Source organism: Pediococcus pentosaceus, assembly GCF_001437285.1.
Classification (GTDB): domain Bacteria; phylum Bacillota; class Bacilli; order Lactobacillales; family Lactobacillaceae; genus Pediococcus; species Pediococcus pentosaceus.
Genome location: NZ_JQBF01000001.1, coordinates 1 through 230,686 on the forward strand (window position 1 = coordinate 1; position 230,686 = coordinate 230,686).

Annotated in this window: 223 protein-coding genes, 1 tRNA gene, 6 pseudogenes and 2 riboswitches (1 of these 232 cut by a window edge); of the genes and pseudogenes, 150 read left to right on the top strand and 80 right to left on the bottom strand. The window is 37.3% G+C overall.

The genetic code is table 11. The features are described 5' to 3' along the window. Nucleotides 1-73: 73 nt before the first annotated feature. The gene (trhA, locus tag IV86_RS00005; RefSeq protein WP_002833896.1) at nucleotides 74-712 is read right to left on the bottom strand and encodes a PAQR family membrane homeostasis protein TrhA; all 639 of its coding nucleotides are present in this window, start codon (nucleotides 710-712) and stop codon (nucleotides 74-76) included. A gap of 127 nt (nucleotides 713-839) precedes the next feature. On the opposite strand from trhA, the gene IV86_RS00010 reads away from it, so the two are divergent. Further along, nucleotides 840-1,298, top strand: a complete 459-nt coding sequence (locus IV86_RS00010) for a DUF1836 domain-containing protein (RefSeq protein WP_002833895.1) — start codon at nucleotides 840-842, stop codon at nucleotides 1,296-1,298. A 35-nt stretch (nucleotides 1,299-1,333) separates the two neighbouring features. On the opposite strand, the gene IV86_RS00015 is transcribed toward IV86_RS00010, so the two are convergent. Continuing rightward, nucleotides 1,334-2,014, bottom strand: coding sequence for an EAL domain-containing protein (locus IV86_RS00015; RefSeq protein WP_002833894.1), 681 nt, complete (start codon nucleotides 2,012-2,014; stop codon nucleotides 1,334-1,336). Nucleotides 2,015-2,138: 124 nt separating this feature from the next. Here IV86_RS00015 and IV86_RS00020 point away from each other — a divergent pair, with 124 nt between their 5' ends. Next, nucleotides 2,139-3,500, top strand: coding sequence for an FAD-dependent oxidoreductase (locus tag IV86_RS00020; protein ID WP_002833893.1), 1,362 nt, complete (start codon nucleotides 2,139-2,141; stop codon nucleotides 3,498-3,500). Between the two features lie 84 nt (nucleotides 3,501-3,584). Here IV86_RS00020 and IV86_RS00025 read toward each other — a convergent pair whose 3' ends face one another. The 5 genes from IV86_RS00025 to IV86_RS00045 form a co-directional block, all read right to left on the bottom strand. Beyond that, nucleotides 3,585-4,223 carry a pentapeptide repeat-containing protein gene (locus tag IV86_RS00025; protein WP_002833892.1) on the bottom strand — a complete coding sequence of 213 codons (639 nt, stop codon included), beginning with the start codon at nucleotides 4,221-4,223 and terminating at the stop codon, nucleotides 3,585-3,587. Between the two features lie 19 nt (nucleotides 4,224-4,242). Then, the gene (locus IV86_RS00030) at nucleotides 4,243-4,563 is read right to left on the bottom strand and encodes a DMT family transporter (RefSeq protein ID WP_002833891.1); all 321 of its coding nucleotides are present in this window, start codon (nucleotides 4,561-4,563) and stop codon (nucleotides 4,243-4,245) included. 261 nt (nucleotides 4,564-4,824) lie between these two features. Beyond that, nucleotides 4,825-5,292, bottom strand: coding sequence for a hypothetical protein (locus IV86_RS00035; protein ID WP_002833890.1), 468 nt, complete (start codon nucleotides 5,290-5,292; stop codon nucleotides 4,825-4,827). 23 nt (nucleotides 5,293-5,315) lie between these two features. Then, nucleotides 5,316-6,653: a LysM peptidoglycan-binding domain-containing protein gene (locus IV86_RS00040; RefSeq protein ID WP_056979273.1), complete on the bottom strand. Its 1,338-nt coding sequence runs from the start codon at nucleotides 6,651-6,653 to the stop codon at nucleotides 5,316-5,318. Nucleotides 6,654-6,780: 127 nt separating this feature from the next. Continuing rightward, entirely contained in the window at nucleotides 6,781-7,386 is a 606-nt protein-coding gene (locus IV86_RS00045) for a cadmium resistance transporter (protein ID WP_002833888.1), read from the bottom strand. Between the two features lie 65 nt (nucleotides 7,387-7,451). Here IV86_RS00045 and IV86_RS00050 point away from each other — a divergent pair, with 65 nt between their 5' ends. Continuing rightward, nucleotides 7,452-7,787, top strand: a complete 336-nt coding sequence (locus tag IV86_RS00050) for an ArsR/SmtB family transcription factor (RefSeq protein WP_002833887.1) — start codon at nucleotides 7,452-7,454, stop codon at nucleotides 7,785-7,787. A 59-nt stretch (nucleotides 7,788-7,846) separates the two neighbouring features. Here the strand turns inward: IV86_RS00050 and IV86_RS00055 are convergent, their stop codons facing one another. The 3 genes from IV86_RS00055 to IV86_RS00065 form a co-directional block, all read right to left on the bottom strand. After that, nucleotides 7,847-8,395 carry an NADPH-dependent FMN reductase gene (locus IV86_RS00055; protein ID WP_002833886.1) on the bottom strand — a complete coding sequence of 183 codons (549 nt, stop codon included), beginning with the start codon at nucleotides 8,393-8,395 and terminating at the stop codon, nucleotides 7,847-7,849. Between the two features lie 94 nt (nucleotides 8,396-8,489). Then, entirely contained in the window at nucleotides 8,490-9,284 is a 795-nt protein-coding gene (locus IV86_RS00060; RefSeq protein ID WP_002833885.1) for an SDR family NAD(P)-dependent oxidoreductase, read from the bottom strand. A gap of 20 nt (nucleotides 9,285-9,304) precedes the next feature. After that, nucleotides 9,305-10,144: an aldo/keto reductase gene (locus tag IV86_RS00065; RefSeq protein WP_002833884.1), complete on the bottom strand. Its 840-nt coding sequence runs from the start codon at nucleotides 10,142-10,144 to the stop codon at nucleotides 9,305-9,307. A 136-nt stretch (nucleotides 10,145-10,280) separates the two neighbouring features. On the opposite strand from IV86_RS00065, the gene IV86_RS00070 reads away from it, so the two are divergent. From IV86_RS00070 to IV86_RS00085, 4 genes are all read left to right on the top strand, one after another. Beyond that, nucleotides 10,281-10,637 carry a winged helix-turn-helix transcriptional regulator gene (locus tag IV86_RS00070; RefSeq protein WP_002833883.1) on the top strand — a complete coding sequence of 119 codons (357 nt, stop codon included), beginning with the start codon at nucleotides 10,281-10,283 and terminating at the stop codon, nucleotides 10,635-10,637. 257 nt (nucleotides 10,638-10,894) lie between these two features. Further along, entirely contained in the window at nucleotides 10,895-12,130 is a 1,236-nt protein-coding gene (locus IV86_RS00075; protein ID WP_056979274.1) for a PTS sugar transporter subunit IIC, read from the top strand. 6 nt (nucleotides 12,131-12,136) lie between these two features. Beyond that, nucleotides 12,137-12,322, top strand: a complete 186-nt coding sequence (locus tag IV86_RS00080) for a hypothetical protein (RefSeq protein ID WP_002833881.1) — start codon at nucleotides 12,137-12,139, stop codon at nucleotides 12,320-12,322. Nucleotides 12,323-12,336: 14 nt separating this feature from the next. Next, nucleotides 12,337-13,521 carry a GNAT family N-acetyltransferase gene (locus IV86_RS00085; protein ID WP_002833880.1) on the top strand — a complete coding sequence of 395 codons (1,185 nt, stop codon included), beginning with the start codon at nucleotides 12,337-12,339 and terminating at the stop codon, nucleotides 13,519-13,521. A gap of 47 nt (nucleotides 13,522-13,568) precedes the next feature. Here IV86_RS00085 and IV86_RS00090 read toward each other — a convergent pair whose 3' ends face one another. The 6 genes from IV86_RS00090 to IV86_RS00115 all read right to left on the bottom strand — a co-directional run bounded on the left by IV86_RS00090 (nucleotide 13,569) and on the right by IV86_RS00115 (nucleotide 19,187). Then, a complete protein-coding gene (locus IV86_RS00090) occupies nucleotides 13,569-14,141 on the bottom strand; it encodes a helix-turn-helix domain-containing protein (protein WP_029257611.1) in 573 nt (190 codons plus the stop codon). Nucleotides 14,142-14,310: 169 nt separating this feature from the next. Beyond that, the gene (locus IV86_RS00095) at nucleotides 14,311-14,988 is read right to left on the bottom strand and encodes an ABC transporter ATP-binding protein (protein WP_002833878.1); all 678 of its coding nucleotides are present in this window, start codon (nucleotides 14,986-14,988) and stop codon (nucleotides 14,311-14,313) included. Between the two features lie 3 nt (nucleotides 14,989-14,991). After that, nucleotides 14,992-16,056 carry an ABC transporter permease gene (locus tag IV86_RS00100; RefSeq protein WP_002833877.1) on the bottom strand — a complete coding sequence of 355 codons (1,065 nt, stop codon included), beginning with the start codon at nucleotides 16,054-16,056 and terminating at the stop codon, nucleotides 14,992-14,994. Nucleotides 16,057-16,058: 2 nt separating this feature from the next. Beyond that, nucleotides 16,059-16,562, bottom strand: a complete 504-nt coding sequence (locus tag IV86_RS00105) for a TetR/AcrR family transcriptional regulator (RefSeq protein WP_002833875.1) — start codon at nucleotides 16,560-16,562, stop codon at nucleotides 16,059-16,061. 83 nt (nucleotides 16,563-16,645) lie between these two features. Beyond that, complete coding sequence (abc-f, locus tag IV86_RS00110) at nucleotides 16,646-18,130, bottom strand: ribosomal protection-like ABC-F family protein (protein ID WP_056979275.1); 1,485 nt, start codon at nucleotides 18,128-18,130, stop codon at nucleotides 16,646-16,648. 325 nt (nucleotides 18,131-18,455) lie between these two features. After that, nucleotides 18,456-19,187, bottom strand: coding sequence for a sulfite exporter TauE/SafE family protein (locus IV86_RS00115; RefSeq protein WP_029257609.1), 732 nt, complete (start codon nucleotides 19,185-19,187; stop codon nucleotides 18,456-18,458). A 243-nt stretch (nucleotides 19,188-19,430) separates the two neighbouring features. Between IV86_RS00115 and IV86_RS00120 the strand changes: the two genes are divergently transcribed. After that, complete coding sequence (locus IV86_RS00120) at nucleotides 19,431-19,799, top strand: DUF1304 domain-containing protein (protein ID WP_056979276.1); 369 nt, start codon at nucleotides 19,431-19,433, stop codon at nucleotides 19,797-19,799. A 23-nt stretch (nucleotides 19,800-19,822) separates the two neighbouring features. On the opposite strand, the gene IV86_RS00125 is transcribed toward IV86_RS00120, so the two are convergent. The 13 genes from IV86_RS00125 to dnaA form a co-directional block, all read right to left on the bottom strand. Further along, nucleotides 19,823-21,022 (bottom strand): MDR family MFS transporter, encoded by a 1,200-nt coding sequence (locus IV86_RS00125; protein ID WP_002833871.1) that lies wholly within the window; start codon nucleotides 21,020-21,022, stop codon nucleotides 19,823-19,825. 92 nt (nucleotides 21,023-21,114) lie between these two features. Continuing rightward, on the bottom strand, nucleotides 21,115-22,512 hold the full coding sequence (dnaB, locus tag IV86_RS00130) for a replicative DNA helicase (protein WP_002833870.1): 1,398 nt from the start codon (nucleotides 22,510-22,512) through the stop codon (nucleotides 21,115-21,117). A 48-nt stretch (nucleotides 22,513-22,560) separates the two neighbouring features. Further along, entirely contained in the window at nucleotides 22,561-23,013 is a 453-nt protein-coding gene (gene rplI / locus IV86_RS00135; protein ID WP_002833869.1) for a 50S ribosomal protein L9, read from the bottom strand. A 5-nt stretch (nucleotides 23,014-23,018) separates the two neighbouring features. Next, entirely contained in the window at nucleotides 23,019-25,019 is a 2,001-nt protein-coding gene (locus tag IV86_RS00140; protein WP_002833868.1) for a DHH family phosphoesterase, read from the bottom strand. Nucleotides 25,020-25,221: 202 nt separating this feature from the next. After that, on the bottom strand, nucleotides 25,222-25,458 hold the full coding sequence (gene rpsR, locus IV86_RS00145; protein WP_002833867.1) for a 30S ribosomal protein S18: 237 nt from the start codon (nucleotides 25,456-25,458) through the stop codon (nucleotides 25,222-25,224). A gap of 23 nt (nucleotides 25,459-25,481) precedes the next feature. Next, on the bottom strand, nucleotides 25,482-26,009 hold the full coding sequence (ssb, locus tag IV86_RS00150) for a single-stranded DNA-binding protein (RefSeq protein WP_002833866.1): 528 nt from the start codon (nucleotides 26,007-26,009) through the stop codon (nucleotides 25,482-25,484). 35 nt (nucleotides 26,010-26,044) lie between these two features. Then, the gene (gene rpsF, locus IV86_RS00155; protein ID WP_002833865.1) at nucleotides 26,045-26,329 is read right to left on the bottom strand and encodes a 30S ribosomal protein S6; all 285 of its coding nucleotides are present in this window, start codon (nucleotides 26,327-26,329) and stop codon (nucleotides 26,045-26,047) included. A 246-nt stretch (nucleotides 26,330-26,575) separates the two neighbouring features. Beyond that, entirely contained in the window at nucleotides 26,576-29,056 is a 2,481-nt protein-coding gene (gene gyrA, locus IV86_RS00160) for a DNA gyrase subunit A (RefSeq protein WP_269668170.1), read from the bottom strand. Between the two features lie 99 nt (nucleotides 29,057-29,155). Further along, nucleotides 29,156-31,102 carry a DNA topoisomerase (ATP-hydrolyzing) subunit B gene (gyrB, locus tag IV86_RS00165; RefSeq protein WP_002833863.1) on the bottom strand — a complete coding sequence of 649 codons (1,947 nt, stop codon included), beginning with the start codon at nucleotides 31,100-31,102 and terminating at the stop codon, nucleotides 29,156-29,158. Nucleotides 31,103-31,106: 4 nt separating this feature from the next. After that, complete coding sequence (recF, locus tag IV86_RS00170; RefSeq protein WP_056979277.1) at nucleotides 31,107-32,231, bottom strand: DNA replication/repair protein RecF; 1,125 nt, start codon at nucleotides 32,229-32,231, stop codon at nucleotides 31,107-31,109. Continuing rightward, a complete protein-coding gene (gene yaaA, locus IV86_RS00175) occupies nucleotides 32,231-32,458 on the bottom strand; it encodes a S4 domain-containing protein YaaA (protein WP_002833861.1) in 228 nt (75 codons plus the stop codon). Before yaaA (IV86_RS00175) ends, recF begins: the two co-directional genes overlap by 1 nt. Before the next feature lie 220 nt (nucleotides 32,459-32,678). Next, on the bottom strand, nucleotides 32,679-33,818 hold the full coding sequence (dnaN, locus tag IV86_RS00180; protein ID WP_002833860.1) for a DNA polymerase III subunit beta: 1,140 nt from the start codon (nucleotides 33,816-33,818) through the stop codon (nucleotides 32,679-32,681). A 177-nt stretch (nucleotides 33,819-33,995) separates the two neighbouring features. Continuing rightward, nucleotides 33,996-35,336 (bottom strand): chromosomal replication initiator protein DnaA, encoded by a 1,341-nt coding sequence (dnaA, locus tag IV86_RS00185; protein ID WP_002833859.1) that lies wholly within the window; start codon nucleotides 35,334-35,336, stop codon nucleotides 33,996-33,998. Nucleotides 35,337-35,866: 530 nt separating this feature from the next. Between dnaA and rpmH the strand changes: the two genes are divergently transcribed. The 10 genes from rpmH (at nucleotide 35,867) to nhaC (ending at nucleotide 46,620) form a co-directional block, all read left to right on the top strand. Further along, a complete protein-coding gene (gene rpmH / locus IV86_RS00190) occupies nucleotides 35,867-36,001 on the top strand; it encodes a 50S ribosomal protein L34 (RefSeq protein ID WP_002829327.1) in 135 nt (44 codons plus the stop codon). Between the two features lie 113 nt (nucleotides 36,002-36,114). Continuing rightward, complete coding sequence (rnpA, locus tag IV86_RS00195) at nucleotides 36,115-36,474, top strand: ribonuclease P protein component (RefSeq protein ID WP_002833858.1); 360 nt, start codon at nucleotides 36,115-36,117, stop codon at nucleotides 36,472-36,474. Further along, nucleotides 36,474-37,313, top strand: a complete 840-nt coding sequence (gene yidC, locus IV86_RS00200; protein WP_002833857.1) for a membrane protein insertase YidC — start codon at nucleotides 36,474-36,476, stop codon at nucleotides 37,311-37,313. Before rnpA ends, yidC begins: the two co-directional genes overlap by 1 nt. 287 nt (nucleotides 37,314-37,600) lie before the next feature. Next, nucleotides 37,601-38,995 carry a tRNA uridine-5-carboxymethylaminomethyl(34) synthesis GTPase MnmE gene (mnmE, locus tag IV86_RS00205; protein ID WP_056979278.1) on the top strand — a complete coding sequence of 465 codons (1,395 nt, stop codon included), beginning with the start codon at nucleotides 37,601-37,603 and terminating at the stop codon, nucleotides 38,993-38,995. A gap of 17 nt (nucleotides 38,996-39,012) precedes the next feature. Then, a complete protein-coding gene (gene mnmG / locus IV86_RS00210) occupies nucleotides 39,013-40,926 on the top strand; it encodes a tRNA uridine-5-carboxymethylaminomethyl(34) synthesis enzyme MnmG (RefSeq protein WP_002833855.1) in 1,914 nt (637 codons plus the stop codon). A 124-nt stretch (nucleotides 40,927-41,050) separates the two neighbouring features. Further along, nucleotides 41,051-41,806, top strand: coding sequence for a peroxide stress protein YaaA (gene yaaA, locus IV86_RS00215; RefSeq protein WP_002833854.1), 756 nt, complete (start codon nucleotides 41,051-41,053; stop codon nucleotides 41,804-41,806). Between the two features lie 191 nt (nucleotides 41,807-41,997). After that, nucleotides 41,998-42,576 (top strand): signal peptidase I, encoded by a 579-nt coding sequence (gene lepB, locus IV86_RS00220; protein ID WP_002833853.1) that lies wholly within the window; start codon nucleotides 41,998-42,000, stop codon nucleotides 42,574-42,576. 130 nt (nucleotides 42,577-42,706) lie between these two features. Continuing rightward, a complete protein-coding gene (locus IV86_RS00225; RefSeq protein WP_002833852.1) occupies nucleotides 42,707-43,105 on the top strand; it encodes an HIT family protein in 399 nt (132 codons plus the stop codon). A 363-nt stretch (nucleotides 43,106-43,468) separates the two neighbouring features. Next, a complete protein-coding gene (gene cls / locus IV86_RS00230; RefSeq protein ID WP_002833851.1) occupies nucleotides 43,469-44,932 on the top strand; it encodes a cardiolipin synthase in 1,464 nt (487 codons plus the stop codon). A 320-nt stretch (nucleotides 44,933-45,252) separates the two neighbouring features. Next, nucleotides 45,253-46,620 (top strand): Na+/H+ antiporter NhaC, encoded by a 1,368-nt coding sequence (nhaC, locus tag IV86_RS00235; protein WP_002833850.1) that lies wholly within the window; start codon nucleotides 45,253-45,255, stop codon nucleotides 46,618-46,620. Nucleotides 46,621-46,645: 25 nt separating this feature from the next. Here the strand turns inward: nhaC and IV86_RS00240 are convergent, their stop codons facing one another. The 3 genes from IV86_RS00240 to IV86_RS00250 form a co-directional block, all read right to left on the bottom strand. After that, on the bottom strand, nucleotides 46,646-47,620 hold the full coding sequence (locus IV86_RS00240) for an SGNH/GDSL hydrolase family protein (RefSeq protein ID WP_002833849.1): 975 nt from the start codon (nucleotides 47,618-47,620) through the stop codon (nucleotides 46,646-46,648). Between the two features lie 19 nt (nucleotides 47,621-47,639). Continuing rightward, nucleotides 47,640-48,206: a DNA-3-methyladenine glycosylase I gene (locus IV86_RS00245; protein WP_002833848.1), complete on the bottom strand. Its 567-nt coding sequence runs from the start codon at nucleotides 48,204-48,206 to the stop codon at nucleotides 47,640-47,642. Nucleotides 48,207-48,299: 93 nt separating this feature from the next. Then, complete coding sequence (locus tag IV86_RS00250; protein WP_002833847.1) at nucleotides 48,300-49,625, bottom strand: nucleobase:cation symporter-2 family protein; 1,326 nt, start codon at nucleotides 49,623-49,625, stop codon at nucleotides 48,300-48,302. Between the two features lie 98 nt (nucleotides 49,626-49,723). After that, nucleotides 49,724-49,821: riboswitch (purine riboswitch) on the bottom strand. 129 nt (nucleotides 49,822-49,950) lie between these two features. Between IV86_RS00250 and IV86_RS00255 the strand changes: the two genes are divergently transcribed. The 6 genes from IV86_RS00255 to IV86_RS00280 all read left to right on the top strand — a co-directional run bounded on the left by IV86_RS00255 (nucleotide 49,951) and on the right by IV86_RS00280 (nucleotide 62,185). Next, on the top strand, nucleotides 49,951-50,493 hold the full coding sequence (locus IV86_RS00255) for an NAD(P)H-binding protein (RefSeq protein WP_002833846.1): 543 nt from the start codon (nucleotides 49,951-49,953) through the stop codon (nucleotides 50,491-50,493). An 8-nt stretch (nucleotides 50,494-50,501) separates the two neighbouring features. Continuing rightward, nucleotides 50,502-54,080, top strand: coding sequence for a PD-(D/E)XK nuclease family protein (locus tag IV86_RS00260; protein ID WP_056979279.1), 3,579 nt, complete (start codon nucleotides 50,502-50,504; stop codon nucleotides 54,078-54,080). After that, entirely contained in the window at nucleotides 54,070-57,777 is a 3,708-nt protein-coding gene (addA, locus tag IV86_RS00265; RefSeq protein ID WP_056979280.1) for a helicase-exonuclease AddAB subunit AddA, read from the top strand. The genes IV86_RS00260 and addA overlap by 11 nt, the downstream gene beginning before the upstream one ends. Nucleotides 57,778-58,275: 498 nt before the next feature. Then, entirely contained in the window at nucleotides 58,276-58,755 is a 480-nt protein-coding gene (rlmH, locus tag IV86_RS00270; protein ID WP_002833843.1) for a 23S rRNA (pseudouridine(1915)-N(3))-methyltransferase RlmH, read from the top strand. 155 nt (nucleotides 58,756-58,910) lie between these two features. Beyond that, nucleotides 58,911-59,327 carry a (deoxy)nucleoside triphosphate pyrophosphohydrolase gene (locus IV86_RS00275; protein ID WP_002833842.1) on the top strand — a complete coding sequence of 139 codons (417 nt, stop codon included), beginning with the start codon at nucleotides 58,911-58,913 and terminating at the stop codon, nucleotides 59,325-59,327. Further along, the gene (locus IV86_RS00280) at nucleotides 59,324-62,185 is read left to right on the top strand and encodes a DEAD/DEAH box helicase (protein ID WP_002833841.1); all 2,862 of its coding nucleotides are present in this window, start codon (nucleotides 59,324-59,326) and stop codon (nucleotides 62,183-62,185) included. Before IV86_RS00275 ends, IV86_RS00280 begins: the two co-directional genes overlap by 4 nt. Nucleotides 62,186-62,306: 121 nt before the next feature. Here IV86_RS00280 and IV86_RS00285 read toward each other — a convergent pair whose 3' ends face one another. Then, complete coding sequence (locus IV86_RS00285) at nucleotides 62,307-62,534, bottom strand: DUF454 family protein (RefSeq protein ID WP_002833840.1); 228 nt, start codon at nucleotides 62,532-62,534, stop codon at nucleotides 62,307-62,309. A 205-nt stretch (nucleotides 62,535-62,739) separates the two neighbouring features. Here IV86_RS00285 and IV86_RS00290 point away from each other — a divergent pair, with 205 nt between their 5' ends. Beyond that, nucleotides 62,740-63,813 carry a S66 family peptidase gene (locus IV86_RS00290; RefSeq protein ID WP_002833839.1) on the top strand — a complete coding sequence of 358 codons (1,074 nt, stop codon included), beginning with the start codon at nucleotides 62,740-62,742 and terminating at the stop codon, nucleotides 63,811-63,813. 31 nt (nucleotides 63,814-63,844) lie between these two features. Here IV86_RS00290 and IV86_RS00295 read toward each other — a convergent pair whose 3' ends face one another. The 6 genes and pseudogenes from IV86_RS00295 to IV86_RS00315 all read right to left on the bottom strand — a co-directional run bounded on the left by IV86_RS00295 (nucleotide 63,845) and on the right by IV86_RS00315 (nucleotide 68,447). Continuing rightward, nucleotides 63,845-64,765: a DUF4097 domain-containing protein gene (locus tag IV86_RS00295; RefSeq protein WP_002833838.1), complete on the bottom strand. Its 921-nt coding sequence runs from the start codon at nucleotides 64,763-64,765 to the stop codon at nucleotides 63,845-63,847. Continuing rightward, a complete protein-coding gene (locus IV86_RS08820) occupies nucleotides 64,765-65,067 on the bottom strand; it encodes a hypothetical protein (RefSeq protein ID WP_232625453.1) in 303 nt (100 codons plus the stop codon). Before IV86_RS08820 ends, IV86_RS00295 begins: the two co-directional genes overlap by 1 nt. Nucleotides 65,068-65,235: 168 nt before the next feature. Next, nucleotides 65,236-65,343: pseudogene (locus IV86_RS08930) on the bottom strand (DUF1700 domain-containing protein); the annotation flags it as partial. A gap of 34 nt (nucleotides 65,344-65,377) precedes the next feature. Further along, nucleotides 65,378-65,698, bottom strand: coding sequence for a PadR family transcriptional regulator (locus tag IV86_RS00305; protein WP_002833836.1), 321 nt, complete (start codon nucleotides 65,696-65,698; stop codon nucleotides 65,378-65,380). Nucleotides 65,699-65,801: 103 nt separating this feature from the next. Next, nucleotides 65,802-66,989 carry an acetate/propionate family kinase gene (locus IV86_RS00310; RefSeq protein WP_056979281.1) on the bottom strand — a complete coding sequence of 396 codons (1,188 nt, stop codon included), beginning with the start codon at nucleotides 66,987-66,989 and terminating at the stop codon, nucleotides 65,802-65,804. 87 nt (nucleotides 66,990-67,076) lie between these two features. Continuing rightward, nucleotides 67,077-68,447 carry an NAD-dependent succinate-semialdehyde dehydrogenase gene (locus IV86_RS00315; RefSeq protein ID WP_002833834.1) on the bottom strand — a complete coding sequence of 457 codons (1,371 nt, stop codon included), beginning with the start codon at nucleotides 68,445-68,447 and terminating at the stop codon, nucleotides 67,077-67,079. Nucleotides 68,448-68,640: 193 nt separating this feature from the next. Further along, a riboswitch (FMN riboswitch) is annotated at nucleotides 68,641-68,773 on the top strand. A gap of 115 nt (nucleotides 68,774-68,888) precedes the next feature. Here IV86_RS00315 and ribD point away from each other — a divergent pair. The 6 genes from ribD (at nucleotide 68,889) to IV86_RS00345 (ending at nucleotide 74,925) form a co-directional block, all read left to right on the top strand. Beyond that, nucleotides 68,889-69,950 carry a bifunctional diaminohydroxyphosphoribosylaminopyrimidine deaminase/5-amino-6-(5-phosphoribosylamino)uracil reductase RibD gene (ribD, locus tag IV86_RS00320; protein WP_172643141.1) on the top strand — a complete coding sequence of 354 codons (1,062 nt, stop codon included), beginning with the start codon at nucleotides 68,889-68,891 and terminating at the stop codon, nucleotides 69,948-69,950. Continuing rightward, nucleotides 69,951-70,556: a riboflavin synthase gene (locus IV86_RS00325; protein ID WP_002833832.1), complete on the top strand. Its 606-nt coding sequence runs from the start codon at nucleotides 69,951-69,953 to the stop codon at nucleotides 70,554-70,556. It abuts the gene before it with no gap. Next, on the top strand, nucleotides 70,546-71,760 hold the full coding sequence (locus IV86_RS00330) for a bifunctional 3,4-dihydroxy-2-butanone-4-phosphate synthase/GTP cyclohydrolase II (RefSeq protein WP_002833831.1): 1,215 nt from the start codon (nucleotides 70,546-70,548) through the stop codon (nucleotides 71,758-71,760). The genes IV86_RS00325 and IV86_RS00330 overlap by 11 nt, the downstream gene beginning before the upstream one ends. Beyond that, nucleotides 71,761-72,231 (top strand): 6,7-dimethyl-8-ribityllumazine synthase, encoded by a 471-nt coding sequence (gene ribH / locus IV86_RS00335; protein WP_002833830.1) that lies wholly within the window; start codon nucleotides 71,761-71,763, stop codon nucleotides 72,229-72,231. Nucleotides 72,232-72,515: 284 nt separating this feature from the next. Next, nucleotides 72,516-74,495: an N-acetylglucosamine-specific PTS transporter subunit IIBC gene (nagE, locus tag IV86_RS00340; RefSeq protein ID WP_002833829.1), complete on the top strand. Its 1,980-nt coding sequence runs from the start codon at nucleotides 72,516-72,518 to the stop codon at nucleotides 74,493-74,495. Nucleotides 74,496-74,577: 82 nt separating this feature from the next. Next, nucleotides 74,578-74,925, top strand: a complete 348-nt coding sequence (locus IV86_RS00345) for a hypothetical protein (protein ID WP_002833828.1) — start codon at nucleotides 74,578-74,580, stop codon at nucleotides 74,923-74,925. Between the two features lie 62 nt (nucleotides 74,926-74,987). Here IV86_RS00345 and IV86_RS00350 read toward each other — a convergent pair whose 3' ends face one another. Next, nucleotides 74,988-75,461 carry a MarR family winged helix-turn-helix transcriptional regulator gene (locus IV86_RS00350; protein WP_002833827.1) on the bottom strand — a complete coding sequence of 158 codons (474 nt, stop codon included), beginning with the start codon at nucleotides 75,459-75,461 and terminating at the stop codon, nucleotides 74,988-74,990. A 131-nt stretch (nucleotides 75,462-75,592) separates the two neighbouring features. Here IV86_RS00350 and IV86_RS00355 point away from each other — a divergent pair, with 131 nt between their 5' ends. Continuing rightward, complete coding sequence (locus tag IV86_RS00355) at nucleotides 75,593-77,923, top strand: ABC transporter ATP-binding protein/permease (RefSeq protein ID WP_002833826.1); 2,331 nt, start codon at nucleotides 75,593-75,595, stop codon at nucleotides 77,921-77,923. 51 nt (nucleotides 77,924-77,974) lie between these two features. Here IV86_RS00355 and mscL read toward each other — a convergent pair whose 3' ends face one another. The 4 genes from mscL to IV86_RS00375 form a co-directional block, all read right to left on the bottom strand. Next, nucleotides 77,975-78,397, bottom strand: coding sequence for a large-conductance mechanosensitive channel protein MscL (mscL, locus tag IV86_RS00360; RefSeq protein ID WP_002834294.1), 423 nt, complete (start codon nucleotides 78,395-78,397; stop codon nucleotides 77,975-77,977). 204 nt (nucleotides 78,398-78,601) lie between these two features. Continuing rightward, nucleotides 78,602-78,865 (bottom strand): zinc ribbon domain-containing protein, encoded by a 264-nt coding sequence (locus tag IV86_RS00365; protein WP_011673902.1) that lies wholly within the window; start codon nucleotides 78,863-78,865, stop codon nucleotides 78,602-78,604. 431 nt (nucleotides 78,866-79,296) lie between these two features. Beyond that, nucleotides 79,297-81,396 carry a cation:proton antiporter gene (locus tag IV86_RS00370; RefSeq protein WP_056979282.1) on the bottom strand — a complete coding sequence of 700 codons (2,100 nt, stop codon included), beginning with the start codon at nucleotides 81,394-81,396 and terminating at the stop codon, nucleotides 79,297-79,299. Between the two features lie 110 nt (nucleotides 81,397-81,506). Beyond that, on the bottom strand, nucleotides 81,507-82,439 hold the full coding sequence (locus IV86_RS00375; RefSeq protein ID WP_029257598.1) for a LacI family DNA-binding transcriptional regulator: 933 nt from the start codon (nucleotides 82,437-82,439) through the stop codon (nucleotides 81,507-81,509). A gap of 155 nt (nucleotides 82,440-82,594) precedes the next feature. On the opposite strand from IV86_RS00375, the gene IV86_RS00380 reads away from it, so the two are divergent. After that, nucleotides 82,595-82,879, top strand: a complete 285-nt coding sequence (locus tag IV86_RS00380) for a hypothetical protein (protein ID WP_023440880.1) — start codon at nucleotides 82,595-82,597, stop codon at nucleotides 82,877-82,879. Between the two features lie 78 nt (nucleotides 82,880-82,957). On the opposite strand, the gene treC is transcribed toward IV86_RS00380, so the two are convergent. Both treC and treR read right to left on the bottom strand, forming a co-directional pair. After that, a complete protein-coding gene (gene treC / locus IV86_RS00385) occupies nucleotides 82,958-84,604 on the bottom strand; it encodes an alpha,alpha-phosphotrehalase (RefSeq protein ID WP_002834290.1) in 1,647 nt (548 codons plus the stop codon). A gap of 2 nt (nucleotides 84,605-84,606) precedes the next feature. Continuing rightward, nucleotides 84,607-85,329 (bottom strand): trehalose operon repressor, encoded by a 723-nt coding sequence (gene treR, locus IV86_RS00390; RefSeq protein WP_056979283.1) that lies wholly within the window; start codon nucleotides 85,327-85,329, stop codon nucleotides 84,607-84,609. A 217-nt stretch (nucleotides 85,330-85,546) separates the two neighbouring features. Here treR and IV86_RS00395 point away from each other — a divergent pair, with 217 nt between their 5' ends. From IV86_RS00395 to IV86_RS00420, 6 genes are all read left to right on the top strand, one after another. Continuing rightward, nucleotides 85,547-87,520, top strand: a complete 1,974-nt coding sequence (locus tag IV86_RS00395) for a PTS sugar transporter subunit IIABC (RefSeq protein WP_029257597.1) — start codon at nucleotides 85,547-85,549, stop codon at nucleotides 87,518-87,520. Between the two features lie 31 nt (nucleotides 87,521-87,551). Continuing rightward, entirely contained in the window at nucleotides 87,552-88,373 is an 822-nt protein-coding gene (locus tag IV86_RS00400) for a Cof-type HAD-IIB family hydrolase (RefSeq protein ID WP_056979284.1), read from the top strand. Nucleotides 88,374-88,592: 219 nt separating this feature from the next. Further along, a complete protein-coding gene (locus tag IV86_RS00405) occupies nucleotides 88,593-89,915 on the top strand; it encodes an MFS transporter (RefSeq protein ID WP_056979316.1) in 1,323 nt (440 codons plus the stop codon). 23 nt (nucleotides 89,916-89,938) lie between these two features. After that, nucleotides 89,939-90,538 (top strand): NAD(P)H-binding protein, encoded by a 600-nt coding sequence (locus IV86_RS00410; protein ID WP_171030518.1) that lies wholly within the window; start codon nucleotides 89,939-89,941, stop codon nucleotides 90,536-90,538. 80 nt (nucleotides 90,539-90,618) lie between these two features. Beyond that, a complete protein-coding gene (locus IV86_RS00415) occupies nucleotides 90,619-91,500 on the top strand; it encodes a LysR family transcriptional regulator (RefSeq protein ID WP_056979285.1) in 882 nt (293 codons plus the stop codon). 93 nt (nucleotides 91,501-91,593) lie between these two features. Next, complete coding sequence (locus tag IV86_RS00420; protein ID WP_002834283.1) at nucleotides 91,594-91,968, top strand: nuclear transport factor 2 family protein; 375 nt, start codon at nucleotides 91,594-91,596, stop codon at nucleotides 91,966-91,968. 121 nt (nucleotides 91,969-92,089) lie between these two features. Here IV86_RS00420 and IV86_RS00425 read toward each other — a convergent pair. Beyond that, nucleotides 92,090-92,162 (bottom strand) — tRNA-Lys (locus IV86_RS00425). A 244-nt stretch (nucleotides 92,163-92,406) separates the two neighbouring features. On the opposite strand from IV86_RS00425, the gene yycF reads away from it, so the two are divergent. The 6 genes from yycF (at nucleotide 92,407) to IV86_RS00455 (ending at nucleotide 99,513) form a co-directional block, all read left to right on the top strand. Then, complete coding sequence (gene yycF, locus IV86_RS00430) at nucleotides 92,407-93,108, top strand: response regulator YycF (RefSeq protein ID WP_002834282.1); 702 nt, start codon at nucleotides 92,407-92,409, stop codon at nucleotides 93,106-93,108. Nucleotides 93,109-93,133: 25 nt separating this feature from the next. Continuing rightward, nucleotides 93,134-94,981 (top strand): cell wall metabolism sensor histidine kinase WalK, encoded by a 1,848-nt coding sequence (walK, locus tag IV86_RS00435; protein ID WP_036673237.1) that lies wholly within the window; start codon nucleotides 93,134-93,136, stop codon nucleotides 94,979-94,981. Beyond that, on the top strand, nucleotides 94,981-96,276 hold the full coding sequence (locus IV86_RS00440; RefSeq protein WP_029257592.1) for a YycH family regulatory protein: 1,296 nt from the start codon (nucleotides 94,981-94,983) through the stop codon (nucleotides 96,274-96,276). The genes walK and IV86_RS00440 overlap by 1 nt, the downstream gene beginning before the upstream one ends. An 11-nt stretch (nucleotides 96,277-96,287) precedes the next feature. Then, nucleotides 96,288-97,274: a two-component system regulatory protein YycI gene (locus tag IV86_RS00445; RefSeq protein WP_029257591.1), complete on the top strand. Its 987-nt coding sequence runs from the start codon at nucleotides 96,288-96,290 to the stop codon at nucleotides 97,272-97,274. Between the two features lie 72 nt (nucleotides 97,275-97,346). Further along, on the top strand, nucleotides 97,347-98,150 hold the full coding sequence (locus tag IV86_RS00450) for an MBL fold metallo-hydrolase (RefSeq protein WP_002834275.1): 804 nt from the start codon (nucleotides 97,347-97,349) through the stop codon (nucleotides 98,148-98,150). 112 nt (nucleotides 98,151-98,262) lie between these two features. Then, entirely contained in the window at nucleotides 98,263-99,513 is a 1,251-nt protein-coding gene (locus IV86_RS00455; protein WP_002834273.1) for a S1C family serine protease, read from the top strand. Nucleotides 99,514-99,565: 52 nt separating this feature from the next. Here the strand turns inward: IV86_RS00455 and IV86_RS00460 are convergent. After that, nucleotides 99,566-100,997: pseudogene (locus IV86_RS00460) on the bottom strand (MFS transporter). A gap of 680 nt (nucleotides 100,998-101,677) precedes the next feature. Here IV86_RS00460 and IV86_RS00465 point away from each other — a divergent pair. Continuing rightward, entirely contained in the window at nucleotides 101,678-102,880 is a 1,203-nt protein-coding gene (locus tag IV86_RS00465) for a GGDEF domain-containing protein (RefSeq protein WP_002834269.1), read from the top strand. After that, nucleotides 102,877-103,602 (top strand): EAL domain-containing protein, encoded by a 726-nt coding sequence (locus IV86_RS00470; RefSeq protein WP_002834268.1) that lies wholly within the window; start codon nucleotides 102,877-102,879, stop codon nucleotides 103,600-103,602. Before IV86_RS00465 ends, IV86_RS00470 begins: the two co-directional genes overlap by 4 nt. A gap of 52 nt (nucleotides 103,603-103,654) precedes the next feature. On the opposite strand, the pseudogene IV86_RS00475 reads toward IV86_RS00470, so the two are convergent. Further along, nucleotides 103,655-104,491: pseudogene (locus IV86_RS00475) on the bottom strand (manganese catalase). Nucleotides 104,492-104,644: 153 nt separating this feature from the next. Between IV86_RS00475 and IV86_RS00480 the strand changes: the two are divergent. Next, nucleotides 104,645-105,757, top strand: coding sequence for a low temperature requirement protein A (locus tag IV86_RS00480; protein ID WP_002834264.1), 1,113 nt, complete (start codon nucleotides 104,645-104,647; stop codon nucleotides 105,755-105,757). Nucleotides 105,758-105,899: 142 nt separating this feature from the next. Further along, nucleotides 105,900-107,705: a DUF2207 domain-containing protein gene (locus IV86_RS00485; RefSeq protein ID WP_002834262.1), complete on the top strand. Its 1,806-nt coding sequence runs from the start codon at nucleotides 105,900-105,902 to the stop codon at nucleotides 107,703-107,705. A 418-nt stretch (nucleotides 107,706-108,123) separates the two neighbouring features. On the opposite strand, the gene IV86_RS00490 is transcribed toward IV86_RS00485, so the two are convergent. Continuing rightward, nucleotides 108,124-108,963 carry a methyltransferase domain-containing protein gene (locus tag IV86_RS00490; protein WP_002834261.1) on the bottom strand — a complete coding sequence of 280 codons (840 nt, stop codon included), beginning with the start codon at nucleotides 108,961-108,963 and terminating at the stop codon, nucleotides 108,124-108,126. Nucleotides 108,964-109,165: 202 nt separating this feature from the next. Between IV86_RS00490 and IV86_RS00495 the strand changes: the two genes are divergently transcribed. From IV86_RS00495 to IV86_RS00520, 6 genes are all read left to right on the top strand, one after another. Continuing rightward, complete coding sequence (locus tag IV86_RS00495; RefSeq protein ID WP_002834259.1) at nucleotides 109,166-110,029, top strand: DegV family protein; 864 nt, start codon at nucleotides 109,166-109,168, stop codon at nucleotides 110,027-110,029. A 19-nt stretch (nucleotides 110,030-110,048) separates the two neighbouring features. Next, on the top strand, nucleotides 110,049-110,540 hold the full coding sequence (locus tag IV86_RS00500; protein WP_232625422.1) for a DUF1836 domain-containing protein: 492 nt from the start codon (nucleotides 110,049-110,051) through the stop codon (nucleotides 110,538-110,540). Between the two features lie 102 nt (nucleotides 110,541-110,642). Then, the gene (locus IV86_RS00505) at nucleotides 110,643-110,963 is read left to right on the top strand and encodes an ArsR/SmtB family transcription factor (protein ID WP_002834256.1); all 321 of its coding nucleotides are present in this window, start codon (nucleotides 110,643-110,645) and stop codon (nucleotides 110,961-110,963) included. A gap of 69 nt (nucleotides 110,964-111,032) precedes the next feature. Beyond that, nucleotides 111,033-114,425 (top strand): YhgE/Pip domain-containing protein, encoded by a 3,393-nt coding sequence (locus IV86_RS00510; protein ID WP_002834255.1) that lies wholly within the window; start codon nucleotides 111,033-111,035, stop codon nucleotides 114,423-114,425. Nucleotides 114,426-114,565: 140 nt separating this feature from the next. Continuing rightward, nucleotides 114,566-115,201, top strand: a complete 636-nt coding sequence (locus IV86_RS00515) for a DUF4767 domain-containing protein (protein ID WP_029257584.1) — start codon at nucleotides 114,566-114,568, stop codon at nucleotides 115,199-115,201. Between the two features lie 259 nt (nucleotides 115,202-115,460). Further along, nucleotides 115,461-116,114 (top strand): nitroreductase, encoded by a 654-nt coding sequence (locus IV86_RS00520; protein ID WP_056979286.1) that lies wholly within the window; start codon nucleotides 115,461-115,463, stop codon nucleotides 116,112-116,114. Between the two features lie 35 nt (nucleotides 116,115-116,149). On the opposite strand, the gene IV86_RS00525 is transcribed toward IV86_RS00520, so the two are convergent. Continuing rightward, nucleotides 116,150-116,863 (bottom strand): GntR family transcriptional regulator, encoded by a 714-nt coding sequence (locus IV86_RS00525; protein WP_002834191.1) that lies wholly within the window; start codon nucleotides 116,861-116,863, stop codon nucleotides 116,150-116,152. A gap of 159 nt (nucleotides 116,864-117,022) precedes the next feature. On the opposite strand from IV86_RS00525, the gene IV86_RS00530 reads away from it, so the two are divergent. The 10 genes and pseudogenes from IV86_RS00530 to IV86_RS00575 all read left to right on the top strand — a co-directional run bounded on the left by IV86_RS00530 (nucleotide 117,023) and on the right by IV86_RS00575 (nucleotide 128,611). Further along, on the top strand, nucleotides 117,023-118,405 hold the full coding sequence (locus IV86_RS00530) for a glycoside hydrolase family 1 protein (RefSeq protein WP_029257582.1): 1,383 nt from the start codon (nucleotides 117,023-117,025) through the stop codon (nucleotides 118,403-118,405). A gap of 14 nt (nucleotides 118,406-118,419) precedes the next feature. Continuing rightward, nucleotides 118,420-119,763 (top strand): PTS sugar transporter subunit IIC, encoded by a 1,344-nt coding sequence (locus tag IV86_RS00535; RefSeq protein WP_011673871.1) that lies wholly within the window; start codon nucleotides 118,420-118,422, stop codon nucleotides 119,761-119,763. A gap of 280 nt (nucleotides 119,764-120,043) precedes the next feature. Next, on the top strand, nucleotides 120,044-121,030 hold the full coding sequence (locus tag IV86_RS00540) for a lipoate--protein ligase (RefSeq protein ID WP_036673200.1): 987 nt from the start codon (nucleotides 120,044-120,046) through the stop codon (nucleotides 121,028-121,030). Nucleotides 121,031-121,041: 11 nt separating this feature from the next. Then, entirely contained in the window at nucleotides 121,042-122,160 is a 1,119-nt protein-coding gene (locus IV86_RS00545) for a thiamine pyrophosphate-dependent dehydrogenase E1 component subunit alpha (protein WP_002834186.1), read from the top strand. A gap of 2 nt (nucleotides 122,161-122,162) precedes the next feature. Next, on the top strand, nucleotides 122,163-123,143 hold the full coding sequence (locus IV86_RS00550) for an alpha-ketoacid dehydrogenase subunit beta (protein ID WP_002834184.1): 981 nt from the start codon (nucleotides 122,163-122,165) through the stop codon (nucleotides 123,141-123,143). Beyond that, nucleotides 123,136-124,449 (top strand): dihydrolipoamide acetyltransferase family protein, encoded by a 1,314-nt coding sequence (locus IV86_RS00555; RefSeq protein ID WP_056979287.1) that lies wholly within the window; start codon nucleotides 123,136-123,138, stop codon nucleotides 124,447-124,449. The genes IV86_RS00550 and IV86_RS00555 overlap by 8 nt, the downstream gene beginning before the upstream one ends. Nucleotides 124,450-124,451: 2 nt before the next feature. Then, on the top strand, nucleotides 124,452-125,858 hold the full coding sequence (gene lpdA, locus IV86_RS00560; protein ID WP_002834182.1) for a dihydrolipoyl dehydrogenase: 1,407 nt from the start codon (nucleotides 124,452-124,454) through the stop codon (nucleotides 125,856-125,858). Nucleotides 125,859-126,149: 291 nt separating this feature from the next. Further along, nucleotides 126,150-127,000 (top strand): annotated as a pseudogene (locus tag IV86_RS00565) (SDR family oxidoreductase). A gap of 9 nt (nucleotides 127,001-127,009) precedes the next feature. Beyond that, nucleotides 127,010-127,438: an Rrf2 family transcriptional regulator gene (locus tag IV86_RS00570; RefSeq protein WP_002834180.1), complete on the top strand. Its 429-nt coding sequence runs from the start codon at nucleotides 127,010-127,012 to the stop codon at nucleotides 127,436-127,438. A gap of 135 nt (nucleotides 127,439-127,573) precedes the next feature. Then, nucleotides 127,574-128,611: a zinc-binding alcohol dehydrogenase family protein gene (locus tag IV86_RS00575; protein ID WP_133281356.1), complete on the top strand. Its 1,038-nt coding sequence runs from the start codon at nucleotides 127,574-127,576 to the stop codon at nucleotides 128,609-128,611. Between the two features lie 72 nt (nucleotides 128,612-128,683). Here the strand turns inward: IV86_RS00575 and IV86_RS00580 are convergent, their stop codons facing one another. Next, entirely contained in the window at nucleotides 128,684-129,160 is a 477-nt protein-coding gene (locus IV86_RS00580) for a hypothetical protein (protein WP_002834178.1), read from the bottom strand. A gap of 114 nt (nucleotides 129,161-129,274) precedes the next feature. After that, nucleotides 129,275-129,781 carry a QueT transporter family protein gene (locus tag IV86_RS00585; RefSeq protein ID WP_002834176.1) on the bottom strand — a complete coding sequence of 169 codons (507 nt, stop codon included), beginning with the start codon at nucleotides 129,779-129,781 and terminating at the stop codon, nucleotides 129,275-129,277. A 256-nt stretch (nucleotides 129,782-130,037) separates the two neighbouring features. Here IV86_RS00585 and IV86_RS00590 point away from each other — a divergent pair, with 256 nt between their 5' ends. From IV86_RS00590 to nagA, 10 genes are all read left to right on the top strand, one after another. Next, nucleotides 130,038-130,916, top strand: a complete 879-nt coding sequence (locus tag IV86_RS00590) for an aldose 1-epimerase family protein (RefSeq protein ID WP_029257578.1) — start codon at nucleotides 130,038-130,040, stop codon at nucleotides 130,914-130,916. An 83-nt stretch (nucleotides 130,917-130,999) separates the two neighbouring features. Further along, entirely contained in the window at nucleotides 131,000-132,508 is a 1,509-nt protein-coding gene (locus IV86_RS00595; RefSeq protein ID WP_002834174.1) for a sialate O-acetylesterase, read from the top strand. Between the two features lie 330 nt (nucleotides 132,509-132,838). Then, a complete protein-coding gene (locus tag IV86_RS00600) occupies nucleotides 132,839-133,234 on the top strand; it encodes a PTS sugar transporter subunit IIA (protein ID WP_011673859.1) in 396 nt (131 codons plus the stop codon). A gap of 5 nt (nucleotides 133,235-133,239) precedes the next feature. Next, nucleotides 133,240-135,264, top strand: a complete 2,025-nt coding sequence (locus tag IV86_RS00605) for a hypothetical protein (protein WP_029257576.1) — start codon at nucleotides 133,240-133,242, stop codon at nucleotides 135,262-135,264. 27 nt (nucleotides 135,265-135,291) lie between these two features. After that, entirely contained in the window at nucleotides 135,292-135,786 is a 495-nt protein-coding gene (locus IV86_RS00610; RefSeq protein WP_002834170.1) for a PTS sugar transporter subunit IIB, read from the top strand. A gap of 15 nt (nucleotides 135,787-135,801) precedes the next feature. Continuing rightward, on the top strand, nucleotides 135,802-136,719 hold the full coding sequence (locus IV86_RS00615; RefSeq protein ID WP_002834169.1) for a PTS mannose/fructose/sorbose/N-acetylgalactosamine transporter subunit IIC: 918 nt from the start codon (nucleotides 135,802-135,804) through the stop codon (nucleotides 136,717-136,719). Further along, on the top strand, nucleotides 136,703-137,527 hold the full coding sequence (locus IV86_RS00620) for a PTS system mannose/fructose/sorbose family transporter subunit IID (protein ID WP_011673857.1): 825 nt from the start codon (nucleotides 136,703-136,705) through the stop codon (nucleotides 137,525-137,527). Before IV86_RS00615 ends, IV86_RS00620 begins: the two co-directional genes overlap by 17 nt. A gap of 79 nt (nucleotides 137,528-137,606) precedes the next feature. Further along, complete coding sequence (locus IV86_RS00625) at nucleotides 137,607-138,341, top strand: GntR family transcriptional regulator (protein ID WP_002834164.1); 735 nt, start codon at nucleotides 137,607-137,609, stop codon at nucleotides 138,339-138,341. Nucleotides 138,342-138,364: 23 nt separating this feature from the next. Next, a complete protein-coding gene (locus IV86_RS00630; protein WP_002834162.1) occupies nucleotides 138,365-139,540 on the top strand; it encodes an SIS domain-containing protein in 1,176 nt (391 codons plus the stop codon). 11 nt (nucleotides 139,541-139,551) lie between these two features. Beyond that, nucleotides 139,552-140,697 (top strand): N-acetylglucosamine-6-phosphate deacetylase, encoded by a 1,146-nt coding sequence (gene nagA / locus IV86_RS00635; protein ID WP_056979288.1) that lies wholly within the window; start codon nucleotides 139,552-139,554, stop codon nucleotides 140,695-140,697. Between the two features lie 749 nt (nucleotides 140,698-141,446). On the opposite strand, the gene IV86_RS00640 is transcribed toward nagA, so the two are convergent. Further along, nucleotides 141,447-141,899 (bottom strand): MarR family winged helix-turn-helix transcriptional regulator, encoded by a 453-nt coding sequence (locus IV86_RS00640; protein ID WP_002834159.1) that lies wholly within the window; start codon nucleotides 141,897-141,899, stop codon nucleotides 141,447-141,449. A 224-nt stretch (nucleotides 141,900-142,123) separates the two neighbouring features. Then, complete coding sequence (locus IV86_RS00645; protein ID WP_011673853.1) at nucleotides 142,124-142,393, bottom strand: hypothetical protein; 270 nt, start codon at nucleotides 142,391-142,393, stop codon at nucleotides 142,124-142,126. A 248-nt stretch (nucleotides 142,394-142,641) separates the two neighbouring features. On the opposite strand from IV86_RS00645, the gene IV86_RS00650 reads away from it, so the two are divergent. From IV86_RS00650 to IV86_RS00670, 5 genes are all read left to right on the top strand, one after another. After that, entirely contained in the window at nucleotides 142,642-142,851 is a 210-nt protein-coding gene (locus IV86_RS00650; RefSeq protein WP_002834156.1) for a DUF1659 domain-containing protein, read from the top strand. A gap of 62 nt (nucleotides 142,852-142,913) precedes the next feature. Then, nucleotides 142,914-143,138, top strand: coding sequence for a DUF2922 domain-containing protein (locus tag IV86_RS00655; RefSeq protein WP_002834155.1), 225 nt, complete (start codon nucleotides 142,914-142,916; stop codon nucleotides 143,136-143,138). A 190-nt stretch (nucleotides 143,139-143,328) separates the two neighbouring features. Further along, nucleotides 143,329-143,541 carry a P8 family protein gene (locus tag IV86_RS00660; protein WP_002834154.1) on the top strand — a complete coding sequence of 71 codons (213 nt, stop codon included), beginning with the start codon at nucleotides 143,329-143,331 and terminating at the stop codon, nucleotides 143,539-143,541. 211 nt (nucleotides 143,542-143,752) lie between these two features. Next, nucleotides 143,753-144,094: a hypothetical protein gene (locus IV86_RS00665; RefSeq protein ID WP_029257570.1), complete on the top strand. Its 342-nt coding sequence runs from the start codon at nucleotides 143,753-143,755 to the stop codon at nucleotides 144,092-144,094. Then, nucleotides 144,058-144,642 (top strand): hydrolase, encoded by a 585-nt coding sequence (locus IV86_RS00670; RefSeq protein WP_002834152.1) that lies wholly within the window; start codon nucleotides 144,058-144,060, stop codon nucleotides 144,640-144,642. Before IV86_RS00665 ends, IV86_RS00670 begins: the two co-directional genes overlap by 37 nt. Nucleotides 144,643-144,696: 54 nt before the next feature. Here the strand turns inward: IV86_RS00670 and IV86_RS00675 are convergent, their stop codons facing one another. Beyond that, nucleotides 144,697-146,115 carry a C69 family dipeptidase gene (locus IV86_RS00675; protein WP_023440835.1) on the bottom strand — a complete coding sequence of 473 codons (1,419 nt, stop codon included), beginning with the start codon at nucleotides 146,113-146,115 and terminating at the stop codon, nucleotides 144,697-144,699. A 116-nt stretch (nucleotides 146,116-146,231) separates the two neighbouring features. Here IV86_RS00675 and IV86_RS00680 point away from each other — a divergent pair, with 116 nt between their 5' ends. Both IV86_RS00680 and IV86_RS00685 read left to right on the top strand, forming a co-directional pair. Next, nucleotides 146,232-146,855 carry an endonuclease III domain-containing protein gene (locus IV86_RS00680; protein WP_002834150.1) on the top strand — a complete coding sequence of 208 codons (624 nt, stop codon included), beginning with the start codon at nucleotides 146,232-146,234 and terminating at the stop codon, nucleotides 146,853-146,855. Nucleotides 146,856-146,926: 71 nt separating this feature from the next. After that, the gene (locus IV86_RS00685) at nucleotides 146,927-148,225 is read left to right on the top strand and encodes a D-serine ammonia-lyase (protein WP_002834149.1); all 1,299 of its coding nucleotides are present in this window, start codon (nucleotides 146,927-146,929) and stop codon (nucleotides 148,223-148,225) included. Between the two features lie 53 nt (nucleotides 148,226-148,278). On the opposite strand, the gene IV86_RS00690 is transcribed toward IV86_RS00685, so the two are convergent. Together IV86_RS00690 and IV86_RS00695 are read right to left on the bottom strand one after the other, a co-directional pair. Next, nucleotides 148,279-150,090 carry an FtsX-like permease family protein gene (locus tag IV86_RS00690; RefSeq protein ID WP_056979289.1) on the bottom strand — a complete coding sequence of 604 codons (1,812 nt, stop codon included), beginning with the start codon at nucleotides 150,088-150,090 and terminating at the stop codon, nucleotides 148,279-148,281. A gap of 11 nt (nucleotides 150,091-150,101) precedes the next feature. Further along, on the bottom strand, nucleotides 150,102-150,860 hold the full coding sequence (locus IV86_RS00695; RefSeq protein WP_002834147.1) for an ABC transporter ATP-binding protein: 759 nt from the start codon (nucleotides 150,858-150,860) through the stop codon (nucleotides 150,102-150,104). Between the two features lie 159 nt (nucleotides 150,861-151,019). Between IV86_RS00695 and IV86_RS00700 the strand changes: the two genes are divergently transcribed. Beyond that, entirely contained in the window at nucleotides 151,020-151,310 is a 291-nt protein-coding gene (locus IV86_RS00700; protein ID WP_011673848.1) for a hypothetical protein, read from the top strand. Nucleotides 151,311-151,351: 41 nt separating this feature from the next. Here the strand turns inward: IV86_RS00700 and IV86_RS00705 are convergent, their stop codons facing one another. Continuing rightward, the gene (locus IV86_RS00705) at nucleotides 151,352-151,915 is read right to left on the bottom strand and encodes an LOG family protein (protein WP_002834144.1); all 564 of its coding nucleotides are present in this window, start codon (nucleotides 151,913-151,915) and stop codon (nucleotides 151,352-151,354) included. Nucleotides 151,916-152,233: 318 nt separating this feature from the next. Here IV86_RS00705 and IV86_RS00710 point away from each other — a divergent pair, with 318 nt between their 5' ends. After that, nucleotides 152,234-154,168, top strand: a complete 1,935-nt coding sequence (locus tag IV86_RS00710) for an acyltransferase family protein (protein ID WP_029257566.1) — start codon at nucleotides 152,234-152,236, stop codon at nucleotides 154,166-154,168. A 51-nt stretch (nucleotides 154,169-154,219) separates the two neighbouring features. Here IV86_RS00710 and IV86_RS00715 read toward each other — a convergent pair whose 3' ends face one another. Genes IV86_RS00715 through IV86_RS00725 form a run of 3 tightly spaced genes read right to left on the bottom strand, consistent with a single transcriptional unit; the run spans nucleotide 154,220 to nucleotide 155,861 of the window. Continuing rightward, complete coding sequence (locus IV86_RS00715) at nucleotides 154,220-154,948, bottom strand: DUF6198 family protein (protein WP_002834142.1); 729 nt, start codon at nucleotides 154,946-154,948, stop codon at nucleotides 154,220-154,222. Between the two features lie 27 nt (nucleotides 154,949-154,975). Then, a complete protein-coding gene (locus IV86_RS00720) occupies nucleotides 154,976-155,185 on the bottom strand; it encodes a hypothetical protein (protein ID WP_002834141.1) in 210 nt (69 codons plus the stop codon). A 58-nt stretch (nucleotides 155,186-155,243) separates the two neighbouring features. Beyond that, nucleotides 155,244-155,861, bottom strand: coding sequence for a DedA family protein (locus IV86_RS00725; protein WP_002834140.1), 618 nt, complete (start codon nucleotides 155,859-155,861; stop codon nucleotides 155,244-155,246). Between the two features lie 200 nt (nucleotides 155,862-156,061). On the opposite strand from IV86_RS00725, the gene IV86_RS00730 reads away from it, so the two are divergent. Genes IV86_RS00730 through IV86_RS00745 form a run of 4 tightly spaced genes read left to right on the top strand, consistent with a single transcriptional unit; the run spans nucleotide 156,062 to nucleotide 159,404 of the window. Then, entirely contained in the window at nucleotides 156,062-156,952 is an 891-nt protein-coding gene (locus tag IV86_RS00730) for an ABC transporter ATP-binding protein (protein WP_029257565.1), read from the top strand. After that, nucleotides 156,936-157,685, top strand: coding sequence for an ABC transporter permease (locus IV86_RS00735; protein ID WP_029257564.1), 750 nt, complete (start codon nucleotides 156,936-156,938; stop codon nucleotides 157,683-157,685). The genes IV86_RS00730 and IV86_RS00735 overlap by 17 nt, the downstream gene beginning before the upstream one ends. A 55-nt stretch (nucleotides 157,686-157,740) precedes the next feature. After that, nucleotides 157,741-158,793 carry a sensor histidine kinase gene (locus IV86_RS00740; protein ID WP_232625424.1) on the top strand — a complete coding sequence of 351 codons (1,053 nt, stop codon included), beginning with the start codon at nucleotides 157,741-157,743 and terminating at the stop codon, nucleotides 158,791-158,793. A 2-nt stretch (nucleotides 158,794-158,795) separates the two neighbouring features. Further along, nucleotides 158,796-159,404, top strand: a complete 609-nt coding sequence (locus IV86_RS00745) for a response regulator transcription factor (RefSeq protein ID WP_029257562.1) — start codon at nucleotides 158,796-158,798, stop codon at nucleotides 159,402-159,404. A gap of 71 nt (nucleotides 159,405-159,475) precedes the next feature. On the opposite strand, the gene rlmD is transcribed toward IV86_RS00745, so the two are convergent. Continuing rightward, nucleotides 159,476-160,951 (bottom strand): 23S rRNA (uracil(1939)-C(5))-methyltransferase RlmD, encoded by a 1,476-nt coding sequence (rlmD, locus tag IV86_RS00750; protein ID WP_002834132.1) that lies wholly within the window; start codon nucleotides 160,949-160,951, stop codon nucleotides 159,476-159,478. Nucleotides 160,952-161,078: 127 nt separating this feature from the next. Here rlmD and IV86_RS00755 point away from each other — a divergent pair, with 127 nt between their 5' ends. Both IV86_RS00755 and IV86_RS00760 read left to right on the top strand, forming a co-directional pair. Continuing rightward, nucleotides 161,079-162,296, top strand: a complete 1,218-nt coding sequence (locus IV86_RS00755; protein ID WP_055126491.1) for a multidrug effflux MFS transporter — start codon at nucleotides 161,079-161,081, stop codon at nucleotides 162,294-162,296. Nucleotides 162,297-162,371: 75 nt separating this feature from the next. Beyond that, the gene (locus IV86_RS00760) at nucleotides 162,372-162,899 is read left to right on the top strand and encodes a MerR family transcriptional regulator (RefSeq protein WP_002834130.1); all 528 of its coding nucleotides are present in this window, start codon (nucleotides 162,372-162,374) and stop codon (nucleotides 162,897-162,899) included. Between the two features lie 34 nt (nucleotides 162,900-162,933). On the opposite strand, the gene IV86_RS00765 is transcribed toward IV86_RS00760, so the two are convergent. Continuing rightward, the gene (locus IV86_RS00765) at nucleotides 162,934-163,473 is read right to left on the bottom strand and encodes a C40 family peptidase (protein WP_029257559.1); all 540 of its coding nucleotides are present in this window, start codon (nucleotides 163,471-163,473) and stop codon (nucleotides 162,934-162,936) included. A gap of 109 nt (nucleotides 163,474-163,582) precedes the next feature. Between IV86_RS00765 and IV86_RS00770 the strand changes: the two genes are divergently transcribed. The 3 genes from IV86_RS00770 (at nucleotide 163,583) to rihC (ending at nucleotide 168,399) form a co-directional block, all read left to right on the top strand. After that, nucleotides 163,583-165,934 (top strand): ATP-dependent DNA helicase, encoded by a 2,352-nt coding sequence (locus IV86_RS00770; RefSeq protein WP_002834128.1) that lies wholly within the window; start codon nucleotides 163,583-163,585, stop codon nucleotides 165,932-165,934. A gap of 163 nt (nucleotides 165,935-166,097) precedes the next feature. Continuing rightward, nucleotides 166,098-167,366, top strand: a complete 1,269-nt coding sequence (locus IV86_RS00775; RefSeq protein WP_002834127.1) for a NupC/NupG family nucleoside CNT transporter — start codon at nucleotides 166,098-166,100, stop codon at nucleotides 167,364-167,366. A 118-nt stretch (nucleotides 167,367-167,484) separates the two neighbouring features. Next, complete coding sequence (gene rihC, locus IV86_RS00780; RefSeq protein WP_002834126.1) at nucleotides 167,485-168,399, top strand: ribonucleoside hydrolase RihC; 915 nt, start codon at nucleotides 167,485-167,487, stop codon at nucleotides 168,397-168,399. Between the two features lie 69 nt (nucleotides 168,400-168,468). Here the strand turns inward: rihC and IV86_RS00785 are convergent, their stop codons facing one another. Beyond that, on the bottom strand, nucleotides 168,469-168,942 hold the full coding sequence (locus tag IV86_RS00785) for a GNAT family N-acetyltransferase (RefSeq protein ID WP_029257558.1): 474 nt from the start codon (nucleotides 168,940-168,942) through the stop codon (nucleotides 168,469-168,471). A gap of 133 nt (nucleotides 168,943-169,075) precedes the next feature. On the opposite strand from IV86_RS00785, the gene rsmG reads away from it, so the two are divergent. The 12 genes from rsmG (at nucleotide 169,076) to IV86_RS00845 (ending at nucleotide 179,348) form a co-directional block, all read left to right on the top strand. Next, the gene (rsmG, locus tag IV86_RS00790; protein ID WP_002834124.1) at nucleotides 169,076-169,807 is read left to right on the top strand and encodes a 16S rRNA (guanine(527)-N(7))-methyltransferase RsmG; all 732 of its coding nucleotides are present in this window, start codon (nucleotides 169,076-169,078) and stop codon (nucleotides 169,805-169,807) included. 12 nt (nucleotides 169,808-169,819) lie between these two features. Next, the gene (locus IV86_RS00795; RefSeq protein WP_002834123.1) at nucleotides 169,820-170,671 is read left to right on the top strand and encodes a ParB/RepB/Spo0J family partition protein; all 852 of its coding nucleotides are present in this window, start codon (nucleotides 169,820-169,822) and stop codon (nucleotides 170,669-170,671) included. A 13-nt stretch (nucleotides 170,672-170,684) separates the two neighbouring features. Beyond that, nucleotides 170,685-170,870: a DUF951 domain-containing protein gene (locus IV86_RS00800; protein ID WP_002834122.1), complete on the top strand. Its 186-nt coding sequence runs from the start codon at nucleotides 170,685-170,687 to the stop codon at nucleotides 170,868-170,870. 216 nt (nucleotides 170,871-171,086) lie between these two features. Further along, nucleotides 171,087-172,193: a redox-regulated ATPase YchF gene (gene ychF, locus IV86_RS00805; protein WP_002834120.1), complete on the top strand. Its 1,107-nt coding sequence runs from the start codon at nucleotides 171,087-171,089 to the stop codon at nucleotides 172,191-172,193. Between the two features lie 28 nt (nucleotides 172,194-172,221). Then, nucleotides 172,222-172,926, top strand: coding sequence for a DUF1129 domain-containing protein (locus IV86_RS00810; protein ID WP_002834119.1), 705 nt, complete (start codon nucleotides 172,222-172,224; stop codon nucleotides 172,924-172,926). 21 nt (nucleotides 172,927-172,947) lie between these two features. Next, entirely contained in the window at nucleotides 172,948-174,090 is a 1,143-nt protein-coding gene (gene guaB / locus IV86_RS00815) for an IMP dehydrogenase (protein ID WP_002834118.1), read from the top strand. A 130-nt stretch (nucleotides 174,091-174,220) separates the two neighbouring features. After that, complete coding sequence (locus IV86_RS00820) at nucleotides 174,221-174,718, top strand: methylated-DNA--[protein]-cysteine S-methyltransferase (RefSeq protein ID WP_002834116.1); 498 nt, start codon at nucleotides 174,221-174,223, stop codon at nucleotides 174,716-174,718. Between the two features lie 82 nt (nucleotides 174,719-174,800). Beyond that, a complete protein-coding gene (gene croR / locus IV86_RS00825) occupies nucleotides 174,801-175,490 on the top strand; it encodes a response regulator transcription factor CroR (RefSeq protein ID WP_002834114.1) in 690 nt (229 codons plus the stop codon). A gap of 11 nt (nucleotides 175,491-175,501) precedes the next feature. Continuing rightward, a complete protein-coding gene (locus IV86_RS00830; RefSeq protein WP_002834113.1) occupies nucleotides 175,502-176,638 on the top strand; it encodes a sensor histidine kinase in 1,137 nt (378 codons plus the stop codon). A gap of 180 nt (nucleotides 176,639-176,818) precedes the next feature. After that, a complete protein-coding gene (locus IV86_RS00835; RefSeq protein WP_002834112.1) occupies nucleotides 176,819-178,075 on the top strand; it encodes a serine hydrolase in 1,257 nt (418 codons plus the stop codon). A 131-nt stretch (nucleotides 178,076-178,206) separates the two neighbouring features. Continuing rightward, nucleotides 178,207-178,995 (top strand): AzlC family ABC transporter permease, encoded by a 789-nt coding sequence (locus IV86_RS00840; RefSeq protein WP_002834111.1) that lies wholly within the window; start codon nucleotides 178,207-178,209, stop codon nucleotides 178,993-178,995. A gap of 20 nt (nucleotides 178,996-179,015) precedes the next feature. After that, the gene (locus IV86_RS00845; RefSeq protein WP_002834110.1) at nucleotides 179,016-179,348 is read left to right on the top strand and encodes an AzlD domain-containing protein; all 333 of its coding nucleotides are present in this window, start codon (nucleotides 179,016-179,018) and stop codon (nucleotides 179,346-179,348) included. 141 nt (nucleotides 179,349-179,489) lie between these two features. Here the strand turns inward: IV86_RS00845 and IV86_RS00850 are convergent, their stop codons facing one another. Next, a complete protein-coding gene (locus tag IV86_RS00850; protein ID WP_002834109.1) occupies nucleotides 179,490-180,665 on the bottom strand; it encodes an SAM-dependent methyltransferase in 1,176 nt (391 codons plus the stop codon). 155 nt (nucleotides 180,666-180,820) lie between these two features. Between IV86_RS00850 and IV86_RS00855 the strand changes: the two genes are divergently transcribed. The 4 genes from IV86_RS00855 (at nucleotide 180,821) to IV86_RS00870 (ending at nucleotide 184,112) form a co-directional block, all read left to right on the top strand. Then, the gene (locus IV86_RS00855) at nucleotides 180,821-181,705 is read left to right on the top strand and encodes a hypothetical protein (protein WP_186823852.1); all 885 of its coding nucleotides are present in this window, start codon (nucleotides 180,821-180,823) and stop codon (nucleotides 181,703-181,705) included. 141 nt (nucleotides 181,706-181,846) lie between these two features. After that, nucleotides 181,847-182,536, top strand: coding sequence for a 2,3-diphosphoglycerate-dependent phosphoglycerate mutase (locus tag IV86_RS00860; protein ID WP_002834107.1), 690 nt, complete (start codon nucleotides 181,847-181,849; stop codon nucleotides 182,534-182,536). A 129-nt stretch (nucleotides 182,537-182,665) separates the two neighbouring features. Then, nucleotides 182,666-183,352 carry a B3/B4 domain-containing protein gene (locus tag IV86_RS00865; RefSeq protein ID WP_056979291.1) on the top strand — a complete coding sequence of 229 codons (687 nt, stop codon included), beginning with the start codon at nucleotides 182,666-182,668 and terminating at the stop codon, nucleotides 183,350-183,352. 127 nt (nucleotides 183,353-183,479) lie between these two features. Continuing rightward, a complete protein-coding gene (locus IV86_RS00870; RefSeq protein ID WP_002834104.1) occupies nucleotides 183,480-184,112 on the top strand; it encodes an SDR family oxidoreductase in 633 nt (210 codons plus the stop codon). A gap of 371 nt (nucleotides 184,113-184,483) precedes the next feature. Here the strand turns inward: IV86_RS00870 and IV86_RS00875 are convergent, their stop codons facing one another. Further along, entirely contained in the window at nucleotides 184,484-185,077 is a 594-nt protein-coding gene (locus IV86_RS00875) for a recombinase family protein (RefSeq protein WP_002834651.1), read from the bottom strand. Between the two features lie 120 nt (nucleotides 185,078-185,197). On the opposite strand from IV86_RS00875, the gene IV86_RS00880 reads away from it, so the two are divergent. Further along, a complete protein-coding gene (locus tag IV86_RS00880; RefSeq protein WP_056979292.1) occupies nucleotides 185,198-185,851 on the top strand; it encodes an AP2 domain-containing protein in 654 nt (217 codons plus the stop codon). Nucleotides 185,852-185,901: 50 nt separating this feature from the next. On the opposite strand, the gene IV86_RS00885 is transcribed toward IV86_RS00880, so the two are convergent. Further along, nucleotides 185,902-186,510, bottom strand: a complete 609-nt coding sequence (locus IV86_RS00885; RefSeq protein ID WP_002832863.1) for a histidine phosphatase family protein — start codon at nucleotides 186,508-186,510, stop codon at nucleotides 185,902-185,904. A gap of 376 nt (nucleotides 186,511-186,886) precedes the next feature. Here IV86_RS00885 and IV86_RS00890 point away from each other — a divergent pair, with 376 nt between their 5' ends. The 8 genes from IV86_RS00890 to rbsU all read left to right on the top strand — a co-directional run bounded on the left by IV86_RS00890 (nucleotide 186,887) and on the right by rbsU (nucleotide 197,311). Beyond that, nucleotides 186,887-187,984: a bifunctional glycosyltransferase family 2/GtrA family protein gene (locus IV86_RS00890; RefSeq protein WP_056979293.1), complete on the top strand. Its 1,098-nt coding sequence runs from the start codon at nucleotides 186,887-186,889 to the stop codon at nucleotides 187,982-187,984. Continuing rightward, complete coding sequence (locus tag IV86_RS00895) at nucleotides 187,962-189,923, top strand: glycosyltransferase family 2 protein (RefSeq protein ID WP_056979294.1); 1,962 nt, start codon at nucleotides 187,962-187,964, stop codon at nucleotides 189,921-189,923. The genes IV86_RS00890 and IV86_RS00895 overlap by 23 nt, the downstream gene beginning before the upstream one ends. A gap of 28 nt (nucleotides 189,924-189,951) precedes the next feature. Next, a complete protein-coding gene (locus IV86_RS00900; protein ID WP_002832866.1) occupies nucleotides 189,952-191,805 on the top strand; it encodes a hypothetical protein in 1,854 nt (617 codons plus the stop codon). 680 nt (nucleotides 191,806-192,485) lie between these two features. Then, nucleotides 192,486-193,829, top strand: coding sequence for an Nramp family divalent metal transporter (locus IV86_RS00905; RefSeq protein ID WP_056979295.1), 1,344 nt, complete (start codon nucleotides 192,486-192,488; stop codon nucleotides 193,827-193,829). A gap of 148 nt (nucleotides 193,830-193,977) precedes the next feature. Further along, the gene (gene rbsR / locus IV86_RS00910) at nucleotides 193,978-194,976 is read left to right on the top strand and encodes a ribose utilization transcriptional repressor RbsR (RefSeq protein WP_029258161.1); all 999 of its coding nucleotides are present in this window, start codon (nucleotides 193,978-193,980) and stop codon (nucleotides 194,974-194,976) included. A gap of 96 nt (nucleotides 194,977-195,072) precedes the next feature. Continuing rightward, entirely contained in the window at nucleotides 195,073-195,981 is a 909-nt protein-coding gene (gene rbsK / locus IV86_RS00915; RefSeq protein ID WP_002832871.1) for a ribokinase, read from the top strand. A 12-nt stretch (nucleotides 195,982-195,993) separates the two neighbouring features. Next, nucleotides 195,994-196,389 (top strand): D-ribose pyranase, encoded by a 396-nt coding sequence (gene rbsD, locus IV86_RS00920; protein WP_002832872.1) that lies wholly within the window; start codon nucleotides 195,994-195,996, stop codon nucleotides 196,387-196,389. A gap of 37 nt (nucleotides 196,390-196,426) precedes the next feature. Next, the gene (gene rbsU, locus IV86_RS00925; protein ID WP_002832873.1) at nucleotides 196,427-197,311 is read left to right on the top strand and encodes a ribose/proton symporter RbsU; all 885 of its coding nucleotides are present in this window, start codon (nucleotides 196,427-196,429) and stop codon (nucleotides 197,309-197,311) included. A 120-nt stretch (nucleotides 197,312-197,431) separates the two neighbouring features. Here the strand turns inward: rbsU and IV86_RS00930 are convergent, their stop codons facing one another. Both IV86_RS00930 and IV86_RS00935 read right to left on the bottom strand, forming a co-directional pair. Beyond that, complete coding sequence (locus tag IV86_RS00930; protein WP_002832874.1) at nucleotides 197,432-198,439, bottom strand: HoxN/HupN/NixA family nickel/cobalt transporter; 1,008 nt, start codon at nucleotides 198,437-198,439, stop codon at nucleotides 197,432-197,434. 20 nt (nucleotides 198,440-198,459) lie between these two features. Beyond that, complete coding sequence (locus IV86_RS00935; protein WP_002832876.1) at nucleotides 198,460-199,113, bottom strand: Crp/Fnr family transcriptional regulator; 654 nt, start codon at nucleotides 199,111-199,113, stop codon at nucleotides 198,460-198,462. 170 nt (nucleotides 199,114-199,283) lie between these two features. Here IV86_RS00935 and larA point away from each other — a divergent pair, with 170 nt between their 5' ends. From larA to IV86_RS00965, 6 genes are read left to right on the top strand one after another with little or no spacing between them, the layout of a single operon-like run. Beyond that, a complete protein-coding gene (larA, locus tag IV86_RS00940) occupies nucleotides 199,284-200,558 on the top strand; it encodes a nickel-dependent lactate racemase (protein ID WP_002832877.1) in 1,275 nt (424 codons plus the stop codon). Nucleotides 200,559-200,580: 22 nt separating this feature from the next. Next, nucleotides 200,581-201,321, top strand: coding sequence for a nickel pincer cofactor biosynthesis protein LarB (gene larB, locus IV86_RS00945; RefSeq protein ID WP_002832878.1), 741 nt, complete (start codon nucleotides 200,581-200,583; stop codon nucleotides 201,319-201,321). 5 nt (nucleotides 201,322-201,326) lie between these two features. Beyond that, the gene (larC, locus tag IV86_RS00950) at nucleotides 201,327-202,583 is read left to right on the top strand and encodes a nickel pincer cofactor biosynthesis protein LarC (protein ID WP_002832879.1); all 1,257 of its coding nucleotides are present in this window, start codon (nucleotides 201,327-201,329) and stop codon (nucleotides 202,581-202,583) included. Between the two features lie 25 nt (nucleotides 202,584-202,608). Then, entirely contained in the window at nucleotides 202,609-203,322 is a 714-nt protein-coding gene (gene larD, locus IV86_RS00955; RefSeq protein WP_002832881.1) for a D/L-lactic acid transporter LarD, read from the top strand. A 31-nt stretch (nucleotides 203,323-203,353) separates the two neighbouring features. Beyond that, the gene (gene larE / locus IV86_RS00960) at nucleotides 203,354-204,184 is read left to right on the top strand and encodes an ATP-dependent sacrificial sulfur transferase LarE (protein ID WP_056979296.1); all 831 of its coding nucleotides are present in this window, start codon (nucleotides 203,354-203,356) and stop codon (nucleotides 204,182-204,184) included. Between the two features lie 20 nt (nucleotides 204,185-204,204). Then, entirely contained in the window at nucleotides 204,205-204,471 is a 267-nt protein-coding gene (locus tag IV86_RS00965; protein ID WP_002832884.1) for a hypothetical protein, read from the top strand. Between the two features lie 58 nt (nucleotides 204,472-204,529). Here IV86_RS00965 and IV86_RS00970 read toward each other — a convergent pair whose 3' ends face one another. Next, entirely contained in the window at nucleotides 204,530-205,705 is a 1,176-nt protein-coding gene (locus tag IV86_RS00970) for a multidrug effflux MFS transporter (RefSeq protein WP_056979297.1), read from the bottom strand. A 134-nt stretch (nucleotides 205,706-205,839) separates the two neighbouring features. Beyond that, complete coding sequence (locus tag IV86_RS00975; RefSeq protein ID WP_029258160.1) at nucleotides 205,840-206,367, bottom strand: GNAT family N-acetyltransferase; 528 nt, start codon at nucleotides 206,365-206,367, stop codon at nucleotides 205,840-205,842. 66 nt (nucleotides 206,368-206,433) lie between these two features. On the opposite strand from IV86_RS00975, the gene IV86_RS00980 reads away from it, so the two are divergent. The 9 genes from IV86_RS00980 to IV86_RS01020 all read left to right on the top strand — a co-directional run bounded on the left by IV86_RS00980 (nucleotide 206,434) and on the right by IV86_RS01020 (nucleotide 212,588). Further along, nucleotides 206,434-207,318, top strand: a complete 885-nt coding sequence (locus tag IV86_RS00980) for a LysR family transcriptional regulator (RefSeq protein ID WP_029258159.1) — start codon at nucleotides 206,434-206,436, stop codon at nucleotides 207,316-207,318. Nucleotides 207,319-207,413: 95 nt separating this feature from the next. Beyond that, nucleotides 207,414-207,884, top strand: a complete 471-nt coding sequence (locus tag IV86_RS00985; RefSeq protein ID WP_002832888.1) for a flavodoxin family protein — start codon at nucleotides 207,414-207,416, stop codon at nucleotides 207,882-207,884. A gap of 16 nt (nucleotides 207,885-207,900) precedes the next feature. After that, the gene (locus IV86_RS00990) at nucleotides 207,901-208,317 is read left to right on the top strand and encodes a cupin domain-containing protein (RefSeq protein ID WP_002832889.1); all 417 of its coding nucleotides are present in this window, start codon (nucleotides 207,901-207,903) and stop codon (nucleotides 208,315-208,317) included. Further along, entirely contained in the window at nucleotides 208,317-208,634 is a 318-nt protein-coding gene (locus IV86_RS00995; RefSeq protein WP_002832890.1) for a carboxymuconolactone decarboxylase family protein, read from the top strand. The genes IV86_RS00990 and IV86_RS00995 overlap by 1 nt, the downstream gene beginning before the upstream one ends. A 417-nt stretch (nucleotides 208,635-209,051) precedes the next feature. After that, complete coding sequence (locus IV86_RS01000) at nucleotides 209,052-209,774, top strand: ABC transporter ATP-binding protein (protein WP_056979298.1); 723 nt, start codon at nucleotides 209,052-209,054, stop codon at nucleotides 209,772-209,774. Then, nucleotides 209,774-210,916 (top strand): ABC transporter permease, encoded by a 1,143-nt coding sequence (locus tag IV86_RS01005; protein WP_002832892.1) that lies wholly within the window; start codon nucleotides 209,774-209,776, stop codon nucleotides 210,914-210,916. The genes IV86_RS01000 and IV86_RS01005 overlap by 1 nt, the downstream gene beginning before the upstream one ends. Before the next feature lie 3 nt (nucleotides 210,917-210,919). Then, on the top strand, nucleotides 210,920-211,555 hold the full coding sequence (locus tag IV86_RS01010) for a TetR/AcrR family transcriptional regulator (RefSeq protein ID WP_002832893.1): 636 nt from the start codon (nucleotides 210,920-210,922) through the stop codon (nucleotides 211,553-211,555). 54 nt (nucleotides 211,556-211,609) lie between these two features. Continuing rightward, nucleotides 211,610-212,062 carry a MarR family winged helix-turn-helix transcriptional regulator gene (locus IV86_RS01015; protein WP_002832894.1) on the top strand — a complete coding sequence of 151 codons (453 nt, stop codon included), beginning with the start codon at nucleotides 211,610-211,612 and terminating at the stop codon, nucleotides 212,060-212,062. A 10-nt stretch (nucleotides 212,063-212,072) separates the two neighbouring features. Next, a complete protein-coding gene (locus IV86_RS01020) occupies nucleotides 212,073-212,588 on the top strand; it encodes a GNAT family N-acetyltransferase (RefSeq protein WP_002832896.1) in 516 nt (171 codons plus the stop codon). Between the two features lie 93 nt (nucleotides 212,589-212,681). On the opposite strand, the gene IV86_RS01025 is transcribed toward IV86_RS01020, so the two are convergent. Next, the gene (locus tag IV86_RS01025; protein ID WP_002832897.1) at nucleotides 212,682-213,092 is read right to left on the bottom strand and encodes a peptide deformylase; all 411 of its coding nucleotides are present in this window, start codon (nucleotides 213,090-213,092) and stop codon (nucleotides 212,682-212,684) included. Between the two features lie 219 nt (nucleotides 213,093-213,311). Between IV86_RS01025 and pyrF the strand changes: the two genes are divergently transcribed. Further along, a complete protein-coding gene (pyrF, locus tag IV86_RS01030) occupies nucleotides 213,312-214,022 on the top strand; it encodes an orotidine-5'-phosphate decarboxylase (protein ID WP_002832898.1) in 711 nt (236 codons plus the stop codon). Between the two features lie 61 nt (nucleotides 214,023-214,083). Here pyrF and IV86_RS01035 read toward each other — a convergent pair whose 3' ends face one another. After that, a complete protein-coding gene (locus tag IV86_RS01035; protein WP_002832899.1) occupies nucleotides 214,084-214,893 on the bottom strand; it encodes an HAD-IIB family hydrolase in 810 nt (269 codons plus the stop codon). A 504-nt stretch (nucleotides 214,894-215,397) separates the two neighbouring features. On the opposite strand from IV86_RS01035, the gene IV86_RS01040 reads away from it, so the two are divergent. The 6 genes from IV86_RS01040 to IV86_RS01060 are packed head-to-tail and all read left to right on the top strand — an operon-like array spanning nucleotide 215,398 to nucleotide 217,409. Then, nucleotides 215,398-215,652: a GlsB/YeaQ/YmgE family stress response membrane protein gene (locus tag IV86_RS01040; RefSeq protein ID WP_002832900.1), complete on the top strand. Its 255-nt coding sequence runs from the start codon at nucleotides 215,398-215,400 to the stop codon at nucleotides 215,650-215,652. 10 nt (nucleotides 215,653-215,662) lie between these two features. Beyond that, the gene (amaP, locus tag IV86_RS01045; RefSeq protein ID WP_023440787.1) at nucleotides 215,663-216,208 is read left to right on the top strand and encodes an alkaline shock response membrane anchor protein AmaP; all 546 of its coding nucleotides are present in this window, start codon (nucleotides 215,663-215,665) and stop codon (nucleotides 216,206-216,208) included. 16 nt (nucleotides 216,209-216,224) lie between these two features. Continuing rightward, nucleotides 216,225-216,422: a hypothetical protein gene (locus IV86_RS01050; protein WP_002832903.1), complete on the top strand. Its 198-nt coding sequence runs from the start codon at nucleotides 216,225-216,227 to the stop codon at nucleotides 216,420-216,422. A gap of 12 nt (nucleotides 216,423-216,434) precedes the next feature. Continuing rightward, the gene (locus IV86_RS08885) at nucleotides 216,435-216,563 is read left to right on the top strand and encodes a hypothetical protein (protein ID WP_011673798.1); all 129 of its coding nucleotides are present in this window, start codon (nucleotides 216,435-216,437) and stop codon (nucleotides 216,561-216,563) included. Beyond that, the gene (locus tag IV86_RS01055; protein WP_002832904.1) at nucleotides 216,550-216,966 is read left to right on the top strand and encodes an Asp23/Gls24 family envelope stress response protein; all 417 of its coding nucleotides are present in this window, start codon (nucleotides 216,550-216,552) and stop codon (nucleotides 216,964-216,966) included. Before IV86_RS08885 ends, IV86_RS01055 begins: the two co-directional genes overlap by 14 nt. Before the next feature lie 32 nt (nucleotides 216,967-216,998). Then, nucleotides 216,999-217,409, top strand: a complete 411-nt coding sequence (locus tag IV86_RS01060; RefSeq protein ID WP_002832905.1) for an Asp23/Gls24 family envelope stress response protein — start codon at nucleotides 216,999-217,001, stop codon at nucleotides 217,407-217,409. A 90-nt stretch (nucleotides 217,410-217,499) separates the two neighbouring features. On the opposite strand, the gene IV86_RS08780 is transcribed toward IV86_RS01060, so the two are convergent. From IV86_RS08780 to IV86_RS01075, 4 genes are read right to left on the bottom strand one after another with little or no spacing between them, the layout of a single operon-like run. Further along, nucleotides 217,500-217,664 carry a hypothetical protein gene (locus IV86_RS08780; RefSeq protein WP_002832906.1) on the bottom strand — a complete coding sequence of 55 codons (165 nt, stop codon included), beginning with the start codon at nucleotides 217,662-217,664 and terminating at the stop codon, nucleotides 217,500-217,502. Continuing rightward, nucleotides 217,664-218,347, bottom strand: coding sequence for an NAD(P)H-dependent oxidoreductase (locus IV86_RS01065; protein ID WP_002832907.1), 684 nt, complete (start codon nucleotides 218,345-218,347; stop codon nucleotides 217,664-217,666). Before IV86_RS01065 ends, IV86_RS08780 begins: the two co-directional genes overlap by 1 nt. Before the next feature lie 3 nt (nucleotides 218,348-218,350). Beyond that, on the bottom strand, nucleotides 218,351-218,662 hold the full coding sequence (locus IV86_RS01070; RefSeq protein ID WP_002832909.1) for a DUF7671 family protein: 312 nt from the start codon (nucleotides 218,660-218,662) through the stop codon (nucleotides 218,351-218,353). Further along, nucleotides 218,652-219,362 carry a GTP pyrophosphokinase gene (locus tag IV86_RS01075; RefSeq protein WP_002832910.1) on the bottom strand — a complete coding sequence of 237 codons (711 nt, stop codon included), beginning with the start codon at nucleotides 219,360-219,362 and terminating at the stop codon, nucleotides 218,652-218,654. Before IV86_RS01075 ends, IV86_RS01070 begins: the two co-directional genes overlap by 11 nt. A 147-nt stretch (nucleotides 219,363-219,509) precedes the next feature. On the opposite strand from IV86_RS01075, the gene dhaK reads away from it, so the two are divergent. The 5 genes and pseudogenes from dhaK to IV86_RS01100 all read left to right on the top strand — a co-directional run bounded on the left by dhaK (nucleotide 219,510) and on the right by IV86_RS01100 (nucleotide 224,063). Then, the gene (dhaK, locus tag IV86_RS01080) at nucleotides 219,510-220,502 is read left to right on the top strand and encodes a dihydroxyacetone kinase subunit DhaK (RefSeq protein WP_002832911.1); all 993 of its coding nucleotides are present in this window, start codon (nucleotides 219,510-219,512) and stop codon (nucleotides 220,500-220,502) included. A gap of 26 nt (nucleotides 220,503-220,528) precedes the next feature. Further along, nucleotides 220,529-221,092, top strand: coding sequence for a dihydroxyacetone kinase subunit DhaL (dhaL, locus tag IV86_RS01085; protein WP_002832912.1), 564 nt, complete (start codon nucleotides 220,529-220,531; stop codon nucleotides 221,090-221,092). Nucleotides 221,093-221,094: 2 nt separating this feature from the next. Beyond that, entirely contained in the window at nucleotides 221,095-221,463 is a 369-nt protein-coding gene (dhaM, locus tag IV86_RS01090; protein ID WP_002832913.1) for a dihydroxyacetone kinase phosphoryl donor subunit DhaM, read from the top strand. Between the two features lie 219 nt (nucleotides 221,464-221,682). Beyond that, the gene (locus tag IV86_RS01095) at nucleotides 221,683-222,282 is read left to right on the top strand and encodes a MarR family winged helix-turn-helix transcriptional regulator (protein ID WP_002832914.1); all 600 of its coding nucleotides are present in this window, start codon (nucleotides 221,683-221,685) and stop codon (nucleotides 222,280-222,282) included. Nucleotides 222,283-222,284: 2 nt separating this feature from the next. After that, nucleotides 222,285-224,063 (top strand): annotated as a pseudogene (locus IV86_RS01100) (ABC transporter ATP-binding protein). 82 nt (nucleotides 224,064-224,145) lie between these two features. On the opposite strand, the pseudogene IV86_RS01105 reads toward IV86_RS01100, so the two are convergent. Continuing rightward, nucleotides 224,146-225,187, bottom strand: a pseudogene (locus IV86_RS01105) (oxidoreductase). A 61-nt stretch (nucleotides 225,188-225,248) separates the two neighbouring features. Further along, the gene (gene pepT / locus IV86_RS01110) at nucleotides 225,249-226,490 is read right to left on the bottom strand and encodes a peptidase T (RefSeq protein ID WP_002832917.1); all 1,242 of its coding nucleotides are present in this window, start codon (nucleotides 226,488-226,490) and stop codon (nucleotides 225,249-225,251) included. A gap of 226 nt (nucleotides 226,491-226,716) precedes the next feature. On the opposite strand from pepT, the gene IV86_RS01115 reads away from it, so the two are divergent. From IV86_RS01115 to IV86_RS01135, 5 genes are all read left to right on the top strand, one after another. Beyond that, nucleotides 226,717-227,910, top strand: a complete 1,194-nt coding sequence (locus IV86_RS01115; RefSeq protein WP_002832918.1) for a betaine/proline/choline family ABC transporter ATP-binding protein — start codon at nucleotides 226,717-226,719, stop codon at nucleotides 227,908-227,910. Further along, on the top strand, nucleotides 227,910-228,542 hold the full coding sequence (locus IV86_RS01120; RefSeq protein ID WP_011673789.1) for an ABC transporter permease: 633 nt from the start codon (nucleotides 227,910-227,912) through the stop codon (nucleotides 228,540-228,542). The genes IV86_RS01115 and IV86_RS01120 overlap by 1 nt, the downstream gene beginning before the upstream one ends. Then, a complete protein-coding gene (locus IV86_RS01125; RefSeq protein ID WP_002832920.1) occupies nucleotides 228,543-229,469 on the top strand; it encodes an osmoprotectant ABC transporter substrate-binding protein in 927 nt (308 codons plus the stop codon). Then, nucleotides 229,469-230,122: an ABC transporter permease gene (locus IV86_RS01130; RefSeq protein WP_056979299.1), complete on the top strand. Its 654-nt coding sequence runs from the start codon at nucleotides 229,469-229,471 to the stop codon at nucleotides 230,120-230,122. Before IV86_RS01125 ends, IV86_RS01130 begins: the two co-directional genes overlap by 1 nt. 195 nt (nucleotides 230,123-230,317) lie before the next feature. After that, nucleotides 230,318-230,686, top strand: the 5' portion of a protein-coding gene (locus tag IV86_RS01135) for an HAD-IC family P-type ATPase (RefSeq protein ID WP_056979300.1). The gene runs 2,337 nt beyond the window's last position; the window shows 369 of its 2,706 coding nt (coding positions 1-369); the start codon lies at nucleotides 230,318-230,320; its stop codon lies off the right edge, out of view.

A 230,686-nucleotide genomic window follows, 5' to 3' on the forward strand; every position in this document is an offset into this window, starting at 1 on the left:
ATTTTTGGTCTAACTTTTGGGGGTCACTATAATACTGAAATCTCTTTTTGTTGTGTTTTGATCTGATTACTTCCTATATATTCAAATAAATTGATCCAAACATGAGCATCGTTCCTGCCATCACGAAAAAGTGCCAAATCAAATGTAGTCCCGGGATGCGTGGAAAACTATAAATCACCGCTCCCACGGTAAACACCACACCTCCTGCGACTAGCAACCAAAATCCAGTTGGTGACAAGTTAGCGTATAGGGCTTTTCCTGCTAACAAACACATCCATCCCATAATCACATAAATCGTTGTTTCCACCTTTTGAAAACGACCTTTACTCCAAATATGGGTGATGATTCCTGCCAACGCCATTGCCCAAATCATACTTAACATCAATATTCCACTGGTTCCGCCAACAAAAATAATACAATATGGCGTGTAAGTCCCTGCAATTAGCAAAAAAATATTACTATGGTCAAAAATTTGAAAAACTCGTCTGGCTTTCGTAAAGGCTAAACAGTGAAACAACGTCGAAGCCAAATATAACATTAGTAAGGTTGCTCCATAAATAACTAAGCTGGTAATGGCAGTAGATGATAAATTTTGCGTGACGGCTTTAACGATCAATAAAATAACTAAGCCTAAGCTACCAAAAAAGGCCACCCCATGGGTCACAGCATTCCAAACTTCGTATATAATCTGACTTCTTCGTGTTTGCATCATTTTTATCCCTCATTTCGTATTATGTAGTTGTTGGTGTTATTATACATAGAATCGTATTCTACGTAAAGCGAAATGCATATCAATTTGAATAAAATTTATGCTATGATACTAGCTGGAGGATTTATTGATGACAGAAGAAAATTATCAAAAGTGGCTACAGAATTTTAAACAACTTCGTTTGCCCGAATTTAAAGACTTTCCAGACCTTGATTTATACATGGACCAAGTCATTCAAGAAGTTAATCGCTACTTAACACCAATCTTAGATACCCAAATCACCAAAACCATGGTCAATAGTTACGTCAAGATGGAACTTGTAACGCGTCCTACTAAAAAGAAGTACAACGCTAGCCACATTGCTTCTATTATGATGATTAGCATTTTTAAAACTGCTTTTGCGCTAGATACTATCAAACAATTGCTAGCTACAGATGATATTGAAACCTACTTCAACCAATTTATTAGGCGTTTTAATCATGAAATCAGCCATTTAGAAGAACCCGTCGCGTCATTTTCTCAATTAGAAATAGCTATTCGAACCGTTTTATATAAGCTTATCTTAGAGCAAAAAATTGTAAAAAAATAACTACTAACTTTTGAGGTTAGTAGTTTTTTTGACTTTTATTTATCGCCTGGAAGGCTTAGTAATTGTGGTTTACTGAAGAAATAACCTTGGCGGCGGCTAATACCAAAACTTTGGCTTAGCTGATTGTCTGCTTGGTCTTCGATGCCTTCCAGTACCAAATGAATATTGTATTCAGAACTAATCGCGTTCCAGAAACGGACCTTTTGTTTGATTTTAGGATCTTGAATTGTAGACTTAAAGTTTTGAACGGCAAATTTAATTTCTGAAGCTAAGGGAAGGAAGTCTTCAATATCTTCAAACTGATTGTGTCCTGTACCCACGTCATCAAGTGAAATTTGGATTCCTTTGCTGACAAAGCGTTCAAGTTGCTCTTTTATTTCTGTAGGTGTGTATTCGCGTTCACTAACATCTTCGGTTAATTCAACGATTAACTTGGTTGGATAAAGTTGACGTTGACTTTCGATGATTGCTTCTGCAATATCAGTATTCATTAATTGGTCACGGTTAACGTTAACTGAACAATAGCGAACCTTTTGGCCTAATATTTTAGTTGTTTCTATCAATAAGTTAGCAAAAACTTTTGTATCAATATCAATAAATGAACTCGGTAGGCGCCAGCCATCTGGAGTTAGCTCCTTAATTAATAGTTCGTATCCTAAAACGGCATTCGTGGCTGTATTAATTTGTTGTTGTGCAAAAAAACGATACTTAGGCATTTAGAATACCTCCTTCGATAATTTAAAAAAAATAAATCATATACTATACTATGTATAACATTTAAGTTATAGTATACTATATAAATACTATAATTCATACCATACAAAAGAGGTGTCATTACAGATGACAGAAAAAATAATCGTCGTTGGTTGTACCCATGCTGGTATTGCAGCGGTCAATGAAATCTTGAAATACCACCCACAAGCGGATGTTACTGTTTTCGAACGACACGATACAATTTCATATTTATCATGCGCCACTTACTTAACATTAGGAAAAACAATATCTAATCTTGATGAAGCGATGTATGCTGATCCCGACTACTACCGGGCTCAAGGGATAGACATGCGTCTATGCCACGATGTAATTGATATTAATGTCGAAGAACATACCGTTTTTGCTCAAGACTTAGAGACTAAAGAATTCACTACCGAATCTTTCGATAAGTTAATCATGGCTACTGGTTCACTCACGTCTATTCCTACTATTCAAGGCGTTGAAAATCCCAAAGTAAAGCTATGCAAAACTTATGAAGAAGCTCGTGACTTATGTAACGAAGCCCAAAATGATGAACGAATCGCTATTATTGGCGGTAGCTATATTGGTGTTGAATTAGCTGAAGGTTACAATAAATCTAACCACGAGGTTATTCTTTTCCATAAAAAAGAGACTCTACTAGACCGTCATATCGAACCTGAAATTGCTGACAAAATTACCAATCTTTTAGAAGATAAAGGCATTCAGGTCAAAACTGGTACGATTGTTAAATCCTTCGAAGATGGCGCTAACGATACCTTAATCGTAAAAACCGCCGACGAAGCGTTTGAAGTAGATATGGCTGTAATTTGTACTGGCTTACTTCCTCAAGCTGATTTATTACAAGGTAAAGTAGATCAACTAACTAATGGAGCAATCGTCGTTAATGATTATATGGAAACATCTAACCCTGATATCTTTGCTGCTGGAGATGCTGCTTCAGTTAAACATAATGGTTTGCAAACCGATGTTTACATGCCATTAGCATCACAAGCCGTTCGCCAAGGGGCCTTGGCTGGTATTAATGTGTTAGATAAACGCCTCCGTTCAATTGGTACCCAATCAACAACTGGAATGCTAATCTTCGGACGCACTTTAGCTTGTAGTGGTGTGACCTTAGCCATGGCTTTGGATGCTGGAATTAACGCTACTAAAGTGGCATATAAAGGTAGCTACCGTCCAGACTTTATGCCTAATGCTCACAAAGTTGAAATCGAATTAGTTTACGATCGTAACTCCCGTAAGGTTTTGGGAGTACAACTCTGGAGCAAACATGATGTTTCTCAAGCTGCGGATACAATCTCAGCCTTAATGCATTATCACGGCACGATTGACGAATTATCTTTTATAGATATGCTATTTTCTCCGAACTTTGATCAACCTTTCAATTACTTAAATCTAGTTGGTCAATTAGCTGTTAAACAAGAAAATGGTTACTTACGAACATAATAATAACAAATAAACTACGACAAAAGGTAATGAATCCTTCGAAGTACGAAATTCACTTCGAAAATTACCTAAAGTCGTAGTTTTTTAATATTCTACACGTAAACCTAATAGATATTGCGCAATTTGGGCCGCTTGAGTAGCATTGACTTGCATTCCTCTAATTAAACGCTCTTCTACATCAATTTTTTCAAAAAAACATGTACTGAGATTAACATGCTTCAGCGATGTATCATAAAAGGACATTTGATCAATTTCACAATGCTCAAATTGAACTGCTCCTTGTAGTTTATTTTCAGCAAAACTACTATCTTTTAGATTGCAGGCATTGAACATTGTATCTTTAACTTTCATTTGATTTAGAGCTGCTAACTGCATATTCGTCCCATCTAACAGAACGTTGTTAAAAATTGCGCCATTCAAGTTGATCCCTAACATCTTGCAATTTCTAAATTCACATCGATAAAAAACTGCTTCTTCCATTTTACAGTTTGAAAAATCACAGCCAACAAAAATCGAGTCGGTTAACTCTAGCCGATAAAAATCGCTTTGATTAAACTTAACGTGTTCAAAGTAAGATTGTTCGATGATGCCCCGTTCAAGGAATTGCTTTTCAGCATTTTGATTTCTAATTTGATGATTTATCAGCATCCGGTCTTCATCCTTGTAAATCTCAAAAAATGACTCCTCTGGTAAATTATCAATAACTATTTTAGGTTTTTGCACTCCTACATCCTCCGCCGTTTTAATGTCCTGCAGTCATCTTAATTCCTATAATCCCAACAATCAACATTATAATAAAAACCCACGTAATATTAGGAATTTGATCATGAAATAAGATTACGCCGACAATGATTGAACCCACTGCACCAATTCCCGTCCAAATCGGATAAGCTAAACTAAGAGGCATCTGTTTAATCGCCAATGATAAAAATACAAAGCTCATAATCATCCCCACTGCGGTCGCGATTCCATATGTTAGAACACTAAATCCTTCGCTGAGCTTCATAGTAGTTGCCCATACGACTTCAAAAATACCTGCCAAAACTAAATAAAACCATGTCATCTTCAATTCCTCCTAAAAAATAAAAAAGGCATCCGTAAAGCTCTTCATTGACCTAATGAGCTTTACAAATGCCTGACCACCCGGTGGTGATTTCCGTTTTAATTTAACCTAATCATAGCAACTTTTTAATTTTCCAGCAAGCTATGTCCTAATTAATCTACTACTTTAGGCTTAGAGTAACCAAAAACTGCACCATCAGGTGAAATCCTCTTTGGAGACTTTTATCACCTTTTAGCACAGTTTCATTTAACTTAAATTAAGTTAATTAATCTTTTCAAATACCGTCTTACTCTTCACTTGACCTTGGCCAGCTTTAGCAATTTGATAAGTAAAACTGTGGGCAGTAAATTTCTTACTTGTCGCTAAAATTCCGTTATATTGCCATTGTGAAATTTTACCATCTTTAGTTTCTTGAGCCAGAGTTAAAGTTCCACCTTCAGCTTTATAATTCCAAGAAGTTAACTTAGATTGAGCCTTATATTCTTTGTCAAAATCTTGTTGACTCTTACCTGCCTTGAGGGCAGTAGCCTTATCGGAATTAACTACGGCCCGATCACCACTCTTAGCAAAGGTAACATATAAAGTCTTATCTTTTGAAACACTCTGGTAAAGATAAGTGTTACCCGGTATTTTTTTAGCTACGGAGTGTCCCATATTCCAGTACACACCGCCACATACGATTACGATCACAGCAACGATGATCCCAATAACTGTCCATTTCTTCTTCATCAGCCAAAGTTCCTCTCGGTTAATTATTCTTCAGTATCTGTATTTTCGTCATCAGTAGTTGTGACTTGGTTATTACTATCTTCGTCATCAGAACTTGAGTTTTGATCTTCATCTTCAGTATCTGTATCAGCGTCTTCTGATTCGTCATCAAAGTCAGTATCTTCATCGGAGCCTTCATCAGAACTTGAGTCTACGTCTTCTGAATCTGTATCTTCATCATCTGTATCAGCATCGCTATCATCACTATTACTGTCTTCATCTGAATCAGAATCATCATCAGTAGTTGTCAAAGTTACGTTGAAACTAAAGTCATCATCGTTAGCTTCAATTGTTAATTCAACATCGTCAGCGTCATCAATATCTTTAGTCTTACCATCAGCCTTAAGTTGTGCAACAATCTTGTCAGCTAATTTTTCAGCGTTTTCATCTGTAAGCTTGTCACTACCAGTTGAAACATCTTGATCACTGTCGTAAACGTCCTCTGTATCAGAATCAGAGTCATCACTTGTATCATCACTATCAGCATCTGAATCGGAGTCGTCATCATCTTTACCAGTGAAGTCTACAGTTAGCTTGTCATCATCCAAACCTAACTTGCTTGATACTTCATCGCTAACTGCATCTGAGAAGGCACTTTCATCCATTTCACTATCTGAATCGCTGTCTGATTTAGAATCTGATGAGTCTGAATGATGATTCTTAGAACCTGATTTAGAATCTGATGAGCTATCAGTGTCAGCATCACGATCTGCATCTGAACTTGACTTAGAAGCATCCTTATCGCTATCTGCTTCACCTTTCTTACCATCTGGATCTAAATCAGATGCATATTCATTGCCATCATCTTTTGATTTGCTAGACGAACTTGCTTCTTCATGACTTACTGGTGAAACATTAATGTTTACCGTGTTATGACTATTATCAACGAAATTATTGATAGTTACCTTAGTCTTAGCAACATAAACACCATCACCATAGTAATGCCAATCTGATGGTACTTCACCATCGCGGTTTAGAACTAAGGTATCGCCAGCATAGATTAAGTCAATATTTTGAATATTGTTATCATAAGCTAATTTAGCCATGGGGATACCTGTAGCATCTGAAATACCAGAAAGTGTATCTCCCCATTGAATTATGTATTCGTTTCCGTGTAAATTACTAGTATCAATATGTTGAGCACTAATATTATTACTAATGTCTTCAGTTGTGTTAGCTACCCAGTTAGTGATATCGGCACGTTCAGCATTGGTTTGTTGTGTATAAAAACTATCGGCCATTGCTGTAGAAGTTTGGATAGCTAAGGGCGCAAATAAAAGCGCACTTGCTAAAGCTGCACCAGTGATTCTTTTTTTATTCATAAAAACTCCTCCAAAAGACTTTTTAATTACTATTTATACCTTTTATAGTAAGCTTTTACTTCCTAATACTCAATGATTTTTACGTTAAAGTGTTAAAAAAAGCATAGTTCATAGACTGTGCTTAACTTTATATCAGATTAATAAAATGTTGAATTGTTCCACTCTCAAAGAGGATATAGATTCCCAATCCAATGTAAACAATAATAGTTACTAAAGTTCCCCATCGATCAAAAATCTTTGCCACTGTTGGGAGGCAAACTAATAGATATCCTAATAGCGCAAACAAGGTCATCATAGCTACAAACGTTAGTAAAACAACTATTAAACTAGCCACGCTCAACTGCGTAAATATTGGGACATATATTCCGATATTATCCGCTCCACAAGTCGCAATCGTAATAAAAGCAACATTCAAGATTACGCCGCGCCGATTGTTGATTTGCTTTTGAATCACATCTTCATCATCAGCAGCGCCCGCAACTATCAACTTGATACCCATAGCAATTGGTATTAATCCCAGCAATCCTAGTATCCATTCGTCGGGGACGGACTTTAAAACCAATGCAATCATTAAACTTGCTGAAACTAAAACGGTTGTACCAACAATATCACCAAAGTAAACTAAAATACGCTTATTTTTAGGAACCATCGCAAATACGACCATCAAAACGATTAAATAGTCTATACTAGTTGATATATATGCAGTTACACCTGTTAAAATATCTTTTATCATCGCTTTTCCTCCCCAACCTTATTTTACATACATATGATAACATATTCATATGAAAGGAAGTTAATATGAAGCAAAAAAAACTAAAATTAATTGACGATGTGATGCTCACTGAGACCCAAAAAATTCTTAGCTTGCTTAAAAACCCGGTGCGACTTCAAATTTTATACATTCTGTCGCAGCAGAACCTCAGTGTTTCTGAAATTGTAGAACTTCTCCATCTCGATCAGTCGTTGGTCTCTCATCATCTATCAGATTTGCGTAAATACCAGTTAGTTTCAACTAAACGTGATGGTAAATCGATTTTTTATGAACTCGATGATCCGCATATCTTAGATATTGTTAATGAAACTCTTGAACATGCTGATCACGTGCTAAAGGGGAAAAAGCACAATGAAAAATAGCCTAACCCACGGAATTTCCGTCTGGTTAGGCTATTTTTATTTGCATAATTTAGTTTAAGTTAGTTAGTAAAACGCTCTAAAAAATCTAAATATGAATCAAGAATGGTACTAAAGAATTGCGTAGTCGATTGATCAAAATGGTCACCATCCAGATGTTGCGGAACATTACCAATATAAGCTTCCGGTTGTTGAAGGGTTGGCATATCAACAAATACCAAGGACTGGCGAAGGTGATGGTTTGCCCCAAACCCACCAATTGCTCCAGGGGAAGCCGATACAACCAAAGCTGGCTTGCCACCCCAAACGTTTTCGCCCATGGGTCTAGAACCAACATCAATTGCGTTCTTTAAAGCCGCTGGTACCGAACGATTATATTCAGGAGTAAAGAACATTACCCCTGCTACATTTTGCACAGTATCACGTAGTCTTTGCCATTCTGCTGGGATTTCACCCTGATCTAAATCTTCGTTATACAATGGCAAATCACCAATCTCAATCCACGTTGCCTCATATTCTTTAGGTAAGATACTTTCAAATGTTTTTGCCACAAGTCGATTTAATGAACCTTCACGCAAACTACCAACGATAATGCCGATTTCTTTTGCCATAAAATTCCTCCTTGTCGTATTTAAAGCATTAACAATACCTTAACTACAGTATAGAGAAATTAGTGGTTAATTGATAATGATATGCGTGGGCGTTTTAAAAAATAGTTGGCACTAGTCCGCCATCAACCCGCAATGCTTCACCAGAAAATGACGATGCATCTGGACTAGCAACAAAGGCTGCGAAACGACCAATTTCTTCTGGACGAATCAAACGTTGAATTTGAGAACGGGAACGATGGTTTTTCATAAAGTCCGCTTCCCATTCTGATTTAGGTAAATCACTATCAGCGTACATATCTTCTAGCATTTGCTGTACCCCTTCAGTTAATGTAGAACCCGGCATTATGGTATTAACCGTCACATGTGTAGCAACCGTTAGTTTCGATAAGCTCTTAGCTAACGACAAATTCATGGTCTTAGTCATGCTGTATTGAGGCATTTCTCCCGATGGCATCACGGCTTCTTCGCTAGCAATAAAAATGATTCTTCCAAAATCCTGATCTAACATTTTAGGCAAGTAAAATTTAGCTAAAGCATTCCCAGCTAATACGTTAATCTGGAAGAATTTATTCCATGTATCATCATCAATATCGGCATATTCCATCGGTTGAAAGATTCCCATGTTATTGATTAAGATATCAACCTTGGGATACTGCTCAAACAGGTGTGTTCGACTAGCTTCATTGGCAATATCAGCAGCTGCACCTTGCGGGTTAGTGCTCGGAAATTGGGTTTTAATATCAGCCACGACTTGATCAACCTCAACTTGATTCCGTCCGTTAATAATCACGTCAGCCCCCTCACGGGCTAATTCTGTAGCAATAGCTTTTCCAATCCCTTTGGTTGAGCCGGTAATCAAAGCTAATTTATGTGTTAAATGTAAATCCATAGTGTGCCTCCTTCTAAAATCTAAAAATCAAATTCATCTGGGTTAGGTCCGACGCGCAAGTTTTCATTCAAAGCATTAATTTGGTCCATATCTTCCGGTGCTAATTCGAAATCAAAAATCTGCGCGTTACTTAGCATCCGTTCGGCACGAACTGATTTAACTACTAACAAAATATTTTGTTGAACATCCCACCGTAAAACAATCTGAGCGACAGACTTATTGTACTTTTGGGCAATCTTAGCTAACACAGCGTTGTCTAAGATTTTTCCTTGCATCAAAGGTGACCAAGCTTGGACTTTGATATCATGTTTAGCTGCATATTCTCGCATCTCGAGCTGACTTAATTGCGGATGAGTTTCTATTTGATTAATTACCGGTGTAATTTCAGCAAATTCCGCTAGAGCTTGGAGATGGTGAATTTGGAAATTACTTACACCAATCGCTTTAATCTTTCCTTGTTTATATAAAGTTTCTAGTGCTCGCCATGCATCTTGAAATGCATTATCTCCTGGCCAATGAATTAGATAAAGATCCAAATAATCTAAACCTAACTTCTTTAGACTACTCTCAAAGGCTGCTATCGTTTCATCGTACGATAAGTGGTCATTCCAAACCTTAGAAGTGACAAATAAATCGGCTCGCTTCAAACCAGTTGCCGCCAACCCGGCTTTAATGCCTGCTCCAGTTCCCGCTTCATTTCCGTAAATCTGTGCTGTGTCGATTAAACGGTAACCATTTTTGATTCCATTTGCAACTACTTGAGCCGTATCTGCATCTGGAATTTGAAAAACTCCCAGACCTAGCCCTGGGATTGCAGTTCCATTATTTAACATTATGCGATCGTTTAAAGAATTAATCATTTTTTTCTCCTTTGAAGTTCAATTATAATTTTAACTATAACTAAACTGTTTCTATTCAGCTAGTACCCACTTTATTGTGCTATACATACCAAAAAGTATGCTTTGTGTTATACTGGCAAAAAAGGAGCGAAACTTTATGACAAAACGAATTTATAATATTGGTGTGGAAGCGACAATGGATGTTATCGGCGGTAAATGGAAGCCCATCATCCTATGTAACCTCCGCCATGGACAACAACGTCCTAGTGAATTACGGCGTAATATCCAAGGAATTAGTCAAAAAATGTTAACCCAACAACTTCGGGAGTTGGAACAGGATAACATTGTAGTTCGTAAATCATACAACACCGTTCCACCTAAAGTGGAATATTACCTAAGCGATTATGGAAGATCGCTTGAAAAATTGCTCGACACATTATGTAGTTGGGGCGAAATGCACGTTAGCACTTTACAAGCTAAAGGTGAAGACGTAGCACTCGTGAAAGTCGATTAATAAAGGGCGCTAAATTATCGGTACTGCTCTGATAATTAGCGCTTTTTTTATTTCACTGATAATTTATTAAATAAAAAATTATCTCGTAACATTAATTGGTATATTCCATTATATTTTTTAGTAAAAATAATTAAAATATCATCATATTTAACATTTTTATGTCATTTTTTAGTTATATATCATTTGTAAGGGTTTACATTAATGATTTTTATCACTATACTGTTTTTGTTACCAAAATATAAAGGAGGAGATTTTTCATGAATAAATTTATGGACTGGTTACAAAGTGTCCTAATGCCACCACTTGCTAAAGCGGGGAATAATAAATATCTGGTTTCCATTCGTAACGGACTAGTATTAACCCTACCGGCTGTGATTAGTGGTTCAATTTTCTTAATTATTGCTAATATTCCAATCCCTGCCTGGTCGAATTTTATGAAACCATACATGGACGCCATGGGAGTTGCAGTTAATGGTTCTTTCGGAATCATTTCACTGTTAGCTGCCATCGGAATTGGTTACGAATTAGCTAAAGCTTTGGAGTTAGACGCTATCAATGGCGCTGGGCTTTCCACGATGGCTTTTATCGTAGCTTCATTCAACAGTAAATACACCCTCGATACTGCAAACTTCGCTTCATCTGGCTTGTTTACAGCGATTGTTTGTTCATTTATTTCTGTTTTGATTTTGAACTTATTCGTTAAAAAAAATTGGGTTATTAAACTGCCAAATGGTGTTCCAGCTGCTGTTAGCCAATCATTTGTTTCACTAATTCCTGGTTTTTTAGTTTTGCTATTATTCTGGGGGCTTCGAGTTCCCCTTCATTTTGATATTAATCTATTTGTTCAAAGCATCTTCCATCCCCTATTATTTGCTATGAACAGTCTACCAGGAATTATGTTCTACACGTTATTAGTTAGTGTTTTGTGGGTAGCAGGTATCCATGGGGATATGACACTCGAAGGGATCTCGGATCCAATCTTCCTTCAATTTCTAACAGCTAATGGTATAGCTTACGCACACCATCAAACTATACCATACTTAACATCATCTGGTTTTTCTAGTTTATTTGTTAATGTTGGTGGAACCGGTGCGACCATTATGCTCGTATTTTGGATGCTTTCATCCAAGAGTAAGGCTTATCGAGAACTTGGTAAAGTTGCCTTCCCCGGCGCCTTATTTGAAATTAATGAACCCGTAATTTTTGGTTTCCCAATAGTTATGAATCCAATCACCTTGATTCCTTTTATTGTGATTCCTCAAATTTTAACGGTCCTAACCTACATTTTGATGAGCGTCCATTTAGTTCGCCCAGCCGTAATGATGGTTCCTTGGACCATGCCACCAATTATCGGACCTTTAATGGCAACTGGTTGGGATTGGCGTGCAGGAGTTTGGTCAGCAATTGAACTAGTCATTGCCGGAGCAATCTACTATCCCTTCTTCAAAGTGGCTGAAAAACAAATGGTTGCCCAAGAAGCAAGTGAGGCTTAATCTTTCATGAAAATCAAAATTCTATTAAAATATAGTGTAGTAGGTGCCATCTTGATTGCAGCTCTTGCTATTACGATGACCCAACTTCATTTAACTTCAACCCTAACTAATCGAGTAGTTGAAATCGCTGGTATAATAGTATTTGTAGTACTAGGAGCACTTCTAAAACGAAAAGCAGTTAATAAAAATTAATGAGGCCCAACGACATGGATAAATTAGAACAGTTAACCCAAAAAGATTTGGAAGAATTTTATCAACTATACCTGTACGCCTTTACGAACTTAGATTCAAAAGGACGACGAGCTTTCTTTGATCATCGCTACAACCATGCTTTAAAATATGGAATCAAACATAATGGAAAACTCGGAAGCGGGATGTTAAGTATTCCATTTCACGTTAACTTTCATGGTGTGAAATACAAGATGAATGGGATTGGCGATGTCATGAGTTACCCCGAATACGGCGGTAACGGAGCAATTACCCAACTCATGCAACAGGCTTTTAACGATATGTTAGAAGACAACGTTGCTCTCTCATATCTTGCTCCATTTTCATACGATTTCTATCGTCGTTTTGGGTATGAAGAAGTTTTTGATCGTACCATCTATCGGGTTAAAAACACCGACTTATCGAGAGTAAAGATTGACAAAAAGATTGGTAGTATTGAACGTTTAACCTTAGCCGAAGCTATTCCATTTATTAAGGAAGTTTATGCTAATAATCCCAACAGCCACAATGCTGGTTTAATTCGTGAGGATTGGTGGTGGGATTATCTCGTTCTCAAGCATCCTCATTGGCAAGTGGGCGTCTACTTCTCTGAAGACCACTTATCTGCGGGGTACGTTATCTACGAAGGGCTTGATACTACCTTCTCGATTCAAGAAATCATGTTTACTAATTGGGAAAGTTTCCAATATCTAAGTCGCTTTATCTGCCAACATGAGTCGATGTTTTCAACTTTCGAATACGCCAGTGGTGACCCTTTAGGCCATCCTGACATTCTAAAGAATCCATCCAATGTTGAAGTCCAGATTAAGCCTTACATGATGGCTCGCATTATTAACCTTGAGACCTTCATTAATCACTATCCATTCTTAAAGAAAATCAAAAGCACTCGTGTTGCAGTTACTGATAAAATGCTTCCGGCTAATAACGGAATTTGGCGTCTTTTAATCAATGCCAATGGCACTAGCTTTGAGAAAATTAGTGATAACGAAAATAATATGGCTGACATTCGTATATCTATTCAAGAACTCACTAAAGTTTTATTAGGTTATCGTTCCTTAAATGAACTTAATCGAATTGGAGCGATTCGCGGTAGCTATGAGGCTATCACAAATTTAGATGCTACCTTACGTAAAGAACCACCTATGCTATGGGATTACTTTTAAATCAAACTTTAAAAAGGCAAACCAACGTCAGTTGATTTGCCTTTTTATCATTTTTCAGTATAAATAGAACGGAGATTATATCTAATATATCTTTCAAAAAAGTTTACTAAATACATCGTCAGCTGCTTTAGCAATGGAAAAGCGCCTAATCCGATTGCACAAAGCATCAATGTCAGCGGGATTTGATACAAGTTTAAACTAACAGGAGTTACCCATCCCATCATATGGACAACCAGCCATTCACCTACTAATAAGGCTGGAGACACTATAAAGCCGATGATGGAGATCCAAAGACCACATAAAATTCCAGCAACTGCCAAGACAACTCCCATGGTGACAATAACGTTGAACCAGAAAAAACCAAATAATGCTAACCAATTAATTTTTTTCATTTTATGACCTGCTTCCTCTTTCGAATTAGAGGGATGCATTGCAACCAATTGGTCGAGCGAAACATTATACAACTGCGCAAGATCTTTTAAAGCATATATATTTGGCATCGTTTTTCCTTGTTCCCAACGTGAAATCGTTTGTCTGGTAACATACATTTGTGTCGCCACTTCTTGTTGAGTAAGATCTCGTGCTTGCCGTATTTTTTGTAACGTTGTTCCGATTGACATCCAACCACCCCTTCTAGTTCTACTCTGCCACAGTCATTTTAAAAACCAAGCAACAAACCTGTTACATGGCTTAAAAATCAAGTTTTATTAACTTCATTTCATTCCTTTTGAAGTTAAATTTGGGTAAAAAAATAATGATAGAAAAAATTTCTATCATCATTTTTATTACTTATAACGTTGATTCTTTTAAAACACCATCGTTAATTTCGAACATTTGATCAGCATACGATTTCAAGCGCATATCATGGGTAACAATTACTACCGCTTTATGACGATCGTGTGCTAGATCCGCAAATAAACGACCAACTTCTTTAACCCGTTCACTATCCAAAGCCGCCGTTGGCTCATCAGCTAAGATAATGGCAGGATCGGGATACAAGGCCCGAGCAATCGCCACTCGTTGCTGCTGACCACCTGATAACTCTGTTGGAAATTTATCAACTAAATCTTCGATTCCTAGTTGTTGCAATAATTTATCTAAACTTTCTTTGGATAAATTACCTTCTTTTTTTACTTTATCGACCAATTTGAATTGATCTTTAACCGTTAGAAATGGTAATAAATGGTAATTTTGTAGAACGAAACCAATGTTATTAAGTCTTAATTTTTCAAGGTCTTTACGGGAACTAGTTTGATAATCTTGTCCATTCACTTTAACTTGTCCAGTAGTTGGAGTCCGCAACCCGCCCCCAATGGTTAAGAATGTACTTTTCCCAGAACCACTGGGACCAATAATCAAGCTCAATGTCCCAGCTTCAGCCTTAAAATTAACGTCATGTAATACGTGAACTTTAGCAATCCCTTTTCCATAAATTTGGTTGATATTATTCATTTCAATTGCAGTCATCATTTATCCTCCAATTACACTTACTGGGTCTAGTTTTAGTACACTTCGTATTGGTAACAAGCCCCCTAACAGCCCTGTGATTACCAATCCTACGGCTACTGATGCAAGGATTGGAATATCAAATGCCATTGGAACTGCAGCAGGTAAAATAGCAGCTGTAGCAGCTGTTAGAGCCGTTCCAATAATGGTTCCACTAATCACCAAAATTAGTGATTGAGCTAACGTGCTCCAAACTAACACGCTACTTGGGATTCCTTGAGCTCGTAAAACGGCATAATTTGGAAGTTTTTGGATAGTAAGGATGTATAGGAAGATGGCAATGACGATTAAAGAAATGACCATTAAAAATCCTATCATCAGTGAGAAGGTCATATTCTGAGCTGAGTAACCTGGAAGCTTCTCAATAAAGGATTTAACTTTGTAAGATTTTAGCGGTTCCTTAACCTTTAAATTCTTAGTTTTAGAAACAATTGCACTAGCCTTAGTCTGTGGTGTAGCATGCTTGAGCGCTTGCCAATCGGATAATTTCCCATAAATTACTGGTGCAATATTTAACTTCGCATTCTTAGTAAAACCGACAATTTTAAATGCTTTATCTGCATCATTCAATTCGATTTTATCGCCAAGTCGGTAACCACTTTGTTCGAATTTTTCATCTACCACTACTTCGTGGTCTTGCTTCACTTTATGCCCACTAGTAAGTTTCAAGTCTTTAGCAATGAATTGATCATTATCAATTCCAACAAAACTAGAAGAAATCTTAGCCTGCTTCCCCTTTTGGTCTTTAGCTACTACCGCAACTTGTCCAATCAAGGCATCTTTTTTAGTTAATTTTTGGTCTTTTACTTGTTGATCAGTCACCAACGACTGACTTAAATTAACGTTGGCATCTTGGTTTAAAACTACTGTTTCTACTTTCCAGGAGTTAATGGCATCCGTATTTTGATGAGCTAAACCTAGTGCTAAACTAGTTAAAATAAAAATTAAATAACTAATCAAAACAATCATTCCGATAATTAGACTGTATCGTAATTTTTCTTTTTTGATTTCTTTTAAAGCTAGAAACATAATTATTCCTCCAGAATTTTTAGGACTTTTTCTAATTGGTGTAATCGGGCATCGGTAGTCCCTGGTTCAATCAGTGCGCAACGAATTGTATCGTGGATTAGTGTCATTTCCGCCCACTGTATCTCAGCATGCGGTTCAAGTGGTGCAACTAATCTGGTCACATAAACTTCGTTGTAGTGATAGTGCATTTGAAATAGCTCGTAATACTTACTATTCTGAGTATTCTTAATAAATTGGCGAGCTTCATCGACCAAATTTTCGCCACGCCTTTCATTTTGCCGAATTGCCTGGTGGATATCCTGAATTGCGATTTGATATAAATAACGGTAAGCATCTGGTACATCTTTAAAATAATTATAAAATGCACCACGTGAAATTCCGGCACCTTTCACGATGCGAGCAACTTGTGCTTCTGTAACCGGATGATGCGTGAATTCCAATAATAGCGATTCTTCGATGGCCGTTCTTTTATCCGGTTTCAACTTCTGTAAAACATCTGAAGCCACTCCTCCACCTCCTTAAAATAAAAATGACACCGTGTCAACAATGCTAGAATAGCACAAAGTGACACCGTGTCAAAATTATTTGCTTATTTTTTTAAGTTAACAGTCTGCGTGGCAATTTTCTGGACAAACTCTCGATCATGTTCCACCACTAATAAGGTGGGCTTGAACTTCAAAACTAAATTTTGAATTTGCTCCCGTGTGATTACATCTAGGTAATTTAGGGGTTCATCCCAAATATATAGATTGGCTTCTTCACACAGCGACCGAGCTAAGGCAACTTTTCTCTTCTGTCCCATACTCATCTGCTCAATTCGATAATCAAACATCGTACGTTCAAAACCCAGTTTTCTCAGCATTGCCAGCAAGTCCTGAACTTCAACTTCCTTTTCGGCAGCAAACTGTTCTAGTGTGCCTTGGAGCTGGTCAAAATCCTGTGGTAAATATGATATTCGTAAATTTTCGCGTATTTTTAGATTACCTTTAGCAATTAGTTCGTTTTGCCCTAACATTGCCTTAATTAAGGTTGATTTTCCAGAACCATTTTCGCCTTGAATAACCATCCGCTCATTCTTCTTTAGTTCAAGATTAAGCGGCTGATTTAATAGTTTTCCAGCTCTTTGTAAAACTAAACTATCCGCTTCTAGTAAAGCATTGTTTTGGGGTCCGAGATACGGTTGATAATTCAATTGAAGTTCATCCTGAATTTCAATATTCTTTAGTAATTGTTTCTTATCTGTTAATTTTTTCTCAGCCCGATCCCGAATATTCAAGGCTTTGCTCATCACTTTAGCCGCTTTATGACCTACAAACCCCTTATCCGGAGCACCAGCTTTTTTACGTTCCGTTGCTCGGGACCACTCTTGCTTTTGGCGCGTGGCCTGTTCTAATTTTTTTATATCTTTTTTCATCGTGGCATTCAAACTGATTTCACGTTCATCCACATTGGCACGTTCAGCTGCCCAGGTTTCATAATTCCCCTTAAAGCTGCTAATTTGAGCACGATCAATTGAAATAACATGATCAATAACTTGATTTAAAAAGTAACGATCATGACTAACCACAATGTATCCTTGTTTTTGTTTTAAATATTTAGCTAAAAGGTCGCGCCCAGCTGCATCCAAATGATTCGTCGGTTCGTCAATCAATTGAAATGAATTTTGATCTGCAAACATGGCTGCTAAAAGGGCTTTAGTTTGTTGCCCCGGACTTAGTGATGCATAAGTCTGCTCTAAAATTTCTTCAGCAAGACCAATTTGGTCTAGTTCTCGCTCAACCTCCCAGAAATCAGAGTAATCGCGACCAGTAATTTTCATCAGGACCATTCGCACCGAATCCTGTGGTTCAGTAATCTTAGCTGGAAAATAATTGAACTTCAGGTTGGTTTCCACTTTTCCCTCATATTCAACCTGATTCTGCAAAATCTTCATCAGCGTCGTTTTACCACGCCCATTTCTGCCAATCAGACCTAATTTCCAGCTAGCATCGATTTCCAACGCTACTTGGTCAAAAACCGGTTTTATTTGGTTATCGTAGCTAAAGCTTACGTTTTTTAATTGTATTATTCCCATTTATGTCTCCTCTCTTTCGAGGAGTAGTTCGTTTTAAGGCATAAAAAAGCACCAGGTGTGCAGGCCTGATGCAATACAAAGTGCATAATACCAATAAAAATTTATTTTTGGTCGGCACATCGAATGTATCAAAAACTACAAACTACTCCCGAAAATAAAGAAATCGTCATTCCAATATTTCCAAAATTAGTCTGTAATCTTCAATCCCATCGACATCCCTTCCTAATAAACTAGCCTTAGCTTAACAATGAATGCGTTTTTTTCAAGAAATATCCCTCTTTGTAATCTGATATTAAAATAAGACCCAAGTTAGTGTAACGCTTATTTATTTAGTCATTAATAATATTCCAAAAATGATTAGCGCCCCATACACAAGTTTAATGGCTCTTTCGGGAGCAATTCGCGCTACTAACCAATTACCAAAAGGTACCACTACTAGCAATCCTGGAATAACCATAGCTAATACTTCCAACGCATCTATCGACCAAAAACCCGCTGCTAGATGGCTTGCAACGACCAAGATTCCCACACATAAAAAATGAGCTTGGAGAATGGCCCGCAGCTGTTGGGCTGGCCATTTTTTCAAAGTTCCATATACGGCCACTGGCACACCATGGCTGTTGTATGCACTACCTAGTGCGCCTGAAATAATTCCGGTCAAATAATCATAGCCTTGTGCTTGTAAATGGGGGCGCCCGACTCGACCTGAAAGACTATGCCACAAGCTATAAATCCCGTAAGCAATTAAAAAAATTCCTAAGCCATGTAACACAATTGCGGCAGGAACTTTCTTGATGACTAAAATTCCTAGAGGTACTCCAATTAGTGAACCTGTCATTAATCGACGAACCGCTTTAAAATCAATATGATGCCACTCACGAATCGTGGCTGGTAAAGCAACCAGTAAGCCCACCGCTCCGATTAATGCGGTGCTGGTCTGTAGATCAAACCCAATTAATGCCAATAATGGCATCGAAACTAGAGCTTCCCCAAATCCGAAAACTGTACGCGTTAGTGCTCCAACCCATGCTATTAGTAATACCCCTAAAATAATCATTTCAATTCCTCATTTCAGTCATTACAAGACTTAATTGTATATGGAAAAAGCAAAATCGACAACGGTGTAAACTAATTTTTAGACGTCGATAAAATTAAGATTTCCATTACCCAATTGGTGTTCTTTGACCATTCTACCTTAAAATTGAAGTTCATTTTTTGCTTCAAGCTCCATTGCTGAACTTCAATTTAATCAAAAAAGATGCGGATGCGTTATAATGGTGGACACAAGGAGTTGAATATTTTGCATATATTAACAGTTATCTTAGTTGCACTCGTAGCCATTGAGCATATTGGCATCATGGGCATTGAATTATTGGGTTCTAGTGCATTTCTTGCCAAAACCTTTGAAATTCCCTTAGTGGAAGTTCAACGCCCTCATTTACGAACGGCGTTAGCCAATCAAGGTCTTTATAACGGCTTCGTGGCCTTAGCCCTCTTCTTGGCACTCTTTATTCCAACAGGGACTATTATGAAGATGATGCTCATCTTTTTCCTAGCAAGCATTTTTATCTTAGCAGCATACGGTACTCTCACCGTCGCCAAAAAGATTCTTTTAGTCCAAGGTTTACCCGCCTTGATTACTTTGATTTTGGTATTATTTATTTTCTAAATAAAAAAGGATAGCCTTAGAGGCTATCCTTTTTTATTAGATTCGTATAAAATTGCTTTCCGTTTAGTGCCTTCAATAATGAACGCAATAACTACTAAAACAATTAAAATTGTAAATAGTCCTAAACTATAAAGGAAAACAAATGAGGTTGATTCAATTATCATACTACCAACTAAGGGACCGATTGCCCGGCCAGCCGAAGGAAAAGCACTTGCTAGACCTTGATATTTTCCCTTTTGGTCATAAGGTGAAAGACTGTTAACGATTGCTGGAATCGATGGAAAGGCAATTGCTTCTCCAATGGTTAAAACAATCATGGCGATTACAAAGTGGTAATATTCGTGTGCTACGGCTAGAATTCCAAAAGATAGGGTAAAAAATGCAATCCCCAAATAGACTTGATGATATGGATCCTTCAGTAAACGTCCCCCTTTGGAGCTGAGAAGCCCTTGAACGATTAAAATGAATAATCCATTGACCGTCCATAAAAAGCTGTATAAACGAAGCGGAATGTGCAATTTTAGCATATAGATCGAAACCGTACTATTCCATTGTTGATAGAAAACCCACATAATTACCAAACTAATGAAAAATGCCATGATAATTGTCAAGTTAACTTTTGGCATTTTAGTTTTCTCATGATCGTCTTCTTGTACTACTTGAGCAGGGCGATCTTCTTGTGGAATTCGGTAAGTAAAGAACGCTACAATGAAAAATACCGTAAACATAATGGTTGCTATGGTGAAAAGCGGCGTGACACTGTGCTTAAATAAAACTCCCACAATAGCAGTACCTAGCATGACCCCTAAATTTTGGACGAAATATAGCATGTTAAAAACATATCGGCCATCTTTACTCTTAATTGATGTTCCCATTGAGTTATTTAAGGCAACAATCCAACCTGTTCCAAATCCGATTAGTACCAATACAATCGGATATACTGGCCAGCCGTTGAAGAAAATCAACGTAAAGAACGAAATCCAGGTAAATGCAATTCCACCTAAGATTAAATAATAGCTATCATACTTGTCATAAAGGCGCCCGGCAACAAAAGATCCTAAAATACTAGCAACTGAGTTTAAAAATAAAACAATCCCTGCCATTACTAATGAATGGCCTAGTTCTTGGTTCATATAAATTGTTGTTAGTGGCCACACTGAACTCATCGCAATACTATCAATCAAAACTCCTAATAATAACCACTTTAATTTTAATTCGCGCATAATTCCTCCCCTAATTTTTATAATAAAAGACTGATTTAGACTAAAAAGTCTTAAACCAGTCTTGAAAATAATGAATCTCATTTTTCAAATACCTAATGCGCTCCCGCTTCAGGCATATAAGCTAACGAAGAAAATTTATTGTACGACTTAATAAACAACAGATTTACCGTACCACGAGCCCCACTACGGTTTTTTTCAATGATAACTTCAACGGGACCAACATTTTGATCTTCTTCATCCCGTGGATCTTGGTCTCGATCTGCGTCTTCATTGCCATCTTCCCGTTCGTAATAATCATCACGGTATAGGAATGCTACAATATCCGCATCCTGTTCAATTGAACCAGATTCACGGATATCAGACATTACCGGGCGCTTATCTTGGCGTTGTTCCACTCCACGTGAAAGCTGTGAAAGCGCAATGACCGGTACGCCTAGTTCCTTGGCGAGTTTTTTAAGTTGTCGTGAAATAGCTGAAACTTCTTGCTGACGATTTTCTCCAGATCCCTCAATTAGCTGCAAGTAATCTACCACAACTAAGCCAAGGTTTCCTTGCTCTTTAGCTAGACGACGACATTTCGCACGAATCTCCGACATTTTAATTCCCGGAGTATCATCGATATAGATACTTGCCTTAGCTAAAGAACCCATCGCCACCACTAAATTTTGCCATTCTTCTTCATTTAGCTGACCGGTTCTTAAATGATTTGCATCAATACTTCCTTCCGCACATAACATACGATTTACCAGCTGTTCAGCTCCCATTTCTAAACTGAAAATAGCCACTGATTTATCAGTCTTAGTACCCACATTTTGCGCAATATTTAACGCAAACGCAGTCTTACCGACAGCTGGACGCGCTGCAAGAATAATTAATTCATCTGCATGTAATCCAGTAGTAATTTTATCTAACTCTTTAAATCCGGTTGGTAATCCGGTAATCTCATCGTCATTTTGATAAAGACGATCAATTTCTTCCATTGAAGTTGTTAAAACATCTGCAATTGGCTTAAAACCCGTTTGATTACGGTTTTCAGCAACATCCATGATTTCACGTTCAGCTTCGTCCAAGATATTAGCCACATCGTCATCTTGGGTGTAACCTTTTGTAGCAATCGCTGTTGCTGTCTTAATTAATTTTCGTAATAAAGATTTTTCTTGAACAATCTTAGCGTAGTAGCCGACATTGGCTGCGGTTGGAACTGATCCTGCCAATTCAGCAATGTAAGTAATTCCACCGGCATCTTCGATTTGATTATGTTCTTCAAGTGCATTGTTGACTGTCAATGCGTCAATGGCTTCATCCGCATCGTTCAAATCAACCATCACTTTAAAAATAACTTGATGAGCGTGTTTATAAAAATCTTCCGCCGTGACGTATTCCATCGCGTCAATCAATGCATCTGAACTTAAGAAAACAGCTCCCAAAACCGCCTTTTCGGCCTCAATGTTTTGCGGAGGCGTTTGATTTTCTAAAATACCGTTGTCCATGTTACTCTCCCGTACGAATTAGACTCTGAGTTGAGAGCCTTAGTAATCCTATTGCTCAGCTACATGCACCCGAATCGTTGCTGTTACCTTTTGGTGTAACTTAACGGGAACGTTTGTGTAGCCCATGCTACGGATGGGGTTGCTCAACTCAATTTTGCGTTTATCAATTTTAATCTTATATTGTTTTTCAAGGGCCGTAGCGATTTGTTTGTTCGGAATTGAACCAAATAGACGGCCATCTTTTCCAGCCTTGGCTTTGATTTCAACCACGGTCTTATCATCTTCTAAAACCATTTTAAGCTTTTCAGCATCAGCCAAAATTTCAGCTTCATGCTTAGCTTCGGCCTTTTTTTGACCCTTTAATTCGCTTACCGCAGCGCTTGTAGCAGCTTTAGCTTTACCATTTTTAATTAAGAAATTTTGAGCGTAACCATCGGAAACGTTCTTAACTTCGCCACGTTTCCCCTTACCTTTGACATCTTCCAAAAAAATTACTTTCATCAGAATCACTCCTCATCTTTTTGATTTTCTTGTAAAATTTCAACCAATTGTTGCTCGGCTTCCTCAACACTCACATCTTCTATCTGAGTTGCTGCCATTGCTAAATGACCGCCTCCACCAAGTTTTTCCATGATAACCTGGACGTTTTCCGTTCCTGCGCTTCGCGCCGAAATACCCACAGCATGGTCTCCACGACGTGTGATCACAAATGAGGCTTCTACGCCTGAAATATTCAGTAGTGAATCGGCTGCCTGAGCCGCAATCACTGGATCATACATTCGATCATCTTCACCGGTACAAATTGCATATTTATCTTCAATAAACTGCATTGTATCAATTAAATGGTTTCGTTGCATATAGCTATCAACATTCTCTTTTAAGAGGTAACGAATCGTCTTCTCGTTAGCTCCCACTGAACGAAGATAACTGGCTGCATCAAAAGTTCTTGTCCCCGTACGTTCCGTGAACGATTTAGTATCCACTTCAATCCCTGCCAAAATAGCAGTGGCCTCAATCGGTTGAATTGGTTCACCATCATGGGACTGATATTCAAACATTTCCGTAATCAACTCACCCGTCGATGATGCGTATGGTTCAATGTAAACCAATACGGGGTTTTCTGGAAACTCCGTTCCACGGCGATGATGATCAATGATAATTACCCGATTACTAAGCTTATCAAATAGCTCCTCAGATGTCGTTATGGAACGTTTAGAATGATCAACCATCACTAACAAACTTTGGCTATTAGCGAGCTCTACGGCTTGATCTGCACTAATAATGGACTCTTTAAGGTCTTCATGCTCATCCATTTTTTCAATCAAACGCGCTACATCCGAATGCACGCCTTCTTGGTCTAAGACAATCCAACACTCTTTTTTATTCATTTGCGCAATTCGCCGAATCCCGAGCGCTGAACCCACTGAATCTAAGTCCGCATGGGAGTGCCCCATTACAAAGACTTGATCTGCTTGGTTCATTAATTCTTGAACGGCTTGTCCAATCATCCGCGCTCGAACGCGAGTCCGTTTTTCCATCGGATTAGTTTTACCGCCGTAGAAACGAGCTTGTTCATCTTCAGCTTTGACGACAACTTGGTCACCACCACGTCCTAGCGCTAAATCCAGATTACTTTGCGAAACATCGGCAAGCTTATTAAGGTTATCATCCCCGTAAGCAATCCCGATACTTAATGTAACTGGAGAGTTTTGTTTAGAAGTTGCTTCTCGGATAGTATCCAAGAGCTTAAAACTATCCTCTTCTACCTTAGCTAACGTTTCATTGTACATGATGACAAAGAAATGATCATCATCAACGCGCCTTAAATACATCCCAAACGATTGCGCCCAACTAGAAATCTGGTTGGTAACAAAGTTGTTTAAATTAGAAACTTCCGAATCAGCCATCGACTGTGTAATTTCATCATAGTTATCAATAAAAATTTGACCAATTACCACTTGACGGTCATCGAATTGCTCTTCCATTTTCGCGTATTTAGTCGAATCTAGGAAGTAAACTACGCGATCATCCTTTTGAATTGAAATATCAAAAACGTGATCGTTCCATTTCACACGGCTAACTTTCTCGTCATCTTGATGTTCTTCAATAATCTTCGCCAAATCTTCATCGATTTCATCCAATGGATGTCCCAAAAGTTTTTGTCCTTCAAAATAACTTTGGAAATTAGGGTTAACCCATTCCACTCGATGCTGTTCACTATAAATTAAAATTCCAATTGGCATAGACAACGTAGCGTCTTCTTCAGCCTGATCAATTCGAAACGACAATTCAGAAATATATTTATCAGTCTCATCACTCAGTAAACGCAACGTGCGAACACTAAAAATGCCAGTAACAATAACCAATACTAGCATGATGATGCCGATTAATAAGTTAATATAAAAAGCTAATCCCAGCCCAATCAACGACAGCAAAATAATAACTGCTGTTAAAATCCCGACCCGCGGGTTACGGATAAATGCAGGTAGATGATCTACTAATTTCATAGCACTTCTCCTAAAAAATTGTGTCTAACTATCTCTGATTTTACCATACTTATAACCAATAATTAAAATCGTTTGTTGGAAGGTTATTCTAATAAAAATAGAGCCATAATTGACCAATTATGATCCATCACCGCCCTAATTTTATTTAAACAAAAAGTACCATTCAAGCCTCGGCCTGAATGGTACTTTATATAGCTAAAGATTAGTCTTCAGCAACGAATGGAAGCAAGCCCATGATCCGTGCACGCTTGATTGCAATAGTCAAACGACGTTGGTTCTTAGCACTTGTACCACTGACACGACGAGGTAAAATCTTACCACGTTCTGAAATGAATCGTTTTAACAATTCTGTGTCTTTGTAATCGATGTATTCAATATGGTTTGCAGCAATGTAGTCGACTTTACGACGACGACGGCCACCACGTTTTTGAAATGCCATAATGATTGCCCTCCTCTATTATTTTAGAATGGTAAATCATCGTCAGAAATATCAATTGACTGACCGCCATTAGCAAATGGGTCATTAGGGTTCGAATTGTTAGGTTGTTGTGCACCACTATTATTCGATTGTCCTCCGTCAAATGGATTTCCGGATGATGTTGGTTGTTGTGAAGGGGCAGATTGATTATTGCCAAAATTATTTTCTCCACCTTGACGACGTTCAGAAGATGAACGTGATTCAAGAAGAGAGAAGTTTTCGGCTACAACCTCGGTAACATAAACTCGTTGGCCTTGTTGGTTTTCATAAGAACGGGTTTGAATCCGTCCGTCGATACCAACTAATGAACCCTTCCGAGTGAAGTTAGCAAAGTTTTCTGCAGCTTTACGCCACATAACACAATTAATAAAGTCAGCTTCGCGTTCACCTTGTGAATTAGTAAACTGACGATTAACAGCAACTGTAAAAGTTACTACTGCAGCTCCACTACCTGTATATCGTAGTTCAGGGTCCCTTGTTAGGCGTCCGACAAGCACTGTTCGGTTAATCATAATATCCGCTCCTTCCTAGTTTTTAGTTGTTATTATTAACGTACAACGATCATGTGACGAAGAATTCCGTCAGCAATCTTAGATAGACGATCAAATTCGTTCAAAGCTTCGTCGTCGCTAGCCTTAACGTTAACGATATGATAAATACCGTCGTTAAAACCACCGATTTCGTATGCTAGACGGCGTTTTGACCAGTCTTTTGAATCAACAATTTCAGCACCATTGTCTGTCAAAATCTTGTCAAAACGGTCAACTAAAGCTGTCTTAGCTGCATCGTCAAGATTTGGAGCGATGATGTATGTGATTTCGTAGTTTTTCATTGATTTACACCTCCTCATGGACTTATGGCCTTCTATCACAACGTAGAAAGCAAGGAGAGTTTGCCAAAAAAGCTGGCAACTCACAAATAAGTATTATACCATCCATTTTTAGTGGACGCAATAACAAAAAATCCTAATTAACGATATACAAATGATAAATACACCAAAATTTTCTAATTCATTTTATTAATTAAAAAAGCTGATTAAAAAGTGAAAAATCACTTCAATCAGCTTTTTTAATTAAATTTATTCTTCAGAACTTTCTTCAACAGTTACACTTTCAGTTTCTGCTGCTTCAGTTGCTGGAGTTTGAGTCTGGTTTTCATCATCAACTGGTGCTTCATCAACAATTGCCATTGTAGCAACTTTAGAATTTTCATCCGTCTTGATTACGTGAACCCCTAAGGTCGCCCGACCTGTAGTTGAAACATTATTAACGTCGAAACGAATCATAACCCCACGATCCGTAATCAACATAACATCTTCCGTTCCTTCTACCGTTACTAATCCAGCTAATGGACCATTCTTTTCGGTGATATTCGCAGTCTTAATCCCTTTACCGCCGCGGCCTTTAATTGGGTATTCACTAGCCGGAGTTTGTTTTCCATAACCCTTTTCAGTAATAACCAAGACCTTGCTTTCAGGTTTCAAGATTGCTGAACCGACGACATAATCTTCATCTCGTAAACGAATTCCGCGAACCCCAGTAGCAGAACGTCCCATTGAACGCACATCTGCTTCTTTAAAGCTTACCGCGTATCCGTTATGCGTTCCGATAATAATGTTTTGCTCGCCATCGGTAATAACCACGTTAATTACTTCATCATTTTCCTTCAAGCTAATGGCCTTAAGCCCATTGCTGCGGATATTTAGGAATTCAGCAACCGGTGTTCGTTTTGTCACACCGTTTAACGTTGTAAAGAAGAGGTAACGATTTTCATTATCTTCATCACCGTTATCACGTCCAATATTGATTACAGCCTGAATATTTTCTCCGCTACTAATTCCAAGCAAGTTAATTACTGGAATTCCCTTAGCGGTTCGGCTATATTCAGGGATTTCGTAACCTTTCATCCGGTAAACCTTACCGGCATTGGTGAAGAATAAGAGTACATCATGGGTTGAAGTTGAAACCAGATGTTCGATAAAGTCGTCATCATGAACACCCATCCCTTGGATTCCTCGACCACCGCGATTTTGCGTCTTAAATTCAGACGTAGCCATTCGCTTAATGTAACCATTATGGGTTAAAGTAACCATGACATCTTCTTCTTCGATTAAGTCTTCATCTTCAAGGCTAAGAACTTCACCGACCATCAATTCTGTCCGACGTTCATCCCCAAAGCGCTCTTGAATTTCAAGTAACTCTTTGTAAATGATTTCGTTAATTCGTTCACGGTGAGCTAAAATATCACGGTAATCCGTAATTGCTGCCATGACCTTGTTGTACTCGTCTTCAACCTTTTCACGTTCTAGTCCTGTCAAACGCACCAAACGCATATCCAAGATTGCTTGAGCTTGCTTACTTGATAATGAATAGTTATTCATCAATTTATCTTTAGCAACCTCAGCCGTTTGTGAATTACGAATAATCGCAATAATTTCATCGATGTGGTCCAAAGCAATCCGCAAACCTTCTAAGATGTGCGCCCTTGCTTCAGCCTTCTTCAAATCAAATTCAGTCCGTCGACGAATAACTTCTTCTTGATGAACAAGATAGTGTTGCAAAATTTCCTTTAGGCCTAATACTTTAGGAGCACCATTAACGATGGCCAACATATTAAATCCAAAGGTCGTTTGCATTAATGTCATCTTGTAAAGATTATTCAAAACTACAGATGCACTGACATCACGACGAACATCAATGACAACTCGAAGTCCATCACGATCGGATTCATCATTTACATCAGTAATTCCTTCAATTCGTTTATCACGAGCTAATTCAGCAATGCGTTCGATCAATTTAGCCTTATTGACCATGTATGGTAATTCTGTAGCCACAATGCGTTCGCGACCATTTTTTTCAGTCTCAATATCAACTTTCGCCCGTAAAATAATCGTACCGTGTCCAGTCTCATATGCCTTACGGATTCCCGATTTACCCATCACAATTCCACCGGTTGGGAAGTCTGGCCCAGGGACAGCTTCCATCAAGTCGGCGGTTGTTGCATCTTCGTTATTCATCAAAATATGGATAGCGCTGATGACTTCTGACAAATTATGTGGTGGAATATTCGTCGTCATCCCCACGGCAATCCCAGTTGCTCCGTTAACTAATAAGTTTGGGAAACGTGCTGGTAAAATTGATGGTTCGCGTTCCGTTCCATCATAGTTTTCCTGGAAATCCACGGTATTTTTATTGATATCACGTAGCATTTCCAATGTAATTTTACTCATTCGAGCTTCGGTATAACGCATAGCAGCAGCGCCATCCCCATCGACAGATCCAAAGTTACCATGTCCATCAACAAGCATGTAACGGTAACTAAAGTCTTGGGCCATCCGGACCATTGATTCATAAATTGCAGAGTCACCATGAGGATGATACTTACCCATAACATCCCCAACGATTCTAGCTGACTTCTTATATGGCTTTTCAGGTGTAACTCCTAACTCATTCATCCCGTATAAAATACGACGATGGACGGGTTTTAGTCCATCCCGAACGTCAGGTAAAGCACGCGCAACAATAACACTCATGGCATAATCCAAGAATGATGTACGCATTTGACTACTTAAATTGACATCTGTAATTCGTCCTGACAATTCTTCTGACAATTCGTTTTCCCCCTTATTTTTTGGGCTGTCTAACTTTTAATAATCTTTTTAGATATCCAAGTTTTTAACAAACACAGCGTTCTCTTCAATGAATTTACGACGTGGTTCAACCTTGTCACCCATCAACATTTCAAAATCACCACTTGCAGCATCAGCATCTTCGGCTGAAACTCGTAACAAGCGTCGATTTTCTGGATTCATGGTTGTTTCCCAAAGTTGCTCAGCATCCATTTCACCAAGACCTTTATAACGTTGAATTACAGGTTTTGGTGATGGTGATAATTGTCCAAGTACTGTTTCTAATTCTTCATCAGAATCGATATATTGGATCATCTTACCTTGACGTACTTGGTAGAGCGGTGGTTGAGCAATGTAAACAAATCCTGCATCAATCATTGGACGCATGTAACGATAGAACAGCGTCAATAATAGTGTCCGAATATGAGCACCATCGACATCGGCATCGGTCATGATAATCAATTTATGATAGTTGGCTTTACTTACATCAAAGTCCTCACCAAATCCAGTTCCGAGCGCTGTAAAGAGTGAACGAATTTCTTCATTGGCCAAAACCCGATCCAAAGTGGCTTTTTCAACGTTCAAAATCTTCCCACGAATTGGCAAAATAGCTTGTGTGAGACGCGAACGTCCGGACTTAGCACTACCACCGGCAGAATCACCCTCGACAATGAATAATTCACTAATTGAAGGATCCTTAGAAGTATTATCAGCTAATTTACCAGGAAGATTATTGAGTTCTAGGCCACTCTTCTTACGCGTAACTTCACGAGCTCGTTTAGCGGCAACTCGTGCTTTTGCTGCCAAGATTCCCTTATCAACAATTTGACGTGCAACCTTAGGATTTTCCAATAAGAATTTATTGAAAGTTTCAGCAAACACTTCGTTAACAGCTGTCCGAGCATCTGAGTTACCCAATTTTGTTTTCGTTTGTCCTTCGAATTGAGGATCAGGATGCTTAACGCTGACTACTGCCGTCAAACCTTCTCGAACATCATCACCAGACAATTTATCATCATTTTCTTTTAAAATATTGTTGTTTTTAGCGTAATCGTTAATAACTCGTGTTAAAGCACGTTTGAAACCTTCTTCGTGGGTACCGCCTTCGTAAGTATGAATATTGTTAGTAAAAGTTAACAATTTACTTTGATAACCTTCGATATATTGCATAGCTACTTCAACAGTGATACCTTTTGTAACCCCTTCAACATAGATAGGTTCAGGGAAAATTACTTCTTTGCCTTCGTTTAAGTATTCAACGTAGTGGCGAATCCCACCTTCGTACAAGAAGTCGTCTTCAGTTGGCTTTTCAGGACGCATATCCTTCAAAGTAATCCGTAGACCCTTGTTCAAAAAGGCTAATTCACGAATTCGTGTTTTTAAGATATTAATGTCATATGTGGTAGTTTCTTGGAAAATATCTGGATCTGGAACGAAATGAACAATAGTTCCATGATCGTCAGGATGTTCAGTATCACCAATCGTTTTCATCGGTGTTTTTACTTTTCCTAGCGCAAAATCAATGTAGTAGATTTTACCGTCCTTCATGACGCGCGCATCTAATTCCGTTGATAACGCATTTACAACGGATGCACCCACACCATGCAATCCTCCAGAAACTTTATAACCGCCACCGCCGAATTTACCTCCGGCATGTAGGACCGTAAAGACTGTTTCTAAAGCTGGTTTTCCAGTTTTCTTTTGGATATCAACCGGAATCCCACGTCCATTATCAGTGACGGTAATGCTATTGTCTTTTTCAACGATCACATCAATTTTGTCTGCAAATCCTGCAAGAGCTTCATCAATACCATTATCAATAATTTCCCAAACCAAATGGTGTAGTCCTTGAGAACTAGTCGACCCAATATACATCCCTGGGCGTTTACGAACTGCTTCGAGCCCCTCTAAAACCTGAATTTGACTCGCATCATATTCTCTGGCTAATTCTGCTTTCGTTTCTTTTTCGTCTGCCAAAAGCTTATTCCTCCTTGCTCTGCATTAAAACTCCGTGATCAATATTAAAGACATGGGGTTCATTAATTAATTGTTGCGCAACACCACTAAGGCTGGTGGTCGTGATGAAAGTTTGTACTTTGTTTTGAATGGCAGTTAACAGGTGTGTTTGACGACTATCGTCAAGTTCAGATAACACATCATCAAGTAAAAGAACCGGATATTCTCCGGTTTCTTCTTTCATCAAATCAATTTCTGCTAATTTAACACTCAGGGCCGTGGTTCGTTGTTGCCCCTGTGAACCAAACGTCGATACGTTTTTGTCATTAACCATAAATCGTACATCGTCAAGATGTGGCCCCACTAAAGTTTTACCTTGTTGAAGCTCCTTTTCACGTTGCTTTTGGAAAAGGGCTTGTAGTGCTGCATAGATTTTTTCAGTAGTATCGGCTTGATTACTACTGATCGGCGAAACATATTGAAAAGATAATTTTTCTTTTCCCTGCGAGATTTCCTTATGCACCTCTTGGGACCATTTTTCCAACTTCTTCAAGAATTGAATGCGTTGGAAAATGATTTCAGCTCCATGGGCTGCTAGCTGATCACTTAAAACATCTAAATAAACTTGGTCACCCTTAGGATTGAACTGTAGCTGTTTAATGTACTGGTTTCGCTGTTTCAGAACGGATCGATATTGCGCCGAGTTATATAGATATTTCGAACTCATCTGTCCAAATTCCATATCAATGAACTTACGGCGAACTGCTGGAGATCCTTTTACAATTGATAAATCCTCAGGCGCAAACAAAATCACATTAAGCTGGCCGACATATTGCGATAAACGGCTTTGCTCAAGGTGATTTACTTTGGCATTTTTCCCTTTGGAAGATAAATTGATTTCAAGCGGTGTAACGGTGTGTTCTTTTTGGACACTCCCTGATACTCGCGCTGCTTTGGTTTTCCAACTAATCAAATCTCGATCACTATTGGTTCGGTGACTTCTAGTCAAAGCTAAGAAATAAATAGATTCTAATAGATTAGTCTTGCCTTGTGCATTTTCACCCAATAGAACATTGATACCCGAACCGAACTCGACAACAAGATCAGCATAATTACGAAAATTATGTAACTCCAGTGTCTTCAGATACATTAGTTACCAGATTTCATTGTAATCTTGAAAGAACCTTCATCTGGAACTTCAACTACATCATCTTCGTAAAGTTTTTTTCCACGGCGATCATCGTGTTCTCCGTTAACCAGGACGGTATTTTCACGTAAAAACCACTTAGCTTGTCCACCAGTGCCAATAATACCCTCTTCTTTCAAGAGTTGTCCTAAAGTAATAAACTCTGTGTTTATTTCAACATCTTTTTGCATACTATCACCCCACGTATCTCATAATATTATACCTTTATTTTAACTAAAAAACAATTTTATCTGTCTTAAAACGGCTTCTCAGCGAATTTAACCCTTCTGAATGTTTTTTGCCTTAAACGGGTTATTTTTTCTCAAATTTACGTATACGCGTTTTTAACCAGATTTATCCAAAAAAAGAGTTTGAGAAATTAATTTTCTCAAACTCCATAGCGTTACTTTATTAAAATGTTCGAACAGGTGTGATTAATTGAATAAAGTTTTCTTGATCTTCAGTTGGTACCAAAGTAAATGGACGTAATGCTGAAGTAAAGGCCATCTTAATTGATGTATGTCCAAATGAACGTAGCGCATCTTTCAAATAGTCTGGGTTAAAGGAAATTTCAAGGTCTTCACCCACAATATCTTTAGTAACCACTTCTTCTTCTACATTACCGACTTCAGGAGAATCACCAGAGATGATTGCTTGCTTGTTAGCCGCGTTAATCGTTAATTTAACCACGTTATTGCGTCCAGCATGTGAAAGCAATGAAGCCCGTTCAATCGAAGCTAACAATTCTGGAGCTTCAAATTCCATTTCAGTTGAACTTTCCTTTGGAATTAAACGGGATGTATCTGGATACAAGCCCTCCAATAGACGTGAATAGAATAAAGTTTCATCAAATGTAAATAATGCTTGGTTTTCTGAAATTTGAAGTGTAATTGTATCAATTTCATCATCTAACATTCTGGAAAGTTCTAAAAGACTCTTCCCAGGGATGATAATATCTTCAGGCATTTTAATTGGTTCTGGGAGATTAATTACCCGTTGGCTCAAACGATGACTATCTGTTGCTACGGCTGATAATTTATTTCCTTCAATCGTAAAATGAATCCCAGTTAAGATTGGACGACTTTCTTGATTAGAAACTGCGATAACTGTTTCATTAATCATTTCGCTAAATACATCAGCTTTTAAAGTAATGGTTGTTTGACTATCAACTTCTGGTAAATGAGGGAAGTTATTAGCATCTAAACCATTAATCTTAAATTCAGAAGCACCTGACGTAATGGTCGTTTGAAAACCGTCTTTTACCTCAAGTAACATAGTGTTGTCTGGTAATTTTTTAACAATATCTCCGAAGAAACGGGCTGTTAAAACTACCGCTCCGGTACTTTCGATATTAAGATGAGCTTCTTCATCGTTAGTTGAAATGGTGGTTTCGATAGAAATGTCAGTATTGCTTCCAGTTAGAATTAAACGATCTTCTTCTGCTTCAATTTTTAATCCAGTCAAAATTGGAATCGTGGTTTTAGAAGAAATGGCTCTTTGAACCGCATTTAATTTTTTGATAAATGTATTTCGAGCGATGGTAAATTTCATTTTACAAAACTCCTTTATGTTGCTCTCTGTTTTATATATTAATTAATAATAAAAAGATAGTAGTAGTAATAAGGGCTGTTGGAACTGTTAATAACTCAAATTAGCCGTCATAATTTAACTTTTAGCCTGTGGACTACCTGTGGATAACTTTCGAAGTTATTAACACTTATCCACAATTTAAGGTTTTAGCTCACTTTTTAAATCTCCAACTTGGCGAGCAAGTTCCTCATCTTTTTCTAGTTCAGCTTTGATCTTATCAAAGGAATGAATAACGGTAGTATGATCTTTACCACCAAATTCTGTTCCAATTTTAGGCAATGAACTTTCAGTTAATTCACGGGATAGATACATCGCAATCTGGCGTGGAATAACGATGGATTTCATCCGTTTCTTTCCTTTAAGGTCAGCTACTGTAACATGGAAATATTTTGCGACCTTGTCTTGAATCATTGGAATCGTAATATGGCTAAGGTTGCTACCGAAATTCAAACTGCGAAGAGCGTCTGAAGCTAAATCGGTGGTAATCGCTGCGTTTTGCAATTTAGCGTAAGCCTGGATTCGAGCCATCGCCCCCTCTAACTCACGAATATTTGAATCAATACGATTAGCGATGTATTCCAAGGTTTCGTCAGGAATTTCAACGTTATCTGCTTGAGCCTTCTCCCGCAAGATTGCAATTCGAGTTTCTAAATTAGGGGGCGTGATATCAATTGAAAGTCCCCACTTAAATCTTGATACCAAACGTTCTTGCAACTTCGGAATTTCATTTGGTAAGCGATCGGATGTCAACACGATTTGTTTTTGGGCATTATACAAGGCCTCAAATGTATGGAAAAATTCCTCTTGAGTTGCTTCTTTATCCGCAAAAAACTGCACATCATCTACTAATAAAAGATCAACGTTACGATACTTCTCATGAAACTCTTCCGTCTTATTCTTTTGAATCGAATTAATGAAGTCGTTAGTGAAGGCTTCACTTGTTACATATTTAACGCGAGTTTTGGGATCATTTTCTAATAACTGATGCCCAATCGCATGCATTAAATGGGTTTTTCCAAGTCCCACTCCTCCATAGAAAAAGAGCGGATTATATAGAACGCCAGGTTCATCTGATACAGCCATCGCAGCTGCATGCGCCATTTGGTTACCACTACCAATAACAAAAGTATCAAAAGTATATCTACTATTAAGTTGGGTATCTTCAGTAGAAGCTTTGGTTTCTTTTTTAGAGGTAGCGGACCTTTCCGCCAGCTGTGTCTTGAATTCATCTTCCGTTACGAATTCAGGCGTAATGTCTTGATCAGTGAACTGGTAGGCATATTCGACAAACTTCTCGATCAAATGCTTTGTCCAGTAATCTCGATGTAGACTCGAAAGAACCTTAATCTTCATTATGTGGTTTTCTAATGAAATGGGTTCTGCCGTTTCTACCCAAGCACCGAAACTGGCCTTTGACATGGAGTCGTCTTTTTCGAAACTATTTTTAATGTTGTTCCAAAGGTCAATATAGTTAGGCACTTTTTCAATTCCTCCAAAATTTTTAGCTCACTAAGTTTAACATAAAAAAATAAAGTTATCCACATGGATGTGGATAACTAAATGGGGTTAAATAACAGTCTGTGATCTGAGTTATCCACAGGGTGTTATCAAGCAATTCTCTTTTCGTAGAAATTTAAGTTATAAACAGAAACCTGTGGATAACTATTATTGTTATATCAACGTTTATTTAACATATCCACAGATTTCCACAAGGTTGTGGATAACTATATAAACACCCTGTGAGCGAAAAAAATCGCTGCGAAAAAGCCTGTTGATAAGTCGAAATCACTTAAAAAGTTATCCACAAAGTATAGACAAGCTAACGCTCTGTTTGTGGATAAAATTTTGGATTTTATTTTAAATTATTTCCTAATAGGTGGTTTGATTTATTCTGTAGGTATGATATTATGTTAAGGTAATTGTTTAAACGACATAAACTGATTTATCGAAAATTAAAAAATAGATATAAAAATTCAGTATGTGTATTTTCGTTCAGGAGGTGGACCATAATGAAACGAACATATCAACCTAAGAAACGCCATCGTCAACGCGTTCACGGTTTCCGCAAGCGCATGAGCACAAGCAACGGCCGTAAAGTTTTAGCACGTAGACGTCAAAAAGGTAGAAAAGTATTATCTGCATAATAAGGCCACTGATCCCAGTGGTCTTTTATTTTTTAAATTTTTAGAGACAATAGAAGCTTTTTTACATATAATGTTTGTTAGTGATATATATATATAGGTTGTGGAGAGAAATAATGCGAAAGTCGTATCGAATCAAAAAAGAACTTGAGTTTCAAAAGGTCTTTGAAACTCGTAATTCATTTGCAAATAAAAAATTTGTCGTTTACGTGATGGACAAACCAGAACAACCTCACTTTAGGGTTGGAATTTCCGTTGGGAAAAAAATCGGTAATGCGGTAATGCGTAATTATACAAAACGTCGAATTCGTCAAAGCATTTTGGAATTCAAGCCTCTTTTACGTCAAGACGTCGATTTTTTAGTTATAGCACGTCCACAAGCTTCTGGACTACCAATGAATGAAGTTAAACAACAATTGGAACATGTTTTTAAGCTAGCAGGGTTGTTTGCTTCAAAACAAAGTGAGGAAGAATAGTGAAACATTTAAAACGAAATATGGCGTTGCTCAGTGTGGCAGCCCTATCCTTCATATTAACTGCGTGTAGCACAGCGCCCATCACCAGTCACAGTACTGGGATTTGGGACGGAGTGATTGTTTACAATTTCTCGAGATTCATCATCTACTTATCCAAGTTGTTTGGTGGCAATTATGGTTGGGGTATTATTGTTTTCACCATAATAATTCGAATTATCATCTTACCATTGATGATTTATCAAACTAGAACAACGATGAAAACAGCTGAACTTCAACCCAAGTTAAAACAGTTACAGCAAAAATATTCATCACGAGATGCTGAAAGTCAGCAAAAACTTCGTGAAGAACAGCAAAAGCTTTATGCTGAAGCTGGGGTAAATCCGATGGCTGGATGTTTGCCATTGATCATCCAATTACCAGTTATGTATGCTTTGTATGCGGCGGTTAGCCGGACCCAAGTGTTAAAAGAGGGTACTTTCTTATGGCTACAATTGAGTGATAAAGATCCTTACTTTATTTTGCCCATCTTAGCCGCCTTGTTCACATTTATGAGTACTTGGTTGTCGATGAAGTCACAACCCGCTGGATCACAAAATGGAATGACATCGGCCATGACGTTTGGTATGCCACTAGTAATTTTGATTACTGCTTTAAACTTCCCAGCAGCGATCACATTGTACTGGGTAGTAACTAACCTATTCCAAGTTGGTCAAACACTTATAATTCAGAATCCGTTCAAGATCCAAAAAGAACGTGAAGAAAAAATTCAAACTGAAAAGGCAAAGCGTAAAGCAATTGAAAAAGCTAAACGCCGAGCAATGAAGAGTAAACGAAAATAATTTATGAAAGCAATCGCAACTGTTTCGCAGGGGGGATTGCTTTTTTAATGGACTAAATGCAGGTTGATTTAAGTAACGTGATGATGGAGTGATATGATGCCCATAGAGCTGGATTAGATTAATGAGAATAAAAAATTGACAAATCCGTCTTTAAATTTTATGATGTAGTTCGTATAAAGTGAATATGATGAAGTAGTGAAAGTGCTTTGTCCACCCTATATCCAAGTGGCTAACTGGATTATGGGTGGAACTGCGCTTTTTTTATTGGAAAAAGAAAGGATAACATTATGCAAACTGTTTCAACTGAATTTGACACAATTGCAGCAATTTCAACTCCACCTGGGGAAGGCGGAATTTCAATTATTCGAATTAGCGGAGTGGATGCACTTAAAACTGCCAGCCAGATTTATCGTGGCAAAGATTTGAATAAGGTGAATAGCCATACCATTAATTATGGTCATATTATTGATCCAGAAAATGGAAATGAAGTAGATGAAGTAATGGTGTCTGTAATGCGTGCGCCACATACGTACACCAAGGAAGATATCGTCGAAATTAATTGTCATGGTGGGATTGTCGCAACTAACCGAATTTTACAGATTATTTTAGGGTTAGATGCGAGATTGGCTAAACCGGGTGAATTTACTGAACGAGCTTTTTTGAATGGACGAATCGATTTGTCTCAAGCAGAAGCCGTAATGGATTTAATTCGTGCTAAAACTGATCAATCGATGAAAGTGGCGCTTGATCAGTTAGATGGAAATTTATCCCATTTAATTACTAATTTACGTCAAAATATCTTAGATGTTTTAGCACAAGTTGAAGTTAACATTGATTATCCAGAATATGACGATGTCGAAACAATGACAGCTCGGTTACTTAAAGAAAAAGCAATTGAAGTTAAAGCGAAGATTCAACAATTACTTTCAACTGCTAAACAAGGTAAAGTGCTCCGTGATGGGCTGGCTACCGCCATTATTGGGCATCCCAATGTCGGTAAATCTAGTATTCTAAATCATCTTTTACATGAAGATAAGGCCATCGTCACGGATGTTGCTGGTACAACTCGTGATGTAATTGAAGAATATGTTAACGTTCAAGGAGTCCCACTTAAGTTGGTTGACACAGCTGGTATTCATGAAACAGAAGATAAAGTTGAAAAAATTGGAGTGGATCGAAGCCGCAAAGCTCTTTTACAAGCCGATTTAGTTATCTTGGTTTTAGATAGTAGTGTTCCACTGCGCGATGAGGATCGGGAGCTGCTGAGAGAAACCAATCATATGCAGCGGATCGTCGTGCTTAATAAATCAGATTTAGAAGTAAAAATTAACTTAAATGAACTTCAAGAATATGTAGATGATAAAGAAATTATCAAATCATCAGCCGTTTCACCTTTAGGAACCAAAGACCTCGAGGACCGTATTGCAGCAATGTTTTTTGCTGGAAGTATTGAAAATACCTCTAATAATATTATGGTAACTAACGCTCGTCATATTGGATTGTTGAAGCAAGCTGAAACAGCTTTAGATGCCGTTCTTGAAGGGATTGAAACAGGAATGCCAGTTGATTTAGTTCAAATCGATATGACACGTGCTTGGGATTTATTGGGTGAAATTACTGGTGATAGTTACCAGGACGAATTATTAGATCAGTTATTTAGTCAATTTTGTTTAGGAAAATAAATTTGGAGTTGAAAAATATGTCTGAAGTAAAACAATATGAAGGTCGCGAGTATGACGTAATTGTAGTAGGAGCTGGACATGCTGGCTCGGAAGCGGCGCTCGCTGCCGCTCGAATGGGTAATAAAACCCTCTTAATGACCATTAATCTCGACATGGTGGCATTTATGCCATGTAATCCTTCCATTGGTGGTCCAGCCAAAGGAATTGTTGTCCGAGAAATTGATGCATTAGGCGGCGAAATGGGTCGTAATATTGATAAAACTTATGTTCAAATGCGGATGTTAAATACCGGAAAAGGCCCAGCGGTGCGCGCGCTGCGCGCGCAGGCTGATAAGCATGCTTATCATGCTGAGATGAAAAAGACCATCGAAGCTGAACCTAATTTGACTTTGCGTCAAGGAATTGTAGATGACTTAATTGTTGAAGATGGGGTCTGCAAGGGAGTTATTACTAACACCGGCGCCCGTTATCAAGCTAAAAGTGTTGTTCTAACATTAGGGACAGCTGCTCGCGGTAAAATTATCATTGGTGAACTTCAATATTCATCCGGTCCTAACAATTCTCAAGCTGCGCTAGAGTTAACCAAAAACTTGACCGAAAAATATCACTTTGACTTAGAGCGCTTCAAGACGGGGACACCTCCTCGAGTTGATGGCGGAACTATCAACTACGATGAAACCGAAGAACAACCCGGTGATGAAGTTCCTAATCATTTTAGTTTCCAAACACCAGATAGTAAGTACATTGAACTTAAAAACCAATTATCTTGCTGGTTGACTTACACAAATGAAAAAACTCATGAAATCATTCGCGAGAATTTAGATCGAGCTCCCATGTTTTCAGGAATGATTGAAGGTGTCGGACCTCGTTACTGCCCTTCAATCGAAGATAAGATTGTTCGTTTTGCGGACAAGAGTCGTCATCAGTTGTTCCTTGAACCAGAAGGCCGTAAAACTGACGAATGGTATGTCCAAGGACTTTCAACTTCAATGCCTGAAGAAGTGCAGCAACAAATTTTGCATTCCATTAAGGGGCTAGAAGAAGCTGAAATGATGCGTCCCGGATATGCGATCGAATACGATGTGGTAGCACCTTATCAATTGAAGAACACTTTGGAAACTAAACTAGTAAAGAATTTATATACTGCTGGTCAAACTAACGGAACATCAGGATATGAAGAAGCTGCTGGTCAAGGCCTAATTGCAGGGATTAATGCTGGCCGTCGGGCCCTAGGTAAGGAGCCTTTAACGTTGAAACGTAGTGATGCTTACATCGGTGTAATGATCGATGATTTGGTAACTAAGGGTACTAAAGAGCCTTATCGTTTGTTGACCAGTCGTGCAGAATATCGTTTAATTTTACGTCATGATAATGCTGATTTACGCTTAACAGAAGTGGGACATAACTTAGGTTTGGTTAGTGACGAAGAATATAATGCATTCCTTGAAAAGAAACAAGATATTAAGGATGAACTACAACGTCTGTCAGAAATTCGAATTAAACCTAGTCAAGTTCAAGAATTCCTAGAGTCAAAGGGTTCTAATGGCTTAAAAGATGGGGTTTTAGCATCAGAATTTCTACGGCGTCCGGAAGTTAACTATAGTGACTTATTGAAGTTCATTGATGCTCCAGAAAAAGATTTAGATCGTCGAGTAATTGAACAGGTCGAAATCGAAACTAAATATGCTGGATATATTAAAAAGGCTCAAGATCGGGTGGATCGTTTGAAGCGGATGGAAGAAAAGGCTATCCCAGATCGGATTGATTATGAAGCTATTAATGGATTGGCCACTGAAGGTCGCCAAAAACTCGAAAAAATCCGTCCAACTACCATTGCACAGGCTTCACGGATTAGCGGGGTAACGCCAGCTGACATTGCAATTTTGAGTGTTTATATCCAACAAGGAAAAATCGCAAAAATCGCAGAATAACAAAAATTAGCCCCTTGAAAAATTCAAGGAGCTTTTTTTGTTTCACAAAAAAGAATGTTTCACGTGAAACTGAAAAAAATTAATGTTAGTTCTGCTAAAATAGGCAGTAAAAAAGGAGAATGGCATGAAGATAATTATTGCACCAGCTAAGAAGATGCAAGTAGATACAGATTCCTTTGAGGCGACGACGATGCCAGTATATTTGAAGCAAACCCAGAAGATTCTGACGATGATGAAACAACTTACGTACTCAGATCTTAAAACGTTATGGAAGTGTAGCGATAAACTTGCTCAATTGAATTATGAGCGTCTGCAAGGTTTAGATTTAAAATATCAGCTAACGCCAGCAATTATGGCTTACGTCGGAATTCAATATCAATATATGGCTCCAGACTTAATGACGGAAAAGCAGTTGTCTTATATACAGGAACATTTAAGAATTCTATCTGGGTTTTACGGAGTGCTACGTCCATTTGATGGGATTGTCCCATATCGACTAGAAATGCAAGCGAGGTTAAAAATAGACAACTATAATAACTTATACCAATTTTGGGGAGCTAAGCTTTATCAAAATTTATATAAAGATAATCGAGCCGTCGTTAATTTAGTGTCTAAAGAATATGAAAAAGCCGTGCGTCCGTTTCTTCAAGAAGGCGATAAAATGACTACTTGTATTTTTGGAGAAATTATCGATGGAAAGATAAAGCAAAAAGCAACTCCAGCCAAAGAAGCTCGAGGAGAAATGGTTAATTTTATGGCGCTTAACCAAGTTAAAAATACCAAGGAACTGAAGAGCTTTGATCGTTTAAACTATGCTTACCGAGCCGATTTATCAAGTGCTGATAAAATGGTGTTTATCAAAAATGAACTTCACAAATAATGGTTTAAACAAATTTTGAACTTAAATTGAAGGTAGGTAAATACCCATAGATTGGCAAATATAACAGTTATATTGCAAAAGTATATAAAAATATCAAGTTTTCATTTCAAAAGTAAAATTTCTAAGACAAGTAACTAAGTTTGGGCTACAATAAGATTCATTAAGAGACTAAAGTGTTTGGAGGAAGATCGATGCGTTTTTTGAGAGATTGGATTTTACCAATCGTAATTGGATTATTAGTTGCACTGCTAGTTAAAACATTCCTGTTTCAATTTGTTAAGGTAGATGGCTCTTCAATGCAACCTAACCTACAAGATAGTGAACGAGTATTAGTTTGGAAACCAATGGAAGTTAAGCGGATGAGTGTAATTGTTTTTGATGCTCATGGAGAAGATCCGGCAGCTACTGAACCCGTAGATTATGTTAAGCGGGTCATCGGTGTTCCTGGGGACACAATTAGTTATAAAGATGGAAAGTTGTATGTTAATGATAAGTTAGTTCCTCAAAAATTTATTGATGAAGAACAACGCACAACGGGGACTGGAAACTGGACCTTAGCTTCAATTGCCAACAAATATGGCTGGGCTAAGAGTCCTAAAAAGGTACCCAAGGATTCGTACTTTGTGTTAGGAGATCATCGAAGTGTTTCTAACGATAGTCGATACTGGGGATTTGTTAAGAAGTCTAAAGTAATGGGTGTTGTGAAGGTTCCATTTTGGAGTAAAAATGATCAAGCTAAGAAAAATATCAATAAGTTAGCAACCGATTAAGCTAAGAAAGCTGTGAGATAGTCGCAGCTTTTTTTGTTTGTTTTTATGAAGGTAAGCGCTAAAATTAAATTAACGTACCAGCTAGTAAAAGAGATTGGTAACTTGGAACTTAATCGTGGAGGAATGAAAAATGAAGCGTGATCCGAATTGTGTTTTTTGCCAGAAAACAAAGGAAGATTATATTGTTGAAAATAAATTAGCAGCGTCATTTTTAGATTTTTATCCAGTTAGTAAGGGACATACTTTAATCGTACCTAAACGGCATGTCCGTCAATTGTGGGAATTAAATGAAGAGGAAAGACACGCAATTTTTACATTGGTCGAAAAAAATAAGGCGATCTTAGACCAAGAATACCAACCGGATGGATATAATGTGGTAGTAAATTCAGGTGCGGCAGCGGGCCAGAGTGTTTTTCACTGTCATATCCATCTCATACCACGCTACTGGAATGAAGATCCAAAGCGTAAACCAGTTCCGGGCCAATTCTTAGTACCTCCGGAGCGTCCTCAATTCAAGGGGATGGATTAGAAAATAAATTAAAAAGCATTCGGTACTTTATAAAGTATCGAATGCTTTATTATTTTAAGAAATAAAAAAACGTCTCACCAGGGGGGAGAGACGCATATACAGGTAATAAGTAACTGGTCGTTAGACCTTTCATTCACCTTATGGGGGGAGTAAATGAAAAAGTTATCTATAGTGTCACTATAAAAAGAAATTGTGAAGAAAGTGTGAATTTTTGATTGCTGAGAAATTACAGTTTATCGGGTTTAATGTAATATTTCAAAACGGGTAAAATTTAGTCCTAAAAAAAGGCTAAAATAAAAAAGTTCTTTCATTTTTAAATCTACATAGTATCATGAATCCATACGAGTATAATGGGGGATTTAGATGTTTCAAATTATAAAAGATATTATATATATTATTCTTATTCTAAATATTATTGGTGCCGTTTATACAGTTTTTAGACAACGTCGAGATATAGCTGCTACTTGGGCCTGGTTATTGGTCTTATTTTTCTTGCCTGGTGTAGGCTTTGTGATATACGCCTTTGTGGGACGAAAGCTACCAGAAAACAAATTATTTCCGCTGAAAAGTAAGACTCGCCTTCAATTGGATCAAGTTATGGAGCATCAGCGTCGAGAGCTAAAAAAGAATGAGTTTACTGCTGCCGATCAAGTTGTTAAAGATTCAGAACGAATGGTCCAATTCTTTACTAAAACGGATTATTCTTTTTTAAATCGAAGAAATGAAGTTCAAATCATCACAGATGGAAATGAACTTTTTGATGATATTTTTGCTGAAATTAAAAAAGCGAAAAAGCATATTCACGTTGAATTTTATACAATTTATGATGATCAAATTGGCAATCAGTTACGCGAGCTATTGGAAGAAAAAGCACGTGAAGGTGTTGAAGTTAAGGTGCTATGGGATTCATGGGGATCGCTAGGTACCAAAAGAAGTTTCTTCAAGAAATTGAATGAACTAGGCGGAGAAGCATATCCATTTTTAGGTACACGTTCAGCTTTAACTGACTTTCGATTGAACTTCAGGGATCACCGTAAAATTGTCGTGATTGATGGTAAGATTGGTTATGTTGGTGGTTTTAATGTGGGAGATCAATATTTAGGCCGTAAGAAAAAATTTGGTTATTGGCGAGATACCCATTTGAAAATCATCGGTTCTGGAGTTTACGGACTTCAATCAAGATTTATCCTGGATTGGAATGCTACAGACCGTAAAAAACAAATTGTCGAAGAGTTTAAAGCTGGATCAGTTTATTTCCCAGTCGCTGAAGTTAAAGGCAATACCAGTCTTCAAATCGTTAGTAATGGGCCAGATTCAGATATTGAAAAAATTAAAATGGGTTATTTGAAAATGATTCATAAAGCCAGGGAATCGGTTTGGATTCAATCACCATATTTAATTCCAGATGATAGTGTCTTGGACGCATTGCGCTTAGCAGCAACATCGGGAGTAGATGTCCGAGTAATGATTCCATGTATGCCTGATCACGCGTTTGTCTATCGTGCAACCCAATATTATGCTTGGCAATGTGCTAAGTGGGGAATTAAAGTTTATTACTACAACAATGGTTTCATCCATGCTAAAACGATGGTAGTGGATGGAAAAATATCTACAGTGGGTTCTGCGAATATGGATTTCCGTAGTTTCAAACTTAATTTTGAAGTTAACGCCTTTATGTATGATGAAAATATTGCAAAACAATTGCAGGAAATTTATGAAGAAGATATCAAACATTCTAGTCTCCAAACCGTAGCCATGTTTAATAAACAATCCACGTGGCTGAAGTTCAAACAAACCTTTTCACGTTTGCTTTCACCAATTTTGTAAGTAAAAAGAGTTGACGTTATTTTTAACCCGTGATAATCTTGTAAAAAATCAATTAAAGCATTTTAACTTTCACATTAAGTAGTGCATAATCTGGGTGTCAGAAAGTCGGTGGTTGCTGCGAACCGATCAGGGTTATGTTGTCGAAATACCGTGGAATAGTTTAATTTAACGGAAAATAACTAGAACCGTTATCAATCTAGTGAGTGAAGAGGTCTTTTTGGGTTCTCTTAAGCTGGGTGGTACCACGGTCTCCATATCGTCCCTGTTGCATTTATGATGCAGCAGGGACATTTTTTTGGTCAAAATAAGGGGGACTTGGAATGAAAAAGGTTAGTATTTTAGAAACTAGCACGGTATTGGTTTTAATGTTAGTGATAATGGGGCTAGGAGTAATTAAATTTAAATTATCTCCTCAAACGCCAGTATTGTTAGTTTTAGGTTTAATAACGATGTGGGCTAAGCTACGAGGTTTTGAATGGGAAGATATCAATCAAGGAATTAAAAATGGAATTGAAACGGGGATTATCCCCATCTTTATTTTTATTTTAGTTGGGGCACTAATTAGTGTCTGGATTGCAGCCGGTATTATTCCGACGTTAATGGTAATTGGTTTTAAGTTGATAAATGTAGCGTGGTTTGTTCCTTCGGTATTTATCGTCTGTTCACTAGTCGGTACCGCTGTGGGTTCAGCATTTACGGTAATGTCAACGGTGGGAATAGCATTTTTTGGTATGGGAGTCACCATGGGAGTCAATCCGGCCCTCGTGGCTGGAGCAATTATTTCTGGGGCAATTTTTGGTGATAAGTGTTCGCCCCTTTCTGAATCAACTAATTTGTCGGCCGCAGTAGTAGACGCAGACCTATTTGATCATATTAAAAATCTAATGTGGTCAACAGTTCCAGCATTTGTGGGAGCTTTGATTTTATTTACGATAATGGGGATGGGCGAAGCTAAAAGTGCAGACATGAGTAAGATTAACCAAACCGTGGCTATTTTAGAACAGCACTTCAACGTCAACTTCTGGGTTATTATTCCAATTGCTTTAATGTTTATCTGCGCTTGGATGAGAGTACCTGCCGTTCCAACTCTATTTATTAATATCGGGGTTTCTGTAATATTTGTTTTTATCGGCAATCCTCAGATTACAGTAACAAAAATTGCCTCAATTATTGAAAATGGATTTATTTCAAAGACTGGTAATATAGACGTTGATCAGCTATTAACTCGAGGTGGGATTGCTAGCATGATGGGAACCGTAGCTTTGATTGTTGTCACCTTATCTTTGGGTGGTATTTTAGTACACTTAGGCTTAATTGAACAAATCATGGCACCAATCGCGCAACGTTTAAATAGCGATGGGAAACTAATCTTAGCGGTAATTGCTAGTGCAATTGGGGTGAATTTATTCATCGGTGAACAATTCCTATCTGTCATCTTACCTGGGAAAGCATTTAAACCAACTTTTGAACGCTCAGGGCTAGCAAACGTCACACTAAGTCGTGCGCTTGAAGATGGTGGAACAGTAATTAATTACATTGTGCCATGGGGGGTAGCAGGTACTTTCGCGGCCAATACTTTTCATGTAGCAACTTTAAGTTACCTACCATTCGTATTCTTTAGCTTGTTGTCTCCAGTATTCTCAATTTTAAGTGGTTTTACAGGAATCGGAATCAAACATCGAAATTAAAAAAACAGGTTACAAGAGGAGAATATTACTCCGATTGTAACCTGTTTTGAGGTTCAGTAAACCAAGCGACTAAATGGTCACTAATTGCTTTTGATCCTTCTACGTTAGGATGAACTTCATCATTTGTTTCAATTACCCAATCTAAAGTTGGAATAAGTTCGATTTTTAAGGCTTTAGCGACGTTCTTGATGACGTGAGCATGTGCCTGATTAAAAGGTATAATTATAATAATTCTGGCATGAGGGAATTGCTTTTTAACTTCATTTATAAACCAAACAAAGTACATTTCAAAAACGTCATCCTCATAGCGAGCATCATTAGTCCCAAGATTAATTAAAACCAAATCAGGATTAATCCGAGGAGCTTTAACGCTAAAATTGACATATTTTACAAACTTACCAGCTGGGGGAACTCCTCCCGTTCCGTAACGGATTATACCGGCAGCACTATAGGCAATACGATAATCTTCCCAATCTAAAGCGCGGGATAATTGAGCAGCATAGTTAAGGTCGGCTCCATAACCGATAGAAGGTGCTTTACTACGAACCCAACAGCCAGCGGTGATAGAATCACCAATAAAAGCAACGAGTGGTCCAGCTGGTTTAATAGCCGCTAGGGTGCCTGAAGCAATCGTGATATCTTTAATGGTAAGTCCGTCATTACCTAACCAAATCTCATCTTGGTCAGTATTGCCTGTAAAATAAATCCGAACAATATGAGACTGATTTGAACTTAATTTAAAGTCATTTTTAGACTGGGTGAGTGGGGTTAAATGTAATTCATCATCGATATAAATGCTTAGAGTTTGAGGAGCAGAAAGAGGCTTAATTACCGCTTCTAAAGTGAAATAATCAGCATTTTGAACTTCAAACAAAATTTGAGCGCCTAGATTAGTGGTATACATTGCTGGCTTGCTTTCAACGGTCTGAGTTGTCCAACGCCCCATAAAATAGACGTTAGGAATGCACCCATTAGCCGAGGTAGGGATGATTTGATTCATAGTAAGCCTCCGATTTAAGTTAACCAGGATTATACATACATTCTATTTCATGATCATTAATTAATCCAATGGCTTGCATAAATGAGTACGCTGTTACGGGACCCACAAACTTAAATCCACGTTTTTTTAAGTCAGCCGAAATTATTTCAGAGAGTGGGGTTTTGGCGTGAATTTCCTCAGGAATTCGAATATGGTCGTTAATCTGACGGTTATTTACAAATTTCCAAATATATTCATCAAAACTACCGAATTCAAGCTGAACTTCAATAAAGGCTTTAGCATTAGAAATAGTAGCCGCTAATTTACCTCGATGATGTAAAATTTCGGGAGTTTCCATTAATCGATCAATATCGGCTTCAGTCATGGCTGCTACTACGTGAACTTCAAAGTTATGAAAGCCTTTTTTAAAGGCCGCACGCTTATTAATAATTGTATTCCAGCTTAAACCAGCCTGATAACCCTCTAAACAGAGCATCTCAAACATGTAACGATCGTCATGGGAGATTTGCCCCCATTCTTTAGCATGGTATTCTTGCATGAGTTCAGAAGCATTTTGAGCCCACGTACAGATAAAATTATTGTTCATTTTGCATTCTCCAATTCTAAATAAAAATGCTTTTAACTCCCTTTGAAAGGGTAATTAAAAACATTAGTTTAATTAATTCAATTTTAGCACATCTTACATATCCCGATCGTAGCCATTAAATAACAAATTAAGAACGACAGCAGTGATACTAGCAATCACGATGCCGTTGGTAAGTAGCATTTTAATAGTAGCGGGAAGGGCTTGGTAAAGTTGAGGATAAATGGTTGAGCCAAGTCCCATACCAACTGATAGCGAAACGATTAGAATGTTTTTAGTCTGGTTGAAGTTGACTTGTTGTAAGATACGGACCCCTTGAACCCCGACAATTCCGAACATTACCAACATAGCTCCCCCGAGGACGCTGGTCGGCACAATGGTGGCAGTGGCACCAGCCTTAGGAAGTAACCCTAAAACAATAAGGAAACCAGCTGCATAATATAAAGGTTTACGGCTTTTAACGCCTGAAAGCTGGAGAACACCTACATTTTCCGAAAAAGTTGAGTAGGGAAATGTATTAAAGATCCCTCCAAGGATGGCTGCAATTCCTTCTGAACGGTATCCACGTTTTAAATCGTCTTGAGTAATTTCTTTACCTACCAGATCACCTAATGCGAAAAAGACCCCTGTCGATTCAATCATTGTAGTTAAAGTAACCATAATCATGGTTAGAATAGCGGAAAGATTAAAGGTAGGAACTCCAAAATAGAAAGGTTGAGGAATTCGAAACCAACTAGCTTCAGCAATGGGCGATAACGAAACCATGCCCATAAAACTAGCAAGGATGGTGCCGATTAAAATACCAATTAAGATGGCGATAGAACGGAAAAAACCGCGAGCCCACACATTAATACCTACAATAATTAAAACGGTGATTAAGCCTACTAATAGATTACGGGGATCTCCAAAACTTTTAGCAGCAACATCTCCACCGCCAATATCTTGAAAGGCCACAGGAATTAAAGTAAAGCCAATTACGGTAATAATTGAGCCGGTTACGATTGGTGGGAAAAGTCCTTTAATTTTAGAGAAAAGTCCACCGACTAGAAATACAAAGACACCAGAAGCGATAATTGCTCCGTACATGGCGGTGACCCCTAGAGTCCCTCCAATTTGCTGGAGGGGTTGGACGGCTTGCACGGCGCAACCTAAAACGACTGGGAGACCAATCCCAGTTAGAGGAGTGCGTTTAATTTGTAAGAGCGTAGCGATACCACACATGAAAATATCAACAGAGACTAAATAAGTCATTTGAGCGGCTGTAAAATGTAAAAAACCACCGATTAAAAGAGGAACAATAACATCGCCAGAGTACATGGCTAAAAGGTGTTGAAAGCCTAAAATAGCAGCTTTTCCTTCAGTTAATTGTGGTTTAATTTCAGTTACAGGAACTTCGGTGTAACTTGATTCAGTTGTTTTCATGAATTCTCATCCTCGTTTTCATAATTTTCAAATCAATATGAAATCGAGCCTATAAAACTAAAAAAGCTCAAGACAAAAAGTCTCAAGCCATCATAATACATAAGAGTTAGTTTTCCTATAGTCCAACATTTACGGCGTTGGGTAGAAACTGTCAACCAGATTAAGACATTATATAGGCTAAGTTTTATTTGATTGTGACTGAAATTTTAACATATAAAAATTAATGAAACAACCATTCTCAAACTAGAATAGTTATTGTCGAAAAAATTGGAGAAAGAAACAAACAGATTTATAATGTAAAAAAGACTATTTTTAGGAGAAATCAATGAACATATTAGCAATTGGAACAGAACGAGTTATTTCCAAAAAAGTTTTAGAAGAATTAAAACAAAAATCAGATTTTTCAGTAATTATATGTACGCCAAAGCAAGTTAAAAACATTGCGGCGATTAATTATGATGTAATGTATGTTGATATGCTTCACCTCGGAATGGATGAAGAATTTGAAGGAATTATTGATCAAATTGAGGCTGGTGAAATTAAAGCGAACAAAATTATTTTTCTAGCAACGGCTGGCATGGATAAAGAAATCAATCCAAACTGGATTGAAGTTCAAGATTTGAAAGAACTACTATTAGAAGTCAAATATGTGGCTAAATTAGTGGATGAGACTGAGCTTCCATATACAATTTTACGACCGGTTGAAGTTAGTGATGAAGTTCAGAATGTAGCTTTAAATATAATTCCTGAAGGAGAAAAGATTAGCGTAGATAGAGTTAGTGAAGCTAACTTAAGAACGGTGATTATTGATGCAATTACGACCAATAATTATATTAATCAGTCGATTGGAATTTCTAATAAAGGATAGGAGAAAATATGCCACTTCAATTTATGTATGGACCAGCAAGTATTGACCATCTAGAAGGTATTGCCGACAGGGTAATTGAACTTCAGCAACAGAATGTCGGTCGGCCAGTATATTATTTGGTTCCTAATCACATCAAGTTTCAATCCGAAATACAATTACTTCAAAAGTTGCGACAGAGAAGAGAAGTTAAGGGTCATATTTTTGCCGAAAAGGATGTTCAAATTCTTTCGATTAGCCGATTAGCCTGGTTTTTCTTGCGAAACAGTAGTATTTACCAATATCCTCGCGTAACGAGCTCTAGTTCTAATATGCTGTTATATAGAGTGATTTTAGAACATCAAGATGAATTAATCTTGTTTCATAATATAGATGCTCAGTTGGGGCTGGTACAGAAGATTGCAACGCAGTTAGCTGAATTCAAGCAAGGGAATGTAGGGCCCGACGAATTAGGTCGAGTTGCGGAAAATATTGCCGAAAACAGCGATGCAGGGATGGATATTAAGGCTAAATTACATGACTTAGGCATAATTTATAGTGCTTATGAAGAAGAAATTCAAAGCCGTTTCATTGATGCTAGCGATATTACGCATACTTTAACAGATGAATTATCTAAAATGGATCTGAGTGGTCAGAGTTTTATAATTAGTGGCTTTTCAAATTTTACCGCTGAAGAAATGAGTTTAATTCAAGCCTTAATGAAGGCCAATGGAAATGTCGTTATTGATTTAATAATGGATAAATTTCCGCTTTATGAAAAAGTTTCAGAAAACAGTTTGTTTTTTGAAAACGAAAAAATAATTTTCAAATTTAATGCGTGGGCTCATGAAAACAAGGTGAAATCGCTAGAACCAGTTCGTTTACACCGAGTTAGAGTTAATTCTGATCTTTTAAAATTAGAAAAATATTGGATCGAATCAAGTGAAGGTCAAGTAGGAGGTTCTAAACAAGAAAATAACGCATGTGTTACGCTTTTCCAAGCGAATAGTCGTTATGCAGAAGTAGAACATGTGGCGACTTTAATACGCCAAAAAATGGCTAAAGATCCAAGTTTAAAATTTTCAGATTTTTCAGTTTTAACCCGACATTTGAGTGACTATTCAACGATTATTAAGCCAATATTTGATCAAATGGAGCTTCCGATCTTTTATGATCTTCAAATTGCAATGAAAGATCATCCATTACTAGAATTGATTAACGCTTTGTTTGATATTAGAGCACATCATTTTCGTTATGAAGATGTAATGCGTCTATTAAAAACGGGTTTGTTATTTCCAGAAACTGAGGATGACCCGCACGGGATGGACTTCTTCAAGAGTGTGCATATTACTGAAAATTACGTTTTAAAACAAGGAATCTATGGAGACCGATGGCTTCAGAAAAAAGATTGGAAATATAGTCGTTTTAACGATATTGACGAAGAGAAGCAAACGGATGAAGAAATCGAAATTAATCAGCGAATTAATACGGTAAAAAATTATGTAGCGGAAACAGTTGTGCCATTTTTTAATCAACTTTCTACTGCAACCACTGGTGTGGAAGCAGCCAAGGCCTTGTATGACTTTTTAATTAAAAATGGAATTGATCAATGCTTACTTGCTTGGCGAGACCAATGGATTGAGGAAGGGCGTTTGGCGAAAGCTGCTGAGCCCGAACAAACTTGGGAAACTTTTATCCAGATGCTCGATGAATTTGTCGATATTCTAGGAGATCAGCCATTTGACCCAGATAATTTTATGGGTCTTTTAAATGCGGGATTTGAAGGGGCAACTTATTCGCAAATCCCATCTACACTAGATCAAATTCTAGTTTCAGAAAGTGGAATGGTCCAGATGGTTGACCGTAAAATTGTATTTATCATCGGAGCTACTGATCGAGTAATGCCGGAACAAATTCAAGATAATGATTTTTTGAATCAAGATGGTAAAAATCAAATAGATCCGTTCTTAGATGATGATCAATTTTTGAGAATTAGTAATGATCGACAGATGCGCCAAGAACCATACCTTAATTATCTAACATTTATGATTGGTTCAGATGAGTTAATTTTCTCTTATCCAAAAAGTGGAAATGATGGCGTAGAATTAAAAATCTCGCCTTACGTAGAACGGATTGGTAAACATTTTGGGATTATCGCCCAATCATTACCAAGTCGACCTACAACTGAGCCAGTTCGACTGGATCCACCATTTATCGAGCTATTTATTGGTTCCAATCGAAGTACATTGAGTCATTTAATTCAGTATGCGAGAGCCATGCATGAAGCTAAAAGTGAAGCAGACCCACGCTGGAATCTAATTTATACAATTTTGAGACAGAGTACATTGGGTTCTTTAACAGATCAGTTACTAAGCAGTCTGGAATATAAAAATATCCCCGAAAAATTGAAACCAGAAATTGTGGAAGGTCTTTACGGCGATACAATTTATGCTTCAGTATCGAAGCTAGAAGAGTTTTATCGAAATGAATATTCATACTTTTTAAAATATGGATTGAAGTTACAAGAACGGGAAACATCGGATTTGAGCCCCGCTGATACAGGGCAATATTTCCATGCGGCAATGGATAAACTAATTAAAATGATTACTACTGAGAATCTGAACTTCAATGAAGTTAATCAAGAACAGATTGAACAAATTGCGAAAAGATTAGTTCAACAAATGGAGCAAGATCAACAATTTGACCAGTTTAATGGAACTTATCGGATGGGATTTTTGCGAAAACAGCTAGATCGAACGGTGCAAGCGATGGTCGAAGCAATCTTTAAACAACTGGCTCGCACACGAATGCGTCCGATTGCATCGGAACAATTATTTGGTCAGATTGGTTCGCAATCTGGATTGCCAGCATTGAACTTTAAGGTTGGAGAAGGCAAGGAAATTAACGTACGCGGTAAAATTGACCGTATTGATAAGATTGAAATTGGCGATAAGGACTATTTAGGAATTGTCGATTACAAATCTAGTAACCGTAAATTTGATTTCACAGATGCTTACTATGGGTTAGCGATGCAAATGTTAATGTACTTGGATGTAGTTCAGCGTAATAAAGAAAAGATTGACCCAGCTACAAAAGCAGAAATTTCGAGCGCATTATATATGATTTTCCAGTACCCGCTTCTAAAATCAAAAGAGTGGAAGGGCAGCGATGCTAACCAACTTAACCAAAGCATATTCAAAAAATTCTCACTAAATGGATTTTTATTAAAAGATGAGGAATTAATAAAGGAAATTGATAAGACGATTGAAGACACCAGAAAGTCCGATGTATTTCCAATTGCATTTACTACTAAGGGAGCTTTAACGAAGGTTAGTGAAAATAGTATCTTAAGCGAAGATGAACTTCAAAATTTGATTAAACATGCAGAATTGAAGGTACGTGAAGCTGGAGAAAAGATTTTCAAGGGTGAGCTAGATATGAATCCGGTACAGTGGCCTAATCGAAGAACAGTGATGGAATATTCTCCTTATAAAGATGTCATGCAATTTGATGCGATGTTACCTGAGAATAATTATCGAATAATTGATAAGTTAGATAAAGATCAAGTACTAGAACAGATTCGGGAGGAACAGGAAAAGAATGACAGATAGAGAGTATACCTTAAGTCAGAAGCAAGCAATTAATAGTTCCGGCCACAACATTTTAGTCTCTGCTTCGGCAGGATCGGGTAAAACCTCTGTTTTGGTGGAACGTGTAATCCAAAAAATTATTAATGGTGAAGATGTTGATCGTCTATTAGTAGTAACGTTTACGGAAGCTGCTGCCAGTGAAATGAAGGAACGTATTCGAGCAGCGATTGTGAAAAAAATTAATGAAGTGAGTGATATTGAACTTCAAAATCATTTTTCAATGCAGCTTAATAAGTTGAATAACGCGAATATCAGTACACTTCATGCATTTTGTATGTCGATAGTTAGAAACTATTATTACATCATTGATTTAGATCCCACGTTTAGAATTATGGATCCAACAGAAAGCGAGTTATTGAAAGAAAGTGTCTGGGCGGATCTCCGGGAAGAATTATACGAGAGGGATGAGGATGGTAAATTTGCGCTCCTCACGCGTAATTTTTCAAGCGATCGTTCGGATGAGGGGCTGCAAGATTTAATTTTAGAATTATTTGAGTTTTCGAATGCTAATCCAGACCCTCAAGCTTGGTTACAGCAGATTGCTAAAAATTACGAAGTTCCATCTGATAATGTTATGGATATGGAGTTTATCCAACAGCTTTTAACAGAAGTAAAAACAAAGTTGATGAGAATTTATCGCAAAGACCTAGATCTTACAGAACAAGCAATCAATGGTGGAGAACCTTTAAAAAATGCAGCTGAAAAATTCCAAAATGAAGTTGATGATTTAAAAACTATTATCGACAGCTTAGATGGTAGTTGGGATGATTTACAACAAGCCGTTAGCAAGATGAAGTTTGCGCAACTACCACGAGGTAAAAAAGAAGAAGTCCAAGAATTTAATGCATACGCTAAATCAATTCGAAATGATTTTAAAGATGAGTTTAATACAATTGCGGATAAATACTTTAAATTATCTAGTGAGCAAATGATTGCGGTCTTCAAGGATGCTCACGATTTAATGATGAAGTTAATTGAAGTACAAAACCAATTTGCGGAACACTTTTTACAGGAAAAACTAACCCGCCGTTCTTTAGATTTTAGTGACTTAGAACATTTTGCGTTACAAATTGTTTTAGATGATTCTGAAGAAGGTCAAGCAATCAGACGCGACTTTCAACAAAAATTTAATGAAGTTATTGTTGATGAATACCAGGATATTAACCCGCTTCAGGAAACAATTCTGACGTCAGTTGCCAGTTCAGATCCAGGAAATATGTTCATGGTGGGGGATGTAAAACAGTCTATTTACGCATTCCGAATGGCCGATCCTAGTCTGTTTATTAGTAAAAATAATCAATTTAAAGATGAAGAACAAGCAGATGAACGGATTATTTTAGCAGAAAACTTCCGTTCGATGCGAAATGTCGATGATTTTACTAACTTAATTTTTAACCAAGTAATGGATACTGAAGTAGGAGAAATTGAGTACGATGATGATGCACAATTGCAATTTGGTGCAAAATACTACCCAGATGAAGTTCAGAATAACACCGAGGTAATGATCTATGACGACAGCCAAACAGATATAGATGATAAAGAAGCTACTCCAATTATCTCAAACAAAAATGACGGTCAGTTACAGATGATTGCTCAACGTATTCAAAAACTATTTGCGGATCATACTCAGATTTATGATAAAAAAGAACAAAAAATGCGGGACTTAGAATATAGCGATATTGCTCTGCTACACTCAACGGGTAGTAATAACCTTGAGATTGTTGATACATTTAAGAAATATGGAATTCCCATTCAAGTTAATAATGCCCAGGATTATTTCCAAACCACAGAAGTTTCAATCATGATGGCGTTATTGAAAATAATTGATAATCCCTATCAAGATATCCCATTGGCAGCAGTTTTAAGGTCGCCAATGGTGGGGCTGAAGGAAAATGAACTAGCCTTTTTACGAATTGGAAAGAAAAATGGGCATTACTTTGAGGCACTACTTTATTTCTTGAATGAGGCCAAGCTAGATTCTAATAATGAGTTCCAAATGCAGTTAAAAACAAAAATAACTCACTTTTTAGAGCAGTTAGATCATTTTAGTAAATTAGCCCGTCAATCAACTTTGGTGGACCTCTTATGGGCAATTTATGATGAGACAGGTTATCTAGATTATGTTGGTGGAATGCCCGATGGGCCACAGCGCCAAAATAATCTACATGCTTTGTACGATCGGGCGAAAGGGTATGAGGAGTCTAGTTTTAAGGGACTCTTCCAATTTGTTCGATTTGTTGAAAAAATGCGAGATAAGAATAAGGATTTAGCTGAAAATCCAGTAGTTACTGATGTCAAAGCTGTGAAATTAATGACGATTCACGGAAGTAAAGGGCTAGAATTTCCAATTGTATTCCTAATTGATGCCGAACATGGATTCAATACCATGGATGAGAAAGGACGTTACGTTCTTGATCGAGACGCAGGAATGGGAATCACATTGAAGGACTTTATTCATCGGTTAGAGATTGATACAGTCCAAAAGAATTGGATTATTTCAATTAAGAAGCAAAAGGCGTTGGCCGAAAAATTGAGGGTACTCTACGTGGCCTTGACGCGCGCAGAACAAAAGCTAATTATCACTGGAGCAGTTAATTCTACGGATGACACCTTGAACAAGTGGGCCGAAGCGGTAGACACGGACGAGACGTTGATTCCTGCGGAAGCTAGATCTAAAGTAAGTAACTTTTTAGATTGGATTGGAATGGCAATTATGCGAGTACCTTCTGTGGTTGAAAAATACGCAGATTACAATACCCGAAAATTGCAAGGTACACTAATTCCGGATGTAGAATTGAAGATTATTAATAGCAGTGAGTTAATGGATCAGCAAGGATTAACAGCTTTAAAGTCAGCGCAGATACCTGAGTTACAGCAGTTAAACGCTTTTGATGATATAGCTGATGTTGATAAGTTTAAACAAATTATGAACTTCAAATACCATGATGAAGCCGCAACGATGACAACCGCCTATCAGTCAGTATCTGAAATTAAGCGAGTTTTTGACGATCCTGATAAATTCGAATTGAATTTTAGTGAGGTCGATGCAGATCAACACATTAAACCACAAAATCGGTTTGTAACGGAAAGTTTAATGGCTCCGCGTTTTATGAATGAAGCGACAAAGCCTAAGGCAGCTGAAATAGGGACCGCAACGCATTTAATTTTGCAACAATTAGATTTGAATCAACCGATTAATGAAACAATTATTAAAGATAAAATTGGTGAGTTGGTAATGAACCGAGTGTTGGATGAACAAGTTGCTAACCGGATTCGTATTTCAACAATATTAGACTTTTTTGATAGTGATTTAGGACAGCTAATGATCAACCATCCAGAAAATGTACATCGGGAAGAAGCTTTTTCGCTATTACTACCGGCTAAGGGACTTTTCCCTAAAGTTAAAGGTGATGACGATGTGTTGATTCATGGTATTATCGATGCATATTTCGAAATGGAAGATCGAGTTATCTTATTAGACTACAAGACCGATTTTGTTCTTCCGGGGAGCGTCGAACAAGGTATAGAAAAAGTAATTAATCGATACCAAGGGCAGGTCAATTTATACGCACAAGCCTTAGAGAGCGTTTTGAAACGACCAGTTAATGAAAAATATCTTTATTTGTTATCGATTGGACGACTAGTAGAAATTCAATAAAAAAGCTGCAACTAATCTAATATGGCAAAATTAGTTGCAGTTTTTTTGCGAAAAAGTGTTTTAAGAGACCACTAGATTAAGAGATGGAGAATAATCCTGAAGCGTGTTTTAACTACAGATGAACTTCGGAGCAAAAAAATGTGGATAATTGTGGATAACTTTGTTAATAACTAAAAAAGTACGAAACTATTTATACACAAAAGTTATTAAATAAACCTTAAGGCCTGTCGAAAAGTTATCCACAGGTAGTGTTGATAACTGTGGATAAAAAAGTTTATAATAATTTTATATTGATAAAAACGCTTATTTGTAGGCGATGTAAGCGTGTGGAATGAAACAAAAATTAAGTTGGATAATTGTGGATAACTAAAAAAACTGTTGACAAAATCTTATCCACAAATGTAGTGTCGAACATAAATTCGGCCCAATATGTTGTGAGTGTAAAAATTAGCCTGTGGATAACTTTGTTAATAACTTAAAAAAGGATGTGCAAAAGAAGTGAATATTAAAATTATTGTTGTGGGAAAGTTAAAAGAAAAATATTTGAAACAGGGGATAGCAGAATACTCGAAAAGATTGTCAAAATTTTGTAAGTTCCAAATTATTGAAGTTCCAGATGAAAAAGCACCCGAAAGTTTAAGCGATGCTCAAATGAATGAAGTTAAAGTTAAGGAAGGAGAACGTATTTTAGGTAAAATTAAAGATCGAGACTATGTTTTTACCCTAGAAATCAAAGGAAAAGAACGCTCTTCTGAAGAATTATCAGCAGAGATGGCTAAATTAACTACTTATGGAAACTCTGATATCACATTTGTGATCGGGGGTTCGTTAGGTCTTAGTGATGCAGTAATGAAACGTTCTAATTCCGCCATTTCATTTGGGCGCTTTACTCTACCCCACCAATTGATGCGACTAGTGTTAACTGAGCAAATTTATCGTTCGTTTATGATTCAGGCGGGAAGTCCGTATCATAAATAAAGAATTCAATAATATGCTTGTACGCTTAATAAAATATTAGAAGAAACGACTTTCCATGATGAAAGTTGTTTTTTTGTAAACTTAAAGATATAAAATAATTGGTAGTTTGAAAGTTATAATATAAGTAAAGTCTGAAATGAATGGGGTATAAACTTATGAAAAAAAATATCGATGTTGTTGGAGCTGCTTTTATAGAAGATGATAAAATTTTAGCTACTAAACGTAGCGATGACCGCATTTTAGGAACGCTTTGGGAATTTCCAGGTGGAAAAATTGAAAAAGGTGAAACTCCAGAACAAGCTTTGAAAAGAGAACTATTTGAAGAATTTAATGACGACATACAAGTCGGTGATAAGGTAACAGATACAAGTAGTTTTGAATATGATTTTGGGACTGTAAATCTTACAGTATACTATGCAAAATTTATAACTCATAATTTTAATCTAATTGCTCATAGTAAAATAGAATGGATGTCCCAAGAAGAGCTAAAAACAGTAAAATGGGCAGATGCTGATCAATTAGCAGTGGGTGAGATATGTAAAGCTGATCTTTCGAAGGTAAAATTCGGATGAAATTAACAAAAATAAAAAATGAAATTCAAAATGCTCTGACACAAGGTTTTGTGGATAAAGATATTATTGGGAACGAAGAAATGGTGCCGCGGTTCATTTTAAATGCTAAAGGAGATACAATGCGTGATCATATTGATCATGAGCTTATTCATTGTTCATCATTTATCTTTGTAATAGCGTTTATTACAGAAGGCGCTCTTACACCGTTAAAAGTAAAACTGGCTGATTTAGCTCGAAGAGGTATAAAGGGGCGAATACTGACTTCCGATTATTTGGAGTTTAATTCGCCAAAAATGTTCTATGAGTTAAAAAAATTAAAAAATGTAGAAGTTAGAATTGCAGATATTCATACTTTTCATGCTAAGGGATACATTTTTAATCATAATGATGTTTACCAAACTGCAATTATAGGTAGTTCAAATCTTACAGAAGCGGCAGTAGCTACTAATTATGAATGGAATCTTAGAGTTACATCTTACCAGGATGGAGAAATTACTAGAAAGATAATTGAGGAAATTGAAAATCAGTGGAAAAAGTCACACTCTTTAACAGAAAAGTGGATCGAAGGGTACAAAATTAAATATGAAAAAAGCCAACAACGCTATTTAAAAGCAAAAATTGAAGAAGAAATTCCAGAGTATGAAACTTCAAAAGAGATCAACCCTAACTTAATGCAGCAAGAGGCTTTAACTAATATAGAAAATATCCGATCTAATGGAGCTCAAAGAGCACTAGTTATCTCGGCAACAGGAACGGGTAAAACATATTTGGGGGCATTTGACGTAAAAAAATTTAGCCCTGATAAATTTCTATACATAGTACACAGGGAACAAATTTTAGATAAAACTATATCCAGTTTTAAGAAGATTCTTAGCAATGAACCTGCAGAGGCTTTTGGAAAAGTATCCGGAAATTCAAAAGATTTTGAAGGGAAATACCTATTCGCTACCATACAGACGCTTTCGCGAGACAATTGGCTAGAACGTTTCGATAAGGATGAATTTGATTATATCTTAGTTGATGAGACACATCGGGCTGGAGCTGAATCTTATAAAAAAGTGTTAAATTATTTTACTCCACAATTTATGCTAGGAATGACTGCAACACCAGACAGAATGGACAATTTTAATTTATATGAATTGTTTGACTACAACATTGCATACGAAATTAGACTGCAAAAAGCTTTAGATGAGAACATGTTATGTCCGTTTCATTATATTGGCATTACTGACTATGAAGTAGATGGGCAAATTACTGACGACACTAGTCAACTAAATTGGTTAGTATCTGAAGATCGTGTAGATTACGTTATTAAACAGACTGAATATTACAGTTACTCAGGAGAAGCTCTCCAAGGTCTAATATTTTGTAGTAGAACAGAGGAAGCCAAGAGATTAGCGGAAACACTTAGCTTGAAGAGACATCCTAGTAAGGCATTAACAGGTGAAACTCCTCAGTGGGAACGTGAAAAGATTATTGAGGAACTGGAACAACGGAAAATAGAATATATTATTACAATTGATGTTTTTAATGAGGGTATTGATATACCATGTGTAAATCAGGTAGTAATGTTAAGAAACACACAATCTAGTATTGTTTTTATTCAGCAATTAGGACGAGGATTGAGAAAATCAGAAAATAAAAAATATGTAACAGTCATTGATTTTATCGGAAATTATAAAAATAACTACCTAATCCCTATTGCACTAGTTGGTGATAAGTCGCGGGATAAAAATAGTGCACGAGATGATTTGGAATTAAATGAAATTGCGGGGATATCCACTGTTAATTTTTCGGATATTGCAAAAGAAAAGATTTATCAATCTATAAATAATACATCTTTAGATAGCATGAAGATATTGCATGACGATTATGAAGATTTAAAAGCACGTTTAGGGAGAGTCCCCTTCTTATTAGATTTTCAATCTTTTGGAACAGTAAATAGTTCCGTTTTTATAAAAAAATATAGAAATTATTACCAGTTTTTGCTGAAAATGAAGGAAGAGTTTCATTTGACTCATGCTGAAGAAGAGATCCTAACTTTTATTTCTGCAGAATTAACGAATGGAAAAAGAATTGTTGAACTTCTATTATTAGAAGAAATTCTAGAATGTGATGGACAATTAGTAAAGGGAGATTTTATAAAGTCTGTTAGAGAAAAGGGAATTTTTTATAATGAATCGGTAGAAAAATCTGTAGAACAAGTTATGTCATTGGAATTTTTTAAAAAAGCTAATCGGAAAAAATATGGAATGGAACAAATAGTAAAAGATAACAAGAATATCTACCAAATTAGTGAAAAATTCAAGAATAGTTTCGAGAACAATCCCGATTTCAAACTATTAGTTTTGGATGCGATAAAGGCGGGACTGGAAAATGCAAAAGAATACGATATAACAAAACCTTTTTCATTATATCAGCGGTATTCTAGAAAAGACGTTTGCCGAATCATAGGGTGGACAGAAGGAGACAGTTCAACCGTGTACGGATATAAAGTTAAGGAAAATGTCTGTCCAATCTTCGTAACCTATTCTAAATCTGATGCCATAGAAGATAGTATTAAATACCAAGATAAATTTATTAATAGAGATATATTCCAGTGGTACACTCGTCACAATGTTAAAATTGATTCCAATGAAATGAAAAAAATATTAAATAAAAACACGACTATCCAATTATTTATCAAGAAAAATGATGATGAAGGTAGTGATTTTTACTATTTTGGGGAAGTTAATGTTGTTCAAGCTGAACAAGAAGAATTTCAAGTTAACAGTGATAAAATTGAACCTATAGTTAAAGTTCAATTGAAATTAAAAAATACTGTTAGGCAAGATAAGTATAAGCTTTTTGAAAAGTAATGTGGTTGCTGAAAAATAACATCGATATTAAAAAAATTTGAAGATAGTTTGGTACAAAAGTATGAGAAAATATTTCAAATTATATGAACAAATAAAAAACGCCTTTTTAGGCGTTTTTTATTTATCCTAACCATTTTCCCACAATTGGAAATTTGCCTTGCAACCAGACAAATGGTCGGGTCTTAATGATACGTTGGTGAGTTTCAGGTGAAGCTTTTTTTACAGAGATTAAAGCGAGAATGAAGAATGGAGAAGCTGGCATAACTGGTAGCGCTAAGCCGATTATTCCTAGGACAGTATTGAAGAAGGCAGAGGTTAGCCAAAAAAATCGTGTGATTATGAAAGTCATTTAGTCATCTCCTTAAGGATATAAGTTAGCATGTTTTAGTAAACTAAACGAGCAAAATGGATGAGCTTTTAAAGTTACTTAAGAATATTAAATGAATTTTTAGACAGTTTGGCTTATAATGGGCGCTAAATATTTGAATAATACAGGCAGAAAAATAAGATCGATAATTTCAACTTCAGGTGAAGTTAAAGTGAGGTGAGAGGTAATGAAAAAACCGAAGGCACTAGTACGCGGTGATAAAGTAGCGATCGTGAGTCTATCCAGTGGAGTATTGGGTGAAAGCTTTGCTGAACACGAATTGAAGCAAGGAATACAAAGACTAAAAGAATTTGGTTTACAACCAATCATTATGAAAAATGCTTGTCGAGGGATTGAATACTTAAAATGTCATCCAGAGGCCAGAGCTGCTGATCTCAAACAAGCTTTTATGACAGCCGATATTAAAGGAATTATTTGTGCAATTGGTGGGGATGATACTTATCGTTTAGTGCCATATTTGATGGAAGATGAAGAATTTATTAGGGCAGTTCAGGCGCATCCTAAAATTTTTACGGGCTTTTCAGATACGACGATCAATCATTTAATGCTAAATAAACTGGGGCTAATAACGTATTATGGTCCAAACCTATTGAATGATTTAGGCGAGCTAGATAGGCAGATGTTGCCTTATACACGAGCAACTTTTGCTAGCTATTTGAAAAACGAAATTCCAGTCGAAATTAAATCTAGCCCAATTTGGTATGATGAACGGGTCGATTTCTCGATAAAAGCACTGAACACACCACGTGTTAAACATGATGAAAAACATGGTTACCTTGTACTTCGTGGAAAAGGGAAAGTTACAGGAAGATTATTCGGCGGTTGTTTGAATAGTTTGGGTAAATGTGTCTTAGGCGAAGGTCACTCTGATCAACCAGCTATTATTCAAAAATATGGCCTATTACCTGAACCCGAAAAATGGTTAGGAAAAATTCTGTTTATTGAAACAAGTGAAGAGAAACCTACGCCAAAAGAGTATCGAAAATTATTAGAAACCCTAGATCAATTTGGAATTATATCTAAAGTTTCAGCTATAATTGTTGGAAAGCCACAAGATGAAATCTATTTTAACGAATATCAAAAAATATTACTTGAGGTAACAGCGGTTTATCAAACTCCAATTATGTTTAACTTAAATTTTGGGCATGCTTATCCCCGAACAGTAATACCCTACAATTTAGAAGCTACCGTCGATTTTGATGAAAGAACTTTAACAGTCCAAGAATCCTTGTTCAACTAAAAAAATCCGCCTTTAAAAGGCGGATTTTTAATTATCTGACGATAATATTGCCATCGGAACTAGTGAAAGAATAATGAGTTTTCTGAGATCCTTGATGATAGTAATTTGTATTTTTACCAAAAATTTTAGCGTGCCCGTCGTCGCTATCTGCATTAATTGCTAGATTACGGGAATCCTTCAGAGTAGTATGAATATCGCCATCACTAGTACGACCGGTTAAAGATTCTGAAATACTAAGCCGATTTAAGTTCAGATCGCCGTCATCACTAACTAACTTAAGCTGTTTGAAGTCAGAATCATTAAGTTCAAGATCACCATCTGAAGTTAAAATTTTTGATGAGCCCTTAATGAATTTTGAGTCATTAATAGTAACATCGCCATCACTGCTATCATAAGCAAGACTTGCTGCTGAAACTTGTCGTAATTCTAAATCAGAGTAACCACTAACTTGGAGTTCGTCTTTAACGTTAACTTTGTGCAAATCAACATCTTCATTTGAAGATAGATGGATTTGGTTGAAGTTCAAATCAGTAATAGAAACTGTACCACTAGTGTTACAAATTAACTTGTTAAGCTTACTAGTACTTGGTACGTAAATAGTAATTGTAGACGGTGCAAAGTTTCCAAGTCCTAGATTAAAGGTAAAACCATTTCTTGAATTATCGTTAATAGAAAGTTGATGGTCGGTTGCTTGGTAATCAAGGGTATTGGTTCCTCGATAAGTGACTTTAATTTGGGATCCAGCGTAAGGTTTAATTTGAACTTCATCATCGGCGTTAATTTTTAAATTATGAACTTCTTTGAAGGTAGCATGTTTGATTGAAGCATCTTCGATTTTAAATCCGCCATCATGCCAAATTAAATTATGATCGCCGTGATGTAAGATGCCTAATCCTAAAAGGACGGCTCCTAAAATGGTAAGGATAATCCCCGAAATAAGTGTTTTTTTCATTACCGATCACCTCTTTTTTCTGTTCTTCTTGTGACAATCTTGGTATATAACCATCTGAAGAAAAGGGAAGTCCCGTGAAGAATTAACATTAATATCCATCGGATAAATGGAATTAAAATTAAATATATCCCAATCACTAACAACCCAAAACCGATGTAATAAATACCAGTCCAAAAGGATGTTGCCAAAAGAGTTAGACCAATAATAAAAATAATAATAGCAATAATGCCAAAGATAGTGAAAGCCAATCCAACTCCAAGAATTGCAACAACCATCCCAAAAATAACACCAAATATGGCCATAAATAAGCCTAGCGCTAGAGGAATTGTAATAGGGGTAGAGAAAATGGCCAGGATGATCAACCAAATGGTTTTAACATCCTGCCGTGGACGTTTAAAATCCGACGATTCGGGTTCAGATTGTTCACCAGCTTTAATAGAATAGTCTGCTAAGATTTTCCGTGCTAATTGTTTAGGTGTTCCTAATGAAGAAACTGCTTGTTGATAGCTTACTAAGCTACTATCTTGTAAATATTCGCTATAAAACTCAATTACATCAGACCGCTCTGCGCGCGTGAGTGGAGATAGATGGGGCTCTCATTCTTCAATGTAATCATTCATTTAAATCACCCCTTGAAACTAATTTATCAATCCTATTTTTGAAGGTAATCCATTCTGCTTGAATTTCAGCCAAACGAACTTTACCTGCTTGAGTTATCTTGTAATACCTTCGATTCCGTCCTTGGTAGGGTTCATCATAGGTTGTTAAATAATTATTCTTTTTTAAACGGCGTAAGACAGGATACATGGTTGATTCAGAAATCGGAAAGTCTGCTTGAACTTTCTGTGTCAGAGCATAACCATAGTAATCTCCATGATTTAATATTCCCAAAACGCTACCGTCTAGCAATTCGGTTGGAATTTGGATTGCCATATGTTCACCTCCATAATACTATATCTCATATAGTATTATAAATGATTAAAATAGTAAAGAAAACCCCCAAGCTTATTTACAAGCTTGGGGGTTGAAGTTCAATTTAACGTAAAATTCGTTGAATATCGCGAGCAATCATTAATTCTTCATTAGTTGGTACAACGAGAACTTGAACCGCATCAGTTACTTGATTAATCTGTTGTTCTTTACCACGTACATTATTACGCTCAGCATCAGCATTAATGCCGAAGTAGGCAAGTTGTTCCATAATGCGTTCCCGCATTGCAATTCCATTTTCACCACAGCCAGCAGTGAAAATCAGAGCATCTAATCCACCAAGTTCAGCCACATAGCTACCAATAAAACGGACTACGCGGTTAATGAACATTTCCAATGCTAACTTAGCTTGAGGATTAGAATTTTCGGCGTCTTCCAAATCCCGTTGGTCAGGAGATAATTGGGAAATTCCTAATAACCCTGATTTTTGATTTAGAATATCAATCACTTCGTTAACACTAATCCCTAATTTTTCAGCTAGAAAACCGACCAGTGATGGATCTAAATCTCCCGATCGAGTCGCCATCATTACCCCGCCTAAGGGAGTGAATCCCATAGAGGTATCGATTACACGTCCTTGATTAAAGGCCGTAATTGATGAACCGGAACCGAGATGACACGTAATCATTTTCAAATCGCTTAAATCTTTTTTTAGAAGAGCTGCTGCCCGATTGGCGACATACCGATGACTGGTCCCATGCGCACCATATTTACGAATCCCTAAGTCTGTGTAGTATTCGTAAGGGATGGGGTAGAGGCAGTTAACTTTCGGCATATCAGCGTATAACGAAGTGTCGAAAACCGCCACTTGACGAACATCTGACAGGAGCTGTTTAAAAATTTCAATGTAGCGGGCCTGAACCGGGTTATGAAGTGGGGCATATTCAGCTAAATTTTGGATTTCGGCTAAAACTTCATCATCGATTAAAACCGAGTCTTTAAAGTGTTCGCCCCCTGCGACAACGCGATGCCCAATTCCAGTAATCTCACGTAAATGCTCGACTAGTCCATGATCTTTAAGGAAAGAAAGTAACATGGTAACCGCTAAATCATAGGTGATTGAAGGTTTTACTACTTTATAAGGATCGTGATGGGGGCGTTTAACCATAAAAACGGAGTTGGGAAGATTGATTCGGTCAATCAATCCAGTTGCGATTACTGTTTCGTCAGGAATCGAAAACAACTTCCATTTCAGAGTTGAACTGCCCGCATTAATAACTAAGTCTTTTTTCATGAGATATTCCTCGCTAACATGTGTAGATTTATTGGAAATTAGTTTTTGTATCCGCTTACAATTATACCGGATTTCCAACAAAAATACTTAACTATCGATAATAGTTTTTGCGTTAATGAATTCACGAATACCTAAATCACTAAGTTCACGTCCGTAACCAGAGAATTTAACTCCACCAAATGGGAACTGAGGATATGAAGTTAGTAATTGATTAATGGCAACTTGGCCTGTTTCAATCTTCGAAGCTACTCGTTCAGCTTGTTCTAAGTCTTCGGAAAATACGGTCCCACCTAGTCCGTGTTGAGAAGCATTAGCAACTTCAATCGCTTCTTCTTCATCCTTAACCTTGTAAACTTGAGCAACTGGACCAAATAGTTCCTGATCATACATCGGGTTATCTGATTTCATACCACTAATGATGAGAGGATAAAAGCCGGCACCAGGGCCTTTAATAGGCGTGTTGTTACCCCAAAGTAGTTTAGCACCACCGGCTAAGGCCATGTCCACTTGTTTTCTTAGTTTTTCTTGAGCAGACTTGGATGAAAGTGGCGCCAAAGTTGTTTCGGGGTCTAGTGGGTCTCCCAACCGACGTTTTGCAAATTGCTGGCTAAGACCTTCAAGAAAGGCGTCGTAAACATCTTCTTGGACGATAAAACGTTTAGCAGCCGTGCAGACTTGTCCAGCATTGCTAAGACGAGCTTTAGCAGCAACTTCAATTGCTTTTTTCAAATCAGCGTCTTTTAAGACAACAAAGGCATCGGTTCCGCCTAATTCCATGGTTGATTTTTTCAAATTTGCTCCTGCTTCGGACGCAATCTTTTTACCAACCCCTTCAGAGCCAGTTAAAGCAACACCTTGAACCCGATGATCACTGATGATTTGACTAACTTGGTCGTAATTGATAAATAAATTTTTAAATGCTCCCGTTGGAATACCAACCTTCAAGGTCGCATCCTCAAAGGCTTGAGCACATTCGGGAATGATACTAGGGTCTTTTAGTAAGACAGGGTTTCCCGCAATAAAATTAGGAGCAAAGACCCGCATAATTTGAGCATACGGGAAGTTCCAAGGTTCAATCATAAAGACTGCTCCAATCGATTGGTACTCAACGTGGGCTTTAACCCCTGGAGCATCGTGATACTCAACGTCTGCCAAAGCTGCTGCTCCATTTTTAGCATAGTATTCTGCAAAATCAGAGGTCTTTTGAACTTCAGCTTGAGATTCCTTAAACAACTTTCCCATGTTAGTTGTAATAAGGCGAGCGTAATGGTCAATGTTATTTTTAAACTCATCGGCTAGCTCTTGAAGTTTTTCGGCTCTTTTTTCAATGGGTTGAGTTTTTGCAAATTGATAAAAAATATCAGCATTCTTCAAAGCAACTTCGACTTCTTGGTCGGTTGTATTAGGAAATGTGCGAATTAATTGTCCGTCGTACGGATTTACTGAATGATATGCCATATAAAAGTCTCCTTTTCTAGATATGGTTCTATTGTGCAAAAGAATGCGCTTTCATTCAAGTGATAAAGCTTAAATTGGTAAAATTCAATATTTGAGAAAATACAGCACATTTTATAGAGTGGTTAGATTAAAGTGAAGGTTCAGATTTGCAAAATATATTATCTTAGCGTAGACTACAGAGCGAAAACTGAATAGATTTCTTCGGGGCAGGGTGTAATTCCCGACCGACGGTAACAACCAAGGGTTGAAGTCCGTGACCCGCGAGTAGCGGTGGACCTAGTGAGAGTCTAGGACCGACAGTATAGTCTGGATGGGAGAAGAAACGTTATTTAAATTTCGTACTCTTTTGTACGCTTTTTGGCGTGCATGCTCGTATGGAGTCTTATTTAGCTATCAAAAATCATGCCCCGCACAAATTTTGTGTGGGGCTTTTTTCGTGGGGTGATTTTGATTAGTGAACAAGATTATATGAATTTAGCTTTCGAAATGGCAAAGAAAGGGAAGTATCAAACGTGGACGAACCCTTTAGTGGGAGCGGTAATCGTTAAGAACAACGTGGTTTTAGCTAAAGGGTATCATCACCAGTTTGGAGCTGCTCATGCTGAAATTGATGCTTTGCAGCACTTAGATGATCTAAAACAAGCTAGAGGTGCTAAGATGTACGTCAGCTTAGAGCCGTGCAGTCACTTTGGTAAGACGCCTCCTTGTGCTAAAAAGTTAGCTGAAGTAGGTATTAAAGCAGTTGTAGTTGGTCAAAAAGATCCGAATCCATTAGTCGCGGGTCGAGGACTTCAAATTTTAAGGGATGCTGGAATTGAAATAAAAGTTTTAAACCAAACTGGAGGATTAAATGTTAAATACAATTTTTTCTATCAGCATCAGCGTCCGTATGTAAATGTAAAGTATGCCATGACTTTGGATGGAAAAATTAACCAGCAGGCCAACCAACGCAGCATTATTACTGGTAAAGAAGCCTATCAAGACAGCCAGCAATTACGGGCAGAATATCAAGCAATTTTGGTTGGTGAAAACACATTAAAAGTTGATCATCCCCAATTAACAGTCCGCCAAATCGCTGTTTATCAGCAACCTTGGCGAATGGTTTTGATAAGGGATGTAGATCAACTTAAAGTTGAAGATTATGCGTTTTTTAAAACAGCAGATCCAATCTTATTACTTACTTCATCCGTAACTCGACGACAGTGGCCGAATAACGTAGAAGTGATTTCTGATCGGTGGACCCCCAATAAAATCCTAACGCTACTGGCTAAACGAGGGATTCAAAGTGTTTTAGTTGAAGGTGGGAGTCAAATTCACGCCGAGTTTTTAGCAAGCGGTCTGGTGGATGAAATTAATGTCTATCTTGCACCACGTATTTACGGAGCGACGGGGTTACCAGCGATATTTAACCCTACTCAATTACCATATCAATCGAATGCATATCAGTTAGTTGAAAAAATGGAATTGGGGCCAGATATGAAATTTAGACTGAGGAGAGTATAGATGTTTACTGGAATAATTAAAGCAAAAGGCATTATCAGCCAGATTAAACGCAATCAAGCAACCGCGCAAATTACGATTGCCACACCGATGACCCACCAAATTCATAGCAAAATTGGAGATAGCATTGCCATCAATGGGATTTGTTTAACGATTACTAGCATTTTAAACGAAGGATTTACCGTCGAAGTAATGCCCGAAACAACCCATCGAACGAGCCTTGCGAATATGAAAGATGGAATGGAAGTTAATCTAGAACCGGCTTTGCTAGCCACAGACCGCTTAGATGGTCATTTTGTTTTGGGACATGTAGATACAACGGCCAAATTAGTTAACAGAGTGTTAGATGAAAATTCAATCGTCCTAACCTTTGAAATTAATCCTGACTATATAGATTACGTGGTCGAAAAGGGCTCGATCACCATCGATGGAGTGAGTTTAACGGTTTCAGCGGTGGAGAAGCAGCTGTTTGAAGTTAGTTTGATTCCACATACCTTACAAGTAACCACGCTAGGTAATTTAAAGGCTAATGATGTTGTGAATGTTGAAACTGATATTTTAGGGAAATACATTTTAAACGAAAATCGTGGTGTAAATAATGAAAAATAGAATAATTGAAAAAGTTGAAAATGCTCTACAAACTTTGAAAAATGGTGGTCTTATTATCATAACGGACGATGAAAATCGTGAAAGTGAAGGAGACATGGTGGGATTGGCCGAATATGTTACCCCAAAAGCAGTCAATACGATGGTTACCAATGCTCGAGGACTGTTGTGCGTACCGATGAGTGCGGAGATAGCTCAAAAATTGGGATTATCACCAATGGTTACTAATGCGGAAGATGCTTTTGGAACGGCATTTACCATCAGTACCGATGCTAAAACCACTAAAACAGGGATTTCAGCTTTTGACCGCGCTAAAACCATTCAAAAGTTAGCGGATCCCCAAGCTAAATTTAGTGAATTTTATCATCCAGGGCATGTCTTTCCCCTAATTGCTGAAGAAGGTGGGGTGCTAGCAAGAGGTGGGCATACTGAAGCGGCAGTTGATCTGGCTAAGTTAGCTGGAGTTCGGCCAGTAGCCTACATTACGGAAGTTTTGAAAAAAGACGGCACAATGGCCCGTCGAAACACCCTTAAATCCTTGGCCGAAGGAATGCAAATGCCACTATTAACCATTGAAGAAATTAAAATATATCGTTATATGAAAGATGCTGGAATAGTTAAATCGGTTGCGAAAGTCCATCTACCTACTAAATATGGGGAATTTGAGATGGAAGCTTTTGATACGGGGGCTGGGCAGGAACCAACTTTACTTTTAACTAAAGGAAATCTATCTGAAGTTCAACCCTTGTTACTTCGAATCCACTCCGAATGTTTAACTGGTGATATTTTTGGTTCCAAGCGATGTGATTGTGGTGAGCAATTAGAACGTTCCTTAAAGGAAATCCAAAGCCGTGGAAGAGGAGCTTTGTTGTATTTACGCCAAGAGGGTAGAGGAATTGGTCTTGCTAATAAATTAAAGGCTTATGAACTTCAAGAGCAAGGGATGGATACAGTTGAAGCTAATCTGAAGTTAGGATTTCAAGCTGACGAACGGCATTATGGAGTAGCTGCTGCAATTCTAAGAAAAAAGGGAGTCACGAAAGTTAATCTACTAACCAATAATCCTGACAAGATTAAACAATTAGAAACATTGGGAATCAAGGTAGAGGAGCGAGTGACAATCCAAATCCCAGCACATCCCGAAAATCGAAGCTATTTAAAAGTTAAAAAAGAAAAAATGCATCATTTATTGAAAGGAATGGATTAAATGACAGAATATTTTGGTACTTTTAATGGAAGTAAACTTAAAATCGCGATTATAGTAGCGCGTTTTAATGATTTAGTGACAAAGCGTTTACTGGATGGGGCTTTTCAAACTTTAGCTCAAAATGGAGTTTCCAAGGAAGCTATCGATGTTTATTGGGTACCTGGAGCGTTTGAAATTCCACGCGTAGCTCAAAAAATAAGCCAGAAAGGTAATGTAGACGGAATAATTACTTTAGGAGCAGTCGTTCGAGGCGAAACATCGCATTACGAATCGGTTTGTTCAGGAGTAACAAGTGGAATCGCTCAAATAGCGTTAGAAGGAAAAGTACCGGTAATGTTTGGGGTGCTCATGACAGAAAATATGGAACAGGCTCTTAATCGAGCGGGTGGTAAAGCCGGAAATAAGGGTAGTGAATGTGCAACGGGGCTACTGGAAATGATTGATATTGAGCAAACAATAGATAGGGAATAGTGATACAAGGATTTAATGGTTGTTCAAAAAAGCGGTCTACGGAGGTTGAAACCAATATTTTTTTGAAAAACTTTAGTCCTTTAGACCACGGTAAATTTAAATATGTAGTTTTTTCTTAAAATAGCGCTTTCAAAAACCGATAATAGGTATATACCAATTTTAATTTTTATAAAATAAGCCCTATAAAGCGGATTATACCAATAATTTACGCTTGAAATAGCGTTTCCACTAACATAGAATTGGATTATCGCATTTATTCAATATTCTATTTGGAGGTATTATTCATGAAAGCATATTTGCAACGCATGGGTCGTTCTTTACAACTTCCCGTAGCCGTTTTGCCTGCCGCCGCTTTGCTGGTTGGTATTGGTAACTGGTGGGCTTCTTACAGTAATGACGTAGTTGCTCATTTCTTACAAGCCGGTGGTAACGCTGTTTTAGGTCAACTACCGCTATTATTTGCCGTTGGTTTAGCCCTCGGGATGTCTGTCGATCAATCTGGGGCTGCTGCCCTCGCTGGGTTAGTTGCCTTTGAGCTACCGGTCAATGTATTAAAGCCTGAATCGGTTGCTACATTAATGAACATCAAACCTACAGCCGTTGATGCTTCGTTTGCTCAAATTGGAAATGTATTTATCGGTATTATCGCTGGTTTGATTGCTGCAGCATTATACAATCGATTCCACGAAACAAAATTACCGATGGCTCTTTCCTTCTTTAGTGGTAAGCGTTTAGTACCAATTATGGCTGCCCTTGTTATGCTACTTGTCAGTGTAGTGTTACTATTTGTTTGGCCACCAGTTTACGGCGCTCTCGTTGCGTTTGCTAAGTTTATCTTGAACTTAGGCTGGGTTGGTGCTGGATTGTACGGTTTCTTCAACCGTCTCCTTATCCCAACTGGTTTACATCAAGCTTTGAATTCCGTATTCTGGTTTGACGTGGCTGGGATTAATGATATTGGTAAATTCTTGGCTTCTCAAGGTACAAAGGGTGTTACAGGTATGTACCAAGCTGGATTCTTCCCAATCATGATGTTTGGACTTCCAGCCGGAGCTTACGCTATTTACAAAAATGCTCGTCCTGAAAACAAAGCAACTACAGCATCATTGATGTTAGCTGCTGCATTTGCTTCATTCTTCACCGGTGTTACAGAACCACTTGAATTCTCATTTATGTTTGTTGCATGGCCTCTATACGTATTGCACGCAATCTTTACTGGTCTTTCACTCGCATTTGCGGCATTTATGCATTGGACAGCTGGTTTTGCATTCAGTGCCGGTTTAGTTGATTATGTGCTTAGTTTGAAGAACCCGATCGCTAACCAACCATTATGGTTAATTGTTCAAGGCCTCGTAATGGCTGTAATTTACTATTTTGGTTTCGATTTTGCGATTAAGAAATTCCATTTGATGACTCCAGGTCGCGAAGAATTAGCTGAGGACGATGATGTTGAAGAAGTTGCAACTAATGATTCAGATGATAAGTATACTGTTCAAGCTAAAAAGATCTACGCTGCTTTAGGCGGTTCAGACAACTTACAAGTCGTGGACAACTGTACGACACGTCTTCGTCTTAAATTGAATGATACAGATAATATTAATGAAAATGCAATTAAACGCAGTGGTGCTGCTGGATTAAACAAGATTGATAAGAATAATCTACAAATTATTATTGGTACTGAAGTTCAATTTGTTTCAGATGCACTTGCAAAATTAGAGAATGCTAAGGCCCCAATTTCTTCAGTGAAGACTGCGGATGAAACAGCTCCAACAGAAGAAACGGTTGCTGATGGTATTAAACGGGATGTTACGGAAGAGTTCTATAGTGTTGCTAATGGACAATACATGGATATTGAGGAAGTTCCTGATGACACGTTTGCTCAAAAGATGTTGGGTGACGGATATGCTATTAATCCTACTGATGGAACGATTACTGCTCCAGTTGATGGAACAATTACATCAGTATTCCCTACTAAACATGCAATTGGTTTCAAGACAGATGCTGGTTTAGAAATCCTTCTTCATATGGGAATCGACACTGTTGAATTAAATGGTGCTCCATTCGATGTTAAGGTAGAAGATGGACAAACGGTTAAACATGGTGACGTTGTAGCTAAAGTTGACTTAGACGCAATTAAAAATGCGGGTAAGCAGACACCAATGATCGTCATCGTTACGAACATGGATGCAGTTCGGGTGATGAAGTTCAAAGGTAATGCATTAGTTACACCAGAATCCTTAGTTCTTAAAACAACTACTAAGTAAAATAAGTGAAGCAAAATCCTCTAAATCAACTACAATTGATTTGGGGGATTTTGTTTTCTAATAAAATTGGAGGTAGGATAGCATGGTTGAAAAAGTTGTAGTTATCAATACGGGAATGGTTGGTATTTTACAGACGTCAAATGGGGCAGGACCCGTAGTGGAAGCGATGCTCGATTCGAGGTTGGTGAATAAACTAAAAAAGGCGCTCGTAAAGGTGGGAATTGTAGACGTGGATGTTGTTACTGGCGAAGTTGAAGAACTTTCAAAGTTTGCGTCAGATCCTAAAATATTAATTGCAATTAACAAACAGGTGTTGCAAACTAGCTCGCCTAAAATTGATCAAACGACAATTACGAACTTAGTCACTTATAGTAATGGTGAGGTTAGCGACCTTGTAACAAAAATTGAGCAAAAAATTAAGTTAAATTGAAGTTAAAGAGAGCCTTACAAGTAGTTGCTTGTAAGGCTCTTTTTTCATAAATCGTAAATAAATTATTGTTGAACAATACCAGCCTTGGATAGAATCTCAAGTGATTCCGTCATTAAAGGAACTAGGCGAGCACGGTCTTCTGAAGAAAGGGCACTAAGGGTTTTATCCAATCTATTGGCAACCCGAAGAAATTGCTGCGCCATTAAATCACTACCTTCTTTGTCGGGGTAAACATTAACGTTACGCCGATTTTCCGTGTTGTGGACCCTTTTGATCATGTGTAGATCTTCTAATTTGCTAACGCTCCGACTTAATTGTGGTTTAGAAATACCGACTCTTTTAGCCAATTCAGACATGGAGGTACCAGGATTACCTAAAATATCCATTAAAATCATAAAATTCAAAGGCGATATTTTAATAGTTTCATCGTTAAAATAGCTAAAAATAGTTTGAGCAAGTGTGCCGAATAATTGCGCTGTTACTTTGACGTTTTCTGGTAACTGATCCCATTCTGATTGGTAAGGTTTATTATCCATTGGGTAGTTCACCTCCTATAAATATTTATATAACGTTATTATAGCATATTAATTTAACTTTGATTAATGATTGACAATTGTTAACTATTGTCTATAATTAACATAACCAATTGAAAAAGGAAGTAGCGTATATGTTAGAGTTAAAACATCTAAAGAAATACTATAAGGTCGGTGAAACAACCACCAAAGCCCTTGATGACGTTTCAGTTTCTTTCCGTAATCAAGAATTTGTAGCAATCTTAGGACCTTCTGGTTCTGGTAAGACCACTATGCTGAATATGATAGGTGGTTTAGATCGCTATGATTCTGGTAATTTGGTTATTGAAGGGAAATCAACCGACGACTTTAAAGATTCAGATTGGGATGCCTACCGCAATAACTCTGTAGGATTTATTTTCCAATCGTACAATATTATTGGTCATCTTTCGATTATTGATAACGTCGAGATGGGGATGACTTTATCAGGCGTGAGTGGAGAAGAAAAGAAGCGTCGTGCTAAAGATGCTTTAATTCGAGTTGGTTTAGAGAAGCATATGAACAAGCGACCTAATCAACTATCGGGTGGTCAGATGCAACGAGTAGCTATCGCCCGAGCCATTGCCAATGATCCAGAAATTCTGCTTGCTGATGAACCAACTGGAGCTCTTGATTCAGAGACTTCAGATGAAATCATGCAATTAATTAAAGAACTATCTAAAGAACGTCTGGTAGTAATGGTTACTCATAATCCAGAATTGGCTCGCCAATATGCTGACCGAATTATTGAATTTGCTGATGGTAAAATCCAAACAGATTCCAACCCTTATAATGGGCATGATGAAGTGACTAACTTTAAGCTTAAACATACTAAGATGAGTTATTGGACAGCTTTGAAACTTTCTTTTAAGAATATTATGACTAAAAAAGGTCGGACATTCTTGACGGTTTTTGCTTCCTCGATTGGAATTATCAGTATTGCGATTGTTTTGGCCTTATCAAATGGTTTCCAGAAACAAATTGACCAAACCCAAAGTGATACGATGGCTTCTATGCCGGTTTCAATTGGGGCCGTTGCTTCAGATTCAAGTGCAGCAATGACGGATAGCCAAAACAGTACCTTCTCCAAACATAAGTATGTGGAAGCCGATTTGAGTAAATCGGATAAAGCCCAACACGTAAATAAAATAGATTCGAAGTACCTAGATTACGTCAAGAAAATGCCTAAAAAATACGCTAAAAATATTGCGGTTACTTACAGTACCGGAATGAATTTAATTAGCCAAAAAGATGGTAAATGGCAAACGGTTAAGTTTAGTAATGCTGATCCCGATGCTAAGACAGTAGATACAAGTTCAATGATGGCTTCTGTTACAGGTGTGGGAGGCTCAGTTTATCCCATTGATCGTGATGGAAATCAAAGCTTCTTAAAGAAGAATTACCACGTTTTATCTGGAAGTTATCCAAAGAAGGCTACTGATGTTGTTTTAATTGCGGATCGCGATAATAAGATTAACATCTCAGCTTTAAAGAACTTTGGAATTACAGCTAAAACTAACCAAAAATTTGATTACAATCAATTGATCGGTAAAACGGCCAAATTGGTAACTAATAATACTTACTATAAAAAATTGCCAACTGGTAACTATGTTCCTAGTGATAAGTATGCATCAATGGCGAATGCTAAAGATACTAAAACGCTAAAAGTTGTCGGTATCTTACGGGTGAAATCTAAGAATAGCGATGGCTTATTATCTAACGGAATCGCCTACAGTGATCAATTAACCAAATCCGTTTACGAAGATAATAAAGATTCTAATATTGTAAAAGCTCAAGCAGCTAGCAAAAAGAATATCATGACTGGTGAAACAATGGATGCTTCTACCAAAAACCAGATGCTAACGATGTTGGGTGGTAGTGAAACACCAAGTACTATCCAAATTTATCCAAGTAACTTTAAGAAGAAGGACCGGGTCTTAGACTACCTCGATAAATATAATGATGGCAAGAAAAAAGCGGATCAAATTGTATATACGGATATGGCCGGTAGTATTTCAAAACTGACTGGTGGAATGATGGATGCCATTACGTACGTCTTGGTGGCTTTTGCAGGAATTTCGTTAGTTACATCAATGATTATGATTGCAATTATCACATACACATCCGTAATTGAAAGAACTAAAGAAATCGGTGTATTGAAAGCTCTAGGAGCACGTAAGAAAGATATTACCCGTGTCTTTGATGCAGAGACGGCCATCTTAGGGATTGGATCAGGACTTTTCGGAATTGTGGTAGCTTGGTTATGTACTTTCCCAATTAATGTCGTACTGGAAAAGATGACTGGTTTAAGTGGAGTTTCTCAATTAAATCCAGTTCATGCCATTCTCTTAGTCATAGTTAGTGCTGTGTTAACTATTTTAGGTGGGCATATTCCAGCTAGAATGGCTGCTAAAAAAGATGCAGCAATTGCTTTAAGAACTGAATAACTTTAGTAAAAAAACGTTTCTTGAGAGTTTTCTCAAGAAACGTTTTTTAGGTTATTTAGTTGAATCTTCTTTGTTTTTTAAGTTGGAAAGTAATTCAGGATTATTTACTAATGCATCGCGAATTTCTTTAAGGTAAATTTCACTATTTTCGATTGCTTCAGCTTCATCGTCTTCTTGTTCTTCTTTCTTAGGAAGAAACTTGTTGACTAATTTAACCAAAATAAAGACAACAAATGCAATGATTAAGAAGTTAATGACAGCATTGATAAAACTACCAAACTTGAAAGTAGCTCCGGCTACCTTAAGTACCCAATCTGAAAAATCAATTCCGCCGATAAATAAACCAATTAAAGGATTAATTAAATAATTAACTAATGATTTAACGATGGAAGTAAAAGCTCCACCAATAATAACACCGACAGCTAAATCAAGGACGTTTCCACGTGAAACAAATTCTTTAAATTCTTTAAGCAAATCAACCAACTCCTAGTTTTTTTTAGAGATTAATTCTCTGAATCCCTCCAACAGAATCGAACTGTTATCAAAACTTACCTAAGTGAGGGAACTGTAATTTGAAATAAGACCTTAACTTTACTTATGATATCATTTTTATTCACATTTAAAGTAGGCAAAATGCTCTTACAAATTTTGGTCAACCTTTAAAATGACTGAATTAATTTAGGATTCCCGCCAACGATCTAGTCGTTGAAGTCGAGATGGATAACAAATTAACAAAAATATTTTTTTGAATATATTCATTTTTGATTGTTTAATTTCTTTAATCCCTTTCGCCTTGATGTCATCAATTGTAAGGGTAGGGTCAGTGAAAGCTCCATCTTGATAACATGAAATACAATAGTAATTTGATGAGTCACCGTTGGCTTTAGTGCCAGCATTTGTAGTAGTAAGTGGTCTTCCACAGCTTTGGCAAAATTTATTCATTACTTACACCTCTCTTTTATAACATCCGATAACTTAATTAGTAACATCAACTTCCCACTGAAAAGTAGCTAAACCCGATTTTGTACAACCATAATTATATATTAATTACTTATGGTTAGCATTAAAAATAAATTAAATCTGAATGCAGATAAAAATAAGATTATCCCGTTGAATTTGAAATCAAATTTTTATAAAAATGTACCTAGAAAAAAGTTAATAGGGGATTATTTTATGATAAATTATCATTTCTGAGTTACATTTTATAGCCATATGAAACATACGGGTATTAATCATGGGTTTGAATAGCACCTGCTAACATTCAAACTTAAAATGAAGTTCAAAATTTGTTTAAATTAATTTAATTGGAACTAAAAAACACCTCCTAGGCGCTACTTATCAGTAAGTAACGCGCAGGAGGTGTTTTAAGAAACTTAGGATGTAATAATTTGAAGCTGTTGAGTACGTTGTAATTGTAGTGATTGAGCTTGATTAATCTCATCATAGAGCACAGTTGCCATTTCTGGGGTAATAACCCCACGGCTTACTCCACGTTGAATAAAGTTATATTCTTGCTGAAAGGCTTGAATGTATAAATCGCTACTTACAAAGACTGCCTGTTTATTATAATCATGACGAACCATTGAGCAGTATCGATTGATAGATCTACGAACGAGGTTAATATATTGGTTATTACTTTGTTTACGTAATAAGCGACCACGCAAAACATCGTCTAAGTATTTATCAGTAGAGTCGATCACTTCATTGTTGAGTTCCAAAAGAGCATCCCGAACATCCAGACGTTGTTGGAGCGTATCTGAAGGTTGAGCAGCCAACCATTTTTGACGAGCAACGGTACGTTGATGTTTGGTGATTTGCCCATTTTTGACGTGCCAGAGGGCGTGTTTGCAAAGCCCTGATACCTTTTTAAAGTTCTTTTTAAATATATAATGTACTCGGTTAACAAAGTGTTCCCGAGGATTAAAGTTAGGAGCCACAAAATTATTTAGAATTTTTTCATAAATATTAACAACTTCTAAACTATATTTAGCTGAAATTGAAGGTCCATGAATGTAAGTGACAATGAAGTCTTTGGTTTCAAACATTAACTCCTGATATTCATCAAAATCAATAATTTGGCCGTTCAATGCCCCCTTTTGGGACTGCAACTGTTCCGTTAAGGCCTCGCGAACCGCGTGATCATCGATGGTATCACGTAGTTGTAAAGTAGCATAATCCACCATCTTGTTACGAATATGATCGATATCAGCGAGTGAATACTCCGTCGTTTTGACAGGAAGCATCAGCGGAAGACTGATAGCACTGACTAACATACTAATTAAAATTACTAGCGTGGCAATCACAATTAATTCTTCACGATAAGGGAAGGGGTGACCTCCAATTCTAGTAGGAAGTGAAAAGGCCATCGCCAAAGTCACGGTCCCATGCACACCACTAATTGCAAATATCCTTGACCATAGCTGATGCACGGATTTGTCATGAGGGCCTAAGAAATGGTCAGGATTGTCTGGATTTTCATGAACAGACCACCAGTAACGGATAGCTAGCATTGATAGATAAATCAGTAAACTAATACCAATTAATTGAGCAATCGTCATCGTTCCCATCTGGATAAAATCTTTCCAAACCATCGGTAAAGTCACTCCAAGGAATAAGAAAACGACGCTATTTAGGAAACTTGAGATAGTATTCCAGACGGTTGCTGAGGTAAGCTGAACTCGAGTTGAAGTTAAACGGAGGCGTTCAGATTCCCAATTATGAACCATTCCAGTAGCAACGACGGCTAGAATGCCAGAAGTTCCCAAATGTTCAGCTAAAAGATAGACGAGAAAAGGGGTCAACAGACTAATCGGAATGATGATAGTTTCCGGATTATTAGCGCGCATGTTTAAATTAACGCGAAGAGAAACAATTAAAAAGCCGGCAATAATTCCAATGATTACGCCACCAAGCGCGACAAAAATAAAATGTTCGACTCCGGTAATTGCTGAAAAAGTTCCATTTTGTAAAACAGATAAAGCTAAATCAAGGATTACCAGTCCAGTGGCATCGTTAAATAAGGATTCTAGTTCTAAAGCTTCATTAACATTTTCGGGCATGGCAGTTCCGCTGGTCATCGATTTAACAGCAACCGCATCGGTGGGAGTAACGATGGCTGCTAGGGCAATGGCCACTGGTAGCGTCCATTTGGTTTCAAAATTATTAGTTAAGATTCCAACAACTAAAGCGCTGGCGCCAGCTAAAACTACCGACAGAAAAAATACCACGCGAAAACGTTGGCGAATTCGATTGAAGGATTGTTTTTGACCATCTATAAACATGATAGGTGCAATAACCACTAACATAAAAAATTCTGGTCTTAATTCAAAATTATGAAATGCTGGGGTAAATGATAGGATTACTCCAACGATAATTAAAATAAATGCTTCGGGAATTCGAGGCACAAGTTGTTTAATAATATTAGATAAGATTACACCTGTTAAAAGTAGTGCAATTGTGTAAAATGTTTGCAAGGTTACTACCTAATCTCCTATGAATAAAATTTATAGAAGTCATTATAACAAAAAATGAGATGATGACTTCATCGTCTCATTTTACTACAGCATGTGATATTAGGATGACGTTATCTGATGATAAATTCTGACTCGATGGAAACCGATTTGATAGCGCCCGTAATAGCAAGTTCGCAAGCGGCTTGACCAATCATTTTTAGATGGTGATCAATCGTGGGGATTTTTAATAGACTTCCAGATATTTGATTTTCCTGTCCCATTAAGGCCGGCAACTCTAAATTATTATCTAGGTAGTATTGATAAATGCCAGCAATAATATCGTCGCTATTACCAAAAATGAAATCTGGCGTATCTCTTGCAATTAAATGAGCGGATTGGTAGCCATCATTGTAATTGTAGCAATCCGTATAGACTAAATTGGAGTCTGGGAAAGTTCCAAAAACTTTTTTGTAAGAGTGAAAAATAATTTTACTCGTGGCACTGTTTCCGTACGGACGACTTAAAATAATAGCAATTTTGCTATAGCCACCTTGTTTAACCCATTCGAACGCCTGTTGATAGGTACTTTCACGGAGCGTATAGGCAGCCGCAATGGGATTGTCCTGTGGATTTTCACAGCATACGACGGGGCCATATTTTTGATATTTGATTAATTCAGTTAGTGGCAATTTGCGAGATATAAAAATTAGCGCATCAAAGGCTTTTCGGTGAAGTTTTTCTAAATATTTTTGTTCTAACTTTTCGTCATACTGAGATTCCAAAAAAAGGACATTATATTCAGCAGCAAAAGCTAAGTCCATAATTCCATGGGTTAACTCAGAAAAAAAGGGATGACGCATGTGAGGTACTACCACACCAATCGTAAACGTCTGGCCCTTACTCAGGTCACGAGCAATGGCATTGGGTACGTAGTCCATTTCGTCAATAATCCGTTTGATCTCCTTACTAGCTTTGTCAGAGACATAACCACTCTGATTGATAAAACGGGAAACGGTAGATGCTGAGTATCCAGATTTTTTAGCAATGGTTCTAATATTAGTCATTATTATCAAGTCCTATTTTAAATTCGATTAAGGTCCATACCCTCATTTTAAAGTATGAAACGCGTTCCACAACCAATATTTTAACTTAGCAATCTTAAGGCTTGCTATGGTACGCGTTTCATAGATTATGCTCTGTTTAAAGGAGGATGATTGATATGTATACGTATGTAGAAGTGACTTCAGAAGGTACCAGAGAGATTGGATATGCTCAAGTTAAGTTTAACGATGAAAAAATGATCTTAACTTTTTCAAATGGTTTAGGAATAACAAGAATGAAGTTCAATTTAGACGATATAGGATACGTTGCTGAGGGGCAATTTATCGGAGGTAACACTTTCACGTTAAATGCCGATGGTTATCGAATCACACTATACGAAGATGGACTGGCCACTTCGGATTATTTGAGAAACTACTTTAAATATTTATTGGTGCAAGTATAAACATGAAATTAAAATTAATGCTAGATAATAAAAGTCCTTCAAGCTACTTAGTTAACTTGAAGGACTTATTTTATTGCACTAAATCAGAATTGCTATGGATTGATAAGGTTTCAATTTCAGCGTTGTTGTTAATTCAGGATTAGTCTCGTAGTTGTTAATCAAGATTTTAGCAGTTTCAGTGGTGTATTTACTAGGAATTGAGATGGTAGCATCATTTCCATAGAAGTTATTGAGAACCAACAAGCTTTGGTCTTGATAGGTACGAATATAAGCGAATACAGAAGGGTGATTAAGTTCAAAGGATTGATAATCTCCTTCAGAAATAATGGAGAATTCTCGGCGAAGTCGAATTAATTTTTGGTAATAAGCAAAAATTTCACCGTGTTCTAGTTCATTTGCAACGTTGATTTCAGTTTGCTTAGTTGGTTTTAACCAAGGTTGAACTTCAGAAAAGCCAGCATATTTGGAATCATCCCAATGCATAGGAACTCGACTATTATCGCGAGCTTTAGACTTCACGATTTCAAGTGCATCTTGAGGAGATTTGTTTTCTTTCAAGAGTCGTTGATAAGCGTTTAAGGCTTCTACATCAACATATTCGTCAATGTTTTGGTAATCTGGATCGACCATGCCGATTTCTTCTCCCTGATAAATATAGGGCGTTCCACGAAGCAAATGCATCGTGGTGGCGAGCATTTCGGCAGACTTAGCTCGGTATTTACCAGAATCTCCAAAGCGATTTAAGGCCCAAGGTTGATCGTGATTATTCCAGAAGAGGGCGTTCCATCCATCACCTTCATCCATGCCCACTTGCCAAGTATTTATCGTCTTTTTAAGTGCAGCAAAGTCAAAAGGAACTTTCGTCCATTTTTGTCCGTGGTCGTAATCTACCTTCAAATGGTGGAAGGTGAAAGCCATGGTTAATTCATGTTCTTCCGGACGAGTATATTTCACACCATTTTCAACTGAAGCTGAAGAAAACTCTCCTACGGTAATTACTTCAGGGTCTTGAAGTGCAGCTTGATGCATTTCCTTAAGATAACTTTGAACGATAGGTGTATCGGTATACATAAATTTTGATTCTACGCCTTCAGGAGCGTCGGTTAACTCTACGTCCTTTCCAGTCACATTAATTACATCAAAGCGGAATCCCTTAACCCCCTTGGCATGCCAAAAATTAATGACCTTGAAAAGTTCTTGGCGAACTTCAGGGTTATGCCAGTCAAGATCGGCTTGATGCTCGTCGTATAAGTGTAAGAAATATTTACCGGTATCACCAAATTTAGCCCAAGCTGGTCCACCAAATTTAGAAGTCCAATTGTTGGGTAAATCACCATTTGGTTTAGGATCTCGAATGTAGAAGTATTTTTGATAGTGTTCGTCGCCAGCTAAGGCTTTTTGAAACCATTCATGCTCAGTAGAAATATGATTTAACACCATATCTAGCATAACTCCGACATGGATTTCCTTTAATTTACGGACTAATTCTTCAAAATCTGACATCGTACCAAAGACAGGGTCAATTTCATAGAAATTGGCAATGTCATAACCATTATCGTATTGAGGAGAAACGAAAAAAGGATTGAACCAAATCATATCGATATTCAACTTATCAATATAAGGAATTTTTTTGATAATTCCTTGTAAATCTCCAATGCCATCGTTGTTAGAATCATAGAATGATTTGGGATAAATTTGGTAAATAACCTTATTTTTAAAATTCATAGTTAGTGTCCTTTCAATTTTTGTCTTCTAGCGAAATCAACAAAACTAAATTTATCAGCTCGATGAATAGATTCGGTAAATTGGAACAACGTGGTGTCATTGAGATAAGTCATACTTCGAATTACTACGACGTCTTTGTGTGGTGGAATTTTTAATAATTGACGTTGGCGTTCAGTAGGCTCTTCAACCGTGATGGTTTTAGTAGCATAGCTAATATCCAGTCCAAGTTGGTCTTCGAAATATTCATACAGAGAATTTTCAGCAGCCATTTTTGGAATATCATTAACCACCTTTGAGAGTACGTAATCTATATCAATAATGATGGGTTCATCATTAATGGTTCTTAAACGTTCAATATAAGTAGCTTCTAACTCACTATTTTGATCGAGACCAAAACCCTTGGTAGGCACCAAACGAGGCTCTAATGTAAGTACTTTTGTAGTTGAATGCATATTTTGTGATTGATTGAGCTCTTTGAACGATTTGATACCGGAAACTGGGAAAACAAATCTAGAAACATCGAGGACGATTGATCCTTTGCCTTTAATTTTTTGAATGTAGCCCAGTTCTAGCAGGAGCACCAAAGCTTTTCGAACAGTTTCACGTGAAGTTCCATATAGGTCGCAAAGTTCGTTTTCACTAGGTAAATAAGAACTGGCAGGATAGATACCATGAATAATTTTATTGGCGATATCTTGTTTTATTAAATCGTATTTACTTTCCATACAAGAGCTACCCCTTTCTTAGAAACGCTTACATTTTAACATGATGTAACTAGTATATACAAGGTAATATAATTTATTATTTATCAATAACCTGTAATTAAAGGCGCTATCTTTATTGTTGACATCTTGTATATACAAGTTTATGATAAAAGCATGTTAAATAGCAAGCGCTTACAAATATATTGAAATTATATTAGAGCATGTGAGGAATAATCTTATGAAAAAAACAAATGATAATCTCATAGTTGTAGCACCAGCAAGTGGTAAGGTGATTCCACTTGAACAAGTAGAAGACCAAGTTTTTGCCCAAAAAATGATGGGGGAAGGTTTTGGGTTAGAACCTACTAACGGTAATCTAGTTGCTCCTGTGGCTGGGACAGTAATGATGGTAGCTGATAGTAAGCACGCAATTGGTATTAAAACTGATAGTGGTGTCGAAATATTGCTACATCTCGGAATTGATACCGTAGAATTAAAGGGCACCCCATATGATCTTAAAGTTCAAGTTGGCGATCATGTAAAAGCAGGAAGTAGCCTAGGAACTTGGGACTTAGATTTAGTGCGTAATAATGGCAAGCAAACTACTATAATCTTTGCAATCACTAATAGCAGTGAAGTGTTAGAGCAGTTGGAAATTGAAGCTGATACAGTTGAAGTAGGAAAAAATGTTGCAAATCTAAAATTAAAAACGGTTTCAGAAAAAGTGGAGCATTCTAAAAGTAATGAAGGCAATCGTTTTGAAAAAACAGCTCAAAAAGTAATTGATGCAGTGGGCGGACCCGACAATATCAATAGTGTGATTCACTGTATTTCTCGTTTACGCTTTTATTTGAAGGATATTAATAAACCCGACGATGATATTATTCGAAATGACGACCATGTTATTGATATTATGCGTGCTCAAGGTCAATACCAAGTAGTGATTGGTCCAGATGTAGTCGATGTTTATGACGCAGTTATTGACCAATTAGGGACAGAATTTGGGGATGAAGAAGGAACCGAACAAGCCGTTAAAGCTACGCAACCACAAGGCCCTGATAACCGGAATTTCCTAGAAAAAACAAAAGATGGATTTAATAATTTTATTGGTGTAATTACTGGTTCGATGAGCCCAGTGATTTGGTCATTGGCGGCAGCTGGTATTCTCAAGGGATTATTATCAGTCTTAACGATGCCACAGATTGGGGAACTACTAAGTCCTAAAAGTAATTTATACATCATATTAAATGCCATTGGCGATTCAGTTTTCTTCTTCCTCCCAATTTTAGTAGGATTTTCTGCGGCAAAACGCATTGGTGGAGATCCAATCATCGCAGCCGTAATTGGTGGGGTATTGGTACATCCTACGCTAACTCCGTTGGCTGGAAAATCGTTAGGGATGTTGGGTGGATTTAACTTCCCAATGGTCCAATATTCATACTCGATTTTCCCGATGATTTTAGCTGCTTGGTTGGCATTTAAAATTGAAAATTATTTGAAGAAACATTTACCAAGTTATCTAACCATGATTTTTGTTCCATTTATTACAATTCTGATTGTTAGTGGAATTACGATTTATATTACTGGCCCAGTCATTGTCGGCATTTCTAAATGGATTGCGGTAATGATTTCATGGGTACTGGTTCATAGTGGATGGGCATCAGGAATTCTAGTAGGTGGTTTCCATCAAGTATTGGTAATCTTTGGTTTGCATTGGGGAATTACTCCATTGGTAGTTAATGACATAGCTACCACGGGACACAGTTACTTAAATGCTTTGATTTGCCAAACCATGATTTCACAAGGTGCAGCTGTTTTAGCCGTGGCGATTAAGACTAAGAAAACTAACTTAAAGAGTTTATCATTTGCGGCTGCCATTTCAGCCTTTTGTGGAGTTACCGAACCCGCTATTTACGGGGTTAACCTCCGCTATAGAAGGGTCTTCATTTCTGGATTGATTGGTTCAGCATTTGGTGGATTTATAACCGGGTTGTTCCATGGTAATATGTACGGATTTGCCGGTTCATGGATTGGTTTTGCATCCTTCTTTAATCCAAGCAATCCGTCTGATTTAAGCAGCTTCTGGATTTTCTTGATTTCCTCAGTTGTATCTACCATTATTGCCTTTATTGCAGCATACGTTTGGGGCTACAATGACAAAATGGAAGTTGGTAAAAAGGTTGAAAAACCAATTAACCCTAGTAAAAAATAATTTGTAAAAAGCTAATATGTAGGAGGCCACCATGGGTATTCAATTAATTGCAAGTGATATCGACGGAACTTTTCTAAATGATCAACAGGATTTTGACCATCAACGTTTTCAAGCTCAGTTAGACAAACTTAATGAACGAAAAATTAAATTTGTAGTAGCGAGTGGAAATCAGATGGCTCATTGTCAGGAAGTATTTGCTGGCATTAAGGGTGATTTAACCTTTGTTGCCGAAGATGGTGCCCTTACGATTGAACAAGGGAAAATTTTAGACGATAATCCGCTAAAACCGGCTTTATTACACGACACAATTGAGTACTTATTGACGATTCCGATGTTTAAAGGCGTTGAGCTGATTCTATCGAGCCAACATCGTGCATTTACTAATATGAAAATGGATAATCCGGAATGGCCCGTTAGCTCGTATTTTTACAGCCAATTAACCCCAGTGGATCACTTTAAAGACATTAAAGATCCGATTTATAAGATTGATGCCCATTGGGTTGATATTGATAATGTGCGTGAACAAGCCGCCCTGTTAAAAACTGCCTTAGGGGATAGCTTGGGAAGTGTGATGAGCGGTTTCAATGGAATCGACATTACGATGCCCCATGTTACTAAAGCGTATGGACTTCAGCAATTACAAAATCGTTGGAAAGTTTCGATGGATGAAACGATGGCTTTTGGTGATACCCAAAATGACGAAGCCATGTTGCATCATGCGCGACTAGGCTATGCGATGAAAAATGCAGAACAAGAAGCACTGGACGCAACCGAATTGGTTACACCGTTGGATAACAACGATAGTGGAGTAATGGACATGATTGATCGGGTACTCCGTGGTGAAATTGAATAATTGATAGATTGTTCTTGGTTTATGGACCGCTACTAGGATGGAATGCAATTTTCCATATAGTAGTGGTTTTTTGTATGGTAATGGGTTTCAGGTTTACATGGGATAACCCTGATTATCCATAAGAAAAACTTATGAAAAGCGGCAAGAATCGAAATTGGTTAGGAATGGGGGAGCTTGTAGAATAATTACATAATAAAAATTTGGATGCGGGTGATAGGAATGAACAAGCAGAAATTTGGTATGGTTTTACCAATTATTTTAATTAGTTATTTTATGATTCTTTTGGATAATTCAATTGTTTTTACAAGTACAGTAAAGATTGCAGCAGACTTGAGTTTGTCGGCTTCGGAATTATCGTGGGTAACTAATGCATATGCATTAACCTTCGGTGGATTATTAATGATTGGTGGACGGTCAGGAGATATTTTTGGTCGAAGAAATGTCTTTTTAATCGGGTTGGTAATCTTTAGTATAGGATCCTTATTGGTTGGTTTATCAACTAATGGTTTAATGATTATCGCCATGCGAGCCTTACAAGGAATTGGATCGGCAATTCTTGCTCCAACCACTTTAGCTTTGTTAATGGATAGTTATCGAGATCAGATGAGAACCAGAGCGATTGTATATTATGGTGCTACTGGTGGATTAGGTGCCAGCATTGGATTGGTTGTTGGTGGATTGATTGCTAGTTACGCTAGTTGGCGCTGGGGATTCTTACTTAACGTGCCTGTGGGGATACTGATGATTGTGTTAACACTTAAATATATTCCAGCAAGTAAAAAGGTAGAAGGAAAATTAGATTGGTTAGGTTCAATTTTGTCAGTCTTAGGAATTACTGCGCTTGTTTATGGAATTAATGGAGCTAGTCATCCGGTACCAATGGTTATGACCGGGATTTTACTTTTGGTTTTATTTGTATGGCAAGAAAAAGTTTCTAAGCACCCGATTACACCATTAAAACTACTTAAAGATCGAGAAAGAAGTAGTGCTTATATTGCAAGGTTCTTTTTCTTAGGTGCAATGATTTCATACTTCTTCTTAACGCCACAAGCGATGCAACAGGTTTATCACTTTACGCCATTAATGGCAGCGGTAGGATTCTTACCAGAAACACTACCTCAATTTGTTTTTGCTACATTGGTATCACGGTTAAACGAAAAGTTTACTAATACTCAGATTTTAATTGCTGGAACGGTAATTACCTTAGCTGGATTGGTTTTCGCCGCTGTGGTAGGCATACAAGCAGGATATTGGTGGTCAGTAGCTATTCCAATGGTGATTATTGGTATCGGTCAAGGATTTACCTTGAGCCCTCTAACCGTAGCCGGAGTAGCAAATACGGATAGGGAAATTGCCGGATCAGCTTCAGGTGTAGTAAACATGGTTCATCAAATTGGTAGTTCAGTGGGACTTTCAATTATCACCGCGCTGACAGCTAATTTGATTAGCCCAGTATTATCATATGACCACGCTATCATCATTATGGCCGTATTTATGTTGATTTCAGTCGGAGCTACTTTAAATATCGGTCTTAAAAAATAAGTGATTTTATAAAGAGAGGGATTATCATGAACGTATTAATTATTGGCGCAACAGGAACGATTGGAAATGCAGTGAGACAAACTTTATTAAGTGAAACAGATGCAAATTTAACCCTTTTTGCTCGAAGTGCCAACCGATTAAAACCCGGTAGTCGTGAAAAAGTGGTGGCTGGTGATGTAAACCAAGCCCATGATTTAGACCAGGCGATGAAAAAGCAAGACGTCGTATTTGTAGCACTTAGTGGTAATTTAGGAACATATGCTGAAAATATTGTATCAGCAATGAAACGTAATCAAATTGACCGTTTGCTATTTATTACCTCGATGGGAATCTATAATGAAATTCCAGCAACAATTGGAAGTAATGGGAATTTAGAATATAATTCGGTCCTAAGTTCATATCGACAAGCAGCTGATGTTGTTGAAGCTTCAGATTTGAATTACACCGTAATTCGTCCAGGTTGGTTTACTAGTGGTCCAGTAGATTACGAAGTTACATTAAAAGGAGAACCGTTCGGAGGACATGATGTTTCGGTTAGTTCAATTGCTGATCTTGTAAAACGACTCACTTTTGATGCTACCTTGTATTCACGGGATAGTGTCGGAATTAACACCCCTCAATGATTATATTTAAAGAAGAGTTGAAATTTATTTCAGCTCTTTTTGTTTTATAATGAGGTAAATCCATGAAGTGAGGTAAACTAATGTTTCAACAAATGCAGTATTTTATTGATGTGGTCGATGCACACAGTTTTACCCAAGCAGCTGCTGACGATAATATTTCTCAATCGGCTATTTCCCAACAAATTAAAGAACTTGAAAATAATCTAGGAGTTTTATTGTTGAAGCGTCAGGGTCGGAGCTTCGAAATTACCCCAGCTGGACAGTACTTTTATCAGCATAGTAGGGATGTTTTAGGACAGGTTAAAAAAATTGTTAAAGATACCGTTAGAATTGCCAATGATAACGAACCTGAATTAAGAGTTGGATATTTGAAAAGTTTTGGAACAACGGAGTTCTTACAAACCGTTGCTGAATTTTCTAAATCTTACCCAGAAGTAAAAATTAAAATCAATAATGGAACGCATGAACAATTGTATGATTGGTTGCGTGAAGAAAAAATTGATCTGGCTTTTTCTGATCAACGGCGAGCCCCTTCCAATGAATATGTAAATGATTTTTTGACAGAAAGTGGATTGATGGTTGCAGTAAGTCAAACGGGGGAATTTAGCCACGCAGAGCAAATTGATGTGGCTGATTTAGCTGACTTTCCATGTATTTTAATTACCGATTCAAAGCAACAACTGGCAGAGGAAACATATTATCAAGAAATTTTAGGTGTTAAAGGTGGCTTTCGATTAGTTGCTAACTACGATGAAGCCCAGATGCTGATTGCAGCTAATCAAGGATATTTAATTGTTAATCAGCGAACCCAAACCCTACTCGATAGTGGAATCATTCAAACTGTACCTTTGCACAATGGTGGGCATGAATTGACTCAGAAATATTATATGTACTGGAAAGTCGATAATTCAGGGTTTTATATTGAAACTTTTGCCGAAATGTTTGAGCATCATTTTAAATAAGTTTTACTTATTTAATAGAGTTAAGATTAGAATAGCTCGGCTCCTTAATTATAGATATCATTTAGGATAGAAAGATATCAAAGGAGCAAATTTATGACAAAAGATGAAGAACAAATTGTTCAACTATACCGAGCTGAAAATGAAGCAATGGTAAAAAAAGATATAAGTCGACTAGATATGATTTTAGGTGGTCGAATGACTTTAACGCATATGACGGGATACGTGCAACCTAAACTGGAATGGATCGATCAGATACAAAATGAAGAAATGCAGTACTTGGAGTCCAAAGAAGAAGCTATCAAAGATATTCGAGTTGAAGGAAATTTGGGACAATTAACGGGCCAAAATTTAGTAACCGCCAAAATCTGGGGCGGATCGAAGAACGTTTGGCCTCTTCAAATGAAAATGTATTTTGAGAAGAACAATGGGCGATGGGTAATTAGTAAGCAGGTAGCTAGTACGTATTAAAAGTGGAAAAATAGGTATGAAAAAACAGTGGAAAAGATTATCCACTGTTTTTAGTGCACAAAAAAATCAGTAACCACGGCTTTACGCTGCGTGACTACTGATTAGTGTGTCGTGTGTTTGATGGGTGGTCAGGGGATCGAACCCTGGACCCACGGATTAAGAGTCCGTTGCTCTGCCAGCTGAGCTAACCACCCATATAATTAATATGTATCAACTCGACTTAAATATAGTATCATGAAAAATAGGGGCTGGCAATACTTTTTTTAAAAAAATTTCGAAAAAAATTAAAAAAATGCAAAAACGATTTAAATCGTGCTACAGATAGCGTTTCCGATTGATTTTAGTGTATATGTTATAATTAACCAAGATTAATGGATTGGACCATTTTTATCAGGAATGCATACCTGATGGCAGATAAATCTTCCAAGGAGGGCTAACATGCCAAAGATTTTAGTAGTAGATGATGAAAAACCGATTTCTGACATAGTTAAGTTTAATTTAGATAAAGAAGGATACGATGTAGTTACTGCATATGATGGTGAGGAAGCTCTTGCCCAAGTCGAAGAAGAAAAGCCCGACTTGATTCTGCTTGATTTGATGTTACCAAAAATTGATGGATTAGAGGTTGCGCGCCAAGTAAGAGCAAAACATAATATTCCAATCATCATGGTAACAGCTAAGGATTCAGAATTAGACAAGGTTGTTGGACTTGAGCTGGGTGCGGATGATTACGTTACTAAGCCATTTTCTAACCGTGAACTAGTGGCGCGGGTAAAAGCCAACCTTCGTCGTCAGGATCAATTGCAACAAGATGATGAGACTGTTAAAAATAATATTAAAATTGGACCTTTAGTAATTAATTCAGATTCATACTCAGTGACTCGTGATGGGATGCAATTAGATTTGACCCATCGTGAATTTGAACTTTTACATTATTTGGCTCAACACACGGGCCAAGTGATGACTCGTGAACATCTTCTTCAAACGGTTTGGGGATATGATTATTTTGGGGACGTTCGTACAGTGGATGTTACCGTACGTCGTTTGCGCGAAAAAATTGAAGAAACCCCAGGAAACCCTCAAATTTTGGTTACACGTCGTGGAGTGGGATACTATTTACGTAATCCAGAAAATGATTAATTAATTCAGGATTTTTGGAGACTAAATGAATAAACGAACGAATTTTTTCAAATCAATTAACTTTAAAATAGCTCTAGTGTTTGCAATGTTGCTAGTCGTAACGTTGGAAGTCGTTGGAGTTATTTTTGTGCGACAACTTGAAACACAAAACTTGAATCAATTTAAAACTCAAGTTCAACTACAACCTTATGTTGAAAATGAGATTAGTACGCAATTAGAACGTGCTAATACGAAGAGCGCTAACTCACAAATATCCGATATCATTGGAAACATCAATAATCAAAATATCACGGAAATTCGAGTGATTGATGCCAAGGGTGTTATTCGGGGAACGAGTAATAGTACTAACCAGAGTATTGTTGGTCAAAAGACAACGGATCGCAATGTTAAGGATGTAATCTACAATACGCGAACCTATCAACAAGTTTCGTACAATAAAACCACTAACACGCGTTATTTTGTTTCAATTGTTCCTTTAATTAACACTGCAGGAGCAACCAACAACTTGACGGGTGTTGTTTATATACGCGCTAATCTAGAATCGGTATATCAAAATGTTAATAATATTACGTTAATTTTCGTAGTAGCTGCTTTAATTGCGATTACAATTGGACTAATTTTAGCCGTTTTAATTTCCCGAGCGATTACCCGTCCTATCGAAGAAATGCGGCAACGAACGATTCAAATCGCCCGTGGAGATTATTCTGGTCAGGTTCAGATTTATGGTGATGATGAACTTGGCCAACTAGCAGAAGCTGTTAATGAACTTTCTGTACGGGTAGAAGAATCTCAGGAATCGACTGAATCTGAACGGCGGCGTCTTGATTCCGTCTTGGGCTATATGACTGATGGGGTGCTGGCGACAGATCGACGCGGACGAATAACCATCGTTAATGAAATGGCAACGGATTTCTTGAATCTTGAAAATGACCAAATCGTTGGGAAATCAATTTTAGACATTCTCGATTTACGAGGAACGTTTACTTTACGGGACTTACTTGAAAATCAAGAGCAGGTTGTTTTAGATCTTTCCGATGATGACCAAGATTTAATTTTACATGCTTCATTTGCCTTAATTCAGCGTGAATCAGGCTTTATTAGTGGTCTGGTTTGTGTTTTACATGATGTTACTGAACAGCAAAAAATTGATCAAGACCGAAAACGATTTGTTTCTAACGTTTCGCATGAATTGCGGACACCTTTGACTAGTATGAAGAGTTATATTGAAGCATTGGTTGAAGGAGCATGGAAAGATCCAGAAGTGGCCCCTAATTTCTTGAAGGTTACGCAGGAAGAAACGGATCGAATGATGCGGATGATTAATGATTTACTAAATTTATCACGTATGGATTTAGGAACGGCTAGATTGGAACGTGAATATGTTAACCTAAATGAATTATTCAACCATATTTTGGACCGTTTCGATATGATTCTGAAAAATAGTGATAAACCAGATAAAAATTACTCTATTAAACGCGACTTTACGCGTCGTGATATTTGGGTTGAAGTTGATACAGATAAAATTCAACAAGTATTGGATAATATCATGAATAATGCGATTAAATATTCTCCAGATGGGGGGATTATTACCTGTCGGCTATTAGAGACCCACAATCACGTGATTATGAGTATTACAGATCAAGGTTTGGGAATTCCAAAGGATTCAATCAGCCACATTTTCGATCGTTTTTACCGTGTGGATAAGGCTCGTTCACGGGCTCAAGGTGGTACTGGTTTGGGATTGGCGATTTCAAAAGAAGTTATCCAACTTCATGGTGGTCGAATTTGGGTCGAAAGTCGCGAAGGTGAAGGATCTACCTTCTACATTTCACTTCCATATGAACCCTTTGAGGAAGGAGATACTTGGGAATAATGAAAGATACTAAAACGCGTAAAATTGTCCGACATGTCATTCTATTAATATTAGCGTTAACTAGCATCGTGCTTTCATGGGTAATTTGGACTAACCCGGCTCGGTATGAACGCGCTAAGCAGGTTTCCAGTGAAAAAGTACAATCAAACCAGGTTAATCGGGATAAAGGCGATGTTATCTTACCAACGCAGGTTATCTATACCAAGGGAGAACAACAAGAATTGATTAATAATTCTAAAAGTAGCCTTCCCAAGGCAGCTGTTAAAGAAATTTCGAGTTGGAAATTATCAAACATAACTCGGGTTTCAAGAGGTAATAAAGAACGTTTTTTGGATTATGCTACGTTAAGTCACAGTTTGATGCTGAAATATCCGAGTAACATCACTGGGAAAATTTTCAATAGTATTTATGATCAAAAGTTAAATACAAACGCTGAAATTAGCCAAATTGTAGTTAACGTGAATAAGCCAAACGAGTTTTTCCTGTTAAATGATGCGACTTATGACGTTTACCAAGCTAAAGCTTCTAAACAAGATTTAAAGCAGTTACGCAAATTGATTAAGCAGAGTGATAGTCAGTATAAAGTGAAAGAAACCATCATGAATCATAATCTGATTAATGATTATCAAACTGCAATTAAGGTACCTTATTATAGTTTTTCAGTTAATAAAGAGAGCAGTAGCGTCTTCACTGCCAACTTGTTAACAAATACTGATGCAGATTCAATTGATACGAAGAAAACTAAAGATGGTACAGAATATGTCTCAAATGATACAACCAAACGTTTGCTGATTAAAAACAATGGTTTTGTGGCGTTTAATAATGCCAGCAAAGCTAATGATACTGAAGAAAGCTTAAAGCGAAATCTAGAGTTGAGCTTTTATCAGATGAAACAACTAGGGGTACAAGTGGACAACATGCGCTATTTCAATTTCCATGAAAATAATCATGAAATCGAATTTAGAGATTTTGTAGAAGGCTTCCCGATCTTCAATGCAGACGGTCTGGATACGATTAAAGTCGCTCACCAAGCAAAACAAACCACGACCTCATTTTCAATCTATAATCTTGACGTTCCAGTTCCCACATCAAAGAGTGACAAGGAGCTACCAAGTACGCAAGATATGTTGGATGAATTAAAATATAGCGGAATTAATACTGATAAAATTGAAGACATTGATATTGGATATGAACGTCCAAGTACAACTAAAGCTAATTCAACGGTTGAACTTGAACCAACCTGGTTTATCAAGTACCATGGCGACTGGACGTCATATCGCGATTTAGTTAGCTAAGGAGGAACGAAATGGATTTCAGAAGAATCGAAGTCATCTTTATTGTTGTATTCGCTATTTTGAATGCCTATTTATTTGGTTCCTACTGGCAATATCAATTAGAAGCTGGGACGACTTCATCGTCGAATTCAAGCGAAAATTCGACGATACTGAAGGAAATGAGAAACGACCAGATTACTTATATGCCTCTTTCAAATAAAAAAATGAACGGTTACTATGCAAGTGCGACAGTCGACACATCTTTAAAGGATAATATCAAACGTCTCACTGACCAAAGCGCACGAGTAGTTGATAATTACGTTGAAAGTACTTTGAATGAGGAACTTACGGTCGATCCTAAACAACCGCAAAAAGTACTTAATACATTCGTCAAGAATCGCTACAACATCGTTTATGGCTCTGAATACCAGTACAACCCTAATTTAAGTACAAATGTCCAAGTAGTTTATACGCAGATGATTGATGGACACCCCGTCTATTCCAAGGCTGGAAAGCTAACTTTTTATGTTAATGCTAGCAATGAAGTTACTGGTTATACGCAAGGACATTTGGTAAATGAGAAACAACTGCGAGAAAAGAGCGAACTGATTAGTCAAACTCGAGCAGTAACGTGGCTATATCAATATAATGAAATTCAAAATGATTCCAAGGTGGAATGGGCCGATTTAGGTTATACAAATTTACTTACCACCGATAACGGAGTAGTATATGTTCCGACATGGGTAATCGGAATTAAGAGTAAGAGTAGCACTGGTATTCAAGTGAAAAGAATTAATGCTTTTTCAGGGGTCTTGATCAAAAAGGACCATGAAGTAACCACAGAGTCCTCGACGCAAGCAAGTGGTAGTACCGCAGCGAGTGATGATAGCAGTAGTGTTTCAAGCACGGAAACTTCTGAGTCGGAGGCAACGAGTGCTAGTAGTGATGTGTCTAGTACAACCAGCTCAACCAGTTCAGCAACGACAGAAGCTACAACTAGTACGAGCACCACATATTAAGTTGGTTACGAACTTCATTTGAAGTTCAATTTTTGCATCAATTTAAGTTAAATTAAGTAGGAAGGTCTAGAAATGAGCGAAGATGGTTTGAAAGTTAGCGTACTCGCAAGTGGCAGTACGGGAAATGTAACATATATTGAAACGCCAGAACGAAAAGTCTTGGTGGATGCTGGACTAAGTGGTAAAAAAATCGCAGGTTTAATGGACAGCGTTGGACGCGATATTAGCGAAGTTGATTCACTTTTTGTTACCCATGAACATTCGGATCATATCCAAAGTGTGGGAGTATTAGCTCGAAAATATGGAATTGATATCTATGCTAACCAAGGAACTTGGGATGCCATCGGTGGTAAAATTGGCAAAGTTCCAACTGAGCAAAAATTCATTTTTGATCCTAATACTACTAAGTCTCTAGATGACCTCGATATTGAAAGTTTTTCAGTTTCACATGATGCAGCTGAACCTCAGTTTTATGAATTCCACCATGCGGGTAAATCATTTGTAATTTTAACAGATACGGGTTATGTTTCTGATCGAATTGCTGGAACTATTAGGAACGCAGATGGTTATCTTTTTGAAGTTAATCATGATACTGAGATGCTACGAATGGGTGGTTATCCATGGCCTTTGAAACAAAGAATTATGGGGGACCACGGGCATTTGTCTAATGAAGATGGTGCCAACGCTCTAATGGACGTGATTGGTAATCGAACTAAAAAAATCTACTTAGGTCATTTAAGCCTCCATAATAATATGAAAGAATTAGCGCATCTAACAGTATCTTCCATGATGCAAAATCACGATTTAGCGGTTGGACACGATTTCGAAATTTTAGATACTGACCACGAAATTGCGGATCCTTTAACTTTAATTTAATAAAAATTTCAAATTTTTGAGGACTAAATTCACATAACCATCGTATTTACCATGTACAATAAATTTAAAATAAATTTTGTATGAGGGGGGAGCGGGAAATCCGCGCATTCTTATGAAAACAAACAAATTAGTCATTGTTGCAGCCATTGCGGGCCTACTGGGTGGGGGTGTTGCTTATGGTGGGGCGAGCTTCATTCATAACCAGATGGAATCATCTAATACAGCAGTACCAACGGGCTCAAATACCACAGGAACAACCAAGACTAGTAATGTTAAAGTTAACGTAAGTAGTCAATCATCCAAAGCATTCTCTACAATTAAGGATTCAGTGGTTTCAGTGATTAACCTACAAAAGGCTAATACTAATGATTCTGACAGTATCATTAGCTCAATTTTTGGAAACGAATCGAGTTCTTCTAGCAAATCATCAAGTAGCTCTTCAGAATTAGAGACCGCCTCAGAAGGATCTGGAGTTATCTATAAAAAGAGTGGTGACACAGCCTATATTGTAACGAATAACCACGTAGTAAGTGGCTCAAGTTCACTTGAGATTATTATGAGCAATGGTAAAAAACTTCCTGCTAAGATTGTGGGAACAGATAGTGTAACGGATTTGGCCGTGTTGAAGATTAATTCATCAGCAGTTACCACCGTTGCTAGCTTTGGTAATTCCGATAACATTAAAGTTGGTGAAACAGCCTTGGCAATTGGATCACCATTAGGATCAGAATATGCCACCTCACTAACCCAAGGAATTATTTCGGCTAAGAAACGAACGGTGGAAACTACCACTGAAAATGGACAGAATAATGGAGAAGCAACTGTTATTCAGACGGATGCAGCCATCAATGCCGGAAATTCTGGCGGCCCACTAATTAACTTAGCTGGCCAAGTAATCGGAATTAATTCGATGAAACTCTCTGCTAGTGGGAGTGATTCTACTACAGTAGAGGGAATGGGATTTGCAATTCCTTCAAATGAAGTAGTAACCATTATTGATCAACTGGTTAAGAATGGTAAAATCACACGTCCTGCGCTGGGTGTCGCTTTAGTCGATTTAACCCAAGTTTCATCTACACAGCAAAAATCAATCCTTAAACTACCTTCTAACGTAACGGACGGAACCGTATTGATGCAAGTTAATAATGGTCCAGCCAAAACAGCAGGTTTGAAGAAATACGATGTTATTACTAAGATTGATGATAAGGCAATTACTGATACAGCCGGACTTCGTGAGGCACTATACAAGCACAAGATTAATGATAAAATCACGGTGGGCTATTATCGTGATGGCAAGTATAAAACAACAGTAGTGACATTGACTAAGACAAGTACAACAACATCATCTACTACTACAAAATAAAAAAGCTGGAGCATCTAGGTGAAATTAACCAACCTAAAATGCTTCCAGCTTTTTATTTTTGACGGCGCAACAAACGATATCCGGTGATTAGGGTAGCAATTAAACAAACACCAAAGGAAACGGTAAAAGCTACATGCATTCCAGCAATAAAAATTTCAGGATGCCCCGGTACAACTGAAGTGACACTATGTCCAGCGATATGGCTCATTGCGGAAAATAATACAGTGGTTGCAAACGAAATTCCAACAACCATTCCGAGATTTCGAGCTAATGAATTAATTCCACCAGCAATGCCCAAGTCTTTAGGTTCAACGGAGCCCATTACAAGTGCATTGTTGGGAGCTTGGAAAATACCATTTCCCAACCCGTTTAAACCGATAAAAATCATGAAAAGCCATAAAGGAGTTGCCAAATTAGTGACGATGTAGCCTAATTGAGCGGCTAAAATAATGAGTAATCCAACAAAAGTTAATTTTTCAGATCCGATTTTATCTGAAATAGCACCGGCTACTGGCGCTGTCACAACATTGATCAGTGGATAAATCATCAAGGTATATCCAGCATAATTAGCAGGCAAACCAAGTGTATTCTCTAAGTAAAATGGAGAAATAACGTTAAAGAAAAATCCAGTAATGAAAATTAAGAAGGCACAGATAATACTGAGGGTAAAACGCATATTTTTGAAAATATATAAAGCTAAAATGGGTGTTTCAACGTGTGATTCCACATATAAAAAAGTGCCCAAGGCGATTAAGGCAACGAACAACATTGTTAGAATCAGTGGCTGGGTAAAACCGACTTCCTGTCCCATAGAAATACCAACGAATAGGGTAATCATCGTGATGGCAAATAAGATCGTACCAGGTTTGTCGATTTTTTGATGAGTCATAATTACATCTTTGGGAAGAATTTTATGACCAACTAAAATGGCTAATAATCCAATGGGAACGTTGATCCAGAAAATATATCCCCAGTTAAAATGGGCTAGAATTAAACCCCCAATTCCAGGCCCAGCAATACTACCAAGGGCGACAAATGAACCAATCATTCCTAAAGCCCGGCCACGCTCTTGGGCGGGGAAAACTTCAGTAATGATGCCATTATTAGTGCTCATTGTCATAGCGGCCCCCTACAGCTTGAATAATGCGAGCAATCAATAGGAATGTTAAACCAGTATTAAATCCGCATAGAAGTGATCCTATGGTAAATAACATGGTACCAATTTTAAAGACCCGTATTTTTCCATGAGCGTCACCCAATTTTCCAAATAAGAGTAAGAGAGTACAGATAACAATGAGGTAAATGGAAACGACCCATTCAGCCTTATTCATAGGAACATGCATAGTACTACTCATGACCGGCAACGCAATATTAACAATGCTACCATCTAAAGTCGACATGAAAGTAAAACTACATACGGCAATTAAAATCCACCACCGATGTTTTTGGATTTCTGGATTATTAACAAAAGATGTTGATTCCATAATTAATTTGTTCTCCTTTGAGGTAATCACTTAAAATTAAGCTAAAAGTTTAATTTAAGTAATTAAACGCTAGTAATATTTTAGTATATATATCGCCTAGTCAGATTACAACTTAGGGCAGAGATGAAGAAAGGATTTTTGGGGGGATAAATATAAGAAACATCGTTCTGATTGGAAATCATAATATTTAAAATTAATTATTAATGATAATAGATATTTTTTATACACTTAAAAAGTTGTATACTATATAAAAAGATGTATGTACAAATTTTAAACACCCTTGTTGGATTGTTTTCCAAAAATGGATATGCTATTCTTTTATAAGCTACGAAAAATGAAATTCCGTTTACTTTGGAGATATAGATAGCGTATTCAAGTCTATTATTTAGTCCAAAGGATAATGATTTTATGAAATGTAATGAAGCAAGGACGAATACACTAGATGGTGTTATGTCGTTCTTGCTTTCATCTGAAATACTTGGGTGAAATTGCATAGCAGTCGTTTAAATATCCAAGTCCATACAAAAAACGGGGTGGAAAATACAAAATTGAAAGTTGATTTAAGCAATTTTGAGCATTACTTAACAAGAAAAGGACTTCAGTGTTAAAAGTATACCTATTTTTGAGGAATAGTAAATTGTTCAGAGAATAGGGGATATGGAGTAGTAAAGGAAAAACTTATGGAAAATACTGTAATGAATACAATCATATATTGGGCAAAAGGTTTTTTTAGTTTTAATACGGTAGTTATTGCGGCAATTACGGTCGGAGTATTATTCATGTTAGCTGCAGGTACCTACGTAGTTGAGATGAATATGGATAAAACAAAAACAAGTTCAACACTCATTGAAGAACTACTATGGGGTGTTGGTCTAACAATCGCGATGGTTTTCTTACAAAACGTGTTTACTCATTTGTACTCAACAATTGCTAGTAGTGAGTTAGGTTGGAAATACTCAACTGCTCAATTTGTGGTGCTATTCTACTGTCTATATATCGTTCATAGAAAAGTCGTACTGTGGTTTAATATTATTTTACCCATGTATGTATACGGGTTAGGGATAGTACGTGGACAAATAGGATTTGATATTGCTCCTATTTTAGCAATCTTGGTAATTATCTTAATTTCATACACAATCTACCAGCAAAATGACACTTTGATTGATGAGAATGTTAAATATTACAGTACGTTAATTATGTTTGGATTAGCTTGGTGGTTTGTACTTAAGGACATTCATCATCTAACTATCGTCGATATTATGTGCTTGACCTTGGAATTTTTAATCGCAATGTCAATCGTCCATTTTGGTAACAAAAAAGTCAGAATGATCATGAAGCAGTATTTAAACTTGATGCAGGAAGTAGATACTGATGCGTTAACAGGAGTTTATAACCGTAATAGCTTTAATAAGGTTGTGAAAGGCGTATTCGAATTTTATTCTAATAATGATGCACCATTAACCATGGTAATGTTTGATATTGATCATTTTAAACAATTTAATGACCAATACGGTCATCAAGTTGGAGATAAAGTTTTAAGGTTGGTTGCGGATCGTTTTTCATATGAACTTGTAGATCGTAAAGCTCATGGTCAACTATTCCGGGTTGGCGGGGAAGAATTCGCCATTATTTTTCGAGGCCGTACTGCGGATGATTGTGAAAAAATTGTAAGAGCCATCCGCGATGATTTGGTAAAAGAAACAATTAGGGTTAACAATCATGATCGAGTTGGAATTAAAGTTTCAATCGGTATTTCTCAATTAAGAGATGATGATTTTGATTTCCAAACATTCTACAAACGTGTGGATGATTATTTGTATCAATCTAAGAGAAACAAACGTAATAGTATTACGGTTGAGGGAAAGGTGGCCTCGCTAAATTGAGCGAACTTGAACAAAAATTAGAAGGAATTTGCTTCTATGAACAACCGATTTTTTTGATAGATGCGGCCGAAAAGGAAGAAAAAAAGGTCATCGGGAGCGAATTACTACTTAGAAAAACTGGTGGAGAGAATCGTTTCCCCGCAATGCTATATAAGGAATACATGCGTGATGATGCATCAAATTTAGTTTTTTGTACATGGTTAGTTAAAAACATCATTGAGATTATTAACGATAATCCTGGTATCCAATATAGCTTTAACCTCGACCCGCAGCAACTATTATATGATTCTACGTTTGAAGCAATGAAAGGTTTAATTCCTTATTGTGATCGGGTGATGATTGAAGTTACGGAAAGTATCCCTAGTAACCGTGATATTGACCAATATTTCAATTATTCTGTACGAGATCAAATTAAGAGAATCCATGAAATGGGCTTCAGTGTTGCAGTTGATGATGTTTCTAGTGGAATGAATAGTTTTAATGCCGTTCGTGAATATACGCAGGATATTGATCGTCTCAAGCTATCACTAATTCAACTACGAAATGTAGAAGAAGGGATGATTACAGTTACAATTTCTTTATGGAAAGCACTAGCTGCAAATACTGGAATTGATCTTGTAATTGAAGGGATTGATAGTCTTGAAGTTAGTAAATGGCTCTTAGAAAATGGTTTAGAAAAACAGCAAGGTTACTATTTCGCAACCCCAAGAAAATTAAAATAAAAGCTTAAAAAAAGCGAAAAAATCAGTTATGATTTTTTCGCTTTTCGCTTATTTAAATTTCTGATTTATTTTCAGGGGTTCCATACATTTTAGGAGAAACGGGTTTTAGATTAGGAGCCGAACCTTCTACTTTTGGTTCGTCCTACCAGTGGTATTCACCTTCGCCATCCAAAGCCTCTCCACTGGCCCATGGCCCGGTACTACTTTCATCTCCTTGAGAGAAGTTGTAGAAATCGTAAGCAATGTCTTTACGTTCTTTATCCCGAGGGAAAGTCGTCGGTACTAACATTGAATCCTCTTTTTCTTCGAGTTCTTTAACCGCACTAGCCCAGAGATTTTGGTGATAACTGTCACGAGCTAGTAGGACAGAAAGTAAGTCTTTAACACCTTGGTCGTCAATCATCTCATAGATTCGAGCAACTTGGAGTCGACCTTGGGATTCAGCATTGAGGTTAGCACGAAAATCGGCAAGTAGGTTACCACTAGCAATAATGTAGGCACCACTCCAAGGGTTACCAACGCTGTCAGCAGGGCGAGGGCCTAAACCGGCAACAATAGCATGTTGGGGGTTCATTCCAGAGATGATGGCTCCAACTGTGGGATCCGCTTGCATAGCAGCATGTTGGTCAGCGATGGGAGCATCTTCTAAAAGTCGTGCCACCATGGTAGCCAACATTTCGACGTGGCCAATTTCTTCAGTAGCGATATCCATTATCATATCTTTATACTTTTCTTCTCCTCGGCAACTCCAACCTTGGAAAAGATATTGCATGGCCACACTCATTTCACCATATTGTCCCCCAATTAATTCTTGAAGGTACTTAGCAACGATTGGATCTGGGCGATCTGGTTTTGCTTCAAACTGTAGTTCCTTTTGATGTTTAAACATTATACAATCCCTCCTTTTGTGGTTCAGATATTAAAGGTTTTATTGATATAGCTCAAATAAAATGCTTACATTTAAAAAAATAAATTAACTAAATTTACGGGGGTAAATTTGCTATGATATCCATAAAGACTCTAGATAATGAAGGTGATTTTTGTGAAAAATGAGCTGTTAAAAAAAGTTTCGATGATCGAACTTTTCTATGATTTAGTTTTTGTATATATGATTTCACAAGTAACAGGGTTAATCCATCATCTACAAAATGGTGTAATTAGCCCAAGTGCACTAAGTATCTTTACTTTAGTTGTAATCGTTTCGATCAATTCGTGGATGGTCCAGACGGTTTTTAATAATCGCTATGGGAAGTCCCAATGGTCTAATGTAATTTTATCTTTTGTCGATATGGCGATTGTACTTTATATGTCGAATGCTTTTTCCGACACGTTTGACCGACACTTAATTGGCTTCTTTATAGCAGCAGGGCTTTTATCACTAACTTTGGCAATTCAATACTTACTAGTTTTTGTACAAACTAAAAATGAGTATGACCGAAACATTGCGATGGCTTTTATGAGAATTTTGTTTTTTAGAACGGCTTGTTTGTTAGCGGGGGGAGTGTTGGCTGGCAGATGGGGGACGACAATTGCCTTGTTTGGAATTATCACTAGTTGGATTATACCCGCTTTTACCGGGAAACATACTCAAAAGCACCCCATTATTTTCTCTCATTTATTAGAACGACTAACGGCCTTGATTATTATTATGTTCGGTGAAACCATCGTAGGTATTTCAAAATATTTCACGCAAAATACATTTTCAATTCAATCCATAATGATTTTTATAATTGTAGTTAGTCTATTTTTTACGTATATTGTGGAGTTTGATCATTTAATTGAAGAACAGCGTACCCATGAAACTGGAAATTTACTAATATATTTACATTACTTTATTTTGTTTGGCTTGAGTTTAGTCACGGTGGCCTTGGATTTTATCCATGAATCTGAAGCTAATGCTATATTTTCGATTACGTGTCTGTATGTGGGGATAGCGCTATTTTATATCGGAATTGTTATTGCAAGTTATTACAACAAAACTACGCTAAAGTTAGAAAATTATGTAGTCGTTGCTTTCATCGTCGTTACATTGATGGGGTATTTTACATCAATGTGCTTTGCAACGTTTTCGATAATCGCTGGTGTGACAGCTTTAACAACGTTAATTAATGCGGTAGTCATAACGTTATCGTTGGTACGTCGGTATGAAAGGTAGCCGAGATATAAATATCGAAGGACTTAGAAAAGCATTTTTATCAACTCTGAAACAGATTCTACCATCGTCCGCACCTGCTCACGTATGCTATACTTTGACTAACATTTAACGGGGATTATTGAACAATTTTTGGGGGAGTAATATGAAATTTTTTACGAAAAGAACGTTCCTATTGTTAGTCACGATGCTAACCTTCGGTATTTTTTGGAATGTTAAGACAGTTAAGGCGGATTACGAAATTTCACAATTTAGAATGCAGATTAATGTAAATAAGGATGGGAGCGCCAACATCAATCAAAGTGTTTTGTACGACTTTGATGATGATTATCATGGAGTTTATTTGACTCAAGATTTAAGAGGAACCGCGGGAGCAGAATTAGAGGGGATTACCGTTTCTAATAACAAGGGAACCCAAAACCAAGTTCCTATTAATAACAGCGGTGAAAATTTAACTGCTAAAGTTGAATCAAGTAAAAAGCAAATGAAAATTAAGGTTTATAATGCTGTATCAAGTGATGACCAAACCAAAATTACGTACCATTATCGGATTAACGGGGTGGTGACCAACTACAAAGATACAGCTGAAATTAATTGGAAAGTAATTGGATCGGGTTGGGATGTACCCTTAGAGGATGCGCAAGTTACCATTAAATTACCTGGAAAGAATGTTAAAGGACTTCATGCTTGGTCTCATGGGGAGGCTGCAGGCTACACTACGGTGGATAAAGCTAAAGGTAAAGTAACTTTAGATATAGGAGACAATCCAGAGAATACTTTTGTGGAAGCACATATGGTATTTCCCACGGCTTTAACTCCCGATAATAAAAAAATTGTTAATCAAAATCATCTAGCAGCAGTAAAAAAACAGGAATATCAACTGGTAAAGCGTGAAAATGAAGCCCAAGCAAGAGCTCGACGCATTGCGACTTATGCTAAAATTACCAGTGCCATCATAAGTGTACTGATTTTAATCGGTATGATGGGTTGGTTAAAAAAACATGGATATCATCAATATGATATCCCGACGCCCATGGAACATAGTTTTGACGTCCCGAGCATCTCACCAGCAGAGGCAGAAGCGCTATTTAACAAGAGTAAAGCTGATACTAAGGGTGTTTCTGCTGAAATGTTAGTTTTGGCGGCTGAAGGTAAATTGAAGTTCAAACAGATTCCCTATGGCAAGCGAGGTAAGGAAACCACTGAAATTGAGCGTCAAGGTAAATTCAACATGTCCTTTGTCGATCACTGCTTGGACCGCATTGGTGATGGTCAACAAGTTACTATCAAGCAAATTAATGATTATGCTAAAAAAGACAAGAAGAATAATGTAGCTACATGGTACAAGGAGTGGCAGTCTGAGGTTGATACCAATTTAGCCCGCTTTAAAGATACGTATAATATTAGTTATCGTTATGGACTGCTTGGGCTAGCAATTGCTACTCCAATCCTTGCTTTCATAGTAGGAATTATCGGAAGATTTGGGGAAGCAACTAACTTGTACTGGATAGGCGGAATAGTCTTAACGTTGATAATTGAAGCTTGGGTTTTAGCTACTTGGGATAAGGTTTCAATGTATAACGAGGCTGGATTGCAGCAATATAATCAAATCCGAGGATTTAAACAGATGATGAAAGATATTGCTCATTTTAATACGGCGGAGATTGGTGACTTAATTCTTTGGGAACAAATTTTGCCATATGCCACCGCTTTTGGGTTGGCAGAAAAGGTTGCTAAAAAACTAAAGACGGATTTTGGAACCCAATTAAATGAAAATGTTCCATTTTATGCCTACTATTATGGAATCAACGGAATGCATGTAGGCATTGCTAACAGTATTAGTACTTCTATTTCACACTCAGTATCAGCTAGTTCCAGTGGTTCGTCCGGCGGATTTAGTGGAGGTAGTTCTGGTGGTTTTGGAGGTGGTTCCGGTGGTGGAGCCTTTTAAACTTTAATTCGTTAAATTTGACACTGCTGAAGTAATAGCGTAAGGTTGAAGATGTTGCTTCGGGTACAGGAGCAAAGGGTATTATTAATTATGTTTTTGTGAATATCTGCATTCCAGCTAAGATATTCATTTTGTTTTAACCCAATTATTTTTCAATTAAAACTTAAGTTATATGCAAACTTCAGGATAACAGTGCTGTTTGATGGATTCTAAAACTTGTTTTTCAGGCTTTGCGAGACATTGTTCATGATATTAGGACATTTTTTAGGTACGTTTGACCATGTTATTTGAAAATAAATAGACAAGAATAAGTAAGTACTTAATCCAAGTACATTCAAAAACTACAATAAATTTAAAATATTAATAATATAGAAAAAAGGCTTCAATCAATTCGTTAACATTGATTGAAGCCTTTTTATTATTTACGAACTACACCAATTTCAAATTCCGCCGTGATTTCTTTTAATCCATCTTGTAAAATAGCCTCTTTACGATCCTGAGCTTGCCAAGTTAAAGGTGTCATATTGAAAAGGGCCGTGAATAATTTGTCGTCAAGCGGAAATTTATAGCTGATTTTAGAAAATTCGACGTGTTCATAGTGTTCGATAAAATGGTTTTTAACCGGAGCATTATCATAGGTCGCATGTTCACCATCAGGGTAGACGAGTTGTCGAAGTTCACTTAGATAATGATTTCCAGGAATCACTTTAATTAATTCACCATGGGTTGCCAGCGTTCGATCAAATTCTTGATAATTGGCTGGAGATAAAATGTTGACGATTGAAGTTAAACCTTGATCTGCGAAAGGTAATTGAGCTAAATCGCCCACCATAAATAAAGGATAGGGTTGAGGAGCAATTCCAGAGCCGGCAATATTAATCGCTGGTTTAGAGATATCCAAACCCACGAAGTCTCCGTCGAAATGAGATGCCATCCATTTAGTAGTAGTTCCTTCTCCACAACCTGCATCTAAAATTAAATCTCCCGAAATATTGTTGATAACTTCTTCTAACATCGGGTTGAAAAACCCAGCCGTCAAAAACTGATTTCGATAAGTTAACATCTCATTAGTATATTCAGTGTTAACAGGATTATTTAAAAAGAAGAGACTTCCTTTTTTGGCAATATTAAATGAATGCTGATTATTACAAATTAAAGTCCCGGATTGAACTTCATTGAAATTCGATTTACAGATGGGACACTGAAATTGGTGTAAGTGTCGTTGGATAAATTGGGTTGCTAATTCGATTTTATTCAAGATGAAACCTCGATATTCTGAAAGATATTAAAACTATTCTACCATTTAATACCACCGGATTGTTTCAATCGTTAGTTTAATGTAACGAAAAGAAGCTAGTAGTACTAGGAAAAATTTATTAAATAGCTAAGTTAGTCATCGAAATTGTTATACTAGTTTTATGAACTAGATAGATAGTTTTTAAAACAAAGGGGAAGTTAGCATGCTTAAACAAAAAATAGCGGTGCTGGTCGATTCGTGTTCCGATGTACCAGCTGAAATTGCCAATCGGGAATATTTTGAAATGATTCCGATGGGAGTCTTCTTTGGGGAAGAAGAGTACCAAGATCGTGTAAATATTGAGCCAGATGAATTTTATCAAAAGTTGGCTAAGGCCAATCCTTTGCCAACTACGGCCAGCCCTAAGGGTGAATTAATCACAAAAGCACTAGATAATTTATCAAAACGAGGCTTTACGCAAATTATTGCTGTCTGTATTTCCTCGGGATTATCTGGAACAGCACAGCAAGTTAAAATATATGCTAAAAATTACCCTCAACTTCAAATTGAGGTAATTGATACTAAAAATATTGGAATTGCTAGTGGGTTTGCTGCAGTAAGAGCAAGTGAAGTGATTGAAGAAGGCTGGGAGTTCAATCAGATCGTTGAAGAAGTTCAGCGTGTGGCTAATCAAACGAAGGTATTTTTCTATGTTCCAACTTTAAAATACTTAATTGCGGGTGGGCGTATTGGACGTGTCGCCGGCTTGGTGGGTTCCATTATTAATTTGAAGCCGATTATTTCATGTGATGATGAGGGAATTTATTATCCAGTGGCGAAGGCACATGGGGAGAAAAAAGCCCTTAAAAAAATGCTACAATTAGTTGAAGATACCCTTAAGAATGCTCAAAAGTTTAATTTAGCTGTGGTACACGGTCTCAATGAGGGGTTAATGAATCAAATTAGTACTGAGTTTAAAAATAAATACCCTAATATGGGAAAATTTTATAATGGAGATATTTCACCTGCATTGGGAGTACATACCGGTCCAGGATTAATTGGCATTGGTGTACAAATTATTAAATAAGGTGATTGAAGGAGATCAAATGGATTCAAAACAATTAGAAAATTTTGCCAAAATGAGCTTGCCCAAATGGGATGAATTACCAAATATTGAACTTCACTTGGACCAAGTAATTGATTTGGCTAATAATTATTTGCGTCCATTAGAAGTCGATTTGTTAACACCAACGATGATGCATAATTATCTGAAGCAAGCAGTCATTATTCGCCCACAAGGTAAACTGTACGGACGGATGCAATTGGCTGCTGTCATCATCATTGGATGTTTAAAAAGCATTTTGAGTTTAGATGAAATTAAACGAGGGTTCGAAGCTGAACTTAAGTTGACCAGTTCAAGGAGGGCCTACAATAATTTTGTGAATGCTTTTAACGAAGAAGTCCAACGAATTTCTCAACATGGACCGCGTAATTTGTGGAACGAACTATTAGCCGAAACGGCGGTGGTTTCCCTCCAGCATAGTGCCATTTTTCTATGCTTACCAAGAAGATGGCTAAGGACTTATTGTCTGATCTAGAAGAAAAATAATTAAAGTTAATCTTAAGGTTGAATTGAATTAAATTTAGCGTTAAGATTTAATTTGTATTTAAATATTCGAATATTCGAATGGAGGAGAAAGATGGTCAAAAACAATGCTGCTCTTGCTGCGTTCAAGAAGAACATCCCACTGTTGGATGCCCTTTCTGACGAACGCCGTCAACAAATTATGATTACACTTGGCGAAAGTGATGCGGGGTTGACGGTGAGTGAACTAACTAAGCTAATTGGTCTTTCACAACCAGCCGTATCACACCATATCAAGCAGTTAAAAGACCTCAGTTTGGTTTCCGTCCGCAAGGTTGGGACAAGTAATATTTACCAATTGACGATCAAAGACGCATTGGCTCAGGTCCAAGAACTGATTGACATCTTGAGAAAAGATAAGAAGTTATTGCGATAGATCTTTTAGAAGTACATCATGATTCATATATCCGGATATATAAATTAAAGGTTAAAGGGGACTAGTTGGATGATTCGCAAAGAATGGAAGTTTATAGGGAAAAATAAGTTAATCTTAATTTCAGTTCTGGCAATTATTTTCATTCCTTTCCTATATAGTGTTTTCTTCTTGAAATCAGTATGGGATCCGTACGGAGATACAAAAAATTTACCAGTTGCAGTGGTTAACTTAGATAAACCCGTTGAGTATCAAGGTAAAAAACTCGCGGTTGGGGACGAGATGGTTTCCAATCTGAAGAAAAATGACCAGTTAGGCTGGAAATTCGTTTCAGCTAATAAAGCTAAAGAAGGAATGAAGGATAAAAAGTACTATACAGTAGTCACAATCCCTAAGAACTTCTCAGCAAATGCTGCAACTGTAACAGATAAAAATCCTAAAAAGATGCAGTTGAAGTATGCTACTAATGCTTCGCTAAACTACATTGGTAAAGTAATTAGTGACGTAGGTACAGAAAAGTTAAACTCTCAAGTACGGGAGCAAGTTACTAAATCTTATGCTACAGCTATGTTTGATCAAGTTAAAAAAGCTGGTAAAGGTTTCAAAGACGCGGCCGATGGTGCTAATAAACTTAAAGACGGCGCGGTTCAATTAAACGATGGTACTAAGACTTATACGGCCGGTGTATCACAATTACACGATGGAATTGCTACAATGGCGGTTTCTGTGGCTCCTCTGCAATCTGGTGTAAAACAGTTAGCAGATGGTTCAAGCCAATTAACTGGTGGCTTGGATGAATTAAACAGTAAGACTGGAACTTTGGCATCCGGTGTAGCTCAATTAGCTGGTGGTTCAAGTCAATTATCAGCTGGCTTAGATCAGTTGAACAGCAAAACTGGTGCCCTTTCTTCTGGTGTATCACAGTTGGCTAATGGTTCAGGACAAGTTACTAACGGAGCAGTTGCTCTAAATAAAGGTATTTCTGAATTACAATCTAAGAGTGGTGCTTTAGTTACTGGCGTATCACAACTAAAAGATGGTTCTGCTCAACTAAATGTTGCAGTTCCTCAATATGTTGGTGGTGTTTATCAACTTAATAGTGGTATCCAAAAATTAGATGCTAATACTGGTGAATTAGTAGGTGGCATCAAACAAATTTCATCTGGAGCAAGTGATTTAAATAGCGGAATCAACGAATACACTACTAAAGTTTCTGATGGTACTTCCACTTTACAAAGTGGTATTGCTAGCTTAGCTAATAATACTAAGGACTTACCATCAAGCGTTGGCCAAATGAAGTCAGCTGTTGATAGTATTGCGGGTGGTTCAAAACAACTCTATGGTGCTAATAGCCAAGTTTCTAACGGATTGAACCAACTTTCAAGCCAAATTACTCCATCTGATATGAGTAAGCAAGCTAGTGCTTTGAAGAGTGAATTAAATTCAATCAATTCACAACTAGCAGCGCTATCTAAAACAGATGTTTCTGGCGGAAACAATTCTAGTGCAGCTAGTTCAATTAGTAGCCAACTAAATAAAATTAAGAGTGATGTCGGTGCTTTAGCTAGTTCAGCTAAAACAACGACTACTACTAAAGCAGCACCAGCATCCTCAGGAGTATCACAAGCTACAATCAACGCTAAAATTGATGGAGCTGGTTTATCCGCAGAAGATGCAGCTAAAGCCAAGGCCGCTTTAGCAGGTGTTGCTGGTTCTGGCGCAAGTACAGCCCAATCAACTACAACTTCACAAACTATTGATACAAGTAAAATTTCAGCAATTCAAGGTGAAATTAGTAGTGTTGAAGGACAAGTTTCAAAATTGAATTCATTATCTTCAAAACAAGCTGATTTAGATGCTAAGATTGCAGCTTTAAGTGCTTCATTCCAAAAGGTTGCTTCAGGAATCAATTCACTTTCTGCAAACGGTGACGAAATGGCCACATTAGCTGCTAAGATTAAAGCCCTGGCTCAAGGATCACAAAGTGTTACTGATAACTTGAAGGTCCTCTCAGATAGCTCAAGCAAGCTTTCAGGTGCCGTGGATAAATTCTCAGGCTCAGCATCTAAGTTATCTGATGGTGTGTCGCAATTGAACAACGGTGCAAGTGATTTAGCTAGCCAAACTAATAAGAGTTCAGATAATGTTAAGAAATTAACTAGTGGTGCTCAAACACTTGATACAGCCTTGACTACTATCAATGGCCAAATGCCGGCATTACAATCTGGAATTAGCCAATTAACTCAAGGTAGTTCTCAACTTAGTGGAAACGGAGCTGCTTTAGTAAATGGTGTAAGTCAACTTAATGGTGGTATCAGTACTGCTAGTTCACAAATGCCAACCTTGGTTAGTGGTGTAGGGATGTTAGCTGCTGGTAGCAACCAATTAGTTGGTGGATCATCACAAGTTACTGGTGGACTTAAGCAATTAAATGGTCAAATTCCAGCTCTTGTAGGTGGCGTTCAACAATTAGATTCAGGAAGTCACACATTGAATAGCGGACTTCAAACTCTAAATGGAAGCACAGGAACCTTGATTAGCGGCGTTCAACAGTTAGATTCAGGAAGTCATACCTTAAATGATGGACTTCAAACCTTAAATGGAAGTACAGGTGAACTAATTGACGGTGTTAATAAGCTAAATGCCGGTGCAAGCGAATTAGATGCTAACTCTGATCAGCTGCTTGACGGTAGCAAACAAATTAGTGATGGTAATGGTACGCTAGCAGATAGTTTAGAAAAGGGTTCAAAACAAGTTAACAGTGTTCCTCTTACAAGCAAAACTGCTCAAATGTTCGCTGCTCCAACCCATTTGAAACAAACTGATTACAGTTATGTGCCAAATTATGGGCATGCTTTGGCACCATATGTGCTTTCATTAGCCCTTTATGTTGGTGCTATCGTCTTTAACTTCGCTTACCCAATCCGTAAGATTTCTAAGCGTGGTGGTACAGCTACAGACTGGTTCTTGAGTAAAGTATCAGTTGGTACAGCGGTTGCTCTTGGAATGGCTTTGATTGAAGCAACGATTATGATGGTTGCTGGTATCCATGTTGATCATGTAGGTCAATACTACTTAACCGCAATTATGATTGCTTTGACGTCGATGTACATCGTTATGTTCTTATCGATGGCCTTCGATAATCCTGGTCGATTCGTTGCAATGATTCTATTGATGCTTCAACTTGGTGGTTCGGGTGGTACCTTCCCAATGGAAGTTACAAACAGTTTCTATAATGCAATTCATCCATTCTTGCCATTGACGTACTCAATCTTGTCATTCCGTCAATCAATTACGTCTGGTTTAGGGAATATCACGGTTGTTCAATCGATGGGAGCTCTATTATTGTTCGCAATTATAGCTCTTGCATTGCTATGGTTCAGCATGGTTCAACTTCAAAAGAAACATTTAGAAGGTAAATCTCAACTAGATGACAATCAAAAGTTACAAGAAGTTGAAAGATAGAAGGTAATTAAAAATCACATTACGTCAGGTTTGATGTAATGTGATTTTTTATAAATTAAGTAGTCCTCTATAAAAGAGTAATTACAGTTAATTTCCAATTTATCAAATTACTGTATAATAGACTAAACGAGGTGATTATTATGCGACATATGAAAAAACCAGAAAAGCGCTCGTTTGGCTCAATCAATTCGGTGGTTTGGGTTATTCTCGCGTTAATCGTCGTGATTGCAGGGTATAAGTTCTTTTATCCTAATCACGTCACGAACACAACTTCATCTTCTGATAGATCAAGTAGTACAAAAGTGATCAAAGTTGAAGAAGGTAAATCAAGTTCATCTAAAGCACAATCTTCTTCAAAGAAGACTAAAAAGACTGAAAAGAAAATTTGGACTGACAAACAAGATTCAGAATTGGCAGCTTTCATTTCAAGTTGGCAACAAACCATGGGCCAAACTTACACAGGTACGAATGCTAACGCATCCGTTAGTTTCGATGGAGTAAGTTTCCCTGACTATCTCTCTAAGGGACAAATATATGTCAACCAGCAAGAGGTTTCCATGCAATGGACAAGAAGTGAAAAGGCAGACAGTGAATACAAGGTAGTAGCTGTATATACTGGTGACCAATACATGTACTTATTTACGTTCCATAATGGCCAACCAGAAGTATTAGTAACTTCTCAATCGGCTAGCGATGGAATGAACTTCAAGGTTACGGAAAATGCCGATTTAGTAGCCGAATTCCAAAAGGTTGCTGCAGAAAATACTGATAAATAAAAAGAACTACAACATAATTTTATAGTGGCCCTCAAAAGTTAGACTAAGACTCTAGCTTTTGGGGGTCGTTATGGTTTATGAGCTAAAATGGAATTTAAAGGTGAAAATAAAGTCATGTCAATTTCTGATAAAGTTAATTTGGCAGATTATTGAGCAATAAACTTTTTCAACTCTTGACTTAAAGTAAACTTTAAGTCGTATACTAAAACCTGCAGTATGGTTCCAAATTTGCAATAAACGATTCGGAGGTTTAGACAGGATGGAAGTCAAACAAGCAATTCAAAAGCGTCATTCCGTACGTCATTTTACGGATCAAAAAATAGATTCAAAGCAATTGAAAGAAATAATTGGAATTGCTCAAAAAGCACCTTCATGGGTCAATTCACAACCGCAAAAAGTTTATGTAGCTCAAGGTGAGACTTTGAAGGCTATTAGAAAGCAACAACAGGAATTGACAATTACAGGAGCAAAAACTAATTCGGATATTCCTCCAATGTCGCGGAAGCTCTGGTCTGAACAAGCTCAAAAGAACATGGCTGAATGGAGCCATGGCATACCAGCAGTTTTGGGAGATAATTGGCAAGAAACTTTGGGTAAAGAAGCCAGTCAGCTTTATAATGCTCAAGCTGTAGTTTATTTGACCTTACCAAAAGGATATACACCATGGTCTTTGTTTGATTTAGGTGCGTTTAGTCAAAATATTTTGTTGGCCACAACTGAACAAGGTATTGACTCGATTGTCGCATATAATTTTGTGAAGTATCCGCAGATTTTAAGAGAAGAGTTAAAGATTCCAGATGATGAGGAAATTATCGTTGGGATTGGATTGGGATTTGAAGAGGAACAGGCACAAGTAAACCGCATAACTTCTAAACGAATGGATACAGAATCTATTTTAAAAATTAAAAAATAAAAAAAGCGTTCAGAAAATTTTTTCTGAACGCTTTTTTATTCAAGTAAATTGACATCCGCAGATACTGCGCTAGATTGGTATGGAAAACGAGATTCAGAAAATTCAAAAGGGGTTCCATCTACTAAGTAACTAGTTTGGCTAATCACTAGGATTGGATCGCCCAACTTTTCACCCAGAAATTTAGCATCCTCTTCAGAAACTTTACGGGCAGTGATTTGTCGATGGGAACCAGCTAATTCTAAATGGTACTCATGTTCTAGGTATTGGTAAATAGATTTTTTTAAAACTTCTTCGGTTATTGTTGCAATTTTAGTTGGCATAATTGTTTGTTCATAACTATAAGCTTTTCCCTCGATAAAACGCGTCCGTTTGATGACGTAGACCGTCTCACCATCTTCTAGTAGAAGATTTTTCTTTTCGACTTCGTTAGCAATCCGAGCAGTCAAATGAATATATTTACTGGTGACTTTACTATGCGGATGAGTCGAGGTAGTCCCCAAAGGTTTATCAACATCGTTAGTAAATTCGTCATTCAAATGAGCATCTTTTCTAACAAACGTCCCGGCACCACGTTTGCTATAGATAAGCCCTTCAATAATTAGGGATTGGAGTGCTTTGCCAATCGTTATACGAGTAGTATTAAATTCTTTAGCTAATTGATTTTGATCCGGCAGTAAAGCTCCAGGTTTAATTTTTTGTTCAATAATTTGTTTGCGAATCGCTTGCGAGATTTTTTCGTATTTATACATATTGTTTAAAACTCCGTTCTAAGACGTTACCCTCATTTTAGCGTATCTTAAATACAATCACAATTTTTATAAAAGTATAGTCTTTTAAAATAAAAGTATTTACTTAAATAAAAAATAAAGCTATAATGAAAGCGAATTCAATTAGAGAGGAGCGTTATTTTGAAAGGAAAACTACCAGATAATTTTTTATGGGGAAACTCAACATCAAGCATGCAGACAGAAGGAGGTGTTCATGAAGGCGGTAAGGGACCATCAGTTTATGATACATATGAAGCAACCGAAACTACCTCAAACTGGGATGTTGCTATTGATAATTACCATCATTATGAGGAAGACCTAGATTTGATGGCTAATCAAGGAATGAATTGTTATCGTTTCCAAATATCATGGAGTCGTGTAAACCCTACCGGAGATGGGGATTTTAATGAAGAAGGTATCCAATATTATGACAGATTAATTAATGATTTACTGAAACGTGGAATCAAGCCGATGATTTGCCTGTATCATTTCGATATGCCATTACATTTAGCGGAAAAATACAACGGCTTCATGAGTCGCCACGTGGTTGACGCATTTGTGCGTTTTGGTAAGAAAATGGTGGACTGCTTTAGTGATCGTGTGAAACTATGGGTAACCTTTAATGAACAAAACTTATATTCACAGACAGAAGCTTTCCACATTGCAGGCTATTTGAAAGGTGACCAAACTGACGAAGAACTCCAGTTAATTGCCCACCACGTAATGACCGCCCATGCCCAAGTCGCTAATTATGTGCACGAAACTAGTGACGCTCAAATTGGAGGGATGTTAGCATATGTGGAATCTTATCCTAAAAATTGTCGTCCGCGTGATGTTTATGTGGCCCGCCAAATTGATGAATTTTTGAATCGTAATTTATTGGAGGTTTGGGTACATGGCCACTACTCGACTGAAGTTACCCAATATATCAAGAATCATCATTTTGATATCGATTTTACAGAACAAGATCAAATAGCATTTGAAAAATTGAAGAGTGATTTTATTTCGTTTAGTTATTATGCAAGTAACGTTGTTGATTCAACCAAAATTCCACAGGGAACGATGCCTAATCGTTATCTAGATTATGGAGGGGTCGAAAATCCATATTTAAAGGCTACAGATTGGGGATGGAACATTGATCCATTAGGATTCCGTGATGTTATCACTAAGACTTACAACGAATACGGTATTCCCATGTTTCCAATTGAAAATGGTATCGGTTATCGTGAAATATTCGATGGGACAGAGATTCAAGATGATTACCGAATTGAATATCATCGTGATCATATCCAAGCGATGATTGATGCGGTTGTGGAAGATGGTGTCCCAGTCTTAGGTTATCTTGGTTGGGGATTAATCGACATTCCTAGTTCTTCTGGAAATATGGAAAAACGCTATGGGATGGTGTACGTAAATCGTGGAAACCACGAGTTACGTGATATGAAACGGGTCCCTAAGAAGAGTTATAAATGGTTTAAAAAAGTTATTGAAACTAATGGGAACGATTTAGAAAATGATCTTTAATGGGAGGATTTAAAATGGGTAGTTCGAACAAAGAATCAGTCAATGATAAGATGCAAAATTCTAAATTCATTGCTAAGTTCACTGAAATCTCAGTTAAAGTCGGAAACTGGGTGTATCTCCGTTCACTCCGTGACGCTTTCGCTGTCATTTTACCAATGTTTATTGTAGCCGGGATTGGGGTACTGTTAAATAACGTTGTCTTTACCTGGTTTTTGAGTGGGGATATGCTGACAAAATTCCAAGTGATTGGAAACGCCATTGTTAATGGGACGTTAAATGTAGCCGGAATTTTAGTTGCGCCAATGATCGGTTATAGTCTTGCTCGTAATAAAGGCTTTAATAATCCAATTGCGGCTGCTGCGATGTCTTTAGCAAGTATTTTCATCCTAATGCCAGGAAGCATTCAGTTAGGAACGGTTGCTTCAGCAGGGGCAAAAATGGCGACGGTCACAGGTGGACTTAGTTATTTGAATACGGGAACGCAAGGAATGTTTGGTGGGATTTTTGTTGGGCTAATTGCAACCGGCCTCTTTATCAAACTTGCCTCGATTAAAAAATTACAAATTCACTTAGGGGAAAATGTACCACCAGCAGTTTCTGCTTCATTTAGTGTTTTAATTCCAGCCATTTTATTAATGTCGTTTTTTGCTATTATTGCAGCGTTGCTCGCAGGATTTTTCAACACCGATTTAATCAACTTAATTAAAACTTGGATTCAAGAGCCTTTACGAGGTTTTAACACAAGTATTGTGGGTTACTGTGTAATTTATACTTTAGCTAATTTCCTTTTTGGTTTAGGTATTCATCAAACCGTATTATCAGGTGCATTGCTTGATCCCCTTGTATTAGTTAATATGAACGAAAACATGACTGCTTATGCACATCACCAAGCCATTCCAAATATTATTACAACTTCATTTGTAAGTAATTACACCTTAATCGGTGGTTCAGGTAGTACGATTGCGTTGATTATTGCTATTTTAATTTTTAGTAAAGCTAAATCTTCTCGTCAAATTGCTGGTTTATCGTTGGCACCAGGAATCTTTAATATTAATGAGCCGATGATTTTTGGTTTTCCAATTGTCTTTAATTTACCTTTGATTATTCCATTTGTTTTATTCCCGGTTGTTGGGAGTTTGATGGGTTACTTTGCTACACTTTGGGGCTGGGTCAGTCGAACAGTAGTATTAGTACCATGGACAACTCCTCCTTTAATCGGACCATATCTTTCAACAGCCGGAGACTGGCGCGCAGTTATTTTACAAATCTTAATTATTGTGGTCGGAGTATTCTTATACTTACCATTCTTGAAGATTAGTGAACGTGTTTCTGAAATTCAAGCTGAAGAAAATCTATAATTGGTCAAAAAATCAACAAAAAAATCAAAACCTCAAACTAATTATCAGAATTAGTTTGAGGTTTTTTAGTCTTTCGAAGCTAGTCTTTTTATCTTATAAAAATTAACAACTTTGCCCAAATATGTAAATTTAATGTTGAGGTTTGAACAAAATTGCACAAAACCAAAATTCAATTTAAAACATTTTAAACCCAAAAAATAGCCCTAAAACGGTTCAAATGTGCTATCATAAAGATGTACTTAGAAAGCGCTTCCATTAGCGTGATAAGGGGGTTTAGATTGTGCGATACGTCACATACATGGGAACAGATGCGTACACTAATATTGCAACGGACACATGGCTACTAAATAATTTAAATGCCAAGGAACCAGTTTTTGCACTTTGGCAGAATAATAATGCTATTATTGTTGGTCAGAATCAGAATACTTTTGGGGAAGTTAACCAAGATTTTGTTGATGAACACCAAATTGAGGTTGTCCGACGAGTGACGGGCGGTGGCGCAGTTTACCATGATTTAGGTAATCTGAACTTCACCTTATTTGTACCAATTGAATCAGCAGCAAATGTTGATTTTAAAAAGTTTTCTGAGCCCGTATTAAGAGCTTTACATACTTTAGGGATTGATGCCGAGGCTTCCGGTCGAAATGATCTGTTAGTCAATGGTAAAAAAATCTCTGGTGTAGCCCAGCGCTATGCCAAAGGATACTTAATGCATCATGGAACATTGCTGTTTGATAGTAATGTGGATACCATGGTTCGTTCCTTAAATGTAGCGGATGAAAAGTTCATTTCAAAAGCTGCTAAATCGGTCCGAAGTCGAGTGGGAATGATCAAAGATGCAGCTCCAAAAGGGTTAACCCTTCAAGATTTCTGGGATGCGGTTCAGTACGAATTAACCGATCACGGGAAAGACCAAGAGATTGTGTTAACTCCGCAACAAAAACAGGAGATTATCCAACTAACGGCTGATAAGTTTTCAACTTGGGACTGGAATTATGGTCGTTCACCAGAATTTAACTTTAAGAACCATGCTAAATATGACGGTGGAATTATCGATGTTCAAGTCCAAGCTGAGGGTGGAACCATACGTGATATCAATTTCACGGGCGATTTCCTTGGTTTACGCGATTGGCGCGAAATCAAAGACCAATTTATTGGGTTACCATTTGAAACTGCAGAGATTAAGACCGTCTTTGAACGTAACCATGAAGGCCGGTACTTCGGAAACATTACGGATGATGAATTAATTAAATTATTTGAAGCTTAGGAGGTTTAGTTATGGCTGTAAAAGATGACAATAAACAAGTGTTAGATTTCAATCTTCAAATGGAAAAACAAACAGACAGTTTTCCAATGCTACAAGTTCTAAACAATGATGGTGAGATTGTAGACGAGGATGCCCTTAAAGAGGCTGGTTTGAACGAAGATCAGCTCGTTGAACTTATGAAACAGATGGTATTTAGCCGTGTACTACATGAACGTTCCACTAAACTAGCAAAACAAGGACGCTTAGGTTTCTATGCTCCAACAATTGGGGAAGAAGCCTCTCAAATTGCTTCAAATTATGCGTTTGAAAAAGGAGATTGGCTTTTCCCAGGTTATCGTGATATTCCGCAATTAGTAATGAAAGGTTGGCCAATTTATAAGGCTTTCTTGTGGTCACGTGGCCATTATGAAGGAAATGAATTTGACGATGTTAATGGCTGGATGCCACAAATTATTATCGGTGCTCAATATGTTGAAGCTGCTGGTGCAGCCCTAGGTTTGAAGATGCGTAAACAACCTAATGTGGCTTATGCCTACACTGGTGATGGTGGTACTTCGCAAGGTGATTTTTACGAAGGAATGAACTTTGCTGGCGCATATAACGCACCCGCCGTATTCTTCTCACAAAATAATGAATACGCTATCTCAACACCACGTAAATTACAAACTAAGGCTCCTCATCTAGCAGCTAAAGGTTGGGCAGCTGGTCTTCCAAGTTTGGTTGTGGATGGAATGGATCCAATTGCAATGTACCTAGCATCCAAGAAGGCGCGTCAATGGGCAGTTGATGGTAATGGACCTGTATTTATTGAAACAATTACCAATCGTTTGGGTGCACACTCGATGTCTGGTGATGACCCACTTCGTTACCGTACTCAAGAAGAAATTGACGAATGGACCAAGAAAGAACCACTTATTCGTTTCAGAAAATATCTTGAAGGATTGGGCCTCTGGTCTGAGGAAATTGAAAATGACTGGACCGAAGTGGTTAATGAACAAATTGATGACGGCGTAAAACAAGCAGATGGAATCGATAAACAAAAGATTTCAGACTTTATTGAACAAACTCTAGAAGTCCCAGGACAAGCTGCACAAGAACAAATTAACAAATTTAGAGGGGAGGGCAAGTAATCATGGCACAAAAAACATATATTCAAGCGATTACTGAAGCTCAAGATTTAGCTCTTGCTAACGATGAAAATGTAGTTATCTTTGGTGAAGACGTTGGTAAAAATGGTGGTGTATTTAGAGCTACGGATGGTCTTCAGGCGAAATATGGTGAAGATCGGGTTTTCAATACCCCACTAGCTGAAAGTGGAATTGGTGGAATGGCAATTGGGATGACAACCCAAAACTACCGTCCAATTATGGAAATCCAATTCTTCGGCTTTGTATATGAAGTTATGGATTCACTTGCAGGACAGATGGCACGTGGACGTTTCCGTTTCCATGGAACACGTACATTTCCAATTGTGGTTCGCTCTCCTTATGGCGGTGGAACTAAGACTCCTGAAATGCATGCGGACTCCTTGGAAGGTTTAGTAGCTCAAACACCTGGTCTACGAGTAGTTATGCCAGCTACTCCAGCAGATGCTAAAGGATTGTTACTATCAGCTGTTGAAAGTAATGATCCGGTAATCTTCCTTGAAAATCTCCGTTTATATCGTTCAATTCGTGGCGATGTGCCAGAAGGTTACTATACCACACCATTGGATAAGGCCAATGTGATTCGTGAAGGTAAGGACGTATCAATTATCACCTATGGTGGAATGGTACATACAAGCTTAGCGGCCGCAGAAGAACTTGCTAAAGACGGCATTGACGCTGAAGTTGTAGATTTGAGAACGGTTAGTCCACTCGATCTCGACACAATTGGAGAAAGCGTTGAAAAGACTGGTCGAGTTGTTGTAGCTCAAGAAGCACAACGGCAAGCTGGTATTGGTGCGATGGTAATGAGTGAAATTAGTGAACGCTTCATTATGAGTTTGAAAGCACCGATCGGACGGGTAGCTGCTCCAGATTCAGTATATCCATTTGCCCTTGCTGAAAATGAATGGTTACCAAAAGCAGACGATATCATCGAAAAAGTTAAGGAGGTCGTGAACTTTGACTGAAATTTTTAAGATGCCAGATATTGGCGAAGGAATGGCTGAAGGCGAAATTGCAAACTGGTTAGTAAAAGTCGGCGATACGATTAAAGAAGAAGATGTAGTAGCTGAAGTTCAAAATGATAAGCTATTACAAGAAATCCTTTCTCCTTATGGTGGAAAGATTACAAAACTTTTCGTAGAAGCGGGAACGGTAGTTAAGGTTGGCGAACCATTGATTGAATTCGACGGTGACGGAAGTGGCGCTGGTGCTGAAAGTGAAGCACCTAAAGAAACACCAGCATCTACAGAACCGGAACCAGAATCAAGCGCACCAGTTGACCAAACTGCACCTGAAGTAACCAAGGTAGGTGCAGAATATACTTCAAATGGACAATTGTTAGCAATGCCATCTGTACGAGAATATGCTAGAAAAAATGATATTGATTTAACTCAGGTGCCAGCAACTGGACGGCATGGACATATCACCATGGCTGATGTGGAGAACTTTAAAGCAAGTCCTGCATCAGCACCTACAGCAAGCCCAGCCCCAGCTGCTTCAGTTCCAGAAACAGAATCAGAAAAGGCGCCAAGCGCCCCAGTTACTCCGGCTGCGCCAGCTGAAGTTAAAGCTGGACGGGTACCATTGTCACCAGTTCGTAAAGTAATTGCTAAGACTTTAACTAACCAAGTTCAAACGATTCCACATGTAACAATCATGGATGAAGTAGAAGTTTCTAAGTTAATGGATCTTCGTAACCAATTTAAGGAACAAGCTAAACAAAAAGGCTACAAACTAACATATATGCCATTTATTGCGAAAGCCCTTGCTGGGGCAGCCCATAAGTACCCTGAACTTAGTGCAATGGTTGATATTGAAAAACAAGAAATCGTTTATTACGAAGATACAAATGTCAGTTTCGCAGTTGATACTGATAATGGACTTTTCGTACCAAACGTTAAGAATGTTAAATCAAAATCAATTATGGAAGTTGCGCAAGAAATTGATGACATGGCCATCCGTGGTCGTGCCGGTGATTTGAAGCCTAATGAACTTAAGGGTGGCACAGTTACTATCACCAATATTGGTTCAGAAAGTGGAAGTGGATTCTTTACACCAATTATTAATCCAGGTGAAAGTGCAATTCTTGGAATTGGACGAATTCGTAAGACTCCAGTGGTTAACGAAGATGGTGAGTTAGCAGTTGGAAATACATTAAAACTATCACTTAGCTTTGATCATCGTTTAATTGACGGTGCTCTAGCACAAAAAATTATGAATGAGCTGAAGGCACTTTTGAGTAACCCTGCCTACATGCTAATGGAGGTGTAGTCATGGTAGTTGGTACACAAGCAATTAACGTTGACACTTTAATTATTGGATCTGGTCCTGGTGGATACGTTGCTGCTATTCGAGCAGCTGAATTAGGACAAAAAGTTGTGATTGTTGAACGTGATTATATCGGAGGAGTTTGTTTGAATGTTGGATGTATTCCATCTAAAGCTTTGATTCAAGCTGGACATCTCTATTCAACTTTACAACATGGTAATCCATTTGGAGTTTCGGTATCAGAATCTAAAATTGATTTCACTAAAACTCAAGAATGGAAACAAAATCAGGTTGTTAACAAACTAACTGGTGGAGTGGAACTCTTGCTTAAGAAACACAAAGTTGAAATTGTGCGAGGAGAAGCTTACTTCAATGATAACGAAACGGTTAACGTAATCAACGGAGATGATTCCCATGTATATCGCTTTAAGAGAGCTTTGATTGCCACTGGTTCTCGTCCAGTTGAAATCCCACACTTTAAGTTTAGTGGTCGAGTAATTGATTCCACTGGAGCCTTGAACTTAAAAGATGTTCCAGAACATCTCATCATTATTGGTGGTGGGGTGATTGGAGCGGAACTGGCTGGAGCTTACATGAACCTTGGTTCAAAGATTACCATCATTGAAGGTTTGGATCACATTTTAAATGGATTTGATGGTGAATTAATTCAGCCAGTTTTGAATAACTTTAAGAAAAATGGAGTCGAAATTGTTACTGAAGCTACAGCGGTTGAGGCAAACCAAACTGACAAAGATGTTACAGTAACCTATGAAGCTGATGGAACAACCAAGACGGTTACCGGAGACTACTGTTTAGTTTCAGTAGGCCGCCGTCCTAACACAGATCAACTTGGTTTGAATAATACCAATATCAAGTTAAGTAAGCGTGGTTTAATTGAAGTTAATGATTCCATGCAAACATCAGTTAAACATATTTATGCTATCGGTGATGTGGTCGCTGGACCAGCTTTAGCGCATAAGGCTAGTTTTGAGGCTAAGGTGGCAGCTGCTGCTATGGGTGGCAAAGATGCTCATGATACACATTATGTTTTGCCAGCCGTTGCTTACACAAACATTGAATTAGCAACTGTAGGTGAAACTCCGCAATCTATTGCTGAAAAGAAGTTGGATGCTAAATCAAGCAAGTTCCCATTTGCTGCTAGTGGACGTGCCATGACTATGGACCAAACAGAAGGCTTTATCCGTCTAATTACGGATAATCCTACTGGCGGTATTATTGGAGCCCAAATTGTGGGTCCGGAAGCTTCTAATTTGATTTCTGAGCTAACTTTAGCGATTGAAAATGGATTAACAATTAAAGATATTGAATTAACCATTCACCCACATCCAACATTGGGTGAAGAAATTATGGATGCAGCAGAATTAGCTGCAGGACTACCAATTCACGTTTAAAAAGAATTTGAAATATATTACAGTCATAAGATAAATAAACGGACCGATTCCCGACATGCCAGCTAAGGAATCGGTCTTTTGGCTTTTATATTTATCATGATTTTGATTATCCATTTAATTTGGTGGTTTTCACTAAGAAAAAAATGATTTGTAATAAAAATAAACTCACTTATTTTGAATTTTAACTTCAAGATAAGTGAATTTTTTTGTCCAAACCTGTTGACTTTAAAATAACAGGTGGTATGATTAAGCTGTTAATAATAAAAAAACAGCTTAAGGAGAATTATGAATATGAAATATGCAATTACTGCTGCAACAGGAAACTTTGGACAAATCGCGATAAAAAAATTAATTGATTTAGTAGGAACCGACAACGTAATCGCCATTGTTAGAAATCTAGAAAAAGGTCAAAAGCTACTTCCTAAAGGTGTAGAAATTCGTCAAGGTGATTACGATGATGTAACTACAATGGAAAAAGCTCTGAAAGGGATTGATCGAGTGCTCTTTATTTCTTCGCAACCAGGTGGTAAAGTAGCTCGAGGAACTCAACACCAAAATGTTGTAACAGCAATTAAAAATGCGGGTGTTGATTTTGTAGCTTATACTAGTTTTCCAAATGCTCAAGCATCAACCAGTGCTTTAGCAAACGACCATCGATTAACTAGAAACTAATTGAAGAACAAGGAATCAAACACTCATTTCTACGCAACAACTGGTATCTTCAAAATGAAATGGGCTTTTTACAAAGTGGTGCTAATAATCAAACAGCAACCTACTGGACAGATCAACAAGCTGGATGGGCTTTAGAACGTGAGTATGCTGAGGCTGCTGCAAAGGTAATTACGCTAGAAAATCCAGATGCTATCTATGAATTTGCTGGTAAAATTCGTTCGTATGCTGATTTGGGCGCAGCCCTTCAAACAGCAACTGGAAATAATTTTGAAGTTAAGCAGGTTTCGAGGGATGCCTATCAAGCTCAACTTCAAGCGGGAGGCCTAGATGCAGATACTGCGGCACTATTTACTTCGTTTCAGGCTCCAATTGAAGATGGCTCTCTCAGTCATCAATCAGATAGTTTAGTAAAAGTTTTGGGTCGGGAATTAACTAGTTTACCAGAGGCTATTAACGAAATTTTAAATTAGGTGGTAACGATGAAGTATTCCTATAAGTTAAGCGATGCAATCCATATTTTGACGTACTTAATTATTTATAAGGACGGCGACTTATCAAGTAAGACCATTGCAGATAGTATTGAATCCAATGCTAGTACTGTAAGAAATTTGATGTCGGATTTACGAAGTGCGGGACTAATTACGACAAAAGTAGGGAGTGCTAGCCCAGCGTTAAATGCTCGTCCGAGTGAGATTAGTATTTTAGATGTTTATAAGGCGGTGAATATGGATCATAACCTCTTGCATATCGACCCTAAGACAAATCCACAGTGTGTTGTTGGTGGCAGTATTCAAGACGTATTAGATGATGCATACGCTGAAATACAGCAAAGTGCTTTTCAAAAAATGGATGAAATAACGATTGCTGATATTACTGAAGGTATTTTGCAACGACAACAACAAGATTAAAAGTTACGGAATGGTGATGGCATCAAAATTTAGTTAACATGGCTATTTTCAATTACTTAGTAACAAGTTTTAACAATTTTCGAGGTACAATTATAAAATAAATAACATTATTTTAAAGAAGGGAATGGTACCAAAATGAATAAAACAATGTGGTCAATTGGATTTCAAAAACATTTACCCATCGATGAAGAAGCAAGTTTGTTTCGTTTTGAAACGGCGGTTCCTCAGCCTGAAGGACGCGATCTACTGGTTAAAATCGATGCAGTATCAGTAAATCCAATCGATGTGGCGGTGCGTAAAAATGGAACTGAAACTTTAGACGAACCTAAAGTGATTGGTTGGGATGCAGTTGGAACTGTGGTAGCTAAAGGCGCATCAGCTGGATATTTTGAAATTGGTGACCGTGTGTTTTATGCTGGTTCATTCAAACGGGCCGGAAGCGATGGTGAATATCAGCTAGTAGATGAACGGGTGGTGGGACATGCCCCCGAAAAGCTTAGCAATGCTGAAGCAGCTGCGATGCCATTGACTTCATTAACGGCGTGGGAAGCATTATTTGAACAATTAGAAATTGATCGAGAGGATGTGCAAGGAAACGCCGATAAGTCGATTCTAATTATTAATGGGGCTGGTGGCGTAGGTTCCATTGCAACCCAATTAGCCCAAAAAGCCGGTTTACATGTGATCGCCTCGGCTTCTCGTCCAGAAACTATTGAATGGTGTCTAAAACATGGCGCCGACGAAACCGTTAATCATCGTAATAACTTGATTGATGAAGTTCGTAACTTAGGTCATCAATACGTAGACTATATTTTAGAGTTAAACAATATTGATGCTCATTGGGATGAAATGGTCGAGCTGATTAAACCGAATGGCAGGATAGCTTCAATCACTCAAAACCATGAACCGGTAGATTTGAAAGCACTAAAACGTAAACGGGTTACTTTTGCTTGGGAATGGATGTACACGAAGTCCTACTATGAAACACCAGACATGGAGACTCAGCATGTATATTTGGACGAAATTGCTCGTTTATTAGATGCTGGAGAACTGATTTCAACCTTGACTAAGCAATTATCCCCAATTAACGTGGAGAACCTAAAACAGGCGCATAAGCTGGTTGAGGGAAACCATATGATGGGTAAAGTGGTAGTTGAGAATTTAGAAGATTAACTCTAAAAATTTGTTTGAATAAATCAGGTACTATAAAAAGCTGAATCAAGAACTTTTCTTGATTCAGCTTTTTTAGTCGTCAAAATCTTCGTCATGGTCTTGAATTTCAAATTCATCTAAAAAATGCTGGAAACTAACTGTTTTGGAATACTTTTTATAGAGGTTATCGACACTGGTATTATCTTGTTTGGTTGTATAAAGCACCTTGTTGTTATCGATAGTAATATGGGCTTTTTGTTCAAAATAATCATTTTGCTCAGTTCCCGCATCGAAAGCAATTTTTTTATTATCAGTATCTTCTACAACATTTCTTGCGCTGGGTTCGATGTCATCGTTAAGCTTTTCAAGTTGGCCATTGGATTTCATCAAATGGTAAGTAGCCAGAGCGATAGTAGTGGCGTTTGTACGTTGAACTTCATGGACGCGGGCAGGTGAAGAAGCTTTTTCAGTAGCTGGTGCTGTGGCTGATTTTTTGTCTGCACAACCAGCTAATCCAACCAGTGAAAAAGATGCTAAGGTAATCAAAAATACTTTAGATAATTGATGCATGCTGAGTCCCTCCGTTTCGACTAAAAGGCTTACTTTATACATAAATTATACTAAAGTATTTAATTTGAACCTATTTTAAAGGCTTGTAGTTATTTGGTTTGGTAGTAGATTTTACTATCTGCGAGCAGATAGGGATAGATTAACATTTTCTCCAAGTAGATAAATTACGACGGCGCCGATTAGCATCACGCCTAGTTCTCCAAGACTAACCGTTCCCCAAGTATAGAAAAATGGAACTTTCAAAACATAGGCGAGCTCAATAGCAACTAAAAAGCCCATTAGAACAGTAGTGATGGCAACACAGATGCCCATCTTTACCTTCGTATCGCTAAATTTACGAATGACTAAGTAAACAATTGAAAGCGTAACGATAGTTGTGAGGGTTCCCCATGTAATATCGATAATTCCTAAAGATGATTGCATATTGGAAATTAAGACTCCCAACGAAATGCCCCAGATATAGCGTTTGTCATAAATCACTAAGCAGTTTAACATTTCAGCTAAGCGAAACTGAATTGGACCAAAGCTAATAGCAGAAAAGACAAATGTAATTGCCACATAAAGAGCGGCAATCATGGCAGATAAAACAATCTCACGGGTGTTTATTTTAGAACTAGACATATTAAATTCTCCTTTATAACGTAAACGTCACTAATTTTACTATGACCAAAGGAACCCAAAGAATGGGAGAAGTGTCATAGGTGGAACAAAATTTCTAACAGAATTCTATCATAACAGTTTCGAACTAATTACAAAAGGTGTTGAAGTTCAGATGAAGGTTAAAATTGTCGAACAAAGCCAAAGAAAGCCTTTACATTTTAATGAAAATGAATCATGCTAAGACTGTACAAAAATAAGGAAGGGGAACTAAATTCATATGATAAAGTTAAAAAACGATCGTCTCGAAGTTGAAATTGATAATATGGGAGCTCAATTGACTCATGTTATTGGAAACGAAAGTGGCTACGACTATATTTGGAATGGTGATGCTTGGAAGAAACATGCACCTATTCTATTTCCAGCGATTGGTAAGTCAAATAACGATGAATATGTAGTAGATGGTAAGACATACCGAATGCCCCAACATGGATTTGCACGAGATTTTGATTGGCAGAAAGTTAATCAAGCAGAAAATCGAGTGATGTTAGAGTTAAAGTCAAATGCTAAAACAAAGGAAATGTTCCCATTTGATTTTACCCTTCAAGTTGAATACAAATTAGATCAGAACCAGCTTTTGATTGGATATCGGGTGATTAATAATGACCATCGGATGATGCCATATGCTTTAGGATCTCACCCAGCTTTTAATCTTCCAATTGATGATGATGGTGTTTTTGAAGACTATCGCCTAACATTTGGACCAAAACAAAAACAAATTAAAAGACTCGGAGTGGGTCCCATTCCTTTCCGCGATGGAACTGAAGCTCCATATCCATCAATCCAAGCTAGTGAATTAGCTTTAAATCACGAAATGTTTGATGATGGACTTATTATTTTGAATGCTAAGAAGCTTGAAAATGTGACCCTTCATTCTAATCAAACTGCTCATGAAGTTAAATTGAACATCAAACAATTCCCATATCTAACGCTATGGGCGATGGAACATGAAACTCAACCGTTTATTTGCATTGAACCATTTGCAGGGCTTCCAGATCAAGCTAGCGACCAGCCAACGGACTGGAATAACAAGAAAGGCAATAACCTTCTTGAGGCTGGTGAAAGTCATACGTTTGAATACGGGATTGAATTTAAGTAAGACTAAAAAGATAGGTAATATAAAATGTCAGATCCAATCTGTTAGTTAGGAGGGTCTGGCCTTTTTATTCAGAGAGGTTAAGCATGGAAAGTTTCGAATTACATGTTGATCAAATTTTTTCGGATAATATGGTTTTGCCGGCGGGAAAATCATTTCAGATTAGCGGTGCGGGAAGAGCGGGTTCAACCGTAAAAGTAAAAATTGCTTCAGATATAAAGCGTGCAATTGTAAAACGCGATGGTCGGTGGACATGTCGCTTTGATCCAGTGATTGATACTAGAAGTTCATTTGAAGTTCAAATTGCAGATGATCGGGAACAAATCTTACTAAAAAAGGTGCGTTTTGGTCGAGTGATTTTAATGGCTGGACAATCCAATGTAGGCTTTCGGATGGCACAAGACCAGGATTTTGAGACTGAGGTAAATCATTTCACATTGAACAATATCGCCTATTATAACGTTCCGCAGCCTGCATTTTATTTCCAAAATGGACAAGTGGAAGTCTATCAATCAAAAACTACCCACTGGCATCAGTTAAAGGCTACTAATCTCGGACACATTTCGGCAATGGCTTTTTATGCAGTTAAGCGGATGGCCGAAGAAGATCCTCAGCTACCAATCGGGGTTGTTTGTTGTACTAAGGACGGGGCATTAGCTGCAACTTGGTTGTCGAAATCGACGCTTACTAGCCAACCACAGTTGATGGATGAAATCGTTCGTCCATTTGAGAAACAACTGCAAAATAAGCCCAACCGAGAGTTTGAAGAAGAGGTGAAATTATATCGTCAAAAAGTTCAGCGTCATAATCGACGAATGTATAAATTTATGAAAGATAATCCTAGTGTCCCATTGGGAATGGCTCTTAATATTGTTGGACAAACGCCTTGGCCACCACCGGTAACGCCAGATAGTTATTTAAAACCAGGTACCTTATTTAAAGCAATGGTATTAAAGATTAAAAATTATTCATTCGATCAAGTGGTTTGGTATCAAGGTGAGACAGATATTGAAACGCGTCATTTGTATGATGTGTTATTGAGGGAGATTATCAACGATTGGCGCAGAGTTTTCCAAGACTATTCGTTGCCATTCTATATTATTCAGTTACCAAAGTATGCTAACGTGCTTCGGAATGCTTGGGCAGAAATTAGGCAACAAATGCTGAAAGTGAGTCAAACTTTAGCGGCAGTTCACCTAGTTTCTATAACGGATACAGGGGAATTATATAATCCTCATCCGGTTATGAAAAGAATTGCTGGCACACGGCTAGGGAAAATTCTGGCAGGGACAACGTATTCAAGTACGCCGGTTTTTAATCGAATTATTAAAGATAAGAATCAAGTCCACCTTAAATTTAAAGGCGTCCAACACATACATGCTACCCAAAATTGCCATATTGAAGGATTAGTTAATGGTGTTTGGCAATCGATTCCAGCAAAGATTAAGGATGATCAAGTCGTTGTTGAGTTTCCTAACGGGACTACGCAAGCTCGATATGGATATAGTAATGCGCCAATCTTAACGTTATACAACGAACAAAATGATCCGATTGCTCCTTTTTTAATTAATTTAGATGAAGGTAATTTAATATAATCGAAACTTTGATTTGTAAAAAATCAAAGTTTTTTTATTACTAATTTATTGAACAAACCGATTTGAAAATGTCTATGAAGAATTTTTAATAAATAGTGATGATACTGGTGAAAATTGTAAATTTATACCATCTATACCAAAATATAAACGCGAAAAATTTAGTATAAAAATCCCATGAAAAAGGCATTTTTAGCGTCTATAACTTTGTTGACAAACTGGTACCAACCAGTTATGATATGAATTGAGCTGGTAGTAATATCAGCTGTTTATTTACAGGTGTTTGTAAGCGTATACAATATAATTACAAACCCAGGGATGGAGGAATGTTACATGAGATTATTGTTAATGAGTCACGGAAATATGGCGGTTGAGACTTTAGCTAGTGCGGAGATGATTCTTGGACATATTGATAACATGAAGGCTATTGGGCTTCAACCTAATCAAGGTCCAGAAGATTTACAGGCCGAAGCAGAGCAGTTTATCAATGACAACCCCAATAACGAAAAGACAATGGTGGCGGTTGATTTACTAGGTGGAACCCCCTCCAATGTTGTGGTTCGTTTGATGGCTGAACATCCAGAACTTGAAGTAGTTAGTGGTTTGAATCTTCCCATGGTGATTGGTTTTGCCAATCAAGTAATGATGGGAATGGAAGTAAGTAAACAATCTGTAATTGACGAAGCACAAAATGGAATTATTGACGTAAATGCAAAACTAAACGGGTAAAAAATATGGCAGAAACCTATCAATATTCATTAAGATTCGCAATTGATCCTTTTAACTGGAATGAAGAACGAGCGAAGAAGTTAATTAAATTTTGTCAGGAAGCTCGAATTGACAATGTAGTCTTTTTTATTAACCCAGAAGAGTTAAACCAAGGGCATCTTACCATCGATCAAGTTAGAACGCATTGGTTGCCTACGGTAGCAAAGGTTTCTAAACGGCTAGCAGAGATGGACATAACAACAAGTTTAAATCCATGGACAACGCTGATGCATAGCGATCGTGGACAAAAGGTTAGTCCAGAATTGGGATTTGGAACGATGGTTGATTATCGAGGTCAACACGCTGAATCCATCGCTTGTCCTGCAGATCCTAGGTGGGTTGAATATATTGCTGATATCTACGGTGAATATGCCAAACTCCAACCTAAGGAATTATGGCTGGAAGATGATTTTAGACATTACAATCACACACCAATCAAACTTGCATGTTTTTGTGAGCGGCATATGAAGATTTATTCGGAAAAATTAGGACGTAAGGTAACCCGTACTGAATTTGTCAAAAAGCTCTTACAACCAGGGGAACCCACGCTTGAACGCAAAATATATCTCAGTGTTGCGCGAGTAGAAATGAAAAAAGTTGCCCGTTTAATCCAAAAGACGGTCGCTAGAATTTCTCCCACCACAAGGTTGGGTTTGATGAGTTCTTTTCCCGAATGGCATGCAGTTGAAGGACGCGATTGGGACGGTCTATTTGATAGTTTATCTGGTACGCATTTACGAGTTAGTCGACCACATTTACCAGCATATAACGAAGTTTCTCCTTTACAGTATTCACGAGATTTTGAACGTTACTCCAGAGTGACTACGGAATTAGTTGGCAAAAATTCAGACGTATATCCTGAGCTGGAAAGTTATATGTATTCGCCATTTGTTAAATCAAGAATGTTTACTAAATTACAATTGGAAAGTACACAAATGCTGGGCGCTACGGGAATTTTGCTGAATTTATTCGATATGATGGGGAATGGAATCGATGAAACGTATGGCTATGCTGAATTATTGGCAGAATCCAAAGACTTAATGAATTTGGGAACTCAACATCGATTGAATTTGGAACAACTCGATGGAGTAAAAGTTTTAGTATCTCAGGATGCCTCGTTTAACCTCCAGACTACTAGAGGCGAAAACCCAGAGGAACTCTTACCTAAAGAGTACAGTTGGTTATCACTTTTGGGTAGTTTAGGAGTGGCATGTAAACCGGAAAAATGGACGAATACAAGCAATTTTGAAAACGAAGTGTTAGCGGTTAGTGGCCAATTTTTTAACAATCTAAATGATGAACAAATCACAGCATTGCTTAAAAAAAATGTCATGTTTTTAGATGGTGAAAGTGTTCAAATTCTGTTCGAAAGACCAACGTTGAGAACATTAATTGACGCAGAAAAATTGGAAATTAAGCGGGCTCGAACCAATTATCAATCTTACGAACAAATTGATGGAATGGTCATTGATCAAATTGAGAATCCGCGAGTCACCATGCTTCAACATACGGGGGATTATTACAAAATCGCTTATGAGAATGCAAATAAAGTTGAAATTTTATCAAGTGCATATAGTGCGAAGGCTGAAAAATTAGGACCAGTGATGACCATTATCAATGGGCGGACGGTAATTTTACCAATGAATACCGACCCTAAATATGGTTGGGAATCGCAATATTATTCAATTAAAGCTAAGCTTTTAAAACTTATTTTAAATAAAACTACGGATATAGATTACGTAGTTGATATGGCTGGAACTAAGATTACGGCGTCTTCAAATCAAATTGTACTTTCAAATTTCACGATTGATGATCAAAAACAAATTCAAATTCATTTATCTAAAACTAAGCAACAACAAGATTGGAAACTTTACTTCCATGAAGGAGCAAAACTTCAAGAGTTAGCGGTTAAACCGGAATGGATTGAGCATGATGTATTAACCATCCCATATCAACTAAAAGGCTTAGAAACAGTAATTTTATTAGCATAGTTTTGAGAAAACAAAGGAGTGAGTAGTATGACAATTTCAGCGGTACGAATTGATGGACGGCTAATCCATGGACAAGTAGCCAATTTGTGGACAACGAAGCTCGGTGTAACAAGAATTATGGTGATTGATGACAAAGTGGCTGCAAGCGATATTGAAAAATCGGGTTTGAAATTAGCTCGACCAGCTGGTATTGATTTGAGTGTGCTCTCTGAAAAGGTAGCTGCTGATCATATTAAGCGTGGCGGCTATGATTCGCAAAAAGTATTTATTGTGGTTAAACGGCCACAAGTATTATTGGACTTGGTTAACGACGGAGTGAAGTTAGAAACGATTAACGTCGGAAATATGTCACAGACGGATGAGACGACTCAAATCACTAATTCTATTAATGTAGTGCAAGACGATGTAGATGCATTTAAGGCACTACATGAAAAAGGAATTAAAATCACTCAGCAAATGGTTCCTGGTGATCAAGCCAATGACTTTATGGCAATTTTGAAAAAATTTGATACTAAAAAATAAGAAGGAGGCGTTCTTATGGGTTCAGGTATTGCAATATGGCAAGTAATTATTTTAACAATTTATTCAATGTACCAGATTATGGATGAGTTAACGCTCCAAACTAGTTTAAGTCAACCAATCTGGGCCGGGATTATTGCCGGTTTAGTAATGGGTGATCTTAAAACGGGTTTGATCATTGGTGGTAGTTTGCAATTAACCGTGCTTGGGGTAGGAACTTTTGGAGGAGCTTCTAAAATTGATGCAAACTCAGGAACAGTTATGGCTACGGCTTTTGCGATTGGGACGGGTATGAAACCCGAAGTTGCGGTTGCAGCTTTAGGGGTTCCGGTTGCTAGTTTGATGATTCAGACTGATATTGTTGCACGTTTCGCTAATACTTTCTTCCAACACAGAATTGATAAATTAATTGACGAAGAAAATTACAGTGGTATAGAAAGAAATTACCTTTATGGATATCTTCCATGGACATTATCACGTGGTATTCCTGTATTTCTAGCACTTGCGTTTGGTGGTCCATTTGTACGTACGGCTGTAGATTATATGAATACCAACTTAGCTTGGTTGAGTAACGGTCTTGCAACTGCGGGTGCGCTTCTTCCTGCCGTTGGTTTTGCTATCTTGCTTCGTTATCTACCAGTAAAAAAACATTGGCCATACTTAATTTTAGGTTTTGTTATCACAGCAATGCTTTCAACAATTTATGGCAATGTAACCCTACTTGGCACAACTATTGCCGGAATGAATGCAAAGTTCACGACCGTTTTCGCAAACCTTCCAATGTTAGGAATTGCTTTGATTGGTTTTGCGCTAGCTGCAATGCAGTACAATCGTTCCGTTAAAGAAAGCAATTTAGTAGCTGCACAACCTAAACAAAATGCTGGTGCAACAGATTTAGATGAACAGGATGGTGAGATTCATGGCGACGAACTCTAATAAGACTAATTATAAATTAACTGATAAAGACTTTAAGCAAATGAATATCCGTAGCCTCTTATTCAACCAAGTTGGATGGAATTACGAACGTATGCAAGGATCCGGTTATCTTTACTTAATTCTTCCCCAGCTCCGTAAAATGTATGGTGACCATACTCCCGAGCTGAAAAAAATGATGAAAATGCAAAATCAATTCTTTAATACAAGTAACTTCTTTAATACTATTATTTCAGGAATTGATATGGCGATTGAAGAAAAAGAAGGTGTTAATTCACTTGAAACCGTTGCGGGAATTAAAGCTGGTTTAATGGGACCTTTTGCCGCAATTGGTGATTCAATTTTTGCCGCTTTGGTACCTGCTATTATGGGAGCAATTGCTGCTAATATGGCGGTTCAAGGTAACGTTGTAGGTGCTATTTTATGGATGTTAGTTAACTTCGTTATTATGTGGTTCCGCTGGATTCAACTGAAATTTGCCTACAAACAAGGGGTAAGTTTAGTTAATGAAATGCAAGGACAGCTAAATGCTTTGACGGATGCAGCAACGTTACTTGGAGTTTATGTCGTAGGTGCTTTAGCAGCTACTATGGTTAATACTCATGTGATTTTCGTAGCACATTTAGGGAAGATGACCGTTAACTTACAAGATAAGATTGATATGATCATGCCAAAATTGGTCCCTGCTTTAATTGTTGGAGCAATCTATTGGATGCTTGGTCGAAAGAGAATGACTTCAACAAAAGCTATCTTTATCGTGATTATCGTGGCAGTTGTGCTATCAGCACTTGGCATAATCGGTAAAGCTTAACATTAATTGCCACTCAAAACCTAAATTTGGTATATCATATAAATTATGAATCAGATTTAGAAAGTGTGGTAATCAAACCATGGGATTTAACTATAATGAAAAGCAACCTGTATATGGACAGCTTGTTGATGAATTAAGAAAACAAATTAAAAATAACTATAAACCAAATGACAAATTATTATCCGAACGTGAAATTATGAGAAAGTATGAAGTGAGCCGTAATACGGTTCGCGAAGCCTTAAGTGAACTAGAAAACATTGGGTATATTTACCGCCAGCATGGTAAGGGGACTTTTGTAGCAAGTTGGATGGATGATACGACTAAAATTGGTGATGAATATAGTTTTACAGAACAAATGAAATCGCTTGGTCGCAAACCGGAAACAAAGATCATAGAAATGTCAGAGCGTAAAGCCGATGAATATTTTAGTGGCAAGCTAAGAATTAATGTTGGAGATCCCATTGTTAAACTCAAACGGCTCCGTTTGGCGGATGGAATGCCAATGATGATTGATCGAACTTACCTTCCTGCTGAAAAATTTGAGAATCTGTCAATTTATGAGTTAGAAACGAAACAACGTGCGCTCTATAATGTTTTTCTAGAAGACTATGGTGAAAAAGTTCGTCTAGCAGATGAAATGCTTTCAGTAGGGATTATTAGTGATAAAGATGCCGATTTATTAAAGATTGCACCTAATTCACCAGGATTCATGCTCCGTCGAACAACATACAATCATAAAAATGAAATCATTGAATATACCATTAGTAGCGCTCGTGGTGACCAATTTGTTTATAACATTAAGTATAAGCATTGATGGATGAGAGGAGAATTCCCACTATGTACAAAATGACTGATAATGAATTAACCCAAATGGGTGCTGTTATAACAACTCGTGAAATACAACAAGAACCAGAACTATGGTTAGAAACTTTTAAAATCTACCAAGAAAAGAAGCAAGCAATTGATGCTTTTTTAGGAAAGATTGAAAACGAATTCAACGAACCGGTACGAGTTATTTTTACCGGTGCTGGTTCTTCAGCTTATGTTGGAGATACAGCGATGCCATACTTAACTGAAAATGGTGATCGAAACCATTTCCGTTTTGAAGCAATCGATACAACTAAAATTGTTTCTACCCCTAAACAATATCTTGAAAAAGATACACCAACGATTTTAGTTTCGTTTGCAAGAAGTGGTAACAGCCCCGAAAGTGTAGCAACGGTAGATATAGCTGAAAAGTACGTTAAACATCTATATCAAATAACCATTACATGTGCTCCAGAAGGTAAACTTGCGCTCCATGCCCAAGAAGATGATAAAAACTTAGTTCTAATGCAACCAGCACGTTCCAATGATAAAGGTTTTGCAATGACTGGTAGTTTTAGCTGCATGTTACTCACAACGTTATTAGTTTTCGATGCTCAACATTCTGATGAACAGAAAGAAACTTATGTTAACGCCATCAGTAAAATGGGTCATGAAGTGATTGACCGGGTTGATGATATTCAGAAATTGGTTGATACCGATTTTGAACGAATCGTTTATCTGGGATCTGGTGCATTGGGTGGACTAACTCGTGAAGCACAATTGAAGGTTTTGGAACTAACAGCTGGACAAAAAGTGACCGTTTTTGATACTTCGATGGGCTTCCGACACGGTCCTAAGTCATTTGTTAATAGTAAGACACTCCTCTTTGATTTCGTTAGCAACAATGCTTACACTCGTCAGTATGATGTGGATATTCTTGAAGAAGTGGCAGGAGACGAGATTGCACCAGTCGTTATGGGCATCGGTGTTCAATCAGCCCACAACTTTACAGGTAGCAACTTTAATTTTGCTAATGGAGATGATTCTATCCCAGATGGTTATATGGCCTTCCCTGATGTAATGTTTGCTCAAACGATCTCCTTACTATCATCAATCAAGGTTAAGAATACACCGGACACTCCTTCAGCAACGGGGACAGTTAACCGAGTAGTAAAAGGTGTAACAATTCACGATTTTGAAGGATAGGAGCGAGAAGTTTGGAATATTATATTCATGCAGAAAAATTCTTTTTAGGTAGTAATGTAGAAATGGGAGGTTATCTCCAAGTTGTTGATGGTAAATTTAGTAGATATCAAAAAAATCAACCAGATGGAGATATCGTAGAATATAGTGATAAATGGATAGCTCCTGGGCTAGTGGATACCCATATTCATGGCTTGTTGAATCACGATGTGATGGATGCAAGTGCTGAAGGAATTGAGGCCATGGCTAATGGGCTACTAAAATGTGGGGTAACTTCGTGGCTGCCAACGACTTTAACGGCTAGTTCAGAACAGTTGAAAGAAGTGGTTCAAGTAATTAGCAAGAACCTTGATCATTTTGAAGGGGCTAAAGTTCAAGGTATTCACTTTGAAGGACCATATTATACTGAAAAACATAAAGGGGCTCAAAATCCGAAATACTTCGAAAACCCTAGTATTGAAGAATTTCACGAATGGCAAGCAGCAGCTAATGGCATGATTCGTAAAATTTCGATTGCACCAGAGCGTGATGGTGCAGTAGAATTTACGGCTCAAATTAGCTTTGAAGGGGTTACGGTAGCTTTAGGACACAGTGATGCAACCTTTGAACAGGCCAAGGCTTGTGTTGAGGCTGGGGCAACCATGTTCACTCACACATTTAATGGGATGAGTGGATTAGATCATCGCGAACCTGGTATGGCAGGTGCAGCTCTAAGCTTACAAGGTGTAACAGATGAATTAATTTGTGATGGGCACCATGTGAATCCATATGTAGTCAAGATTCTACTGGATGCCAAAACTCCTAGTAAGGTAACTTTAGTTACGGACTGTATGAAAGCTGGTTTAATGCCAGATGGCGACTATATTTTAGGAGAATTTCCAGTTATTGTGCAAAACGGTACGGCTCGTTTGAAAGATAGCAGTCATAGTTTAGCAGGCAGTATCTTACTATTAAAAGACGCCATAAAGAACGTGGTTGATTGGAATGTAGTTACTCCTGAACAAGCTATACAGATGGCCACCGCAAATGCGGCCGATAGCGCAGGAATTGGGGGCAAATGTGGACACATTTTACCAGGCCGCGATGCTGATTTTATTGTGTTAGACCGAGAAATGAAGCTAGATAAGACATACCTAAATGGCGAAAAAGTGGTTGGATAATAATTATTACAAAGACGTAGTAGAGGATAACCCAAACCTCTTATACGTCTTTTTGATTGTTTAGGGCGTAGGAAGTTTTTAATAAATGAAGTAATAACCTTAAACGTCCTAGATTAAGGTTAGGAACTCGGAAAGAAGTGAGGAATAAAGCAGTAGAGACAGCGAAACACCCATCTAGGGAAGTAGATGGGTGTTTCTTTGGGTAAGAATATTACGTCACGTAGTTTGGGAAAGCTGTGCTTCGGGAAGTACTACGCAACTAGGGTAAGAATATCTAATGGATGATAATCGGCTTAGGGAGTTACCTACATCCATTAGATTATCTATAATATACTTCAAGTTGGAAACGCTGTCAATGGTTAATAGGGTATAATGATGATTTTTTTAAATAATTCAGTCTGATTAAATTACGCACAAATATAAATTCTAAAGCAACAAAAAAAGTAGATCTGGGGAAGCAGATCCACTCTTTGGGTAAGAAGGGTATATGAGCACTAATAGGGTACTTGAAAGGCTCATTCAATACCCATACTAGAGCAATTATGGGCTGGGAAACCTATGTTCTAGTACACCTACAATATACCTCGAACTGAAAACGCTATCAACCAAATGATCCCCCATATGTGAGAAATTAGATAGGTTTCACGTGAAATCATATCGTTTCCAACATTTTAAAAATGCGGAGGTAATGATTGCTTTTATTTTTAAGATGAACTCTGGGTATCAGCTAGAAAGAGATGCAATTAAAATTATCTATCATTTAGTTCTAAACTTCTATCCGTAAAATTTTTTGCTATATGTTGTGAATATTGCATAAACTCTTTAATATCTGCTGGCGAAAAATCTTTAAAAGCGGTTTTTTCCACATCGTTCCATACCTTAGCGGCCTGAATAGCTAACGCCTTACCTTTAACGGTCAAACTAATTATGGTTACCCGCTTATCTTCAGTAGATTTATGAGCATTAATTATTTCAGCTTTTAGTAATCTTTTTACAGATTTAGCAATCGTTGAATGATCCACACAGAGCGCTTTAACCAGCTCATTTTGTGAGCGGTTATCTTTGCGCAATAGCTCTACCAGGATTAAATCTTGCCCCGGATAAAGTCCAAGTTTGCGAATTTCTTTGGTGGCGAGGTTTCGATGACTCAATACCAAATTTATAATTGATGATCCTAACGGAAAATCAAGATTAATGTCCATTATTTTCCTCCATAACCAGCGCCGTGTTTAAACAAACATGGTGATGTTGTTAAATTTCTTTCTATATTATCAACCAAATTAAGTTAAGTTTCAATAAAAAGGTTGCCAACCACTTAAACTCAAATTTAAGCACACTTTCCTACAATAAATGTTGTTTTATATGCAAGATGATCCAGGAAGCTAGAGACATAAAGTAAGAACTATAGGTGTGATACAGAGGAGGGCTATTTTTTACGAAGGTGGGTCTGTTCGGTCTTTTGTTCATTTTTTTGATATTGATTGTCCCAAATGCTGAGGAGGAGAATTTCTCCCACAACGAGAATAATTAAAAAGGCCCAGAAACTAGCTTTTTGAGCAATTAAATAATAGTACAGCATACTGCCCGCAAATAAAATTGGAATTACTGCACCTGAATATTTATATTTAATACGACTGCAGAGGTACTGTAACCCCGCAATAGCGATAATAAGTAAAGTTCCAATTACGCTACTCATAATAAATATTTTCTCCTTTGATTTGGTAGACATTGATACTTATTGTTCTAATAAACTAATTATAAAAGGAGATTAACTTAAAATCTATGTTAGCTATTAAAAGTCATCAAAGCTTAACATAGTAGTTTATCCAAATAAGATATAAAAAATTTAATAGATTTAGTTTACATTTTTAATTTTGATTCGTTATTAGTAAGTGTAAGTCGTCGCGACACTTATATTAAATGATAAGAAATGAGGATGAAAACATGGTTAAAACTTGGTTGAAAACAGGAATCAGTATCACAATGGAAGGCCCAGATCATGAAAAAGGGGTTCGAAGAGCTTTTTCAAACGTGGCGCAAACAGTCACTGCCGAACAAGTAACGGAACTGGCTAAAACACTTGAAATGGTGTCTACTGATAATGTAACTGATGCTCAAATTACAACAACTGAAAAAGTTATCTTAGAAAAGTAATCAAAACTAAATAAACCAATTGGCATTCATATATCAAGCTTAAAAATTTTGGAGGAGTAACTATGAAACTATTAGACTTAGAATTTACTAATGCAGCTGGGAAAGCCCAACATCTAAAAATTAATTACGTAAAACAAGGTTTGGATGAAGCAACTGTTCGACAAGCAATGGACAAATTAAGTGCGGCTAAGCTATTTCAAAAAGATGGTGAAGACATGTATGTAACACCAAAAGCAGCGCAATACGTAGAAACAATTCACGAACCTATCTTTACAGAAAATAACTAAAGTTTAAAAGTCACGGCAGAAATATAGTGTCCTTAAAAGATAGAATTTGGGGACAACTATAAAAAAGCTGTGGCTTTTTATTTAACAAAATTTAAAACTGGTGTTATAACATAGTCGTGGGGTGCAACAAAAATGAACGACATCATTATTATCAGATGATGTTCACCCACGCATTTTGGAGGCTTTTAATATGGCAACAACATTAAAGACAGAACTTCTTGATCAAAAGATGACAGAGGTATTTGACTGGAGTAACGATCAAACGCCATTAAGAGACGCAATGTGGAATCATGTAATGGATGACAACGGTCATGATACGATGAAGACCATTGCGGAGGCCAAAAAGTGGGAAAATATGAACGATGCAGAGCTCAAGAAAACTGCAGAACAAATGTTAAAGTAAAATCCTAAGGCCTATAAATTCACCTTTTAAAAACTGGAGTAAGCGTATTAATTATGCTTATTCCAGTTTTTTTTGTTTTTTCAAGTAAATTTAATACCAGTAATTAAATTATTTAAATTTGGGAAAATGTTACAAAAAATAAACATTGTATAGACGTTAATTGCTGGTTATAATCGAACTGGCATATATAATTTTAAAGGGGTATAGATGAGTGACATTTCACGGTAGGCGATTAAATCGCAAAGGGAAAATCTGGTTGACGGGATTTTTGCTAATTATATTTTCGATCACATTATTGATTGTAGAAGTGCACCATCTTTTACACCCGCGCTCTGAGACTACAACGCACATTACAACCAAACAAGCACCAAATTCAGGATTTAGTAAATATATGGATAAAAAAGTTGGCAAGTTAAGCCAAACGAATACTGATTTAAAAAATGAAAATTTTGATTTTACCATTTATGATGTCGCCAAGCAAAAACGTATCGTTGGAGTCAAGGCAAGATTAGCCAAATGTATACAGCAAGTACCGTTAAAGTTCCAATTTTAATTGGATTACTCCATCAAGATGCTAAATTAACAGCTAGTGATAAAAAATTAGTTGCGGGAATGATTCGTCAGAGTAGTAATGCTGATGCTACGGCTATATTTAAAAAAATTGGTGGAGTTAGCGGATTAAATGCTACTTTTGCTAGACTGGGGATGGATCATAGTCAAGCTAGTAGTAAGTGGTGGCTTTCAACAGTTAGTTCCGAAGATTACATTAAATTATTGAAACATCTTTTTGTAAAGTCGAGCAAAATTAGTCGTACAGGTCGCAATTATATTATTTCAGAGATGTTTCAAGTTAATTCAAAACAACAGTGGGGAATCAAGGGCTTTAGCGATACACCTAATTTCTTAGCCAATAAAAACGGCTGGACCTTATCTGGAAGTTGGATTATGAATTCGATTGGGGCTGTCGAAGTTAATGGACATCTCTATTTGATATCCATTCTGAGTGATAATCATCCAGATGGTCGGGGGAATGTGGGGCTCAAAACAGCTAAAAAAGAAATGACGTCGCTGGTGCGCATAGCTGGTGAATACATCTTATAAAACAAAAAATGATGAACGCTAAACTTTAAGGTTTAGCGTTCATCATTTTTTATATTAGAGATTTTTATCCATGTTAAAGGTTAGTTTTGATAATAACAAACCAGAAGCTAACAAATCGTTAAAATGGTTCATCGTACGTTCTTTCATTGCTTTAACAGTAGCATGGTTGGCTTCTGTTAAGAATTGAGTTAGCGCATCGCCTTGTAGATTAGCAGCTTGAGCATCAATTTCAGCAACGCGTCCACGAAGGAACTCTTTTGAGGCGGTGACGTAATCAACGTTGGTTTGGATGAAGTTACTGTAGTGTCCTTCAACTACTGAGCCAACGGCACGATACATCCAGTAAGCATCATCAAGGTTCATAGTAGCTTTAGTAGCACGATAGCTAGGATCTGTATCGGTCGCATTATTGAAGAAAGGTACGTAAGGGCTGAATGCTGGAACCCCGAAGTTTAGCCAGAAGATAGCTGAACGATCTTCGGGGACATCATTACGAATTTGAAGTACGTGAGAATTTTGAGTACGGTTCATTGAAATTGGACGGAACTTCAATCGATCAGCGTCAGCACCATGACCAAATGGATCGTACTTAGTTTCGTTATAGTGTGAACTTAAAATGGCACCGACATCTTCCACGGTGATTTTACGGCTAGCTTGACGAATAAATGGTAAGTCTGAAGATTGTGGGTCTTGTTCAATCTCTGGATTCAAATAATGTTGGCCATACCAAACACGAGGAGTGTTGTAATGACGGTCTTTTTCTGTATCTGTACCGAAAATACGACGGAAATTCCAGCCTTCGTGATCAAGGTTTAAATGATGTTCTTCAACAAATTCTTGGATGCCATCTGACCACATGAAATTATCTGGATCATCGAAATCGACTTGTTGAATGGCAACTTGGTTGGCAGCTACCGCATAAGAATCATCAGGAATTCGTTGAGCTACCCAATGATGACCAGTAACAATTTCCATGTACCAAACATCATTTTTGTCACTAAAAATCACACCGTTACCTTCAGGTGAACCATATTTAGCGATTAATTTTCCTAAATATTCAACGCCTTCTCGAGCAGAATCGATGTATGGTAGGACCATCGTAGGCATTGTATCTTCAGCTAAACCATTAGGAACCAAAGGATCGTAAGCCAAAGTATTTGGGTTACCGTAAACACTTTCCGTAGCACTCATGGCTACGTTTTTTTCATTAAAACCACTTTCGTCGTAAATACCATCTTTATCGGGATCAATATTAGGAACGGCACTATGGCGATATCCGTTAGCTGGTAATTTGGCTGTGAAACCATTTTGAGATGAAACGATGGTTTCATCTACACCTGTTTCAGCGGGATGCATATAAAAACGATGTGGAGCTAGTGGTAAAAATGTATCGTCATTGCGGGCAACCATAGTTGAGCCGTCAATTGAAGCATTTTTTCCGACTAGAACAGTTGTACAAGCTTTTTCAATCATATATTTAAATTCTCCTTAAAAACTTATAGTTGTTTCCAAGTATATTCTAACGCTAATTTTAGATTTATAGTGTTTTTTTGGAAAAGAATTATAATACATAGAGGGAGGAGACTGACATGGAAATTCCAACGATTTACAAGATGATGTATCAGAAAATGGGTAAACAGCCGTGGTTGGAAGAGTGGCAAGAATCGCCATGGGAAGTAGTTTATGGTGGCATCCTAGTCCAAAATACAAGTTGGGTCAATGTCGCACCAAGTTTAATGAATTTAAAGAACAACTTTAATTTTGATCCACATCGGATTTTGCGGCTTAGTAATGAAGCGTTACAAATTCAAATCCGTCCCAGCGGTTTTTATACGCGAAAATCGCAAACCATCCAAAATGTCCTAACTTGGGCACAAAAATATCAGTTTTCAATCGAAAAAATTGGAGCATTGCCAACGTTGCGCCTACGTAAAGAATTATTGGCTTTGGTGGGGATTGGTCCAGAAACGGCGGACTATTTGATGATGTATGCATTTGACCATGCAGGTTTTATAGCTGATAAATATAGCCAACGAATTTTTGAGTGGATGGGACATCCATTACCATCTAAGTATGAACAGGCCAAAAAAGAAGTTGAAGCAGCAATTAATTTAACCGATGAAGAATGGAAAAATTTTCACGCGATGATTGTTAACTCTGGTAAAGAAATTAAAACTAAAGAAGAATTTGTGAATGAATACATTAATTCTTGAAATAGGGGTTAGCAAAGCATTCTAGGCGTTGTATACTAAATGTGAATACAATAACGAGGAGATAAAAAATTATGATTGATGTTGATGCTCTAAGCAAAAAATATCCAGCGATTAAGCAGATGCAAGCTTACGAACCAATTTTTTGGAAGAACCTGAATTATAAAAAGGAAGCTGAATTACCGGTTGGAGTTGAACATATCTTCGATGCTGAAGCTCGTTTTCAACGGTTTGCACCTTATTTTGAGGTAGCATTCCCAGAAACTTTACCAACACATGGAATTTTAGAATCCCCTTTGCTCAAAATGGATAAGATGAAGGCTGTTTTAAATGCCGAAGCTCAAAACCAAGTTAAGGGTGATTTGTATCTTAAGGCTGATAATTATCTACCAATTTCGGGCTCAATTAAGTCACGTGGTGGAATCTACGAAGTGTTGAAATTTGCCGAAAAAGTAGCAATGAAACACGGTGAAATTGTATATGGTGATAATTATGCTAAATTAAATGAACCACGCTTCAAGGATTTATTTGGACAATATGGAATTGTCGTGGGCTCAACGGGAAATCTTGGACTATCGATTGGTATTGTAGCTTGCAAACTAGGTTTTAGAACTAGCGTACATATGTCGAGCGATGCCGCTCAATGGAAGAAGGATATGTTACGTGAAAAGGGCGTTAATGTTGTTGAATATAACGACAATTTCACTCATGCTATTACAGAAGCACGTAAATCTGCTGAAGCAGATCCTATGGCTTACTTCATCGATGATGAAGGGTCGTACGATTTATTCTTGGGATATTCGGTTGCTGCAGTTCGTCTTCAAGCTCAATTGAAGGCTCAAAATATCAAAGTTGATGAAGAACATCCATTATTTGTATATCTACCTGCTGGAGTAGGTGGTAGCCCTAGTGGTGTAGCCTTTGGTCTAAAGAAGATTATTGGCGAAAACGTTCATCCAATTTTTGCGGAGCCAACTCATATTCCATCAGTTTCGCTAGGAATGATGACTGGCTTAAATGATCAAATTTCAGTTTATGATGCTGGAATCGATGGAGTAACTAAGGCTGACGGTCTTGCTGTTGGGCGTCCATCTAGAATTGCTGGTAAGATGATGGATACATTATTATATGGAATTCAAACTTTTGATGATCAAAAGATGATGAAGAATGTTGCAGAATTGCATGACTCAGAAAATGTGGATGTTGAACCATCAGCTGCTTCTGGTTTTACGATTTTAGATGACGTTCAAGCTCAATTGGAACAGGATTATCCAATGGAAAATGCTAGCCATATTGTTTGGGCGACGGGTGGTAGCATGGTTCCTAAGAATGATATGGACCAGTATGTGGCTGAAGGACATCAAGTTAAATAATTGAATACTAGGATATAAAAAAAGGTGAACCTCTATGGGTTCACCTTTTTTTTTTATTTCTTTTTAGGCAATACGATTAATTTATATAACCAAGTTGTTAGGAAGTAATACAACAGATATAGTACAACAAAAATTATGATTGGATATTGGATGTTTTGATAAGGATTATTATTGAAGAAGCTCTTAAACATTTGGAGTCCAAAGAGTACATCAATAATTCCTAGGATACCTGGAAGTGCAAATAGCACAAAGATTTCACGATTGATACTTTGGTTTAGTAGAGAACGACGAGTACCAACCTTAGTTAGCAAGTTATAACGAATCCGGTCTTGTTGAGTTCCAGAAAGAATCTTGAACATCAAGCAACTTGCTAGCATTGCTAGGAATGCAATTCCTAAGAAGTAGCCGATAAATTCTAGTCCACCATAGATCCCACTAATCATTAAGAAGGCAGGGAAAGTACCAGCACCAATGCCGGTTTCATCCATTGTTGGATAAGCTTTAAGTTGGAGATGGTTTAACTTCTCTAAAACAGTACGGTTCTCAGCAATACTTTTAACCGTAATTAAACTAACAGAACCTTTTTTGGCGTTAATTTTATTAAAATCGTTTGTGGCATAGAATTTAGGAGCCGTGTCTAAAACAGAACCACCTAAACTTACAAAATCAAATTGGCTGCTAACTTCTTTTTTAAGCTTGCTGACAGAAACTGGAACGTTTTTATACGTATTCATAGTACCAGACTTACTTTGAGTTGTTTCAACAATCTTATATGGATGTTGAGCAAATTGATCTTCATTATAGATAACGTGGTTACCACTAAACTTTTGGTCATATTTAACGACTGTACGATCAGATAATTGTTCGATCAAACCTTGCTCTTTAGCTGTTGGATTGTTAATAGCAATAGTATAGGAACTATTACTTTTAGCCAATGAATCGATTTGACGATTGAACGCAGAGCCCACGGTAATGGCCCCTAACGCTAAGGCGAACAAGAGGGACGTAATTGTTAAAATCTTAGTATAATCCTGAACGCGGAACATAATTTGAGATAAAGTAAAGTTGTTTAATTTACGACGTGCCCAATTAGATTTCTTAAGACGTTCGATAATAAGGATCATGCTTGAGTGGAAAATTAAATAACTACCTAGCACGATAGTAACTAGAGCAATTGGAATAGAAGTTAATTGGAAAGTTGCAATTTGAGCTAGAGCATAGTAACCAATTCCAATTAAAATTACTCCAAATATTCCCGCAAAGTAAAGCCCAATTCCATGAGCCTTAATTTTGTTAACTGTATCATTTTGTTTAAGCAATTTGAGTACCGGAGTACGAATTAATGATTGAAGATTAAAAATTGCGGCAATGATAAAAAGTACTAAGTATAAAACAATGGTTGTCAGTACTGCTTTAAAATAGAATGGGTTAAAATGATGAAGCGCAATTCCAAGGTGTGAGAATAGTAACTTAGAAAGTCCCCCTGTTAAACCAATTCCCAGCAGTAAACCGATTGCGGTAGCAATGGCACCAACGACTAAAGTTTCGAAAACCATCAATGTTCCTACACGACGTTTTTTGGCTCCTAACATCATAAATAAACCATAATCGTGAAGTCTCATGTTTAATAAGAATGAATTAGCGTACATGACGTAAACTAAAGTGATAATTACGAGTAATACCTCACCAAAATAAAAAACAGGAACAGCGAATCTAAAAGTAGTATTACTTTTAATAAAGCTTTCGTTGGTTGCCAAGTTGGCAAACATATAAAAGATAGCGGAAGACATTACAAGGCCGGTCAAGAGAACGATGTAGTCCCGTAATCGATTTTTGATATTTGAGAGTGCGAGTCTAGATAGCATGTGTTCGCCTCCTATTGTTCAAAAGTTCCGAGTTTTTCAAGAATATCTTGGTAAAACTCAGTCCGTGAAACTCCGTTGCGACGTATTTCTTGACCAATAACGCCATCTTTAATGAACAAAATCCGATTACAGAAACTAGCTGAAAAGGGATCATGAGTAACGAGTAAAACAGAAACGTTTTGTTTTTGATTAATGTCGGTTAGAAGTTCAAGCAACTCACGAGCACTATTAGAATCAAGTGCTCCAGTTGGTTCATCTCCTAATAACAGTGCTGGTTTGTGGACAATTCCACGGGCAGCTGCTACTCGTTGCTTTTGTCCACCAGAAAGTTCTGTAGGATACTTCTTTAAAAGGTCTTGAATGGATAGTGTTTCAGCCACAGCAGTAACCGCTTGGTTAATGGCACTTTTTTTAACCCCTTGAAGTGATAGAGGAAGCGCAATATTTTCTTCAGCTGTTAGCGTTTCTAGCAAATTAAAATCTTGGAAAATAAATCCAATTTCATTTGCCCGGAAATCCGCAATTTTGTCGCCTTTAAGGGTAGTAACATCTTGACTATTAATCATGACCTTACCACTAGTAGGTTGGTCTAAGGTAGCAAGCATATTGAGCAAAGTTGTTTTACCAGAGCCGGAAGCCCCCATGATTCCGACAAATTCGCCTTGTTCAACATTAAAATCAATTCCTTTTAATGCCTCGTATTGTTTTTCGTTTTTCCCCCCGTAAGTTTTACGTAAACCCGAAACGCTAACGATTGGTTGATTAATCATAAAAATCCTCCTCCTGAATTACTTAATTACTTGTGTAACTAACTATATAGATAAGGGAGTAGAATGTCAACTACAAAGTTTTTCGCCAATATGCTAGATAAATTGTTACAATAGTTTCAGAAAGCGTTTTCTATTAGAAATAATAAGGAGTGGACCCCTATGCTACATATGATTGGAATTATATTAACGATGTTATACGGCGGTTTTTTGATTTTTAGTGCCTACAGGATTGGGGTACAAGTTGAAACATGGATTACAGCTTTAAATGTTATTGTAGGTGCCTTGATGATTTTGACGTTGGTTCAACCGTGGCTGGGAATTATCGGATTGATATTGGCGTTACCAGTGGCATTAATTAATGGACAACTAATTTTTTTCAATATCAATTGGAATCATTTTATAATTCGAATAATTATTACCATTGGTTTAATTGTAATGATGCTGAAATAGGAATTTTGTACAAAAAAATGCGCTAGATGCGCATCATCGGGTTAATATTCACGAATTTTTGGTGGAACATAGGTGTCCATAAATTCTGCAATTTGTTCAACGGAATCACTGAAAAGGAGCTTTTGCCGAGCTTGACTGGTAAGAAAACCTTCGACCACCATATGATCATACATGTTTTGAAGATTATCATAGTAGTGATTAGTATTGAAAAGGACACATGGCTTATTATTGTCACCAATTAAAGACCAAGAAAATACTTCAGAAATTTCCTCCAACGTGCCGGGACCTCCAGGTAAGGCAATGAAACCATCTGCCATATCCATCATTAATTGCTTACGAATTGACATATCTTTGACTACTTGGAGATTTGAGACAGCTTGATAGCTTGCGCCCCGTGCTGCTAAATTTTCAGGAATAATACCATCGACATGACCACCATTTTCAATGACAGTTTTGGCGATGAATCCCATCAAACCAAATTGCCCACCTCCGTAAACTAAGCCAATATTATTACTAGCCATCCATTTACCTAACTTACGGGCGCTGTTAGCGTAGGTTGGATTGTTGCCGGCGGCTGCCCCACAATATACTGCAATTTTTCTCAAAATAATCACTCCTTAAGACAAAGTTAAATTAATCTTATCATCAAAATTTAAGCGCGAAAAGTGAATTAGGTAATCGTTAATTTAAATTCATTTAGTAACTTCGTTATTTATAACAGCAATAATGTTAAAGTTGTGTCATAATAATTAAGTGCTTTTTGAACTTTTAATAAAAAAAGTGAGAACATTATAAATAACGCATAGATAAGGGTCTAAAGCCGGTACTTTAACAAGTTTAAGAATACGCAGCATTTGGGTATTCCGAGGAATAGATTGTGGGGAATAAAATTTGGTTTATTTAAATGTTAGAGGTGCGAAAAGATGAGAAGATCTGACTTACATGGGACTTCTATTGAGATTGAGCGAAAGAATGTAGGAGAACGACGCTATATCACAGGCTTCGATGGACTACGAGTGATGGCATTGCTAGGAGTTATTTTCTACCATCTGATGTCTTTTACCGTTCCTGGAGGATATTTGGGGGTTCCCATCTTTTTTGCCGTTTCGGGTTATCTGATTACAGATATTTTTATACAAGAATGGGATCGAACCGGAAAAATAAAATTGGGTTCTTTTTACATTCGGCGATTACGTCGACTATATCCGACCCTAGTTATGGTTTTGGTAACAAGTACAGCCTATATGACACTTTTTGCGCAAAACCTACTATCCCATATTAGAAATATTATCTGGACTAATTTAGTATTTGTGTATAACTGGTGGCTTGTAAATAATGGGCAGTCCTATTTTGATCGCTACAATGGAGAATCACCATTCACGCATTTATGGTATTTATCGGTGTTGGCCCAGTACTACTTTATTTGGCCATTGATACTGATAGTATTATTGAAAATTTTTGGAGAACGTCGTGTTCAAGCGAGTGGAATTCTATTTTCTCTTAGTATCATTTCATCGATGCTGATGACCATTCTCTATCATCCAGATACAGTTAATCGAGTTTATTATGGTTCAGACACACGAGTTGCACCATTTTTGATTGGAGCAGCGTTAGCTTTTATTTGGCCGTCGACTCGCTTGAAAAAAGCGCTAAATGCGAGAACTAATTTAATTGCTAATATACTGGGTGGTATATTAATCCTAGTCATGGGAATTACATTCTTTACTATGCCGGGGACCACCGCAACGCCATATTATGGTGGAATTTTCATATTCTCTATTCTGGCCGTTTTAATGATTGCGATCATCGCTCATCCGTCGTTTATGTGGAATCGCCTGTTGACTAATCCTGTATTCAAATGGTTGGGAAGTCGGTCTTATGGGATTTATATGTATCAACTACCAGTAATGATTTTTTACGAACAAAAAGTTACTAATATTGCGGCTCATCCAGTTTTAAACACTTTAGCACCACTAGTAATCATCTTAGTAATTAGTGAACTTTCTTATCGTTATATTGAAATTCCACTAGCTAAATTTGACTATCGGCAAACTTTTGCACTAGTGAAAAAGATTTTTGATTTGAAATCTAACTTACAATGGCGTCGATACTTGGCAATTCCAGCTGTTTTAGTGGTTTTAATTGCTCTATTTGGTGCAGTTACTTCACCAGAAAAAGTGGTTCAAAAAACAGATGGATTACAAACTAAATTAGCTAAAAATAGTAAAGAGGCCGACAAGAAAAACAAAGAAGCTTTGGAAAAACAAAAGGAAACTAGTGCAGCCAAAACGAAGCAAAAAAAGGCTAAACTAACGAAACAAGAAAAAGAAATCGCTAAAAAGTATCAGTTGACTGATCAAGAAATGAAATTTGCTGCCGTAACTCCATTAACCGGAGTGGGGGATTCCGTTCTCGAAGATACGGGAGCAGACTTGCAGGAAATTTTTCCAACAGCTTATATGTCATCAAAAGTTGGACGGCAGGTTGATGAAGCGCCTGGTATTATTGCCGAATTAAAACGTCAAAAAACTTTAAGTGATAATGTCCTAATTAATTTAGGGGCCAATGGTCCGATTTCTGATAAGGACGTTAAAGCAGTCGAAGATGCGGTAGGTTCTAAACGTCATATTTTCTGGGTTAATGTCCATGTTCCAACGAAGACATGGGAAGGATCGGTAAATAAGACGTTAGATAAAGCGACTAAGCAATACAAGAATTTGACAGTAATTGACTGGTTTACACCTTCTAAAAATCAATCTGGTTGGTTCTATGGAGATTATGTCCATCCTAATCCTGATGGTTCCAAGCAATATGCAACAATTGTTGCTAAAAAAATCATTAAAACATTGAATAAATAAAAAAGCTTTGGTAAAAGGTTGTTAGCATTCACGATGGGATGCGCCCTTTTATCAAAGCTTTTTTGGACTTTGAAATGAAAAATGATGTCTAAAGGTTGGAACTACGTGTTGATCGGACCAACCTTGAACGTAACCTTGGGTAACAAAGGCCCAAACGGTCCCGAAACCAAATGACCATAATCGGCCGCCGTTAGCAAAGCAGCTAAGAGCGGTGATGATAAGTGGTGGGACATAACTAGCCCATTGTGAAACTGAGGCTAAACCGTGAAGATATCTAAAACGTAGAATGTAGGAAAGATCATCGTTGGGATGCATAATCAAATTTGCCCGTTGATAGAGTGAAACAGCTACAGCCACGCCCAATAAACCAATAATATCCAGAATAACAGAAGTTAAAAGCTGCCAAGGATGTTGAAAATTAGCTTGCAACTGGCTGATTTTTAAAGTATCACTCCAAAAAGGGGTGAACCATTGGACGAGATAACTAAACGGTACAACAAATAAAATGTTGCGGGCAAAACGAGCCCAATCCAAATGGCGCGATAAAAGCATGGTCAAAAAAGCTACTGAAACTCCGTATAAAACTAAAACCGTTCCCATCACGTGATTAGCAATTGCAGGGCTGGTGGTATGAGCTACCCAATGTGAGAGATTCACTGCAGAACCCGTCCAGACGGCGCTACCTAAATCCGTAGCAATGGATAAAGCGTTGGCCGCCGAATTTAAAATAATAGATATGACAAGCCAAAAGAAACGTCTTTTGACGTCAGCAGTTTTCAAAAAAATTCATCTTCTTCCTAGGACCAATTAATCCGTTTTAGCTTGTCCTAACCAGAAGTAAAGCCAAGGTCCGATAGGTTGAATAAATACTAAAGCTAACCACAGACCACGCGACCCATGACGGAATTTTTTGGCAGTAATAATATCTTTTAAAGCAATAAAAAGACCGGTAATTTCGAAAGCCACCACTGGAGCAAGACGTTGTTTTTGACGCTTAGTAGGTAGATGCTTGTGCATAATGATTCCTCCTAGCTGAATAAGTTAGGTTAATTCTAACATGAAAGCGATTACTAGGTTAGGATTTTACTCGAATTCGTTTGAAATAGTAGACGATAGCTGATCCAGCAAACAGCACGATCAGAACGATTAAAACTAAGCTTGAGTAGGAGTCGATTGTAGCTGATACTTCGGACCAAGCCTCACCTGCCAGTCGACCAAGCAGAATGAGTACAACATTCCAAATCAACGTTCCCAGTGTAGTTAATAAAACAAAGATTTTCCAAGGCATTCTAGTCATACCCGCTGGTAAAGAAATTAGGCTCCGAATGACGGGAACAAAACGGCCAAAGAAAATCGTTTTGGAACCATGTTTGACAAAGAAATTATGAGTTTTGGTAACGTCGCTATGTTTTAAACGTAGGATTTTACCAAGGCGGCTACTGATTAGACGTCCTAAGCGTTCGACGGTTAGATAACTTCCAATAATATATAGAATCACTGCCCCAATCACCGCTCCAATCGTTGCTGCAAGGACACTACCCCAGACGGTAAGTTTGGAAGAAAGGGTAATGAAGCCGGCAAAAGTCAAAATCACTTCTGAAGGGATGGGGGGAAAGACGTTCTCCAGTGTAATTAGCAAAATAATTCCTAAATAACCAAAGTCGTTTACGAAATTAATAATGTATTGTTCCATTGGGGTCCTCCAAAGAATATTTTGTCACTATTTTCCTATTATTATTCAGATGTTGGAGCTTAAAGTCTATGAAAATCCATTGGAGTTAAGTGAACTTAAGAAGTTCTTAGAAAGTATGACATTTGTCATATTTTTTGGTGACAAGCAGTACTAGGGAAACGAAAAGGTATTTTCTATGATATAAGCATGGAGGAATAATTATGACAAATGCAATCATCGTAAATAACTTAAAATTCAACTACGGCAATCAACAAGTTTTACAAGACGTAAGCTTTGAAGTCCAGCCGGGGAAAGTTGTTGGTTTAATTGGTGAAAATGGAGCCGGAAAAACCACGCTTTTAAGAATCTTATTAGGCTTATTAAAAACAAATATGAAAGTATCAATTTTAGGACATCGTCCAGGGATGAGTCAATCAGTCGCATCAATGTTTCAAGGTGACTTAAAGTTACCTGGCGTGAAAGTTGGGGAAATTTTGGCGGAGGTAGCAGCTCAATATCCTAATCCTAAAGCTCCCCAAACGGTATTAAAAGAATTAAATTTAAGTGATTTAGCGCATCATTATTTGAACGATTTATCGGGTGGACAGTTGCGACGAGTTACCTTTGCAATGACTTTAGTTAGCAATGCAAGTTTGATTTTTCTCGACGAGCCTACCGTAGGAATGGATGTTAATGCTCGCCAAGATTTTTGGATTAACGTTGATCGAATGAAAAATGAAGGAAAAACGATATTAATTACGAGTCATTATTTAGAAGAAATCCAACAGACAGCTGATCAGATTTTAATCTTAAAAGATGGAAAAATTGAGTTTGATGGTACTTTGAATGAACTTCAGAAACAATATTTAACCACCCAGATTAGTTTTGAAACTAAACGTAAAGGATCTATTTTTAGAAAACTAACTCAAGTTCAAGCGATTGAGCAAAATGGAAATAAAATAAAAATTAGTAGTACTAATGGAGATGCAACGTTAAGAGACTTAGTACCATATTTAGAGGAAATTCAACATTTGAACATCATTGATGCTTCACTAGAAAATATTTTTCAAACTATTACTCGAGGAGAAAAAAACAATGCAGAAGATGATTGAACAACTGAAATTTGATGGAAAAAGATTGATTTTTCGGAATTATGGCTTCGTGTTCTTTTCATTGCTGATGCCCACGGCCTTTTACATCCTATTTACGCAAATTAATAGAGTCCAAATTAAAACGTTTAGTGCAGAATATATGGGGAGCATGATGGTTTACAGTATTTTAATTACTGCCATTATGGGCGTTGGCAATTTTATGGAGCGAGACCGTAACCAAGGATTAATTACGCTTTTAAAGATTACTAATCGTAATTTAAATCATTATTATATTTCGATTTGTTTTTGGAGTTTGATGATGAACATCTTTACGATTGTTATTTTAGGAACGACGGCGATTCTGATCAATCATGTTGATTTAAGTACTATGCAATGGGTAACTATATTAGGACTAGTTTGGTTAGGTCAAATACCTCTGTTACTACTTGGAATTGCCATATCACATGTTAAACGACAAGAAACTCTAACAATTTTAGGAAACTTAATTACATTTCCAGTGGCTATTTTAAGCGGACTTTGGTGGCCAATTCAAATTTTACCGCGGTGGGTTCAAAATATTGGTAATAAATTACCAACCTATTTTTTGAACGATATGATTAGTAGCACAGTGAATAATGCTAAAATTAACTGGAATGACGTTCAGGGTCTAGGGGTTTGGATAGTTGGATTGGTCGCCGTAATGACAGTGGGAACAATCATCACACGACGAAAGGGTAGATTGGCTCGTGGTTAAAAATAAATGGAATTTTAGAAATGTGAAATGGGAATATTATATCTGGTTATTATATATGCCATATAATATTTCGCTTTATTTACCAATTAAATCGGCAACGGATGCTTTTTGGATAGTTATGTGTCTAGGGTTCTTAGCAGATTATATTTGGGCAGCCGAAAAACTAGAATGGCAAAAAGTTTCCATTCCATTAGAAATCTTAATCACGGGAATTTTTACCATTTTTAATTTTAATTTCTATATGATGGTTTTCACAGCTTGGCAAGTAGCATTTTTGATTGTGGGGAGACCTAAAAAATATGTTATGGCTTTTTTTGGGGCGTATTACACTATTTTAATTATCGGGCTAGTAGAAGTTATCGGATTATTTCCTACGCAAATTACTACTAATACTGGTGGGGGAATATTTGGAAATATTATGGGTCTGGCGTTTCCAATTATTTCACCAATCATGTCATATGCTTTTGCAGTTTCGATTCGCTACCGTCGAAAAATGCGTCAAGATAACCGACGCTTAGAAACCATTGTCCGTCGGGGTGAACGGGAACGAATTGCTCGGGACTTACATGATACTTTAGGACAAAGCTTTTCGATGATTACAGTTAAAACAGAATTAGCTAAGAAATTGTTAGAAAAAGGTTCGGATCAAGTGGGACGTGAACTAGAAGATATTGCGACTACAAGTCGAGCAAATTTGCAGCTTGTCCGTCAAATCGTTAACGATTTACATCAACAATCATTAAGTGAAGCTTTATTTATTCAGAGTAAGAATCTGACGGATGCTAATATCTTTATGATGACTGAAGGTGAAAACGAAGCTATAAATTGGCCAACTGAAGTTCAAAATGAATTTGCAGCTGTAATTATTGAAGCAATCACGAACATTATTCGTCATGCCCAAGCCCGTACAGTTCAGATTCGTTTTATGCATGCTGAGGGTCGCTATCGAATTGAAGTGCAAGATGATGGACATGCGCAAACTTTTATTCGACAGGGTTCTAATGGGATTTCCGGTATGCAAGCAAGGATGCGTGCTAAACATGGCGAATTTGATATTCAACAAAATAAAATAGGAACGCAAGTTTCCTTTAACTTACCAGAGGAGTAACGATGATAACTTTATATCTCGCAGAAGACCAAAGCATGTTAAATACTGCATTAAGTCAGCTATTAAATTTAGAAGATAATTTAGAAGTTTTAGGATCGGCAACCAATGGAAAACACGCATTAGCAGAAATCCAACGACTCCAACCGGATGTGGCAATTTTAGATATTGAAATGCCCATGATGTCGGGACTAGAAGTTGCAGAAGTTTTACATGACAAGCAACTTGCTACTAAAGTAATTATTTTAACTACATTTGCTCAAAAGACTTATTTTGAAAAAGCAGTTGAAGTAGAAGTAGCTGGATATTTATTAAAAGATAGTCCAAGTGATGATTTGATTGAAACTATCAATAAAGTGATGATGGGACGCACAGTGTATGACCCAGAATTAGTAGTCACAGCCTTATCATCAAATAAAAATCCTTTATCCGAGCGTGAAATGTCAGTTTTAAAGGCTGCAGTTAGTGGGGATGCAACTAAAGTAATGGCTCAAAAACTGTTTTTATCTGAGGGAACGGTCCGTAATTATTTATCAGCAATTTTTAGTAAGTTAGGGGTTCATAACCGACTTGAAGCCATTGAAGTTGCTAAGAAAAATAAATGGATAAATTAAAAAAGTTGCGACAAAAGGTAGTTTGAGTTCTCATAGCTATACGCTTAAACTCAGCCTTTTGTCACAACTTTTTATTTACGTTTTAACTTAACTACTGCTTCCACACGAGCCGTTTGAGGGAACATATCGATAGATTGAATGTATTCGACATCGTATTTTTCAACGATACGAACTAAATCACGAGCTAAAGTGGAAGGATTACATGAAACATATGTGAAATGTTCAGGTGCTGATTCCAAAATTGCGGTGATTAATTTATTATCTAAACCAACGCGAGGTGGATCGACCACAATTGAGTTCGGTTTAAAACCGGCATGTAGCCATTTTGGAAGAACTTTCTCAGCTGTACCAAATTCATAGTGAGCGTTTTCGATGCCATTAATTTTTGCATTTTCATTAGCATCTTCAATCGCTGATTCAATGTTATCCATTCCACGGACTTCCTTAGCTTGAGCAGCAAGTGAAAGTCCAATGGTTCCAACTCCAGAGTAAGCATCAACAAGATTGTCATCAGGAGACAACTCGAGGGCTTTACGAGTTTCAGCATAAAGTACAGAAGTTTGCTTAGGATTAAGTTGGAAGAAAGCGCGTGCGGATAGGTTGAATGATAGACCATCCAATTCTTCTCGAATGGTATCCTTACCACGCAGGTTTAAAGTCTTATCACCCCAGATTAATGATTCGCGACTAGGGTTAAGATTTTGCATGAAGGAAACAATTTCAGGGAATTGAGCTGCTAATTCATCAATAATTTCGTCTACATGTTCTAATTCTGGCGTATTAGTAATAAAGACTACTTGAGTTTCTTTAGTTGCGTCAGCAACACGTACTACGATCGTTTTTAGGCTTCCCGTATGAGTTTGTTCATCATAGATACTTACGTTGTATTTTTCGAATAATTCAACCGCAATTCGAATGATTTCCATCGTTAAAGGGTGTTGAACGCTACAAGTTGGTAAATCTACTAGATCATGAGTACCTTCCTTATAGAGTCCAGCCGCTACCTTACCATCTAAACGACGGACTTGGAATTGAGCCTTATTACGATATTCAAGGGGTTTTTCCATTCCGATGGTTGGTAGAAGTTCGAAACGTTTGTAGCCTTCGGGTCTGAATTTAGTTAGTGATTGTCGAATAACATCACGCTTAAATTCAAGTTGAGCAGGATAGGCTAAATGTTCAAGTTCGAATCCACCGACTCCTCCAGCATATGCGTCAATGGGTTTTACCCGATCGGGACTGATTTTTTTGATTTTACTTACTTCACCATTGATAAAACGGGGATGAACATCGGTAATGGATGCTACGACCTTTTCACCAGGAAGCGCACCTTTGATGAAACAGATAGTACGCTGGTAGTAACCAATTCCTTCACCATTTATACCCAAACGTTTAATTTTAAGTGGAATTTCGTCACCAATCTTGATGTCAGAAGATTTACGGGGATTATTGTAAAAATTCTTCCGACGGTCTTGTTTTTGACGGTTACTAGGTTTTTTACCGAATTTTTTTTTGCCTTGATAGTTTGTTTTTTCTTTGTTATTCATGATTACCTCGATTTTATGTGTCAACTAACAATTGTAACATATTAAGGATACCAAAATTTGATGTGTGATTTTGAACTAATTTTCGTTACACTTGAATTTGAAGTTTTAAAAAAGGAGATCTGAGGTTATGAATGAAAAGATATCAACTGTAAGAAAATGGTGGCTTGTATTTTTTATGGGAGTTGTTAGTGCGACAGGTCCTTTATCAATGGATATGTATTTGCCGGGTCTACCTGAAATGCAACGAGCTTTTCACTCATCAGCTTCTACCTTACAATTGAGCATCACATTTTGTTTGATCGGGTTAGCGGTTGGACAGTTAATTGTAGGCCCTATTAGTGATCGGATTGGACGACGAGTTCCATTAGTAGTCGGATTTGGATTATATGCGGTGACCTCATTGATGCTAATTTTTACTACCAATATCTATCTGTTTATTGGAATTCGCTTAATTCAAGGGCTAGCGGGCTCAACCGGGCAAGTGCTCTCAAGAGCGGTGGCACGTGATTTGTTTAATGGACATGAATTAACTAAATTTTATGCAATGTTAATGGCGGTAAATGGTGCTTTTCCAATTATTGCGCCAATTATTGGAGGAGCATTACTTTCTATTGTCCAATGGCAAGGGATTTTTGTACTATTATTTGTGATCGGAATTTTAGTGATGGTGGGGGTATTATGTACCTTACCCGAAACGTTGAAGGTAACCAACAATGAAGTCTTGACGCTTGGTCAAACTTTCAAAGGGTTGGGAGCAATGTTTGGTAAACGACAATTTATTTTAATCGCTTTAACGCAAGGGCTGATTTTTGGTGCATTATTTAGCTATATTTCTGCTTCTTCATTTGTATTTCAAACTTATTTCCACATGACAGTAGGGCAATTTAGTCTATTATATGCAATTAACGGACTGGGAATTATTCTTGGTAACAATCTTCCAGGCTACCTACCAGAGCAAATCAAGGATAGCGATATCTTAAATGGCGGGTTAATTGGTGGCATGTTTGCGGGAGTATTATTAGTTGGGAGCTTACTATTACGTCCAATGGCGATCTTAGTAATTATTCCCCTGTTTATTGTGGTCTTTTGCGTGGGAGTTGTTAATACGGTGGCAACATCCATGGCTATGAGTCTAGGTGGAAGAACAAATGCTGGAGCGGCTTCAGCCGTCTTAGGTTTATTAATGAATATTATTGGCGCTTTAGCTTCTCCATTAGCCGGAATAATGGGAACCCAGAGTTACGCTCCTTTAGCTTGGTTAATCTTTGGTTTTGAATTTTTAGGATTGATTTTATTTCAATTGACCCGTTTTGGGGCGAAAAGTAGCAATTATGTTGATAGGTAGGTTGCTATTTAACTGAAATCGTACTTCAATTGTTACAAATTATGTAGTAAAATTAAGTTCAAAGTGGGTGAAAAAATGGCAAAAGATATTATAGCAGATGAATATGTTACAGGTTCAGATGTTGTTGAAAAAATAGAACGAATTGGTAGTCTTGCCACCTTAGGTAATTGGGCTAAGGAAATGGAACGTAGCGGACATAAGTTTCAACATGATGGCCGTGGACGTCGTATTTATTCTGAAGAGGATATGGAAATTCTTGCTAAGATGAACGAACTACTTGGTGATCGTCATACGCTAAAGCAAGCTGTACAGGCAACGCTAGGGATGAATGACAACAGTAGTAAAGATGGCGAAGATACCGATGAAGTTACAGGATCAGAAAACACACCAGCTGTTATCGATGAATCCATGAAACGCTTTATTGCTTCGCAAAGCAAGGATATGGCTGATCTTAAGGAACTTTTGACGAAAGTCTTAGAACAGAATCAAAGTTACCATGAAGAAAACGTCAAATTGGAACAAAAAATTGACGAATTAGCCGAAAAGAACCAAAAAATTCTTGATCAACCTAAACAAGGTTGGTGGAAGCGTCATTTTGGTTAATAAAAAAGAATTCCAGCTGGAATTCTTTTTTTATTTATTCAATTACTCGATCATATCCAGCGATGTACCCTCGCCACCAAGGAACTAGATAACATTCACGAATAACGCCCCGATTTTGAGCATCTACCATCATGTTTTGACCTTCAACAATGATGCCAACGTGATCAATGGATTGCCCATGATTATAAGAAAAGAAAATTAAATCTCCAGGACGGACTTGATCATGGCTAACATGGCGAAATTGGTTAAATTGTTGTTCGGCGGTACGATTTAAATTAAGATTTAGAGCTTTTTTAAAGGTGTATTGAGTTAAGCCCGAACAATCGAAGGCTGTGGGTCCAGTAGCTCCCCAAAGGTAAGGCTGACCCATATGTTGTGCTAATACCGTCTGAATTGCAGTAAAAGAATTAGATGAAGCAGAAGAGGGCTGGGACGATGGGTGGTGAACTTCAGCTGAAGGTGAATCTGAAAGTGGAGCTACTTTTGGTGAAAAACCATGGGCTGAAACACTATGAATGCTGAAAGTTAATCCCATTAAAACGGTCATACTGGATAGAAGTAATTTGGTATGCATAAAAATCCTCCTAGATTTTGATTACATACCATAAATACGTTTTTAAAATAGAAATTCTAGAAAAGGTTTTATGGGATAATGAAAAAGTTAAGAAATAGAGGTGAGTTGAATGAGCGTAACTAAGATAGGAATTCGACAACTAGTTGAATTTATTTTGCGTACGGGTGACTTGAACGCGACGATGAATAGTCAAAATACTGCATTAGAGGGTGCCCGCATCCATCGTAAATTGCAAAAGCAACGTGATGAAAATTACGAAAAAGAATACTACGTTAAACGAGCCGTTGAAATGGATGGGGAAACTTTTACAATTGAAGGTCGTGCGGATGGAGTAGTTATTGACGATGACCTGTTTATCGAAGAGATTAAAACTTCGGATCCTACTTTTGAAGAGTTAAGTGAGAATACTAAGACATTGTATTGGAGCCAAGCAAAAGTTTACGGAGCGATTTTGACGCAAGACTTAGACTTCGACAAAGTGACCATTCAACTGACTTATTATCAACGTCCAACCGACGAAGTGATTGAAAAAAGACAAACATTTACCCGAACAGAACTGACCGAATTTTTTGATGATTTGGTTAGACAATACGAAAAGTGGATTAAGCTACGCAATGATTGGCGTACTGAACGTAACCAGGCAGCGCGCAAATTAGAATTTCCATTTCCAGAGTATCGAAATGGACAACGAGACCTAGCAGTTGCAGTTTACAAAACTATTTTAACTAAACAACGCCTCTTCGTAGAAGCTCCGACCGGAACGGGAAAAACAGTTTCAACGATGTTTCCGACCATTAAAGCCCTGGGTGAGGAAGTTATTGAACGGATTTTCTATTTGACGGCTAAGCAAAGTACTCAGCACGTCGCCGAAGAAGCTATCGAATTGATGGCTAATCAAGGATTGAGAATTAAATCCATTACAATTACAGCTAAAGATCGAATTATATTTCCTGAAGAAGTGGATATGAAACCAGAAGAAAATCCATACATGATTGGGTATTATGATCGAGTAAAGGATGGGATAGAGGACGCCTTAGAAAATGAAGACAAGTTCGACAAAGCTGTTATTCAAACGTATGCGAAGAAGTATATGTTAGATCCTTTCGAATTTTCATTAGATTTATCTTTATTTTGTGACTTAATTATTGGAGATTACAATTATTTGTTTGATCCCATGGTGTATCTCCAGCGCTTTTTTACAATTGAAGACCAAAGTAATTTCTTTTTAATTGATGAGGCTCATAATTTGGTGTCGCGTTCTAGAGCAATGTATTCAGCGGTGGTAGAGCAAGCTTTGGTAATTCAAGTACAAGAACTTTTTGAATCCTCAACCACTGACGTGGACTCGAAACAAGTTAAACGTAGATTGACCCAATTAGATAATGAATTTGAGTTGATTCATCAAGCATTTAAAAATCAAACAGAAGATTACATGGTGGAATATAGTCCACTAGACGGGCTGGAAAAAGCCATGTTGAACTTCAATGAAGTGGTCCGGGAATGGCTGCCTAAACAACCCGATAACGATTTGACCAGTACCATTTTGGATTTGTTTTTTGCCAACAATAAATACATTAAGATCAGTGAATATTTTGATGAAAGTTATCGAATTTTAATTCAAAATCCCGAAGATGATATAAAAATCGAAGAACAGATTCTAGATCCCAGTCCTTATTTAGATGCCTCATTAAAAAAAGGGCGCGGGGCGATTTTCTTTTCTGCTACGTTATCGCCCGTTGAATACTATCAAGAAACTTTGGGAAGTACGGAAGGCTTGATCTTACAGATGGCTTCACCATTCGAAGAAAAACAGCAAAATCTTTTAATTACTAGTTATATTGATACTAGATATGCGGCGCGCCAAAGAAATTTACCTAACATCATCGCTTCAATCGCAACTCTGGTGGAAGCCAAGACGGGGAACTACTTAATTTTTGGACCATCCTATACCTATTTAAATCAAATTGCGGATGCATTTCAGGAAATGCATCCTGAAATTGAAGTTCACCTGCAAACTAGCCAGATGAGTATGGAAGAGCGGACAGCATTTTTAGATGCTTTTCGGACCGAAAAATCGGGAACATTAGTTGGTTTTGCGGTGTTAGGCGGACTCTTTTCAGAAGGAATTGATTTAATTAACGAGCAACTAATTGGTGTAGGGATTGTAAGTGTAGGATTACCGGGCTTGAGTACGGAAAGAAATTTGCTGAAAGAATATTTTGACGAAAAAAATGGTCATGGATTTGAGTACGCATATCAATTACCTGGAATGAACCACGTTCTTCAATCAGCGGGGAGATTAATTCGAACTCGACGAGATCGAGGTAATATTTTGTTAATGGATCAAAGATTTGTCACATCCCGTTATTTAAATTTATTTCCCAGGCATTGGAAAAACTACCAAAAAGTAACTTCTGTAAGCGATTTACAAAAAGCAGTCAAAGCGTTCTGGAAACTGTAGGTAAATCGTTTTAACATATTTTGGACCGCACCACAAGATGTAGTGGATGATTTACGAAAACCTTTTAAAAATCTTTATATTTTGTATTTACAGACTAATATTTAGTAGTTATTATTATTACAACGTCTGTTACATAATTTGGATCATAGAGGGAGATTTCGGCATGTTTTTAGCAATAAATATTATTGGTATTATTGTATTTCTAGGCGTCGCTGTTCTATTTTCAAAAGACCGTAAACATATCAACTGGGCGTCGGTTGGTATTATGGTAGTGATCAACATTCTGTTAGCTTGGTTCTTAGTTAACTCGTCTGTTGGTATTAACGGGGTTAAAGCCGCTGCTGATGGCTTTAAAGCTTTGGTTGATGTTTCTTATAAAGGTATTGAATTTGCGTTGCCTGATTGGGTACACGTTAAATCAATGAACTTTGTTACAAGTGCATTGCTCCCAATTTTGATGATTGTTCCATTGTTTGATATTTTAACTTACATTGGTATCCTTCCATGGATTATCAAGTGGGTTGGTAAGGGTCTATCATTCATTACCCGTCAACCTAAGTTTGAATCATTCTTCGCTGTAGAAATGATGTTTTTAGGTAACACTGAAGCTCTTGCTGTTTCAGGTTTACAACTTCGTAACATGAAGTCACAACGTTTGGTTACAATTGCCATGATGTCAATGAGTTGTGTTACTGCATCAATTTTAGGTTCATACTTACTTATGATGCCGGGTCAATATATCATCGCTGCTGTTCCAATTAACATTGTTAATTCAATTATTGTTACAACAGTTTTGAATCCAGTTACTGTAACACCAGAAGAAGATACAATTGCTAAGATTGGCGGAAGTGCCTCTGGCGAAAGTACAGATACCATCGAATCTGGTTCTGAAGGGGTTGCTGAAGAAACAGTTAGCAAGAAGCCTGAACGCGAACCATTTTTCTCATTCTTGGGCGACTCAATTTTGGGCGCTGGTCGTTTGATTTTAATTATCACAGCTAACGTAATTGCCTTTGTTGCTTTGGCTGCTTTGATTGATGCTTTACTAGGTAAGATTAACCCAGTTCTTTCTCTAGAAAACATCCTTGGTTGTGTAATGTTCCCATTTGCATGGTTATTAGGTTTCGACCCTAGTCATGCTTTCCAAATGGCTCAATATATGGGTACCAAGTTAGTTACCAATGAATTTGTAGTTATGGGTGATGTAACTGGTAAGATGAAAGATTTCGCACCTCATTTTGCTGCAACATTGACTGTATTCTTAACTTCATTTGCTAACTTCTCAACCACAGGAATGATCATCGGTGCTTTCAAGGGTCTTGTCGATCGTGAAAGAAATGATGCAATTTCTAAGAATGTTGGCTACATGCTTCTTTCCGGTATTTTAGTTTCATTACTATCAGCTGGATTTGTAGGTGTGTTCGTCTGGTAACCTTTTTAACATTTAATTATTAATTAATTTAAATAGATAGTGAAAAAGAATGGACGTAACGTGCATTCTTTTTTAGAATGGTAATGAGGACGCTTTCATAAAAGCTGGAGGTAAGAAAATGACAACAAAAATTATTATGGATACAGATCCAGGAATTGATGATGCAGCTGCGATTTCCGTGGCCATCAATAATCCTGAAATCGAATTAGAATTAATTACGACGGTGGCTGGGAATGTTACGGTTGATAAAACTACTAAGAACGCGATGAAGTTAGTAAAATTCTTCAACGCTGATATTCCGGTTGCTGGTGGGGCAGAACAACCTTTGATTAAACCATTTGAAGATGCTGCTCGAGTTCACGGCGAATCTGGAATGCCTGGTTACGATTTTGGTGCAGAACCCACTAACATTCCAGTTAACAATGCAGTGGATGTTTTATATCACACTATTATGGCTAACGATGAACCAATCGTTTTGGTACCCACAGGATCGTATACTAACATTGCAGTACTACTTACTGAACATCCCGATGTAAAAACCAAGATCGAAAAAATTGTGGCCATGGGTGGAGCAATTGGCATGGGAAATATGACAAGTGCTGCAGAATTCAACGTCTTTACTGATCCCCACGCTGCTGAAATTTTATATAAGAGTGGCATTCCAGTAGTAATGGTTGGCCTAGATGTAACGATGAAAGCTCTTCTAACGCAATCTACGTTAGACACAGTAAAATCCTTAGGTAAGGCTGGAGAAATGCTGGGAGCCATTTTTAACCACTATTACGAGGGAAATGAAGGTGGTATCCCAATGCATGATGTTAATACGTTGGCATACTTACTAAAACCCGAAATGTATAAGACCATCCCATATTGGATTGACGTAGTTACTGAAGGACCGGCGAATGGTGAAACCGTTGCAGATATCCGAGGAGCTTATCACGATGGAAAGACCAACGCTGAAGTGTGTGTTGATATTGATGCCGACGCCTTCAATGCCTGGTTTATTGAAGAAGTTAAAAAGATGAATGCTTAATTTAAATGAATAAAAGTCCCATGATGATTAAAGCTTAGTTTTTCCTAAGCCAATCATCATGGGATTTTTTTAAACCTTTAAGGCTCGTTTTAACAAGATTGCGTCGCGTAATAGCATTTTATTTTCGTAAATATCATTTGGATAAATTTCTGGATTTTTAAAATAATCGGTTAAAATTTCAGAACAGCGGAAGCCTAATTTTTGGTATAGATAAAGTTGCTTAAAGCTAGTTGTTCCAGTTTTAATCGTTAGAGCCGTAAAATCAGGGTCTTCGTTAAAATAATCTACCACAAATTGAATTAAGCGACTCCCAAGGTATTGGTCTTGGAATTCAGGTTTGACGGCCACGTTCATAATTTCAGCGGTTAGCGGTTCGGTAGGCATGACAACAATTATTCCCACGGGCTGGTGCTGGTCGGTCAATTCGAACGCGGTACTTCGAGATAAATAGGTGGCAATGCTTCTAAGGGAGGGGTCGGCATCTAATAGTAATTTGTAGTGTTCGGGTCTATAAGTATTGATTTTTTGGATAACTAAAGTCAAAACTAAATCCTCCTGCTAGTTAATACGACCAACTTTAGACTACAAATGTGTTCACAATATTGCTAAATCTTTACTAATTAGTTAAAGTGGAAATAAGATATGAAACAATTAATGTTTCACAAGGAGAACAGACATGACCCCAGAAGAATTTAAAAAGGCTTTAGAAGATAAGGGATATCAAATTAGTGACCATCAAATGGCCCAGTTTGCTACCTACTACAAAATGTTAGTTGAAACCAATGAACATGTTAATTTAACGGCAATTACTGAAGAAAATGAAGTGTACCTCAAGCATTTTTATGATTCAGTCACCCCCCTATTAGAGGCGCCTGAATATTTTAAATCAGGAGCTGAACTATGTGATGTAGGAGCAGGGGCGGGATTTCCTTCTTTACCGATGAAGATTCTTTTCCCATCACTAAAAGTCACGATTGTTGATTCATTGAATAAACGAATCACTTTTTTGAAAACGTTGGTGGACCAATTAGAATTAACCGATGTGACTTTGGTACATGACCGAGCAGAAACTTTTGGTGCTAAAAAGTCCGTTTATCGTGAAAAATTTGAAATTGTAACGGCTCGGGCCGTAGCACGTTTGAGTGTCTTGAGTGAGTTGTGTATCCCGTTGGTTAAACAAAACGGATTTTTTATTGCCTTAAAAGCGGCCAATACTGAACAAGAACTTTCAGATGGGAAAATGGCCATTGCCATTTTAGGCGGTAAGCTGATCGTGGACAAGGATTTTGCGCTACCTGTGACTGGTGACGAACGCCATTTAGTAGTGGTAGAAAAGAAAAAGCAAACACCAAATAAGTATCCACGTAAACCTGGAACACCAGGTAAAGATCCAATTGGCAAGAAATAGAAGGTTATCATGATGGGTAAGAAAGTATTAAATGAACAATTGAAAACACAAAATGACGCAACGTATCAGATGATCGATATTACTAAGATTTATCCTAATCCATTTCAACCGCGGCATATCTTTGATAAAGATCGACTTGAAGAATTGGCTAAATCGATAAAAAAATCTGGTATCTATCAACCTTTGATTCTACGTCAACCAATTGCTGCATTAGAACGTTATGAAATTATTGCTGGCGAGCGACGCTACCGGGCGAGTATGTTAGCCGGTTTAGAACAAGTTCCAGCAATTATTCGGAACTTTTCTGATGAAGCCACTATGGAAGCAGCAATTATTGAAAATTTACAACGGGAGGATCTTAGTCCGCTAGAAGAAGCAGAAGCTTACCAAGCAATGATTAAAGAGTTAAATTTAACTCAAGCACAGGTTTCGGAACGATTAGGTAAGAGTCGGCCTTATATTGCTAATTATTTACGTTTATTAGGACTGCCAACGGGCGTTAAATTGATGCTCCAAGAGGGACGAATTTCAATGGGACAAGCACGAACATTGTTGGCAATTAAGCAACCTCAGGCTTTAGAGAAACTTGCCCAACGGACGGTCGAAGAGGGATTAACGGTTCGTCAATTAGAAGAAATCGTAACTAAATTTAATTTGGATAAAGATCGAGAAGCAGCTCAAAAACAAAAACGAAAGAACAAATCACCTTTTATTCGAGAACTTGAAAATCAATTGGGGGAACGCTTTGGGACGCGCGCACTGGTTGTAGCAAAATCAAAACAAAAAGGTAAAATTGAAATCAATTATGATTCAATCCAAGAACTTGATCGGATTTTGGATGTTTTGAATATTTCTTTAGACTAAGGAGGATTTAGTAATGGAATATGAATTACATGATATTGTTCAGATGAAGAAAAGTCATCCGTGTGGCTCTAATACTTGGGAAATCATCCGGGTAGGGATGGACATTAAGATTAAATGCGAGGGATGTGGCCACATTGTGATGTTGCCTCGTCGTGAATTTGAACGAAAATTGAAGAAGGTCGTTGAACACGCTGAATAAGTTGTAAGAGGGATTATGATAAGCCAATTTTAAGTTGCAAATCGTAGTGCCTCTTTTTTACTAACTAAAATCAAAAAATAGAACTGTAATATACGAGATTTCTTTATTGATGGTGATGAAAGCGCAACTTTGGCTCTGAACGGTCTGTTAACGACCCCTAATTTTTGATAATATATAGAGAAGAACACGCAGTTTTGAAAGGAAAGTGGAATTAAAATGGCATTAACAGCTGGTATTGTTGGACTTCCGAACGTCGGTAAGTCAACGTTATTTAATGCAATTACAAAGGCGGGAGCCGAAATGGCTAACTATCCGTTTGCTACAATCGATCCAAACGTCGGGATGGTAGAAGTACCAGACCAACGTCTAGATCGGATTCAAGAAATTATTCCTGCTAAAAAGATTGTGCACACAACCTTTGAATTTACCGATATTGCAGGGATTGTTAAGGGTGCAAGTAAGGGTGAAGGACTTGGAAATAAATTCCTTGAAAATATTCGCCAAGTGGATGCAATTGTTCACGTTGTTCGAGCCTTTGACGACGACAATATCACAACTGTTTCAGGTAAAGTTGATCCCATCGAAGATATCGAAACCATCAACTTGGAATTGAGTCTAGCTGACTTGGAAAGTGTTGAAAAACGTTTGACTAAGGTACAGCGTGCGGCTAAGGGACGCGATAAAGATGCAGTAGCTGAATTAGCGGTACTGGAAAAATTACATCCAGTTTTGGAAGCTGGTAAAGCAGCCCGTACAATCGATTTTGATGAATCAGAAATGCCTATTGTTAAAGGACTTTTCTTGCTAACTACTAAGCCCGTACTTTATGTGGCTAATATTGCAGAAGACGATATGGCCGATCCTGAAGCTTCCAAGTACTTCAAAGAAATTAAAGATTATGTTGCTCAAGAAGACCCTGATGCGCAAGTTTTGGGTATTTCAGCTGAAACCGAACAAGAAATCGCTGAATTAGAAGATGACGAAAAAGCGGAATTTCTTGAAGCAGAAGGAATTACTGAACCAGGCTTAAACCGTCTAATTCAAGCCTCATACAACCTTTTAGGTCTCCAAACCTTCTTCACGGCGGGCGGAAAAGAAACACGGGCATGGACGTTTAAGAAGGGAATGACGGCTCCTCAAACAGCTGGTGTAATTCATTCTGATTTTGAACGTGGATTTATTCGGGCTGAAACAGTTTCATTTGATGATTTAGACAAGTATGGCAGTATGCAAGGTGTTCGTGAAGCGGGACGTTTACGTCTTGAAGGTAAGGAATACCTTGTGCAAGATGGCGATATTATCGAATTCCGCTTTAATGTCTAATATAAATCAAACGAGGAGTAAATAGATTATGACTGAAGAACCACGTAATGAGGGCAAGCAAAGTAGTTCAGTTGCCCATCATGAAAATGAACCTAAAAAACAAGAATTAACTAAACGTAATGCAGATTTTATGTATCGTTTACGAAAAGAGCTTAAAGAAAGCAAGCTTAACGATGAACAACGTAGCGAAGCTTTGATTGATACTGAAACTCGGTTATTAGAAGCTCAAAAAACTGGTAAAACAGCTAAACAATTATTTGGTACCCCAACCCAACGATTAAATGAAATTGTAGAAGGGCCTAAGAAAGCTAAAATTGAAGCCCAAAATAACAATATGTGGATTAGAGCTTTAGATAATGGTTTAATTTTTGCCGCTCTGTTTGCTGCAATGTACGCAATCATGATGTTAATTGAGCCCAAGACGATTACTAGCACACCAGGTCCTTCAGGATTGCTAGCAATTATTTTAACGTCAGCAGTCGGTGGGATTGGTATGGGTTATATCTACAAAGTCTTAGGATCTAGTAAAAAGCGCCCTTCCGTATGGAAACAAGCGGGAATCGTCGTAATTGCCGTAGTCCTTTGGATTATCTTCTATACTAGCTTTGGAATGCTACCACCTGTTATCAATCCAACCCTTCCATTCTACGGATATGCAATATTAGCGGTTGCAGCATTCGGCGGACGGTGGTATCTTAGACGAAAGTTTCATATCGTTGGTGGCATATTTTAGTTAAAGAAAAGGGAGAGAATGATGAGCAATTGGGATAACAAGTTTACAAAACAAGGTTTAACTTTTGATGATGTTTTATTAATTCCAGGCGAAAGCCATGTATTACCGAATGAGGCTGATGTTTCAACTCAATTAGCTGATAACATTAAGCTTAATATTCCGATTATTAGTGCAGGAATGGATACAGTTACTGAATCTGCAATGGGTATCTCAATGGCTCGTCAAGGTGGCTTGGGTGTCATTCATAAAAATATGAGTGCTGGACAACAAGCTTCCGAAGTTTCAATCGTAAAAAATGCGGATGTAAATCTGGAAGACAATCCGCATGCAGCTGTAGATGACCAAGGTCGTCTATTAGTAGCGGCTGCTGTAGGTGTAACTAGTGATACTTTTGAACGTGCTCAAGGTTTAATCGATGCTGGTGCTGACGCTATCGTAATTGACACAGCTCACGGACACTCAGCAGGAGTACTTCGTAAGGTAGCAGAAATTCGCGAACATTTTCCAAAGCAAACGTTGATTGCTGGAAACGTCGCAACTGCGGATGGAACAAGAGCATTGTTTGACGCTGGTGTTGATGTTGTGAAAGTTGGGATTGGACCTGGTTCAATTTGTACAACTCGGGTAGTTGCCGGAGTTGGGGTACCACAAATTACCGCTATCTACGATGCAGCTAATGTAGCTCGTGAATATGGCAAGAAGATTATTGCTGATGGGGGAATTAAGTTCTCTGGTGATATCGTTAAAGCCCTAGTTGCGGGTGGAGATGCAGTAATGCTTGGTAGCATGCTTTCTGGTACAGACGAAACCCCTGGTTCAATCATTGAAGATAATGGTAAGAAATACAAAGCCTATCGAGGAATGGGTTCGGTTGGGGCCATGGAAAAAGGTTCAGCTGATCGTTACTTCCAAGGTGGCGTAAATGAAGCCAATAAGCTGGTTCCAGAAGGAATTGAAGCGCGGGTACAATATAAGGGTTCAGTTGCCACAATCATCTTCCAAATGCTTGGTGGACTCCGTTCTGGAATGGGTTACGTGGGCGCAGCTACCATTGCTGAATTGGCTGAAAAAGCACAGTTCGTGCAAATTACGAACGCTGGTTTAGTGGAATCCCATCCACATGATGTTCAAATGACTAAAATTGCTCCTAACTACCATAAATAGTAAATAAATATTCAATTTGGTATTGAATAATTAAAAACTTTAAGAGTTAATGGTCAAGGATTCGTCCTTGGCTATTAACTTTTTTTATTTTACGATGATTACAGGTTAAAATTAGAAGGAGGGTGATGCTATGAAACTATATTATTCTAAATTTCAAGTGAAAGATGCAACGTACTATGTGGCATCGACTAAAAAGGGCTTAGCTTTTGTCGGCTCACCGAACCAAACGTTAAAGGAAGTAAATCAGTTTTATCAAGCAATTGAATTAATTGAAGATGAAAAATCAAATATCGAAGCTGTACGTCAAATCAAAGAATATCTTGAAAACCGTCGCCAAGAATTTAATTTAGCAATTGATCTAAGTAATGGAACCCAGTTTCAACAAAAGATATGGAAAACATTAACGAAAATTACGTACGGTCGAGGGGTTAATTATACGGAACTAGCAGAACTAGCAGAAACACCTAAAGCCATTCGAGCCGTTGCTAGTGCAGTGGCACATAATCCGATTTTGCTAGTCATTCCTTGTCACCGCGTGATTCGTAAAGATGGGAAAATTGGAAATTATCGGGCAGGGGTTGAATTAAAAGAAAAACTGCTGAAAATGGAAGGTTTTCTTAAAGATTAATAAAATCCAGCCCTAGTAACGGGTGTTTTGAACGAAATTTGCTAGACTGGTAAAAAAGACAGTAAAAAGGGGAGATTCACCAATGAAAATTTTAGTTGTTGACGATGATAAAGAAATTGTTGAATTATTAGACATTTATATTAAAAATGAAGGTTACGAACCAGTATCTGCTTACAATGGAAAAGAAGCTTTGTCTAAATTACGTACCGATCCGGATATTAGCTTAATGATTTTAGACATTATGATGCCGGAAATGGACGGGATGCAAGTGGTTCGGGAAGTGCGTAAGGATTCATCCTTACCAATCTTAATGTTGTCTGCTAAAACAGATGATATGGACAAGATTAAGGGGCTCTTGACTGGAGCGGATGATTACGTAGCTAAACCTTTCAATCCACTAGAAGTCATGGCTCGTGTAAAATCACTTCTACGGCGTAGTGAAAAAGATATGACAGCTGATGAACCAGAAATTTTGGACATTGGTTCATTAATCATCAACAGTGATTCACATGAAGTTCGGACTTTAGCTGGAAAAGATGTGCAATTAACAGCACTTGAATTCGGTATTTTATATCTTTTAGCTAGCCATCCTAACCGGGTGTTCTCAGCAGATGAGATTTTTGAACGTGTTTGGCAACAGGAGAGTGTGATTTCAGCTAAAACAGTAATGGTACACGTTAGTCATTTACGCGACAAGATTGAAGAAGCTACGGGTGGTGAAAAGGTTATTGAAACCGTCTGGGGCGTTGGATATAAAGTAGTCGCGCACTAGGAGAGATTCAAATGAAGTTAACGGGGCGTGAAAAATATGAATTGTTTGGTGAAGGAGTTATTACGGTAATTCTTTTACTATTACTCAATTTATCAGTTTTTATCTTAATTGATAGTGCCTTAAAGTCGAATCCAGCTTTGTCAAACGCGGTCTTTATGGTTAAAAATTCAATTACAATTGGCGGCGTACAGATTTGGAGCTACCAAAAGATTTTTATTTTAATCATGTTTTTGGCTGATGCAGGGGTACTTTATTGGCGCTTAGAACGACGTTACAAGCAAATGCAGTTACGTCATATTATTGCCGAATTACATTACATTGCTAATGGTCATTTTGATCATCGTATTCCATTTGAATTAAGTGGAGACCATCAACGAGTGGTGGATAGTGTGAACTCACTGGTTGACAGTGTCATTAGCTCCATGGAAGAAGAGCGAGCGCTTAAGCAATCTAAAGATGATTTAATTACCAATGTATCGCATGATTTACGTACGCCATTAACCTCAATTATTGGTTATCTAAGGTTAATTGAAGATCGTCAATTTAAAAATGAAGATGACATTTTAAAATATACGCATACAGCATATTTAAAATCAATTCAGATGAAATCACTGGTAGAGGACCTTTTTGAATATACCAAGGTTAGTCAATCTAATCCCCATTTGACAATTAATACGATTAATGTGGATTCTATGCTTCAACAGTTAGCAGCTAGTTTTGAACTGGAAGCTAAGCAGAAGCATTTTGTGATTACTTCTAAATGTACGCCGAAAGATTTAGAAATTACCGGGGATGCCGAAAAAATTGGTCGGGTGTTCAACAATTTGATAACCAATGCCTTGAAATATGGTAATGGTGGTAAAAATATTTTTTTGAGTGCCAAACAAATTAATGATACGGTAATTTTTGAAGTTGCTAACGATGGTGAAAAAGTACCTGCTGAGGCCCTTGGCAAGCTTTTTGACCGCTTTTATCGAGTGGAAGGTTCCCGTTCCAAAGCCACTGGAGGAACAGGACTTGGATTAGCTATTGCTCAAAGCATCGTTGAAATGCATAATGGTACTATCGAAGCTCATTCGAACGATAAGCGAACGAGCTTTGTGATTCAGTTGCCATTGCATCAACCGGTAAGTAAGGACTTACCATAGAAAATTTAAAAGATGTAAAGACTGTGATGAAAGATTTGAAGGATGGTTTAGAGCTATTCGTCAAAGAGCTACGCTTCAATTGTGGCGACTAAATTTTAAGAGATTAACTTGTTAGTTACCACATTGAAAAATAGACTTCCTTTTGGAACAGTCTTTTTTATTCGGATCAGGAGTTAGATTATGAAAAAATTATACACGATGCTGATTGCGTTTTTAATGATGATGACGAGTTTTGCGCCAGCGCTAGCTGCTGAAAATAACGAATCAGTTATTGAAGCAACCACTAGTAATATCACTGCTAAATCAGCGATTGCAGTTGATGAAAACACAGGCCAGATTCTATATAGCAAGGATGAAAACACAGTTCGTCCGATTGCCTCAATGTCGAAGATTGTGGCAGCTTACCTCATCATGAAGAGCGTTAAAGAGGGCCAAATGCATTGGAATCAAAAAGTGTCTATCAATAAGAGCTTGGAAGAAGTTAGTAACAACAGTGAATTAACCAACGTTCCGCTTTCTTCCAATCAAACCTACACAGTGCGTAACTTGTTAGATGCATCATTAATTTATTCAGCTAACGCGGCAATTTTAGCTTTAGGAAAAGCCCAAGCAGGAACTTCGGAAAAATTTGTCAATGAAATGCGGGCAATCGTGAAAAAATGGGGTATTAAAGATGCAAAATTGTACAACGCGGCGGGATTATTAGAAAGTCAAGTTGGTAGTGAAAAGTACCCTGGCACATCTGGAAATATAGAAAACGAAATGTCTGCTAAAGATATGGCAATCGTAATTTCCCATGTCTTAAAAGAATTCCCTGAGATTCTAAATATCACTAAAATCCAAAAAACAACTTTTAATACTGGAAAAGAAGAACTTGAAATTACTAATCATAATGAACTACTAAAAGGCGCGGAACAGTATGAAACAAAATACCAAATTGATGGTCTAAAAACAGGTACATCAGATAAAGCCGGAGAGGATTTTTCTGCCACCGGTAAAATTAAAGGTCACCGAGTAATCAGTGTCGTATTAGGTTCCAGTGAAAATCGACGTTTCACAGATACCAAAACGATTTGGAATGCGTTGATGACTAAGTTGGCCGTTTTAAGTTCCAATTTAAAGAATCAAGCCTCTGTTAAAATTAACTCAGCTAAAGTTGCGGATGTTAAATTAGAACTGGCCCAACCGCTAGATTACTGGGTTCCAAAAGGTCGGAGCGAAAAACTGCATGTCAATGCAATTAAATTAAATGATCCAAAACAAAAAGCACCCATTAAACATTCTAAGGTAATTGCGACGGCGAATGTTAAAGGCAATCAGGACCAATTCCTTGAAAATGGTAAAGGTGTACATGTGAAATTGAAACCAACTCAAGATGTGAAAAAAGCTAATATTTTTGTTCGTTTGGGGCGTTCTATAGCTGATTGGTTTAGTTAAAGGACGCGATTAAAGAGGGATATTTAGTGGCTTTACTATTAAAATTTTATTTAGCGTGTTAGAATTAATTCGTATGCTTTGCAAAAAATTAATGTATTCTTTTTATATCTAGTTTTTTTGGAGGACAAACTTTGAAACAAATTAAAACGGAGGCGCGCTGGAAAGAAACATTTAAAGTAGCGTGGCCACTTTGTTTAAGTTACACGCCGATTGGGCTAGCATGTGGAATTCTATTACATGCTGCTGGTTTCAATACGTTACTCACTGGATTAGTTTCCTTAGTTATTTTTTCAGGTGGGGCCCAATTTTTGATTGCGCAAATGTTAACAGTTAACGCTCCTATCCTGACGATTGTTTTGATGCTCTTCTTCCTAGAGTTAAGATACGCATTGCTAGGTTCAAGTTTATCGAAATATCTACAAGGTGAGAGTCGTAGTTCGATTTTTACATTTGCTCTTTCCTTGAATGACGAAAACTACGCTGTAAACTATTTAAAATTTGCAACAGATAAACACTGGACCCCTAATGATGCTCGCCAAGTTGAGCACTGGTCACTCCTTTTTTGGACCGTTTCTAATATTGTGGGTTCATTGATTGGTAGTGTGCTTAGTATTAATCTAACTGTAGTTGATTTTGCTTTGACCGCCTTATTTATCTATATGATTGTGATGCAAATTAAATCTCGACTTTCATTGCTGATTTGTATCTTTTCAGGTGCCCTTGCTGCAGTATGTATGATTATAACTAAGAGTACCTTAGGTCTCGTGGCATCAACTTTGATCGCGTCATTTACTGGATTTTTAATCGAAGAGTTACTAGTAAAAAAACGACCAGCGAGTGCATTATTACAAGATATTGGTTCACGTAAAGGTGGTCCAATCATCGAAGAAATCGAAAAAAAAGAGTCAGATATTCTTTAATTTGGTAGGAGAAATCACGCATGGAGTACAGTTCATTAGATCATCTATTGATTATTATTCTCGGTTTCTTTGTGGCGTTTGCTCCACGTTATTTACCACTACTATTCTTTTCAAAGCGCCAAATCCCAGAGTGGTTTAACGATTGGATGAAGTACGTACCAATTTCGTTATTTACGGCATTGGTTGTCAAAGGAATCTTTATTTCAAGCAAATATACGTTAGTTACTAGTGGAAATCTTGCCTTGATTATTGGTGGGCTAGTTGTTATTCTAATTGCCTATTGGACGCGCTCAATGGCGATGTCAGTTATTGTAGGGCTCGTAACAGTAATGATTTTAACGTTAATAATTTAATAATAAATATTGTAAAATGCAATTTTAAACACGCTCATTCGTTGAAATGAGCGTGTTTTTTATATAGCTTATAGGTTGAACGATTAATACAAAAAAGATTCATGCTGAAGGCTAACTATTGTCTTCGGCATGAATCTTTTTTTATTTTTCATACATGTAGTCACGAGTCATTGGGAGAACGCGTCCGCTAGCACCTTTAGTGAGGAGATATTGAATGACATCAATATTACCTGATTCAAATGATGCTGAACATGCTTGGAGATATAAATCCCACATGCGCACAAACCGTTCATCAAACATTTCTTGAACTTCAGCACGATGCTTATTGAAGTTCACGTCCCATATTTCAGTTGTCCGTTGGTAATGACGACGTAGTGGTTCCATATCGTCAATTTGAAGACCACTATTAATGATATGATCGATATTTTCAACTAGTCCGGGAACATATCCACCAGGGAAAATCCATTTGTTTAACCAACCATTGTTGGCGCCACCTTGTTGACGAGTAATGCCGTGGATTAAAGCTACTCCATCATTTTTAAGGTATTTTGCTACATTTTCAAAGTAAATTCCGAGATTTTCTTTACCAACATGTTCAAACATACCTACACTAGTGATGTAATCAAATTTAGCATCACCCAGTTCACGATAATCTTGAAGACGAACTTCAGCTACTCCTTCGAGCCCTTCGTCCTTGATACGTTGATTAACTAGATTGTACTGTTCTTTGCTTAATGTTACTCCAACCACCTTAAGATCAAACTCTTTAGCAGCTGTGAGCATTAAAGTTCCCCAGCCACAACCAATATCAAGCAAGGTTTTACCACGTTGGGGATGAAGTTTACGAATAATGTGACGAACCTTGTTCATTTGAGCTTGTTCAAGGGTATCTTGATCACTTTCAAAATAAGCACACGAATAAGTCAGGGTAGGGTCAAGCCAAAGACGGTAGAAGTCGTTACCAATATCATAATGATTTTGGACGTCCTCCATACTTTCTTTTTCATTATGTCCTTGTCTAGGGAGAAAATGAATAAATTTCTTATTATGGAAGAAACTATCGGCATTTTCATATGCCGATGTGATTAGTTGTTGTAAACTACCTTCGACGGTGATGGTACCGTCCATGTAGGCCTCACCTAGTGCAATCGAAGCATTCTTTAGAATAGCTTTAACTGGGATGGCCTTATTAAAGGTTATGGTGACTTGAGGATCCCCCGTTCCATATACTGCAGAACTTCCATCCCAGTAATTGACGCGTACTGGAATGTTAAATGTCCGCTTTAAAAACGATTTGTAAAATTGTTTCTCAAGCATTGTGTCAGATCCTTTCTAAAATAAAAGAGTTATATTACTGTTATAAACTTTGTTGACATTTTTTTCAAATGTGAAGCATTATATTCAAGACTAAGCAGTAAGTTAAATGCTATTTACGTGGTATAATAAATCAGATATGTAAAGGAGGTTAGGCAATGAAAAAATGGATTTGGGCAGTGTTAATTTTTCTGGTCGCCGGTGTTGTTGGCGGATATGCAGTCGCTCATTATCACGAAGAACAAGTACAGTATGAGCGCAATATCACGAATGGAAAAACAGCAATTGATCAGACCAATTACACTGCAGCTAAAAACTATTTTTCACGAGCCATAACCATTAGGAAAGATGACCAACAAGCTGCTAATTTACTGGCACAAACGAAAATGTATATGCGAGCAAGTTCTGAATTTAAGAGTAATGAATTTACTAGTGCGCGTGGGGATTATCAAACTGTGCTCACCTATAAAAAGGCTTCGGCCACTTTAAAGCAGCGGAGCGAAACTAAAGTTAAATTAATTGATAAAATTAAGCAGAATGTTAAAAAATTCAATAAAAAATTAACGGCAGCTAAGCAAAAAAATGAAGCTTGGGATTTTTACGGATCTAATGCAATCATTGATGGGCTCTTAAGCGATAAAGAATTTTCAAAAGAGTATTACAAGACGATTTATGATCAAGCCCTAGTGCTTCAGCGTTTTAATAACGCTGGAATTGTAGCGGATCAAAATTCATTTAATACGGATACGACGCCGGATAATAACGAGAATAGTATGGAAACGGGATCGGGCCAACAGGGTCTACCACGTTATGGCGGGCCAATTCCGTCATCTACAGCTGTGCCAGATAAAACGGTTCCTAGTAAGCAAAATAGTAGTAAAAGCGTTACTAAAAAAACAGCTAAGTCTAATGCAAAAGAGTCATCCAGCAGTAGTGCAACGGAGAACAGTTCTACAAAAAAAATGAACAGACTGGTAGTTCGTCTAAAGCTGAATCCTCTAAGACAAAATCAAGGTCAACCGAAAATGAAGATATTCCTATAAGTGATACCATTGAAGAATAGTTTTTAGCTAGTTAATCGGCTTTTTGTGGAAACTTCTTCATTTTCAGTTTGTACTAATTGCTCAAAAATTGTAAAATTATAATGTTAGAAATTTAATTCAAGAAAGAGGTATTTAAACGATATGGCAAAATTAGTTTTGATCCGTCATGGACAAAGTCAATGGAACTTATCAAACCAATTTACTGGTTGGGTTGATGTAGATCTTAGTGACGAAGGTGTTAAACAAGCACAAAACGCTGGTAAGTTAATCAAGGAAGCTGGTATCGAATTCGATCAAGCTTACACATCAGTATTAACTCGTGCCATCAAGACTTTGCACTATGCTTTGGAAGGTTCAGACCAACTATGGATTCCTGAAACAAAGACATGGCGCTTAAACGAACGTCATTATGGTGCTCTTCAAGGCCAAAACAAGGCTGAAGCAGCTGAAAAATGGGGCGATGACCAAGTTCACACATGGCGTCGTTCATACGACGTTCTCCCTCCACTATTGGATGCAGATGATGAAGGTTCAGCAGCAAACGATCGTCGTTACGCTAACTTAGACCCACGTATCATTCCTGGTGGTGAAAACCTTAAGGTTACTCTTGAACGTGTTATTCCTTTCTGGGAAGACGAAATTGCTCCTAAGTTAATCGATGGCAAGAACGTTATTATTGCTGCACATGGTAACTCACTACGTGCATTGAGCAAGTACATCGAAAATATCTCTGATGAAGATATTATTAATCTTGAAATGGCTACTGGTGAACCAGTTGTCTACGACTTCAACGAAAAGCTTGAAGTACAAAGCAAAACAAAGCTTAACTAATTTTAGTTAAGTTCAAGAAGTCTCAATTCGGTTTGAATTGGGACTTTTTTGTTTACTAATATTTTTGTTGCATTTGCACCTATTTTGATAGATAATAAGCAAGGATAACTCATAAAGGAGGAATTAATGATGCAAGCATTGAAAATTGATGAAGAAATTTGGCAAATGTTTCCAGAGGCGCGTTTTGAAGTTTTGGTGGTTAAAGGGATTAATAACCAATCTAAAGCTGATGAATATTATCAGGAATTATTAGATAGTGCAATAGAAAAATCACAAAAGTATATTGCTAATGATGTTTTTCGAGATAATCCAGTCGTTAGTGAGTGGCGGACTGCTTTTACTAAATTTAAAAAGAAAAAAGGGGCGCGGGCTTCAATTGAAGCACTTTTGAAACGCGTGTCTCAAGGGAAATCATTAAGTCCGATTAATCCATTGGTAGACATCTATAATAGTATTTCATTGGAATACGGGGTTCCTTGTGGCGGAGAAGACTTACAAAAAATGGATGGAACCATGCATCTAGGAGTGGCAAAGGGAGGAGAAAGTTTTCGTCCTTTAGGCTCAGATGAAGATGAACCAGCTTTACCTGGGGAAGTAATCTATTATGACGCAACTGGTGCGATTTGTCGTTGTTTTAATTGGCGTGAAGCCCAGAGAACGATGTTAACTGAAGATACAACTGATGCTGTCATGGTGATTGAAGCAATTAATGCCGATCAAGCTCAACGTGCGAAATCAGCCATTGAAAAATTAAAAGAACTAGTTGAAAGCAAATTGAATGCGACTGGTGAGCATTTTACGTTGCAAGCTCAATAGAAATTAAATCAAATGATGTTTTGCTCAATCCAGTTGATAAAGCTTGAGAAGATAAGTCGTCTCTCCAACGCATTATTCGTATCTTTTGTATAATGGCAGTAGATTAAGTTAATAATGGAGGCGGAATATGAAAATTTTTGTAGTTGGTTCAACTGGTCGAGTTGCAGAAAATCTAATTAAGGATTTGGTTAGCGATGGTCATGAAGTAGTAGCTGGAGCCAGAAAGATTGAACGGGTAATTGAGTTAGAACATGTCACTCCAGTGCATTTTGATTTACATGACGATGTAGATGAAATGACCAAAAGCATTAAGGATGTGGACGCAGTTTATTTTGTAGCAGGTTCTCGGGGAAAGGACCTTTTGCAGACAGATGCCTTTGGAGCAGTAAAAGTTATGCAAGCTGCAGAAAAAAATGGAATTAAACGATTTATCATGCTCAGCTCAATGTTTTCATTAGAACCCCAGGAATGGCATCGGGAAGGATTAGCAGATTTAACTGATTATAATATCGCTAAGTTCTTTGCCGATAATTATTTAATTTCTAATACCAAATTAGATTATACTATTTTACAACCTGCTAGCCTTACTGAAGAAAAAGGTACTGGAAAAGTATCCATCAACGGTAGTGGTAAGCAAAATGCTATTCCAAACGTTGCTCAGGTTTTGGCAGCCTTACTTAAACATGATAATACAATCAAAAAAGTTATCCGGATGAGTGATGGTGACCAAAATATTGACGACGCACTAACGGAACTTTAATTAACAAATTTACAAAATAAATAGGGTTACGACGTATTTAAATATGTCGTAACCCTATTTTTATTGAATCAGGATGTAGATAGTCTAAATCACTTCATTCTGAGAGATTTTTATAATAAAATAAAGGTTTCTTTCATTAATAGAAACAAATAAAACTAATTAACGCTAAAAATTATACCGCTTAGGCAATATCATATATAATGCAATGCTTTTTTAGGGTACACCCTAAAAAAACAATTAATTACCTTATATTTTTAAATATATCACTAGAATAGTTCAGCGCCTAAACTAAGTATAGCTCAAAATGCTTATCGTTAAAATAACTTTTTTATACGATATAGTTTTTGAGCATTCTTACGAAAAAATGATTCCTAGATTTCATTTTTAATCCGATAAATAAGCGTCCGACTGGTTCCGGTTTTTTGACTAATACTGGTAACTTTTTGACCAGCATTTAACATTTCGACGATTTCAAAATACGTTTTTCGGCGTGCTTGATTTTTAACATCTGGTCCAAAAAGAATTGGACGTCCTTTATAAACCCCCCGCTTTTTGGCCAATTCGATTCCCTGACGTTGTCGAATCCGAATTCGCTTTCTTTCCGACTCTGCCTGGAATTTCTTTGTCTCGATAAAAATATTTCTCAAGAAATTACGCATGTTTGCATCATCAATATCATCAAAAGTGGGCAAATCCAAAATAACTAATTTGGCCCCCTTTAAATAAACTTCCATAAAAATGTGAGTAAGATATTCATTGTTTCTTCCTAAACGTTCCATCTCGATAACGTAGAGTTCGTCGCCCGGTTTAAGGCGTTTTAAAACCTTCATCAATTCCGGACGTTCATTGATTGCTCCAGATATTTTTTCCTCGTAAATACGATCCATTCCAACTTCTTTTAAACGTTGTAGTTGACGTGCCAAGTTTTGGTCCTGCGAGCTTACCCGAGCATAACCATATTTCATAAATAAAACCTCCTAGATTTTAGACCTTTAAATGTCTGTTTTTTAGGGTGTGTACCTTCAAAATACAACTTCATGTGTATTTTGGCTTAAATAATGCACACCCTGATGAGGAGGTTGGTCATGAAAATTCGGATTGATATAACTAATAAAAGATTTGGTAAGTTAGTTGCCAAGTATCCTTCTGGCAAAGCTAAAAATGGTAATACAATCTGGCATTGCGTATGTGATTGTGGTAATGAAACAGATGTGGAGTTACAGCATTTGAAGGTAGGTAGCACTAAAAGCTGCGGTAGTTGCTCACGGGTTAGATATGATCTAACTGGGCAACAATTTAGTAGATTAAAAGTTTTGCGAGTTGCATCAAAGAAGAGTGCCGCAGGTAACACCTTTTTGGTTTGTGAGTGTACATGTGGAAACATTATTGAAGCGGATGGTTATCGCCTACGTCGTGGTAGCGTACGTAGTTGTGGATGCTTACGAAAAGAAAAAGCAGCCTATCAAATCCGAGCTAATCAAGCGACTTTAGCTAGGATGGGAAATATTGATGCGTTAAAAGATGTTAATGGAAATCCCATTCAGTCCATTAAAATTGGGGCTAGAAATACCAGCGGTGTAATCGGTGTGTCATTTGATAACCACGCTCAAAGATGGTTAGCTAGGATGATGGTTAAGGGTAGTTTAGTTTTAAATTCAAGTTTTGCTGACTTTGAAGACGCTGTTCAGGCCCGAAAGGAAGCAGAAAAGAAATATCTAAATTCGAAAGCTAGTGTGTAAACAAAAAATGGATTGAAACCTTCATGATGTTGGAGGCTTCAATCCGTTTTTTAATTTAATTTTTGATTGTAAAGATCAATGCGGGGTTCAAAATGATTAGTTTCATCTAGATGAATTTGATTTAAAGTAACGTTGCCAATCTTACCAAATTGGGCAGGACTGACGTGGAGTAAGGCAGCAAAGAGAGCTCGCGTAGTCATTCCGTGACAAATGAGTAGGATTGATGCAGTCGGATATTTTTGCTTCAATTCATCTAAAAAGCCTGTTACGCGGTTAACCAGCTCATCGTAACTTTCTGAATTGGGTGCATAATCGGAATACTTCTCATTAAACATCCCCATTTGATTGAAAATTTCAGGATATTGTTCAAAAATTGCGTCTTCGGCAGTTCCATCCCAGTCTCCAAAATTCATTTCAGTTAAACGTTCATCAAAATTAATCGCTGAAGCTTGGTCACCTAAGAGTAATTCGGCCGTTTGTTTAGCCCGACGCATGGGACTGGAGAAAACTTGATCAAATTGATTCCAGTCAAAAGCACGTTGAGCCTCTTGGGCTAACTCGATTCCAGCTTCTGAAAGATCAACATCAGAACCAGCCCCCGAAATTAATCCGCGACCGTTATCGCTACTAATACTATGTCGTACAATTGTTAAATCCACTGTTTAAGTCACCGCCGTTTTTGTTTGTTAATACGCTTACATTTACGATGATACCATAACTTAGACATTGAGAGTATTTTTCTATTTTAGATATGTTTTGTTTAAAATTAATTTCAATAAAAAACTTTTTTACGTCTCAAAGTTTATTGCGTTAGTCAAATAAGTTAAGTATAATGGGTTTTCGCTGGTTATTTACAGCGTGAATTATTACTAGGGTGAAAGATAATGTACAAACGGATTGTGTTTTATACTGGTAAAACGATTTATTTTACACTTTTATTACATTTGAATGTTAATGCACTTCTTTAAGGTGTATAGAGTGTATCATGATATAGGGTGGAAAATTTTATTTTGAGTTTAAATAATAGGTGAAATTATGAAAAAATATGGGATTTTGATTCCAGCTTTAAATCCGGACCAAAAGTTAATTAAATTGGTCCATGAATTATTAAATAATGTGATTAATTTTGATGCGCTAGTATTGGTTGATGATGGCAGTGCGGTCACGAACCAAGCTGTTTTTAAAGAACTTGAGGAAATTGGAGAACAGCGAATTCATGTTTTACATCATCAACATAATGAAGGAAAAGGCGCGGCGTTGAAAAATGTTTTCCGTTATATCCGCAACTATTTTCCAGAAATCGAAGGGATTGCGACAATGGATTCAGACGGACAACATACCGTGGGAGCTTTAAGCTCATGTATGGAGAAGTTCGAAGAAAATCCCACAGACTTGATTATTGGAGTTCGTAAATTTACTAATGAAATTCCCGCACGAAGTCAATTCGGAAATGTCTTAACAAGTAAATTAGTGAAGTTGTTAACTCACCAGAATATCTCAGATACACAAACAGGTCTAAGAATTATTCCTCACCAATATGTAGATCAGTTAATTGAATTTCCTGGAGACCGTTTTGAGTTCGAATTTGATATGTTGCTTCAGGCGCGTAAATACGATGTAAAAGTGATTGAGCAACCCATTCCAACCATTTATTTGGATGGTAATAAGTCATCTCATTTTCGAGTGGTTCGAGACTCGCTTGCAATCTATGCCCGTTTCTTTAAATTTGCAGGGAGCGGAATTATTTCTTTTATTGTTGATATTGCGCTTTTTGAAGGAATTATCCTACTAATGGGAAACCATGTGTTAGATAGTATTATCCTAGCAACAGTTATTTCTAGAGCACTTTCAGCGGTAGTTAATTATACGCTGAATCATCGCGTTGTTTTTAATGGAGGTGGGCGGCAAACTTTCATTAAATACGGGGCTTTATTTATAGTGCAGATGATTCTTTCAGGTTATCTAACGGACTTAGTTACCAATTGGTTACCACATAATGGAAATAGCATTGCCCCCATGTTGGCTAAAATGATGGTTGACTTCACATTATTTATCATTAGTTACCAAATTCAAAAAGACTTTATTTTCAAAAAAGATACTGAGGTAAATTATGCCAAAAATCAAGAAAGTTAGTTATATTTTAGCGATTGTTTTATCAGTAATTTATCTGTTGTGGCGCATATTTTTTACTATTCCATGGCACGCGCACATATTCACTTTGATTTTTGCTTTATTGCTAGTAGGGAGTGAAATCTTTTCTAGTTTTACTGCTTATGTATTGATTATCTTTAGATTAATCCGAGCAGATAAGACCCAAAAACTAGAAATTCCTAAGTTTAATTTGCAACAGCCGATTCCTAAAATTGACGTAATTATTGTTACGCATAACGAAGAAGTTTCGTTGCTAAGAAAAACAGTCAATGCAGCAACCTTTATGGATTATCCTGATAAAAGTAAAGTTAATATCGTAATTGCAGATGACGGGAATCGTCCAGAAGTACGAGAACTAGCTAAAGAATATCAGGTTAACTATGTGACGATGGAAAAAAATAAACATGCTAAAGCGGGGAATATTAATAATGCGCTGGAACAGTTAGATGCACCTCTATTTGCTATTTTTGATGCAGATATGATGCCTTTTTCTAATTTTTTAACTAGTAGTGTCCCATTTTTTACAGAAAATTTTGCGGAATTGGAAGAGGATCCAGATCATACTAAGCCAATTGGGTTTGTTCAGACTCCTCAAAGTTTTTATAATGCGGATATTTTTCAATTTAATCTCTTTTTGCAAGATGCTGTAGTAAATGAACAGGACTTCTTTTCGCGGGATGTCAATGTGTTAAATGGTTCTAACGGACATGCCTTGTTTACGGGATCAAACGCAGTTTTTTTGCGAGAAATTGTTGATAAAGTTGGAGGATTTCCAACGGATACGATTACAGAAGATTTTGAGTTAGGAACAAAGATTAACAGTGAAGGTTACATTAGTATTGCTACTCGTGAACCCGTTTCAAGTGGAATCACACCAGTTGATATTAAGAGTGTTATTAAGCAAAGAACTCGCTGGGCTCGAGGAGTTATTCAGAGTTGCAGAAACATGCATATCTTTACTAATCCGAAGATTACCTTACTTAATCGAATTATTTTGATTAATACATGGCTTTATTGGTGGTCATTTTCTAGACGGTTAATTTATATTGCAGCTCCGTTATTGTATGCGTTATTCAAAGTTCAAGCTGTTAATGCTAATTTCTGGATTTTAATGATTGTTTGGGCCCCAGGATACTTCTTATTGCATTTTGTTTTGGGAGATACTTCCAGCAATATCAGAAACGAACGCTGGGGGGAAACCCAGGAAACTTTCTTTGCTCCATATTTGTTTATTCCAGTTATTTTGGAATCAATTGGGATCAAAGCTAAGAAATTTAAGGTAACAGATAAAAATGTTAAATTTTCGATTGTGGATAAACTCTACATTATTCCATATTTTGTTATGTGGGCTTTAACCTTATTAGCGATTGTGAAGTTCAATTATGGAAAATGGGGATCAGAAATCATTGTCGGAAGTGTTATCACTTTCTGGTTAGTAATGCACTTTATTAACCTAAGCTTCTGTTTATTTATTTCCATGAAACGTGATATCAATCGTAAGAGTGAACGGTTTGTTCGGCATGCTAAAGGTAAAATTATGGTAAATGGCGAATGGGCTAAGTTTAAAACCCGTGATGTTTCAGATGGTGGTTTTTCATTTGAATTTGTTAATAAGGACTTACGCCTAAAAATGAACGATCAAGTCGAAGGAATTATTTATCACGAAAACTTTCCGATTAAGTTTAAATGTACTGTTGCTCGAGCGGTAGATACGGAACCGATTTGGTATGGGGTGGTAGTCAAAATTGATAAGAAAGAAGATCAAGATCATTATCTTCAGTTAATTTACGATGGGGAGAATCAATTCTTATCAAAAGAGCAAGACCACTGGATGACGCCTTTTGATGAACTTCATTTAAATGTTATTCTAAGAATGAAAGAATTAGAAAGAAATGCTACTCAATTTATGAGACAACGGTAATTAGTTTAAGAAATTGTAGGTGTATTTTATGTCAATATCGGGATTAATCGTCTTTATCATGGCCCAAATTGGATATACTGGGATGGTTCGCATGGCAGGTGTGAATAAATACATGTCCTGGATTACATCGATGGTAATTCAAACGTTGCTATTGTATGTTTTGGCGATGCTAAATTGGTTAAAATTTGGACTAAAAGCAGTCGTTATTTTAGGCTGCATTTTTGTAGTAGTTCGAATTGGATCAATTATTTTCCGAGTGGGAAAGTTACCTTTTGAAGGTATCCATTATTTTGATGTTTGGATGATTGTTATCGGAATTATTATGGGACGCATCTTATTTGCCAGCCCGTTGATTCACTATGATAATTATTCACATTGGGCATTAATCATAAAATACCTCCTATTTCAAGGTCATTTGCCAGTTGCGGCAGATACCATTATTTCGTTTACTTCTTATCCACCGGCGACGGCTTTATTCATTACTCAGTTTGTATCATGGGTAGGTTTTAGTGATGGTGCTATGTTACTAGGACAGTTTTTATTGATTTGGGCCAGTATTTACGGAATATTTGCGGTTTTACGGGATCGAACTCGTTCAACCAACTCATTTGTAATCTGTTTTGCTGTTTCAATTATTAATATTTTTAATATTTCAATTCGAATGAATAATTTATTAGTTGATTTTGTCCTTCCGGTAGTCGCCGCCGCAGGATTTGCGGGAGTTTATGCTTACCGTCGCTCGCCTTGGTTGCAGTGTGCTACAGCGTCTTTATTTAGTGCGGAACTTTTACTGATTAAAAATTCTGGAACGATGTATGTAGTGATGCTAGGCTGTTATTTGTTGTATTCTTTAGTTACCAATGGACAAGGTCAACGCTGGAAACGCCTGGGTAAAGGCATCAGCCAAACCGTCGTGACAATGGGACTAGGCTATTTACCATTCTTCTGGTGGAATCAGCATGTGCATGCAACTTTCAGCGCTGTGTCAAAACATCAAATTAGTACAGATGCGTACAAGAGTCAGTTAGCCCATGAAAGTTCAGCCGTAATTGCTAAAATTGGAAGTAAATTTTTACATCAGATTTTGAGTTTTAACTCGCTATCGACGCGTGGAGTATTACTTATTAACGTCGGTCTACTCGGAGCTTGGATTATTATTCGCTGGTTTTTACGTAAAAAGAATAACCTGCTAAAAAGTTTAATAGCTATTGATATCAGTTTTATCGCCTATTACATCAGTGTATTTGCGATGTATATTGTTTCAATGCCCTATGCAGAAGCAATCCTGTTAGATGGATCTGAACGCTATCTTTCAAGCATGGTGATTCTAAACCTGCTATTAGCGACTATGGTGCTGGTTGTAGCGATGGACCGAGCTAGTTTTGAAGAAGATGTTAGTAAACGAGGAATCCGATCTTTCAGTAATGTTATTACCAAAAATGTTTATCAGTTATCATCATTGGTTTTAATGTTGTTTGCCTCCATTTTGATGTTTTCTGAAATTAACGGAATTAAGTACAATAACACCTTAGGTAAAGAACAATTGCCGGTACAATTAAAACAAATAGCTCAGCAGAGTACTCAGTACAATCATCAGAAAATTCTATTAGTTGACCCACATTTTAATGATGTAAATAATTATTACGCGGGTTATGTGGGACGTTATTATTTCTTTTCCGATCAAGTTGTTGGACAGGAAAACTTCATGATGTCTCAAGCGGAGTTCAAAAACACCATTAAACAGTATGATTATGTGGTGTTACCTGAATGGCATCGAACATTTACGACCATGCTGGAAAAAACGTACCATCAGGATTATAAAACGGGGTTATTTAAAGTCACCAAAGATGGTTTACAAAAAGTAAATAAAATTAATGTTTAAGAGTAAGCTGAAAATGACAAGTGAATTGTGATTTTCAGCTTTTTTAGTACTTTAAGTATAATAAGAGGAATAGAAGTAGATTAATAATAGAACTAAGCGTGGTGAAAAAATGAAACGAAGGGATAAAATTCAGCGGATTATCTTATTTGCGCTGATTACAAGCGGTTTGAGTTGGTGGGTGGTATCTTTCCTACCCGATGTTTTTACGTTCAACTGGTGGGTTGTAGGGGCGGTTAATGCTCTGTATGTTTTTTATGTGTTAGGGAGATGAAAACAAATTATAGGTGACAAAACCTAGAGTTGCGAAGCATGATAAATCCACATTGCAACAATCTTGGTTCAAATTTTTGGATTTTTCCAGACTAACATAAACTAAAAAATTCAGGTAGGGGATACAAGGTTGATGTGTATAAATTATTTTATCTATGAAGACAATTCAGTATAAGGAAATAGTGAAATAATTAGCCTTAAAACCGAATCTTAGTTGCCACTCTTATTAATTAATATGGTATAGTAGTTATGGTTTTTGAAAAGAGCGCTCCGTTAGAAAAATAAAAACTAACAATTCATTGGTGGATTGATCCATTTTTTTGCTTTCTTATAAAAATGGATCAATTTTATGGTGGAGAGTTTATTTCAAGTTACCGAATTTCTAAACCAATAGAAAAGAGGGACTCAATATGTCAGAAAAACTTGATGAAGTAGATAGTAAGAGCCTGGACGAGATTAATGGTAGTATCAAGGTACTTAAGAATGCAGGCTTTTGGAAGACGCTGATGGCGTACTCCGGACCCGGATTTTTAATTGCGGTTGGTTATATGGATCCAGGTAACTGGATTACATCAATTGCGGGTGGGGCGCAATTTAGATATACGCTCCTTTCAGTTATTTTGCTTTCTAGTTTAATCGCGATGCTTTTACAGGCAATGTCAGCGAGACTAGGAATTGTAACTGGAAAAGATTTAGCACAGTTAACGCGTGAACGAACGAGTAAAAGAGTTGGATTCTTGCTGTGGATTGTCGCTGAATTAGCGATTATGGCTACAGATATTGCCGAAATTATTGGATCTGGAATTGCATTGGAGCTGTTATTCCATATTCCATTAATTATTGGTATTTTGATTACAGCGGCAGATGTTTTGATATTGCTGCTATTAATGAAGCTCGGTTTTAGAAAAATCGAAGCAATTGTTGCAACCTTAGTTGCTGTTATTTTAATTGTTTTTGCGTACGAAGTACTGCTTTCTGATCCAAGTATTTCAGGGATTATCAAAGGGTATGTACCTTCAGTTGAGATTTTAGGTAATAACTCAATGTTGTATCTGTCACTAGGAATTGTCGGTGCGACAGTTATGCCCCATGATTTGTATCTGGGTTCTTCAATTTCACAAACTCGTGAAGTGGACCGAAAAGATCGGGAAAATGTCGCTCAAGCAATTCGTTTTTCAACGATTGACTCTAATATGCAACTATTCTTAGCTTTCATTGTTAATAGTTTACTGTTGATTTTGGGAGCGGCCTTATTCTATGGAACGGATAGTTCACTAGGACGTTTCGTTGATTTGTTTAATGCTTTAAGTAATAACCAAATCGTTGGGGCCATTGCTAGCCCAGTACTTAGTATGCTATTTGCTGTAGCCTTACTTGCTTCTGGACAAAGCTCAACAATTACCGGAACATTATCTGGTCAGATTATCATGGAAGGATTCATTCGACTACGTGTCCCATTGTGGGTACAACGCTTGGTGACTCGAGTCCTTTCTGTGGCACCAGTTTTGATTTTTGCCATTTATTACCACGGTGATGAAGCTAAAATTGAAAACTTACTAACGTTCTCGCAAGTATTCTTAAGTGTGGCTTTACCGTTTGCGGTAATTCCTCTGGTTATATATACAAGCAGTAAAAAGTTGATGGGTGAATTTGCTAATCGAGCATGGGTAAAATGGTGTGCTTGGACTGCAACAATTGTCTTGATTTTGTTAAATATATATTTAATCCTTCAAACGCTAGGTTTAATCAAATAAGACCTGATATATAAGCGTTTAATTAACTTAAATTGAACTTCAAAGTTTGTTTCAAAGATACTCATTTCTAAACGAAATGGGTATTTTTTTATCTTATGGTGTAAACTAAAAATATAAAAAATAACTGTCTAGGTATTGGTGTGAAAAAATGGAAACAAAAAAGATAACGATTAAAGATGTTGCTAGACAATCAGGAGTTTCAATCTCGACGGTTTCGCAAATCTTAAATGGAAATGAAGCTCGGTTTAGTTCACTTACGGTAAAAAAGGTAATTCAGGCAAAAAAAGATTTAAATTATGAGCCCGATTACTTTGCTCGTCGAATGATTATGAAAAAAAGTAAAACGATTGGTGTTTTAGTACCCGATATTACCAATCCATTTTTTAGTGAATTAGTTCGTGGAATTGAAAATATCTTTTATCAAAAGGGATTTATAACTATGCTTTGTAACGCAGATCTTGACCAGGAAAAAGAAGATGCTTACTTAGCTGAATTGAGTCGACGTGGGGTTGATGGGTTTATTATTGCTAGTTCAGTAATTTCAAATGAATCTATTAATGCCACCTTAAAAGCTAAAAATCATCCATTTATTGTTCTTGATCAGAAAAAGGCTGATGGAATTAGTGACGCCGTTTTAACAGATGATTTTTCAGGTGGAGCTCAAGCCGCTCAACATTTGAAAGATTTAGGGCATCAAAAAATTGCCATAGTCATGCCGACTAATGCACCTGAAAATGTTTGTGGTCGTTTAGCTGGAGTACGTTCTGTATATGAAGAAAAACAAATTGAAATTATCGATGCCCAGCTATCAAAAATTGGCGGTCGGGAAGCCGTTGCTAAAATTTTAGCAACGGATGTTACCGGAATATTTGCGGTCAATGACGAAATTGCCTTAGGAATTTATTTGGGATTAGCCGAAGCTGGTAAGCAGATTCCTGAAGATTATAGTGTGATTGGCTACGATAATATTGATATGTGTGAATATATGGTTCCCAAACTGACCACTATTGCACAACCTATTTTTGAGTTAGGTCAGACAACAGCTAACATGCTGCTTGAAAGAATTGAAACTCCTGATAAGAACTGGGAAGAGAAGACTTTACCCGTTCACTTAGTGAAAAGATTTTCCACAGCACATTTGATTTAATAGAATCAATGTGCTATATTTTTGATATGCTATTAAAACGTTTTCATAAAACGTTTTAAACAAGTAAAAAGATAATCGAAAACGGAGGAATCCATCATGAACACTGTAACAATTATTGGGAGCATTAACTTAGACCGTACTATCCGAGTAAAACAAATGCCAAAACCAGGTGAAACCATGCATACGAAAGAAATTTTTTCAGCTGGCGGCGGAAAGGGAGCTAACCAAGCTGTAGCTGCTAAGCGTTCTGAAGCTAAGACAAACTTTATTGGTGCAGTTGGTAATGACGATGCTGGTCGTGCAATGTTAGAATTATTGGAACATGAAAATATTGATATGAGCGGAATTGAAACTTTAGATAACCAATCTACAGGACAAGCATACATAGTAGTAGATGACGCTGGTGAAAATCAAATCATGATTCATGCGGGTGCTAATACTGCATTTACTCCAGAATATGTCCAGTCTAAAGCTGATTTAATCAAAAATAGTGATTTCATTATTGCTCAATTTGAAAGTTCTTTAGATTCAGTTACGGAAGCCTTTAAGATTGCTCGTGAAGCAGGCGTTAAAACAATCTTGAATCCTGCTCCAGCGGTTGAAAAAGTTCCTAGTGATTTATTAGCAGTAACGGATATGATCATTCCTAATGAAACTGAAACTGAAATTTTAACCGGAATCGAAGTAACAGATGAAGCAAGTATGAAGAAAGCTTCTAAAGCATTACATGATGAAGGAATTGAAGCAGTTTTGATTACCATTGGTAGCAAAGGAACCTTCTACGATGTTAATGGTAAAAGTGGAATTATCCCCGCATTTAAGGTAAAGGCTGTTGATACAACTTCCGCTGGAGATACATTCATTGGAGCAATGAGCACCGTTTTGAATAAAGACTTTAGTAACTTAGAAGATGCCATCTTATATGGTAATAAAGCTTCATCCCTAACTGTACAACGCTTTGGTGCTCAACCATCAATCCCTTACAAAAAAGAATTGGAAAAATAGGAGGAAATAACAATGAAGAAAACTAAAATGATTAACTCAGATATGTCACGGGTAATTGCTCAAATGGGTCACTTTGATAAATTAAGTATCGGTGATGCTGGAATGCCCGTTCCAATGGGCACAGAAAAGATTGATTTGGCAGTAGATAATGGAATTCCTAGTTTCATGCAAGTTTTAACTAACGTTTTAGAAGAACTTGAAGTTCAAAGAATTTATCTAGCAGAAGAAATTAAGACCGAAAATCCTAAGATGCTAGAAAATATTAAAGCTTTAATGCCTGAAACACCAATTACTTTTATGCCACATTCAGATATGAAAAAAGATTTGAATAATTGCCACGCATTTGTTCGTACTGGTGAAATGACTCCTTATTCTAATATTATTTTAGAAAGTGGCGTTGTATTTTAAATTTAGCAATTTCGTCAATTAATTAAGGAGGAATTACATGAACACGACAGCGTTATTAATCGGACTTGGACCACTATTAGGTTGGGGATTATTTCCAACAATTGCATCTAAATTCGGTGGACGTCCGGTAAATCAGATTGTAGGTACAGCTTTTGGAACATTTATCTTTGCTTTTGTTTTTGCTCTAATCAAAGGATTAGCCTTACCAACTGGAATGGACTTGGTTTTTACCGTTATTTCAGGGATTGGTTGGGCCAGCGCTCAAATTATTACATTTAAGTGCTTTGCAATGATTGGATCTTCACGGGCCATGCCTATTACTACCGCTTTCCAACTGTTAGGTGCTTCATTATGGGGTGTGATTGCTCTAGGAAATTGGCCTGGAGTTACGGCTAAAATTATTGGTGCAGTTGCGCTAGTCTTGATTATTATTGGTGCTTCACTCACGGTCTGGTCAGAACATAAGTCTAAAGAAAATACCCAATTGATTACTAAAGCAGTCGCTTGGTTGGCTGTAGGTGAAATTGGTTATTGGGCATATTCTGCCGCTCCTCAAGCTACATCAGTCGATGGAATGCATGCATTCTTACCTCAAGCAATTGGTATGGTAATCGTTGGTGTAGTATATGCAATCTTCCTCTCAATGCGAGGTGAAAAATCAGCATTAACTGAAGCAGTATCTTACCGCCAAATCTGGTCTGGTTTCTTCTTTGCTTTTGCTGCACTCACATATTTAATTTCAGCTCAACCAAACATGAACGGCTTGGCCACTGGATTTATTCTTTCACAAACTTCAGTGGTTCTAGCTACCTTAACTGGAATTTGGTTCCTAGGTCAAAAGAAGACGCCAAAAGAAATGGCAGTAACCATTGGTGGATTAGTATTAATCTTAGTTGCTGCAACAATTACAGTCATGATTTAATAAAAAATAATTTGTTTTAAAAAGTTTGCAACACGTTCTGATATTAGGAACGTGTTTTTTGTATTCACTCGAATTAGTCCAAAAAGAAACAGCATTTCACAGTTGAAATGCTGTTTCTTTTTATGCGTGCTGTTCGTTTTTCTGAATAAATAATTTCCAAAAAAGATAAGCCAAACTCCACATTAATATGAACCCAATTACCAGACCATAGCCCAGCCAATTTAAATCAATCGATTGAATCCATGTGATGAAACTAGAATTAACGTGGGTAAAGTCAGCAAAGACGTTGCCTAACTCGACTAAACCAATTAAGAAAGCTGCAATGACTGAAACAAAAGTAACGGTTAAATTGTAGTAAGCCTTACGCTTAGGAGTATCAAATGCCCATGTGTAGGCACCTGACATCATCACGGAATCGGTTGTATCCATCACGTTCATTCCGGCGGCAAATAAAACTGGGAGGGCGATGATTCCGGCTACCGATACGTTTGATTGAGCAGCCGTTGCCGATAGTGCAATCAAGGCAATTTCAGTGGCGGTGTCAAAGCCTAAACCAAATAGGAATCCAATTGGATACATCTGCCAAGCATGAACGATTTTCTTGAATAAAGGAGAAACTAAGTTAGCAATAAAACCTCTAGATAGCAGTAAATCGTTTAATTCTTGTTCATCAAGACCGGATTTTACTAATCTCAGTGATTTATAAAGTTTGATTAAGACCATTAAATTAAAAAAGGCGATTAAAATAAGAAAACTACCGGATACAATCGTACCGATTTTTCCACCAATGGCTTCTAGAATGGGTAGCTTAACTTGGGCCCATTTAGCAGAAATACTAACGACTAAAGCCATTAGAAATACAACAGTAGAGTGGCCTAATGAGAAGAAAAATCCGACTCCATAAGGTTGCTTCTTTTGGTGAATTAATAAACGAACGGTATTATCAATCGCAGCTATATGATCGGCATCAAAGGCATGGCGTAGTCCAAGAGTGTAGGCTAACGCACCTAATCCCAAGAAACTAGGATGTTTTTGAGCAGCAACTAATAGTAAGATAATGCCCAAAATATGGATAGCCAAGCTGGCTGCGTAATATGGAAGTGCTCCATAAAATAATTTCTTTTTCATAGTGATATCTCCCCAAACTTTTAAATTGTAAATTCACGTAAATAATTTTCATCGTAAATAAAAATTTTCTGATTCTTGATATCAATTACGTGTTGTTCTTTTAAATCATGAATAATTCGATTAACGCTGTTTCTAGTTGAAATCCCACAGAAATTGGCGATTTCTTCGTTAGTAATGGGAAAATCAATCAAGATACCAGTCGCTCCACGCCTACCAAAAATATCAATTAACTTATAGATAAAGGCGCAGACGGCACCTTTCTTACCGTTCATAGTCATCCATTGTAACGATTTTATATTTTGGGTTAATTTAATTCGATAGTAGTCACGCACGTAATCTTGTAAATGAGTATCGTGATTAACATAATCCCAAAATGTTTTACGCGGGATGCGATAAAAAATAGCTTCGTCAGATTCAATACGCACGTTCAAAGGCGAAGCCGTATAGGCAGAAATTTCATCTCTCAAAAGCGAAACAATATCAGTCGAATTTATATAAGAAAGGTTAAATTCTCGACCATTCTTTAAAATGATGCTGGTTTTGACAATTCCCTTTTTCAAGACATATGTATAACCTTCTTCTAAACCATGATAGGTCAGATAGGAATGTTTTGTTTTGGTAATTGTAGAAACCTGTTTATTCTCTAAAAAGTCAATTAAATAGCTAGTGTTCATTTTTTAACTCTCCATATGTCTAAAAGTAAATAATATGTACAGACATCTATTATCATAAGAAAAAATTGTGAGAAGTGTAACAAATGTTATACCCAAATGTGATACCCGGTCGATTTTACATAGCCTAATATATTGTCTAGCGCCAAAAATAAGGGAGTGTGTATTAAGTTATGGTACAAATTGACCTACCGTACGATAAAAGAAATATTACTGCTAATATTCCAGACAAAAATTTTGCTGGATTATTAGAATCTAAAGCTGAAAGTTTCCAGAATCCGTTAAGTGAAAAGGAAACTGTTGAAAAATCAATGGACAATCCCATTGGAAGTCCCAGCTTAGAAGAACTTGCAAAGGGAAAGAAGAACATTGTTCTTATTAGTTCTGATCATACTCGACCAGTACCTTCGCATATAATTACACCTATTATTTTACGTCGAATCCGTTCGGTAGCTCCAGATGCAAGAATTCGAATCCTCGTGGCAACCGGTTTTCATCGTCCATCTACTAAAGAAGAACTTATTAATAAATATGGTTCAGAAATTGTAGAGAACGAAGAAATCGTAATGCATTTTTCAACAGACGATGATTCAATGGTAAAAATTGGACAACTACCTTCTGGTGGAGATTGCATTATCAATAAAGTCGCTGCTGAAGCCGATTTGTTACTAGCAGAAGGGTTTATTGAATCTCACTTTTTTGCTGGTTTCTCTGGTGGTAGAAAAGCTGTTTTACCTGGTATTGCATCATATAAAACAATTATGGCTAACCACTCTGGCGAATTTATTAACTCTAATAAAGCCCGTACGGGTAATTTAATGCATAACCCAATTCATAAGGATATGGTTTATGCAGCTCGCACCGCAAAATTGGCTTTCATTGTCAACGTTGTTTTAGATGGTGATAAGAAAATCATCGGTTCATTTGCAGGTGATGTTGAAGCAGCTCATAAAGTTGGTTGTGATTTTGTTAAAGAATTAGCTAGTGTTAAGAAGGTTCCTAGCGATATTGCTATTTCAACCAATGGTGGTTTTCCCCTTGATCAAAATATCTATCAAGCCGTAAAGGGAATGACCGCTGCTGAAGCAACTAATAAAGAAGGCGGCGTAATCATTATGGTTGCCGGCTCTAGTGATGGACATGGTGGAGAAGGTTTCTATCATAATTTAGCTGATGTAGACGATCCAAAAGAATTTTTAGATCAAGCAATTAACACACCAAGATTAGAAACTGTTCCTGATCAATGGACTTCACAAATTTTAGCACGTATTTTGGTTCATCATCATGTTATTTATGTTTCTGATTTGGTAGATCCTGAATTAATCCGCAGTATGCACATGGATTTAGCAACAACATTTGATGAAGCATTGCAAAAAGCCTTTGAAATTGAAGGCAGTGAAGCTAAAGTAACCGTTATTCGTGATGGATTATCGGTAATCGTTGAATAATAGACTAAGAGGCTAAACAAAGATGAATGTAACTAAAATACTACAATCCGTTAAAAACGAAGAACTATCAATATCAGAAGCAGCTAAGCAATTATCTGGGTTTTCTGAACTCGGTTTTGCCAAAGTGGATACACAACGTAAAGCCCGAAACGGCTATCCAGAAGTAATCTACGGGGAAGGCAAAACGGTTGAGCAAATTGTAGCGATAACCGAAGATCTTTTAACCGAAGGCAAGGCAATTCTATCGACGCGAGTTTCTGCTGAAAAAGCGGTAGTTTTAGAGCAGAAATTTCCTGACGGAATCTATCATAAAGACGCGCGGTGTTTTGTTTTAAATCCATCTAGCAAATTAACAGATGGATACATTGCTATTGTAACTGCGGGTACTTCTGATATTGGAGTGGCCGAAGAGGCAGCTATCACAGCTGAAACTTTTGGCAATTCTGTCAAGCGAATCTATGACGTTGGTGTCGCTGGAATTCATCGGTTATTTGTTAACTTAGACGACATCAAAAATGCTTCAGTAGTTATTGTGATTGCTGGAATGGAAGGTGCTTTAGTCAGCGTAGTCGGTGGCTTAGTGGACAAGCCGGTAATTGCGGTTCCCACCAGTGTAGGTTATGGAACTAACTTAGACGGAATCACGGCGTTATTTAGCATGTTGAATAGTTGTTCATCTGGGGTAAGTGTTGTCAACATTGATAATGGTTTTGGGGCAGCTTATAACGCTAGCATTATCAATAAAATCAGAGAAGGAGAATAATTTTTATGCGAGCTTTATATTTAGAACCATTCTCTGGTCTAAGTGGAGATATGCTTAATGGACTTCTTTTGGATCTTGGGGGTAATTTAGATTTATTAAAGGAAGAATTAAGTAAATTTACGCTTGAAGACTATACAATTCAAGTTGAAAGAACTAATAAAAGTAGTATTTTTGGGATGGATTTCGATGTTCAAATTGCTCACCAGCATAAAGATACTGGAATAAAAGGCGATTTTGACCACCACGACCACCATGAACATTCACACCATGGTCATCACCACCATCATCATGAAAGTCGTGGATTGACTGAAATTCTGGGCTTGATTGAAAGTAGTGATCTTTCTGGCATAGTCAAAAAGCACAGCAGCAATGTTTTCAAAGATATTGCTAAAGCGGAAGCAGCTGTACATAATGCGGATGTTAATAAAATCCATTTTCATGAAATTGGAGCTGTGGACTCGATTGTAGATATCATTAGTTTCTTCATTCTTTGGGAGCAATTAAAAATCGATAAGGTTTATTCGACATCGATTACTGAAGGGAGTGGCACGATTCACGTTGCACATGGAGAAATGCCAGTTCCAGTTCCAGCAGTAATGCAATTACGCAAAAATTATCCATTAAAAATCGTTCAAGATTTTGATATTAAAACGGAATTGGTAACTCCTACGGGATTAGCTTTGTTTAAAGAAATCGCCCCAGAATTTACGGCCCCAGAAAACATGTACTTTAGTCAGGTGGGTTATGGTTTTGGAAAACGAGAAACAGGAAAATTTAATGCCTTACGGGGTTCATTGCTAACTGTGGAACACAGTAATCAGGAAGTAAAAACTAATCATGACGACATCATCAAAATTGAAGCTAATTTAGACGATCAAACTCCAGAGCAAATTGGATATGCTATGGATATCTTGTTAGAACATGGAGCTCTAGATGTTTTTTGTTCATCAATCCAGATGAAGAAAAATCGGCCAGCTATTTTGCTAAATGTTTTGGTGAAACCTGAAGCCTTTGACGAAATCAGTTATTTAATTTTCAAGCATACCAATACAGCAGGTTTTCGTTATCAGGGCATGCAACGTCGGATTATGAAAAGAGAATTTAAAGAAGTTCAATTCGAAAATGAAAATTTACGAATTAAAAAATATCAATATCAAGATATTGAAAAATTTAAACCAGAATTTGATGACTGCGAAAAAATAGCAACTAAAAATGATTGGTCATTACAAGCAACATATAAAAAAATACAGAATTTATATTAAGTAGATAACAAAGGAGTTTAATTTAATGGTAAATCATCTATTAGCCGAATTTATGGGAACAGCCCTTATGATAATTTTTGGTGTGGGAGTTCATTGTGACGAAGTTTTAAAGAAAACTAAATATGCCGGTTCAGGTCACTTATTTGCAATTACAACTTGGGCATTTGGTATTTCAGTTGTGTTATTTATTTTTGGTGGCGTATGTATTAACCCTGCTATGGCGCTTACTCAAGCGATTTTAGGTATGATTCCTTGGAGTTACTTTATTCCTTATACAATCGCCGAAGTATTGGGTGGTGTAGTTGGAGCGGTGATCGTTTACATTATGTATGCTGATCACTTTAAAGAATCAGAAGGTTCAATTGATCCAATCGCAATTAGAAATATTTTCTCAACTAATCCTAACTTACGTAATTTACCACGTAACTATTTTGTTGAAACATTCGCTACATTCGTTTTCCTAACATCAATTCTAGCAATCGTTCATGGTTACGATTCAATGTCACCAATAGCCGTGGGACTCTTAGTATGGGCCATTGGTATGGGACTTGGAGGTACGACAGGATTCGCGATGAACCAAGCTCGTGACTTGGGACCGCGCTTAGCATTCCAATTACTTCCTATTAAAAATAAAGCTAATAATGATTGGCAATATGGTCTAATTGTTCCAGGAACTGCACCATTTGTTGGTTCAATTTTGGCAGCAGCTTTTGTTAGATTTTACTTACACATTTACTAAAAAAATCGATAATTAAAGGAGAAACATTATTATGACTGACTTAGAAGCAAAAGAAAATAATTTAATTAAGGATTTAGCATCAAAGCAAAGAGTTGCAATCGCTTATTCAGGCGGAATTGATAGTACATACTTACTTAAAGTGGCTGTAGACGAATTAGGAAAAGACAATGTGTTAGCTATGGTAGTTAACTCAGAATTGTTCTTGGATGATGAATACAATAAGGCTTTGGAATTGGCTAAGGACCTTGGTGCAAACGCAATGGGAGTTAGCATGAGTGAATTAGCTGATGAAAGAATTGCAGCTAATACACCAGAAAGCTGGTATTACAGTAAGCAATTGTTATACAGAACTATTAAAAAGGCAGCAGCAGAAAAAGGCTTTGATATCGTGCTTGACGGAATGATCATGGATGATAATGCTGATTTCCGTCCTGGTATGAAGGCTCGTACAGAAGAAGGCATCGTAAGTTCACTACAAGATGCTGACTTATACAAGAGTGAAATTCGTGAACTTGCTAAAGATCGTGGAATTTCTAACTGGAACAAGGTAGCTTCATGTAGTGTTGCTTCACGTTTCCCATATGGTACAAAGCTTACTGCAGAAGCAGTAAACAACGTATTTGCTGGAGAAAAATGGCTACGTAACGCTGGTTTCCCAGTTGTTCGTGTTCGTGTGCACAGCGATTTAGTACGAGTTGAAGTTCCAGAAGTAGAATTTGCCAAATTATTAGCTAAGAAGGATGAAATGTCAGAATTCATGAAAGGATTGGGCTTCAACTACGTTACTCTTGATGTAGATGGTTTCAAGTCTGGTCGCATGAATGATGTTTTAAAAGAAGAAAAAAAGGCCACTTTAATCTAATTTGATAAAGGAAAAATACGATGTTTAAATATTTAATCACCCAGCTTCAAAATGCTAGTAAAGTTATTTACGATGGAAGTCAATGTCGAGTATTTTTAATGCAAGCTTATCAAGAAAGCATTGCAATCCGACCTAATCTAAAATCTGAACAAGAACTAGCATTAATTAATCGTTTTTATGAATTAAATAGAGAACTGATTGAGCTTTCAGACAATCGCTTTAACACCAAGCAATTAGAATATAGAAAAGTGATCGATGAATTGATCAGTGCCATGCAAGCTGCATAAGATGACCGAAAAAGACGTTTCTAAATTAAAATTAGAAGCGTCTTTTTGATTTTATGGATTATTTATTTTTAAAACGTAACTCATAGCTAAGTAACATTACGACTGTAATTGCTAGGATATACAAGGGTAAGATTCCAATCCATCCGGTATGAAATGCACTAATTAGATAGGTGAAGAAACTGATACAAATATAGTACCCAAAACTAAAGATACCACTAGCTACCCCAATCACGTCTTCGTAACCAACGAGTGCTAAATTAAGTGCCATTGGAAGTGTAATATATAAACCAAAAAAGACGATAAAAATACATAAAATAAAGAGGTAAATATTTCCAATCCAACTGGCACCCACTAATAGGAAGGCTCCAAACATGGCTAGGATTAATCCCCATTTGGTAATTTGAATGGCGCTGATCTTGGCAACTAGGTGATTAATGGTTATAGAACCGAAAATACTAGATAAGGCAATCACTACTCCTAAAACACCATATTGGATAGAACTAAGATGAAAATGTTCAATAAAGATAAAAGGTGCTTCAGCATAGAAACTGAAGAGAATGCCATTAATTCCACTAATTAGTAAGCCGTAGACCCAAACGTTTGGATCAGTTAAAAGACGCATAACAATAGGTTTTAATGCCGGTTGACGAGTAACGTTAGACAATTGGATATTAGTTTCTGGTAGTCGTCGGAGTGTATATAGATATAAACTAACTGCCATGACAATTAAGACAGAAAATACATTACGATAACCAAAATAAGTCTGAGTAACTCCGCCTAATAATGGTCCCATTGCAGGGGAGAGGGCTAAGGCAGCCTCAACTTTAGCGAATACTTTCGCCCCGGTTGTACCAGCAAAGGATTCGCGCATGATGGATTGTGTTACGACAGAACCGACGCTGGCACCAAAGGATTGGACCAATCGAAACAGAATTAGGATTGCAAAATTAGGAGCGCACAGTAATCCAATGTTACCAGCTAGGTAAACGATTAGTCCTGCTAACATCGCTGGACGCCGACCGACACGGTCAGAGTAACTACCCCAGAATAAAACACCTAGGGCAAAAGCGATGAAATAAGAACTCATGGTTAATTGCCCCGTCTGAGCGGTAACCTGCAGAGCCGAACTTAAAGCTGGTAAGGCAGGGGTAAAGATGGACTCACTAATTTGTGGAAAACCAACCAGAACGATAATTAATAGTAAAGATGGAACTTGTTTTCGGACGTTTTTCATTTTAAATCTCCTTAAATTTTATTATGCAGAAAAACGTCCTAATTTAATTACGGTAGCAGATGCGATAAAACCAACGTAGGCCAAATAGACTCCTCCCTTTCAAAATTTGATTTAATTATTGTAACAAGTTAAATTTAGTTTTCCAAATTTAGTTCAAAGGCTAAACGTCGACCATCTTCGGTAGGGTTAACATAGATAATACCGGTGTATTCAAAATTAAATTGTTGAACAAGGTGTTGCATTCGCTGATTAAGTTCGTGCGTATCAATCCGGAAATTATTAATCCCAGCGTGCGTTCCTAAGGTGATTAAATTGGATAGGAAGAACTTGCCGAGAGACATTCCGCGGTAGTCAGGCGAAATAGCAATTCGGTGAATAGTAGCATATGGTGCACTAGTATTTTTCCATTGACCGTCTGAAATATTTTCGTAGTTGGCATCCGGGGTGGTCAGTAAAGTGGCGGTACCTGCAATTTGATTATCGACTTTCAGTACCCAACAATTTCCATGATTAATGTCGTTGATGAAAGTAGTCTCATCGGGACTTCCATCTTGCCATTGAGGACTACCATCCGCTTTCAATAAAGCTTTGGCGTTATCAATAATTTTCATGATGGCGGGTAAATCTTGAGGTTGAGCTTTTTTAACGTATATATTACTCATGTAGCTAGGCTCCTTTTATTGTATGTTGTATATTAAGTATAGTATAAAAAATTGGAGGATTGGGAAATGGAAATTAGAACTCTGCGTTATTTTTGGACAATCGCAGAAGAAGGAACGGTTTCTAAGGCAGCGGAAGCTTTGCACATTACCCAACCTACTTTAAGTCGACAAATCAAAGAATTAGAAGAAGAATTTGGAACGGAGTTATTTATTCGGGGGCGACGCCAGATTCAACTAACAGAAGCAGGCATGTTTCTAAAATCCCGTGCAGAAGAAATTTTAGAGCTAACCCAGCAAACAAGTTTAGAATTCGAAAACCGTAAAAAGCAACTCTTTAGTGGACATATCACTATTGGGTGCATTGAAGCCGATAATTCTGATACTTTAGCCTTAATCTTAGAGGATTTTATCCGAGATTATCCGCAAGTTACATTTACCATTTACAGTGGGACTAGTGACGACATCACAGAGCGTTTAGATAAGGGCTTAGTGGATGTTGCAGTTTTAATTAAGCCCATCGCCACAGAAAAATATCACGAAATTGTACTTCCCCGTACTGAAAAATGGGGATTATTAGTTTCCAAAGCATCGTATATTGCTCAGAAAGATAAAATTGTACCGACTGATTTAATGGGGATGCCGTTGTTAGTGTCAGGACGTCCTGAAGTTCAGGAATTAATTTCAAAATGGAGCAAGATTGACTATCAACAATTAAATGTTGTCGGTCATTATAATTTAACCTTTAATGTGCTCCCACTAGTGAAACGTCAAGTAGCTCAAGCGTTCATTATTGAAGGATCAACTAGGAATACCCATCCGGATGGAGTTAAATTCATTCCGTTAGAGCCGGAAGTTAATACTAACTGCGTTTTAGTTTGGAAGCGGGAGCGTAATCTATCACCGGTAGTAAATAAATTTATTAATTACTTCTACCATGCTTTCAAAGCATAGAAATGGATAAAATAAGCATTTTACGAATTACATAAAAAGTCTTAACATTATTTTTGTCGAAAGATGTTAAGGCTTTTTCTAATCGGAGGTGCATAGTGGAAATAGCTTATTTTACCCATGCTGAAGATGGAAATACTGAAATTCTGATGCGAAAAATTGCTGGGCAATTAAATTTGCCATCAAATCGGATTATGCCAAAAAAACCATATCCGATAAGTTACGAAGCATTGGTGGAACGTGCTAAAGATGAACATGAACACAGTATTTTCCCTGAAGCTAGCATAAACCATGAAATTAGTGATGATGTTTTAATACTGGGGACACCAATCTGGTTTGGTGAGTTACCCAATGTGGTTAAAAAATTTTTAAAGGAACAGCTGGTTGCACCACGAGTAATTTATCCTTTTTGTACCAGTGAAGGGAGTGGATTGGGAAACAGTATCAACGAATTAAAAGCAATTTTCCCAGACACAGAGATTAAGCTAGGGTTAGCAGTACAGGGTTCCAAAGTAAATAAGGCAGATCAAGCAGTAGCAAATTGGTTAGAACAGTTAAATTTAATTTAAAAGGAGCAGTTTAATTATGAAAAATGAAGCAGTAAAAAACGGGGTTATTTTCCCCGCTGGGCCTAAAAATGATGCATACGCAAAATACTTTGTAGGACAAAGTTATCTACAGGGGCTTGTTTCAGACCCCGAAGTTAATGTTGGAGTTGGAAATGTTACTTTTGAGCCTGGTTGCCGTAACAACTGGCATATTCATCATGATGGATTCCAAATTTTACTAGTAACGGGTGGAGAAGGCTGGTACCAAGAAGAAGGACAACCAGCACGCCATCTTACAGCTGGTGATGTTGTAGTAACCCATGATGGTGTAAAGCACTGGCATGGCGCAACTAAAGATAGTTGGTTTGCACATGTAGCGATCACTGCTGGAACACCAGAATGGCTTGAAGCAGTTAGCGATGAACAATATAAGGCAGTTGAGGAGGGCAAATAATGGTTAAAAAACAGACCGCAGGACGCGAACAATTAGGTGAATTTGCACCAAAATTTGCAGAATTGAATGACGATGTATTATTCGGTGAAGTTTGGTCACGTGAAGACCAGCTTTCAGCTCGTGATCGGAGTATGATTACATGCGCAAGTCTGATGTCGCAAGGCTTATTTCCCCAATTAGAAGCACACATGAAGATTGCTAAAGAAAATGGCGTAACTAAGGATGAAATGGTAGAACTAATTACACATCTTTCGTTTTATGCAGGTTGGCCTAAGGCATGGTCAGCATTTGGTTTAGCAAAGAAAATATTCGAATAAAATAGTAAGACAGCTGTCTCAATCTGAGGTAGCTGTCTTTTTATTTACTAATGGTCTTTGCGTAATTAAAATTCCACAAATAGTTAAAACTACACAACCAACAGTTAATGGTCGCCCCGATTAAAACTAAAAATAAGAAGGTAATCATCTGTATAACTAGGGTAATTAATAGGCGGTTATGTTGAATTTTATTGTCAAAAAGTTTCCATAATATGTAAATATTGAAGGAATCACTAACTAGTAATCCCAGAATGAAAAGATCAGCTTAACTAGCAAGCATTAATTTGTAATTTATTATATTTTCTCACAATTGAACTTCAAATGAAGTTAGAAGTTATTGACTAAAAAATAAATATATTTTATACTCCAACCAGTAAGTGAGTAATCACTCACTTAATTCGGTTAAGGAGAATTTTTATGAATAAATCAATAATTGAGTTAAAAAATATTGTTAAAAGTTTTGGAAAACAAAATGTTTTAAAAAATATCAACCTTAATGTCCAGCAAGGACAAATTGTGGGATTGATTGGGCCCTCTGGTTCAGGAAAATCTACAATTATCAAAATTGCGTTGGGCATGGAAGTGGCTGATAAAGGTACCGCAGAAATTTTTGAGGCTAAAATGCCCAACCGTAAATTATTATCTAAAATTGGTTATATGGCCCAAACGGACGCATTGTACATGACTTTAACCGGTTTTGAGAACTTAAAATTTTATGCCAAAATGAAAGGTATCAAATCGAGTGAACTACAATTGCAAATTGATCATGTTGCAGAAGTAGTTGATTTAAAAGATGCGCTTAATAAACGGGTTGAAGGATATTCTGGTGGAATGATGCGTAGATTATCTTTAGGAATTGCTTTATTGGGTAATCCTAAGTTATTGATTTTGGATGAACCAACGGTAGGAATTGACCCCGCGTTACGACGGAAAATATGGCGAGAATTAAAACGGATAAAAAATAACGGACAAAGCATTTTGATTACTACGCATGTGATGGATGAAGCTGAACAAGTTGACGAAGTAGCGCTGATTCTGGACGGAAACGTGATTGCTTTAGATAGCCCTAAAAATTTAAAACGACAGTATGATGTACCGTCTATTGAAGATGTCTTTTTGAAGGCGGAAGGAGCAGAATAATGAGGATTATTGCAATTACAAATCGTGTTTTAAAAGAGTTAATGCGGGATAAACGAACTTTAGCGTTAATGTTTTTAGCTCCAATTTTAATTTTAGTATTAATGAGTTTTATTTTTAACAATAGCGGTACAACAAATGTGAAAGTAGGAACGGTAGGTATTTCACATGAGTTGAACCAAAATTTAAATACGATTAAACATGTAAAAATTCATCAATATGACTCAGAAAAAACGGCGAAAATAGCATTAAAAGCTGAAAAGACAGATGCAATTATTGAAAAAGACGGCAATAATTTTAATATAACTTATGCTAATACTGATGCAACTAAAACAGCCACTACTAAGATGGCGTTCAAAAATGCGGTTACTGTGAATAATATTAAACAGCTTAAAAAACATTTAGAACAGAGTAACCGGGCTTTAAATGAACTTCAAACGAAGTTAGCTTTAGTTACTAAAAAATCAGTTAAAACCAAAAGCATGCCCGCAACTCAAGCTAGTCCGAAAATTAAAAATCATTATGTGTATGGTGATGCTAACACCAGCTTCTTTGATAAGATTTTACCAATTTTAATGGGCTTCTTCGTTTTCTTCTTTGTCTTCCTAGTTTCTGGGATGGCGCTTTTGAAAGAGAGAACAAGTGGAACTTTAGATCGACTTTTAGCGACTCCAGTTAAACGTTCTGAAATTGTATTTGGCTATATGCTAAGTTATGGGATAATTGCTATATTACAAACCATAGTGATCGTATTGGTAACTATTGGATTATTAGGAGTGGAAGTGGTTGGCAATATTGGGAGCATTATTGTTATCAACTTGCTATTAGCTTTAGTCGCTCTAGCATTTGGAATTCTACTTTCTACTTTTGCCCATTCTGAATTCCAGATGATGCAATTTATTCCAATTGTGATAGTACCTCAAGTTTTCTTTGCTGGAATTATTCCGTTAGATACGATGGCTGATTGGGTTCAAAAAATATCTTATATTATTCCACTTAAGTATGCCGGCGATGCGGTTAGCAATATTATTATGCGAGGAGCCCGACTTTCAGCTTTGGGGGGAGATATTGGAGTGTTATTAATTTTTCTAGTTATCTTAACTATTTTAAATATCGTTGGATTGAAACGATATCGGAAGGTGTAAATAATGAGTAGTGCAATCATATTTGATAATTATAAAACGTGGCTTGATGAGCAAAAGCTTCCTAAGGGTCAGAAAAAAGCTCTTTTAGCAGGGTTAGATTTATTTGCTAAACAGGGATTTAATGGAACTTCGACAGCCCAAATTGCTGAAAAAGCTGAAATTAGTCAGGCAACTATATTTAAATACTTTAAGACTAAGCAAGATTTACTGATGGGAATTCTTAAACCGGTATTTATAAATTTATTTCCAGTTTTTCGGGATAGTTTTATTGATGAATTAAGGCAGTTCACTGACTTGGAAGATATGGTACGTTTCTTTGTTTATAACCGTTATCAATTTGTACGAGACAATGAAGACGCAATTCTAATTTTAATTACAGAGTTGCTAACTAATCGTGATATTCGAGATTTATTTTTTGGAGTGATAAATGAACCTGGAAAATCAGTCATTGAAAATGTAAGAGAGAACTTAAATAAAACAGGACAATTACGACCTGAATTGGATTTTCCAGCCGTAATGAGAATCATAATTGGACAGATTTTTATTTATTTTATTCAGCATCGATTCATCGGTAATTCAAACGAAACACAAGATTTAAATTTAATTGTGGAACAAATCATACGAGCAATCAAAAAATAATTTTGTTGTATTTGCAACTAAATTAAAGTAAAATACTCTCAGAGGGAAGTAATTATGGAAGATATTTTACGATCAATTGGATCAATTTCAAGAGAATTGGATTCGATTGCTAATATTGAATTTAAAGAATTAAATTTAACCAAAGGCAAGTATTTATATTTGGTTCGAATATGTGAAAATCCAGGAATTATCCAGGGTGAATTAGCTGAAAAAATTCGAGTTGATCGGACGACCGCAGCTCGAGCCGTAATGAAATTGGAAAAGGATGGATTTATTACACGTGGAGCTGATCGGGACAATCATAAGATTAAACGTCTATATCCCACTGAACAAGGTAAGGCAGTATATCCAACGATTAAACGCGAAAATAGCTATTCGAGTAGAATGGCGCTGGCAGGATTTACGGATGCAGAAGCTACAGCATTGAAAGCAATGTTGGAGAAAGTCGAACGAAACGTTAGTATCGACTGGAACTATGTAAAAAGTGGTCATCATAGAAAATATTGAGGTAAATTGAATGACAATCGATATTCAAAAAGTACAAGTTGAAGAAGTAGAAGCGTTACAAAAGATAAGTATTGAGACTTTTGGCGATACTTTTGGCGCAGATAACAGTTCTGAAGATCTAGACCAATACTATCAAAAAGCATACAATTTCAAACAGCTAACTTCAGAAATTACTAATGATGCATCCTACTTCTTTTTTGCTAAGCAAGCTGATCAGCTTGTAGGGTATTTAAAAGTCAACATAGATGAAGCCCAGTCAGAAAAAATGGGGCCCGACACTTTGGAAGTTGAGCGGATTTACGTGCGTCAGCAATTTAAACGTTTGGGAATTGGTTCTAGATTAATGCAACAGGCACTTAAGGTTGCACAAGAAAACCACAAACGTAAAATTTGGTTAGGCGTTTGGGAGCATAACGAAGCTGCTAAGAAATTTTACCAAACTCAAGGTTTTAACCAAGTTGGAGAACATGTTTTTCAATTAGGTAATGATTTGCAACGTGATTTAATTATGCTAAAAGATATTTAATGGAGAAGCCCCCTAAAATGGATGGGCTTTTTTGTTTGGAATAAACTGGTGATAAATTAAAAAAACTAGCAAATTAATGCTAGTTCTCCGAAACTAAATAATAATTCCATCACAATGATCAACTTCATGTTGAATAATTTGGGCGATGAATTCTTTAAATTTTTGGGTATGTTTTTTAAATTCTAAATCAAGATACTGAACTTCGATTTCGTCGTAACGAGTGGTGGAACGTTCACCGGTTAATGACAGGCAGCCTTCTTCAGTGGTATATGGATTACCCTTTTTGAGAATGACAGGATTGATCATGGGGACGTTCATCATTCCCATAGTGACAACGATGATTCTTTTATGAACGCCAATCATGTTAGCGGCCATTCCCACGCAACGTTCGCTATTGGTTTTTAAAGTATCCATCAAATCCATTACTACGGATAAATCTTGTTTGGTAGCGGGAATTGACGTTTGAGATAAAATTTGTTGATCATGAATTACACTCTTAATCATGTTGAACTCCTTAATTAATTTATAACACCATTTTACCATTTTTAGAACCTTGACATTCAAAGGCTAGGCAAGTAGCATGAATGTAAATAAATCGAGTCGCTTTAAATCGATCCAGAGAGATTGATAAGCTAGCGAATACACCGCAAACTAGGTGCTGGTTAGCATACCTAGACCTTGCGGTGTTTTTTGATGTTAAGAGCGGTTCAGAATGGAGTTTTTATGGAAAAACCAGTTATGATTGCGCTAGATTTTAAGGATCGGGGAGAACTTAACCAATTCTTGGAGCAATTTCCGGAACATTTGAAGTTAACCATTAAATTGGGAATGGAACTTTTCTACGGAATGGGTCCCGAAATCGTTCGAGATATGCGTCAAAAAGGGCATGACATCTTTCTTGATTTAAAATTGAACGATATTCCTAATACGGTAGAAAAAGCAATGATACAATTAGGTCGAATGGGGGTTCAATACACAACAATCCATGCGATGGGTGGTTCTGATATGATTCGAGCGGCTAAACGAGGATTGGTTGTTGGAGCTAGAGAAGTAGACTTACCAACGCCTAAACTATTAGCAGTAACGGAATTAACTTCTATTTCAGAAAAGCAACTAAGTGAAGAACAGAATGTTAGTTTACCAATGGCAGATCAAGTACTTAGCCTAGCAAAATTGACTAGTACGGCTGGCGGAGATGGTGTAATTTGTTCTCCAAACGAAGTTAGTTATTTAAAACCCCAACTTCCAGAAGATTTTCTGTTTGTGACACCTGGAATTCGACCTGCCGGAGCAGCAAAGGGTGATCAAAAACGGACGATGACTCCTGCGGAAGCTGCCAAAGCAGGAAGCTCAGCTATTGTGGTAGGTAGACCAATTACTCAATCTGAGGACCCGGTTGTGGCGTACCAAGCAATTTTAAGTGAATTTAACTAAAAAAATCGGCGTTGTCAAAACTTTTGAAATTAAGCTCAAAAGTTAATTGACCGCCGATTTTTTATAATAGTTTTTCTAGGGTGTCTAATACACCATCATGTTCATTATCATATCGAGTTAAATGGTTAGCTACTGCTTTGACCTTAGAAAAGGCATTTTGAATAGCATATCCATTAGGAGTCATTTGTAACATTCGTAAGTCATTTTCGTTGTCACCAAAAGTCACCAATTCATCTGCGTTTACGTTATATCTTTGCATTAAATGCTGAAGTGCAGTTGATTTATCTACGTGACTGAAACCGATTAGTTCAGTATTGAACCCCGAGCTTAAACTCCCCAACGTAGGATCTAGAAGACTTCGTAAACGCTCAATTTTTTGATTGATATTAGGACTATCTTCAAAGCTAAGAGCAATTTTGACAATCGGATCTTCAATTCCGCTCTTAGTAAAATGATTAATATCATCGACAGTTTGAATTTCTTTGTAAAAATTTTTGATGAAATTCATAACGTCTGGAGTAGTATTTGTATCTACATATGAACTATTTAAGCCACAAATATTAATTAAGATCTCATCTGGACCAAAAGCTTGGTTAATCGAATCTAATGTGTCTTGAAGAAGTCTTGGAGAGATTTGTTGCACATCGATTAATTCGTTGCCGGAATAGATGATGGAGCCATTTTGGGAGATGAAATCCATCTGCTCAGCTTGAGGTTCAAACAGCGCTTGAAGGCGCTCATGTTGAGAACCACTAGCGGCGACGAAGTGAATATTTTGGCGTTGCATTTCTTGAAAAATTTCACTAAAACGTTGTTTATTGTATTGATTTTGGTTGTCAAGGAAGGTTTGATCCATATCCGTAGCAATCATTTTTATCACTATAGTCACCTAATTTCTAAAAGTTATATAATAAGTTTAAAACAAAATAGTTAAAATAGTAAGTGCTTACAATATTTCGAGCACTTTTTTAATAATTGGAGGAAAGATAATGCGTAAGAACGAAAAAGGTAGTGGGGTTTTAGAAATTGTCGGTGGCGTACTTAATTTGGCAGGCGGAGCTCTAATTATGGCTGCCGGAATTGTTAAATTAGCTAGTAAAACCAAGTAAAATATCGTTTGGTAAATAAAATCAGCTTATTTTTCAAGAAAAAATTTATTTTAGTGAATTAAATCGAGTTCTAACCGAAAAGCCCAGCATAGCGTGGGCTTTTTTTGCTATTTTGAAAAAAGAAATCGCTACCTCAAATCGTATATTTTATGAAAATGATAAGCATATTCTTTGATATGCAATCTGACAACATGATATCCTAATGGTGAACCAGTAAGCAATAGCGTTTATTGGTTATCAGCATAAACTGAAAGGAGTTGTTTTATATGTTTGGATGGTTATGGTCATTAATTATAGGTGGTATTATCGGTGCCATCGCAGGAGCACTAACTAGTCGTGATTTACCGGCTGGCTGGATTGGCAATATTGTTGCTGGACTTGTCGGTGCTTGGTTAGGACAAAGCCTATTGGGAACATGGGGACCTTCCTTAGCAGGTATGGCGCTCGTTCCGTCAATTATCGGAGCAGTTATCTTAGTTGTAATTGTATCTGTTATCTTCGGAATGCGTAAGAAGGGATAGAGGTGATTACATGAGTCGAACCAGTAAGATTTTATTGAGTTTGATGGCAGTAATTACCCTGATTCAAACGGTTTGGTTCGTTTCAAGTGAAATGTTCATTCCTTATCTTACCGACTTTTTTGAATCGATGAGAACCACAAATAGCCGCCTTACAGAAGTTGTTGCAATTGTATTCGGGGTTATTGTCGCTCTGTTTGCACTAGTCATGTTAATTATTGCACTATCTAGTCGAACTAGCGAGAAAGATTTGAAATTGCAAGGCGGAAGAGGCAAATTGACCATTCCTAAGAAGTCGATGGAACAAATTGTTGATAAGTCAATTGCTGAGAATCATCAAGTGGGTAATATTCAAACCAAAGTACGTGTCCGTGGAAATGATCGGATCCAAGCTCAAGTAAGCGTGGAAGATATATCGGATGGGAACTATGATGTGAATGCCAAAGAGATTCAAGAAACTGTTCAAGATAGTATTCAAAGACATTTAGGAATGAAGAGCCATGTTAAGGTTCAAATCATTCCGCGTAAGCAGTCCAGTAAGTCACTGAAAGTCATATAGGAAGGCGGGATTTTAGATGAGTAGCGAATTGTTAGGAGCTTTAGTTGCGATGATTCTCGGAATTGTCTGGGTCTCGATCGGATTTGGCAGCGCAGTGTTGGTCGGAGTGCTTGGAATCCTTGGATACCTAGGTGCCAGATATGGTAAGTCAGTTTTATCACAGGCAATTTCAGAACTAATGGCAGCTTTGAACATTGATCGTAAGAAGAACTAGGGGGGACGTTTAATGGCAAAGAAAGTGGATCGTAATAAACCTTTAAAATCATTACTTGGAATGATGGTTGTTTCAAGTTTATGGTTTGCATGGAAAAATCGTCGTAAGATTCAGGAGGTGCTAAACCATGGACAATCCTAGAATTGCACAAGCAAGCTTAACCTTTGATGAAGGGGTTATCGAAAAAATTGCGGGTCTAGCTTCGAGAAAAGTTGACGGAATTCTTTCCTTTGACGGCGGACTATTTGATAGTTTGACAGATAAGTTAAGAAGTAAAGTAGATCCAACTCAAGGAATCACTGCTGAAGTTGGGGAAAAGCAGGTGGCACTTGAGATGAATGCAACTGTTGAGTATGGCTATGATATTCGTGAAATTTTCACTCAAGTTTGTGATGTAGTTAGCGAAGAAGTGGAACGTCTAACTGGTTTGAAGGTTGTGGAGCTCGATTTTCACGTAAACAATGTTTTAAGTAAAAAACAGTGGAAAGAACAAAATAACCGCAAACCAAATTCTGATTTAGAACCTAAGCCAGAAGCTAAATAAGCTTCGAAAATTTTGAAGGGAGATCTATAACTATGGATAAAGTAGCACAACCAGAAACAAAACTAACATTTGATGATGAAGTATTAGCTAAAATTGCTGGAAAAACAGCAAGCAACGTTGATGGGGTACTTTCATTAGAAGGTAATATTTTTGAAAAAGTGACTGATCGAATTTCTAAAGGCGATGATCCTACAACTGGTGTTAATGTAGATATCGACGACGAAAATCAAAAAGTTTCATTGAAGATGGATGCTTTACTAGAATATGGTAAGAATGCACAATCCATTTTCGATAAAATGGTAACAAAAATCACTGCGGCAGTGAACGAGATGACCAACATGGAAGTCGCTGAGATTAAACTCAACGTCAAAGATGTGTTAACTCGCGAAGAGTGGGCAGATCGCACAAAGGACGACAAGAAACATGAGGATAAAAAACACTAAACCTTAAAAGACCATGACAATTAACAATGTCATGGTCTTTTTTGATGCCTAATTATTAAGAATTGCTGGGATATATTTGTCTTAGTGAAATCATTCCCACATTCTTCCGTCTAATTCTCTTTGAGTTTGGTCGATTCTTTTCGATTGTTCCCGAACAAAGTCTTTTAATCCTAGATAAAAGGACTGTTCTCGATAGTCTGAAGCAGATTGACGGAGCTGTTCAATTTGTTCAATTAACCATTTTTGATCATCCATCACACATCCTCCTCTTTTTTCATTTCAATCAAATTCCATTGTAAATCGTCGAGTTCATCCTGACGCTCTTTAATAGTGAATAAAATCTGTTGAAGTTGCTCAGAATGTGATGGATGTTGATCAATCCGTTTTTGTAGTTCTGCCTCAAACCAAGCGGCCTGGTCTTTAAAGTGACCTCCACCAACGTTCGTAGTGTATTGCTGGTAAGCAACCAACAAGCGTTGTTGGGCATCAGGTTCTAGGTATAAAAACTGGTGGACGGCCAATATTGGGAGATACATCATCTTAGTTTTGTTGGCAAATGCTTCAAAAGGACGCATTAATTCTGATATGGTGAATTTTTCGGCTGCCCCAGCTTGGAAAGCATTCCCATTGTCTCCAGTCGAAACCACAATTCCTAGTTCTTTACCTTCCAAAGCATATTGATGACCAGCGGCAAATTTAGTGGTCATAACGGTGTCCATCCATTGCTTCAGTAATGCGGGAGCGCTATACCAGTACAACGGAAATTCTAGAATAATGCGATCATTTTGGAGTAATAAAGATTGTTCTTGTTCGACGTTAAAATCTGTAGCTAAGGGATGCCAAGTTACATTTGAAAAATTCTCGATAGCCGCTTTAAAAAAGGGCTGAGTATTAGACCTTGCAAGTTCTGGATGTGCGACGATAATCAAAGTTTGCATGCACTAAACTGCCTCCTCTTTAAATTTTTTGATAGCTATTTCCAGCATTTCATCTGAAATAAATTCCTTAGTAAAGCGTTCTAAAGGAACAAAATTATGGCGATTTTTAAAGCTTAATTTAGTTGCGCCCACGATTGCCACTAGTAAATTGTTCTCGGTTAAAAATAATTGACCGAGCTTCAGAAACTTTCCTTTAGTGTGTTTGCCATTCCGCCAGACATGGATTTTAATTTCAGTATTAAATATGTAATGACCGGAATTATCAAGCTTGATTGGGACTCCATAAAAACACGTGACGGGATATTTATCCTTCATCTTTAAACACCCGTGGGTCAGATAATTCACGATAAATATTTTGCATGTTTGATTCAATCTTAAAAATTTCATTAGCATCTTCGACTAACTGATTTTCAAAATGTTCTACTTTTTCGTCAGCAACGTTGGTCTTATAGCGAAGCTTATGCTCTAAACTGGCCCACATATCCATACCAACGGTCCGAATCTGTATTTCAACAGGAGTGTTTACCGGACCAGTAGACAAAAATACGGGCACACTAACTACTAGATGAACACTGCGATAACCACTAGGTTTAGGATTTTTGATGTAATCTTTAGTTTTAATGAGTGTAATATCGCTTTGAGAAAGCAGATTTTTTTGGATAGTGTAAACATCGCTAATATAGTTAGTAACAACGCGAATCCCGCCAATATCAAAGATGTTTTGTTTAATAGACTCGATATCACGGTCTAAATGTTTTTTCTCTGCCTTATTAAAAAGAGAGGTTATAGTTTTCATTCTTTGTTCCATATGATGAATGGGATTATGGTCATATTCTCCTCGATATTCACCATCCAAGTTTTCAAGCTTGGTTCCAATCTCATTTACGGCGGACTGACAAAGTCGATAGTAACGTACTAAGTTGCTAAACTCTTGAACGTGTTCAGATCCAATTACACGCGTGAGTTCTTTATTGATACCTTCGTTATTAAACATATTGCTGCGTTCTAAAATCATTTGATCGTTCTCCTTGGTTTGTACATATAATTCATTATACGAGAATTTTATTTTTATTAAACTTTTTAGGCTTTATTCTTGTGATTGTAATCGCTTTCTACTATGCTTTAATTGTACGAAAAAAGTTACCGAGGGGGAAATGTTTTCATGAAAAAAATCATTAATGATCCAAAGAATGTTGTCGATGAAATGGTTCAAGGATTGGTAAGAAGTTACCCCGAATATTTAGAAAGAATTCCAGAAACAGGTGTAGTTTATCGTCATGACTTAAAAAATATCCAAGGTCAAGTTGGAATTGTGAGTGGCGGTGGAAGTGGTCACGAACCCACTCATGCTGGGTTTGTAGGCGATGGAATGTTGAGTGCGGCGGTTTGTGGGGAAGTGTTTACGTCACCAACTCCGGATCAAATCTTTGAAGCAATCAAGAAAGTTGATTCGGGAGCCGGTGTATTCTTAGTAATTAAAAATTATTCTGGAGATGTCATGAATTTTGAAATGGCTCAAGACATGGCTGAAATGGAAGATATTAAAGTTAAATCGATAGTTGTTGATGATGATATTGCGGTAGAAAACAGTACTTATACTCAAGGACGCCGTGGCGTCGCAGGGACCATCTTCATGCATAAAGTTTTAGGTGCGGCCGCAGCTAAAGGAGCCAATCTAGACGAACTAGAACAATTAGCCCAAAAAGTTTTGCCTAATATCAAGACGATTGCAGTCGCTTTAAGTGGTGCAACTGTTCCAGAAGTAGGTAAACCTGGATTTACACTGGGTGAAGATGAAATTGAATACGGTGTAGGTATTCATGGTGAGCCAGGCTATCGGCGGGAAAAGTTACAACCTTCCAAGGCCTTAGTAGAAGAATTGGTTGGAAAATTGAATCAAGAGTTCAAATTCGAAAAGGGCGATCAAGTAGCTGTCTTAGTTAATGGAATGGGGGCTACCCCACTCATGGAGCAGTATATCTTCATGAACGATGTTTTAAATAAATTAGCTGATTTAGGTTTGGAAGTTAAATTCACCAAGGTAGGTAGTTTAATGACTTCGCTTGAAATGGCCGGAATTTCACTAACCTTGTTTAAGGTATCCGACGAAATTGTTGAAAACCTAAATTACGCCACAGATACCATTGCTTGGTAATTTTAATTAGGATGGAGAGAAATAGTATGTTAGACGTTGAAAATGTAAAAAAATGGATGACCAAATTTAACGAACAAATTCAAGCTCACCACGATTATCTAAGTGAATTGGATACACCCATTGGGGACGGAGATCATGGAAACAATATGGCGCGTGGGATGAATGCAGTCATGGAAGCTATCGCCGATAAGGATTTTACGGACGTTCCAGCTATTTTTAAAACAATCGCAATGAGCTTAATTAGTAAAGTTGGTGGAGCTTCTGGTCCTTTGTATGGGACTGCTTTTATGGAAATGGCCAAAGTTGGAGACGGTGAAGTTAGTGCGTTATTACCAGCAGCATTAGCTGGAATTAAGAAACGGGGGAAAGCAGAAACCGGAGAAAAAACAATGGTGGATGTATGGGCTCCTATTGCTGAAAAAACTGATTTTACTGCTGATGATGTCGATAAGGCCGTCGAAGCTACTAAAGATATGATTGCTACCAAAGGGCGCGCTTCTTATGTAGGGGAACGTTCAGTAGGGCATATTGATCCAGGTGCCATGTCTTCAGGTTACCTCTTGAAGGCCTTACTAGAAGTGGAGGAATAGTTATGGAATACGGTGTGGTAATTGTTTCGCATGTTAGTGAAATTGCTCAAGGCGTTAAACGTTTAATCGAACAAGTCGCTAAAGATGTTCCAGTTACGATTGCTGGTGGGCTAGAAAATGGTGACGTGGGAACCGATATGCAACGAATTATACAAGCATTTGAAGATAATTCTGCGACTAAGCTATTAGCCTTTTATGACTTAGGAAGCGCCAAAATGAATTTAGAAATGGCGATAGAAATGACGGATAAAGAAGTTAAGTTGTATGACACCGCCCTGGTTGAAAGTGCCTATACGGCAGCGGCATTGTTACAAGTTGAGACTAAAATTGAAGATGTCGAAGCGCAATTAAAAGATTTAAAAGTTAAGTAACTGGAAATGAATCCGGAACTATGCCTTTTTCGGATGAAATAGTTTTAAAATTAAAGCTCTCAATTTTACGGGGTGTAACCGAGTAGAATTGAGAGTTTTTTTTGCATTAAAAATATTTAGTTTTATTGTTGACAAACAAACTAAATAATACTAGTATTTAGTTTGTTAAATTTAACTGAAACTAAATAAATCAATTAATAAAATGGAGGAACCATTATTATGAATAAAGATGAAATTTTAGATAACTTAATGAAAGTTAGTCACGAACCTTTTTTAGTTTTTGCTAACCGCGTAGAAGAAAAAACGGATAATGCTTTGGAAACCTTAAAACTTTTGGCTAAAGAAACAAATGTAACTCCTGGACGCATTTCTGAATATTTAGATATCAAGCCTTCTAGTGTTACTCAAATTATTAAAAAACTTGAAAAAGCGGGGACAGTTCTACGAGAAAAATCACCTAAAGATTCACGGGTGACAGTTGTGAAAATTACCGATAAAGGTCGAGAAAGCTTGAAAACACATGGTTCGATTGGGAATACTTTAAAAGACGTTTTATTCAAAGATTTCTCTGATAGTGAACTAGAATATTTAGACCAATACCTAGAACGGATGGTTAATAACATCGGTAGCGATGAATTTAGTGAAAAGCTTAATGAAGTATTTGATAATGATCAACGCTGGGCACAATTTGGCAAGATGAGTCCCCATTTTGAAAGAGCTCGAGAACAAATGTTGCGCCACAATCACTTTGGTAGAATGCAACCAGGTGATTTTAACGGTTTCGGTGGTTTTGAGGGTTGGAAGAAAGGACGGCGTTAAAATTGGCAACTAATGCACGCTTCAATGATACGATTCGCAAGGATCATACTAAATTTAATTTTAAACAATTTTTTGGATTAATTAAGCGAACTAGTCCTAAGTACGTCCTTTTATTTTTAGGAGTATTCCTCTTAGCTATTAGCTCGGGAGTCCAAGTATACGTTCCAAAATTAGCTTCAACCTTAGTTAATAATTTTTCCAAGGGTGTAGATTATGCATTGCTAGGAAAAGTAGTTTTACTTTTTGTTGCATCGGCTATTTTTTCAGCGATTGGCGGCACTGTGTTGGGAATTTTTGGGGAGAATGTTATCCAAAATCTTCGTAAAACGTTGTGGAAAAGATTGACTCTTTTAAAAGTTAGTTATTTTGATACCGTCAAGGCTGGGGAAATTTCAAGTCGGCTCGTCAACGATACTAATCAAGTTAAGTAACTGCTAGCAGTAACTTTTCCTCAAACTCTTGCTAGCATTATTACCGTAGTTGGGACCATTTATATGATGATTCGGATGGATTGGCACATGACTTTAGCCATGGTAATTGCCGTCCCTGTAGTAGTAATTTTAATGGTTCCAGTCATGGCTTTCGGTACTAAAGTTGGTCATATTCGACAAGATGCTCTAGCATTATTTAATGGAATTGTTAGTGAAACACTAAGTGAAATTAGATTAGTAAAGACTTCGAATGCCGAAAATCAAGCTCAAGAACATGCTGATAATGAAATAAATCGTTTATTTAAAATTGGAAAGAAAGAAGCTATTTTTGATGCAGCAATGCAACCAATTATGATGATGGTTTTCATGAGTATGATTTTTGGCCTGTTAGCATATGGAATTCATCGGATTGCGATTGGGGCAATGGAAATCGGTACTTTGATGAGTTTTCTGATGTACCTATTTAATTTGATTGGTGCGATGCCCATTATTGCGACGTTATTTTCAGAAATGGCGAAGGTTTCCGGTTCTACTAGACGAGTTGAAGAGTTGCTTGAAGAAGAACCAGAAGATTTTAACCGCGGAGAAACTTTGGATTTAGCTGATAAGAATTTAAAAGTTGAACATGTCGATTTTGCGTACGCTGATACGCCAGAAGAAACGGTGTTAAAAGATATTTCGTTTGAAGCTAAACCTAATCAAGTAATTGCCTTTGCCGGACCTTCGGGCGGTGGTAAATCAACGATATTTAGTTTGTTAGAACGTTTCTATGAACCTACTCATGGTGAAATTAAATTTGATGATACCAACATTCAAGATATCCAGCTGACTAATTATCGCCAACAAATTGGGTTTGTGTCACAAGATTCAGCGATGATGGCAGGTACTATTCGAGATAATTTGACTTATGGGTTAGACGATACCTTTGAAGATAGCCAATTATGGAAGGTACTTGAATTAGCTTTTGCTAAGAAATTTGTGGAAGAAATGCCTAAACAATTGGATACAGAGGTGGGAGAACGAGGTGTTAAAATTTCAGGAGGGCAACGACAGAGAATTGCAATTGCTAGAGCGTTCCTACGTAATCCTAAAATTTTAATGCTAGATGAAGCAACAGCTAGTTTAGATTCAGAGTCCGAAATGAAAGTTCAAGACGCGTTGGCAAACCTAATGAAAGGCCGAACAACATTAGTAATTGCGCATCGTTTATCCACAATTGTGGATAGTGATCAAATTTATTTTGTAGAAAATGGTCAAATTACTGGCTCAGGAACCCATCAAGAATTGGTTGATTCACACCAAATGTATGCTAAATATGTTAATGAACAATTTAAGGTAGCAGCCGGGTAAAGCGCTGCGATGAAAAATTTACGTTGGAAATAATGTAAAGTAAAAACCATTAAACGAAACATTTATCGTTTAATGGTTTTTTTTATTTCAAATTATAAAGATGAGGCCCTTTTTCAGCGATACCGGCTTCTAGAATTTCCATATTCCAAAGGGCCTGCTTATCAGAAACGAGTTTTGCATCCCGATTAGTTAACGTTTTAGCGATGGAGTCGTAGACCCGACCATAATCACCATTTATAGTAGGGATTTGTTTCTCAATCCAATCCCCATTTTGGTTTTTATATTTAACCACGCCAAATTGACTCGGAGTATCAATGCCGAAATTAGGATCTCCAGGCATAATGCCTAATTTTAAGTCGTTTTCTTGTTGATCAATATCGTATTTAACATACGTTCCGTTAGTCCCATGTAATAAGAAACGCGGATAGGGACGCGCTGCTAGGGGGTTGCTAACGACCGTTGCTTTAAAGTTATCATAGAACAATTGAGTTTCGTAAAAATCGTCTACTGTACTAGCTGAATTTTGGATAGCTCGAATATCGTAGCTAACAGTTTGAGGTTTCCCAAAGAGTCCTAAAATTTGGTCCAGCATGTGGACCCCTAGACCATAAAATTGGCCATCAACCTGATACCCTTCATGGAGGCGGTCATCAGGACGATATTTGTCAAAATGTGATTCGAGTGACAAAGGTTTACCAACGTACCCAAGTTCAATGACTTTTTTGAGAGTCAAATAGTCACTATCAAAACGACGATTTTGGTAAGGCATTGCTAGCAATTTTTTAGACTGGGCTAATGCAAAGAGTTCTTTAGCTTCGTCTTGATTAGCTACAAAAGGCTTTTTCAATCAGAACGTTTTTACCATGTTCCAAAACCAACTTACCATATTCAAAATGAGTTGCGGGTGGGGTACAAATGGTAATTAATTGAACTTCAGAATCATCTAGAACTTGGTCAAGCTTATCAGTGAAAATCGTGTCAGCGTCATAAAAGCCTTGTTCTTTTTCGGGATGACGACGGTGATTATAGATATATTTAATTTTAATATCGCGTTCTTTAATATACGGAATGTGATAGCGATTAGCGCTTTTGCCAAATCCGATTATAGCCATTGTAAGTGCCATAAGTAAGCTCCTTTTTATTAAAAAAGGGCTGCACAACTAGGTTGTCACAGTCCTTAAAAAATTAGTTATTTTCTTCTGAGTTTAGACGGTTAATTTCAAGCAAGAGATCAACGGCACGTTCCATAGTTTGAACAGAAACGTATTCGTAACGACTATGCATGTTTTCGCCACCAGCAAAGAGGTTAGGAGTTGGAATGCCCATAAATGAAATCTTTGAACCATCTGTACCACCACGTACAGGATAGATATCTGGCTTGATATCAAGGTTTTCCATAGCCTTTTGTGCAATTTCAACTGGTGTCATATCTTTTTCAAGAACTTCACGCATGTTGTAGTATTGGTCGTGAACTTCAACTTTTACCCGTTCTTGACCGAATTGTTCATTTAACTTGTCACCGATTTCTTGCATCTTTTGTTTACGTTCTTCAAAGATCTTACGATCATGATCACGAATAATGTAAACCAATTGTGCATGATCAGGAGTTCCCGTCATCTTAAATAGATGATAGAAGCCTTCGCGTCCTTCAGTTTCTTCTGGACGATCATGTTCAGGAAGCATGTTGTGATAATCAATACCAACTTGGAGTGCATTAACCATCAATCCCTTAGCAACGGCTGTATGAACTTCGTTACCTTGAATTTCAATTGTAGCTTGAGCAGCATTGAATGTTTCGTATTCAAGTTCGCCAAGTGGACCACCATCTACGGTATAAGCATATTTAGTATTAAAATCTTTTGCATCAAAATGGTCGGCCCCAGTACCAGTTTCTTCATCAGGAGCAAAACCAATCCGGATTTCACCATGTTTTACTTCAGGATGAGCCTTGTAGTAGTCCAACATAGTCATAATGTCGGCCACCCCAGACTTGTCATCGGCCCCTAGTAGAGTGAGTCCGTTAGTTGTCACTAAATCATGACCTTCATATTTGTTTAAGCTTGGGAAAACAGTAGGACTAAGTACCCATTCGCCATCACCACTAAGGTCAATGTCAGATTTACCATCATAATTTTCGTGAACTTGTGGTTGGATATTTTCAGCATTAAAGTCAGCTGTATCAACGTGAGAAATGTAACCAATAACTGGTGTGTTACCACCATCATTGGCAGGAAGTGTACCAACGACGTAACCAGATTCTTGTGTGTGAATATCAACAACGCCAACTTCTTCTAATTCTTTAGCTAAAGTTTTTAAAAATTCAACTTCTTTTGGATCTGTTGGAACTGTTTCAGAATTTGGATTTGAACGAGTGTTTACCTTTACATATTTAAGAAAACGTGGAAGTAATGTATCATATTTTGCCATTTAATCAGCTCCTTTTAATTTATACTACTATCTTACAACATCTATTGGTTTTCACAAGTTTAATAAGCTTTAATAATAGGAAAGAAGTCGGTTACAATGTCAAGGATAAAAGCTGGATTTTGTGCATTTTTTTTCTAGGTATGTTATAGTTGCGGTCAACAACTTGTAATTCTTTAAACACTTTAAAGAGAATTGCAAGATTTAATAAGGAGATGTTTAAATACAAATGTTACTTGAAATGAGCCATCTTTCGAAAGTTTATCCTGGAAATAAAGTGGTCGTTGACGACTTTAATCTGGATGTAGAAAAGGGAGAGTTCATCTGTTTTATTGGTACGTCCGGTTCTGGTAAAACAACCACGATGCGAATGATCAATCGGATGCTTAAGCAGAGCTCTGGAACCATTAAGATTAATGGGCAAGATATTGCCAAAATGGACCCAGTTAAACTTCGGCGAAAGATTGGTTACGTAATTCAGAATATTGGGTTAATGCCTCATATGACAATTCGTGAAAACATAACATTAGTACCTAAACTATTAAAATGGTCTGAAGAAAAGCGTAACGAACGCGCTAAAGAAATGATTAAATTGGTAGATTTACCAGAGGACTTCTTAGATCGCTATCCTTCCCAGCTTTCTGGTGGACAACAACAACGAATCGGGGTTGTTCGTGCACTAGCAGCTGACCAGGATATCATTTTGATGGATGAGCCTTTTGGTGCGCTTGATCCTATCACCCGTGAAGATTTACAAGACTTAGTGAAAGATCTTCAAGAACGTCTAGGCAAGACATTTATTTTCGTAACGCATGATATGGACGAAGCACTACGTTTATCAAGTCGAATAGTGGTTATGACTGGTGGTAAGCAGGTTCAAGTTGATACACCAGAAAATATTTTACGAAAACCAGCAAATGATTTCGTGGCTAATTTGATTGGACAAGATCGTTTGATTCAAGCTAAACCAAGTATTACGACCGTTGGGCAAGTGGCTAATAAGCCAGTTTCAATTGCGATTGACCAACCTGTAGTTCGAGCCCTTGATATTATGCACAGTCGACGGGTTGATACTTTATTAGTAACCGATGCAGAACAACATCTTAAGGGAGTTGTAAGCATTGAAAAGATTAATGAGTATTACCATTCTGGTAAAACTGTAGGCGAAATTATGGATCCAAATGTTTTCTATGTAAATGAAAATTCAATTATTCGTGATACGGTTGACCGAATTTTGAAACGGGGACTTCGTAACGTTCCAGTGGTTGATAATGATCGTAAACTAGTTGGAATTGTTACCCGAGCAACCTTGGTTGATATTGTTTATGATGCTTTATTTACAGATGATGGAATCACTACAGACAGCAGTACCGATGCTAGTTCAAAATCGGAGGAGCAAAAAGAGAAAGATGGTGATCAATAATGATCAACTTCCTGAATCAATATGGAGGCGACATCTTAAGTAAAACGGGACAACATATTTATATTTCAGCTTTTGCTTTAGCGCTGGGGATAATTGTGGCGGTACCTTTGGGGATGCTTTTAATTCGGGCACCTAAGATCTCTGGTTTTGTTATTGGTTTAGCCAGTGTGATGCAAACTATTCCTGCGCTAGCCTTGCTTGCAATGATGATTCCGATTTTTGGAATTGGGTCAACTCCAGCCATCGTGGCGTTATTTATATACTCATTACTTCCTATTTTAAGAAACACGTATCTGGGATTAGATAGTGTAGATCCAGCGTTAGTGGATGCTGCTAAAGGGATGGGAATGAATAGTTTTCAACGATTGTGGAAAGTTGAATTGCAACTAGCATTACCAGTAATTATGTCTGGAATTCGTTTATCAGCTACTTATGTAATCGCATGGACTGCTTTGGCATCTTATATCGGTGCTGGCGGTTTGGGTGACTTGATTTTCAACGGTTTAAATCTATATCGTCCAGATTTAATCTTAGCGGGATCAATCCCTGTGATTATTTTAGCTTTAGTCGCCGATTTATTACTTGGAAAATTGGAAGACAAATTAACCCCTCGAACACGGGAGGTGGGCTAAATGTTAAAAAGATTTCTTAAATTAATTTTGCCGTTGGGCGTATTAGCTGTAGTTCTTTCCGGTTGTGGCTGGCCAGGACTTGGCGGTACGACTGGAAATACAGTTAAAATTGCTGCCCAAAATACTACTGAACAACAGGTGATGTCTTCAGTTATTCAACAATTGATTGAACATGATACTAACTTGAATGCAGAGATTATCAATAACTTGGGATCGGGAACGGTTAGTTTTCAAGCTCAAAAACGTGGGGAAGCTGACCTAACAGCTGTTCGTTTTAGTGGAACGGATTACCAGACTATTTTGAATGGACCCCAAGGGCGCACTCCAGAACAAGTGAATGCCTATGTTAAAAAAGAATTTAATCAGCGCTATGATATGACCTATTTCCCAACCTACGGATTTGCGGATACTTTCCAATTTATGGTGACGCAAGATTATGCCAAAAAACATCATCTAGAAAATGTTAGTGATCTTAAGAAAATTTCGTCAGATATGAAAGTCGGAATTGACCAAACTTGGCTAAGTCGTAAGGGTGACGGATACGCAGATTTTAAAAAACGTTACGGTTATAGCTTTGGTAATATTTATCCCATGCAAATTGGGTTAGTTTATAATGCTCTTGCTAGTCATAAAATGGATGCGGTTCTGGGTTACTCAACAGACGGAAGAATCCGTAGCTACAATTTAAAATTGTTGAAAGATGATAAAAATTACTTTCCACCATACAATGCAAGTGTGGTTGTGAATAATAAATCATTGAAGAAATATCCGGAATTGAAACGGGTTCTTCATAAATTAGATGGAAAAATTTCATTGCAGACCATGCAAGAATTAAACTATCAAGTTGATAATAATTTGAAGGAACCGTCAGTGGTTGCTAAAGAATTTTTAGAAAAGAACCACTATTTTGAAGGAGGGAATAACTAATGCAAAGTATGAATATTTGGCAACAATTAGCCTATTACTTCTCTCATAATGGCATGTACGTTCTTTCCGAATTTAGCCGTCACTTTTTAATTTCAATTTATGGGGTGATTTTAGCTGCGATCGTAGGAATCCCAATTGGAATTCTTATTTCTAAACATCGTAAATTGAGTGGCTGGATTGTTGGTATGGCTAATGTTATTCAAACCATCCCATCTTTAGCAATGCTCTCGATTTTAATGTTGGGTCTTGGTTTAGGAGTTACAACTGTAATTGTAACGGTATTCTTATACGCATTATTGCCCATTATTAAGAATACTTATACCGGAATGTTGAACGTAAACGAAGCTTACTTAGATGCTGGTAAAGGAATGGGAATGACCAAGGTTCAAGTGCTTTGGATGATTGAACTGCCACTATCGCTATCGGTGATTCTGGCCGGAATTCGAAATGCACTTGTCTTGGCAATTGGAATTACCGCAATCGGAACGTTCGTTGGAGCTGGAGGTTTAGGAGATATCATTATTCGTGGAACTAATGCCACAAATGGTGGAGCAATTATCCTAGCCGGGGCATTACCAACCGCGTTGATGGCGATTATCTCAGATCTAGTCCTAGGGGCATTAGAGAAAAAAATGAGAAAACGCACAATTTAAAACTAAAATTGAAAGTCATGGCCTGAAAGTCATGGCTTTTTTTGAAAAATAAATTTTGCAGCAAGCCACTGCAAAGTATTAAATGGTTCTTTTTAAGACTTATTTCTTATTAAAAAGATAAGTTAGTTGACGCGTATTATTCATTTTAGATATGATTTAGTTAACCCAAAAATTTATTTTAAAAGGAGAATATCGATGAAAGTAAAATCCACATCCGATGACTATGGAGCGCAGTCGCGCAATGATAATTTTTATAATATTGAGTTTGAAAAGGTTGCCCAAGATTTGGGGACTAATTCTGAACTCGGTTTAACCGAAAAAGAAGCAGGGGAACGACTTAAAAAGTACGGGCCCAACGCGTTGATCGAGAAAAAGCAAAGTAATTTAATCCGGTTTCTAAAGCAATTTAATAATAGTATTATCTATATTTTGATTTTAGCTGCGGTTGCCACCTTTGTTTTGAAAGAATATTCAGATTCGATTGTTATTGGAATGGTGGTAATTATTAATGCCCTAATTGGGTATTTCCAAGAGGTAAAAGCCTCAAGTGCAATTGACAAAATT

Bases quoted from the DNA above. Each gene is read 5' to 3' on its own strand.
- trhA (WP_002833896.1), bottom strand. From the start codon at position 712: ATGATGCAAACACGAAGAAGTCAGATTATATACGAAGTTTGGAATGCT.
- IV86_RS00010 (WP_002833895.1), top strand. From the start codon at position 840: ATGACAGAAGAAAATTATCAAAAGTGGCTACAGAATTTTAAACAACTT.
- IV86_RS00015 (WP_002833894.1), bottom strand. From the start codon at position 2,014: ATGCCTAAGTATCGTTTTTTTGCACAACAACAAATTAATACAGCCACG.
- IV86_RS00020 (WP_002833893.1), top strand. From the start codon at position 2,139: ATGACAGAAAAAATAATCGTCGTTGGTTGTACCCATGCTGGTATTGCA.
- IV86_RS00030 (WP_002833891.1), bottom strand. From the start codon at position 4,563: ATGACATGGTTTTATTTAGTTTTGGCAGGTATTTTTGAAGTCGTATGG.
- IV86_RS00035 (WP_002833890.1), bottom strand. From the start codon at position 5,292: ATGAAGAAGAAATGGACAGTTATTGGGATCATCGTTGCTGTGATCGTA.
- IV86_RS00040 (WP_056979273.1), bottom strand. From the start codon at position 6,653: ATGAATAAAAAAAGAATCACTGGTGCAGCTTTAGCAAGTGCGCTTTTA.
- IV86_RS00045 (WP_002833888.1), bottom strand. From the start codon at position 7,386: ATGATAAAAGATATTTTAACAGGTGTAACTGCATATATATCAACTAGT.
- IV86_RS00050 (WP_002833887.1), top strand. From the start codon at position 7,452: ATGAAGCAAAAAAAACTAAAATTAATTGACGATGTGATGCTCACTGAG.
- IV86_RS00055 (WP_002833886.1), bottom strand. From the start codon at position 8,395: ATGGCAAAAGAAATCGGCATTATCGTTGGTAGTTTGCGTGAAGGTTCA.
- IV86_RS00060 (WP_002833885.1), bottom strand. From the start codon at position 9,284: ATGGATTTACATTTAACACATAAATTAGCTTTGATTACCGGCTCAACC.
- IV86_RS00065 (WP_002833884.1), bottom strand. From the start codon at position 10,144: ATGATTAATTCTTTAAACGATCGCATAATGTTAAATAATGGAACTGCA.
- IV86_RS00070 (WP_002833883.1), top strand. From the start codon at position 10,281: ATGACAAAACGAATTTATAATATTGGTGTGGAAGCGACAATGGATGTT.
- IV86_RS00075 (WP_056979274.1), top strand. From the start codon at position 10,895: ATGAATAAATTTATGGACTGGTTACAAAGTGTCCTAATGCCACCACTT.
- IV86_RS00080 (WP_002833881.1), top strand. From the start codon at position 12,137: ATGAAAATCAAAATTCTATTAAAATATAGTGTAGTAGGTGCCATCTTG.
- IV86_RS00085 (WP_002833880.1), top strand. From the start codon at position 12,337: ATGGATAAATTAGAACAGTTAACCCAAAAAGATTTGGAAGAATTTTAT.
- IV86_RS00090 (WP_029257611.1), bottom strand. From the start codon at position 14,141: ATGTCAATCGGAACAACGTTACAAAAAATACGGCAAGCACGAGATCTT.
- IV86_RS00095 (WP_002833878.1), bottom strand. From the start codon at position 14,988: ATGACTGCAATTGAAATGAATAATATCAACCAAATTTATGGAAAAGGG.
- IV86_RS00100 (WP_002833877.1), bottom strand. From the start codon at position 16,056: ATGTTTCTAGCTTTAAAAGAAATCAAAAAAGAAAAATTACGATACAGT.
- abc-f (WP_056979275.1), bottom strand. From the start codon at position 18,130: ATGGGAATAATACAATTAAAAAACGTAAGCTTTAGCTACGATAACCAA.
- IV86_RS00115 (WP_029257609.1), bottom strand. From the start codon at position 19,187: ATGATTATTTTAGGGGTATTACTAATAGCATGGGTTGGAGCACTAACG.
- IV86_RS00125 (WP_002833871.1), bottom strand. From the start codon at position 21,022: ATGCGCGAATTAAAATTAAAGTGGTTATTATTAGGAGTTTTGATTGAT.
- dnaB (WP_002833870.1), bottom strand. From the start codon at position 22,512: ATGGACAACGGTATTTTAGAAAATCAAACGCCTCCGCAAAACATTGAG.
- rplI (WP_002833869.1), bottom strand. From the start codon at position 23,013: ATGAAAGTAATTTTTTTGGAAGATGTCAAAGGTAAGGGGAAACGTGGC.
- IV86_RS00140 (WP_002833868.1), bottom strand. From the start codon at position 25,019: ATGAAATTAGTAGATCATCTACCTGCATTTATCCGTAACCCGCGGGTC.
- rpsR (WP_002833867.1), bottom strand. From the start codon at position 25,458: ATGGCATTTCAAAAACGTGGTGGCCGTCGTCGTCGTAAAGTCGACTAC.
- ssb (WP_002833866.1), bottom strand. From the start codon at position 26,009: ATGATTAACCGAACAGTGCTTGTCGGACGCCTAACAAGGGACCCTGAA.
- rpsF (WP_002833865.1), bottom strand. From the start codon at position 26,329: ATGAAAAACTACGAAATCACATACATCATCGCTCCAAATCTTGACGAT.
- gyrA (WP_269668170.1), bottom strand. From the start codon at position 29,056: ATGCGTACATCATTCTTGGATTATGCCATGAGTGTTATTGTTGCGCGT.
- recF (WP_056979277.1), bottom strand. From the start codon at position 32,231: ATGTATCTGAAGACACTGGAGTTACATAATTTTCGTAATTATGCTGAT.
- yaaA (WP_002833861.1), bottom strand. From the start codon at position 32,458: ATGCAAAAAGATGTTGAAATAAACACAGAGTTTATTACTTTAGGACAA.
- dnaN (WP_002833860.1), bottom strand. From the start codon at position 33,818: ATGAAATTTACCATCGCTCGAAATACATTTATCAAAAAATTAAATGCG.
- rpmH (WP_002829327.1), top strand. From the start codon at position 35,867: ATGAAACGAACATATCAACCTAAGAAACGCCATCGTCAACGCGTTCAC.
- rnpA (WP_002833858.1), top strand. From the start codon at position 36,115: ATGCGAAAGTCGTATCGAATCAAAAAAGAACTTGAGTTTCAAAAGGTC.
- mnmE (WP_056979278.1), top strand. From the start codon at position 37,601: ATGCAAACTGTTTCAACTGAATTTGACACAATTGCAGCAATTTCAACT.
- mnmG (WP_002833855.1), top strand. From the start codon at position 39,013: ATGTCTGAAGTAAAACAATATGAAGGTCGCGAGTATGACGTAATTGTA.
- yaaA (WP_002833854.1), top strand. From the start codon at position 41,051: ATGAAGATAATTATTGCACCAGCTAAGAAGATGCAAGTAGATACAGAT.
- lepB (WP_002833853.1), top strand. From the start codon at position 41,998: ATGCGTTTTTTGAGAGATTGGATTTTACCAATCGTAATTGGATTATTA.
- IV86_RS00225 (WP_002833852.1), top strand. From the start codon at position 42,707: ATGAAGCGTGATCCGAATTGTGTTTTTTGCCAGAAAACAAAGGAAGAT.
- cls (WP_002833851.1), top strand. From the start codon at position 43,469: ATGTTTCAAATTATAAAAGATATTATATATATTATTCTTATTCTAAAT.
- nhaC (WP_002833850.1), top strand. From the start codon at position 45,253: ATGAAAAAGGTTAGTATTTTAGAAACTAGCACGGTATTGGTTTTAATG.
- IV86_RS00240 (WP_002833849.1), bottom strand. From the start codon at position 47,620: ATGAATCAAATCATCCCTACCTCGGCTAATGGGTGCATTCCTAACGTC.
- IV86_RS00245 (WP_002833848.1), bottom strand. From the start codon at position 48,206: ATGAACAATAATTTTATCTGTACGTGGGCTCAAAATGCTTCTGAACTC.
- IV86_RS00250 (WP_002833847.1), bottom strand. From the start codon at position 49,625: ATGAAAACAACTGAATCAAGTTACACCGAAGTTCCTGTAACTGAAATT.
- IV86_RS00255 (WP_002833846.1), top strand. From the start codon at position 49,951: ATGAACATATTAGCAATTGGAACAGAACGAGTTATTTCCAAAAAAGTT.
- IV86_RS00260 (WP_056979279.1), top strand. From the start codon at position 50,502: ATGCCACTTCAATTTATGTATGGACCAGCAAGTATTGACCATCTAGAA.
- addA (WP_056979280.1), top strand. From the start codon at position 54,070: ATGACAGATAGAGAGTATACCTTAAGTCAGAAGCAAGCAATTAATAGT.
- IV86_RS00275 (WP_002833842.1), top strand. From the start codon at position 58,911: ATGAAAAAAAATATCGATGTTGTTGGAGCTGCTTTTATAGAAGATGAT.
- IV86_RS00280 (WP_002833841.1), top strand. From the start codon at position 59,324: ATGAAATTAACAAAAATAAAAAATGAAATTCAAAATGCTCTGACACAA.
- IV86_RS00285 (WP_002833840.1), bottom strand. From the start codon at position 62,534: ATGACTTTCATAATCACACGATTTTTTTGGCTAACCTCTGCCTTCTTC.
- IV86_RS00290 (WP_002833839.1), top strand. From the start codon at position 62,740: ATGAAAAAACCGAAGGCACTAGTACGCGGTGATAAAGTAGCGATCGTG.
- IV86_RS00295 (WP_002833838.1), bottom strand. From the start codon at position 64,765: ATGAAAAAAACACTTATTTCGGGGATTATCCTTACCATTTTAGGAGCC.
- IV86_RS08820 (WP_232625453.1), bottom strand. From the start codon at position 65,067: ATGGCCATATTTGGTGTTATTTTTGGGATGGTTGTTGCAATTCTTGGA.
- IV86_RS00305 (WP_002833836.1), bottom strand. From the start codon at position 65,698: ATGGCAATCCAAATTCCAACCGAATTGCTAGACGGTAGCGTTTTGGGA.
- IV86_RS00310 (WP_056979281.1), bottom strand. From the start codon at position 66,989: ATGAAAAAAGACTTAGTTATTAATGCGGGCAGTTCAACTCTGAAATGG.
- IV86_RS00315 (WP_002833834.1), bottom strand. From the start codon at position 68,447: ATGGCATATCATTCAGTAAATCCGTACGACGGACAATTAATTCGCACA.
- IV86_RS00325 (WP_002833832.1), top strand. From the start codon at position 69,951: ATGTTTACTGGAATAATTAAAGCAAAAGGCATTATCAGCCAGATTAAA.
- IV86_RS00330 (WP_002833831.1), top strand. From the start codon at position 70,546: ATGAAAAATAGAATAATTGAAAAAGTTGAAAATGCTCTACAAACTTTG.
- ribH (WP_002833830.1), top strand. From the start codon at position 71,761: ATGACAGAATATTTTGGTACTTTTAATGGAAGTAAACTTAAAATCGCG.
- nagE (WP_002833829.1), top strand. From the start codon at position 72,516: ATGAAAGCATATTTGCAACGCATGGGTCGTTCTTTACAACTTCCCGTA.
- IV86_RS00345 (WP_002833828.1), top strand. From the start codon at position 74,578: ATGGTTGAAAAAGTTGTAGTTATCAATACGGGAATGGTTGGTATTTTA.
- IV86_RS00350 (WP_002833827.1), bottom strand. From the start codon at position 75,461: ATGGATAATAAACCTTACCAATCAGAATGGGATCAGTTACCAGAAAAC.
- IV86_RS00355 (WP_002833826.1), top strand. From the start codon at position 75,593: ATGTTAGAGTTAAAACATCTAAAGAAATACTATAAGGTCGGTGAAACA.
- IV86_RS00365 (WP_011673902.1), bottom strand. From the start codon at position 78,865: ATGAATAAATTTTGCCAAAGCTGTGGAAGACCACTTACTACTACAAAT.
- IV86_RS00375 (WP_029257598.1), bottom strand. From the start codon at position 82,439: ATGACTAATATTAGAACCATTGCTAAAAAATCTGGATACTCAGCATCT.
- IV86_RS00380 (WP_023440880.1), top strand. From the start codon at position 82,595: ATGTATACGTATGTAGAAGTGACTTCAGAAGGTACCAGAGAGATTGGA.
- treC (WP_002834290.1), bottom strand. From the start codon at position 84,604: ATGAATTTTAAAAATAAGGTTATTTACCAAATTTATCCCAAATCATTC.
- treR (WP_056979283.1), bottom strand. From the start codon at position 85,329: ATGGAAAGTAAATACGATTTAATAAAACAAGATATCGCCAATAAAATT.
- IV86_RS00395 (WP_029257597.1), top strand. From the start codon at position 85,547: ATGAAAAAAACAAATGATAATCTCATAGTTGTAGCACCAGCAAGTGGT.
- IV86_RS00400 (WP_056979284.1), top strand. From the start codon at position 87,552: ATGGGTATTCAATTAATTGCAAGTGATATCGACGGAACTTTTCTAAAT.
- IV86_RS00405 (WP_056979316.1), top strand. From the start codon at position 88,593: ATGAACAAGCAGAAATTTGGTATGGTTTTACCAATTATTTTAATTAGT.
- IV86_RS00415 (WP_056979285.1), top strand. From the start codon at position 90,619: ATGTTTCAACAAATGCAGTATTTTATTGATGTGGTCGATGCACACAGT.
- IV86_RS00420 (WP_002834283.1), top strand. From the start codon at position 91,594: ATGACAAAAGATGAAGAACAAATTGTTCAACTATACCGAGCTGAAAAT.
- yycF (WP_002834282.1), top strand. From the start codon at position 92,407: ATGCCAAAGATTTTAGTAGTAGATGATGAAAAACCGATTTCTGACATA.
- walK (WP_036673237.1), top strand. From the start codon at position 93,134: ATGAATAAACGAACGAATTTTTTCAAATCAATTAACTTTAAAATAGCT.
- IV86_RS00440 (WP_029257592.1), top strand. From the start codon at position 94,981: ATGAAAGATACTAAAACGCGTAAAATTGTCCGACATGTCATTCTATTA.
- IV86_RS00445 (WP_029257591.1), top strand. From the start codon at position 96,288: ATGGATTTCAGAAGAATCGAAGTCATCTTTATTGTTGTATTCGCTATT.
- IV86_RS00450 (WP_002834275.1), top strand. From the start codon at position 97,347: ATGAGCGAAGATGGTTTGAAAGTTAGCGTACTCGCAAGTGGCAGTACG.
- IV86_RS00455 (WP_002834273.1), top strand. From the start codon at position 98,263: ATGAAAACAAACAAATTAGTCATTGTTGCAGCCATTGCGGGCCTACTG.
- IV86_RS00465 (WP_002834269.1), top strand. From the start codon at position 101,678: ATGGAAAATACTGTAATGAATACAATCATATATTGGGCAAAAGGTTTT.
- IV86_RS00485 (WP_002834262.1), top strand. From the start codon at position 105,900: ATGAAATTTTTTACGAAAAGAACGTTCCTATTGTTAGTCACGATGCTA.
- IV86_RS00495 (WP_002834259.1), top strand. From the start codon at position 109,166: ATGCTTAAACAAAAAATAGCGGTGCTGGTCGATTCGTGTTCCGATGTA.
- IV86_RS00500 (WP_232625422.1), top strand. From the start codon at position 110,049: ATGGATTCAAAACAATTAGAAAATTTTGCCAAAATGAGCTTGCCCAAA.
- IV86_RS00505 (WP_002834256.1), top strand. From the start codon at position 110,643: ATGGTCAAAAACAATGCTGCTCTTGCTGCGTTCAAGAAGAACATCCCA.
- IV86_RS00510 (WP_002834255.1), top strand. From the start codon at position 111,033: ATGATTCGCAAAGAATGGAAGTTTATAGGGAAAAATAAGTTAATCTTA.
- IV86_RS00515 (WP_029257584.1), top strand. From the start codon at position 114,566: ATGCGACATATGAAAAAACCAGAAAAGCGCTCGTTTGGCTCAATCAAT.
- IV86_RS00520 (WP_056979286.1), top strand. From the start codon at position 115,461: ATGGAAGTCAAACAAGCAATTCAAAAGCGTCATTCCGTACGTCATTTT.
- IV86_RS00525 (WP_002834191.1), bottom strand. From the start codon at position 116,863: ATGTATAAATACGAAAAAATCTCGCAAGCGATTCGCAAACAAATTATT.
- IV86_RS00535 (WP_011673871.1), top strand. From the start codon at position 118,420: ATGGGTAGTTCGAACAAAGAATCAGTCAATGATAAGATGCAAAATTCT.
- IV86_RS00545 (WP_002834186.1), top strand. From the start codon at position 121,042: ATGGCTGTAAAAGATGACAATAAACAAGTGTTAGATTTCAATCTTCAA.
- IV86_RS00550 (WP_002834184.1), top strand. From the start codon at position 122,163: ATGGCACAAAAAACATATATTCAAGCGATTACTGAAGCTCAAGATTTA.
- lpdA (WP_002834182.1), top strand. From the start codon at position 124,452: ATGGTAGTTGGTACACAAGCAATTAACGTTGACACTTTAATTATTGGA.
- IV86_RS00570 (WP_002834180.1), top strand. From the start codon at position 127,010: ATGAAGTATTCCTATAAGTTAAGCGATGCAATCCATATTTTGACGTAC.
- IV86_RS00575 (WP_133281356.1), top strand. From the start codon at position 127,574: ATGAATAAAACAATGTGGTCAATTGGATTTCAAAAACATTTACCCATC.
- IV86_RS00580 (WP_002834178.1), bottom strand. From the start codon at position 129,160: ATGCATCAATTATCTAAAGTATTTTTGATTACCTTAGCATCTTTTTCA.
- IV86_RS00585 (WP_002834176.1), bottom strand. From the start codon at position 129,781: ATGTCTAGTTCTAAAATAAACACCCGTGAGATTGTTTTATCTGCCATG.
- IV86_RS00590 (WP_029257578.1), top strand. From the start codon at position 130,038: ATGATAAAGTTAAAAAACGATCGTCTCGAAGTTGAAATTGATAATATG.
- IV86_RS00595 (WP_002834174.1), top strand. From the start codon at position 131,000: ATGGAAAGTTTCGAATTACATGTTGATCAAATTTTTTCGGATAATATG.
- IV86_RS00600 (WP_011673859.1), top strand. From the start codon at position 132,839: ATGAGATTATTGTTAATGAGTCACGGAAATATGGCGGTTGAGACTTTA.
- IV86_RS00605 (WP_029257576.1), top strand. From the start codon at position 133,240: ATGGCAGAAACCTATCAATATTCATTAAGATTCGCAATTGATCCTTTT.
- IV86_RS00610 (WP_002834170.1), top strand. From the start codon at position 135,292: ATGACAATTTCAGCGGTACGAATTGATGGACGGCTAATCCATGGACAA.
- IV86_RS00615 (WP_002834169.1), top strand. From the start codon at position 135,802: ATGGGTTCAGGTATTGCAATATGGCAAGTAATTATTTTAACAATTTAT.
- IV86_RS00620 (WP_011673857.1), top strand. From the start codon at position 136,703: ATGGCGACGAACTCTAATAAGACTAATTATAAATTAACTGATAAAGAC.
- IV86_RS00625 (WP_002834164.1), top strand. From the start codon at position 137,607: ATGGGATTTAACTATAATGAAAAGCAACCTGTATATGGACAGCTTGTT.
- IV86_RS00630 (WP_002834162.1), top strand. From the start codon at position 138,365: ATGTACAAAATGACTGATAATGAATTAACCCAAATGGGTGCTGTTATA.
- IV86_RS00640 (WP_002834159.1), bottom strand. From the start codon at position 141,899: ATGGACATTAATCTTGATTTTCCGTTAGGATCATCAATTATAAATTTG.
- IV86_RS00645 (WP_011673853.1), bottom strand. From the start codon at position 142,393: ATGAGTAGCGTAATTGGAACTTTACTTATTATCGCTATTGCGGGGTTA.
- IV86_RS00650 (WP_002834156.1), top strand. From the start codon at position 142,642: ATGGTTAAAACTTGGTTGAAAACAGGAATCAGTATCACAATGGAAGGC.
- IV86_RS00655 (WP_002834155.1), top strand. From the start codon at position 142,914: ATGAAACTATTAGACTTAGAATTTACTAATGCAGCTGGGAAAGCCCAA.
- IV86_RS00660 (WP_002834154.1), top strand. From the start codon at position 143,329: ATGGCAACAACATTAAAGACAGAACTTCTTGATCAAAAGATGACAGAG.
- IV86_RS00670 (WP_002834152.1), top strand. From the start codon at position 144,058: ATGTATACAGCAAGTACCGTTAAAGTTCCAATTTTAATTGGATTACTC.
- IV86_RS00675 (WP_023440835.1), bottom strand. From the start codon at position 146,115: ATGATTGAAAAAGCTTGTACAACTGTTCTAGTCGGAAAAAATGCTTCA.
- IV86_RS00680 (WP_002834150.1), top strand. From the start codon at position 146,232: ATGGAAATTCCAACGATTTACAAGATGATGTATCAGAAAATGGGTAAA.
- IV86_RS00685 (WP_002834149.1), top strand. From the start codon at position 146,927: ATGATTGATGTTGATGCTCTAAGCAAAAAATATCCAGCGATTAAGCAG.
- IV86_RS00690 (WP_056979289.1), bottom strand. From the start codon at position 150,090: ATGCTATCTAGACTCGCACTCTCAAATATCAAAAATCGATTACGGGAC.
- IV86_RS00695 (WP_002834147.1), bottom strand. From the start codon at position 150,860: ATGATTAATCAACCAATCGTTAGCGTTTCGGGTTTACGTAAAACTTAC.
- IV86_RS00700 (WP_011673848.1), top strand. From the start codon at position 151,020: ATGCTACATATGATTGGAATTATATTAACGATGTTATACGGCGGTTTT.
- IV86_RS00710 (WP_029257566.1), top strand. From the start codon at position 152,234: ATGAGAAGATCTGACTTACATGGGACTTCTATTGAGATTGAGCGAAAG.
- IV86_RS00720 (WP_002834141.1), bottom strand. From the start codon at position 155,185: ATGCACAAGCATCTACCTACTAAGCGTCAAAAACAACGTCTTGCTCCA.
- IV86_RS00725 (WP_002834140.1), bottom strand. From the start codon at position 155,861: ATGGAACAATACATTATTAATTTCGTAAACGACTTTGGTTATTTAGGA.
- IV86_RS00730 (WP_029257565.1), top strand. From the start codon at position 156,062: ATGACAAATGCAATCATCGTAAATAACTTAAAATTCAACTACGGCAAT.
- IV86_RS00735 (WP_029257564.1), top strand. From the start codon at position 156,936: ATGCAGAAGATGATTGAACAACTGAAATTTGATGGAAAAAGATTGATT.
- IV86_RS00740 (WP_232625424.1), top strand. From the start codon at position 157,741: ATGCCATATAATATTTCGCTTTATTTACCAATTAAATCGGCAACGGAT.
- IV86_RS00745 (WP_029257562.1), top strand. From the start codon at position 158,796: ATGATAACTTTATATCTCGCAGAAGACCAAAGCATGTTAAATACTGCA.
- rlmD (WP_002834132.1), bottom strand. From the start codon at position 160,951: ATGAATAACAAAGAAAAAACAAACTATCAAGGCAAAAAAAAATTCGGT.
- IV86_RS00755 (WP_055126491.1), top strand. From the start codon at position 161,079: ATGAATGAAAAGATATCAACTGTAAGAAAATGGTGGCTTGTATTTTTT.
- IV86_RS00760 (WP_002834130.1), top strand. From the start codon at position 162,372: ATGGCAAAAGATATTATAGCAGATGAATATGTTACAGGTTCAGATGTT.
- IV86_RS00765 (WP_029257559.1), bottom strand. From the start codon at position 163,473: ATGCATACCAAATTACTTCTATCCAGTATGACCGTTTTAATGGGATTA.
- IV86_RS00770 (WP_002834128.1), top strand. From the start codon at position 163,583: ATGAGCGTAACTAAGATAGGAATTCGACAACTAGTTGAATTTATTTTG.
- IV86_RS00775 (WP_002834127.1), top strand. From the start codon at position 166,098: ATGTTTTTAGCAATAAATATTATTGGTATTATTGTATTTCTAGGCGTC.
- rihC (WP_002834126.1), top strand. From the start codon at position 167,485: ATGACAACAAAAATTATTATGGATACAGATCCAGGAATTGATGATGCA.
- rsmG (WP_002834124.1), top strand. From the start codon at position 169,076: ATGACCCCAGAAGAATTTAAAAAGGCTTTAGAAGATAAGGGATATCAA.
- IV86_RS00795 (WP_002834123.1), top strand. From the start codon at position 169,820: ATGGGTAAGAAAGTATTAAATGAACAATTGAAAACACAAAATGACGCA.
- IV86_RS00800 (WP_002834122.1), top strand. From the start codon at position 170,685: ATGGAATATGAATTACATGATATTGTTCAGATGAAGAAAAGTCATCCG.
- ychF (WP_002834120.1), top strand. From the start codon at position 171,087: ATGGCATTAACAGCTGGTATTGTTGGACTTCCGAACGTCGGTAAGTCA.
- IV86_RS00810 (WP_002834119.1), top strand. From the start codon at position 172,222: ATGACTGAAGAACCACGTAATGAGGGCAAGCAAAGTAGTTCAGTTGCC.
- guaB (WP_002834118.1), top strand. From the start codon at position 172,948: ATGAGCAATTGGGATAACAAGTTTACAAAACAAGGTTTAACTTTTGAT.
- IV86_RS00820 (WP_002834116.1), top strand. From the start codon at position 174,221: ATGAAACTATATTATTCTAAATTTCAAGTGAAAGATGCAACGTACTAT.
- croR (WP_002834114.1), top strand. From the start codon at position 174,801: ATGAAAATTTTAGTTGTTGACGATGATAAAGAAATTGTTGAATTATTA.
- IV86_RS00830 (WP_002834113.1), top strand. From the start codon at position 175,502: ATGAAGTTAACGGGGCGTGAAAAATATGAATTGTTTGGTGAAGGAGTT.
- IV86_RS00835 (WP_002834112.1), top strand. From the start codon at position 176,819: ATGAAAAAATTATACACGATGCTGATTGCGTTTTTAATGATGATGACG.
- IV86_RS00845 (WP_002834110.1), top strand. From the start codon at position 179,016: ATGGAGTACAGTTCATTAGATCATCTATTGATTATTATTCTCGGTTTC.
- IV86_RS00850 (WP_002834109.1), bottom strand. From the start codon at position 180,665: ATGCTTGAGAAACAATTTTACAAATCGTTTTTAAAGCGGACATTTAAC.
- IV86_RS00855 (WP_186823852.1), top strand. From the start codon at position 180,821: ATGAAAAAATGGATTTGGGCAGTGTTAATTTTTCTGGTCGCCGGTGTT.
- IV86_RS00860 (WP_002834107.1), top strand. From the start codon at position 181,847: ATGGCAAAATTAGTTTTGATCCGTCATGGACAAAGTCAATGGAACTTA.
- IV86_RS00865 (WP_056979291.1), top strand. From the start codon at position 182,666: ATGCAAGCATTGAAAATTGATGAAGAAATTTGGCAAATGTTTCCAGAG.
- IV86_RS00870 (WP_002834104.1), top strand. From the start codon at position 183,480: ATGAAAATTTTTGTAGTTGGTTCAACTGGTCGAGTTGCAGAAAATCTA.
- IV86_RS00875 (WP_002834651.1), bottom strand. From the start codon at position 185,077: ATGAAATATGGTTATGCTCGGGTAAGCTCGCAGGACCAAAACTTGGCA.
- IV86_RS00880 (WP_056979292.1), top strand. From the start codon at position 185,198: ATGAAAATTCGGATTGATATAACTAATAAAAGATTTGGTAAGTTAGTT.
- IV86_RS00890 (WP_056979293.1), top strand. From the start codon at position 186,887: ATGAAAAAATATGGGATTTTGATTCCAGCTTTAAATCCGGACCAAAAG.
- IV86_RS00895 (WP_056979294.1), top strand. From the start codon at position 187,962: ATGCCAAAAATCAAGAAAGTTAGTTATATTTTAGCGATTGTTTTATCA.
- IV86_RS00900 (WP_002832866.1), top strand. From the start codon at position 189,952: ATGTCAATATCGGGATTAATCGTCTTTATCATGGCCCAAATTGGATAT.
- IV86_RS00905 (WP_056979295.1), top strand. From the start codon at position 192,486: ATGTCAGAAAAACTTGATGAAGTAGATAGTAAGAGCCTGGACGAGATT.
- rbsR (WP_029258161.1), top strand. From the start codon at position 193,978: ATGGAAACAAAAAAGATAACGATTAAAGATGTTGCTAGACAATCAGGA.
- rbsK (WP_002832871.1), top strand. From the start codon at position 195,073: ATGAACACTGTAACAATTATTGGGAGCATTAACTTAGACCGTACTATC.
- rbsD (WP_002832872.1), top strand. From the start codon at position 195,994: ATGAAGAAAACTAAAATGATTAACTCAGATATGTCACGGGTAATTGCT.
- rbsU (WP_002832873.1), top strand. From the start codon at position 196,427: ATGAACACGACAGCGTTATTAATCGGACTTGGACCACTATTAGGTTGG.
- IV86_RS00930 (WP_002832874.1), bottom strand. From the start codon at position 198,439: ATGAAAAAGAAATTATTTTATGGAGCACTTCCATATTACGCAGCCAGC.
- IV86_RS00935 (WP_002832876.1), bottom strand. From the start codon at position 199,113: ATGAACACTAGCTATTTAATTGACTTTTTAGAGAATAAACAGGTTTCT.
- larA (WP_002832877.1), top strand. From the start codon at position 199,284: ATGGTACAAATTGACCTACCGTACGATAAAAGAAATATTACTGCTAAT.
- larB (WP_002832878.1), top strand. From the start codon at position 200,581: ATGAATGTAACTAAAATACTACAATCCGTTAAAAACGAAGAACTATCA.
- larC (WP_002832879.1), top strand. From the start codon at position 201,327: ATGCGAGCTTTATATTTAGAACCATTCTCTGGTCTAAGTGGAGATATG.
- larD (WP_002832881.1), top strand. From the start codon at position 202,609: ATGGTAAATCATCTATTAGCCGAATTTATGGGAACAGCCCTTATGATA.
- larE (WP_056979296.1), top strand. From the start codon at position 203,354: ATGACTGACTTAGAAGCAAAAGAAAATAATTTAATTAAGGATTTAGCA.
- IV86_RS00965 (WP_002832884.1), top strand. From the start codon at position 204,205: ATGTTTAAATATTTAATCACCCAGCTTCAAAATGCTAGTAAAGTTATT.
- IV86_RS00970 (WP_056979297.1), bottom strand. From the start codon at position 205,705: ATGAAAAACGTCCGAAAACAAGTTCCATCTTTACTATTAATTATCGTT.
- IV86_RS00975 (WP_029258160.1), bottom strand. From the start codon at position 206,367: ATGAGTAATATATACGTTAAAAAAGCTCAACCTCAAGATTTACCCGCC.
- IV86_RS00980 (WP_029258159.1), top strand. From the start codon at position 206,434: ATGGAAATTAGAACTCTGCGTTATTTTTGGACAATCGCAGAAGAAGGA.
- IV86_RS00990 (WP_002832889.1), top strand. From the start codon at position 207,901: ATGAAAAATGAAGCAGTAAAAAACGGGGTTATTTTCCCCGCTGGGCCT.
- IV86_RS00995 (WP_002832890.1), top strand. From the start codon at position 208,317: ATGGTTAAAAAACAGACCGCAGGACGCGAACAATTAGGTGAATTTGCA.
- IV86_RS01000 (WP_056979298.1), top strand. From the start codon at position 209,052: ATGAATAAATCAATAATTGAGTTAAAAAATATTGTTAAAAGTTTTGGA.
- IV86_RS01005 (WP_002832892.1), top strand. From the start codon at position 209,774: ATGAGGATTATTGCAATTACAAATCGTGTTTTAAAAGAGTTAATGCGG.
- IV86_RS01010 (WP_002832893.1), top strand. From the start codon at position 210,920: ATGAGTAGTGCAATCATATTTGATAATTATAAAACGTGGCTTGATGAG.
- IV86_RS01015 (WP_002832894.1), top strand. From the start codon at position 211,610: ATGGAAGATATTTTACGATCAATTGGATCAATTTCAAGAGAATTGGAT.
- IV86_RS01020 (WP_002832896.1), top strand. From the start codon at position 212,073: ATGACAATCGATATTCAAAAAGTACAAGTTGAAGAAGTAGAAGCGTTA.
- IV86_RS01025 (WP_002832897.1), bottom strand. From the start codon at position 213,092: ATGATTAAGAGTGTAATTCATGATCAACAAATTTTATCTCAAACGTCA.
- pyrF (WP_002832898.1), top strand. From the start codon at position 213,312: ATGGAAAAACCAGTTATGATTGCGCTAGATTTTAAGGATCGGGGAGAA.
- IV86_RS01035 (WP_002832899.1), bottom strand. From the start codon at position 214,893: ATGATTGCTACGGATATGGATCAAACCTTCCTTGACAACCAAAATCAA.
- IV86_RS01040 (WP_002832900.1), top strand. From the start codon at position 215,398: ATGTTTGGATGGTTATGGTCATTAATTATAGGTGGTATTATCGGTGCC.
- amaP (WP_023440787.1), top strand. From the start codon at position 215,663: ATGAGTCGAACCAGTAAGATTTTATTGAGTTTGATGGCAGTAATTACC.
- IV86_RS01050 (WP_002832903.1), top strand. From the start codon at position 216,225: ATGAGTAGCGAATTGTTAGGAGCTTTAGTTGCGATGATTCTCGGAATT.
- IV86_RS08885 (WP_011673798.1), top strand. From the start codon at position 216,435: ATGGCAAAGAAAGTGGATCGTAATAAACCTTTAAAATCATTACTTGGA.
- IV86_RS01055 (WP_002832904.1), top strand. From the start codon at position 216,550: ATGGACAATCCTAGAATTGCACAAGCAAGCTTAACCTTTGATGAAGGG.
- IV86_RS01060 (WP_002832905.1), top strand. From the start codon at position 216,999: ATGGATAAAGTAGCACAACCAGAAACAAAACTAACATTTGATGATGAA.
- IV86_RS08780 (WP_002832906.1), bottom strand. From the start codon at position 217,664: ATGGATGATCAAAAATGGTTAATTGAACAAATTGAACAGCTCCGTCAA.
- IV86_RS01065 (WP_002832907.1), bottom strand. From the start codon at position 218,347: ATGCAAACTTTGATTATCGTCGCACATCCAGAACTTGCAAGGTCTAAT.
- IV86_RS01070 (WP_002832909.1), bottom strand. From the start codon at position 218,662: ATGAAGGATAAATATCCCGTCACGTGTTTTTATGGAGTCCCAATCAAG.
- IV86_RS01075 (WP_002832910.1), bottom strand. From the start codon at position 219,362: ATGATTTTAGAACGCAGCAATATGTTTAATAACGAAGGTATCAATAAA.
- dhaK (WP_002832911.1), top strand. From the start codon at position 219,510: ATGAAAAAAATCATTAATGATCCAAAGAATGTTGTCGATGAAATGGTT.
- dhaL (WP_002832912.1), top strand. From the start codon at position 220,529: ATGTTAGACGTTGAAAATGTAAAAAAATGGATGACCAAATTTAACGAA.
- dhaM (WP_002832913.1), top strand. From the start codon at position 221,095: ATGGAATACGGTGTGGTAATTGTTTCGCATGTTAGTGAAATTGCTCAA.
- IV86_RS01095 (WP_002832914.1), top strand. From the start codon at position 221,683: ATGAATAAAGATGAAATTTTAGATAACTTAATGAAAGTTAGTCACGAA.
- pepT (WP_002832917.1), bottom strand. From the start codon at position 226,490: ATGGCAAAATATGATACATTACTTCCACGTTTTCTTAAATATGTAAAG.
- IV86_RS01115 (WP_002832918.1), top strand. From the start codon at position 226,717: ATGTTACTTGAAATGAGCCATCTTTCGAAAGTTTATCCTGGAAATAAA.
- IV86_RS01120 (WP_011673789.1), top strand. From the start codon at position 227,910: ATGATCAACTTCCTGAATCAATATGGAGGCGACATCTTAAGTAAAACG.
- IV86_RS01125 (WP_002832920.1), top strand. From the start codon at position 228,543: ATGTTAAAAAGATTTCTTAAATTAATTTTGCCGTTGGGCGTATTAGCT.
- IV86_RS01130 (WP_056979299.1), top strand. From the start codon at position 229,469: ATGCAAAGTATGAATATTTGGCAACAATTAGCCTATTACTTCTCTCAT.